This window comes from Escherichia sp. UTM R2, assembly GCF_048593455.1.
GTDB lineage: Bacteria > Pseudomonadota > Gammaproteobacteria > Enterobacterales > Enterobacteriaceae > Escherichia > Escherichia coli.
Genome location: NZ_JBFWDY010000002.1, coordinates 3,742,509 through 3,973,194, shown reverse-complemented (window position 1 = coordinate 3,973,194; position 230,686 = coordinate 3,742,509). Strand labels below are relative to the sequence as shown.

Sequence of the window (230,686 nt, the reverse complement as noted above, 5' to 3'; positions counted from 1 at the left end):
TACAGCCCCTGCTCAATCCGCTCGGCAAGTAGAGTCGCCAGATGTTGATAACGCGTCATGCTGTATTCCTTATTTGGACCATACAGAGAGAAAAACCGGTACAGATGAGGCTAAAAAACCGGATGCAGATGCTGTTTTAACCTGTCTGTATGTTAAATAAAACTAATATTTGCATCTGTATTGTGAACTGCCAGAAGGCGGATGATGAAGCCTCTGAAAGATGAGGAGGCAGCAGATGGAATTTCACGAAAACAAAGCCAAAACGCCGTTTATCAGACTTGTGCAACTCTGGCAGGCGGTGAGGCGTTGGCGGCGGCAAATGCAGACCCGACGAGTGTTACAGCAGATGAGTGATGAGCGGTTGAGGGATATTGGGTTACGCAGGGAGGATGTGGAGTGAGGGGGGGGATATAGATTTATATACAATAAAACGTTTTTATGTTTTTAAATTAAGTTATAAAAATTTTCCCGAGACAATTCATCAATAGGTATGGAGTGTACAGGAATATCTTCTTCACTAACCTCTTTAAACTCATGCCGATAGCGGTCAAAAAACGCACAGTGATTACTTGTGTTTTTTGACTGACTTTACAACTCTCATTATTCGCTATTGTGCAGTTTCTCTAATTGTTTTATATCCTGAAAAGTTAAATGTTAGCTACTGAATACTTTTTGATTGTTTGAGATTCATTTTCATTTGAAATTATAAAATCAGGTGATAAATGAGTTGTGATTAATAGATGGTTGATATCATTTTTATCTAAAATTGATTTCTAGTATCGACTTGAAAAAATAATTGTTGCCGCCTGGTTAATTATACGGTATTTTGAAAGGTTTTCTTTTAAATTAGAAATGTTGTGGGGTTTTGTTTTTGTATCTTTTATCTCTAAGGAGCTTGCTTTGGGTCAATCAGAATACATTTCATGGGTAAAATGTACTTCCTGGCTAAGTAACTTTGTGAATCTTAGAGGGTTGAGACAACCGGATGGCCGTCCTCTTTATGAATATCATGCAACCAATGATGAATATACCCAATTAACGCAGCTACTCCGTGCGGTCGGTCAATCACAATCTAATATATGTAATAGGGACTTTGCTGCCTGTTTTGTTCTTTTTTGCTCTGAGTGGTACCGCAGGGATTATGAACGGCAATGCGGATGGACGTGGGATCCTATATATAAAAAAATAGGGATTTCATTCACCGCCACAGAGCTTGGTACTATCGTACCGAAAGGGATGGAAGATTACTGGCTGCGCCCAATTCGATTTTATGAATCTGAACGACGCAATTTTCTCGGAACATTATTCAGTGAAGGTGGTTTACCTTTCCGGTTACTCAAAGAATCAGACAGTCGCTTTCTGGCTGTTTTCTCCAGGATCCTTGGACAATATGAGCAAGCAAAGCAGTCAGGTTTTTCTGCCCTTTCGCTGGCAAGAGCCGTCATAGAAAAATCAGCGCTGCCAACTGTTTTTAGCGAAGATACCTCTGTAGAACTTATCAGTCATATGGCTGATAACCTCAATTCCTTAGTACTTACTCACAACCTAATAAATCACAAAGAACCAGTACAACAGCTTGATAAGGTTCACCCTACCTGGCGAAGCGAGTTTCCAATACCGTTAGATGATGAAACCGGAACGCATTTTTTGAATGGACTGCTATGCGCAGCCTCTGTAGAGGCTAAGCCTCGACTACAAAAAAATAAGAGTACGCGTTGCCAATTCTATTGGTCAGAAAAGCATCCAGATGAGCTTAGGGTGATAGTATCTCTTCCGGACGAAGTTTCCTTTCCTGTAACAAGCGAGCCGTCAACTACGCGCTTTGAACTTGCCATTTGTGAAGATGGTGAGGAAGTCTCTGGCCTTGGGCCAGCCTATGCTTCCCTGGAAAACAGACAGGCAACAGTTCGATTACGTAAAAGCGAAGTGAGATTTGTCAGGCAAAATCCATCGGCAGGTTTGTCGTTAGTGGCTCGTGCTGGAGGGATGATTGTTGGGAGCATTAAACTTGATGACAGTGAAATTGCCATTGGTGAGGTGCCGTTAACCTTCATCGTTGATGCAGATCAATGGCTGTTACAGGGACAGGCTTCTTGCAGTGTGCGAAGCAGCGATGTTCTGATTGTGCTCCCTCGGGATAATAGCAATGTTGCTGGTTTTGATGGCCAATCGAGCGCAGTAAACGTATTAGGACTAAAAGCACTACCTGTGAAGGGATGTCAGGACGTTACAGTTACAGCAAATGAAACTTATCGGATTCGCACCGGAAGAGAACAAATCAGCATCGGAAGGTTTGCTCTAAATGGAAAGCGTGCAAGCTGGGTTTGTCATCCAGATGAAACATTTATTGGTGTACCAAAAGTCATTTCTACACTACCGGATATTCAAAGCATTGATGTAACGCGTTACCTGAGCGGAATTTCAATTGAGCAATGTCATATACAAGAGATGCTGGGGGCTCAATATCTTTCTATCCGTAATAGTAATAATGAAACGCTCTTGCGTCGCAAAATCGGTATCTTGCCTGCTGATTTCAGTATTGAGATAAAAGGTGGAATGCACGCAAATGAAGGCACTATCGTAATCACCACACAGCATCCTTGTGTAGCAAAACTTAAAGATAAAACATTGGAGGCTACACGTAAGCGTACTGAGGGGCGAACAGAGATACAACTTAAAGCGGAAGGGGTACCTCCGGCATTTATTACATTACAAGTTCTGCCTAATTTGGCGGCTGACCCCATCGACATTGAGTTACCTTTTCCCGCTAAAGGCTGTCTCGCTCTTGATGTAAACGGACGTCCTCTGGATAAAAACATTACGCTGCATGATCTGCTGGGTTCCAGAGCGTTTCTGTTCTCCAGAAATGGTGAGCCGACAAAATATACATTGCAGTTGTATTTGCGCTCCGTTAGTGGATTACAGGCATGGCATGAATGGTGTTATACGGCGTTGAGCGATCGTCCTGTTGAATTGAATCTCTATAGTCTGCGCGAACATATTGAGAACCTGATTTCACTTGAGGCAGGTATTGATCAGGTTGTTGAGATGCGTATTACGGGGGCAGGTGTGGTCATGGCCTGGCAAATTCGTCGCTATAAATACAGCCTGCGCTATGATTATGAAAAAGAACTATTACTCAGCCAGTCAGTGAACCATCGTGCTGGGCAGATTCCTTCCCCCGTTATCATGCTGTTAAGTGAACCCGAGAGGAAATCCATTCCCTTAGCATCTAGAATGAGCGAGGGAGTGCCTGTCGGTGAATATGAGTTGAGCTCAATCGTTAACAAAAACGGACCATGGTTGGTTGTTCCTAAACCGGGTGAAGAGATGGCTTTTCGCCCCTGCTTCATTCGTGGCGAATCTTCGTTACCGGTAGAAGAAAGCAACATCCGCTCATTGCAGAAAGCGACCCAGCTTTTTAATCCACAGGCAGAAGTTAATACCATCACACGGGTTCTCGGACAGATGGCTAACGATCCTGCCCATTCCGGCTGGCAATTTATGCGTAGCCTGTACGATCAATTTGGTTATTTACCGCTGGCAACCTTTGAAGTATGGCGTGCACTAGTGCAGCATCCGCAGGCATTGGCGATGTCGCTCTTCAAATTCGAAATGTCAGCAGAGTATCTGAGTCGTATTGAGAATGAGTTCCCTATTCTATGGGAGTTTTTCCCCATCTTTGAGATCAAAGCTGCATCTGAGCGTTTCAAATTGTTCCTGAGCCAAAAAGGTGCACCGGAGGAAACCCAGAAATTACTGGTTACTAATATGTTTCAACGGCTGGGGCTCGTGTTCCCGACATATGCCGATGAAATTGAGAAATGGTTAAGTAATGGATATCTCCCCCCGTCTATTCCTGAGTCTTTTGTCCACGTGTGGTATCAGGAGCTTTTACGTGAGCACAGTGAGGCTCGCTGGCCTGAATATGGCTGCAAGCGTCTGTATAAATGGATGATGTCGCAAAAAAATCCAGTGATTGGTATTAATCCTGACGCAAATCACCGCTATTCCGTGGCCTGGTTACCCGTCTTCGCTGCAGCTGTGGCAAGCGGAAATGCTTCTTTTGAATCTGTATTTGACCGTAAACCCGGTGCCGTATTTTTCCTGAGGCAAGTCAGGGATTTCGATTCCCGCTGGTTTAAGGCCATCTTCCAGTGCAGCCTGTTGCGTTATGTTGCTAAAAAATAAAAAGGAATAAGGATGACTACACGCTATTTTTCGTCACTTATTGAACAATCGTTGTCTCGTTCAACTGAAGCAACGCTCAGTATCATGGGCGTTACAAACCCGCAGTTGCGTGAACATCTCGCGCAGCAAATGGGGGCTGATTGTGGGAAACCGGGCTCATTCCTTGCTTCTCCGGTATTCCAGCAAATGTTTGGCTGGAAGGAGTCAAACCACACGATGCGCAGCCTGACGGAAGGCAACGCATTGTTGAGCAAAGCAGTGGTTGATTCACTGGATGATCAGAGTAATGGCCGGTACCGGTTTGGTGCTGACTGGAAGCCTTTTACGCACCAGTTAGCCAGTTGGAAAGCTTTGCTGGAAAAGAAACATTCGGTGGTGGTAACCAGTGGTACGGGTTCAGGTAAAACGGAATGTTTTATGGTTCCGGTGCTGGAAGATCTTTACCGGGAACTGCATGAAAATGGCAACAATCCGTTGGTCGGTGTCCGAGCCCTTTTTCTCTACCCCCTGAACGCCCTGATCAATTCACAACGTGAGCGTCTGGATGCCTGGACGCGTGGTTTTGGTACCGGGATCCGCTACTGCCTTTACAACGGCAACACCGAAAACCTACACGCTTCGGTAAAAAGTGAACAGGCAAAAAGGCCGAATGAAGTGCTCTCGCGCGAAAAAATGCGTGAAGAACCTGCCCCGATTCTGGTGACCAACGGCACGATGCTGGAATATATGATGGTTCGCCAGGTCGACGCCCCGATTATCCAGCAATCCAAAGCACAAAAATCACTACGCTGGATTGTACTGGATGAAGCGCATACCTATGTCGGGTCGCAGGCCGCTGAACTGGCACTCCAGCTGCGTCGTGTGATGACAGCGTTTGGCGTGACGCCAGATGATGTGCGCTTTGTAGCGACCTCTGCGACCATTGCCGGCAGCGACGCCGAAAAGCAGCTGAAAAAATTTCTCTCTGAATTATCCGGTATCCCGCAGGAGCGCATCGATGTTCTGGACGGAAGTCGGGTGATTCCTGAACTGGAACCATCCAAAAACGTTTCTGCTCCGTTAGACGAAATAGAGCAAATACCTGATCTGGATCTAAAAGATAAAAATGATAATAAAATTAAAGGGATAAGTCCTGAGCGCTTTTATGCACTCACGCATTCCCCGGAAGCGCGTTACATACGTGAGATGTTGGTCAAACATCCCAATCCAATTAAACTGGATGAGATAACAGAGCGGTTAAACGTGCTGACAAAACAACATTACAGCCAGCAGGAAGTATTGCGTTGGATCGACGTCTGTTCAGGTACCCAACCTAATGCAAAGGATCCCGCATTTCTTAAAGTCAGGGCGCATATCTTCCAACGCAATACCCAGGGAATATGGGCTTGTGTTGATAACGATTGCAGATTAAAGCACGGTACACCGCTCGAAAAAGGCTGGCCCTTTGGCTATGTATATGTGAACCAGCGACAAAATTGCGATTGTGGAAGCCCTGTTTACGAAGTGGCGTTCTGTAATGATTGTAATGAGCCTCATCTTCTGGCGCGGGACAAAAAGGGCAAACTTGTCCAGTGGGAAAATAAAGGTGGCGATGAATTCTCTTTGCAGGATGAAGTACCTGTAGAACATGACGCTACAGCGGAAAAAGTTGAAAAAGAGAACAGTTTCCAGCCTCCGTTGATTATTGCCGCAGGCGAGACCAGCGAGACAGGTTATACCCTACAACGACTCGACCGTCAGACGCGCCGTATTGGCGTTATTAATAATGACAGCATTCCGCTGATTATTAATGATATTGAACAGGTTTGTAGCGCCAGCGGCTGTGGCTACAGAGGCATGAGCGGGAAACAACCCTTTCGGCGTGCATTATTAGGTGGGCCATTTTACGTTACTAACATCGTGCCTACCGTTCTTGAGTATTGTCAGGACTTTACCAGTGATGAAGGCAAAGAGGGCGTCGGACCAGATTCGTTGCCAGGGCGAGGACGTCGACTCATTACCTTTACGGACAGTCGACAAGGTACAGCTCGAATGGCGGTGCGTATGCAGCAAGAAGCAGAACGCAGTCTCTTACGCGGAAGCGTAGTCGAAATTCTGAGCTGGCATCAACGGACGCAAACGTTCACGGCGCCGAATGCCAATGTCGATCTGGAAAAATTAGCGGCCAGGGTGAAGCAAGCCCGTGAGCAGGCAGAAGAATATCGAAGCTGGGGAATGCCAGACCAGGCGAAATTGTCACAAGCGCAGGCTGAACAGCTTGAACAGGCTTATCAGTCTGCAATCGGCGGAAAAGCAGCAACCACCCTGGTATCCCGCACCTGGACTGAAATGGTTAACGAGCTTAAAGATAAAGCCGATATCCGTGGCCCGGTTCTGAAATATAACTACTATTTGAAGCCTGAAGTGTTTAATGAAAACGGCGGGCCTCTAAAGCTTTCGGAAATGTTGTTGTTCCGGGAATTCATGCGTCGCCCTAAACGGACGAACAGCCTGGAAACACAAGGGCTGGTTCAGGTTAGTTACCAGGGGCTGGAGAAAATACATAAGAGCCCCTTGCACTGGCAGGAAAAAGGATTAACGCTGGATGACTGGCGCGATTTTCTCAAGGTTACGCTGGATCATTACGTTCGCGAGAGCAACTTCACACAGTTGGATGATGAGCTGAAAAACTGGATCGGTAGCCGTTTTTCATCAAAATTCGTCCGTAACCCGGAATCAAAAGATCCTGAAGATAATCAGAACAGACGCTGGCCTCAAATTCGTAATGGCAACGTATCCCATCGTTTAGCGAAGTTACTGATGCTGGGAGCCGGATTCAAAACCGTCAATACGGCGGCTATTGATATTATCAATACATGGCTGAAAGAAGCATGGGCCCAACTTACCGGACCGCTTGCAGTACTGAAACCCGATGGCAACCGTTTTTATTTACCGAAAGAGCATATGACTTTTTCTTTAATCACGGATGCCTGGATTTGCCCGGTAACCAATAAAATCCTGGATACGGCTTTTAAAGGCTTAACCCCTTATCTGCCTACCCACATTTCGTTCGAGCATCTTACCCAGGCGCAATATGACGCTTTTGTCGCGCAGAAAGTCACCATGCCGGAAATCTGGAAGCTGGATCGTTCACAGGAAGACTACGCAGAGGGTCTGGCAAAAGCACGCGACTGGGTCAGCAATGATCCGCTGATCGCACAATTGCGGTCGGAAAACGTCTGGACAGACATCAACGATCGTGTCGTGGAAGGTGGTTTCTACTATCGCACTGCCGAGCACTCTGCCCAGCAGTCGTCAGAACGCCTGCAAAGCTATGAAAAGATGTTCAAGAACGGGCAACTAAATGTTCTCAACTGTTCCACCACCATGGAAATGGGGGTTGATATCGGGGGCATTACTGCGGTGGTAATGAACAACGTACCGCCACATCCGGCCAACTATTTACAGCGCGCCGGGCGAGCCGGGCGTAGTAAAGAATCGCGCGCGATCTCTTACACCCTATGCAAAGGTAACCCACACGACCAACAGGTTTTTGCCAACCCGCGCTGGCCGTTTGAAACCATGATCCCGGCACCCATGGTCGCGATGAACTCCGCCCGACTGGTGCAACGTCACGTCAATGCATTATTACTGTCTGACTTTTTATGTAACGTTATTGGCGAAACCGATAAAGAGAAAACCAGCCTCGATAGTCTCTGGTTTTTCGGTGAAGATGACGGGCAGTCAAAATGCGAACGCTTTAAAATCTGGCTGGAACGCCCGGTTCTTGATATCGACACGGCGCTGGAACGGCTGGTGAAAGGTACGGCGTTGCATGGCGCAAAAGCCGAACATCTGCGGGATAAAACAATCAACGCGATCACCTTCCTGCAACAGCGGTGGCTCTCCGTTTATCGCGATCTCGTGGCCCAGGAGCGTGATTCGCAGCCGCAAACGCCTTATCGTAAGCGCATAGAGCTGGAGAAGAAACGGCACTGTGGCGAGTATCTGCTGCGCGATCTGGCCGCCAGAACCTTCCTGCCGGGATACGGCTTCCCGACAGATGTAGTGACGTTTGATAACTTCACGATGGAAGATTATATCCGCGAAAAATCGCAAAAAAGTCGTGATAAAAAGGACCGTGAAGATAACGTCTCCCGCTATAAAGGATTACCTTCCCGTAACCTCGGTGTTGCCATTCGTGAATATGCGCCGGGAGCAGAGATCATTCTTGATGGCCGTGTCTTCCGCTCTGCCGGTGTCTCACTGCACTGGCACAACATTAATGCTGATACCAATGAAGCCCAGCGTCTGGATTGTGCCTGGCGCTGTCACAAATGCGGGACCATTGGCTATGAAGAGGGGATGAGCAGTTCCGGGATGCTCTTTTGCTCCAACAGCGCCTGCGGCGAAAAAATAATCATGGATAATCGCCGTCAGGTGCTGCAGCCTGCCGGATTTGTCACCGATGCACATGCACCGGTAACGAACAATATTGAAACCATGAAATTCGTCCCGGTTGTCCCCGCCTGGGTCTTTGTTAAAGCTGAGCCTATGCCACTGCCTAACCCGCTAATGGGTTATATGGCGTCTGGGGCTGATGGGCATGTTTTCCAGCAAAGTCTGGGGGAAGGTGGACACGGTTATGCATTGTGTCTGAGCTGTGGCCGTGCGGAGTCGATGCTGAATGAAAATGATGCACCGAAAAGTATGGAAGCTCACTATCCACCACGTCCGGGTAAAGCGGATCGCGACAGCCAGAATCATCGTCTGATTTGCCCAGGTTCGACGGCACTCATGAAGAACGTCACCCTGGGCGCACTGGCGCGCACCGATGTCTTTGAAATGGTTCTGCGCAAACCACAAAATGGCGAGTATCTGCCAGATAACACAGAGGAGGGGCGGATTGTCGCTATGACTCTGGCGGTGGCTCTGCGTCAGGCGCTGGCGGGCGTTCTGGGTATCTCCGCCGCAGAACTCGGCTATTCTGTACGTCCGGTCAGACTGGAGGATGGGCAATCGGTTTTAGCCGTTCAGCTTTATGATGTGATCAGCGGTGGTGCTGGTTTTGCCTCCAGCGCACCGGTACACATTGAAGCTATATTGCAGGGAATGGTGAAACAGTTAGGCTGCCGCCATTGTGATACTGCATGTAGTGAATGCCTGCTTGATTCCCAGACTCGCCACGATCATGATTTGCTGGATCGCAAAGCGGCGCTGGCCTGGCTTGGAGATGACTTCACGTATTACATCGGTTTACCGGATGAAGAGACATTCTCGCTGCCGGATGCCCGCTATTGCCCTGGCGCTATTGGCGATACGATTCGCCGGGCGATTAACGAAGGCGCTGAAAAGCTCACTCTGTGGATGACTGGTGCGCCCAATGAGTGGGATTTATACGCCCGTCAGTTCCGCGCGGCGGTTCAGAGCTATCGGCTAAAAGACAATGTTGAGGTCGATCTTGTTATACCTGCGGGAGTGGATGACCCGGATCTGTTGCATGAACTATCGCAATTTACTGCGCTGGGTGTGCGGCTGTGCCATGTTGAACAGGATTTGCAATTGCCGATCGTTGCCCTGGTCACCTTTGCCGATCGCGTGATGACGCTGGCTTCTCGCAGCCAGCAGGCAACGATTCCGGGGCCGGAGTGGCACCTGAATGACAAACTGGTGGTGCGTAGTCTCGGTTATAAAACGGTAGCACTGAACGAGTTTATTCTGCCGGCTAAAGCCGCCAACGCTGTCGAGCGGGTCAAAGACATTCAGATCCACAAACAGTTGAATGGACCACTGTCGCAGTTTGGGCAACGCTTCTGGGACGTGCTGTTTAACGACCATGAAGAAGCGCAGTCACTGATGAAAAACACGCGAATTACCGGCGTTCACTATACCGATCGCTATTTGCAAAACCCGGTTGCGCTGGCGTTGTTGGGATCAATTCTGAGACCGCTAAAAACGAAGCTGACCGATGGCGCTGAAGTGGCGCTGGATACGCTGTTTAAAGATAAAGATCGCCCCGGTAATCGGCCTTGCCATGACTGGATGAGCATAGCGGATTTTCAGGATTTCGCTGATCAGTGGTTTGCTGCTGCGCTGGGCAGGCCGGTAGAACTGACGGTGTTTGACTCGCCGCGCGATATCCCTCACCATCGTAAACTGACGGTGACTTTTGAGGATGGTCAGGTATTGAAGATCCGCTTCGATCAGGGGATGGGCTACTGGCGTATCAACTTTGCATCGAAATGGCATTACTTTGACTTCAGTGATGACGTTTCTTTCCAGTTAGTCAAAATGGCTCAGGCCTGTCAGGAAGGGAATGTGGCCAACAGCGAAGAGAGCTGGGCAACGGATGTACTGGTGGAGGTGATCGCCTCCTGATGATGTGCCGCTCCCGACGTCGTGTCAGGAGCGGTATTTTCTATAAAACTTACTGCTTATTTGAGATATTCATCGAAAATGTCGAGTAATTCTTGATGTATACACGGCCATTCCTGACCTAAATTGACGGTACACAAGCCAATATCGAAGCCATTAATTTTATAACGATGTTTCACTGCGGTGTCTACGTGGGGATATATTAATAACCCACCTATGTTTTCGCCATTTTCAGGCTTTAACGACCATAAGTAATTCATCAGTTGATAAAGATTTTGAGAATGAAATTTTTCTGAGCCCATTCGTCGTGAAAAAATGCTCTTATAGTATTTTGCGTCTACGATAAGTATTTTATCTGATGTGCGAATGGTGATATCAGTTTCCATTCTGGGTAACAAATTAAGTGACTGATCCGATATGCTTGATGCATCCCATTTTAAATAAGAGCGGGTTGTGGTTGCAGACGTTAATTCACGGCGGCAAAATTCAAAAAGAAACTTTTGATAAAGTAATGACATCTCTTTTTCATTTCTTTCAAAATCATAGAAACGATAATGCCCTTTGTTTTGACCTGGAATAGAATTATTGACGATGAACTTGCAGACACTGATAACGAATTTATAATAACGCGTGTTTTTTCCGCCGTTCAGATAGCTGAAATGCTGGGGTGTTAAATGGAGAGTGCTAATGCCCGGTAATTTTCTATAAAGTGAACGAGCTTCATCTCTGATGGTTGAATTTAACTTTTCATGCTTAATTAACATGGCTAATGTGCTTTTTATAATTCGGTTAGCCAGCGTGTCTTCATTAAGCAGATCGAAAGTACTGACGGTTTTCCCATGATTAAGATGGAAGCCGCGTATTGTTTTAGCAAATTCTATTCGCCCTTTGATGCCAGGAATGATCTCGGTATTAGGATTGTAATCAAGCTCAAGCCCTCGGCGTGAAAGCTGTAAAATCCCTTTATTTAATACATACCCCAGGATATCAAGAAGATTGTTACCGGGTATGGCTTCAAGGTTGGCCTGCTTAATTTCCTGTAAATAACCCCATGCATAGGTAAGCATGTAATAGATATTACGGACAGGTATTACTGGCTGTTCCACTATGAGTCACCTAATAATCTGTCGGTCCATATCTGTTGTTTATAGGGGTCATCAAAGAAATATTCTTCGAGTAAAGGGGCGATATCCGTCATCACAATTTCCTTAAGCCATTGCGTATCAGGAGATGTGCCATCTTCCAACCCGGAGCAGAAGTAACTATGCCCAATGCGGAATCCTTTCCCAAGGATAGTGGCCTCTTTGCTGATTTCCTGGTTTAACTCGTTCATTGTTTGGCATAAAGACTCAACAAATGAAGGTTCTGCTTTTTTATTCAGTAAAAAATTACGGAACTGTGGTGTATCAAAACCTGGCTCAATATCTATGAAAGAAAAGCGTCTGCGTAGGGCATAATCAACAACGGCCAGAGAGCGATCGGCAGTATTCATTAAACCGATGATATAAACATTCTCCGGGACATAGAATCGTTCTTCATCGTTTTCGGAGTAGGTTAAGGGAACAGACCAGTTTTCACCTCGTTTATCATGTTCCATTAACATCATCACTTCGCCAAATACTTTACTGAGATTGGCACGATTGATTTCATCTATAATAAAAACATACTTTTTCTCTGGCTGCTTTATAGCTTGCTGACAAAAATTGTAAAATATACCGTCTTTACGTCGGAAGCCGACGCCATTTGGACGATAACCTTGTATAAAATCCTCATAGCTATAAGATTGATGGAACTGAACCATATTGACTCGCTGTGGAGCCTTCTCTCCTGTCAGCAGGTAAGCCAGACGGCGTGCAACAAAGGTTTTTCCAACGCCGGGCGGCCCCTGGAGGATAATATTTTTTTTGATGGTTAATCGTTTGAGTATTGTCTCTATCGTGGTTTCAGGGATAAACAAATCATTTAACGCATCTTCCAGACAGTATAATTCAGTTTTTGACATAGGTGGAATAACACTCTTGCCAGAATTAAATATTAATTTATAGTCGTTGATTATGTTGTCCAGCATGGAGGCAAACCGGGTATAATCAAGACCCTGTGAGACTTTTTGGGCACAGGCGTAATAGGACTGTCCATATTTTTTAGGATATACACCTGAAGTTGTCTGGAAATACTCTGCGATTGTTTTAGGTATGTCTGAAGAGAACTGCCATTGGGCATGTGGTTTATTCGTGTCACTTATACCATAAGCCAAAACCAACTCATCAAAATCTTTATAATAGAGAATAACGGGATATATACCGTTAGAGACTTCCTGACCTTCCCCCAGAAATGCAAACCAGGGAATAGATGTAAAATTGCCATAACCGAAACTCACTTTTACTCGCAGGTTACGGTAAGACGATGGATAATCTTTGGTGGATTGTGAACTTTTTTGCTGTGCTTGCTCAATAAATTTTTCAATCCAGGGTTGAATGGATTCCATAAGATATGCCTTCCTCATTGCCAGGCATCTATTATCGCTTTCGCAACGTACTGAAACAATAGATTTTTACTGCAAAAGGCGGTGGGTAAATATTTACTGAGGGGGAAAGTTTCTATTGAGTCAGTGGAAGGCTCCCGGTGGTTAACCGGGAGTAAACGCTGTTACGCGACTTTCTGTTTACCTGCAATCACCCCAATAAACTCCTGCACCTGCTTTTGTTTACGCGCCGACAGCTTGCACACCTTGCGCAGCGACTGCATCAGTTCGCTCTCTTCGGCGGCGGGTGGTTGAGCGGTGAGGACGATGCAGCCGTCCATCACTTTGACGTCAACAGGCGTGCCGGTGGCAAAACCAGCGGCTTCCAGCCACTGACCTTTCAGGGTGAGCGCCGGAATATGCGCGTGATCCGGGTAGCGGCTCGCATAACCGACGGTGACATGACGGTTATTTGCCGGATAGACTTCTGGTTCGAAGGATTCTGAAATAGAATGCGTGTCAGTCATAACTGCTATTCTCCTGGAATAGTGATTGTGATGAGCGGTGCGGGTGTGCGCCAACACACTCGTACCGCGCTAAATACCTGGGTATATCATCAGTAAAAACAGGGAAAGTCCAGCTAAAAATAGAATAAAATGGACAGCTTCTGGAATGAATTAAATATATTTGTGTGATTTATGATTGGCGTAAAATAATAAAAGCGCACCGGAAAGGTGCGCCAGAAAATAATGATCAGGATTTTTTGCGCGAGGCTTTTTTACCCCCGCTGGCTGCGCGTTCAGCTTTGATTTTCTCCAGCAACGCGGCGGCGCTGTTTTCTCCGCTGATTAAATCCGGGTTTTCGGCCCGCCACTGGGCGGTGAGTTCACCACGGAACGCTTTTGCCAGGATGGATTGCGTCAGCTTGTTGACGCGGGCCAGGGCGTTGTTGACCTGTTTCTCTATGGTGTCGGCGTAGGTGAAGAGTTGCTCGACGCGGCGAACGATTTCGTGTTGTTCGGGAAGAGGGGGTAATATTAAAGGCAAGGTTTTTATTCTCGCTAAAGCAAGCTTTCCTTGTGCTCCAGATTTTATTTCTGAATGGATGATATCTTGAAGATGACTGGACCTCAACCAAATGGACAGATATTTATTTAAGGTATTGCTATGAATATTGCAAATTTTTGCAGCATTTTCTGTAAGATTTGCATTATGATAATGTTCAGGAATAATACCAGCATCACCGATGCATGCACCGACAATAGTGATGTAGATATCTCCAGCCGAAACAATATATCGTGATATTAATTTTTGTGTGCTAGGTTGAAGATAAAGTTGATCTTCGGATTGTACCGTTCCGTTTTTTAATTGACCAGCTCTTATATATGGATGGCCAGTATTTTCAGAAGTTAAAGTTTCCCCTTTTGGAAGGCGTTTTCCACCCTTCACATCTGATATATCGCTAATTTGACAAATTCGCCATTCATTTGGAATATTTAATCCTAAATATTTTACCCGTCTGCTAGGCGTACTTTGCATATCTTGGGTTATTGTCCCTGTAACAGCTGCATTCAAAACCGCCTGACGAAAACGTTTCAGGATTTGTGGGATTTGCTCAAGACGTGCTTTGGTGCTGTCTACCTGTGCCAGCAGCGTATCGAGTTTTTCAGCGATGATTTTTTGTTCGGCAAACGGTACAAGAACAAATGGTAATGTTTTCGCAGAACTACCAGAAATTTCTTTAAAAGTTGTTCCTGTGCCCATTTCCTCTGCAATATGTCTGATGTTGCGGAGAAAGTAATATGCATAATCAGGAAAAATGTCTGAAGGAAAAGCAAAACTTTTGAAACCCTGGTTAGTCGCAATCTCATTTGCAGCAATAGCAACATATCCAATCGGTGCCCGGCTACTAAAAAGTATAGTGCCTTTGGGCATTAGTTTTGCTGAACAAGAGGAATAGCCTAGTGTAGTTAAATCTCTGGCACCATGTGAGATATATTTCTCTTTATAACCGCTCAAATCGGCAGGCGTAAGCCAGGCGACTCCCTCACCCGAAGGTGCAAAATTTTCAGCGACTCCCGATTTTGGTGTCCCACCAGAGATGACATCAGCAATGTCGCCTATTTCAATCTGTTCCCACCCCTCCGGCAATTTCCCCGCACTCATTCCTTCACCCCACCAAACGCTTCTTCCAGTAACTGACGTTGCGCATCCGCCTCATCGCTTGCCCCCAGTTCACGCATCAGCGCATCCAGTTCGCCCAGCGCCTGCACCAGTTCGCCCATCGCTTCTGCCGCTAATACATCCGGCTCCGGCAGGCTGTCGGCGTCGATACTGTCTTTATCTTTCAGCCATGAGATATCCAGCGAATCGGATTTTGCGGTGCGGATCCACTCACGGCTGAACTTGCGCCAGCGGCTGGTAGCCAGATGCTGATCGGTGTTTTTGTTCTCTTCGCTGTCGGCAACTTCCGTCTCTTCGGCGTTAAAACTCCATTCACCTTCAGTGCGCGGGCTTAAACCGTGCGGATCTTCACCATACACCCGCTCAAACGGCTGCAAATGCTCGTCGGTAAACGGTGTGCGTTTACCAAAGCTCGGCATATTGGTACGCAGGTCGTACACCCACACGTCGTCGGTACAATTCTTATCCTGATTTGGGTTCGCCACCGTCCCTTTAGTAAAGAACAGCACGTTGGTTTTCACGCCCTGCGCGTAAAAAATACCGGTCGGCAGACGCAGAATGGTGTGCAGATGACACTTATCCATCAGGTCACGACGAATATCGGTGCCTTTGCCGCCTTCAAACAGTACGTTATCCGGCACCACCACCGCCGCACGACCGCCGGGGTGCAGCGTCTCGATAATATGCTGCATAAAGCACAACTGTTTGTTGCTGGTCGGGTGAACAAAGGTGCGGGTAATGTTGGTGCCTGCAGCGCTGCCAAACGGCGGGTTAGTGGCGACAATATGCGCCTTCGGCAGGTTTTCGCCGTCGCTACCCAGGGTGTTGCCCAGACGGATTGCGCCGCCGTGGTCGAGGTTGCCTTCAATATCGTGCAGCAGGCAGTTCATCAGCGCCAGACGACGGGTGCCGGGCACCAGTTCGAGGCCGATAAACGCGCGGTGGATCTGGAAATCCTGCGTATCGCCATCAAGGTCGTCCAGATCATTGGTTTGCGACTTAACGTAGCGGTCGGCTTCAATCAAAAAGCCCGCTGTACCCGCTGCCGGGTCCTGCACCACTTCGCGTGGCTGCGGTTTCAGCAGATGAATAATGGTTTTAATCAGCGGACGCGGGGTGAAGTACTGGCCCGCGCCAGACTTGGTTTCATTCGCGTTCTTCTGCAACAACCCTTCGTACATATCGCCGAAGTCATCGCGCGACTTACCGTGTGTACCGTTGTACCAGTCCAGTGAATCCATATTGCTGACCAGTTCGGTCAACTGTTTTGGCTGGGTAATGGTGGTGTTGACGTTCTGGAACACCGCCTGCACCAGCTTTTGGTTGTCGGCGCCCAGATGTACCAGCAGGTTACGGTAGAACTGCAACTGCTCCTGGCCGATGCGGGATTTCAGGTCATCCCAGCGGTAGCCTTCCGGCAGGTACTCCGCTTCCTGTCCGGTTTCTTTACACATTTTCAAAAACAGCAGCGAGGCGAGTTCATTGACGTAGTTTTGATAGGAAACGCCGCCATCGCGCAGGTTGTCGCACAGCTTCCACAGCTTCGCGACCAGATCGTTATTGTTCATTGTGAGTTCCGTAAATTAAGCAGCGGCCCGCATTGTTTGGGGCCGCAGAAAAAGAAATTGCCGGGGGTAATATACACAAAATCATTCAGGTTGCATCAAGGTGGCAAGCGAGTGAATCCCCGGGAGCGTACAGAAGTACGTGACCGGGGTGAACGAGCGCAGCCAACGCAGAGGCAGCCTGAAGGATGAAGTGTATACGTGTCAGGCCAGCTCGTCCCAGATATAATCGCTGAATTTATCGAGCAGGTTGTCGAGATTATCGTCAAAGGTTCTTTGCAGCATCGCCTTCCCGCCGCGACGGTGGAAGTTGCCGGTTTTGAAGACATCGTCGTCGAGCACCACTTTCTCTTTCAGCGCCTGCGCTAAACGATCGAGCCAGCTTAATTGCTCGCTGCTCCAGTCGTGTTCGCCCTTAATGCGCGTCAGCGCGTGATCGACACGTTCCTCAAATGGTTTCAGCGCATCGCCCACCGCAGCGCGGCGAATATGACCAATCAGCCGGGCGGCGATATCTTCATTGCGCGTCTCTTTCCATGCTTTGCGCAGGGAAGATTCCTCAAAGTGCTGGCGGTCAAACCACTCCTGGAGTTCAACCAGCCCTTTACGGGTGAGATCGCGCGGGCGATTGATCACCGCCTGCAATGCCGGTTGTGCGTTCGGGGAACGTTGCACCAGCGAGTCAAAGGCTTCGAGGAAATCCTGCGGCGTGTCGTAATCACCGTACAACGATTTTACGCTTACCACTTCATCGTCGATATCGAGGAAGATCGGCGCATCATTCAGGTTGTTGATGTCAGTTTTCAGCTTTTCCAGACGGGCGATAAAGCCAGGCAGTTTGTTAAAAACTTCGGCGCTCCAGTGCGGCCCTTTTTCCCGCAGACGCGAGGCGAAGCCGTTAAAGTTCACGCCCGCCGCGTCCTGGCATAGCTCATCCAGACGACGCACCTGTTTGTCTATCGTTTCGCTGCGGTCACGGTTAAACGTGGCCAGGCCGATGATGCGCTGGAGCTTCGCCACCAGTTGTTCATGGCTGTGCTCGGCAAAGCTGCGGCCATCCGCTTCGGTGATTTTATAGGTTTCTGAATCGGTGATTTCGTTGACCAGCGTTTGCAGCTCCACCTTAGGGCGCACCACCACCGGACGCATGGTGTCGACGCTCTCCAGCGTGCTGTAGATATCGACACAGTCGAAAATCTTAAAGCTGGTTTTATTCACGTCCGGGCATAAGCGCGTGGCACGGCCTTTCATCTGCTCGTACAGAATACGGCTGCGTACCTTGCGCAGGAACACGATATTACAGATCGACGGAATATCGACGCCGGTCGTCAGCAGGTCGACGGTGACCACGATATTGGGCAGCCGCTCTTTATTGAAGCGGGTGATCATGGTCTGCACTTTTCGCGCGTCTTTATCGGCATCACCAGTGATCTTGATGATCGCGTCGTGCTCCAGTTGCGGATACTTTTTCCTGAATGCGGTACGCAGCTCTTCCACCACCATATCGGCATGAGCATTGGTGACGCAGAAGACCAGCGTTTTTTGCGATCCGGTCGGGTCAAGATAGTTGGTGAGTTCGTTACAGACGGCGCGGTTAAACGCCGGGATCACCAGGCCACGGTTAAAGTCGGCGACCTCAAAATCCTGATCGTCTTCCAGGGTGTCGTTGATCACTTCCCCCTGTGGGCTGATGCGCTCTACCTGTTCGCCTTTGGAGAGATAAACCCCTTCCTGGGCGTTGCGGGTGGTGATCTGAATCGGCGGATCCTGGTCGATCAGAAAACCGTCGATAACCGCGGTACGGTAGGTATAACGGTAAACCGGCTCGCCGAAAATCTGCACCGTATGCAGCGCCGGGGTGGCGGTGAGGGCGATTTTTACCGCATCGAAGTGATCGAGAATGCGACGGTAGGCAGAAACGTAATCCAGCTGACTGCGGAACTGCAGTTCGCCTTCGGTCTGCTCTTTATCGAGAATATAGCCGCGATGCGCTTCATCGACGACGATACAGTCGTAACGGGCCACCGGCATCGGTTCATCTGATTGCAGGGTGCGTTTCACCAGCGACTGTACGGTGGCAACGTGAATTTTGGTGCTGTCTTCGGGGAATTTATCCGTCAGCCCTTTAATGTCGAAAATGCTGTTGAAGGTGTCGCCGTTAATACGCGTATCTTCAAACGCCCCCAGCGCCTGCTCGCCAAGAGAACGGCGATCCACAAGGAAGAGAATGCGTTTAAAACGCTGGGACTGGATCAGGCGGAACATCATGGCGATTGCCGTACGGGTTTTACCGGTACCGGTCGCCATCGCCAGCAGGATCTCTTGTTGACCGTTGACGATTGCCTTTTCAACCGCGCGGACGGCATCTTCCTGATAATAACGCAGACCCAGCTCGCTCATGCCAGGGTTATCGGCAAACCACTGATTCTGTTTTTGCGGTTCGCTGCCGAGCATTTCCAGCAACTCTTCCGGGCGATGCCACTCGGGTAAGGCTTTCGACATATTGCGGGTATCACGCACGTCGCGATACCAGATGCCGCTTTTAGTTTTCATCGCTGCGCGGTATTCGCGCCCGTTGGTCGAGTAGCAGAAGGGGATTTTAAACCGTTGTTTGCCGCTGGTGTCCTGCCAGCTGATTTCATACTCCGGCACTGCTTCATGCACTTCATCCGGCGAGTAATGCTCAAGCAAGGTTTCCCGCAGGAAGCCATTATCGAAACATTTACTGTAGCGATACGACTCATTGAGCTTGCCGGAAACGTCGATATTTTTACGTTTCGCCTCTACCACCGCGATGGGTTTGAGACCGACAAACAGCACATAATCTGCAAAGCCCTGATTACCCGTTTCATCTTTCCCGGTCGGCCATTCGGCAATGGCTTTATTGACGCCGGGTTCCGGGCGCGCGCCTTTGGAGAAGCGCAGGGTTTTGCTATCGGCCTGCCAGCCTGCTTTACGCAGTTGCGCGTCAATCAGGAAGCGACTCTCTTCTTCGCTAAGGTTGAGTGTGCGCTTGATGGCCTGATCGGTAATTTCTTTGTGGTAAGCCTTACGTTCCTGTTCGGTCTGCTTGGCCAGTTCCGCGTTCTTCTCGGCGAGCTGTGCTTCCAGTGCCGCAAGGCGAGCCTGGGTTTGCGCTTCGGTTTCCTGTTGTTTGCCTTCCAGAATGGCGATATAGCCGTTCAGGGCAACCAGTTTCTGCTGTTGCGCTTCGACTTCTGCCTGACTCTGCGCTTTTTCTCGCACCTGCTGTTCAAGCTGCTGTTTTAGCGTCAGCACTTCCTGGTGATAGAGGTTCTCGCCACGTTCCGGCAACACAAACACCGGCACCGGGAAGTCATAATCTTTGGTGACCAGACGGTAGTACCAGACAGCCAGGCGGAACCCGAGTCGCAGGCACATCTGAGCATCGTCGAGATCGTTGTGATATTCGTGCACCGCCTGGTTACCAATGCGGCGTAATTTGTGAAATACAGAGAGGATGTTGTCATCAACGAAGGCGATTTTGCCGAGTTCGCGCAGGAGATCGTGTTGATTCTCACAAGGGGGGATGTTGAGTAACAGACCAAGATGTTTCGCTGTGGCTTCGCCAAACATACGCATTTTAATCAGCGTCGTGTTGGGATCATCCGGGTAGTTATTTTCCGCCGCACAGGCGATGGCATAAGTGAAGTCGTTGACGCCCTTCAGGAATTCGAAGTTGGATTTATTCATCATTGTTATTAATCCATTGCTGTGTGGGCCTGTCCAAATATTTAAGGCCCATAACCTCTTATCTTAGCTTTCTGTACCTTTCCGGACAATGACCGGAGTCACAGCAACTGACTCATTTCTAACGTGTTCGTCTATTTTGGTAGTGTTATAGTAGCCGAAAAACATCTACCTGATTCTGCAAGGATGTACTATGACGGTTCCAACCTATGACAAATTTATTGAACCTGTTCTGCGTTATCTGGCGACAAAACCGGAAGGTGCAGCCGCGCGTGATGTTCATGAGGCTGCCGCGGATGCATTAGGACTGGATGACAGCCAGCGAGCGAAAGTCATTACCAGCGGACAACTTGTTTATAAAAATCGTGCAGGCTGGGCGCATGACCGTTTAAAACGTGCCGGGTTGTCGCAAAGTTTGTCGCGTGGCAAATGGTGCCTGACTCCTGCGGGTTTTGACTGGGTTGCGTCTCATCCCCAGCCAATGAAGGAGCAGGAGACGAACCATCTGGCCTTCGATTTTGTGAATGTCAAACTTAAGTCACGGCCGGATGCCGTCGATTTAGATCCGAAAGTCGACTCTCCCGATCATGAAGAACTTGCAAAGAGCAGCCCGGACGATCGGTTAGATCAGGCGCTAAAAGAGCTTCGTGATGCGGTGGCTGATGAGGTTCTGGAAAACTTATTGCAGGTTTCTCCTTCACGCTTTGAAGTCATTGTTCTGGATGTTTTGCATCGCCTGGGGTATGGCGGCCACCGCGATGATTTGCAGCGTGTTGGCGGTACTGGAGATGGTGGCATCGATGGTGTGATATCGCTTGATAAACTTGGCCTGGAGAAAGTTTATGTTCAGGCAAAACGTTGGCAGAACACTGTAGGCAGGCCAGAATTACAGGCATTTTACGGCGCACTGGCTGGGCAAAAAGCGAAACGTGGGGTGTTTATTACCACTTCTGGATTTACGTCTCAGGCGCGTGACTTTGCCCAATCCGTCGAGGGAATGGTGCTGGTTGATGGGGAACGCCTGGTGCACTTAATGATCGAAAACGAAGTAGGGGTTTCTTCACGTTTGTTGAAGGTGCCGAAACTGGATATGGACTATTTTGAGTGAAATATCAGGCCGGATGTGGCTGCGCCTTATCCGGCCCATAATCCCTACTTCCTCAACCCAGCAAACGCCGCCCGAATCTCATCCTCCGGCAGCTGAATCCCGATAAACACCATCGTGCTATGCGGTTTTTCATCGCCCCACGGGCGGTCCCAGTCGGCGCTGTAGAGGCGCTGGACGCCCTGGAACAGCAGGCGGTTAGGTTCGCCGTCAATCCACAGCATCCCTTTGTAACGCAGCAGTTTATCCGCCGATTCCAGCAGCAGGTTTTCCATCACCCGGGAAACTTCGCTGATATCTACCGGGTAATCCAGTTCCACCACAATCGACGCAATATCGTTTTGTTTATCCGCGATAAAGTGGAAACGCGGTTTGGTGCTGACGACGTTTTCTTCCAGCATAAAACCGTTGGTGTTGAACAGCAGGCCCAGGTCGATGTCGCCGTGGGTGACGGTGTAGACCGGTGCACGGGCGTTGATGCGTGCCAGACGTTCACGCAGTTTCTCTGCTTCGCCTGCGACGTCGGTTTTAGTCAGCAGAATACGGTCGGCGTAGCCCACTTGTGACTGGGCGATGGTGAACTGGTTCATCTGCTCATCGGCATGTACCGCATCCACCAGCGCAATCACGCCGTCCAGCAGGTAGCGCTGGCATAAAATCTCATGGGAGAAAAAGGTCTGAATAATCGGGCCGGGATCGGCCATGCCGGTGCATTCAATGACCAGACGATCGAACTGAATATTGCCCTTGTCGAGATTATCCAGCAGGTCGAGTAGCGCGTCCTCCAGCTCGTTGGAGCGCGAACAGCAGATGCAGCCGTTGGTCAGCGTTTTGATCTGCGTGGCGCGGTCGCCAATCAGTTGATCATCAACGGAGACTTCGCCGAATTCGTTTTCAATCACGGCAATCTTGTAGCCGTGTTGTTCGTTAAGAATATGGCGCAGCAGGGTAGTTTTGCCCGCGCCTAAAAAACCGGTGAGTAGGGTAACTGCAATCGGGTTCATGCTCTCTCCATTAACAACAGCGCATACCGCCTTTACCATCGCCGCCGTAGCGCGCGTTCTGGCGTTCGCGGAAGAATTCTTCATAGCTCATGTACGGCTTGTCGGGATGGTTGGTCTTCATATGCTCGACGTAGTTGTCGTAGTCTGGAATGCCAATCAACATCTTCGCCGCCTGGCCGAGATATTTTTTTGCCTGTCCTAAGTTACCAAACATTTTGCCTTCCAGATATGCGTAAAGCCCGGAAGGTCCGGGCTGGGGATTTGCCGGATGCGGCGTAAACGCCTTATCCGGCCTACGTTAGACACTTTGTAGGCCGGATACGCGCAGCGCATCCGGCAACCGGTTAGTGGTGCGAAGAGATCTTCACGCCGCCTTCCGGGATTGGAACGTACGGTGTTTCTTTGTCAGTACGTTTGTCGCTGTTACGCACCTTCAGCCAGGTTTTGAAACCGTAGAAGATGATGCTGTACACCACAATCAGGAACAGAATACTCAGGCCTGCGTTGGTGTAGTTGTTCACAACGATGTGGTTCATGTTGGCAATCTGCTGCGCCGTCAGGTCAGTACCGTTAGCAATCTTCTCTTTGTACTGGCTTGCCATGTAGAAGAAGCCTTCCATCTGCGGGTTGGTGCTGAACAGTTTCAGGCCCAGCGCCCAGGTGGTGCAGATAAGCAGCCATACAGCCGGAACAACAGTTACCCAGATGTATTGGGTGCGCTTCATCTTAATCAGCACAACGGTGCCCAGTACCAGCGCTACGGCTGCCAGCATCTGGTTGGAGATACCGAACAGCGGCCACAGGCTCTTAACGCCGCCCAGCGGATCGACCACGCCCTGATACAGCAGGTAGCCCCACAGACCCACACAGCCCGCAGTACCGATGATACCGGCAACCAGAGAGTCGGTTTTTTTCAGGAACGGGATGAAGTTACCCAGCAGGTCTTGCAGCATAAAGCGGCCAGAACGGGTACCCGCATCCAGCGCGGTCAGGATGAACAGGGCTTCGAACAGAATACCGAAGTGATACCAGAAGCCCATGTCAGCCATCGGCAGCACTTTGTGGAACACATGAGCGATACCTACCGCCAGCGTCGGCGCACCACCTGCACGGTTCAGGACAGAAGGCTCACCAATGTCTTTCGCGGTTTGCAGGATCTGCTCTGGCGAAATCACGAAGCCCCAGGAGCTGACGGTCGCCGCCGCGTGTGCGGTAACGTCTTTCAGCTGCGCCATGATGATCGGCGCGTTCTCGCCACCCATTTCATGCAGGTTAGGCATGGTGATGCCAAGGCCAGCAGGCGGGGTATTCATCGCGAAGTAAAGACCCGGTTCGATGATGGACGCAGCAACCAGCGCCATAATCGCCACGAAGGACTCCATCAGCATTGCGCCGTAGCCAATGAAACGCGCGTCGGTTTCGTTAGCCAGCAGTTTCGGCGTCGTACCGGAAGAGATCAGCGCGTGGAAGCCGGATACCGCACCACAGGCGATGGTGATGAACAGGAACGGGAACAGAGCGCCTTTCCACAGTGGGCCAGTACCGTCAATGTACTGAGTCATCGCAGGCATTTTCAGTTCCGGGTTCAGCACCACGATACCCAGCGCCAGGCCGACGATAACGCCGATTTTCAGGAAGGTTGCCAGATAGTCGCGCGGTGCGAGGATCAGCCACACCGGCAGCAGTGCGGAAACAAACGCATAGCCAATCAGCGCGAAGGTAATGGTGGTGTCTTTAAAGGTCAGTGCCGGACCCCAGTACGGATCGTGAGCAATCACGCCACCGAAGTAGATAGAGGCAACCAGCAGCACGATACCAATAACAGAGACTTCACCTACACGCCCCGGACGAATAAAGCGCATATAGATACCCATAAACAGCGCAATCGGTACGGTTGAGCAAACGGTGAAGACACCCCACGGGCTTTCGGCCAGGGCTTTAACCACAATCAGCGCCAGGACGGCAAGGATGATGATCATGATTAAGAAACAGCCAAACAGCGCGATAGTCCCCGGTACTGGTCCCATCTCTTCTTTGATCATCTCACCGAGAGATGCGCCGTTACGGCGAGAGGAGATAAACAGCACCATAAAGTCCTGTACCGCACCGGCCAGTACTACCCCCGCCAGCAGCCACAGCGTGCCAGGTAGGTAGCCCATCTGCGCGGCGAGAACCGGACCAACCAGCGGACCAGCACCGGCGATAGCGGCGAAGTGGTGACCAAACAACACGTAACGGTTGGTCGGAACGTAGTTCAGACCGTCGTTGTTAATAACCGCAGGCGTCGCGCGCGTGGGGTCGAGTTTCATCACCTTCTGGGCGATGTACAGACTGTAGTAGCGATACGCCACCAGATACACCGACACAGAGGCGACCACGATCCACAGGGCGCTGACGTGCTCCCCCCGACGTAATGCAACTACCGCGAGGCAGAATGCACCGATGATTCCGAGAATCACCCAGGGTATGTGCTTGAATAGTTTTTTCGTATCCATAGTAAAACCTGGCATTTTACTCGTCGTCTTTTGGCTTACAGGTGCGGCAGCTGCGTTCGTTCACCCCTGTCACTTACTGTTGTAAGCTCCCGGGGATTCACTCACTTGCTGCCTTCCTGCAAACCAAAGTCCATAGAGTAATTTGTTAATCATAGGCCGAAGCCGTTCTAGGTTTGCGTTGCGTTTGAGGAGGTAAATTGACCGCTATCCTGCAGTGATGTTGCCAGAGATACGCGCGCGTAAAGTAAGGTAAATAACTGAGTGGTTATTTTAGGGATGTAAGCGGTCAGGAATGGCGGTGAGCGGTTGGGCAAGAATTATTCATCGGGTGGATATGTGATTGAGATCACAATAAAAATGCCCCTTCGACGAATGCGTGAAGGGGCTGGAGCTTAAATCGCAGCTTCCATTTCCAGCATCACCGGATGGAAACGGCGTTTAAAGTAGATAAGTCCGTGACCTTCTGCACTGAGGATGATGTTTTTAATCTCCACCAGATACACCAGATGTGTGCCAATTGCCTGCACATCGCGGATCTCACCTTCAAGACTGGCCAGCGAACCTTTTAGCACCGGCTGCGCCAGCGGACCTTTTTGCCAGCATGAGAGGCTAAAACGCTCTTCCATCGCCATGCCTGTCATGCCCGCGAAGTGGCGTGCCATCAGTTCCTGCTCATGGTTGAGGACGTTGACGCACAACTTGCCGTTGCCCTGAAAAACCGGGTTCATCGCACTGTTGGCGTTAATGCACACCATCAGCGACGGTGGTGTATCCGTGACCGAGCAGACAGCCGTTGCCGTAATCCCGCATTGTCCGGCGTCGCCCTCGGTGGTGATAATATTTACCGCTGCCGACAGGCTGGCCATCGCGTCACGAAAGCGCAGGCGTTGTTCATCTAATTGCATCTTAACCTCCTGCTGCGTTATTTCAGCAGCTTATCCAGCATGTTGATATCGTCGTTGTTGTGCAGGTGCGGCACAGTCCAGCCGTTCTGGTCGTATTCCGACAGGCAGCGATCAACCATCGCCATCATCTTGTCCATATTGCCGGAGCTTTGTGCCTGGCGCAGACACTGCAGGCGAATCTCATCCTGGCTACCGGAGTAGTTGATTTCATACAGTTCGTGACGACCACCAAACTCGCTGCCAATGGCGTCCCACATCAGTTTGAGGATCTTGATGCGCTGGACATGATCCATACCATTCGAACCCCGCACATACTTCGCCAGATACTGGTCGATCTGCGGATTGTTCAGGTCACGGGCACTGGAAGGGAGATAGATTAGGCCACTAGTAACGTTGCGTTCGATAATGTTTTTGATCTTCGCGTAGGCCATTGGTGCCAGTACGCGATAGGTTTGCAGTGCGGCATGATCCGGTAAATAAGCCCCGTTGACCCATGGTGTCGCTTCTGAACACATCGAGTCACTCAATGCCCAGAAGGTGTTGCGCCACGCCACCACTTCACCGAGATCGGCCTGCACACCACGGAACTCCAGGGTGCCGGTACATTCGAGTGATTTTTTCAGCAGTGCCGTGATGAAGTCGAGTTTCACTGCCAGGCGCACACAGGCTTGCAGCGGATACATACGGGCGAAACCGCCTTCCATCGTCCAGCGGCGGCAGCGATCGAAATCGCGGTAGATCAGCACGTTTTCCCATGGGATCAGCACGTTATCCATCACCAGAATCGCATCGTTCTCATCGAAGCGGCTGGAGAGCGGGTAGTCGTACGGCGAGCCGGTAGCACCCGCGACCATCTCATAAGAGGCGCGGGAGATTAATTTCACGCCATCAGCATCCATTGGCGCAACGAACATCAGCGCGAAGTCCGGGTTTTCGCCCATTACTTGTGCCGAGCCGAAGCCAATCATGTTGTAGTGAGTCAGCGCCGAGTTGGTGGCAACCACTTTCGCACCGCTAACGATAATCCCGGCGTCAGTCTCTTTTTCCAGCTTGATGTAAACGTCTTTCACTTTATCGGTCGGCAAATGACGATCGATCGGTGGGTTAACAATCGCGTGGTTAAAGTAGAGGCCAGTTTCCTGAATACGGGTATACCAGTTACGGGCGTTCTGCTCGAACTGACCGTAAAAGCCCGGATTCGCGCCCAGTGCGCAACCGAAAGCAGCTTTGTAGTCTGGGGTACGGCCCATCCAGCCATAGCTCAGGCGTGACCACTCAGCGATGGCGTCGCGTTGCTGGCGCAGGTCGTCGGCACTTTTCGCCACGCGGAAGAATTTATGGGTATAGCCGCCGCTGCCGGTGTCGGTGTTCCAACACAGAGAGTCCTGCATCTCCGGTTTGTGCAGCGCGTCGTACAGTTGGGCAACAGACGCTGCCGCATTACGAAATGCCGGATGAGTAGTGACGTCTTTCACTCGCTCGCCATAGATATAGATCTCGCGACCATCCTGCAGGCTTTTCAGATACTCTTCCCCGGTGAACGGACGTTGGGTACTGGCGCGGAAATCTTCTGGTTTCATGTCGACCTCTACAGTATTAATCGGAATACGATTGTTAATTTTGTGTGTTGTTTTTGTTATTCAATTGAAGCTTGCAGGGGCGATTACGGGAAGACACTTTTGGGACAATGGCTGGTACTTTTCAGGTCGGGTACGGTTTTGTGATCGAGGTCGCTTTTAGCTATTTTTAACGTTACTAAATCCCCTTGCTCCAGGCGGAGAAAGGGGAATAGCAGGTGGTGCCTGGTTTCCCGTTAAGGCTAAGGGATTTTCACGTCACAGGTACTTTTTTGGCACGATAAGCACTGGGCGAGCAACCGACTAAGCGATTAAAAAAGCGGGCAAAATAAGCCGGATCCTTAAAACCGAGTTGCCAGGCAATATTGTTCACGGCGTTATCAGAAAACAGCAGCAGCCGTTTGGCTTCTCGCAGCTGCCTGTCGAAAATCAACCGTTTTGGCGGACGGTTGGCAAAGCGACGGCAGATGTCCGTGAGTCGTGATTCGGTGATATGCAGTTCGTTAGCGTAATCCGGTACTGTCCAGTGCTGGTGAAAATGGCTTTCAATCAGCATATGAAAACGCTGGAACAGTTTTAATTCTCCGCGCATTCCGCAGGCGGCATGGTCGTCGAGTTTTGCGTTACGTAGCAGTAGGGTGAACACTGCCTGTGCCAGTAACGTCAGGGTGTGTTCCCGTCCAGGCAGTTGTTCTACCGATTCCCGCTCTATCAGTTGCCAATAGTGTTCCAGCGCCGCCAGTTCGTCGGGTTTATCTGCCAGTGACAGGCAAATCCCCGGCAGGCCGAAGGTTTCCCGAGTGCCCGGATAAAGAACTTCCAGCAGGGGCCAGATCAGATCTTCCCGTACCGTCAACACATGACCGTCAGCATCAGACTCCGTAATAAACGCATGAGGTACTGACGGCGGCGTCAGGACAAACAGGGGCGCTTCCACCGAGTAGCGATGATCGTCAAGCTGTAGCTCAATCTGTCCGCTATTGAGGAAATGCATCTGAAAGTACTGTTCGTGGCGATGTGGCAGCATATGGCGGCCAAAAAAGGCCGCCATGCGGGCGAACGACTGATAATGCACATCGTCCGTGCCCAGGCTTTCATCGTACTCTTTGCTGATATCAATATTGGCAATCTGACGGTCACACATCGTCGTTCCTTACGGGGTCGCTCGCGGACGGGAGGACTGCATTGGAATCGCCCAGATAATCCCCGCACCAATCACCAGCAGCGTGGCAACAAACCACAATCCACTGTTAAAGCTGCCGGTCAGATCTTTCAACCAGCCGATCATAAACGGACTTAACGCTGAACCAATGTTGCCAGTGGCGTTGATCACCGCAATACCGATCGCTCGTGCCCGCAGGCTGATGGACTGATCCGGTGTTGTCCAGAAAATCGCCATTGCGCTGAATGATCCGGTCGAAGCCATAATGATCCCCAGCATCTGGATCATGTTGTGATCAGTTGCCGAAGCCAGTAACCAACCAGCGGCAGCGAACAAATAAGGAAGGGCGGTGTGATGCCTTCGTTCCTGGCGGCGATCTGAGTGACGGCTCCAGTAGATCATCCCGAGAATGGTACAAATCTGCGGTACGGCGGCCAGCAGGCCGATGGTGATATTACTGCTGCCCTGATTAAAGCTTTGCAGGATCTGCGGTGTCCAGATGCTGATCGCACTAAGTGTGTTGGTCAGGCAGAAATACGCCAGGGTATACATCATCACCACCGGAGTGAAGATCTCCCGCCACATACTGCGTTGTTGCATGGCGTGGTGGCTGATGGCTCCCTCTGGCTGAACCAGCGTCAGACGATCGTTATCCATCATCTCTTGCAGGCATTTTTTGTCTTCTTTCGTCAGCCACTTAGCTTTGTCCGGTGAGTCATCAAGCCAGAACCATACCATGATGCCGAGTAATACCGACGGGAAGCCTTCCAGCAAAAACAGCCACTGCCAGCCTTTTAATGCCATTACGCCATCCAGCGACAAAATGTAGCCGGAAACGATCGATCCCAACGCTGTCGTTACCGGCATTGCTACCATAAACAAGGCGTTGGCACGGGCGCGGAAATAGGCCGGAAACCAGAAGGTTAAATAGAGCAGAATGCCAGGCAGAAAGCCGGCTTCGGTAATGCCAACCAGTATACGCAGTACGTACAAGCTGGTGGGGCCAGTGGCAAACATGGTAGCAGTAGAGGCGATGCCCCAGAGCACCATGATGGTGGCGATCCAGCGCCGCGCACCGACAATACTCAGCATAATGTTGCTGGGAATGCCGAAGATGACATAAGCGGCGTAGAACAGGGTGGTGGCGAGGCCAAACATGGTGGCGCTCAGACCGAGGTCGCGTCCCATCGTGAGTCCGGCAAAGCCGATGTTGATGCGATCAAGGAACGAGAAGATAAACAGCACGAATAGAAAGACGATCAGGCGGCGAAACAACTTCTTAATAACCGCCTGTTGTCCGGCAGTCAGCGCTTTATGCTGATTCGCCGGATCGATACTCTCCGGTATGGCAGGTGAGGTGTCGCTCATTTTTCTTCCTCTAATGGGATTTTTGTAGGGTACGACAAGGTTTATGGCGGATGCGGCGTAAACGTCTTATCCGGTCCGCGATTTGGTACGGCTTTTTGCCGGATGCGGCGTAAACGCCTTATCCGGCCTACGGTTTGGTGCGAGTGTAGGCCGGATAAGCGCAGCGCATCCGGCATTAATACACGCCGGGCTTAACGGTCGTGGCCTGCGCGCCAAACCGTGCTGCCAGCGCTTCAGCGGCGCGGGCGAGCAGGGTGGTGTCAACGCCGACGGCGACAAACAGTGCGCCCAGTTCCAGATAGCGTTTTGCCAGTTGCTCATTGGCGATCAGGATCCCAGGCGCTTTGCCCGCTTCGCGGATCTGTACGATCGCCTGCTCAATGGCGGCCTGTACTTCCGGGTGCTGCGGATTACCGGCATAACCCATATCGGCGCTCAGATCCGCCGGGCCGATAAACACGCCGTCGACCCCTTCCACGTCCAGAATCTGCGGTAAGTTCTTCATTGCCTCACGCGTTTCGATCTGCACCAGCACGCACATTTGATCGTTGGCTTTTTGCAGGTAATCAGGAATGCGATTCCAGCGCGAGGCGCGAGCCAGCGCACTGCCCACACCGCGAATACCGGCGGGGGGATAACGGGTGGCGCGTACCGCTTCACGGGCTTCGTCGGCGTTTTGTACCATCGGCACGAGCAAGGTTTGTGTGCCGACATCCAGCAGTTGTTTGATTTGCACCGGATCGTTCCACGATGGGCGTACTACCGGCTGGCTGGGGTAGGGCGCAATCGCCTGTAGCTGGGTGAGCACGGTTTGCACGTTATTCGGCGCGTGCTCACCGTCGATCAATAACCAGTCGAATCCTGCTCCGGCCAGTAACTCTGCGCTGTAGCTGCTACTTAGCCCCAGCCATAATCCGATCTGCGGGCGGCCTGCTTTCAGCGCCGCTTTAAAACTGTTTTCCATCGTTCTCTCCTTAAACAAAGCGGCAGCTAATGGAGCCCATGTTGCCGTAATCGACGTGGAAGGTGTCGCCCTTACGCGCCGGAACCGGGCGGGTGAACGAACCACCGAGAATGATTTGCCCGGCTTCCAGCTGCACGTCATACGGTGCGAGCTTGTTTGCCAGCCAGGCCACGCCGTTTGCCGGATGATTGAGCACGCCAGCGGCGACGCCGGTTTCTTCAATCACGCCATTGCGATACATCAGGGCGGAGATCCAACGTAGATCCAACTCATCGGGCTTAATGGGACGACCACCGAGGATCACCCCGGCATTGGCGGCGTTATCAGAAATGGTGTCGAACACTTTACGCGGGCGCTGGGTTTCCGGATCGATGTTGTGGCAGCGAGCGTCGATCAGCTCCAGCGCCGGGATCACATAGTCCGTGGCGTTGTAAACGTCGAACAGCGTGCAGTTTGGCCCACGCAGCGGTTTTGCCAGCACGAAAGCCAGCTCCACTTCAATGCGCGGCACGATAAAGCGATCGGTCGGGATATCGCTGCCATCGTGGAAGAACATGTCATCCAGCAGGGCACCGTAATCCGGCTCGCTGATCTGCGAGCTTGCCTGCATCGCTTTCGAGGTCAGACCGATTTTGTGGCCTTTCAGCGTGCGACCTTCGGCGATTTTCAGACGGACCCATTCACGCTGTACCGCGTAGGCGTCTTCAATGGTGATCTCCGGGTAATCCAGCGAGATCGCGCGGATCTGTTCGCGCTGTTTTTCTGCCTGATCCAGACGCTGGGCGATCAGGGTGTGGGTGTGTTTATCGAACATAGCGATATCCTGTGGCATTGCCGGATGCGGCTGCGCCTTATCCGGCCTACGGTTCGGTGCTGTCTTTTGCCGGATGGCGGCTTCGCCTTATCCGGCCTACGGTGTACGGTTTGGGGTTTTGTAGGCCCGGTAAGCGCAGCGCCACCGGGCAACCTGCACCTTACTTAAACAACGCGTGCACGTTGTTTTGTTTAAAATTCAGCGTCGGGTGCAGCTCTTCAATCTCAAACGACAGCGCCAGCAGGCGGCTCTCCATCAGGGCGGCGAAGTGTGTTTTAATCAGTTCAAACAGCATTTCACCCGCCTGCTGACGACTTTCCAGGCTGCGCCCGGCACCGATTTTCAACGTCATATGCACAAAGGCGTAATCACGCTGCCCGTCGGCCATCTGCCAGGTATCGACCCAGTGCGCGCGGCTGCGAATACCCGCCAGCGGAAAAATCCCCGTGGCCGCCAGCGCCGGATTCACTTTGGCAAACAGCCTCGGCAGGTCGGCTTCTTCGCGGATGTTGTCACTGCATTCAACGATAAAGTGCGGCATAAAACGTCCTTACGCGGGAAGCGGGAAAACAGCGTTAACCTGACCGGTGCCAGAGCTTGGGAACAGCTCGGTGATAAACTCCACCTTGCCGTCGTATTTATCCCAGCCGAGCATCCCCAGCAGCATCACCGTGTCGTGCATATTGCCTTCGCCGTAGCAGTAGTCGGCGTACTCCGGCAGCATATTGCAGAACTCTTTGAACTGGCCTTCGCGCCACAGCTTCACCACGCGCTCGTCCATCTGGCGGTCGAACTCGCGGGTGTAGCTGTTCATCCCTTCTTCTGCACGCTGATCGTCAATAAAGCGGTGCGATAACGAACCGCTGGCAAGGACCGCCACGGTGCCGTCGTACTGTTCGATCGCTTTCAGAATCGCTTCGCCCAGCTTGCGGCTGTCGGCAAAATCGTGAACCGTGCAGAAAGCCGAAATGGAGACCACTTTGAAGCGCTTGTCTTCATTCATGTAGCGCATCGGCACCAGCGTGCCGTATTCCAGTTTCAGGCTGGGAATATTGTGCGCTTTTGCCCGCACGCCGAGCTTTAAGGCTTCATCGGCAATTAGCTGCCCCAACTCCGGGTTGCCCTCGTAGTTGTAGGTCATGTCACGAATAAAATGCGGCAGCTCGTTGCTGGTGTAGACGCCTTCAAAATGGTTTGCACAGTTGATGTGATAAGCACTGTTGACCAGCCAGTGGGTATCGAAAACGATAATGGTATCGACGCCCATTTCCCGGCAACGCTTGCTGATCTCTTTATGCCCGTCGATCGCACCCTGGCGGCAACCGTGGTTTTTCCCTGGCAGTTCAGAGAGATACATCGACGGTACGTGCGTGATCTTGGCGGCTAACGCTAACTTACCCATATCAGACTCCCCATTTCGGAATTGGATGGTCGCCCATGGAAATGCAGACGTTCTTCATTTCCGCGAACACTTCGAAGCTGTACTCACCGCCTTCACGCCCGGTGCCGGAGGCTTTTACGCCGCCAAATGGCTGGCGCAGGTCACGCACGTTCTGGGTGTTGACGAACACCATGCCAGCTTCAATGCCACGCGCCAGGCGTAACACTTTGCTGACATCCTGTGTCCAGATGTACGACGCGAGGCCGTACTCCACGTCGTTTGCCAGACGTAAGCCTTCGGCTTCGTCTTTAAACGGCAGCAGGCAGGCGACCGGCCCGAAAATCTCTTCCTGGGCGACTCGCATACGGTTATCAACGTCTGCCAGCACGGTTGGGCGCAGGAAGTTGCCGCCTTTCAGGTGCGCAGGCAGGTCGGACGGTTTATCCGGGCCGCCCGCCAGCAGGGTTGCGCCTTCTTCAATGCCGAGACGGATATAGCCGGAGACTTTTTCCCAGTGCTGCTGGCTAATAAGCGCGCCAACCTGGGTATTCGGATCGTTCGGATCGCCCACGCGCAGACGGTTGGCGCGTTCGGCAAAGCGTTTAACGAATTCCGGGTAGATGCTTTGCTGAATAAAGATGCGCGAACCGGCGGTGCAGCGCTCGCCGTTGATCGAGAAGATGGTGAACAGGGCGGCGTCCAGCGCGCGTTCAATATCGGCATCTTCAAAAATCAGCACCGGCGATTTACCGCCCAGTTCCATGGAGTATTTTTTCAGCCCGGCGTTTTTCATGATGTTGCGCCCGGTGGCCGTACCGCCGGTGAACGACACGGCACGTACGTCATGATGACGAACCAGCGCATCCCCTGCGGTTGCGCCGTAGCCCTGTACCACGTTCAGCACGCCTGCCGGAATACCGGCTTCCAGCGCCAGCTCACCCAGGCGGTCAGCGGTCAGCGGGGAGAGTTCCGACATCTTCAGCACCGCGGTATTGCCCAGCGCCAGACACGGCGCGACCTTCCAGGTGGCGGTCATAAACGGCACGTTCCACGGTGACACCAGTGCACAAACGCCCACCGGCTGCACCAGCGTGTAGTTGAGCATCTTGTCGTCAACCGGATAGGTCTTGCCGTTCATCTGCTGGCAGACTTCCGCGAAAAATTCAAAGTTGTGGGAAGCGCGTGGGATCAACACATTTTTGGTCTGATGGATCGGCAGGCCGGTGTCCGCGGTTTCCATCGCGGCGATCTCTGGCACGTTCTGGTCGATCAGATCGCCCAGACGGCGCATCAGGCGCGCACGCTCTTTCATCGGCAGATTGGCCCATTTCGGGAACGCCTCTTTCGCTGCCGCTACCGCCTGATTGATCTCCGCTTCACCGCCAGAGGCCACATCCGCCAGCACTTCACCCGTTGCCGGATTGGTGGTCTGGAAGTAGTCGTTACCTGCAACATTTTTGCCGTTGATCCAATGATTTACTTTTTTCATTTCGCTGTTTCCTCACTCACAATTCGGTTCACCAGGCAGCCCACGCCTTCTACTTCCACCACTACTTCATCGCCAGGCACCACGTCAGATAAGCCTTTTGGTGTGCCGGTGGCGATCATGTCGCCCGGATTCAGGGTCATAAATTCGCTTAAGTAGGCGATCAGGAAGGGCACGCTGAAGATCAGATCGGCGGTGGTGCCTTGCTGGCGTAACTCGCCGTTGACGAAGGTGCGAAGGGTCAGATTATGCGGGTCCGGGATCGCCTCTTTCGGCACGATGGTTGAAAGCATCGGCGTCAGTCCGTCGCGGCTTTTTACCCGCAGGTTAGGGCGGTAGTAGTTTTCCAGATAGTCGCGAATGGCGTAGTCGTTACACACGGTGTAGCCCGCGACATAATCCATGGCATCGGCTTCGCTGACGTTACGCGCCTGTTTGCCAATAACTACCACCAGCTCCGCTTCATAGTGCATGTATTCAATATTGTTTGGACGCACGGAGGTCTGGTTATCGCCAGTGAGGGTATTTGGCGCTTTCAGGAACACCAGCGGTTCTTCCGGTGGCTTAAATTCCAGTTCGCTGGCGTGGTCGGCGTAGTTCAGGCCGAGGGCAAACAGCGTGCCGTGCGGGTGTGGCTGCGTTGGGAAGCTCTTGCGCGTGGTCACTTCACGTTCGTCCACTACCGGATTTTCCAGCGGCGGGAAACCTTCTGCGAGAACACGAACGCGATCGCCTGGCTGTATTTCCACGCGCGCCTGTGGCGTGCCGAGCAGAATGGCATCGCCTGGATTCAGTGTGGCAAATTCGCTCAGGGCGCTCAGCAACTGCGCGGCGTTACGTTGTAAATCGGCGGTATTCCAGTGATCGGCAGGACGCCCGTTGATCTCGGTATAGATGGTCAGATTATCGACATTGCTGAGAGCCACGGTTTCGCCAATGGGGCAGAATCCATCACGACATTTTGCTTTGATTGCCGGGCGGTAAAAGCTCTCTTCCGGCAGGCTGACGTCGTTAGCCAGCGCATATCCGGCGATGTACTCTGCCGCATCTTCTTCACGTACTTTCGTCGCCGTTTTTCCCACAATCAGCGCAACAGTCGCACCGCTCAGTACCTTTTCACCCTGTGGAAAGGGAATCGGTTCACCGCAACCAATCACCGTATTGCGCGGTTTAATAAACCAGACCGCAGTTTTAGGCGGGGCTTTGTAGGGGGATTGCTGGAACGCTTCCTGCCATGCATCAAGTTGGCTGCGATGGTTCAACGCTACGGCGAAGATAGTGCCTTTCATTACCACTCCTCGGATTCGATCATCTTAATCATTAATATGTTAATGATTACTTTTATTCCCGATTGCGTAGTTTGGCAAAAGTAAGTGATGTAAATGTGATCTAATTAACAAACTATTTACATTTAAAGATAATAAAATATTAAATATCAGTAAGTTAATAAAATATCATCAATTTTGATAAAATCAGGAATTGCAGGGACAGCGCAGTCCCGGTAACGTGACGATTAACTGTTTCTATATTAATGATTTTGAATTTTTCAGGGGAAAGATAATGCACGACTCTCTAACCATTGCGTTGCTCCAGGCGCGAGAAGCGGCGATGAGTTATTTTCGCCCAATCGTTAAACGGCATAATTTGACTGAGCAACAGTGGCGCATCGTGCGTATTCTGGCGGAAAGCCCATCAATGGATTTTCACGATCTGGCGTATCGTGCCTGCATTTTGCGCCCAAGCCTGACCGGGATCCTTACGCGGATGGAACGCGACGGTTTAGTGTTGCGATTAAAGCCGATCAATGATCAGCGGAAGCTCTATATCTCGCTGACCAAAGAGGGGCAGGCGCTGTATAACCGCGCTCAGACACAGATTGAAGAAGCCTATCGGCAGATTGAAGCTCAGTTTACTGCCGAGAAAATGCAACTGTTAACCCATCTGTTAGAGGAATTTATTGCTCTGGGCAATTCCCGACAAGAAGACATCCCGGGCGATAATGAATAACTTTTTAGTATCTGATAACCAGCCCCTGGTTTTTCCATGGATGGCGGGTTACACCTTTTCATAAAGTTTTTGCTTTCCAGGCCGAAAATCTTGCATCGGTCCACAGGAAAGAGAAACCATGTTAAAACGTATCAAGATCGTGACCAGCTTACTGCTGGTTTTGGCCGTTTTTGGCCTTTTACAACTGACATCAGGCGGTCTGTTCTTTAATGCCTTAAAGAATGACAAAGAAAATTTCACTGTTTTACAAACCATTCGCCAGCAGCAATCCACGCTGAATGGCAGCTGGGTCGCGTTGTTGCAGACGCGTAACACCCTCAACCGCGCGGGTATCCGCTACATGATGGATCAGAATAATATTGGTAGCGGTTCAACCGTTGCTGAGCTGATGCAGAGTGCCAGTATTTCGCTGAAACAGGCGGAAAAAAACTGGGCGGATTACGAAGCGTTGCCGCGTGACCCGCGTCAGAGCACCGCCGCAGCGGCAGAGATCAAACGTAATTACGATATTTATCACAATGCGCTGGCGGAGCTGATCCAACTGTTAGGTGCAGGCAAAATCAACGAGTTCTTTGATCAGCCGACTCAGGGATATCAGGACGGTTTCGAGAAGCAGTATGTGGCTTACATGGAACAAAACGATCGGCTCCATGATATCGCCGTCAGCGATAACAATGCCTCCTACAGCCAGGCGATGTGGATTCTGGTGGGCGTGATGATCGTCGTACTGGCGGTCATCTTCGCCGTCTGGTTCGGTATTAAAGCCTCGCTGGTAGCGCCAATGAATCGCCTGATTGACAGCATTCGTCATATTGCAGGCGGCGATCTGGTGAAACCGATTGAGGTGGATGGCTCTAATGAGATGGGGCAACTGGCAGAGAGTTTGCGCCATATGCAGGGAGAGCTGATGCGTACCGTCGGTGATGTGCGCAACGGGGCCAATGCCATCTATAGCGGTGCCAGCGAAATCGCTACCGGCAATAACGATCTCTCTTCGCGCACCGAGCAACAGGCTGCTTCGCTGGAAGAGACGGCAGCCAGCATGGAGCAACTGACCGCAACGGTGAAACAGAACGCCGAGAATGCGCGCCAGGCCAGCCACCTGGCGTTAAGTGCTTCTGAAACGGCGCAACGCGGCGGCAAAGTGGTAGATAACGTGGTGCAGACTATGCGTGATATCTCCACCAGTTCGCAGAAAATCGCCGATATTATCAGCGTAATTGACGGCATTGCCTTCCAGACCAATATTCTGGCTTTGAACGCGGCGGTTGAAGCAGCGCGTGCGGGTGAGCAAGGACGTGGTTTTGCGGTGGTTGCGGGAGAAGTGCGTAATCTGGCCCAGCGTAGCGCCCAGGCGGCTCGTGAAATTAAAAGCCTGATTGAAGACTCGGTGGGGAAAGTGGATGTTGGCTCTACGCTGGTCGAAAGCGCCGGGGAAACAATGGCGGAGATTGTCAGTGCTGTGACCCGCGTGACGGACATTATGGGCGAAATTGCTTCTGCTTCTGATGAGCAGAGCCGTGGTATCGATCAGGTTGGCTTAGCGGTTGCTGAGATGGACCGGGTAACTCAACAGAACGCCGCGCTGGTGGAAGAATCTGCCGCCGCCGCCGCCGCGCTGGAAGAGCAGGCCAGTCGCCTGACCGAAGCAGTGGCAGTGTTCCGGATTCAGCAACAGCAGCAACAGCAGCGTGAAACATCGGCTGTGGTAAAAACCGTGATGCCAGCTGCGCCGCGTAAAATGGCCGTGGCAGATAGCGGTGAGAACTGGGAAACGTTTTAATCGCCATAAAAATGCCCGATAAGCAAAATGTTATCGGGCATAGGGAGATTAATCTTTCCGTGGGTCGTTGATCGGCTGACGAACCAGGAAGATGTACGCCAGTGCCCCCGCTGCGGTGACGCAACCGCAGATGATTAGTGCCAGACGGAATGAGTGGGTGGTATCAACAATAAAACCAGTAATGATCGGCGCAAAAGAGGCGCAGATGAAGCTGGCAAAGTTCTGGATACTGCCCACCGACGCAGTCATGCGAGAAGCAACTGCGACGTGGATCAAGCCCCAGCAGGATGTTCCGGCAAAGTGAATACAGAACAGTGCCATACCAATCAGCAGAACCGCTGTCATGGATGTTGTCGCTTGCGGTACGACCAGCGTAAAGGCGGCAGAACAGAACATCCCGGCAATAATGCAGATCTTACGGCTTTTAATCGGAGCCATTCCCCCTTTGACCAGCCAGTCAGTAACGTAACCGTTGACCAGCATCCCGGCAGCCCCAAACAGGAAAGGGATAGCCGCCATCAACCCTGTGCTTTTTAAATCCAGGTTATAGGCTGTTTGCAGGTAACCAGGAAGCCAGGCCAGATACAGCCACGCAGTGTAGTTGATGCCACTGAATCCGAGCATCATTCCCCACATTGTGCGGTTACGGAACAAGCTGCGCCATTCGGCAAAACTGAGCGGATCTCGGCGGGCATTGACGCTACCTGCATTGAGATAAGCTTGTTCAACGGCAGTCAGTTCTACGTGCTCGCGGTTGCGATAGAGCATATACCAGCCGATGGCGAGAAAAATCCCCAGTACACCAATGGTAATAAACATCCCGCGCCAGCCCATCACCAGCATCATCGCCGCCAGAATCGGTGGGCTTACGGCAACGCCAATGGTAGAAGCTGCGTTGAAGAAGCCCATCGGGCGTCCGCGCTCTTTGATGTTGAACCAGTCGTTAATGACTTTTACACCGCATGGGTTCATCGGCGCTTCACTAATTCCCATACCGATACGCACCAACACGAACTGCGTAAAGCTGTGCACCATGCCAGACATTGCCTGGAACAGTGACCAGAAGAACATCCCCAGTCCCAACATCAGGCGCGGGCCTTTACGATCCAATAGTGGGCCGCAAGGAAGTTGCGCAATGCCGTAAGCGAGTGAAAACACGGAGAGCAAAGCGCCGATTTCGGTGGCACTTAATCCCAATTCTTCACGAATCGTTAAATTTGCTACCGACAGCGAACTGCGGTCGAGATAATTGATTACCGCCGCAAAAAATAATAACAACATGGCGGTGGTTTGAATGCGTTTAATTCGGGTACTGCGTTGAACTAATCCATCTGGTGGCACGGGAATATCTGCCGACGAAGATGGAGTAAATGAAGAACGCGGATCGAGGGTGATATTTTCTTTTTCCACGCCGGACTCCTGTATTTATAATTTTAATTGTTTACGTAATTGTGCATTACGCAAGGTTGACATTAACGGCAGGTTAAAGTTTTAGGACTTTACTACCGCTCACAAAAAAACATTTTTAGTCGACTGATTGTGAGCATAGGTAAGCGGGAATTTTCCGGTATTTATCTTTTGATAAAACCGTGCACCCGCTAATAGTTTGCTGTTTTTAATCCGTACTTAATGAGCATAACGCATGTTCTCATTAATGGATCGAATCATTGATTGTTTAGCTGAATTCAAATGGTTACGGAGCGCAAGGGTGGCATCAAGGTCACTGCGGCAAATCAGAGCGCTGAGAATGGTCATATGCTCATCGACGGCAATGATATTGCGCTGTTTAAGATCGCTTTCGTCCCATTGATAGTGAAAATGAAAGATGACTGATATGATCTCAAGCGATTGTTCAAAAAAGATATTGTCGGCAGCTGAAAGCAGTAAGGAGTGAAAATCTCTGTCAAGTTGCGAGAACATGCGAAAGCTATTGCCGATGTTGTCACGCAGTAGCCTGTGACGTTCGAGCATGGTTTTCGCCTGCAGCCAGCGGGGATCATGATCAGGCAGGTTGAGAAAGTGCTGAAGTGAATGTGTTTCGAGCATTTCGCGTAGCTCAAACAGCTGCTCGGCGTAGGATTGATCGAATTGCTTCATGCTCCACTGGCCGCGCTTTTCGCTTTGAATAAGATTATAACGGCCGAATTTTAAAAGATATTCTCTTACAACCACCGGGCTGACACCCGCGGCCCGAGCCAGTTGCAGTTCAGAAAAAGTTTCCCCTGGGCGTAACTGGCGCTGGTTTATCATCGTGAAAAAAGCCTGCTCAAACACTTTGTTTTGTTCACTCATTGAAGCGGTAGTACAGGCGAAACCGTCATCATGGTCAGGTTTACGCGCAATAACATAGTCGTTTCCAACCTGCGTTAAGACGCCGCATTCGCGTAAGTGGCTGAGAATATGACGCACTGTAGTGCGGCTGATGTTGTACATTTCCGCCAGCGCACTTTGCGATGGAAGTGGGGAAGGGATATGACCCCGCGCCATATCATCAATGACCTGGTTAATCACATTGTGGCGTAAATTTTGTGAACGACTCATATTTTCCTCCTTGTGAGTCCATTAAAACCCGATTTAAAACATTTTTATGCGCGTGTTTTCACAAAACAGATTTTCCGTTCCGCTGCCATTTTTCATTTTCATTGATATCTAAGGCAACAAAAAATGGAGAGCCGAATCATGTCTACGATGAATGTTTTAATTTGCCAGCAGCCGAAAGAATTAGTCTGGAAACAACGCGAGATTCCTATTCCGGGTGACAATGAAGCATTAATAAAAATTAAGTCTGTCGGGATTTGCGGTACCGATATTCATGCCTGGGGTGGAAATCAACCATTTTTTAATTATCCACGGGTTTTAGGCCATGAAATATGTGGGGAGGTTGTTGGGCTGGGTAAAAATATTGCTGATCTTAAAAATGGTCAGCAAGTTGCTGTGATCCCTTATGTTGCCTGTCAGCAATGCCCGGCGTGTAAAAGCGGGCGTACCAATTGCTGTGAAAAAATTTCAGTCATTGGCGTGCATCAGGATGGCGGTTTTAGTGAGTATTTGAGCGTGCCGGTGGCGAACATTTTGCCCGCAGACGGTATTGACCCGCAGGCGGCCGCATTGATTGAACCTTTCGCTATTAGCGCTCATGCGGTGCGTCGCGCAGCCATTGCTCCCGGCGAGCAGGTGCTGGTGGTCGGAGCGGGGCCAATCGGTCTGGGCGCGGCGGCAATCGCTAAAGCCGATGGCGCACAGGTGGTGGTGGCGGATACCAGTCCGGCGCGCCGTGAACATGTGGCAACGCGTCTGGAGTTGCCCGTGCTGGACCCGTCAGCCGAAGATTTTGACGCGCAGCTGCGGGCGCAGTTTGGTGGTTCGCTGGCGCAGAAAGTGATCGACGCGACAGGTAATCAACATGCGATGAATAACACCGTGAATCTGATTCGTCACGGCGGCACGGTGGTATTTGTCGGCCTGTTTAAAGGTGAGTTGCAGTTCTCCGATCCGGAATTCCATAAAAAAGAAACGACGATGATGGGCAGCCGCAACGCCACGCCGGAAGATTTCGCTAAAGTCGGTCGACTTATGGCGGAAGGGAAAATCACTGCCGACATGATGTTAACCCATCGCTATCCGTTCGCCACGCTGGCAGAAACCTACGAGCGCGATGTGATTAACAATCGTGAGTTAATTAAAGGCGTAATTACTTTCTGATAAGGCGAGATTATTAAAGTTGCCATGCAGCGTCCGGGGAAGTGTTGGGCGCTGTTTTTTTTCTGTTTCTCAATGATGTTTTGTAGGCCGGAGAAGGTGTGTAGGTCGCACCTTATGCGACCTACACATCAGTCAGAAATTACCCTTCACGTTCCACAACTTTAATTTCCACCATGCCGATCCCGAGCTTACGCGGCGAGTGTCCGAGGATATTCCCTTCGTTGGTTGAGACAGGTTCCGGCGGCACAATTACCAGTGTGTCGGCATCGGTTGGGTTATCGAAATGCAGTGTGGTGGTGGTCACTTCATTGCCCAGCACAAGAGTTTGTTCTTCATTGCCTACGCGTACCGGAATAGGACGGCTGGCGTTATTGCCGTATGCTTTGGCGGTAATCACCAGGTCAAATTTCTTCGGCAGCGGATGCTTGTACTCGATTTTTACTTCATCGCCCAGCTGAGCGTTGGACCAGCGGCCCCACGACTCTGGACGGGAAATCCCGCTAAACTGTTTCACCTCTTCTGGCGCACCTGCGACGTTAAAGATGAAACTGTCGGCTTTGTAGCGAATATCGTTATCAACAATCTTCAGCGTATCGACATTGCCTTTGTAACGCGCCATGTCGATGACCGTATCTTTAAATGCCGTTTTGCCCTGCCATGTTGTTTTGTCAACATGCTGAACAATTTGCTGACCGCCAAGCTGCCCTTGCGAGACACACCAGTCGGTGGAGAGTGCCAGTTCCGGAGCCCAGAGTTGTGCCATCTTATAGCAACGGTCAACCCAGACGAAATTGTCGCGTGGAGCGAAATCGGCCAGCTGGAAACGCAGCGGTGCTGAGTATTCGCTTTCCGGCAGCGGTTCCACGCGTTTGTCTGAAACCCGCAACAGCAGCGGCAAACGGAAATGGCTACCCGAGAAGGCAATCATGTTTTTCTGCTGGTCGATGGTGAACTCTTTCATCTCTTTAGGGAATTTCCACAGGCGGATGATATCCGGCTTCCACGCCAATGTTTTCTCTTTGATATTGAGAAAGATTTCCGACATCGACTGCCCGGATAAACTGCTACGACCAAGTCCGAGATAGTTATCGCCACCGAGAATGTCCAGCACCGTCGCGCCGTTATCCATCGTGTTACGCTTCACTGCCAGCGTCTCTTGCTGCGGCTTGTCGCCACGAATGACAAAAAACAGGTTATTGCGATCCTGCTTATTGAGGTATTTCCACGCCGTGTTGTTCATCGCTAAATGGTCAGAAGAGACGACGATGACAGTATCTTTAAACCACGGTGACGCTTTGATTTTGTTGATAAACGTCGCGATATTCTCCTGGCTGCAACTTACCGCGCTGAATGACTGATTCGGCTTACCGTCAAAATCATATTTTTTGCGGTTACAGGTGCGAGAGATAAAACCATCCGGGTGATGGGTATCGACTGTCAGGGTAAACAGTGAGAATCGCTGACCTGAGCGGGAAAGCTCTTCAAACTTTTTCCACGCTTCATCGAGAACGGTATCGTCGTAGAATCCCCAGTCGTTGCGATAGTGCGGGTCGGCTACCACGCTTTTCAGCTCTTCTGAGCCGTATAAGTGGTCGAAGCCATGCGACTTCAGGAACACATCTTTACCGGCAAAACGCAGATTCGCGCCCTGCACGAAATAGTTCTGATAACCCGAGTTTTTCAGGATATCGCCCAGACAGATGTTCTGCGGGAAGAAGCTGGAGACAGAGGCGGAGGCGTTGCCTTCAAAGGGGGCAAACAGCGGTATGCCGCACTGAGAAGCCACCATGCCCGCAATCGTGTAATCCGTTCCTGGCAGCTGCTGCGTGTGGCTGAAATCCAGGCCTTCATTTTTCAACGCGCCCAGTTCAGGCGTGAGATCCGGGAAAGCTTCGTTATCAAAATAGGTCCGCTCGAGACTTTCGCCGTAGATATAAACCAGGTTGAGTTTCGGGTCAGGGATAGTTATCGACGGCTCTTTATAATAAGCCGCAAAGTCCGGGTCGCCATCGCGTGACTGGGATTTCACCAGTTCCGTTATCTGACGAAATGCCGGGCTGGCGTCCACCGAACCCAGCGCCAGTAAGAGCGCCAGCAGGCTGTAACCAAAATGGTGCGGATGATGGCGACGACGGCGCAGGATCCAGCCCAGCGCACCGAACACCGCTGTCAGCCCCAGCACAATGCCGATACCCGGCAGGATGTATTTGCTGACGCCAGCACCGGTCAGGCTGTTGGTTAAGGTATAGAGAACCGCGTCGTTAATACCAGCGCCAGTAAAATAGTCGCTGGCAAACAGGGTGATATTTAAAACGACAAATAGCCCCAGCACCGTTAATGTGGCTGCAAACCACCAGGTGTTACGTCCCGCTTTCCATGCGTAAATCAGCACAGAGGCGAGAAAAAGGGCGAAAGAGAGTAGTTCTGACAACGGGCGATCCTCACTAAACCGGGCCGTTTAGCCAACGTTTAAGCTTTTTGAGAAGCACAATGTAATGGCGTCGCCATATTGCTGCAATTCTAGTGTCAAAAAAATGCGATGTTGTTAGGAATTAGTTTATAAACAGACTTTTTTGATCGCGGTCGCTTCCCGTGTAACAGGGGGAAAACCGTCCAGGAGCAGGGAAAAGGACAGGAGAGAGCCGCGTCAGCCGGGTAACAGCTAAAACGCGGCGTTTCGCGGTTCAGGAAATGAAGTTCAGCCCCTGCTTTAACACCAGATCGCAGGCTTTGGTTTTCACCTTTTCTGCCAGCGGAGTCGTTCCGATGTTATCCAGATTGAGTTGCTGACCATCTTTGGTTTTCAGCAAACCCTGAATGCCATCCAGATAGTTGGTGTCTTCTTTTTGTTCTTCACTGTTCAGGCCCAGCTTTTCCAGCACCTGGTTCTTGATGTTTTCGGCATCGGTTACCGACGCCAGCTTTTGCTTCGCGCAGTATTGCAGAATGCCTACGGCGTTGTTCATGTTATCTGCGCTTAAGGCCTGGTTCCCGCTGCTAAGCAAGTTAGTTAATGACGCGAGCGACCAACCGCCTTCCTGTGTCGTGCTGTTTTGGTTGCCAAGTTCGCTGGCGGCGCTGGAGAGCGCATCTTTCCAGGACGCAGCATGCACCCCGGTGGAAATTAATGCGCTGGCGGCAATGGCACAGCACAGAAGATGTTTAACAGTTTTCATCATCATTACTCAAGGTGGAATTGTGTCGCAGTATACCGTCAGAAACGGGGATTAATACTCTTTACCTGTTACCCGGCTACGGTAGCTATCCCAGTTGAAGATCACCCACAAACTGTTACCCAGGCGCATACGGTCCATCACGCGTTCGCCCAGCAACTTGGTCATCTCTTCCATATTACTGTTGGTCAGCATCCCGGTTGGGCGTTTGGAAGAAGAGCGGCGATCGACGATCTGGTTGATGATCACTTTTTCGTATTTCGATTCGGTCTGCACGCCGATCTCATCGATCACCAGCAGATCAACGTTGCTCAGATCGTTAAGCAGTTGTTCTTCGCTGGTACCGCTATTCCTGAAGGTATCTTTCATCGCCGACATAATATCGGCCACGGTGATGATCAATACGGATTTACCGCGTAGCAGCAGCTCGTTGCAGATTGCCGCCGCCAGATGGTTTTTGCCGGTTCCTGGCTTACCAGAAAAGATGAAGCTGGCGATGTTGCCGTCAAACTCTTCGACATACTGGCGCGCTTTGCTTAACGCATTCATCTGCCCTTCACACTCAACGCGATAGTTCTCAAAGGAGCAGTTCTGATGCAGTGGACGAATACCGGAGCGGTTAAAGGTGCGCTGCATTTTCATCGCCCGATTTTCACGTTCGAGAGCGGCGGAGCGGATCGCCCCTTGTTCTTTCTGCCAGGCCAGTAGCTCTTCACCCGTTTTGAATGCAGGTTTGATATGGGCAGGCATCATTTTTTGCAGGCGTTGCATCAGGTCGCCAACGTTTTTCATCGTTACCCTCTGAATCCTGGTGGAATTTGACTGTCAGGTTCGCTGACCGTATTCACATCTCGTTTCGGCAGTCCGCCGTTGCTGGCACGACCGATTTGCAGGCTGCGCGCCAGTTTTTGTTGCCACTGCACATGGTGAAAGACTTTACCTTCCGCCTGCCAGTAGGCAATGAATGAGGCCAGTTCTTCGGTGGTCACCGGCTCTCTTAGCGCCACGCCCCATAGCGCCGCCAGGCGGATAAAGTCGGCATCGGGTTGCCAGTCCGGATACATGGCGAATTTCCCCATGGGTACAGCAACGGGAGCGGCTTGCGGTTCCTGATAGAGTTGATCGTCCAGAGCGACATCGCTTCCCGGACGCGCCAGCTTTTCTTCCAGCGCCAGCAGTTCAGCCAGGCGTGCAGGCGTGACGGCATAAAACGCCGGGGCATTGTTAGCAAATACGGCAACCACACCGCCTTCAGCTTTTGCCAGAACGGTTTGGTGATCGTGTACCAGGGCGTCAATACCAACGACGTCCGGGGTCAAAACTCTGGAAGACATACTGTTTCTCAAATATGGAACGATGAACGAGAAGGGAGATAACTTTTATAGTAACACACGGAGGAGAGGAGGCTGTCTCTCATCCGTGTGCTTAAGCGAGGCAATTTTATACGCGAGGGCGCTTGCGGTACAACCATAATCCAGGAATGGAAAGACCGATGGATAACGCACCAACAATCGATGAAGCTGTAAGAAAGTTGGTTAACAGGGTAATCATCAACGGTTCGCTGTAACCTAACTGGCTGATTTTTACCGCCGAAATCATTGCGGTATAAGCCGATATGCCCGGGAACATAGGGATAACGGCCGCCACGGTAAACACTTTCGGATGCGCCAGATACCAGCGCGACCATTGAATACCAATGGTGCCGACCAGCATAGAAGCCATAAAAGTTGACCACTCAATATTCAGCCCGCTGGTCATTAAGATCATTCGGGAACCATGACCAATCGCGCCAAGCAGCGCACACCAGCGTAACGCCCGAACGGGAACGTTGAACACCATCGCAAAGCCGACCGCTGGAATGGCGGCGAGGATCATATCCTGCGCCAATGCAAACAGAAACTCGATCACACCCATCCGCGTAGCCCCCAAATCGTCAGTGCCATCACCACGCCGACGCAGGTAGCCAGTGTCAGCAGACTGGCGATCGCCCAGCGTGCCAGTCCGGTATTGATGTGGCCTTTAAACATATCGGCGACGGCATTAATCAACGGAAAGCCCGGCACCAGCAGCAGAACGCTGGCGGCCATCGCAATGGTGGGGGTATTGCTGAAAGTGGGGAGTTGCAAAAGCAATCCGGAAATGGTGGTGGCGGCGAAAGCGGTAAGGCAAAAGTTGATCTGTGGATGAAGATGACGTTGTGCCAGCAGCTGGCGGATATACATCGCGGTCGTACTGGCAAAGAAGGTGATGACGGCACCATCCCAGCCACCGTTATTGAGTTTACAGAAACAGGCGCAAGAAAGGCCAACCATTAAGGCTACCAGCCATCTTGGGTAACGTAATGGCTGAATTTGGCTAAATCGTTTCTCTACGCCTTTGTAATCCAGCAGATGGTGCTCCGCCAGAATCACAATGTGCTGGACTTCAGTCACCACATGCATATTAATGCCGCGATCGTGATTTTTACGTGTCGATGTCAGGCATTGCCCATCTTTAATGGTTGTCAGCACTATGGCGTTCGAAGAGATAGAACTTTCGACGCTGTCCATTCCCAGCGCCCGACCCAGTCGTGAGGAAAGCTCATCAACCAACGCGCTTTCCGCACCATGTTGCAAAAGAAATAATCCACACTGGATACAAAGCCGTGTTACGGCTCGCTGTTGCTCAGTTTGCATAACTCGCCCTTTGTCATAGACGTGCTGCGTATTGTTCAGATAATGAGAATCCATTTGTATCATGAAGCACGCTTGTTTTGCGGTAGGTTAAGATCAAAATTGCGCTGATTAATCCTGGTTATCGGGAGAAGCTCGGTGATAAAAAGCGAATTATCTCTCGCCGCAAACAAACTATCACATGAATATTATCATCATAATGAATTTATTGTTTGGCCTGGTGATGCTGCCAACTTACTGATTTAGTGTATGATGGTGTTTTTGAGGTGCTCCAGTGGCTTCTGTTTCTATCAGCTGTCCCTCCTGTTCAGCTACTGACGGAGTGGTGCGTAACGGCAAAAGCACCGCCGGACATCAGCGCTATCTCTGCTCTCACTGCCGTAAAACATGGCAACTGCAGTTCACTTACACCGCTTCTCAACCCGGTACGCACCAGAAAATCATTGATATGGCCATGAATGGCGTTGGATGCCGGGCAACCGCCCGCATTATGGGCGTTGGCCTCAACACGATTTTACGTCACTTAAAAAACTCAGGCCGCAGTCGGTAACCTCGCGCATACAGCCGGGCAGTGACGTCATCGTCTGCGCGGAAATGGACGAACAGTGGGGATACGTCGGGGCTAAATCGCGCCAGCGCTGGCTGTTTTACGCGTATGACAGGCTCCGGAAGACGGTTGTTGCGCACGTATTCGGTGAACGCACTATGGCGACGCTGGGGCGTCTTATGAGCCTGCTGTCACCCTTTGACGTGGTGATATGGATGACGGATGGCTGGCCGCTGTATGAATCCCGCCTGAAGGGAAAGCTGCACGTAATCAGCAAGCGATATACGCAGCGAATTGAGCGGCATAACCTGAATCTGAGGCAGCACCTGGCACGGCTGGGACGGAAGTCGCTGTCGTTTTCAAAATCGGTGGAGCTGCATGACAAAGTCATCGGGCATTATCTGAACATAAAACACTATCAATAAGTTGGAGTCATTACCGTTTGGCCTTTACGAATCAGGATAATAGATAACCGGGCACGTTTTTTAATGTTAACAAGTTAAAACCATCAGATTTCATTGAATAAATATTGGTTGTGTGATTTTTCATTCTGCGGGAAGGGATATCATTTAATTATAAATTAAATGAATGTGATTTCTGTTTTTCATTAAGTATTCCTAACAACTTAATGTAGATATTTTAAATGTCTCCAGGCTATTTCACCAGGTTATCATTTGATGCTAACCTTCTGACACATGCAGTGGAGTTGTTGTGCAGCAGGAGTATGCTGATATGAAAGTGAATGCTAAGGATAATTTATTCGCTTAATCTATTAATTTGCTGGAAACATTTAAGGAATGAATATCCTGAATAAACCATCATAATTTTTAGACAGTGGATGTGGAGGAAATATGTTGCCAGGATGCTGCAAAAATGGAATTGTTATCAGTAAAATACCTGTTATGCAAGCAGGGTTAAAAGAGGTCATGAGGACTCACTTCCCTGAATATGAAATAATATCCAGCGCCTCTGCGGAGGACCTTACCTTATTACAATTACGTCGTTCCGGATTAGTCATTGCTGATTTAGCCGGTGAAAGTGAAGATCCACGTTCTGTTTGTGAACATTATTATTCTTTAATCTCACAATATCGGGAAATTCACTGGGTTTTCATGGTGTCACGTTCCTGGTATTCCCAGGCAGTAGAATTGCTCATGTGCCCTACGGCGACGTTATTGTCTGATGTTGAACCCATTGAGAATCTGGTCAAGACCGTACGTTCCGGCAATACGCACGCAGAGCGTATCAGCGCCATGCTGACCTCTCCGGCAATGACTGAAACTCATGATTTTAGCTATCGCTCCGTCATTCTCACTCTTTCAGAGCGCAAGGTACTGCGGCTATTAGGTAAAGGATGGGGCATCAACCAGATAGCTTCATTGCTTAAGAAAAGTAATAAAACTATCAGCGCCCAAAAAAACAGTGCGATGCGTCGACTGGCAATTCACAGCAACGCTGAAATGTATGCATGGATAAATAGCGCGCAGGGTGCAAGAGAACTTAACTTGCCTTCTGTTTATGGAGATGCCGCAGAATGGAACACAGCCGAATTAAGAAGAGAAATGTCGCACTCATAGAAAAATGCGTCATGAGTAGTATCGGTATTGAGAGTTTATTCAGAAAGTTTGCGGGTAACCCTTATAAGCTCCATACCTATACCAGTCAGGAGTCATTTCAGGATGCCATGACGCGGATCTCGTTTGCGGCGGTCATTTTTTCTTTTTCTGCCATGAGAAGTGAGCGCAGAGAGGGATTATCTTGCCTGACTGAACTGGCGATTAAGTTTCCGCGTACCCGGCGTTTAGTTATTGCGGATGATGATATTGAAGCTCGGCTGATTGGTTCATTGTCGCCATCACCGCTGGACGGTGTATTAAGTAAAGCGTCAACGCTGGAGATTTTTCATCAGGAACTCTTTTTGTCATTAAATGGTGTACGTCAGGCGACCGACCGACTGAACAATCAGTGGTACATTAACCAAAGCCGGACGCTAAGCCCGACGGAGAGAGAAATATTGCGCTTTATGTCGCGTGGCTACTCAATGACACAAATTGCCGAGCAGCTTAAACGCAATATCAAAACGATCCGTGCACATAAATTTAATGTGATGTCGAAACTGGGCGTAAGTTCTGACGCAGGGTTGTTGGAGGCCGCAGATATTCTGTTATGTATGCGGCATTGCGAAGCAAGTAATGTGTTGCATCCCTATTAATCCGCATGATGCCGGGTTTACTTCCCCGGCAGTGCTTTCATTTCAGCGTACAATCGCCACATTGCTGCACATCCGGTAACCGATAACGCTGGCAGCAAGTGCGGCGCACCAGCAGGCCGTCGCGCAGCACCACGGTACGCCAGAGTGGATTATCTTCACCGGTCGTGAGCGTTTTCTCAAAAAAGAGGGCATGGCGCAGCGATTCAACCGTCGCCTCGCCGAGCAGCTGCTTCATCTCAGTGAGATACCAGTTGATCAAATAACCGGTATTACTCCAGATAAGTTTGCCGTTGATCTCTCCCGTCGCTTCTAGTGCCTGCACAACCGGAACCAGCGCCTGGCTGATTAACGTTTCCATTCGCTGCTGCGGCGAATGTGGTGTTGCGTTTTTATCTTCACACACATCGACCCAGAAACAGGCGGCACGGCCGGTTTCGTGAAACTCAGCATGGAAATGTTCCGGCGACACATCTAATGCTTTTTCCTGCGTCAGCAGCGCCAGCATTAATGGTGGCACCATCAGGCCGATATACCATTGCGCCCATAGTGAGATCAGCGGCTTGTTCTCGCGGATCATCGTTGGTTGGTTGCGATAGATATGATCGGAATAGACCGCGAGTAGAGAACTTAGCGCATTCGGTGATGACCATTGCGCCAGCGTCATGGCGTTAAGCGGAGCGGGGTCATCCAGGCGGATAAACTCCAGCAAATGTTCACGATGTTCGGCGATCGTCGCACGTACGGCTTGTGCAAGCCCAGCATCCTGTGGCTGGAGATGCGTTCGCCAGATGATATCTTCATAGAGCGGTGCGGAACGATAGGCCATAATCGGGATAGTAATCTAAATGATAATGATTGCTAATCCTAGCGATAGGTTTACCCGATAGCAAGGGGTTTCTCTGGCTTGCAAATGATAAAAATTATCATATGATATTTGTTATCATTATCAATGAAAGAGATGAAACCATGTTGCAACGTACGCTGGGCAGTGGCTGGGGAGTGTTGCTGCCGGGATTGCTGATTGCAGGGCTGATGTATGCGGATTTATCGCCAGATCAATGGCGGATTGTCATTCTGATGGGATTAGTATTGACGCCGGTGATGCTGTATCACAAACAGTTACGGCATTACGTTTTGCTACCATCGTGCCTGGCGCTTATTGCTGGCATCATGCTGATGATAATGAATTTGAATCAGGGATGAAAAATCAAGGAAGAAACAAGAAAGGAAGTAAAGATAATTGGTGCGAGGGGGGGGACTTGAACCCCCACGTCCGTAAGGACACTAACACCTGAAGCTAGCGCGTCTACCAATTCCGCCACCTTCGCACAGTCATCTTACTTTTTTTGATATCGCCTCGTTTGGTGCGAGGGGGGGGACTTGAACCCCCACGTCCGTAAGAACACTAACACCTGAAGCTAGCGCGTCTACCAATTCCGCCACCTTCGCCCAGTGCGAGCAATATCAACGTGGTTTTTGGTGCGAGGGGGGGGACTTGAACCCCCACGTCCGTAAGGACACTAACACCTGAAGCTAGCGCGTCTACCAATTCCGCCACCTTCGCATACCATCAATTCTTAAAAAGAATTGCTACCACGGAGGCGCATTCTAGTGGTTTTCAGCTTTTCGTCAATAGTTAATTATCGCCGGAGGTGTAATTGCTGGAAAAATGTCCATCAGGAAACTAACGTGCAGGTTTTGTAGGTCGGATAAGGCGTTCACGCCGCATCCGACACGGTATTTGGGTGCAGATGCCAGATGCGTCGCGGGCGCGTCTTATCTGGCCTACGAAGGGCTAACGTGCAGGTTTTGTAGGTTGTATAAGGCGAGCACGCCGCATCCGACAAGGCTTGCGGCGGGATACTTAACCTTTCTTCGCCTGGCGGGTCATAATGGCGCGATACACCTTGAAACGCCCGGTTTGCGCAATCACTTCATGGAAGCCAAATGTCTCATCCAGCACGTCCGGATAAGGCAGGAAGGCGTTCGCTACAATTCGCAGCTCGCCGCCGCTATTAAGATGACGCACCGCGCCGCGAATCAGCGTTTGCGCCGCATCCAGGCTGGTTTGCATCCCATCGTGGAACGGCGGGTTGGAGATGATCATATCAAAACGACCTTTCACCTCGGAAAAGACGTTGCTGGCAAAGACTTCACCTTCAACACCGTTGGCCGCAAGCGTCGCACGGCTGGCTTCTACCGCCGGGGCAGAGACATCGCACAAGGTGAGACGAATTTTCGGTGAATGGCGCGCAAAGGCAACTGAAAGCACCCCCGCGCCACAGCCGACATCCAGCACTTTACCTTTCGTGTGCGGAGTTAACGTCGAGAGCAGCAACTGGCTACCGACATCCAGACCGTCGCGGCTAAACACGCCCGGCAGCGTTTTGATCGTCAGGCCATCGACGCTGTATTCGCCCCAGAATTTATCCGCATCAAATACTGGCTGTTTTTCCAGACGACCAAAATAGAGGCCACAGCGACGAGCGCTGTCGACTTTATTCAACGGCGCATAATCTGCCAGCATCTGCTCGGCGCTGCGCACGCCGCTGCGGTTCTCGCCAACGACAAAAATATCCGTCCCCACCGGCAGCAGAGAAAGTAAATTCATCAACTGGAACTGGGCTTCCGGTTTGTTCTTCGGCCAGTAGTAAATCAGCGTATCGCAATCTGCGACATCATTCGCCGTGGCGACCAGACTAAAACGGGCGTTATCCCCCATCTGGCGGCTTAACACCTGCCAGTGGTGGAATTGCTGGGTATGAGCACGGCTGGCCGCGGTATCTAAACGCGCGGGCAGGTCATCCTGTAAGTCTCCGGCAAACAGAATACGGCTTTGTTCGAAATCATCACTGTGACGCAGCAAGACTTCACTTGCCGGGGTAAATGCAGACATGGAATGCTCCTCAATTGATACTGGCGGCGATTATAGCCATATGTTGGCGCGGTATCGACGAATTTGCTATATTTGCGCCCCTGACAACAGGAGCGATTCGCTATGACATCCCGACGAGACTGGCAGTTACAACAACTGGGCATTACCCAGTGGTCGCTGCGTCGCCCTGGCGCGTTGCAGGGGGAGATTGCCATTGCGATCCCGGCACACGTCCGTCTGGTGATGGTGGCAAACGATCTTCCCGCCCTGACTGATCCTTTAGTGAGCGATGTTCTGCGCGCATTAACCGTCAGTCCCGATCAAGTGCTGCAACTGACGCCAGAAAAAATCGCGATGCTGCCGCAAGGCAGTCGCTGCAACAGCTGGCGGTTGGGTACTGACGAACCGCTATCATTGGAAGGCGCTCAGGTGGCATCACCGGCGCTCACCGAATTACGGGCAAACCCAACGGCACGCACCGCGTTATGGCAACAAATTTGCACATATGAACACGATTTCTTCCCTCGAAACGACTGATTTACCAGCGGCTTACCACATTGAACAACGCGCCCACGCCTTTCCGTGGAGTGAAAAAACCTTTGCCAGCAACCAGGGCGAGCGTTATCTCAACTTTCAGTTAACGCAAAACGGCAAAATGGCGGCGTTTGCGATTACGCAAGTGGTGCTGGATGAAGCTACATTGTTCAATATTGCGGTCGATCCTGACTATCAGCGTCAGGGATTGGGAAGGGCGCTGCTGGAACATCTGATCGACGAACTGGAAAAACGCGGCGTGGCGACGCTCTGGCTGGAAGTCCGTGCCTCAAACGCTGCCGCCATTGCCCTGTACGAAAGTTTAGGCTTTAACGAGGCGACGATTCGCCGCAATTACTACCCCACCACGGACGGTCGCGAAGACGCCATCATCATGGCGTTGCCAATCAGTATGTAAGACAAGGTGGAATAATGAAGTGGGACTGGATTTTCTTTGATGCCGATGAAACGCTGTTTACCTTTGACTCATTCACCGGCCTGCAGCGGATGTTTCTTGATTACAGCGTCACCTTTACCGCTGAAGATTTTCAGGACTATCAGGCCGTTAACAAGCCACTGTGGGTGGATTATCAAAACGGCGCGATCACTTCATTACAGCTTCAGCACGGGCGTTTCGAGAGCTGGGCCGAACGGCTGAAAGTTGAAGCAGGCTTGCTTAACGATGCCTTTATTAATGCGATGGCGGAAATCTGCACGCCGCTGCCGGGCGCGGTTTCTCTGCTTAACGCCATTCGTGGCAACGCCAAAATCGGCATCATCACCAACGGCTTTAGCGCCTTGCAGCAAGTGCGTCTGGAACGCACGGGTTTGCGTGATTATTTCGATTTGCTGGTGATTTCCGAAGAAGTTGGCGTTGCCAAACCGAATAAGAAAATTTTCGATTATGCGCTGGAACAGGCGGGCAATCCTGACCGTTCACGCGTGCTGATGGTTGGCGACACTGCCGAGTCCGATATTCTCGGTGGCATCAACGCCGGGCTTGCGACCTGCTGGCTGAATGCGCACCATCGCGAGCAACCAGAAGGCATCGCGCCCACCTGGACCGTTTCTTCGTTGCACGAACTGGAGCAGCTCCTGTGTAAACACTGATTGCCTCCCCCCCGTTGATGGGTAAAATAGCCGCAATTTTTCGTTTTCAACAAGCGCGGCGCGATGCCGCTTACTCAAGAAGAAAGAATTATGACGTTGTCTCCTTATTTGCAAGAGGTGGCGAAGCGCCGCACTTTTGCCATTATTTCTCACCCGGACGCCGGTAAGACTACCATCACCGAGAAGGTGCTGCTGTTCGGACAGGCCATTCAGACCGCCGGTACAGTAAAAGGCCGTGGTTCCAACCAGCACGCTAAGTCGGACTGGATGGAGATGGAAAAGCAGCGTGGGATCTCCATTACTACGTCTGTGATGCAGTTTCCGTATCACGATTGCCTGGTTAACCTGCTCGACACCCCGGGGCACGAAGACTTCTCGGAAGATACCTATCGTACCCTGACGGCGGTGGACTGCTGCCTGATGGTTATCGACGCCGCAAAAGGTGTTGAAGATCGTACCCGTAAGCTGATGGAAGTTACCCGTCTGCGCGACACGCCGATCCTCACCTTTATGAACAAACTTGACCGTGATATCCGCGACCCGATGGAACTGCTCGATGAAGTTGAGAACGAGCTGAAAATCGGCTGCGCACCGATCACCTGGCCGATTGGCTGCGGCAAGCTGTTTAAAGGCGTTTACCACCTTTATAAAGATGAAACCTATCTCTATCAGAGCGGTAAAGGCCACACCATTCAGGAAGTCCGCATTGTTAAAGGGCTGAATAACCCGGATCTCGATGCTGCGGTTGGTGAAGATCTGGCACAGCAGCTGCGTGACGAACTGGAACTGGTTAAAGGCGCGTCTAACGAGTTCGACAAAGAGCTGTTCCTTGCGGGCGAAATCACCCCGGTATTCTTCGGTACTGCGCTGGGTAACTTCGGTGTCGATCATATGCTGGATGGCCTGGTGGAGTGGGCACCTGCGCCGATGCCGCGTCAGACTGATACCCGTACCGTAGAAGCGAGCGAAGACAAATTTACCGGCTTCGTATTTAAAATTCAGGCCAACATGGACCCGAAACACCGCGACCGCGTGGCGTTTATGCGCGTGGTATCCGGTAAATATGAAAAAGGCATGAAGCTGCGCCAGGTGCGCACCGCGAAAGACGTGGTGATCTCTGACGCGCTGACCTTTATGGCGGGTGACCGTTCGCACGTTGAAGAAGCGTATCCTGGCGATATCCTCGGCCTGCACAACCACGGCACCATTCAGATCGGCGACACCTTTACCCAGGGTGAGATGATGAAGTTCACCGGTATTCCGAACTTCGCACCAGAACTGTTCCGTCGTATCCGCCTGAAAGATCCGCTGAAGCAAAAACAGCTACTCAAAGGGCTGGTACAGCTTTCCGAAGAGGGCGCGGTGCAGGTGTTCCGTCCAATCTCCAACAACGATCTGATCGTTGGTGCGGTTGGTGTGCTGCAGTTTGATGTGGTGGTATCGCGCCTGAAGAGCGAATACAACGTTGAAGCAGTATATGAATCAGTCAACGTTGCCACCGCCCGCTGGGTAGAATGTGCAGACGCGAAGAAATTCGAAGAGTTCAAGCGTAAGAACGAAAGCCAACTGGCGCTTGATGGCGGCGATAACCTCGCTTACATCGCTACCAGCATGGTCAACCTGCGCCTGGCGCAGGAACGTTATCCGGACGTTCAGTTCCACCAGACCCGCGAGCATTAATTCTTGCCTCCAGGGCGCGGTAGCCGCTGCGCCCTGTCAATTTCCCTTCCTTATTAGCCGCTTACGGAATGTTCTTAAAACATTCACTTTTGCTTATGTTTTCGCTGATATCCCGAGCGGTTTCAAAATTGTGATCTATATTTAACAAAGTAATGACATTTCTGACGGCGTTAAATACCGTTCAATGCGTAGATATCAGTATCTAAAGCCGTCGATTGTCATTCTACCGATATTAATAACTGATTCAGAGGCTGTAATGGTCGTTATTCATCACCCATCGCTTTTGTGATGGCGACCATTGACTTCTGTAGAGGGTGAAGTCTCTCCCTATTCAGCAATGCAACCTCGTGTTGCCAGGCTCAAATTACGAGCAAACATACAGGAATAAATCGATGACTATGACAAGACTGAAGATTTCGAAAACTCTGCTGGCTGTAATGTTGACCTCTGCCGTCGCGACCGGCTCTGCCTACGCGGAAAACAACGCACAGACTACCAATGAAAGCGCAGGGCAAAAAGTCGATAGCTCTATGAATAAAGTCGGTAATTTCATGGATGACAGCGCCATCACCGCGAAAGTGAAGGCGGCGCTGGTGGATCATGACAACATCAAGAGCACCGATATCTCTGTCAAAACCGATCAAAAAGTCGTGACCCTGAGCGGTTTCGTTGAAAGCCAGGCTCAGGCCGAAGAGGCAGTGAAAGTGGCGAAAGGCGTTGAAGGGGTGACCTCTGTCAGCGACAAACTGCACGTTCGCGACGCTAAAGAAGGCTCTGTGAAGGGCTACGCGGGTGACACCGCCACCACCAGTGAAATCAAAGCCAAACTGCTGGCGGACGATATCGTCCCTTCCCGTCATGTGAAAGTTGAAACCACCGACGGCGTGGTTCAGCTCTCCGGTACCGTCGATTCCCAGGCACAGAGCGACCGTGCTGAAAGTATCGCCAAAGCGGTAGATGGTGTGAAAAGCGTTAAAAATGATCTGAAAACTAAGTAATTCGTCGTAATTCGTCCTCCCGAACTTTGTCGGGAGGCGCGATGTGCACCACACTAAAAATATCGCATTGAGTGATTTTCACGCTCATATCAAGCGGTGACATTAACTATGGTAAAGGAGACGCTTATGTTTCGTTGGGGCATCATATTTCTGGTTATCGCGTTAATCGCCGCCGCACTTGGGTTTGGTGGTCTGGCCGGTACCGCTGCAGGCGCAGCTAAAATTGTCTTTGTCGTCGGGATTATTCTGTTCCTGGTGAGTTTGTTCATGGGCCGAAAACGACCCTAGATTTCAGACCATTAAGAAAATTTTATCCAAAGCCAGTCCAGCGGACTGGCTTTTGCGGTTTTAGCGAATAATAAATTGCGTTACTTTGTCATTCTTTCACAACAAAAACAGGAAGGCAGAGGTGGGGCAGCGAATACCTGTAACGCTTGGTAATATTGCGCCGTTGTCGCTAAGGCCGTTCCAGCCTGGACGAATAGCTCTGGTGTGCGAAGGCGGCGGACAGCGTGGAATTTTCACGGCTGGCGTGCTGGATGAGTTTATGCGCGCGCAGTTTAATCCTTTCGATCTTTATCTCGGCACATCTGCCGGGGCGCAGAACCTCTCGGCGTTTATCTGCAATCAGCCCGGTTACGCGCGCAAAGTCATCATGCGCTATACCACAAAACGCGAATTTTTCGATCCATTGCGCTTTGTCCGTGGAGGAAATCTTATCGATCTCGACTGGCTGGTGGAGGCCACCGCAAGCCAGATGCCGTTGCAAATGGATACCGCCGCGCGGTTGTTTGACAGCGGCAAATCGTTTTATATGTGCGCCTGTCGTCAGGATGACTACGCGCCTAATTACTTTTTACCAACCAAACAAAACTGGCTGGATGTGATTCGCGCCTCCAGTGCGATACCTGGCTTTTATCGTAGCGGAGTGTCGCTGGAAGGCATTAACTACCTGGATGGCGGGATCAGTGATGCGATTCCGGTTAAAGAGGCGGCAAGGCAGGGCGCTAAAACGTTGGTCGTCATCCGCACTGTGCCGTCACAAATGTACTACACGCCGCAGTGGTTCAAACGCATGGAACGCTGGCTGGGTGACAGTAGCCTGCAGCCGCTGGTCAATCTGGTGCAGCATCATGAAACCAGCTATCGTGACATTCAGCAATTTATTGAGAAACCACCGGGCAAGCTGCGGATATTCGAAATTTATCCACCGAAACCATTACATAGTATCGCGCTTGGCAGTCGGATTCCGGCGCTGCGTGAAGACTATAAACTTGGGCGTTTATGCGGTCGTTATTTCCTCGCCACGGTTGGCAAGCTATTAACTGAAAAAGCGCCGCTTACCCGCCATCTGGTGCCAGTGGTGACGCCGGAATCGATCGTTATTCCGCCTGCGCCAGTCGCCAACGATACGCTGGTTGCCGAAGTGAGCGATGCTCCGCAGGCGAACGACCCGACATTTAACAATGAGGATCTGGCTTGATTTGCCGTTTTATCGATACCCACTGCCATTTTGATTTCCCGCCGTTTAGTGGCGATGAAGAGGCCAGCCTGCAACGCGCGGCACAAGCGGGCGTAGGCAAGATCATTGTTCCGGCGACAGAGGCGGAAAATTTTGCCCGCGTGCAGGCGTTAGCGGAAAAATATCAACCGCTGTATGCCGCATTGGGGTTGCATCCGGGGATGTTGGAAAAACATAGCGATGTGTCTCTTGATCAGCTACAGCAGGCGCTGGAAAGGCGTCCGGCGAAGGTGGTGGCGGTGGGGGAGATCGGTCTGGATCTCTTCGGCGACGATCCGCAATTTGAGAGGCAGCAGTGGTTACTCGACGAACAGCTGAAACTGGCGAAACGCTACGATCTGCCGGTGATCCTTCATTCCCGGCGTACACACGACAAACTGGCGATGCATCTTAAACGTCACGATTTACCGTGCACTGGCGTGGTTCACGGTTTTTCCGGCAGCCTGCAACAGGCCGAGCGGTTTGTACAGCTGGGCTACAAAATCGGCGTAGGCGGTACTATCACCTATCCACGCGCCAGTAAAACCCGCGATGTCATCGCAAAATTACCGCTGGCATCGTTGTTGCTGGAAACCGACGCGCCGGATATGCCGCTCAACGGCTTTCAGGGGCAGCCTAACCGACCGGAACAGGCTGTGCGGGTGTTTGACGTGCTTTGCGAGTTGCGCCCGGAACCAGAAGATGAGATTGCCGAAGTGTTGCTTAATAATACGTATGCGTTGTTTAGCGTTAGTGGGTAGTTTACCCTTCGTAGGCAGCATCCGGCAGTCGGCGCATAATGCCTGATGCGACGCTTGTCGCGTCTTATCATGCCTACAGGTTTGTGCCGAACCGTAGGCCGGATAAGGCGTTCACGCCGCATCCGGCAGTTGGCGCACAATGCCTGATGCGACGCTTGACGCGTCTTATCATGCCTACAAGTCTGTGCCGAACCGTAGGCCGGATAAGGCGTTTACGCCGCATCCGGCAGTTGGCGCACAATGCCTGATGCGACGCTTGTCGCGTCTTATCATGCCTACAAGTCTGTGCCGAACCGTAGGCCGGATAAGGCGTTCACGCCGCATCCGGCAGTCGGCGCATAATGCCTGATGCGACGCTTGTCGCGTCTTATCAGGCCTACAGGTTTGTGCCGAACCGTAGGCCGGATAAGGCGTTCACGCCGCATCCGGCAGTTGGCGCACAATGCCTGATGCGACGCTGGACGCGTCTTATCATGCCTACAAGTCTGTGCCGAACCGTAGGCCGTATCCGGCATGTCACAAATAGAGCGCCGGAAATATCAACCGGCTCACCCCGCGCACCTTTAACGCATCAGCCAACGGCTCAACGTCTTCCGGCGTGGCGCTCGCCCAGCTTTGCGCCTCGCCATACACGCCGTGGGCATGAAACGCGTTCAGGCGTACCGGAACATCGCCAAGTCCCTTGATAAACACCGCCAGTTCTTCGATGTGTTGCAAATAATCCACCTGGCCAGGGATTACCAGCAAACGCAGTTCCGCCAGCTTACCGCGCTCTGCCAGCAAACAGATGCTGCGCTTAATCTGCTGATTATCGCGTCCGGTTAATTGTTGATGACATTCGCTCCCCCACGCTTTGAGATCGAGCATTGCGCCGTCACACACCGGGAGTAATTTTTCCCAGCCGGTTTCGCTCAACATACCGTTACTGTCCACGAGGCAGGTGAGGTGGCGCAGTTGCGGATCGTTTTTGATGGCTGTAAACAGCGCCACCACAAACGGCAGCTGGGTCGTGGCTTCGCCGCCGCTTACCGTTATCCCTTCGATAAACAGCACCGCTTTGCGGATATGGCTAAGCACCTCATCCACGCTCATGGATTGCGCCATTGGCGTGGCATGTTGCGGACACATCTTCAGGCAGGTATCACACTGCTCGCAGACCACAGCGTTCCACAGCACTTTGCCGTCAACAATCTGCAACGCCTGATGCGGACACTGTGGCACGCACTCTCCGCAATCATTGCAGCGTCCCATCGTCCACGGATTGTGACAGTTTTTGCAGCGCAGATTGCAGCCCTGCAAAAACAGAGCCAGACGACTGCCTGGCCCGTCAACGCAGGAGAAGGGGATAATCTTACTGACTAAAGCGCATCTGCTGTTCATGGCTTATCACGCGCGGCTGGCGTTCCAGAATACGAGTGTTGCGTGCGGCTTCTTCGCCCAGCCAGGTGGTGTTGGTGCGTGAACCTTCGGCGCGATATTTTTCTAAATCCGACAAACGCACCATATAACCGGTAACGCGAACCAGATCGTTACCGCTGACATTGGCGGTAAATTCACGCATTCCGGCTTTAAAGGCACCGAGGCAAAGCTGTACCAGTGCCTGCGGGTTACGTTTGATGGTTTCGTCGAGGGTCAGAATGTCGCTGATGCCGGAATAATAATAAGCATGATGCGGGGCGACAGTTTGCAGATGGGTGATCGGATCTGGCTCATCGCCATACGGCAAACGCGCGCCCGGCGTGGTGCCGATATCGGAACTGATCCCCGACTGTGCGTGTAACATGGCGCGTTTTTGCCAGCCATATTTCACGGGGGTATTGGCGACAAACTCCGCCAGTTGCGCGCTGATGCGATAACCCACTTCATTTGCGGCGGCTTCTTTACCGTAGCGCGCGGCAATCCCTTCTTTCTCACACAGCAAGTTAACCGCTTCCGCCAGCCCATACATGCCAAACATTGGCACAAAACGTTCAGGGTTAATCAGCCCTTCTTTCACCAGGAAGCTATTCTCAAAGAAGTGTGATTGTTGATAGAGGAATTCACACCGCGCATCGATGATGGCGATCTGCTGCTGGCAGTAGTGCGGTAGAGTGCGCGTAAAGAAGTCATCCAGCGATTCGCTGCGCTCGGCAATGGCTTTCAGGTTAAGGCGTACCAGCGTGCTGCCACCACCCGCCAGCGGCAGTGAGTTGTAACAGCTCACAATCCCGTAGCCCCCTTTTGTGAAAATTTTATCATGCACCGGACCGTTGGCGATGTGCGGTTTGCTACATTCACAGATGTTCTTCGCCACTTCCAGCAGCAGGTCATCAGGGGTGATTTCTGGATCGTAGATAAAGGTCAGGTTCGGTGAAACCTGCTTCAACTCTGCATCTGCACGTAATATCGCACGGGTGATGGGCGAATCAGACGGGCCGATATTGGCGTGCATAAAGGCGTCTGGCAGGGTTCTGTCGAGGTAACGCCAGAAACGTTTTATTCGAATATCGATCTCGTCTTGTGTTAGAATTCTAACATACGGTTGCAACAACGCATCCAGTTGCCCCAGGTAGACCGGCATCGATGTGACCGACGGTACGTGGTGGTAAAGAATGGTCAGCAGAGAGAGTGCGTCATCAAGATCTTTCGCGCCTTCCAGCTCCAGCCATTCGGAACCGTTCGCCAGAAAACGGGCGTAATCGGGTAAGACATAGCGCGGTTTGTACGGCGCATGACCTTCAAACATATCGCAGATTACACCCTCATCCAGCGCGCGGCGGGCCTCGGCAGGCAGCTGCGGATAAGGCAGATTGTTTTCTGCTTCCAGTGCCAGAAAATGGCGCTTCTGCTCCGGGCTAAGCACTGGGCTGGTGACAATTTGCTGGCAACGTTGTTGCAGTGCATTTTCATGAGAAGTGGGCATCTTCTTTTCCTTTTATGCCGAAGGTGATGCGCCATTGTAAGAAGTTTCGTGATGTTCACTTTGATCCTGATGCGTTTGCCACCACTGACGCATTCATTTGAAAGTGAATTATTTGAACCAGATCGCATTACAGTGATGCAAACTTGTAAGTAGATTTCCTTAATTGTGATGTATATCGAAGTGTGTTGCGGAGTAGATGTTAGAATACTAACAAACTCGCAAGGTGAATTTTATTGGCGACAAGCCAGGAGAATGAAATGACTGATCTGAAAGCAAGCAGCCTGCGTGCACTGAAATTAATGGACCTGACCACCCTGAATGACGACGACACCGACGAGAAAGTAATTGCTCTGTGTCATCAGGCCAAAACCCCGGTCGGCAATACCGCCGCTATCTGTATCTATCCTCGCTTTATCCCGATTGCTCGCAAAACGCTGAAAGAGCAGGGCACCCCGGAAATCCGAATCGCTACGGTAACCAACTTCCCACACGGTAACGATGACATCGAAATCGCGCTGGCAGAAACCCGTGCGGCAATCGCCTACGGTGCAGATGAAGTTGACGTTGTGTTCCCGTACCGCGCGCTGATGGCGGGTAACGAGCAGGTTGGTTTTGACCTGGTGAAAGCCTGTAAAGAGGCTTGCGCGGCAGCGAATGTACTGCTGAAAGTGATCATCGAAACCGGCGAACTGAAAGACGAAGCGCTGATCCGTAAAGCGTCTGAAATCTCCATCAAAGCGGGTGCGGACTTCATCAAAACCTCTACCGGTAAAGTGGCTGTGAACGCGACGCCGGAAAGCGCGCGCATCATGATGGAAGTGATCCGTGATATGGGCGTAGAAAAAACCGTTGGTTTCAAACCGGCGGGCGGCGTGCGTACTGCGGAAGATGCGCAGAAATATCTCGCCATCGCAGATGAACTGTTCGGTGCTGACTGGGCTGATGCGCGTCACTACCGCTTTGGTGCTTCCAGCCTGCTGGCAAGCCTGCTGAAAGCGCTGGGCCACGGCGACGGTAAGAGCGCCAGCAGCTACTAAGTAAGATGCTTTACGCCTGATGCGCTGCGCTTATCAGGCCTACGAGACGTATCTACCCGTAGGCCGGATAAGGCGTAGACGCATCCGGCAAAAGCCGCCTCATACTCTTTTCCTCGGGAGGTTACCTTGTTTCTCGCACAAGAAATTATTCGTAAAAAACGTGATGGTCATGCGCTAAGCGATGAAGAAATTCGTTTCTTTATCAACGGTATTCGCGACAACACTATCTCCGAAGGGCAGATTGCCGCCCTCGCGATGACCATTTTCTTCCACGATATGACAATGCCTGAGCGTGTCTCGCTGACCATGGCGATGCGAGATTCAGGAACCGTTCTCGACTGGAAAAGCCTGCATCTGAATGGCCCGATTGTTGATAAACACTCCACCGGCGGCGTCGGCGATGTGACTTCGCTGATGTTGGGGCCGATGGTCGCAGCCTGCGGCGGCTATATTCCGATGATCTCTGGTCGCGGCCTCGGTCATACTGGCGGTACGCTCGACAAACTGGAATCCATCCCTGGCTTCGACATTTTCCCGGATGACAACCGTTTCCGCGAAATTATTAAAGACGTCGGCGTGGCGATTATCGGCCAGACCAGCTCACTGGCTCCGGCAGATAAACGTTTCTACGCGACCCGCGATATTACCGCAACCGTGGACTCCATCCCGCTGATCACTGCCTCGATCCTGGCGAAGAAACTGGCGGAAGGTCTGGATGCGCTGGTGATGGACGTGAAAGTGGGTAGCGGCGCGTTTATGCCGACCTACGAACTCTCTGAAGCCCTTGCCGAAGCGATTGTTGGCGTGGCTAACGGCGCTGGCGTGCGCACCACCGCGCTGCTCACCGACATGAATCAGGTACTGGCCTCCAGTGCAGGTAACGCGGTTGAAGTTCGTGAAGCGGTGCAGTTCCTGACGGGTGAATATCGTAACCCGCGTCTGTTTGATGTCACGATGGCGCTGTGCGTGGAGATGCTGATCTCCGGCAAACTGGCGAAAGATGACGCCGAAGCGCGCGCGAAATTGCAGGCGGTGCTGGACAACGGTAAAGCGGCAGAAGTCTTTGGTCGTATGGTAGCGGCACAAAAAGGCCCGACCGACTTCGTTGAGAACTACGCGAAGTATCTGCCGACAGCGATGCTGACGAAAGCAGTCTATGCTGATACCGAAGGTTTTGTCAGTGAAATGGATACCCGCGCGCTGGGGATGGCAGTGGTTGCAATGGGCGGCGGTCGTCGTCAGGCATCTGACACCATTGATTACAGCGTCGGCTTTACTGATATGGCGCGTTTGGGCGACCAGGTAGACGGTCAGCGTCCGCTGGCGGTTATCCACGCGAAAGACGAAAACAGCTGGCAGGAAGCGGCGAAAGCGGTGAAAGCGGCAATTAAACTTGCCGATAAAGCACCGGAAAGCACACCAACTGTCTATCGCCGTATCAGCGAATAACGGTATACTGATCTGATCATTTAAATTTGAAGCACTGAGTACGGAGAACATATGAAACGTGCATTTATTATGGTGCTGGACTCATTCGGCATCGGCGCTACAGAAGATGCAGAACGCTTTGGTGACGTCGGGGCTGACACCCTGGGTCATATCGCAGAAGCCTGTGCCAAAGGCGAAGCTGATAACGGTCGTAAAGGCCCGCTCAATCTGCCAAATCTGACCCGTCTGGGGCTGGCGAAAGCACACGAAGGTTCTACCGGTTTCATTCCGGCGGGAATGGACGGCAACGCTGAAGTTATCGGCGCGTACGCATGGGCGCACGAAATGTCATCCGGTAAAGATACCCCGTCTGGTCACTGGGAAATCGCCGGTGTCCCGGTTCTGTTTGAGTGGGGATATTTCTCCGATCACGAAAACAGCTTCCCGCAAGAGCTGCTGGATAAACTGGTTGAACGCGCTAATCTGCCGGGTTACCTCGGTAACTGCCACTCTTCCGGTACGGTCATTCTGGATCAGCTGGGCGAAGAGCACATGAAAACCGGCAAGCCGATTTTCTATACCTCCGCTGACTCTGTGTTCCAGATTGCCTGCCACGAAGAAACCTTTGGCCTGGATAAACTCTACGAACTGTGCGAAATCGCCCGTGAAGAGCTGACCAACGGCGGCTACAACATCGGTCGTGTTATCGCTCGTCCGTTTATCGGTGACAAAGCCGGTAACTTCCAGCGTACCGGTAACCGTCACGACCTGGCTGTTGAGCCGCCAGCACCGACCGTGCTGCAGAAACTGGTTGATGAAAAACACGGTCAGGTGGTTTCTGTCGGTAAAATTGCAGACATCTACGCCAACTGCGGTATCACCAAGAAAGTGAAAGCAACTGGCCTGGACGCGCTGTTTGACGCCACCATCAAAGAGATGAAAGAAGCGGGTGATAACACCATCGTCTTCACCAACTTCGTTGACTTCGACTCTTCCTGGGGCCACCGTCGCGACGTCGCCGGTTATGCTGCGGGTCTGGAGCTGTTCGACCGCCGTCTGCCGGAGCTGATGTCTTTGCTGCGCGATGACGACATCCTGATCTTCACTGCTGACCACGGTTGTGATCCGACCTGGACCGGTACTGACCACACGCGTGAACACATTCCGGTACTGGTTTACGGCCCGAAAGTAAAACCGGGTTCACTGGGTCACCGTGAAACCTTCGCGGATATCGGCCAGACTCTGGCAAAATATTTTGGTACTTCTGATATGGAATATGGCAAAGCCATGTTCTGATGGATTTGGGCGGAGCGTTGACTCCGCCTTTGTTATGTCACAAAAAGGATAAAACAATGGCTACCCCACACATTAATGCAGAAATGGGCGATTTCGCTGACGTAGTTTTGATGCCAGGCGACCCGCTGCGTGCGAAGTATATTGCTGAAACTTTCCTTGAAGATGCCCGTGAAGTGAACAACGTTCGCGGTATGCTGGGCTTCACCGGTACTTACAAAGGCCGCAAAATTTCCGTAATGGGTCACGGTATGGGTATCCCGTCCTGCTCCATCTACACCAAAGAACTGATCACCGATTTCGGCGTGAAGAAAATTATCCGCGTGGGTTCCTGTGGCGCAGTTCTGCCGCACGTAAAACTACGCGACGTCGTTATCGGTATGGGTGCCTGCACCGATTCCAAAGTTAACCGCATCCGTTTTAAAGACCATGACTTTGCCGCTATCGCTGACTTTGACATGGTGCGTAACGCGGTAGACGCGGCTAAAGCACTGGGCGTTGATGCTCGCGTGGGTAACCTGTTCTCCGCTGACCTGTTCTACTCTCCGGACGGCGAAATGTTCGACGTGATGGAAAAATACGGCATCCTCGGCGTGGAAATGGAAGCGGCTGGTATCTACGGCGTCGCTGCAGAATTTGGCGCGAAAGCCCTGACCATCTGCACCGTGTCTGACCACATCCGCACTCACGAGCAGACCACTGCCGCTGAGCGTCAGACCACCTTCAACGACATGATCAAAATCGCACTGGAATCCGTTCTGCTGGGCGATAAAGAGTAATTGTGTTTCGCTGAAAGGCGAACGTCGTGTTAAGCCGGAGCAGGAGACTGCTCCGGCTTTTTAGTATCTATTCATCAATAGCAACTGATTTATAGATTTACTATTATTTTTCATATGGATAGAAAATAAAATCCATTCAAGTATCTATTCACGAATCTATTCATTTATGCTCAGCCGTCATCCAGGAAGGGCATATCAGCAACTCTGGTGGACAACCATAAATTTCTGCCATTTTGCTTTTGATGTTTGAGCTAAGCCGTTCCGTCTTTTCGATCTGTTTTAGAGAATTAATCGAGATACCTAACATTTTACTTACTTCAGCAAGCGATAATTTATGCCTGATACGCACGGCGGCTAGCCAGGAAATACGCTGGCTTAACATTAAATTGATAATCTCCCGCTCCTGGTTTTCCAGATCGATCATATTCCCTTCCTTTGGTATTTTAATCAGCGAGTTACCTTACCGCCCCCGCTATCCACGTCGACAACTCCCGTAGCTCTTTTTCCTGGTCCGGGAAGTCAACCAACAGCGCTTCGCACTCTTGTTGCAGCATATCCGCGCGGTACAGGCAGCCTTGCAGTCGCCCGGCGAGGGCTTCCAGCGGCGCGGGGTTGAGGCTGTCGGTAAACACCTGGGCGCGGGTGATATGGCCTTTTTCAACGTCGAAATGCAGTTCCACGCCGCCCCAGCTAAAGCGTTCATCCAGCAGATGCGAGAATGCCGGAGCCTGACCGAAGTTCCATTCCCAGCTACTCTGACGGGCAAAGGTTTCGGCGAAGTTTGGCAAGTCTGGCGTTTTGTCCGGGGAGATGATTTCCGCTTCTACACGCTCGCCATAATGGGCGAAAAAGGCCTTGGTTATGACCTCGCAAACCTGCTCATGGGTGATCCCCGGCAGCAGCTCGGTGAGGTTGGTCACGCGGGAACGCACTGAGGTAATGCCTTTCGCCGCCAGTTTCTTTTTATCCGGATTGAGATAGTTTGCCAGGCGGCTAAGGTCGGCATTGAGCAGCAAAGTGCCGTGGTGGAAGCCACGATCTTTGGTTTCGCGATAGGCCGAGCCTGAGACTTTGCGGTCGCCTTCGACTGTTTTCACCACCAGATCGTTACGCCCGGACGCTTCGGCGCTGACGCCGAGCGCGTTCAGCGCATTGAGCACAATCGACGTAGAGATGGTTTTATCGTACTCCGGCTTGCCAGCCATAAAGGTAAAGCAGGTATTGCCGAGATCGTGGAACACCGCGCCGCCACCGCTACTGCGCCGCGCCAGGCGGACGTTATCTTCTTCCATCCGCCGGGTATTACACTCTTTCCACGGGTTCTGCGCGCGACCAATCACTACCGTGTCGGCATTGCGCCAGAGAAACAGAACGCGCTGCGTGGCGGGCATTTGGCGAAAAATACACTCTTCCACCGCCAGGTTAAACCACGGGTCGTAAGAGTCAGAGATGAGCAGGCGTAATGTGGACATAACGATTTCCTTTCTTGTAGTAATGGGTCACTCTTTTTTCTCGCTTTCTTCCTCTTCCGGCACCGGTTTGCTGGCGGTTAACAGGAAGGGCGATTGCTGCCAGCGGGTGCGTTTACCCTGTAGCAGCGTGCGGGTCAGCACTACGCCGATTGCCAGTGAGAGCAGCAACATCAGGCGTAAAATGTTAGTGGTGTTATCCACCTGTTGGGCTTCGGTGGCGAGCGTATGGGTGTCGAGTGTCAGGCGCAGATAGCCGAGCGGTCCGTTTTTACCCGCAATTGGCTCGACAATCTGCTGGTTAAAATAGCCGCCTGCTTTTTTACCGTCGAGCGCCAGCCGGTCGCGCACTTCGACGCTTTCGCCTGAACGGGCGATAAGATCGCCTTGTTCGTCATACACACCCGCGTCGAGGATGCGGCTTTCATCCGTTAACTGATCGAGGATCGCCTGAATGCGTTTTTCATCTGGTGAGTCGGTACGCATCAGCGGTGCAACGTTCAGCGTTACCTGACGCGCCAGGGTGCGGGCCAGTTCTTCCAGCTGTGGATTACGTTGTCGCTGGTGGTTTTGACTAAACCATGACGCTCCCTGCATCAGCGCCACTAACAAGGCAAGACAGAACAGGACAATCACTGCCCGATGCAGCCGGAATTTCAGTTTTGTGCGAGCCATCTTCCACCCTTTGAAAATTTGAGACTTAATGTTGCCAGAAGCAATGGATACAAGGTAGCCTCATGCGTTATTTTCCCTGCTTCGAACGATTTTACAGGAGCCTTAATGCCTAACATTACCTGGTGCGACCTGCCTGAAGATGTCTCTTTATGGCCGGGTCTGCCTCTTTCATTAAGTGGTGATGAAGTGATGCCACTGGATTACCACGCAGGTCGTAGCGGCTGGCTGCTGTATGGTCGTGGGCTGGATAAACAACGCCTGACCCAATACCAGAGCAAACTGGGCGCGGCGATGGTGATTGTTGCCGCCTGGTGCGTGGAAGATTATCAGGTGATTCGTCTGGCAGGTTCACTCACCGCGCGCGCTACGCGCCTGGCCCATGAAGCGCAACTGGATGTCGCGCCGCTGGGGAAAATCCCGCACCTGCGCACGCCGGGTTTGCTGGTGATGGACATGGATTCCACCGCCATCCAGATTGAATGTATTGATGAAATTGCCAAACTGGCCGGAACGGGCGAGATGGTGGCGGAGGTAACCGAACGGGCGATGCGCGGCGAACTCGATTTTACCGCCAGCCTGCGCAGCCGCGTGGCGACGCTGAAAGGCGCTGATGCCAATATTCTGCAACAGGTGCGTGAAAATCTGCCGCTGATGCCAGGCTTAACGCAGCTGGTGCTCAAGCTGGAAACGCTGGGCTGGAAAGTGGCGATTGCCTCCGGCGGCTTTACTTTCTTTGCTGAATACCTGCGCGACAAGCTGCGCCTGACCGCCGTGGTAGCCAATGAACTGGAGATCATGGACGGTAAATTTACCGGCAATGTGATCGGCGACATCGTTGACGCGCAGTACAAAGCGAAAACTCTGACCCGCCTCGCGCAGGAGTATGAAATCCCGCTGGCGCAGACCGTGGCGATTGGCGATGGAGCCAATGACCTGCCGATGATCAAAGCGGCAGGGCTGGGGATTGCCTACCATGCCAAGCCAAAAGTGAATGAAAAGACGGAAGTCACCATCCGTCACGCTGACCTGATGGGGGTATTCTGCATCCTCTCTGGCAGCCTGAATCAGAAGTAATTGCCTGCCCGTCATCCTGCGGGCGGCACAGCATTAACGAGGTACACCGTGGCAAAAGCTCCAAAACGCGCCTTTGTTTGTAATGAATGCGGGGCCGATTATCCGCGCTGGCAGGGGCAGTGCAGTGCCTGTCATGCCTGGAACACCATCACCGAGGTGCGTCTTGCTGCGTCGCCAACGGTGGCGCGTAACGAGCGTCTCAGTGGCTATGCCGGTAGCGCCGGGGTGGCAAAAGTCCAGAAACTCTCCGACATCAGCCTTGAAGAGCTGCCGCGTTTTTCCACCGGATTTAAAGAGTTCGACCGCGTATTAGGCGGCGGCGTGGTACCGGGAAGTGCCATTCTGATTGGCGGTAACCCAGGCGCGGGGAAATCCACGCTGTTGCTGCAAACGCTGTGCAAACTGGCCCAGCAGATGAAAACGCTGTATGTCACCGGCGAAGAGTCGCTGCAACAGGTGGCAATGCGCGCTCATCGCCTTGGCCTGCCGACTGACAATCTCAATATGTTGTCGGAAACCAGCATCGAGCAGATCTGCCTGATTGCTGAAGAAGAGCAACCGAAGCTGATGGTAATTGACTCCATCCAGGTGATGCATATGGCGGATGTACAGTCATCGCCTGGTAGCGTGGCGCAGGTGCGTGAAACGGCGGCTTATTTGACACGCTTCGCCAAAACGCGCGGTGTGGCGATTGTCATGGTTGGACACGTAACCAAAGATGGCTCGCTGGCGGGCCCTAAAGTGCTGGAACACTGTATCGACTGTTCGGTGCTTTTGGATGGCGATGCCGACTCCCGTTTTCGCACCTTGCGCAGCCATAAAAACCGCTTCGGCGCGGTGAATGAGCTGGGCGTCTTCGCGATGACCGAACAGGGGCTGCGTGAAGTCAGCAACCCTTCGGCAATTTTCTTAAGTCGCGGAGATGAAGTGACCTCCGGCAGCTCCGTGATGGTGGTGTGGGAAGGAACGCGTCCGTTGCTGGTGGAGATTCAGGCGCTGGTCGATCACTCGATGATGGCGAATCCGCGCCGCGTGGCGGTAGGTCTGGAGCAAAACCGTCTGGCAATCCTGCTGGCTGTCTTGCACCGTCACGGTGGTCTGCAAATGGCCGATCAGGATGTATTTGTGAACGTGGTCGGTGGTGTGAAGGTAACCGAAACCAGTGCCGACTTAGCGTTACTGCTGGCGATGGTTTCCAGCCTGCGTGACAGACCGCTACCGCAGGATCTGGTGGTGTTTGGTGAAGTCGGGCTGGCAGGGGAGATCCGCCCGGTGCCCAGCGGTCAGGAGCGAATCTCTGAAGCGGCGAAACACGGTTTTCGCCGGGCGATTGTTCCGGCGGCTAACGTGCCGAAAAAAGCGCCGGAAGGGATGCAGATTTTTGGCGTTAAAAAACTCTCCGACGCGCTTAGCGTGTTCGACGACTTATAATGAGAGATACGGAGGGAGATATGTCGTCATTTGATTACCTGAAAACTGCCATCAAGCAACAGGGCTGCACGCTACAGCAGGTAGCTGATGCCAGCGGTATGACCAAAGGGTATTTAAGCCAGTTACTGAATGCCAAAATTAAAAGCCCCAGCGCGCAAAAGCTGGAGGCGTTGCACCGTTTTTTGGGGCTTGAATTTCCCCGACAGAAGAAAACCATTGGTGTCGTATTCGGTAAGTTCTACCCGCTGCATACCGGACATATCTACCTTATCCAGCGCGCCTGTAGCCAGGTTGACGAGCTGCATATCATTATGGGTTTTGACGATACCCGCGACCGCGCGTTGTTTGAAGACAGCGCCATGTCGCAGCAGCCCACGGTGCCGGATCGTCTGCGCTGGTTATTACAAACTTTTAAATATCAGAAAAATATTCGCATTCATGCTTTCAACGAAGAGGGCATGGAGCCGTATCCGCACGGCTGGGATGTGTGGAGCAACGGCATCAAAAAGTTTATGGCTGAAAAGGGGATTCAGCCGGACCTGATCTACACCTCGGAAGAAGCCGATGCGCCACAGTATATGGAACATCTGGGGATCGATACGGTGCTGGTCGATCCGAAACGTACCTTTATGAGTATCAGCGGTGCGCAGATCCGCGAAAACCCGTTCCGCTACTGGGAATATATTCCTACGGAAGTGAAGCCGTTCTTTGTACGTACCGTGGCGATCCTTGGTGGCGAGTCGAGCGGTAAATCCACCCTGGTAAACAAACTTGCCAATATCTTCAATACCACCAGTGCGTGGGAATATGGTCGCGATTATGTCTTTTCACACCTCGGCGGTGATGAGATCGCATTGCAGTATTCCGATTACGATAAAATCGCGCTGGGCCACGCACAATACATTGATTTTGCAGTGAAATATGCCAATAAAGTGGCGTTTATTGACACTGATTTTGTCACTACCCAGGCGTTCTGCAAAAAGTACGAAGGGCGTGAGCATCCGTTCGTACAGGCGTTGATTGATGAATACCGTTTCGATCTGGTGATCCTGCTGGAGAACAACACGCCGTGGGTGGCGGATGGTTTACGCAGCCTCGGCAGTTCGGTGGATCGCAAAGAGTTCCAGAACTTGCTGGTGGAGATGCTGGAAGAGAACAATATCGAATTCGTGCGGGTTGAAGAGGACGATTATGACAGCCGTTTCCTGCGCTGCGTGGAGCTGGTGCGGGAGATGATGGGGGAGCAGAGATAACCGCGATGAAACGGCTCAAAGGCGAGGTATAAAATAAGTTTTTTGATGAGTTGAAAACCTCTCTGGAAGAGGCTGTCGAGATTAAACAAGGTTTGAAAAAACCTGCACGGGTGACCCGCTACGAAATTGCGGATACTAAGGCTGTTGTAGGCCGGAAAAGGCGTTCACGCCGTATCCGGCATTCGGTGCTCAATGCCTGATGCGACGCTTACCGCGTCTTATCAGGCCTGGAGATTCACAACGTATTGAAATTTCTTGGTTTGTAGGCCGGATAAGGCGTTCACGCCGCATCCGGCATTTTACGCATTACTTCGCAATACGCTTGTACTTGATACGCTTCGGCTCCAGTGCGTCTGCGCCCAGCGTGCGTTTCTTGTACTCTTCGTACTCAGTAAAGTTACCTTCGAAGAACTCAACTTTACCTTCATCCTGGTAGTCCAGGATGTGCGTGGCGATACGGTCGAGGAACCAACGGTCGTGCGAGATAACCATCGCACAGCCCGGGAACTCCAGCAGGGCGTTTTCCAGCGCGCGCAGGGTTTCGATATCCAGGTCGTTGGTTGGTTCGTCGAGCAGCAGCATGTTGCCGCCAACCTGCAGCAGCTTCGCCAGATGCAGACGACCGCGCTCACCACCGGAAAGTTCACCAACGCGTTTACCCTGATCAACCCCTTTAAAGTTAAAGCGGCCAACGTAGGCGCGGCTTGGCATCTCGGTGTTGCCGATCTTCATAATATCCAGCCCGCCGGAAACTTCTTCCCAAACGGTTTTGCTGTTATCCATTGAGTCACGGAACTGATCAACCGATGCCAGTTTCACCGTTTCACCTAAAGTGATGGTGCCGCTGTCCGGCTGTTCCTGACCAGAGATCATACGGAACAGGGTCGATTTACCCGCGCCGTTCGGACCGATGATCCCGACGATTGCCCCTTTCGGGATCGAGAAGCTCAGGTCATCAATCAGCAGGCGATCACCGTAGGATTTACGCAGGTTGCTGACTTCCAGCACTTTATCGCCCAGACGCGGTCCAGGTGGAATAAACAGTTCGTTGGTTTCGTTACGTTTCTGATATTCGGTGCTGTTCAGCTCTTCAAAGCGTGCCAGACGTGCTTTACCTTTCGACTGGCGGCCTTTAGTTCCCTGACGTACCCACTCCAGCTCTTTCTCGATCGACTTACGACGCGCCGCTTCTTGTGAAGCTTCCTGCGCCAGGCGCTGATCTTTCTGCTCCAGCCAGGAGGAGTAGTTGCCTTCCCACGGAATACCTTCACCGCGGTCAAGTTCGAGGATCCAGCCTGCAACGTTATCGAGGAAGTAACGGTCGTGGGTAATCGCCACCACGGTGCCCTCGAAGTCGTGCAGGAAGCGTTCCAGCCAGGCCACGGATTCGGCATCCAGGTGGTTGGTCGGTTCGTCGAGCAGCAGCATGTCTGGTTTTTCCAGCAGCAGGCGGCACAACGCTACGCGACGACGCTCACCACCGGAGAGGTTAGCGATTTTCGCGTCCCAGTCCGGCAGACGTAGCGCATCCGCCGCACGCTCCAGCTGTACGTTCAGGTTATGACCGTCGTGAGCCTGAATGATCTCTTCCAGACGGCCTTGTTCAGCGGCCAGCTTGTCAAAATCGGCATCCGGATCGGCGTACAGCGCATACACTTCATCCAGGCGTTTCAGGGCGTTAACCACTTCAGAAACCGCTTCTTCAATGGACTCACGCACGGTGTGTTCCGGGTTCAGCTGCGGTTCCTGCGGCAGATAACCAATCTTGATGTCTGGCTGCGGACGTGCTTCACCTTCGATGTCTTTATCAATGCCCGCCATAATGCGCAGCAGGGTAGACTTACCCGCGCCGTTCAGACCCAGGACACCAATTTTTGCCCCAGGGAAGAAACTCAGAGAGATGTTTTTCAAAATATGACGTTTCGGCGGAACAACTTTGCCGACACGATGCATGGTATAAACGAATTGAGCCACGTTGGACTTCGCCTCTATGTTTATCGTGATGATGAGTTTTCAAAGGCGAAGTGTAGCCTTTTTCCCCGCCTAATCCCAGTTGGTCGATCACCTTCGCAGTAAAAGTAAAAAAGTGTCCGTAACGTGGCGTAAACGGCAATGACTGGTTAGCATAAATCTATTACGCGGCATGACGCTGCATTGATGTATTTACACTTAGAGGATGCGCTTGTGGAAAAAGCCAAACAAGTTACCTGGCGGCTGTTGGCTGCCGGTGTCTGTCTGCTGACGGTCAGCAGCGTGGCGCGAGCCGACTCACTGGATGAGCAGCGTAGTCGTTACGCGCAAATCAAGCAGGCCTGGGATAATCGACAAATGGATGTGGTCGAACAAATGATGCCTGGACTGAAGGATTATCCGCTTTATCCCTACCTGGAATACCGCCAGATCACCGATGATCTGATGAATCAACCGGCGGTGACGGTCACTAACTTTGTTCGCGCTAACCCCACGCTTCCTCCCGCTCGCACGCTGCAATCTCGTTTCGTCAATGAACTGGCGCGGCGTGAAGACTGGCGTGGCTTGTTAGCCTTTAGCCCGGAAAAGCCCGGAACTACCGAAGCGCAATGTAATTACTACTATGCGAAATGGAACACCGGGCAGAGTGAAGAAGCCTGGCAAGGGGCGAAAGAGCTGTGGCTAACCGGCAAGAGCCAGCCTAACGCCTGTGACAAGTTATTTAGCGTCTGGCGTGCGTCAGGTAAACAAGATCCGCTGGCGTATTTAGAGCGTATCCGTCTGGCGATGAAAGCGGGTAACACTGGCCTGGTAACAGTGCTGGCAGGGCAGATGCCTGCCGATTACCAGACTATCGCCTCGGCAATCATTTCACTGGCGAACAACCCTAATACGGTACTGACCTTCGCGCGTACAACCGGCGCGACCGATTTTACCCGTCAAATGGCGGCGGTGGCATTTGCCAGTGTGGCGCGGCAGGATGCTGAAAATGCACGGCTGATGATCCCGTCGCTTGCCCAGGCGCAGCAGCTTAATGAAGATCAGATTCAGGAGCTGCGCGATATCGTCGCCTGGCGTTTGATGGGCAACGATGTCACCGACGAGCAGGCGAAATGGCGCGATGACGCCATTATGCGCTCGCAATCCACGTCGTTGATTGAACGCCGTGTGCGAATGGCGCTTGGCACCGGCGATCGTCGCGGCCTGAATACCTGGCTGGCGCGTCTGCCGATGGAAGCAAAAGAGAAAGATGAATGGCGTTACTGGCAGGCGGATTTACTGCTGGAACGCGGACGTGAAGCTGAAGCAAAAGAGATTTTGCATCAACTCATGCAACAGCGTGGTTTCTACCCGATGGTTGCTGCACAACGCATCGGCGAAGAGTATGAGCTGAAGATTGATAAAGCGCCGCAGAATGTTGACAGCGCCCTGACTCAGGGGCCGGAGATGGCGCGCGTGCGCGAGTTGATGTACTGGAATCTCGATAACACCGCGCGTAGCGAGTGGGCCAATCTGGTGAAGAGCAAGTCAAAAACAGAGCAGGCTCAACTGGCGCGGTATGCTTTCAACAACCAATGGTGGGATCTTAGCGTTCAGGCAACGATCGCCGGGAAGCTGTGGGATCATCTGGAAGAGCGATTCCCACTGGCTTACAACGATCTTTTCAAACGTTACACCAGTGGGAAGGAGATCCCGCAAAGCTATGCGATGGCGATTGCCCGTCAGGAGAGCGCCTGGAATCCGAAAGTGAAATCACCGGTAGGGGCCAGCGGCCTGATGCAGATTATGCCGGGTACAGCGACCCATACGGTGAAGATGTTCTCTATTCCTGGTTATAGCAGCCCTGGGCAATTGCTGGATCCGGAAACGAACATCAACATTGGCACCAGTTACCTGCAATATGTTTATCAGCAGTTTGGCAATAACCGTATTTTCTCCTCAGCAGCTTACAACGCCGGACCAGGGCGGGTGCGAACCTGGCTTGGCAACAGCGCCGGGCGTATCGACGCTGTGGCATTTGTCGAGAGTATTCCGTTCTCCGAGACGCGCGGTTATGTGAAGAACGTGCTGGCTTATGACGCTTACTACCGCTATTTCATGGGGGATAAACCGACGTTGATGAGCGCCACGGAATGGGGACGTCGTTACTGATCCGCACGTTTATGATATGCTATCGTACTCTTTAGCGAGTACAACCGGGGGAGGCATTTTGCTTCCCCCGCTAACAATGGCGACATATTATGGCCCAACAATCACCCTATTCAGCAGCGATGGCAGAACAGCGTCACCAGGAGTGGTTACGTTTTGTCGACCTGCTTAAGAATGCCTACCAAAACGATCTCCATTTACCGTTGTTAAACCTGATGCTGACGCCAGATGAGCGCGAAGCGTTGGGGACTCGCGTGCGTATTGTCGAAGAGCTGTTGCGCGGCGAAATGAGCCAGCGTGAGTTAAAAAATGAACTCGGCGCGGGCATCGCGACGATTACGCGTGGATCTAACAGCCTGAAAGCCGCGCCCGTTGAGCTGCGCCAGTGGCTGGAAGAGGTGTTGCTGAAAAGCGATTGATTTTGTAGGCCTGATAAGACGCGGCAGCGTCGCATCAGGCATCGTGCACCGAATGCCGGATGCGGCGTGAACGCCTTATCCGTCCTACAAATACCCGTAATTTCAATATGTTTGGTAGGCATGATAAGACGCGGCAGCGTCGCATCAGGCGCTTAATACACGGCATTATGAAACGGACTCAGCGCCAGGATCACCGCCTGGTGATAGACGCTGGCGCGAGTGAGTTTCCCGGCGGTAAACACGCCGATCGCCCCTTCCTTACGACCAATCTCATCAATACCGGTATAACGCGACATCACGGGACCAAGCGCCTCACCTTCACGCACTTTTTCCAGAATCACCGCAGGCAACGGCAAAGTAGCCGAACGCGCCTCGCCGCGCTGGCTGGCGTTTTCAATCACCACCCAACTGAAAGTGCTGTCACCATCAATGCCAGCTTCAATCGCCACCCAAAAATCAGCCTCTGGAAGTAAACGGCGGGCATTTGCTACCCGATTTCGTGCGCCAGCGCGCGTTTCCTCACTGCCAAAGGGCTGTTCCGGTACACCGCTCTCGACGGCAACGGATGCAATATGGCAGGATCCTTCGCCGAAGATCTCGTGAAATGCCTGCAGAATGGCCTGAATTTTAGCGGGATTGGTGGTCGCACAGACAACTTGGTGCATAATCAGCATTACTCAGAAAATTAACGTTACAGCAGTATACGGAAAAAAAGCATGTTACAGGTATACCTAGTCCGCCACGGTGAAACGCAGTGGAACGCCGAGCGACGTATTCAGGGCCAGTCTGACAGCCCGCTGACCGCCAAAGGTGAGCAACAGGCGATGCAGGTGGCAACCCGTGCCAAAGAGCTTGGCATTACGCATATTATCAGTAGCGATTTAGGACGCACCCGGCGTACGGCGGAAATCATCGCCCAGGCCTGCGGCTGTGACATCATCTTTGATTCTCGCCTGCGTGAATTAAACATGGGTGTGCTGGAAAAAAGACATATCGATTCTCTGACCGAAGAAGAAGAGAACTGGCGTCGGCAGCTGGTCAATGGCACCGTTGACGGGCGTATTCCTGAAGGTGAGTCAATGCAGGAGCTCAGCGATCGCGTCAATGCGGCACTGGAATCTTGCCGGGACTTACCGCAGGGAAGCCGACCGCTGCTGGTGAGTCATGGTATTGCACTGGGATGCCTGGTGAGTACGATTCTCGGATTACCAGCATGGGCAGAGCGCCGCTTACGTCTGCGTAACTGTTCTATTTCGCGCGTGGATTATCAGGAAAGCCTGTGGCTGGCGTCTGGCTGGGTCGTTGAAACCGCAGGGGACATCTCGCATCTGGACGCCCCTGCATTAGATGAGCTGCAGCGTTAACGGCGGATAGGAATCAGCAGTTCACAGCGCAGATTAATTGGGCGATCTCCCGCTTTGGCGTCTTCTGCCGGGTAGTATCGCTCAATATCCTGACCTTTACGGCGCGTCAGGTTGAGCATTGGCATGCACGTTCCGTATACCGTCAGGATAAACTCCTGCACGCCGGTTCCCAGACCTTCATAGGTAAACATCACATATTCGCCGCCCTGCAGCATCACCGGATGCCCCGTCAGTACATAGCCATCTGCCTGATCCTGGGCTAACGCGGTGGTATAGAATACCTCTTGTTCGTCGTCTTTATCCTGACTCGGACGCGTTTCATTCAGGCCGTAGAGCACTGGCGGAATGGTCGGCGCGTTGCCGAGAAAATCGTGCCAGAACTGATAACGCATTTCATGGCGGAAATCAGAGATTTGCTCCAGCGAACAGGAGTAGCTCTGGGTAACACCAATCAGCGGCGTATCTTCCAGGGTGACAAATTTATGCTCTGGCATAGTGAATTCACCCAGACGCAGCGGCGGGCGAATACCAAAGGCGCTCCATTCAGGAGAACGGCGGTAAAGTGCAGGAGTCTGGGCAAACTGCTTCTTGAATGCGCGGGTAAATGTCTGTTGAGAGTCGAAGCGGTATTGCAGCGCGATGTCCAGAATCGGACGCGCAGTCAGGCGTAGTGCGACCGCCGATTTCGACAAACGACGAGCACGAATATACGCGCCAATAGCATGGCCAGTGACATCTTTAAACATTCTCTGTAAGTGCCACTTGGAATAACCTGCTTTCGCCGCTACATTGTCGAGCGACAGGGGCTGATCCAGATGACCTTCCAGCCAGATTAAAAGGTCGCGAATAATGCCGGCCTGATCCATAAAATATCCTCATCCTTTCAACAACGAGCACCTGACATCAGGTAATTGGATAATAGCATTTTTTGCTGTTTTAGCATTCAGTGTTTTTTTCTTAGTAGAGTATGTTTTAGGTCTTGACGGAAATAAAAGTATTGAGATTTTGTTCTTAATCAATATGTTATTTACCGTGACGAACTAATTGCTCGTGTAATAGATAAAAATGGTAACAATATGAAATACAAGCATTTGATCCTGTCTTTAAGCCTGATAATGCTGGGGCCATTGGCTCATGCAGAAGAGATTGGTTCGGTCGACACCGTATTTAAAATGATCGGCCCGGATCACAAAATTGTTGTGGAAGCCTTTGACGATCCCGATGTGAAAAATGTCACCTGTTATGTGAGCCGGGCGAAAACAGGTGGTATTAAAGGGGGATTGGGTCTGGCGGAAGATACCTCCGATGCGGCTATTTCTTGTCAGCAAGTCGGGCCGATTGAACTGTCGGATCGTATTAAAAACGGCAAAGCTCAGGGCGAGGTAGTATTCAAAAAACGCACGTCCCTGGTCTTTAAGTCGTTACAGGTCGTGCGCTTTTATGACGCCAAACGCAACGCGCTCGCTTATCTGGCTTACTCCGACAAAGTTGTAGAAGGTTCGCCGAAAAACGCGATTAGCGCGGTTCCTGTCATGCCGTGGCGGCAATAACAGAGGCGATTTATGCAACGGGAAACGGTCTGGTTAGTGGAAGATGAGCAAGGGATAGCCGACACGCTGGTCTACATGTTGCAGCAGGAAGGTTTTGCCGTCGAGGTCTTTGAGCGAGGCTTGCCGGTGCTGGATAAAGCTCGCCAGCAGGCTCCCGACGTCATGATTCTCGATGTTGGTTTGCCTGATATCAGCGGCTTTGAATTATGCCGCCAGTTACTGGCGCTCCATCCGGCGTTACCTGTACTGTTCCTGACGGCCCGAAGTGAAGAGGTCGATCGCCTGCTTGGGCTGGAAATTGGCGCTGACGACTATGTGGCTAAACCGTTTTCACCCCGCGAAGTGTGCGCCAGGGTGCGCACCTTACTGCGTCGGGTGAAGAAGTTCTCGTCGCCGTCTCCCGTCATCCGTATTGGTCATTTTGAATTGAATGAACCCGCGGCGCAGATCAGCTGGTTTGACACGCCATTAACGCTGACGCGGTATGAGTTTTTATTGCTGAAGACGTTACTCAAGTCGCCAGGCCGCGTCTGGTCCCGCCAGCAACTAATGGATAGCGTGTGGGAAGATGCGCAGGACACCTACGATCGCACCGTTGATACCCACATTAAAACGTTGCGTGCCAAGCTGCGCGCCATCAACCCCGATCTTTCACCGATTAATACTCATCGCGGCATGGGATATAGCCTGAGGGGCCTGTAATGCGTATCGGCATGCGGTTGCTGCTGGGCTATTTTTTACTGGTGGCGGTGGCGGCCTGGTTCGTACTGGCTATTTTTGTCAAAGAAGTTAAACCGGGCGTGCGAAGAGCAACGGAGGGGACGTTAATCGATACCGCAACGTTGCTGGCGGAGCTGGCGCGTCCCGATTTGCTCTCTGGGGACCCAACGCATGGGCAACTGGCGCAGGCGTTTAATCAGCTACAACATCGCCCGTTTCGCGCCAATATCGGTGGCATTAACAAAGTGCGCAATGAATATCATGTCTATATGACCGATTCGCAGGGTAAAGTATTGTTCGATTCGGCAAATAAAGCCGTTGGGCAGGATTATTCGCGCTGGAATGACGTCTGGCTAACGTTGCGTGGTCAGTATGGTGCGCGCAGCACGTTGCAAAATCCTGCCGATCCCGAAAGTTCGGTGATGTATGTTGCCGCGCCGATTATGGACGGCTCGCGGCTTATTGGCGTTTTGAGCGTAGGCAAACCGAACGCGGCGATGGCTCCGGTCATTAAGCGTAGCGAGCGGCGAATTTTATGGGCCAGCGCCATTTTGCTGGGGATTGCACTGGTGATTGGCGCAGGCATGGTTTGGTGGATCAACCGCTCCATTGCCCGGCTCACTCGCTATGCCGATTCCGTCACTGACAATAAGCCCGTTCCTCTTCCTGAACTCGGCAGTAGCGAGTTGCGTAAGCTTGCGCAGGCGCTGGAAAGTATGCGCGTGAAGCTGGAAGGGAAAAACTATATTGAGCAGTATGTTTATGCGTTAACCCATGAGCTAAAAAGCCCACTGGCGGCGATTCGTGGCGCGGCGGAAATTTTACGCGAAGGTCCGCCACCGGAAGTGGTGGCTCGTTTTACCGACAACATTCTGACGCAAAATGCGCGTATGCAGGCATTGGTAGAAACGTTACTACGCCAGGCAAGACTGGAGAATCGTCAGGAAGTCGTTCTGACTGTTGTTGATGTGGCGGCATTATTTCGCCGCGTCAGCGAAGCGCGCACCGTGCAGTTGGCAGAAAAAAACATCACTCTACATGTTATGCCCACTGAGGTTAATGTTGCTGCTGAACCGGCGTTACTGGAGCAGGCGCTGGGGAATTTACTGGATAACGCCATCGATTTTACCCCCGAGAGCGGTCGCATAACGCTAAGCGCCGAAGTGGATCAGGAACACGTCGCCCTTAAGGTGCTGGATACCGGTAGTGGTATTCCTGACTACGCGCTGTCACGTATTTTTGAACGCTTTTACTCTTTGCCGCGTGCAAATGGGCAAAAAAGCAGCGGTCTGGGGTTGGCGTTCGTCAGTGAGGTCGCCCGTTTGTTTAACGGCGAAGTCACGCTGCGCAACGTGCAGGAAGGTGGCGTGCTGGCCTCGCTTCGACTTCACCGTCACTTCACATAGCTTCAAATTCTTCCCACATAGCCTTCGTATCCTGCTGCCATTGCAAAGGAGAAGACTATGTTGAAATCCCCCCTGTTCTGGAAAATGACCACCTTGTTTGGTGCAGTATTGCTGTTGTTGATTCCGATAATGCTGATTCGGCAAGTGATTGTCGAACGTGCCGATTACCGTAGCGATGTGGAAGATGCGATTCGCCAAAGTACCAGCGGGCCGCAAAAACTCGTTGGGCCGCTTATCGCTATTCCTGTGACCGAGCTTTATACGGTGCAGGAAGAGGATAAAACCGTGGAGCGGAAACGAAGTTTTATCCATTTTTGGTTACCTGAGTCATTGATGGTTGATGGCAATCAGAACGTGGAAGAACGCAAGATAGGGATTTATACCGGTCAGGTCTGGCACAGTGATTTAACGCTAAAAGCCGATTTCGATGTTTCGCGTCTTAGCGAGCTCAACGCGCCAAATATCATCTTAGGCAAGCCCTTTATTGTGATTAGCGTCGGGGATGCGCGTGGTATTGGTGTGGTGAAAGCGCCTGAAGTTAACGGAACGGCGCTGACCATTGAACCCGGCACCGGGTTAGAGCAAGGCGGGCAGGGCGTGCATATCCCTTTACCCGAAGGGGACTGGCGGAAGCAGAACCTGAAGCTGAATATGGCCCTGAATTTAAGCGGTACCGGCGATCTTTCTGTGGTGCCTGCCGGGCGTAATAGCGAAATGACCTTAACCAGCAACTGGCCGCATCCCAGTTTTTTAGGTGATTTTTTGCCAGCCAAACGGGAAGTTAGCGAGTCAGGTTTTCAGGCGCAATGGCAAAGCAGCTGGTTTGCTAATAATCTCGGTGAGCGTTTTGCTTCAGGCAATGATACCGGCTGGGAAAACTTCCCCGCGTTTAGCGTCGCAGTGACGACGCCAGCCGATCAATACCAATTAACGGACCGGGCGACTAAGTACGCCATTCTGCTGATTGCACTGACTTTTATGGCGTTCTTTGTTTTTGAAACGCTCACCGCGCAACGTTTACACCCAATGCAATATTTGCTGGTGGGGCTTTCATTGGTGATGTTTTATTTGCTCTTGCTGGCGCTTTCTGAACATATCGGTTTTACCGTGGCATGGATAATCGCCAGTCTGATTGGGGCGTTAATGAACGGTATTTATTTGCAGGCGGTATTGAAAGGCTGGCGCAACAGCATGTTGTTTACCCTCGCGCTGTTGTTGCTGGATGGTGTGATGTGGGGACTGCTCAACTCTGCCGATAGCGCGCTGTTGTTGGGAACCAGTGTGCTGGTGGTGGCGCTGGCCGGCATGATGTTTGTGACTCGTAATATCGACTGGTATGCGTTTTCACTGCCGAAAATGAAAGCCAGTAAAGAAGTTACAATGGACGATCAATTACGTATCTGGAAATAAGGTTGAAAAATAAAAACGGCGCTAAAAAGCGCCGTTTTTTTTGACGGTGGTAAAGCCGATTAATCTTCCAGATCACCACAGAAGCGATAACCTTCACCGTGGATGGTGGCGATGATTTCCGGCGTATCCGGCGTAGATTCGAAATGTTTACGAATACGGCGGATCGTCACGTCTACAGTACGGTCGTGTGGTTTCAGCTCACGGCCGGTCATTTTCTTCAGCAGTTCAGCACGAGACTGAATTTTGCCTGGGTTTTCACAGAAGTGAAGCATGGCGCGGAACTCGCTGCGCGGCAGCTTGTACTGCTCGCCATCAGGGCCGATCAACGAACGGCTGTTGATGTCCAGTTCCCAACCATTGAACTTGTAGCTTTCAACGCTACGACGTTCTTCGCTGACAGTACCCAGATTCATGGTACGGGACAGCAGGTTGCGTGCACGAATCGTCAGTTCACGCGGGTTGAACGGTTTGGTGATGTAGTCATCTGCACCGATTTCGAGGCCGAGAATTTTATCGACTTCGTTGTCACGGCCAGTCAGGAACATCAACGCAACATTCGCCTGCTCGCGCAGTTCACGCGCTAACAGAAGACCGTTCTTACCCGGCAGATTGATATCCATGATCACCAGGTTGATGTCATATTCAGAGAGGATCTGATGCATTTCCGCGCCATCTGTCGCTTCGAAAACATCATAGCCTTCCGCTTCGAAAATACTTTTCAACGTGTTGCGTGTTACCAACTCGTCTTCAACGATAAGAATGTGCGGGGTCTGCATGTTTGCTACCTAAATTGCCAACTAAATCGAAACAGGAAGTACAAAAGTCCCTGACCTGCCTGATGCATGCTGCAAATTAACATGATCGGCGTAACATGACTAAAGTACGTAATTGCGTTCTTGATGCACTTTCCATCAACGTCAACAACATCATTAGCTTGGTCGTGGGTACTTTCCCTCAGGACCCGACAGTGTCAAAAACGGCTGTCATCCTAACCATTTTAACAGCAACATAACAGGCTAAGAGGGGCCGGACACCCAATAAAACTACGCTTCGTTGACATATATCAAGTTCAATTGTAGCACGTTAACAGTTTGATGAAATCATCGTATCTAAATGCTAGCTTTCGTCACATTATTTTAATAATCCAACTAGTTGCATCATACAACTAATAAACGTGGTGAATCCAATTGTCGAGATTTATTTTTTATAAAATTATCCTAAGTAAACAGAAGGATATGTAGCATTTTTTAACAATTCAACCGTTAGTACAGTCAGGAAATAGTTTAGCCTTTTTTAAGCTAAGTAAAGGGCTTTTTCTGCGACTTACGTTAAGAATTTGTAAATTCGCACCGCGTAATAAGTTGACAGTGATCACCCTGTTCGCGGTTATTTGGTCAAGAAGAGTGGCAATATGCGTATAACGATTATTCTGGTCGCACCCGCCAGAGCAGAAAATATTGGGGCAGCGGCGCGGGCTATGAAAACGATGGGTTTTAGCGAACTGCGGATTGTCGATAGTCAGGCACATCTGGAGCCAGCTACTCGCTGGGTCGCACATGGATCTGGTGATATTATTGATAATATTAAAGTTTTCCCGACGCTGGCTGAATCGTTACACGATGTCGATTTCACTGTCGCCACCACTGCGCGCAGTCGGGCGAAATATCATTACTACGCCACGCCAGTAGAACTGGTGCCGCTGTTAGAGGAAAAATCTTCATGGATGAGACATGCCGCGCTGGTGTTTGGTCGCGAAGATTCCGGGCTGACTAACGAAGAGTTAGCGTTGGCTGACGTTCTTACTGGTGTGCCGATGGTGGCGGATTATCCTTCGCTCAATCTTGGGCAGGCGGTGATGGTCTATTGCTATCAATTAGCAACATTAATACAACAACCGGCGAAAAGTGACACAACGGCAGACCAACATCAACTGCAAGCTTTACGCGAACGAGTCATGGCATTGCTGACGACTCTGGCAGTGGCAGATGACATAAAACTGGTCGACTGGTTACAACAACGCCTGGGGCTTTTAGAGCAACGAGACACGGCAATGTTGCACCGTTTGCTGCATGATATTGAAAAAAATATCACCAAATAAAAAACGCCTTAGTAAGTATTTTTCAGCTTTTCATTCTGACTGCAACGGGCAATATGTCTCTGTGTGGATTAAAAAAAGAGTGTCTGATAGCAGCTTCTGAACTGGTTACCTGCCGTGAGTAAATTAAAATTTTATTGACTTAGGTCACTAAATACTTTAACCAATATAGGCATAGCGCACAGACAGATAAAAATTACAGAGTACACAACATCCATGAAACGCATTAGCACCACCATTACCACCACCATCACCATTACCACAGGTAACGGTGCGGGCTGACGCGTACAGGAAACACAGAAAAAAGCCCGCACCTGACAGTGCGGGCTTTTTTTTCGACCAAAGGTAACGAGGTAACAACCATGCGAGTGTTGAAGTTCGGCGGTACATCAGTGGCAAATGCAGAACGTTTTCTGCGTGTTGCCGATATTCTGGAAAGCAATGCCAGGCAGGGGCAGGTGGCCACCGTCCTCTCTGCCCCCGCCAAAATCACCAACCACCTGGTGGCGATGATTGAAAAAACCATTAGCGGCCAGGATGCTTTACCCAATATCAGCGATGCCGAACGTATTTTTGCCGAACTTTTGACGGGACTCGCCGCCGCCCAGCCGGGGTTCCCGCTGGCGCAATTGAAAACTTTCGTCGATCAGGAATTTGCCCAAATAAAACATGTCCTGCATGGCATTAGTTTGTTGGGGCAGTGCCCGGATAGCATCAACGCTGCGCTGATTTGCCGTGGCGAGAAAATGTCGATCGCCATTATGGCCGGCGTATTAGAAGCGCGCGGTCACAACGTTACCGTTATCGATCCGGTCGAAAAACTGCTGGCAGTGGGGCATTACCTCGAATCTACCGTCGATATTGCTGAGTCCACCCGCCGTATTGCGGCAAGTCGTATTCCGGCTGATCACATGGTGCTGATGGCAGGTTTCACCGCCGGTAATGAAAAAGGCGAACTGGTGGTGCTTGGACGTAACGGTTCCGACTACTCCGCGGCGGTGCTGGCTGCCTGTTTACGCGCCGATTGTTGCGAGATTTGGACGGACGTTGACGGGGTCTATACCTGCGACCCGCGTCAGGTGCCCGATGCGAGGTTGTTGAAGTCGATGTCCTACCAGGAAGCGATGGAGCTTTCCTACTTCGGCGCTAAAGTTCTTCACCCCCGCACAATTACCCCCATCGCCCAGTTCCAGATCCCTTGCCTGATTAAAAATACCGGAAATCCTCAAGCACCAGGTACGCTCATTGGTGCCAGCCGTGATGAAGACGAATTACCGGTCAAGGGCATTTCCAATCTGAATAACATGGCAATGTTCAGCGTTTCCGGCCCGGGGATGAAAGGGATGGTTGGCATGGCGGCGCGCGTCTTTGCAGCGATGTCACGCGCCCGTATTTCCGTGGTGCTGATTACGCAATCATCTTCCGAATACAGTATCAGTTTCTGCGTTCCACAAAGCGACTGTGTGCGAGCTGAACGGGCAATGCAGGAAGAGTTCTACCTGGAACTGAAAGAAGGCTTACTGGAGCCGCTGGCGGTGACGGAACGGCTGGCCATTATCTCGGTGGTAGGTGATGGTATGCGTACCTTGCGTGGGATCTCGGCGAAATTCTTTGCCGCGCTGGCCCGCGCCAATATCAACATTGTCGCCATTGCTCAGGGATCTTCTGAACGCTCAATCTCTGTCGTGGTAAATAACGATGATGCGACCACTGGCGTGCGCGTTACTCATCAGATGCTGTTCAATACCGATCAGGTTATCGAAGTGTTTGTGATTGGCGTCGGTGGCGTTGGCGGTGCGCTGCTGGAGCAACTGAAGCGTCAACAAAGCTGGCTGAAGAATAAACATATCGACTTACGTGTCTGCGGTGTTGCCAACTCGAAGGCACTGCTCACCAATGTGCATGGCCTAAATCTGGAAAACTGGCAGGAAGAACTGGCGCAAGCCAAAGAGCCGTTTAATCTCGGGCGCTTAATTCGCCTCGTGAAAGAATATCATCTGCTGAACCCGGTCATTGTTGACTGCACCTCCAGCCAGGCAGTGGCGGATCAATATGCCGACTTCTTGCGCGAAGGTTTCCACGTTGTCACGCCGAACAAAAAGGCCAACACCTCGTCGATGGATTACTACCATCTGTTGCGTCATGCGGCGGAAAAATCGCGGCGTAAATTCCTCTATGACACCAACGTTGGGGCTGGATTACCGGTTATTGAAAACCTGCAAAATCTGCTCAATGCTGGTGATGAATTGATGAAGTTCTCCGGCATTCTTTCAGGATCGCTTTCTTATATCTTCGGCAAGTTAGACGAAGGCATGAGTTTCTCCGAGGCGACCACGCTGGCACGGGAAATGGGTTATACCGAACCGGACCCGCGAGATGATCTTTCTGGTATGGATGTGGCGCGTAAGCTATTGATTCTCGCCCGTGAAACGGGACGTGAACTGGAGCTGGCGGATATTGAAATTGAACCTGTGCTGCCCGCAGAGTTTAACGCCGAGGGTGATGTTGCCGCTTTTATGGCGAATCTGTCACAGCTCGACGATCGCTTTGCCGAGCGCGTGGCGAAGGCCCGTGATGAAGGAAAAGTTTTGCGCTATGTTGGCAATATTGATGAAGATGGCGTCTGCCGCGTGAAGATTGCCGAAGTGGATGGTAATGATCCGCTGTTCAAAGTGAAAAATGGCGAAAACGCCCTGGCCTTCTATAGCCATTATTATCAGCCGCTGCCGTTGGTGCTGCGCGGATATGGTGCGGGCAATGACGTTACCGCTGCCGGTGTCTTTGCCGATCTGCTACGTACCCTCTCATGGAAGTTAGGAGTCTGACATGGTTAAAGTTTATGCCCCGGCTTCCAGTGCCAATATGAGCGTCGGGTTTGATGTGCTCGGGGCGGCGGTGACACCCGTTGATGGTGCATTGCTCGGAGATGTAGTCACGGTTGAGGCGGCAGAGACATTCAGTCTCAACAACCTCGGACGCTTTGCCGATAAGCTGCCGTCAGAACCACGGGAAAATATCGTTTATCAGTGCTGGGAGCGTTTTTGCCAGGAGCTTGGCAAGCAAATTCCAGTGGCGATGACTCTGGAAAAGAATATGCCGATCGGTTCGGGCTTAGGCTCCAGCGCCTGTTCGGTGGTCGCGGCGCTGATGGCGATGAATGAACACTGCGGCAAGCCGCTTAATGACACTCGTTTGCTGGCTTTGATGGGCGAGCTGGAAGGACGTATCTCCGGCAGCATTCATTACGACAACGTGGCACCGTGTTTTCTTGGTGGTATGCAGTTGATGATCGAAGAAAACGACATCATCAGCCAGCAAGTGCCTGGGTTTGATGAGTGGCTGTGGGTGCTGGCGTATCCGGGGATTAAAGTCTCGACGGCAGAAGCCCGGGCTATTTTACCGGCGCAGTATCGCCGCCAGGATTGCATTGCGCACGGGCGACATCTGGCAGGCTTCATTCACGCCTGCTATTCCCGTCAGCCTGAGCTTGCCGCGAAGCTGATGAAAGATGTTATCGCTGAACCCTACCGTGAACGGTTACTGCCTGGCTTCCGGCAGGCGCGGCAGGCGGTCGCGGAAATCGGCGCGGTAGCGAGCGGTATCTCCGGCTCCGGCCCGACCTTGTTCGCTCTATGTGACAAGCCGGATACCGCCCAGCGCGTTGCCGACTGGTTGGGTAAGAACTACCTGCAAAATCAGGAAGGTTTTGTTCATATTTGCCGGCTGGATACGGCGGGCGCACGAGTACTGGAAAACTAAATGAAACTCTACAATCTGAAAGATCACAACGAGCAGGTCAGCTTTGCGCAAGCCGTAACCCAGGGGTTGGGCAAAAATCAGGGGCTGTTTTTTCCGCATGACCTGCCGGAATTCAGCCTGACTGAAATTGATGAGATGCTGAAGCTGGATTTTGTCACCCGCAGTGCGAAGATCCTCTCGGCGTTTATTGGTGATGAAATCCCGCAGGAAATCCTGGAAGAGCGCGTGCGCGCGGCGTTTGCCTTCCCGGCTCCGGTCGCCAATGTTGAAAGCGATGTCGGTTGTCTGGAATTGTTCCACGGGCCAACGCTGGCATTTAAAGATTTCGGCGGTCGCTTTATGGCACAAATGCTGACCCATATTGCGGGCGATAAGCCAGTGACCATTCTGACCGCGACCTCCGGTGATACCGGAGCGGCAGTGGCTCATGCTTTCTACGGTTTGCCGAATGTGAAAGTGGTTATCCTCTATCCACGAGGCAAAATCAGTCCACTGCAAGAAAAACTGTTCTGTACGTTGGGCGGCAATATCGAAACTGTTGCCATCGACGGCGATTTCGATGCCTGTCAGGCGCTGGTGAAGCAGGCGTTTGATGATGAAGAACTGAAAGTGGCGCTGGGGTTAAACTCAGCTAACTCGATTAACATCAGCCGTTTGCTGGCGCAGATTTGCTACTACTTTGAAGCTGTTGCGCAGCTGCCGCAGGAGGCGCGCAACCAGCTGGTTGTCTCGGTACCAAGCGGAAACTTCGGCGATTTGACGGCGGGTCTGCTGGCGAAGTCACTCGGTCTGCCGGTGAAACGTTTTATTGCTGCGACCAACGTGAACGATACCGTGCCACGTTTCCTGCACGACGGTCAGTGGTCACCCAAAGCGACTCAGGCGACGTTATCCAACGCGATGGACGTGAGTCAGCCAAACAACTGGCCGCGTGTGGAAGAGTTGTTCCGCCGCAAAATCTGGCAACTGAAAGAGCTGGGTTATGCAGCCGTGGATGATGAAACCACGCAACAGACAATGCGTGAGTTAAAAGAACTGGGCTACACCTCGGAGCCGCACGCTGCCGTAGCTTATCGTGCGCTGCGTGACCAGTTGAATCCAGGCGAATATGGCTTGTTCCTCGGCACCGCGCATCCGGCGAAATTTAAAGAGAGCGTGGAAGCGATTCTCGGTGAAACGTTGGATCTGCCAAAAGAGCTGGCAGAACGTGCTGATTTACCCTTGCTTTCACATAATCTGCCCGCCGATTTTGCTGCGTTGCGTAAATTGATGATGAATCATCAGTAAAATCTATTCATTATCTCAATCAGGCCGGGTTTGCTTTTATGCAGCCGGCTTTTTTATGAAGAAATTATGGAGAAAAACGACAGGGAAAAAGGAGAAATTCTCAATAAATGCGGTAACTTAGAGATTAGGATTGCGGAGAATAACAACCGTCGTTCTCATCGCGTAATCTCCGGATATCGACCCATAACGGGCAATGATAAAAGGAGTAACCTGTGAAAAAGATGCAATCTATCGTACTCGCACTTTCCCTGGTTCTGGTCGCTCCCATGGCAGCACAGGCTGCGGAAATTACGTTAGTCCCGTCAGTAAAATTACAGATAGGAGATCGTGATAATCGTGGCTATTACTGGGATGGAGGTCACTGGCGCGACCACGGCTGGTGGAAACAACATTATGAATGGCGAGGCAATCGCTGGCACCCACACGGACCGCCGCCACCGCCGCGCCACCATAAGAAAGCTCCTCATGATCATCACGGCGGTCATGGTCCAGGCAAACATCACCGCTAAATGACAAATGCCGGGTAACAATCCGGCATTCAGCGCCTGATGCGACGCTGGCGCGTCTTATCAGGCCTACGTGAATTCTGCAATATATTGAATCTGCATGCTTTTGTAGGCCGGATAAGGCGTTCACGCCGCATCCGGCATTGACTGCAAACTTAACGCTGCTCGTAGCGTTTAAACACCAGTTCGCCATTGCTGGAGGAAGCTTCATCAAAGAAGTAACCTTCGCTATTAAAACCAGTCAGTTGCTCTGGTTTGGTCAGCCGATTTTCAATAATAAAACGACTCATCAGACCGCGTGCTTTCTTAGCGTAGAAGCTGATTATCTTAAATTTGCCGTTCTTCTCATCGAGGAACACCGGCTTGATAATCTCGGCATTCAATTTCTTCGGCTTCACCGATTTAAAATACTCATCTGACGCCAGATTAATCACCACATTATCGCCTTGTGCTGCGAGCGCCTCGTTCAGCTTGTTGGTGATGATATCTCCCCAGAATTGATACAGATCTTTCCCTCGGGCATTCTCAAGACGGATCCCCATTTCCAGACGATAAGGCTGCATTAAATCGAGCGGGCGCAGTACGCCATACAAGCCGGAAAGCATTCGCAAATGCTGTTGGGCAAAATCGAAATCGTCTTCGCTGAAGGTTTCGGCCTGCAAGCCGGTGTAGACATCACCTTTAAACGCCAGAATCGCCTGGCGGGCATTCTCCGGCGTGAAATCTGGCTGCCAGTCATGAAAGCGAGCGGCGTTGATACCCGCCAGTTTGTCGCTGATGCACATCAGCGTGCTAATCTGCGGAGGCGTCAGTTTCCGCGCTTCATGGATCAACTGCTGGGAATTGTCTAACAGCTCCGGCAGCGTATAGCGCGTGGTGGTCAACGGGCTTTGGTAATCAAGCGTTTTCGCAGGTGAAATAAGAATCAGCATATCCAGTCCTTGCAGGAAATTTATGCCGACTTTAGCAAAAAAAGAGAATGAGTTGATCGATAGTTGTGATTACTCCTGCGAAACATCATCCCACGCGTCCCGAGAAAGCTGGCGACCGATATCCGGATAACGCAACGGATCAAACACCGGGCGCACGCCGAGTTTACGCTGGCGTAGATAATCACTGGCAATGGTATGAACCACAGGCGAGAGCAGTAAAATGGCGGTCAAATTGGTAATAGCCATGCAGGCCATTATGATATCTGCCAGTTGCCACATCAGCGGAAGACTTAGCAAGGTGCCGCCGATGACCGTTGCGAAGGTGCAGATCCGCAAACACCAGATCGCTTTAGGGTTGTTCAGGCGTAAAAAGAAGAGATTGTTTTCGGCGTAAATGTAGTTGGCAACGATGGAGCTGAAGGCAAACAGAATAACCACGAGGGTAACAAACTCAGCACCCCAGGAACCCATTAGCACCCGCATCGCCTTCTGGATAAGCTGAATACCTTCCAGCGGCATGTAGGTTGTGCCGTTACCCGCCAGTAATATCAGCATGGCGCTTGCCGTACAGATGACCAGGGTGTCGATAAAAATGCCAATCATCTGGACAATCCCTTGCGCTGCCGGATGCGGAGGCCAGGACGCCGCTGCCGCTGCCGCGTTTGGCGTTGACCCCATTCCCGCCTCATTGGAAAACATACTGCGCTGAAAACCGTTAGTAATCGCCTGGCTTAAGGTATATCCCGCCGCGCCGCCTGCCGCTTCCTGCCAGCCAAAAGCACTCTCAAAAATAGACCAAATGACGTGGGGAAGTTGCCCGATATTCATTACGCAAATCACCAGGCTGGTCAGTACCCAGATTATCGCCATCAACGGGACAAACCCCTGCATGAGCCGGGCGACGCCATGAAGACCGCGAGTGATCGCCAGCAGAGCAAAGACAGCGAGAATAATACCTGTCACCAGCGGGGGAAAATCAAAAGAAAAACTCAGGGCTCGCGCAACGGCGTTCGCCTGAATTCCGCTGAAAATTATGCCGTAGGCGATGAGCAAAAAGACGGCGAACAGAACGCCCATCCAGCGCATCCCCAGCCCGCGCGCCATATACCATGCCGGTCCGCCACGAAACTGCCCATTGGCATCACGTTCTTTATAAAGCTGTGCGAGGGAACATTCGGCAAACGAGGTCGCCATGCCGATAAACGCGGCAACCCACATCCAGAAGACGGCTCCAGGTCCACCGGCGGTAATTGCCAGCGCAACGCCGGCCAGGTTGCCGCTACCCACGCGCGCCGCAAGACTGGTACACAATGACTGAAATGAGGTTAAACCGCCTGGCTGTGGATGAATGCTATTTTTAAGACTTTTGCCAAACTGGCGGATGTAGCGAAACTGCACAAATCCGGTGCGAAAAGTGAACCAACAACCTGCGCCGAAGAGCAGGTAAATCATTACCGATCCCCAAAGGACGCTGTTAATAAAGGAGAAAAAATCTGGCATGCATATCCCTCTTATTGCCGGTCGCGATGACTTTCCTGTGTAAACGTTACCAATTGTTTAAGAAGTATATACGCTACGAGGTACTTGATAACTTCTGCGTAGCATACATGAGGTTTTGTATAAAAATGGCGGGCGATATCAACGCAGTGTCAGAAATCCGAAACAGTCTCGCCTGGCGATAACCGTCTTGTCGGCGGTTGCGCTGACGTTGCGTCGTGATATCATCAGGGCAGACCGGTTACATCCCCCTAACAAGCTGTTTAAAGAGAAATACTATCATGACGGACAAATTGACCTCCCTTCGTCAGTACACCACCGTAGTGGCCGACACTGGGGACATCGCGGCAATGAAGCTGTATCAACCGCAGGATGCCACAACCAACCCTTCTCTCATTCTTAACGCAGCGCAGATTCCGGAATACCGTAAGTTGATTGATGATGCTGTCGCCTGGGCGAAACAGCAGAGCAACGATCGCGCGCAGCAGATCGTGGACGCGACCGACAAACTGGCAGTAAATATTGGTCTGGAAATCCTGAAACTGGTTCCGGGCCGTATCTCAACTGAAGTTGATGCGCGTCTTTCCTATGACACCGAAGCGTCAATTGCGAAAGCAAAACGCCTGATCAAACTCTACAACGATGCTGGTATTAGCAACGATCGTATTCTGATCAAACTGGCTTCTACCTGGCAGGGTATCCGTGCTGCAGAACAGCTGGAAAAAGAAGGCATCAACTGTAACCTGACCCTGCTGTTCTCCTTCGCTCAGGCTCGTGCTTGTGCGGAAGCGGGCGTGTTCCTGATCTCGCCGTTTGTTGGCCGTATTCTTGACTGGTACAAAGCGAATACCGATAAGAAAGAGTACGCTCCGGCAGAAGATCCGGGCGTGGTTTCTGTATCTGAAATCTACCAGTACTACAAAGAGCACGGTTATGAAACCGTGGTTATGGGCGCAAGCTTCCGTAACATCGGCGAAATTCTGGAACTGGCAGGCTGCGACCGTCTGACCATCGCACCGGCACTGCTGAAAGAGCTGGCGGAGAGCGAAGGGGCTATCGAACGTAAACTGTCTTACACCGGCGAAGTGAAAGCGCGTCCGGCGCGTATCACTGAGTCCGAGTTCCTGTGGCAGCACAACCAGGATCCAATGGCAGTAGATAAACTGGCGGAAGGTATCCGTAAGTTTGCTATTGACCAGGAAAAACTGGAAAAAATGATCGGCGATCTGCTGTAATCATTCTTAGCGTGACCGGGAAGTCGGTCACGCTACCTCTTCTGAAGCCTGTCTGTCACTCCCTTCGCAGTGTATCATTCTGTTTAACGAGACTGTTTAAACGGAAAAATCTTGATGAATACTTTACGTATTGGCTTAGTTTCCATCTCTGATCGCGCATCCAGCGGCGTTTATCAGGATAAAGGTATCCCTGCACTGGAAGAATGGCTGACATCGGCGCTCACCACGCCGTTTGAACTGGAAACCCGCTTAATCCCCGATGAGCAGGCGATCATCGAGCAAACGTTGTGTGAGCTGGTGGATGAAATGAGTTGCCATCTGGTGCTCACCACGGGCGGAACTGGCCCGGCGCGTCGTGACGTAACGCCCGATGCGACGCTGGCAGTAGCGGACCGCGAGATGCCTGGCTTTGGTGAACAGATGCGCCAGATCAGCCTGCATTTTGTACCAACTGCGATCCTTTCGCGTCAGGTGGGCGTGATTCGCAAACAGGCGCTGATCCTTAACTTACCCGGTCAGCCGAAGTCTATTAAAGAGACGCTGGAAGGTGTGAAGGACGCTGAGGGTAACGTTGTGGTACACGGTATTTTTGCCAGCGTACCGTACTGCATTCAGTTGCTGGAAGGGCCATACGTTGAAACGGCACCAGAAGTGGTTGCTGCATTCAGACCGAAGAGTGCAAGACGCGACGTTAGCGAATAAAAAAATCCCCCCGAGCGGGGGGATCTCAAAACAATTAGTGGGATTCACCAATCGGCAGAACGGTGCGACCAAACTGCTCGTTCAGTACTTCACCCATCGCCAGATAGATTGCGCTGGTACCGCAGATCAGACCAATCCAGCCGGCAAAGTGGATGATTGCGGCGTTACCGGCAATGTTACCGATCGCCAGCAGGGCAAATAGCACGGTCAGGCTAAAGAAAACGAATTGCAGAACGCGTGCGCCTTTCAGCGTGCCGAAGAACATAAACAGCGTAAATACGCCCCACAGACCCAGGTAGACACCAAGGAACTGTGCATTTGGCGCATCGGTCAGACCCAGTTTCGGCATCAGCAGAATCGCAACCAGCGTCAGCCAGAAAGAACCGTAAGAGGTGAATGCGGTTAAACCGAAAGTGTTGCCTTTTTTGTACTCCAGCAGACCAGCAAAAATTTGCGCGATGCCGCCGTAGAAAATGCCCATGGCAAGAATAATACCGTCCAGAGCGAAATAACCCACGTTGTGCAGGTTAAGCAGAATGGTGGTCATGCCGAAGCCCATCAGGCCCAGCGGTGCCGGATTAGCCAACTTAGTGTTGCCCATAATTCCTCAAAAATCATCATCGAATGAATGGTGAAATAATTTCCCTGAATAACTGTAGTGTTTTCAGGGCGCGGCATAATAATCAGCCAGTGGGGCAGTGTCTACGATCTTTTGAGGGGAAAATGAAAATTTTCCCCGGTTTACGGTGTCAGACCTGAGTGGCGCTAACCATCCGGCGCAGGCAGGCGATTTGCAGTACGGCTGGAATTGTCACGCGATAGGCACTGCCGCTGACCGCTTTAACCCCATTTAATGCTGCGCCCACAGGGCCTCCCAGACCCGCGCCGCGCAGCAAACCATGCCCAAGCACGCTCATTGCTGCGTGGGTGCGTAAAATGCGGGTCAATTGGCTGGAAAGCAAATGCGACACGCCTTTTGCCAATAATTTGTCTTTCATCAGCAGCGGCAGCAGCTCTTCCAGCTCATTCACCCTGGCATCGACCGCGTGCAGAAACTCCTGCTTATGTTCCTCGTCCATATTCTTCCAGGTGTTACGCAGAAATTGTTCCAGTAACTGTTGCTCAATCTCAAACGTAGACATCTCTTTGTCGGCTTTCAGCTTCAATCGTTTTGAAACATCGAGCAAAATGGCCCGATACAATTTACCGTGTCCGCGCAGTTTGTTGGCGATACTATCGCCACCAAAATGCTGTAATTCTCCAGCAATCAGCTGCCAGTTGCGGCGATGTTGCTCGGGATGCCCTTCCATCGATTTAAACAGTTCGTTGCGCATCAGTACGCTGGAGAGGCGAGTTTTGCCTTTTTCATTATGGGTGAGCAATCGGGCGAAATTTGCCAACTGTTCCTCACTACAATGCTGAAGAAAATCCAGATCTGAATCATTCAGGTAATTAACATTCATTTTTTGTGGTTTCTATATTCTGGCGTTAGTCGTCGCCGATAATTTTCAGCGTGGCCATATCCGATGAGTTCACCGTATGACCGGAAAAGGTGATTTTTGAGACGCAGCGTTTATTGTCGTTATCACTGTTAATGTTGATCCAGTCAGTGGTTTGCCCTTCTTTTATTTCTGAAGGAATATTCAGACTCTGACTGGCGCTACGGGCGGCTTTGAAATAAACCGATGCACCGCTTAACTGTAAATCGCCATGGTCGGCAGAGAGTTGTATGCGTTTCACAATGCGACAAACAGGAAGTTTCAGCGCCAGATCGTTGGTTTCGTTACGCGGCATTGCAATGACGCCGAGGAGTTTATGGTCGTTTGCCTGCGCCGTGCAGCACAGCATCAGGCTAATCGCCAGGCTGGCGGAAATCGTAAAAACGGATTTCATAAGGATTCTCTTAGTGGGAAGAGGTAGAGGGATGAATACCCACTAGTTTACTGCTGATAAAGAGAAGGTTCAGGTACGTAATCTTTTCTTTTTATTACAATTTTTTGATGAATGCCTTGGCTGCGATTCATTCTTTATCTGAATAAAATTGCTGTCAATTTTACGTCTTGTCCTGCCATATCGCGAAATTTCTGCGCAAAAGCACAAAAAATTTTTGCATCTCCCCCTTGATGACGTGGGTTACGACCCCATTTAGTAGTCAACCGCAGTGAGTGAGTCTGCAAAAAAATGAAATTGGGCAGTTGAAACCAGACGTTTCGCCCCTATTACAGACTCACAACCACATGATGACCGAATATATAGTGGAGACGTTTAGATGGGTAAAATAATTGGTATCGACCTGGGTACTACCAACTCTTGTGTAGCGATTATGGATGGCACCACTCCTCGCGTGCTGGAGAACGCCGAAGGCGATCGCACCACGCCTTCTATTATTGCCTATACCCAGGATGGTGAAACTCTGGTTGGTCAGCCGGCTAAACGTCAGGCAGTGACGAACCCGCAAAACACCCTGTTTGCGATTAAACGCCTGATTGGCCGCCGCTTCCAGGACGAAGAAGTACAGCGTGATGTTTCCATCATGCCGTTCAAAATTATTGCTGCTGATAACGGCGACGCATGGGTCGAAGTTAAAGGCCAGAAAATGGCACCGCCGCAGATTTCTGCTGAAGTGCTGAAAAAAATGAAGAAAACCGCTGAAGATTACTTGGGTGAACCGGTAACTGAAGCTGTTATCACCGTACCGGCATACTTTAACGATGCTCAGCGTCAGGCAACCAAAGACGCAGGCCGTATCGCTGGTCTGGAAGTAAAACGTATCATCAACGAACCGACCGCAGCTGCGCTGGCTTACGGTCTGGACAAAGGTACTGGCAACCGTACTATCGCGGTTTATGACCTGGGTGGTGGTACTTTCGATATTTCTATTATCGAAATCGACGAAGTTGACGGCGAAAAAACCTTCGAAGTTCTGGCAACCAACGGTGATACCCACCTGGGTGGTGAAGACTTCGACAGCCGTCTGATCAACTACCTGGTTGAAGAATTCAAGAAAGATCAGGGCATTGACCTGCGCAACGATCCGCTGGCAATGCAGCGCCTGAAAGAAGCGGCAGAAAAAGCGAAAATCGAACTGTCTTCCGCTCAGCAGACCGACGTTAACCTGCCGTACATCACTGCAGATGCGACCGGTCCGAAACACATGAACATCAAAGTGACTCGTGCGAAACTGGAAAGCCTGGTTGAAGATCTGGTAAACCGTTCCATTGAGCCGCTGAAAGTTGCACTGCAGGACGCTGGCCTGTCCGTATCTGATATCGACGACGTTATCCTCGTTGGTGGTCAGACTCGTATGCCAATGGTTCAGAAGAAAGTTGCTGAGTTCTTTGGTAAAGAGCCGCGTAAAGACGTTAACCCGGACGAAGCTGTAGCAATCGGTGCTGCTGTTCAGGGTGGTGTTCTGACTGGTGACGTGAAAGACGTACTGCTGCTGGACGTTACCCCGCTGTCTCTGGGTATCGAAACCATGGGCGGTGTGATGACGACGCTGATCGCGAAAAACACCACTATCCCGACCAAGCACAGCCAGGTGTTCTCTACCGCTGAAGACAACCAGTCTGCGGTAACCATCCATGTGCTGCAGGGTGAACGTAAACGTGCGGCTGATAACAAATCTCTGGGTCAGTTCAACCTGGATGGTATCAACCCGGCACCGCGCGGCATGCCGCAGATCGAAGTTACCTTCGATATCGATGCTGACGGTATCCTGCACGTTTCCGCGAAAGATAAAAACAGCGGTAAAGAGCAGAAGATCACCATCAAGGCTTCTTCTGGTCTGAACGAAGATGAAATCCAGAAAATGGTACGCGACGCAGAAGCTAACGCCGAAGCTGACCGTAAGTTTGAAGAGCTGGTACAGACTCGCAACCAGGGCGACCATCTGCTGCACAGCACCCGTAAGCAGGTTGAAGAAGCAGGCGACAAACTGCCGGCTGACGACAAAACTGCTATCGAGTCTGCACTGACTGCACTGGAAACTGCTCTGAAAGGTGAAGACAAAGCCGCTATCGAAGCGAAAATGCAGGAGCTGGCACAGGTTTCCCAGAAACTGATGGAAATCGCCCAGCAGCAACATGCCCAGCAGCAGACTGCCGGTGCTGATGCTTCTGCAAACAACGCGAAAGATGACGATGTTGTCGACGCTGAATTTGAAGAAGTCAAAGACAAAAAATAATCGCCCTATAAACGGGTAATTATACTGACACGGGCGAAGGGGAATTTCCTCTCCGCCCGTGCATTCATCTAGGGGCAATTTAAAAAAGATGGCTAAGCAAGATTATTACGAGATTTTAGGCGTTTCCAAAACAGCGGAAGAGCATGAAATCAAAAAGGCCTACAAACGCCTGGCCATGAAATACCACCCGGACCGTAACCAGGGTGACAAAGAGGCCGAGGCGAAATTTAAAGAGATCAAGGAAGCTTATGAAGTTCTGACCGACTCGCAAAAACGTGCGGCATACGATCAGTATGGTCATGCTGCGTTTGAGCAAGGTGGTATGGGCGGCGGCGGTTTTGGCGGCGGCGCAGACTTCAGCGATATTTTTGGTGACGTTTTCGGCGATATTTTTGGCGGCGGACGTGGTCGTCAACGTGCGGCGCGCGGTGCTGATTTACGCTATAACATGGAGCTCACCCTCGAAGAAGCTGTACGTGGCGTGACCAAAGAGATCCGCATTCCGACTCTGGAAGAGTGTGACGTTTGCCACGGTAGCGGTGCAAAACCAGGTACACAGCCGCAGACCTGTCCGACCTGTCATGGTTCTGGTCAGGTGCAGATGCGTCAGGGATTCTTTGCCGTGCAGCAGACCTGTCCACACTGTCAGGGCCGCGGTACGCTGATCAAAGATCCGTGCAACAAATGTCATGGTCATGGTCGTGTTGAGCGCAGCAAAACGCTGTCCGTTAAAATCCCGGCAGGGGTGGACACTGGAGACCGCATCCGTCTTGCGGGCGAAGGTGAAGCGGGCGAGCATGGCGCACCGGCAGGCGATCTGTACGTTCAGGTTCAGGTTAAACAGCACCCGATTTTCGAGCGTGAAGGCAACAACCTCTATTGCGAAGTCCCGATCAACTTCGCTATGGCGGCGCTGGGTGGCGAAATCGAAGTACCGACCCTTGATGGTCGCGTCAAACTGAAAGTGCCTGGCGAAACCCAGACCGGTAAGCTTTTCCGTATGCGCGGTAAAGGCGTCAAGTCTGTCCGCGGTGGCGCACAGGGTGATTTGCTGTGCCGCGTTGTCGTCGAAACACCGGTAGGCCTGAACGAGAAGCAGAAACAGCTGCTGCAAGAGCTGCAAGAAAGCTTCGGTGGCCCAACCGGCGAGCACAACAGCCCGCGCTCAAAGAGCTTCTTTGATGGTGTGAAGAAGTTTTTTGACGACCTGACCCGCTAACCTCCCCAAAAGCCTGCCCGTGGGCAGGCCTGGGTAAAACCAGGGTGCGTTGAAGATATGCGAGCACCTGAAAAGTGGCGGGGATCACTCCCATAAGCGCTAACTTAAGGGTTGAACCATCTGAAGAATGCGACGCCTCGGTGCCTCGTTAAGACGATGCCTCGCGTTCTTCAATTGCGTTTTGTAGGCTGTCAGGGATACTGTCCCACGAATGGCCACCTATAAGCTCCAGATGACCATTTTTGTTATTCTCCACAACGAGTTAGTTCTTCTTTTCGGATCCGGCACTTCTGGGGGGGAAATCCAGCGATGGCTGGATTATGTCGTCAATTAAAAATGCGGCGAGTAGATTAGCAAATATCCACGCTTTCGCGAGTTCAGGTTCCTTTGCACGCAAAGCATCCAGGTGCAGCAAACTTTTGAGCCGCTTAAAAGCCAGTTCAATTTGCCATCGCAGACGGTAACAATCAGCCACTTGCTCTGCTGAATATTCATCTTCCGGTAATGATGTTAGCAATAGCACATGGCCCGCTGCTTCCAGCGTTTCCGCCTGAACTACTCGTCCTTTTCGACGATTCTCGCTGAGCAGTCGGGTTTTACTGATTAATGCTTTTTCGGGAGGAAGTGATACGGCAATGAGACGTGCCGGAAAGGGAGCTCCGGCTTTTTTATTACCTGAATTGCCTATCATTACAGTGGTTTCACCGTTCTTACCGCAATCCAGCCCGCGCAGAAAACCCATCATGTCAAAGCGCATTCCTTCTGCAGTTAACCAGCGCAATCCTCGCCAGTGAACCCGGACGATATAATCAGCTTCTCCAAAAGCAAGTGAGCGGATACATTCGGGACGCGAACCGAATCCCCGGTCAGCAATGCGTATCTCGTCTGCCGTTTGCGCAAATCGGTCCAGCCGTTCAGCGTCTCTGCTGTCGGTTAGCTCAAAATCAGTGAACTGACAGGTATGAGGATCATATCCCATATGTAGTCGCCATTCAGCGCTGCCGCCCCCGGGCGCACTGATTGCTGTTCCATCGACAAGACGCAATCTCTTTCCGCTTGTACAACCCGTAACTGCGGCGCGTACAGCAAGTGTTTGTGCGGCAAGTATGCCAAACCAGTCGGCGGCATTCCGCAGCCGCTTCAGGAGAGCCACGTCAGATAATGTTGCAACGTCATGGAGCTGAGCCCATGCAGTGACTTCACGTAATGACATCCCCCCGGGGCCGTAAGCCAGCCCCAGACGTAGCAGAGTTGCAGCATCACGAATTTCGCGGCGGCGGGTTAGAGCCCCGGCATTACGTGCCGAAGTATCCAGTTCTTCGGGCTTACCAATATGGGCCAGAATTGCTGACCAGTTATCGTGAGAGTAATTCATCGGCACGTTAAATCATATCAGGCGTAATACCACAACCCTTAAGTTAGCGCTTATGGGATCACTCCCCGCCGTTGCTCTTACTCGGATTCGTAAGCCGTGAAAACAGCAACCTCCGTCTGGCCAGTTCGGATGTGAACCTCACAGAGGTCTTTTCTCGTTACCAGCGCCGCCACTACGGCGGTGATACAGATGACGATCAGGGCGACAATCATCGCCTTATGCTGCTTCATTGCTCTCTTCTCCTTGACCTTACGGTCAGTAAGAGGCACTCTACATGTGTTCTGCATATAGGGGGCCTCGGGTTGATAGTAAAATATCACTCGGGGCTTTTCTCTATCTGCCGTTCAGCTAATGCCTGAGACAGATAGCCTCAAGCACCCGCCGCTATTATATCGCTCTCTTTAACTCATTCTGTTTTATCGATTCTAATCCTGAAGACGCCTCGCATTTTGATGGCGTAATTTTTTAATGATTTAATTATTTAACTTTAATTTATCTCTTCATCGCAATTATTGACGACAAGCTGGATTATTTTTGAAATATTGGCCTAACAAACATCGCCGACTGACAACAAATTAATTATTACTTTTCCTAATTAATCCCTCAGAAATCCTCACCTTAAGCTATGATTATCAGGGCTTAGGGTTACTCGTCAGCGCTTACAGCCGTCAAAAACGCATCTCACCGCTGATGGCGCAAATTCTTCAATGGCTCGTAAAAAACGAATTATTCCTACACTATAATCTGATTTTAACGATGATTCGTGCGGGGTAAAATAGTAAAAACGATCTATTCACCTGAAAGAGAAATAAAAAGTGAAACATCTGCATCGATTCTTTAGCAGTGATGCCTCGGGAGGCATTATTCTTATCATTGCCGCTATCCTGGCGATGATGATGGCCAACAGCGGCGCAACCAGTGGATGGTATCACGACTTTCTGGAGACGCCGGTTCAGCTCCGGGTTGGTTCACTCGAAATCAACAAAAACATGCTGTTATGGATAAATGACGCGCTGATGGCGGTATTTTTCCTGTTAGTCGGTCTGGAAGTTAAACGTGAACTGATGCAAGGATCGCTAGCCAGCTTACGCCAGGCCGCATTTCCAGTTATCGCCGCTATTGGTGGGATGATTGTGCCGGCATTACTCTATCTGGCTTTTAACTATGCCGATCCGATTACCCGCGAAGGGTGGGCGATCCCGGCGGCTACTGACATTGCCTTTGCACTTGGTGTGCTGGCGCTATTGGGAAGTCGTGTTCCGTTAGCGCTGAAGATCTTTTTGATGGCTCTGGCTATTATCGACGATCTTGGGGCCATCATTATCATCGCATTGTTCTACACTAATGACTTATCGATGGCCTCTCTTGGCGTCGCGGCTGTAGCAATTGCGGTACTCGCGGTATTGAATCTGTGTGGTGTACGCCGCACGGGCGTCTATATTCTGGTTGGCGTAGTGTTGTGGACTGCGGTGTTGAAATCGGGGGTTCACGCAACTCTGGCGGGGGTAATTGTCGGCTTCTTTATTCCTTTGAAAGAGAAGCATGGGCGTTCTCCAGCGAAGCGACTGGAGCATGTGTTGCACCCGTGGGTGGCGTATCTGATTTTGCCGCTGTTTGCATTCGCTAATGCTGGCGTTTCTCTGCAAGGCGTCACGCTGGATGGCTTGACCTCCATTCTGCCATTGGGGATCATCGCTGGCTTGCTGATTGGCAAACCGCTGGGGATTAGTCTGTTCTGCTGGTTGGCGCTGCGTTTGAAACTGGCGCATCTGCCTGAGGGAACGACTTATCAGCAAATTATGGCGGTGGGGATCCTGTGCGGTATCGGTTTTACTATGTCTATCTTTATTGCCAGCCTGGCCTTTGGTAGCGTAGATCCAGAACTGATTAACTGGGCGAAACTCGGTATCCTGGTCGGTTCTATCTCTTCGGCGGTAATTGGATACAGTTGGTTACGCGTTCGTTTGCGTCCATCAGTTTGACAGGACGGTTTACCGGGGAGCCATAAACGGCTCCCTTTTCATTGTTATCAGGGAGAGAAATGAGCATGTCTCATATCAATTACAACCACTTGTATTACTTCTGGCATGTCTATAAAGAAGGTTCCGTGGTTGGCGCAGCGGAGGCGCTTTATTTGACACCACAAACCATTACCGGACAGATCCGGGCTCTGGAAGAGCGCCTGCAAGGCAAATTATTTAAGCGCAAGGGACGTGGTCTCGAACCCAGCGAGCTGGGAGAACTGGTCTATCGCTATGCCGATAAAATGTTCACCTTAAGCCAGGAAATGCTGGATATTGTGAACTATCGCAAAGAATCCAATTTATTGTTTGACGTTGGCGTGGCTGATGCACTTTCCAAACGCCTGGTCAGTAGCGTGCTGAATGCTGCAGTGGTAGAAGGCGAGCCGATTCATCTTCGCTGCTTCGAATCCACCCACGAAATGCTACTGGAGCAATTAAGCCAGCATAAACTGGATATGATCATTTCCGACTGTCCGATAGACTCTACGCAGCAGGAAGGCCTGTTCTCCGTGAGAATTGGCGAATGTGGCGTGAGTTTCTGGTGTACAAATCCACCACCAGAAAAACCGTTCCCGGCTTGTCTGGAAGAACGGCGACTTTTGATTCCTGGGCGACGTTCAATGTTAGGGCGCAAATTGCTTAACTGGTTTAACTCCCAGGGATTAAACGTAGAAATCCTCGGCGAGTTTGATGATGCCGCGTTGATGAAAGCTTTTGGTGCAATGCACAATGCAATCTTCGTTGCCCCAACGCTTTATGCATATGACTTTTATGCCGATAAAACTGTCGTAGAAATTGGTCGCGTCGAGAATGTGATGGAAGAGTACCATGCTATTTTTGCTGAGCGGATGATTCAGCACCCGGCGGTACAGCGAATCTGCAATACGGATTATTCTGCGCTTTTTAGTCCAGCGGCGCGTTAATCGGCAGCTCCCCCAAAGTTAAAGTGGAGGAGATAGATTAGTTGTACATAACCACGATTTTGACTCGGCTCATTATTTGCCCGCTTGAGACATTATTTCCATATGTACGCGGGCGAATAAATAGAGGAATCTGATTACTTCCTTCATGGGGATGCTGAAAAGAGTAGTAATTGCTTTTACCATACTGGATTTCATTCGTACCATCATTCGAGAGTTGAAAGCCTACTTGACCCGCACCGTCCTCACTGTTTTCTAACTCATTTTTTAATATGCTGGTTCCTGACTCCTGTATCGTCACTGGTTCAAAGTAATATTCAACATCACTGGGTTCAAAAACTAATTCACCTTGCTCGCCCTGGATGCAGTCAAATCTTATATGATGAAACTGATAATTTTCATTATTGATACGAGACAGTACAAATCGTCCAGTGTCGATGGATTGATCTTCAAAACCACAGGTCATTAAATTTACCTGTAAAATAGTATTTAAATTATAATTAAAGCGGGCGCTATTACAATTAGTATTATTCCCTGTACATGAACTCACTTCAATTTCGAACAACAAAGGAAAAGGAGTTCCTGGAAAAATGTCTGCGGTGTTAGAACTATCTGATACAGATGCGATAGAATATGGAATGGTGAAATTTATCGCAGATAGCATTTCTTCTAAATTATAAGATGACTTCCCTGGAAGCTCTATTTTTTTACCGTCATATTCAAAGGGGAAATTAATAATATAATGACGACTTCCGACTTTAAACCTTAAAGCGTTCTGTGTTAAAAAATGAACTTTAATGGCGTTGGTTGTCTCTTGCAAGTCTGTACACTCAATGATATTTCCGGTGTTTTCAATTTTTTCGGCGGTGAGATTACCTTTCATACTCAGTGGCTTGAGTATATATGTTCCACGTTGTTCACCGACATTGGTCAATGCACAGGGAGCACTTTGCACAATAAAAGAATATAGACTCAAGGTGATTAATAAAAGCCACTTCATAGTAAACTCCTTTTACTGGCATATATATGTTTTGTTTTCATCAATAACGTGTTGAAAAGTAATAGTACAGAATAAATTCTGTTCATCATTGAGAGCAACTTTTATGCCAGTTGGAATTTCATCTACGCGAATAAAAAGGCGACTACCCTGGCCAACGACTCCAATATTGTTTTCCTGGAGATCCAGTACGTCATAGCCAAAGGTTAATGGCGAACCATCGGGACGCAGTGCCTGTATATACCAAGGCTTACGTTGGTCAGTTGTAAACTGCACATAAGAAACTGCTCCACGGTAAGGCGCAATAATTTGACGATTGCCCTGCAATTCTGTTTCACTTTCACTGTTTGCTATATCAAGTACCAGATGGTTTTCACGATGAGGTATAATCGGGTCGTAAACAACCTGGCCTTTGCTGTTTGTTCGGTTGTATTTTTGTCCATTAATATGCGCGCCTTCTAATCCAGGCGCATCCAGAATTGCAAATGTATCGGATAACTGGTTAGTGATATTAATACCACCGGACCAGACAACTAATCCACTACTAATACTTCCACCACTTTGCCAGGCGTTTTTAGAATGACTATAGCTGCCATCTATTATGGCGATGGGAGTTCTCCAGCTTAAATTCGTACCAAGCGAGGTATCATTATTTTGTTGTTGCTGATTAACATATATACCATAATTTAACTGATCATGTTCACCGGCTATGCCAGTAATTCCAGTATTGTTGGAGGAATAGCCATCTTTGGAAAATGAGGTCGAATTCGATAAGTTAATTTGGTGACGTGTTTTGGCAATATCATCCCCCCAGTAGAAAGGAATGGAGATAAACAGATTAAAACGCTCCTCTTCTTTATTATTTTCATCATAAGATTGGCTGGCAGAGAAAGTATAACTAATGTGTTGCCAGTTATTGGAGTAACTGAATTGGTAATCTTTAGCATTTCCACTTCGCCCCCAGTAATTCCGCCAAAGCGCACTTAATGATACATTTCCCAGATTATTGGATAAAGGTTGCATAATATTGGCAGAAAGGCTATTTTTTCTGCCAATATCATAAAAATCATTATAATCACTCTGATGATAGTGTTTATCATTTTCGTAAAGATGGTCGCTGAATGTCCTGTAATCCTGCGAAGCATAACGCCAGGCGGCCACGCTAAATCGAGTGGCTGTTTGTACTAGATATTTATTATAGGCGACCTGATAGCTCGTACCTTCGTGTCTGGTATCATTATTTAACTTACTACTCGATCGGGCAGCGTAAAAAGAGATGGCACCCAGCGGTGTATTCCAACCATTTCCCAGAGTTATAGCATTATAGTTATCGGATAAAATCGTACCCGATTATGTGATCAGGTTGTTATTATTTAGATTAATGTTTAAATTTTTTAATTTCTTGATGTGAAGTTGATGAAAGTTTAATATTCTTAATTATTCCCTTCTTTATAAGAAGAGCAAGGTGCCATTATTAGAGTGAGAGAGTAGGATGTTTCAGAGTATGCTTCAGATTATTTTTTATTCCTCTGTAGTGAATTAATAATCATCACAGTTAATTTCATTCTGAAATTACTTCTTTTTTGAGATTTTTTAATTTTGATGAGCTATGTTTTTCATAAGGAACATAGACTCGTTGATGCTCTGAAGGTATTTTCTCATTTCCGGGGATGTTTTGTCGTAATCGTGCATAAACTTTTTCAGTTCTTTATACACATCATTATTTAGCTTTACATTGTCGCGAACTAAAGTTTGTACCAATGGTATCAAAATTTCGAAACGGGACGGTTTGTCATCAATACTTGCCAGGGTTTTGAATACTCCTGTGTATCTGTAACCTAAGTGCTTATTGACAAGTTGAGTGGTCCATCGACCAGGCATAATATCTTCACAGAGCAAATTTTTTATTCTGGTATTAGTGAATGATGCTCCAAATATGTTGCTTTTTATAATGAAGAGATTATTAATTTCTCCATTTGAAAAGATGGTGTTTGATAAGTCGCTTTCAAAACATGATATATTGGATAATACACAACTAAAATAATACCCATATGAAAGGTTGCTCTTTTCTATTGTTATATTTGATAGCGACATTTTATGTATATTGATATTAGGGGCAGTCAAATACTGGATCTTTTGATCGTTAAGTTCATACATCTCCAGTGATTTATTATAGGGTAATAAAAGTATAAATTCCTTTATATTATCTCCGCAGTAAGAAAAGACGACATCAAATTTATTAGTGGCCATATTTTCAGTTGAGCAGTAAGCTGATTTTTCTATTAACCGACTGGGCACGCTTTTAAATAAAGATAATTTTCCACATAGTTTTGAATATGCCGAATTGCTAGTTTTAAAATTCTGCCATGTTATTTTCTGGTTATCATCTTTCGATGAGGAGGGGATTTTATTGCATTGTTCATTATATAGCTCAGGGAAAATATTTTTTTTAATTAGCTTTTTGATTTCCTGGTTAAGATGACTTTTTTTCTTGTCTATTGCACTATATTTAGCGTTTTGTGACGTCTCCTGATGAGCATAAAATGACTGGAGATTTCTGCAGGCCTCATAAAATATTTCAGGAGTATATAGCTGTGGGTATATTTCCGGGTTGAAGTTTGCCTTTAAGAACTTAACGAATTTTTCATAGCATTCTTGATATATCTTAATCTCTTCAGAAAGACATTCGCTTGTTCTGTCATCAAAAACATCCAATCTAAGTAATGTGATGCCTTTGTGTTTAAAAAATAAAATTGAACTGTATGTTCTATGAGTTTACATCTATAAAAATGTGCATCTCTCAGATGAGTATATTGAAAAAAATGATGGAGGACTGGAGATGGTTTAGGAAAATCCTGGCTTCTGAAAAAGTCATCAAACAAAATTAAGAACTCTGTTTTATACTCGCAAAACACTTTTACTAACTCATTTTGTCTTGTTTTATTTATTATTACATCATCTACTATATTTGATTTATAAAGACAATGTGGCGAAGTTGAGATACCATCTGTCATTATCAGTCCTTGAAGTTGATGAATTTTTATTAATTTAATTTATGAGTGAATGTGACTACTATCAAAAATCGCTCATTAATTTTAAGAAGTACAATATAAATAGGTATTTAACCTGTGTTGATTGCTGTTAATAATTTACAAGGTCTAATGAGGAGATATTTATGAATGGTTAAAGTATATAGGAATTTAATTCAAAAATAGAGTGGTCTTAAGTTTAATACCTCAATGTGTATCACAATATCCACATTCTTTGTAGGGGGTCTGGAGATTGAGTAGATATTCTTGTTCAGAATGTATCAGCCGATGGTTCTACGATTCTTAAGCCACGAAGAGTTCAGATAGTACAACGGCATGTCTGCAAGAACCTGCAACTTTTGACTATCTGGCAACCGGCAGTGTGTTCTCTCACGCATCACAAAAGCAGCAGGCATAAAAAAACCCGCTTGCGCGGGCTTTTTCACAAAGCTTCAGCAAATTGGCGATTAAGCCAGTTTGTTGATCTGTGCAGTCAGGTTAGCCTTATGACGTGCAGCTTTGTTTTTGTGGATCAGACCTTTAGCAGCCTGACGGTCCACGATCGGTTGCATTTCGTTAAATGCTTTCTGTGCAGCAGCTTTGTCGCCAGCTTCGATAGCTGCGTATACTTTCTTGATGAAAGTACGCATCATAGAGCGACGGCTTGCGTTGTGCTTACGAGCCTTTTCAGACTGAATGGCGCGCTTCTTAGCTGATTTGATATTAGCCAAGGTCCAACTCCCAAATGTGTTCTATATGGACAATTCAAAGGCCGAGGAATATGCCCTTTTAGCCTTCTTTTGTCAATGGATTTGTGCAAATAAGCGCCGTTAATGTGCCGGCACTCGTTACGTAGTGATGGCGCAGGATTCTACCAGCTTGCGGGGTGTGAATACAGCTTTTCCGCGATAAAAATTGCAGCAGGCGGTCAGTTTCTTCCCGTGATTTGCGCCATGGCAATGAAAAGCCACTTCTTTCTGATTTCGGTACTCAATCGCCGGTTAACCTTGACCGCTGTACAAGGTATACTCGGACGATTTTCACTGTTTTGAGCCAGACATGAAGCTGATACGCGGCATACATAATCTCAGCCAGGCCCCGCAAGAAGGGTGTGTGCTGACTATTGGTAATTTCGACGGCGTGCATCGCGGTCATCGCGCGCTGTTACAGGGCTTGCAGGAAGAAGGGCGCAAGCGCAACTTACCGGTGATGGTGATGCTTTTTGAACCTCAACCACTGGAACTGTTTGCTACCGATAAAGCCCCGGCACGGCTGACCCGGCTGCGGGAAAAACTGCGTTACCTTGCAGAGTGTGGCGTTGATTACGTGCTGTGCGTGCGTTTCGACAGGCGTTTCGCGGCGTTAACCGCGCAAAATTTCATCAGCGATCTTCTGGTGAAGCATTTGCGCGTAAAATTTCTTGCCGTAGGGGATGATTTCCGCTTTGGCGCTGGTCGTGAAGGCGATTTCTTGTTATTACAGAAAGCTGGCATGGAATACGGCTTCGATATCACTAGTACGCAAACTTTTTGCGAAGGTGGCGTGCGTATTAGCAGCACCGCTGTGCGTCAGGCGCTGGCGGATGACAATCTGGCTCTGGCAGAAAGTTTACTGGGGCACCCGTTTGCCATCTCCGGGCGTGTAGTCCACGGTGATGAATTAGGGCGCACTATAGGTTTCCCGACGGCGAATGTACCGCTACGCCGTCAGGTTTCCCCGGTGAAAGGGGTTTATGCGGTAGAAGTGCTGGGCCTCGGTGAAAAGCCGTTACCCGGCGTGGCAAACATCGGAACACGCCCAACGGTTGCCGGTATTCGCCAGCAGCTGGAAGTGCATTTGTTAGATGTTGCAATGGACCTTTACGGTCGCCATATACAAGTAGTGCTGCGTAAAAAAATACGCAATGAGCAGCGATTTGCGTCGCTGGACGAACTGAAAGCGCAGATTGCGCGTGATGAATTAACCGCCCGCGAATTTTTTGGGCTAACAAAACCGGCTTAAGCCTGTTATGTAATCAAACCGAAACACGGAACCGAGAATCTGATGAGTGACTATAAATCAACCCTGAATTTGCCGGAAACAGGGTTCCCGATGCGTGGCGATCTCGCCAAGCGCGAACCGGGAATGCTGGCGCGTTGGACTGATGATGATCTGTACGGCATCATCCGTGCGGCTAAAAAAGGCAAAAAAACCTTCATTCTGCATGATGGCCCTCCTTATGCGAATGGCAGCATTCATATTGGTCACTCGGTTAACAAGATTTTGAAAGACATTATCGTGAAGTCCAAAGGGCTTTCCGGTTATGACTCGCCGTATGTGCCTGGCTGGGACTGCCACGGTCTGCCGATCGAGCTGAAAGTAGAGCAAGAATACGGTAAGCCGGGTGAGAAATTCACCGCCGCCGAGTTCCGCGCCAAGTGCCGCGAATACGCGGCGACCCAGGTTGACGGTCAACGCAAAGACTTTATCCGTCTGGGCGTGCTGGGCGACTGGTCGCACCCGTACCTGACCATGGACTTCAAAACTGAAGCCAACATCATCCGCGCGCTGGGCAAAATCATCGGCAACGGTCACCTGCACAAAGGCGCGAAGCCGGTACACTGGTGCGTTGACTGCCGTTCTGCGCTGGCGGAAGCGGAAGTTGAGTATTACGACAAAACTTCTCCGTCCATCGACGTTGCTTTTCAGGCGGTCGATCAGGATGCACTGAAAGCAAAATTTGCCGTAAGCAACGTTAACGGCCCAATCTCGCTGGTGATCTGGACCACTACGCCGTGGACTCTGCCTGCGAACCGCGCAATCTCTATTGCACCTGATTTCGACTATGCGCTGGTGCAGATCGACGGTCAGGCCGTGATTCTGGCGAAAGATCTGGTTGAAAGCGTAATGCAGCGTATCGGCGTGACCGATTACACCATTCTCGGCACGGTAAAAGGTGCGGAGCTTGAGTTGCTGCGCTTTACCCATCCGTTTATGGGCTTCGACGTTCCGGCAATCCTCGGCGATCACGTTACCCTGGATGCCGGTACCGGTGCCGTTCACACCGCGCCTGGCCACGGCCCGGACGACTATGTGATCGGTCAGAAATACGGCCTGGAAACCGCTAACCCGGTTGGCCCGGACGGCACTTATCTGCCGGGCACTTATCCGACGCTGGATGGCGTGAACGTCTTCAAAGCGAACGACATCGTCGTTGCGCTGCTGCAGGAAAAAGGCGCGCTGCTGCACGTTGAGAAAATGCAGCACAGCTATCCGTGCTGCTGGCGTCACAAAACGCCGATCATCTTCCGCGCGACGCCGCAGTGGTTCGTCAGCATGGATCAGAAAGGTCTGCGTGCGCAGTCACTGAAAGAGATCAAAGGCGTGCAGTGGATCCCGGACTGGGGCCAGGCGCGTATCGAGTCGATGGTTGCTAACCGTCCTGACTGGTGTATCTCCCGTCAGCGCACCTGGGGCGTACCGATGTCACTGTTCGTGCACAAAGACACGGAAGAGCTGCATCCGCGTACTCTCGAACTAATGGAAGAAGTGGCAAAACGCGTTGAAGTTGACGGCATCCAGGCGTGGTGGGATCTTGATGCGAAAGAGATCCTCGGCGATGAAGCTGATCAGTACGTGAAAGTGCCGGACACATTGGATGTATGGTTTGACTCCGGATCTACCCACTCTTCTGTTGTTGACGTGCGTCCGGAATTTGCCGGTCACGCAGCGGACATGTATCTGGAAGGTTCTGACCAGCACCGTGGTTGGTTCATGTCTTCCCTAATGATCTCCACCGCGATGAAAGGCAAAGCGCCGTATCGTCAGGTACTGACCCACGGCTTTACCGTGGATGGTCAGGGTCGCAAGATGTCTAAATCCATCGGCAATACCGTTTCGCCGCAGGATGTGATGAACAAACTGGGCGCGGATATTCTGCGTCTGTGGGTGGCATCAACCGACTACACCGGTGAAATGGCCGTTTCTGACGAGATCCTGAAACGTGCTGCCGATAGCTATCGTCGTATCCGTAACACCGCGCGCTTCCTGCTGGCAAACCTGAACGGTTTTGATCCAGCAAAAGATATGGTGAAACCGGAAGAGATGGTGGTACTGGATCGCTGGGCCGTAGGTTGTGCGAAAGCGGCACAGGAAGACATCCTCAACGCGTACGAAGCATACGATTTCCACGAAGTGGTACAGCGTCTGATGCGCTTCTGCTCCGTTGAGATGGGTTCCTTCTACCTCGACATCATCAAAGACCGTCAGTACACCGCCAAAGCGGACAGTGTGGCGCGTCGTAGCTGCCAGACTGCGCTGTATCACATCGCAGAAGCGCTGGTGCGCTGGATGGCACCAATCCTCTCCTTCACCGCTGATGAAGTGTGGGGCTACCTGCCGGGCGAACGTGAAAAATACGTCTTCACCGGTGAGTGGTACGAAGGCCTGTTTGGCCTGGCAGACAGTGAAGCGATGAACGATGCGTTCTGGGACGAGCTGTTGAAAGTGCGTGGCGAAGTGAACAAAGTCATTGAGCAAGCGCGTGCCGACAAGAAAGTGGGTGGCTCGCTGGAAGCGGCAGTAACCTTGTATGCAGAACCGGAACTGGCGGCGAAACTGACCGCGCTGGGCGATGAATTACGATTTGTCCTGTTGACCTCCGGCGCTACCGTTGCAGACTATAACGACGCACCTGCTGATGCTCAGCAGAGCGAAGTACTCAAAGGGCTGAAAGTCGCGTTGAGTAAAGCCGAAGGTGAGAAGTGCCCACGCTGCTGGCACTACACCCGGGATGTCGGCAAGGTGGCGGAACACGCAGAAATCTGCGGCCGCTGTGTCAGCAACGTCGCCGGTGACGGTGAAAAACGTAAGTTTGCCTGATGAGTCAATCGATCTGTTCAACAGGGCTACGCTGGCTGTGGCTGGTGGTAGTCGTGCTGATTATCGATCTGGGCAGCAAATACCTGATCCTCCAGAACTTTGCTCTGGGGGATACGGTCCCGCTGTTCCCGTCGCTTAATCTGCATTATGCGCGTAACTATGGCGCGGCGTTTAGTTTCCTTGCCGATAGCGGCGGCTGGCAGCGTTGGTTCTTTGCCGGTATTGCGATTGGTATTAGCGTGATCCTGGCAGTGATGATGTATCGCTCGAAGGCCACGCAGAAGCTAAACAATATCGCTTATGCGCTGATTATTGGCGGCGCGCTGGGCAACCTGTTCGACCGCCTGTGGCACGGCTTCGTTGTCGATATGATCGACTTCTACGTCGGCGACTGGCACTTCGCCACCTTCAACCTTGCCGATACTGCCATTTGTGTCGGTGCGGCGTTGATCGTGCTGGAAGGGTTTTTACCTTCTAAAGCGAAAAAACAATAATAAACCCTGCCGGATGCGATGCTGACGCATCTTATCCGGCCTACAGATTGCTGCGAAATCGTAGGCCGGATAAGGCGTTTACGCCGCATCCGGCAAAAATCCTCAAATATAAGAGCAAACCTGCATGTCTGAATCTGTACAGAGCAATAGCGCCGTCCTGGTGCACTTCACGCTAAAACTCGACGATGGCACCACCGCCGAGTCTACCCGCAACAACGGTAAACCGGCGCTGTTCCGCCTGGGTGATGCTTCTCTTTCTGAAGGGCTGGAGCAACACCTGTTGGGGCTGAAAGTGGGCGATAAAACCACCTTCTCGTTGGAGCCAGATGCGGCGTTTGGCGTGCCGTCACCGGACCTGATTCAGTACTTCTCCCGCCGTGAATTTATGGATGCAGGCGAGCCAGAAATTGGCGCAATCATGCTTTTTACCGCAATGGATGGCAGTGAGATGCCTGGCGTGATCCGCGAAATTAACGGCGACTCCATTACCGTTGATTTCAACCATCCGCTGGCCGGGCAGACCGTTCATTTTGATATTGAAGTGCTGGAAATCGATCCGGCACTGGAGGCGTAACATGCAGATCCTGTTGGCCAACCCGCGTGGTTTTTGTGCCGGGGTAGACCGCGCTATCAGCATTGTTGAAAACGCGCTGGCCATTTACGGCGCACCGATATATGTCCGTCACGAAGTGGTACATAACCGCTATGTGGTCGATAGCTTGCGTGAGCGTGGGGCTATCTTTATTGAGCAGATTAGCGAAGTACCGGACGGCGCGATCCTGATTTTCTCCGCACACGGTGTTTCTCAGGCGGTACGTAACGAAGCAAAAAGCCGCGATTTGACGGTGTTTGATGCCACCTGTCCGCTGGTGACCAAAGTGCATATGGAAGTCGCCCGCGCCAGCCGTCGTGGCGAAGAGTCGATTCTCATCGGCCACGCCGGGCATCCGGAAGTGGAAGGTACGATGGGCCAGTACAGTAACCCGGAAGGGGGAATGTATCTGGTCGAATCGCCGGACGATGTGTGGAAACTGACGGTCAAAAACGAAGAGAAGCTCTCCTTTATGACCCAGACCACGCTGTCGGTGGATGACACGTCTGATGTGATCGACGCGCTGCGTAAACGCTTCCCGAAAATTGTCGGTCCGCGCAAAGATGACATCTGCTACGCCACGACTAACCGTCAGGAAGCGGTACGCGCCCTGGCAGAACAGGCGGAAGTTGTGTTGGTGGTCGGTTCGAAAAACTCCTCCAACTCCAACCGTCTGGCGGAGCTGGCCCAGCGTATGGGCAAACGCGCGTTTTTGATTGACGATGCGAAAGATATCCAGGAAGAGTGGGTGAAAGAGGTTAAATGCGTCGGCGTGACTGCGGGCGCATCGGCTCCGGATATTCTGGTGCAAAATGTGGTGGCACGTTTGCAGCAGCTGGGCGGTGGTGAAGCCATTCCGCTGGAAGGCCGTGAAGAAAACATTGTTTTCGAAGTGCCGAAAGAGCTGCGTGTCGATATTCGTGAAGTCGATTAAGTCATTAGCAGCCTAAGTTATGCGAAAATGCCGGTCTTGTTACCGGCATTTTTTATGGAGAAAACATGCGTTTACCTATCTTCCTCGATACTGACCCCGGCATTGACGATGCCGTCGCCATTGCCGCCGCGATTTTTGCCCCCGAACTCGACCTGCAACTGATGACCACCGTCGCGGGTAATGTCTCGGTTGAGAAAACTACCCGTAATGCCTTGCAACTGCTGCATTTCTGGAATGCGGAGATTCCGCTCGCCCAGGGAGCCGCTGTGCCGCTGGTACGCGCACCGCGTGATGCGGCATCTGTGCACGGCAAATCGGGAATGGCTGGCTACGACTTTGTTGAGCACAACCGAAAGCCGCTCGAGGTACCGGCGTTTCTGGCGATTCGGGATGCCCTGATGCGTGCACCAGAGCCTGTTACCCTGGTAGCCATCGGCCCGTTAACCAATATTGCGCTGTTACTTTCACAATGCCCGGAATGCAAACCGCATATTCGCCGTCTGGTGATCATGGGCGGTTCTGCTGGTCGCGGCAACTGTACACCAAATGCCGAGTTTAATATCGCTGCCGATCCAGAAGCGGCTGCCTGTGTCTTCCGTAGCGGCATCGAAATTGTCATGTGCGGTCTGGATGTCACCAATCAGGCAATATTAACCCCTGACTATCTCGCTACTTTACCGGAGTTGAATCGCACCGGAAAAATGCTCCACGCCCTGTTTAGCCACTACCGTAGCGGCAGTATGCAAAGCGGTCTGCGAATGCACGATCTCTGCGCCATCGCCTGGCTGGTGCGCCCGGACTTATTCACCCTCAAGCCGTGTTTTGTCGCGGTAGAAACTCAAGGCGAATTTACCTCAGGCACGACGGTGGTTGATATCGACGGTTGCCTGGGCAAACCAGCCAATGTACAGGTGGCATTGGATCTGAATGTAAAAGGCTTCCAACAGTGGGTGGCTGATTTGCTGGCTCTGGTGCCGTAACCTGTCACATGTTATCGGCATGCAGTCATTCATCGACTCATGCCTTTCACTGATATCCCTCCCTGTTTATCATTAATTTCTAATTATCAGCGTTTTTGGCTGGCGGCGTAGCGATGCGCTGGTTACTCTGAAAACGGTCTATGCAAATTAACAAAAGAGAATAGCTATGCATGATGCAAACATCCGCGTTGCCATCGCGGGAGCCGGGGGGCGTATGGGCCGCCAGTTGATTCAGGCGGCGCTGGCATTAGAAGGCGTGCAGCTGGGCGCGGCGCTGGAGCGCGAAGGATCTTCTTTACTGGGCAGCGACGCCGGTGAGCTGGCTGGTGCAGGGAAAACAGGCGTTACCGTGCAAAGCAGCCTTGATGCGATAAAAGATGATTTTGATGTGTTTATCGATTTTACCCGTCCGGAAGGTACGCTGAACCATCTCGCTTTTTGTCGCCAGCATGGCAAAGGGATGGTGATCGGCACTACGGGGTTTGACGAAGCCGGTAAACAGGCGATTCGTGACGCCGCCGCCGATATTGCGATTGTCTTTGCCGCCAATTTTAGCGTTGGCGTTAACGTCATGCTTAAGCTGCTGGAGAAAGCAGCCAAAGTGATGGGTGACTACACCGATATCGAAATTATTGAAGCACATCATAGACATAAAGTTGATGCGCCGTCAGGCACCGCACTGGCAATGGGAGAGGCGATCGCCCACGCCCTTGATAAAGATCTGAAAGATTGCGCGGTCTACAGTCGTGAAGGCCACACCGGTGAACGTGTGCCTGGCACCATTGGTTTTGCCACCGTGCGTGCAGGTGACATCGTTGGCGAACATACCGCGATGTTTGCCGATATTGGCGAGCGTCTGGAGATCACCCATAAGGCGTCCAGCCGCATGACATTTGCTAACGGCGCGGTAAGATCGGCTTTGTGGTTGAGTGGTAAGGAAAGTGGTCTTTTTGATATGCGAGATGTGCTTGATCTCAATAGTTTGTAACCACAAAATATTTGTTATGGTGCAAAAATAACACATTTAATTTATTGATTGTAAGGGGCTTTAATTTTTGGCCCTTTTATTTTTAGTGTTATGTTTTTAAATTTTCTATAAGTGCCAAAAATTACATGTTTTGTCTTCGGTTTTTGTTGTTTTAATGTAAATTTTGACCATTTGGTCCACTTTTCCCTACTCGCTTTTATTTCATGCAATCTTCTTGCTGCGCAAGCGTTTTCCAGAACAGGTTATATGATCTTTTTGCCGCTTAATGCCTGTAAAACATGCATGAGCCACAAAATAATATAAAAAATCCTGCCATTAAGTTGACTTTTAGCGCCCATATCTCCAGAATGCCGCCGTTTGCCAGAAATTCGTCGGTAAGCAGATTTGCATTGATTTACGTCATCATTGTGAATTAATATGCAAATAAAGTGAGTGAATATTCTCTGGAGGGTGTTTTGATTAAGTCAGCGCTATTGGTTCTGGAAGACGGAACCCAGTTTCACGGTCGGGCCATAGGGGCAACAGGTTCGGCGGTTGGGGAAGTCGTTTTCAATACTTCAATGACCGGTTATCAAGAAATCCTCACTGATCCTTCCTATTCTCGTCAAATCGTTACTCTTACTTATCCCCATATTGGCAATGTCGGCACCAATGACGCCGATGAAGAATCTTCTCAGGTACATGCACAAGGTCTGGTGATTCGCGACCTGCCGCTGATTGCCAGCAACTTCCGTAATACCGAAGACCTCTCTTCTTACCTGAAACGCCATAACATCGTGGCGATTGCCGATATCGATACCCGTAAGCTGACGCGTTTACTGCGCGAGAAAGGCGCACAGAATGGCTGCATTATCGCGGGCGATAACCCGGATGCGGCGCTGGCGTTAGAAAAAGCCCGCGCGTTCCCAGGTCTGAATGGCATGGATCTGGCAAAAGAAGTGACCACCGCAGAAGCCTATAGCTGGACACAAGGGAGCTGGACGTTGACCGGTGGCCTGCCAGAAGCGAAAAAAGAAGACGAGCTGCCGTTCCACGTCGTGGCTTATGATTTTGGTGCCAAGCGCAACATCCTGCGGATGCTGGTGGATAGAGGCTGTCGCCTGACCATCGTTCCGGCGCAAACTTCTGCGGAAGATGTGCTGAAAATGAATCCAGACGGCATCTTCCTCTCCAACGGTCCTGGCGACCCGGCCCCGTGCGATTACGCCATTACCGCCATCCAGAAATTCCTCGAAACCGATATTCCGGTATTCGGCATCTGTCTCGGTCATCAGCTGCTGGCGCTGGCGAGCGGTGCGAAGACTGTCAAAATGAAATTTGGTCACCACGGCGGCAACCATCCGGTTAAAGATGTGGAGAAAAACGTGGTAATGATCACCGCCCAGAACCACGGTTTTGCGGTGGACGAAGCAATATTACCTGCAAACCTGCGTGTCACGCATAAATCCCTGTTCGACGGTACGTTACAGGGCATTCATCGCACCGATAAACCGGCATTCAGCTTCCAGGGGCACCCTGAAGCCAGCCCTGGTCCACACGACGCCGCGCCGTTGTTCGACCACTTTATCGAGTTAATTGAGCAGTACCGTAAAACCGCTAAGTAATCAGGAGTAAAAGAGCCATGCCAAAACGTACAGATATAAAAAGTATCCTGATTCTGGGTGCGGGCCCGATTGTTATCGGTCAGGCGTGTGAGTTTGACTACTCTGGCGCGCAAGCGTGTAAAGCCCTGCGTGAAGAGGGTTACCGCGTCATTCTGGTGAACTCCAACCCGGCGACCATCATGACCGACCCGGAAATGGCTGATGCAACCTACATCGAGCCGATTCACTGGGAAGTTGTACGCAAGATTATTGAAAAAGAGCGCCCGGACGCGGTGCTGCCAACGATGGGCGGTCAGACGGCGCTGAACTGCGCGCTGGAGCTGGAACGTCAGGGCGTGTTGGAAGAGTTCGGTGTCACCATGATTGGTGCCACTGCCGATGCGATTGATAAAGCAGAAGACCGCCGTCGTTTCGACGTAGCGATGAAGAAAATTGGTCTGGAAACCGCGCGTTCCGGTATCGCACACACGATGGAAGAAGCGCTGGCGGTTGCCGCTGACGTGGGCTTCCCGTGCATTATTCGCCCATCCTTTACCATGGGCGGTAGCGGCGGCGGTATCGCTTATAACCGTGAAGAGTTTGAAGAAATTTGCGCCCGCGGTCTGGATCTCTCTCCGACCAAAGAGTTGCTGATTGATGAGTCGCTGATCGGCTGGAAAGAGTACGAGATGGAAGTGGTGCGTGATAAAAACGACAACTGCATCATCGTCTGCTCTATCGAAAACTTCGATGCGATGGGCATCCACACCGGTGACTCCATCACTGTCGCGCCAGCCCAAACGCTGACCGACAAAGAATATCAAATCATGCGTAACGCCTCGATGGCGGTGCTGCGTGAAATCGGCGTTGAAACCGGTGGTTCCAACGTTCAGTTTGCGGTGAACCCGAAAAACGGTCGTCTGATTGTTATCGAAATGAACCCACGCGTGTCCCGTTCTTCGGCGCTGGCGTCGAAAGCGACCGGTTTCCCGATTGCTAAAGTGGCGGCGAAACTGGCGGTGGGTTACACCCTCGACGAACTGATGAACGACATCACTGGCGGACGTACTCCGGCCTCCTTCGAGCCGTCCATCGACTATGTGGTTACTAAAATTCCTCGCTTCAACTTCGAAAAATTCGCCGGTGCTAACGACCGTCTGACCACTCAGATGAAATCGGTTGGCGAAGTGATGGCGATTGGTCGCACGCAGCAGGAATCCCTGCAAAAAGCGCTGCGCGGCCTGGAAGTCGGTGCGACTGGATTCGACCCGAAAGTGAGCCTGGATGACCCGGAAGCGTTAACCAAAATCCGTCGCGAACTGAAAGACGCAGGCGCAGATCGTATCTGGTACATCGCCGATGCGTTCCGTGCGGGCCTGTCTGTGGACGGCGTCTTCAACCTGACCAATATTGACCGCTGGTTCCTGGTACAGATTGAAGAACTGGTGCGTCTGGAAGAGAAAGTAGCGGAAGTGGGCATCACTGGCCTGAACGCTGAATTCCTGCGCCAGCTGAAACGCAAAGGCTTTGCCGATGCGCGTCTGGCAAAACTGGCGGGCGTGCGCGAAGCGGAAATCCGCAAGCTGCGCGACCAGTATGACCTGCACCCGGTTTATAAGCGCGTGGATACCTGTGCGGCAGAGTTCGCCACCGACACCGCTTACATGTACTCCACTTATGAAGAAGAGTGCGAAGCGAATCCGTCTACCGACCGTGAAAAAATCATGGTTCTCGGCGGCGGCCCGAACCGTATCGGTCAGGGTATCGAATTCGACTACTGCTGTGTACACGCCTCGCTGGCGCTGCGCGAAGACGGTTACGAAACCATTATGGTTAACTGTAACCCGGAAACCGTCTCCACCGACTACGACACTTCCGACCGCCTCTACTTCGAGCCGGTAACCCTGGAAGATGTGCTGGAAATCGTGCGTATTGAGAAGCCGAAAGGCGTTATCGTTCAGTACGGCGGTCAGACCCCGCTGAAACTGGCGCGTGCACTGGAAGCCGCTGGCGTACCGGTTATCGGCACCAGCCCGGATGCTATCGACCGTGCGGAAGACCGTGAACGCTTCCAGCACGCGGTTGACCGCCTGAAACTGAAGCAACCGGCGAACGCCACCGTTACCGCTATCGAAATGGCGGTAGAGAAGGCGAAAGAGATTGGCTACCCGCTGGTGGTACGTCCGTCTTACGTTCTCGGCGGTCGGGCGATGGAAATCGTCTATGACGAAGCAGACCTGCGTCGCTACTTCCAGACGGCGGTCAGCGTGTCTAACGATGCGCCAGTGTTGCTGGACCACTTCCTCGATGACGCGGTAGAAGTGGATGTGGACGCCATCTGCGACGGCGAAATGGTGCTGATTGGCGGCATCATGGAGCATATTGAGCAGGCGGGCGTGCACTCCGGTGACTCCGCATGTTCGCTGCCAGCCTACACTTTAAGTCAGGAAATTCAGGATGTGATGCGCCAGCAGGTGCAGAAACTGGCCTTCGAATTGCAGGTGCGCGGCCTGATGAACGTGCAGTTTGCGGTGAAAAACAACGAAGTCTACCTGATTGAAGTTAACCCGCGTGCGGCGCGTACCGTTCCGTTCGTCTCCAAAGCCACCGGCGTACCGCTGGCAAAAGTGGCGGCGCGCGTGATGGCTGGCAAATCGCTGGCTGAGCAGGGCGTAACCAAAGAAGTTATCCCGCCGTACTACTCGGTGAAAGAAGTGGTGCTGCCGTTCAATAAATTCCCGGGCGTTGACCCGCTGTTAGGGCCAGAAATGCGCTCTACCGGGGAAGTCATGGGCGTGGGCCGCACCTTCGCTGAAGCGTTTGCCAAAGCGCAGCTGGGCAGCAACTCCACCATGAAGAAACACGGTCGTGCGCTGCTTTCCGTGCGCGAAGGCGATAAAGAACGCGTGGTGGACCTGGCGGCAAAACTGCTGAAACAGGGCTTCGAGCTGGATGCGACCCACGGCACGGCGATTGTGCTGGGCGAAGCAGGTATCAACCCGCGTCTGGTAAACAAGGTGCATGAAGGCCGTCCGCACATTCAGGACCGTATCAAGAATGGCGAATATACCTACATCATCAACACCACCTCAGGCCGTCGTGCGATTGAAGACTCCCGCGTGATTCGTCGCAGTGCGCTGCAATATAAAGTGCATTACGACACCACCCTGAACGGCGGCTTTGCCACCGCGATGGCGCTGAATGCCGATGCGACTGAAAAAGTAATTTCGGTGCAGGAAATGCACGCACAGATCAAATAATAGCGTGTCATGGCAGATATTTTTCATCCGCTAATTTGATCGAATAACTAATACGGTTCTCTGATGAGGACCGTTTTTTTTTGCCCATTAAGTAAATCTTTTGGGGAATCGATATTTTTGATGACATAAGCAGGATTTAGCTCACACTTATCGACGGTGAAGTTGCATACTATCGATATATCCACAATTTTAATATGGCCTTGTTTAATTGCTTCAAAACGAGTCATAGCCAGACTTTTAATTTGTGAAACTGGAGTTCGTATGTGTGAAGGATATGTTGAAAAACCACTCTACTTGTTAATCGCCGAATGGATGATGGCTGAAAATCGGTGGGTGATAGCAAGAGAGATCTCTATTCATTTCGATATTGAACACAGCAAGGCGGTTAATACCCTGACTTATATTCTGTCGGAAGTCACAGAAATAAACTGCGAAGTTAAGATGATCCCTAATAAGCTGGAAGGGCGGGGATGCCAGTGTCAGCGACTGGTTAAAGTGGTCGATATCGATGAACAAATTTACGCGCGCCTGCGCAATAACAGTCGGGAAAAATTAGTCGGCGTAAGAAAGACACCGCGTATTCCTGCCGTTCCGCTCACGGAACTTAACCGCGAGCAGAAGTGGCAGATGATGTTGTCAAAGAGTATGCGTCGTTAATGTCATTTCGATGATACCGTGCGACCTGGTCGCCGGATGCGATGCTGGCGCATCTTATCCGGCTTACGGTTGCTCTCCAGCCGGGTTGGATAAGGCGTTTATGCCGCATCCGACAGCTATCGCCGGATGCGATGCTGGCGCATCTTATCCGGCCTACGGTTGCTCTCCAGCAGAGTTGGATAAGGCGTTTACGCCGCATCCGGCAAGATCACCGTTTAGGCGTCACATCCGTTGTCCCCTGCAAACGGGGGCGATTTTCCTCCATTTGCCTCAACGGCTGCGTTTCATGTAACGATGCATGATAGCGCCCGACAAGATCCTGATACTCTTTGGTATTCAACCGTTTCCAGTGTAACTCGTCGTCACTAACACTGCGTACAGCGCGGGCTGGCGTACCCATCAACAACTGGCGTTTCTCGCCGCTAAAGCCCGCTTTGACAAAGCTCATGGCGGCAACAATGCTCTCTTCGCCAATGACCGCGCCATCCATAATCACGCTGTTCATCCCGACCAATGCATCGCGACCAATCACACAACCATGCAGGATCGCTCCGTGCCCGATATGGCCGTTTTCCCCAACAATGGTGTCAGTGTCGCAGTAGCCATGCATAATGCAGCCATCCTGAATATTGGCTCCCGCTTGCACGATCAACCGCCCGTAGTCACCACGCAGTGAGGCGAGTGGGCCGATGTAGACACCGGCTCCCACAATCACATCGCCAATCAAGACGGCACTGGGATGGACAAACGCCGTCGGGTGAACCACCGGAATTAACCCCTCAAAGGCGTAATAGCTCACGGTTGTTAACGTCCTTTCCACACCGGATCGCGCTTCTCGGCAAACGCCAGCGGCCCTTCAATGGCATCCTCCGAATGCAGAACCGACGGATAGTGTTTCAACACGCCGCTGCGAATATAGCGATACGCTTCTTCTACCGGCATTTCGCTGGTGGTGCGGTAGATCTCTTTCAGCGCCGCAATCGCCAGCGGAGCGCTGTTAACCAGCTGCTGCGCCAGTTCGCGGGCGTTATCCATCAGTTCCGCCTGGCTAACCACGCGGTTGACTATCCCCCAACGCAGCGCCTCTTCTGCGCCCATTCGTCTGCCGGTCATCACCATTTCATTGACGATGGCAGGCGGCAGGATCTTCGGCAGACGCAGCACACCGCCGCTGTCAGGAACGATGCCCAGTTTGGCTTCCGGCAGGGCGAAGCTGGCGTTATCGGCACAAACAATAAAATCTGCCGCCAGCGCCAGTTCGAAACCGCCGCCAAAGGCGTAGCCGTTCACAGCTGCGATAACTGGTTTGTCGAGATTGAAAATTTCGGTTAATCCCGCAAAACCACCCGGGCCAAAGTCAGCATCCGGTGCTTCGCCTTCTGCTGCCGCTTTTAAATCCCAGCCCGCGGAAAAGAATTTCTCTCCGGCACCGGTAATAATGGCGACACGTAATTGCGGATCGTCACGGAAATTTAGAAATACTTCGCCCATTTCAAAGCTGGTTTTTGCATCAATAGCATTCGCTTTTGGGCGATCAAGGGTAATTTCCAGAATTGATCCATTGCGGGTCAGATGTAATGATTCACTCATTCCTTTTCTCCATTTTTGCTTTTTCAGGGACGACAACATTCCTGCAAAAAATGCATATTGTTTTAGAGCGTGATTATTAGCTGGCAGGGTAGTTCCCTGCCGTTTCATTTATTTCAGATTCTTTCTAATTATTTTCCCCGAGCAATTACGTGGCAGATCTTTTCTGATCTCCAGATAAGAGGGCACTTTAAATTTCGCCATATTTTGTTCGCAGAAGCGAAAAAATTCCTCTTCGCTCAATGTTTCACCTTCATTCAGCACCACAAATGCTTTGATGGCTTCATCGCGAATCGAATCTTTAATACCCACAACCACGATGTCCTGAATTTTCGGATGGGTGGCGATGATATTTTCCAGCTCCACGCAGGAGACATTCTCGCCACCGCGTTTGATCATATTGCAGCGGCGATCGACGAAATAAAAAAAGCCTTCTTCGTCGCGGTATCCGGTATCACCGGTATGCAGCCAGCCATCAGCTTCCAGCACTTTCGCAGTGGCTTTCGGGTTGAGAAAATACTCTTTGAAGATGGTTTTCCCTGGTACGCCTTTAATACAGATTTCACCGATCTCACCTGCCGGGAGCGGGCAATTGTGATCGTCGCGGATCTCCGCTTCGTAGCAAAACCCCGCTCGACCAATCGACGGCCAGCGTCGTTTATCGCCAGGGCGATCGCCGATAATGCCCACAATGGTTTCCGTCATCCCATAAGACGTCAGCAAGCGAACGCCGAAGCGTTCACAAAACGCATCTTTTTCCTGCTCCGACAAGTTGAGATAAAACATCACTTCCCGCAGGCGGTGTTGCCGATCGTTCGCTGAAGGCGGCTGCACCATCAAGGTACGGATCATCATCGGAATACATTCGGTAACGGTGGCGCGGTACTTCTGTACCTGTCCCCAGAAGGCGCGGGCGCTGTATTTCTCGACCAGCACAAAGGTGGCCCCGGCAGAAAACGCCGCCATCGCCGCAGTACACTGGCAATCGATATGAAACGCAGGCATTACCGTCAGGTAGACGTCATCGTCACGCAGTGCACACTGCCAGGCGGAGTAATATCCAGCGAAGCGCAGGTTGTAATGGGTAATCACCACACCTTTCGGTCGGGAGGTGGTGCCGGAGGTGAAGAGAATTTCCGCCGTATCGTCAGTCGATAGCGGCGGTGCATAGCACAAGGTGGCAGGTTGTTGATTTTTCAGTTGAGTAAACGAACTCACGCCATCATCAGCGGGAAGTGCCACATCTGTCAGGCAAATGTGCCGCAATTGAGTGGCATCTTCCTGCTGAATCTGTTGATACATAGGATAGAATTGCGCACTGGTTACCAGCAGGCACGCCTGGCTATTTTGCAGGATCCACGCGCTTTCCTCGCGTAACAGGCGGGCGTTAATCGGCACCATAATCGCGCCAATTTTTGCCAGCCCGAACCAGCAAAAGATAAATTCCGGGCAGTTGTCGAGATGTAGTGCAACCTTGTCGCCTTTGCGAATCCCCAGCGTATAAAACAGGTTTGCCGTGCGGTTAATCTCCTGATTTAACTCAAGATAACTATACCGGTTAACGACTCCGCCGCTGGATTCACAAATCAGCGCCGTTTTATGACCGTAAACGTCCGCAAGATCGTCCCACATTTGACGTAGATGTTGTCCGCCAATGATATCCATTGCACCTCTATCCATTTTTGTTCGTTTGTTATTGGGCGGGCGCTAGTCAGGCAAGCCGACTGACGCCACGCGTTTAGTCCTCAACTTTGGCCAGACCTTTGCTGACCAACTCCTGAATGTCGTTTTCGCTGTAGCCGATATTTTTCAAAATGGCAGCCGTGTCCATGCCATGTGAGGGCATTCCGCGCCAGATTTGTCCGGGGTTATTTTTGAATTTCGGCATGATGTTCGGCCCTTTGCAGGTGCGACCATCCATCGTTTGCCACTGAGTGATTGATTCGCGAGCCACATACTGTGGATTGCTTTCCAGTTCCGGTACGGTCAGCACTTTGGCGCAGGCGATATTCAGTTCAGCAAAGCGTTCTTTTACTTCCGCGATGGTATGTGTCGCCAGCCAGGCATCGAGTTTCTCTTCAACCAGTGGGCCGTAAGGGCATTCGATACGGTGGATAAGCTGAGTGCCTTCCGGGATTTCTGGCGTGCCAAGCAGATGTGCGAGGCCAATATCTTTAAAGCACTCTTCAATTTGGGTAATGCCCACCAGTTCCATCACGATGTAGCCGTCGGCACATTTATACAGACCGCAACCGGCGTAGTAGGGATCTTTACCTTTGCTCATGCGCGGGCACATTTCGCCGCCGTTGAAGTAATCCATCATGAAGTACTGGCCCATACGCAGCATCACTTCATACATGGCGATGTCGATACTTTCGCCTTTACCGGTTTCACGCGCTTTATGCAGTGCTGCCAGCGCCGCCGTGGTGGCGGTCAGGCCAGAAAAGTAATCGGCGGTATACGGGAAGGCAGGCATTGGCTGGTCAACATCACCGTTCTGAATCAGGTAACCACTGAAGGCCTGGGCGATGGTGTTATAGGCCGGAAGATTGGTGTACTCCTCGGTGCCGTACTGACCAAAACCGGACAGGTGAGCGATAACCAGTTTCGGGTTGTGCTGCCACAGTACTTCATCGGTAATGCCACGACGGGCAAAGGCCGGACCTTTACTGGCTTCGATGAAGATATCGGTGGTTTCCATTAATTTCAGAAACGCTTCGCGGCCTTCATCTTTGAAAATATTTAACGACAGCGCGTGCAAATTGCGGCGGGAGAGTTGCGGGTAGTTCGGTTGAACGCGAATGGTGTCGGCCCAGGCGACGTTCTCGATCCAGATAACTTCCGCGCCCCATTCTGCGAACATTTGCCCGGCAAACGGTCCGGCGATTTCGATACCGGAGAAGACAACGCGCAATCCGGCCAACGGCCCGAATTTCGGCATGGGTAGATGATCCATTATTTGCTCCTGAAAAATTTATGTAGCGCATGACTGCCGGATGCGGCGTAAACGCCTTATCCGGCCTACATTCGTGCTCCCGTAGGCCTGATAAGACGCGTCAGCGTCGCATCAGGCAGCGCACGGACTTAGCGGTATTGCTTCAGCACCGCACGACCCAGCGTCAGGATCTGCATTTCGTCAGATCCTCCGGAAACGCGGTCTACACGCAGGTCACGCCAGAAGCGGCTGATGCGGTGGTTGCCCGCAATCCCGACACCGCCCAGCACCTGCATTGCGCTATCCACCACTTCAAATGCCGCATTGGCGCAGAAGTATTTGCACATCGCTGCATCGCCAGAGGTGATGGTGCCGTTGTCTGCTTTCCACGCTGCTTCATACAGCATGTTTTTCATGGAGTTTAATTTGATCGCCATGTGGGCGAATTTTTCCTGAATCAACTGGAAACGACCAATAGCCTCGCCAAACTGCACGCGCTGGTTGGCGTAGCGCGCCGCATCTTCAAAGGCGCACATCGCCGTACCGTAGTTGGTCAGGGCTACCAGGAAACGTTCATGGTCGAACTCTTCTTTGACGCGGTTAAAGCCGTTACCTTCCCGACCGAACATGTCTTTCTCGTCCAGTTCCACATCGTCAAAGGTGATTTCACAGCAGCTATCCATACGCAGACCGAGCTTCTCAAGTTTGGTCACTTTGATGCCCGGTTTGCTCATATCAACAAACCATTCGGTGTAGACAGGTTTGTCCGGAGAAGCCCCGTCGCGCGCCATCACCACGATGTACGGGGTGTAGGCGCTACTGGTAATAAAACACTTACTACCATTAAGATAAATCTTACCATTTCTACGGGTATAAGTCGTTTTCAGGCTACCCACGTCGGAGCCCGCGCCCGGTTCGGTAATCGCTGAGTTCCACATCTGCTTACCGGTGCCGCGGAAAGCCATAATCTTGTCGATCTGCTCTTGTGTGCCTTCGCGCAGGAAGGTATTGAACCCGCCCGGCAACTGGTACAGTACATAGGTTGGTGCCCCCAGACGTCCCAGCTCCATCCACACGGCGGCGAGAGTAACAAACCCCGCGTCCAGACCACCGTGCTCTTCAGGGATCAGCAGACTGTCGATACCCATATCCGCCAGTGCTTTGACAAAACGTTCCGGGTAGACGCTGTCACGGTCGCACTCGGCAAAATAGGCCTCCCAGTTTTCGCTGGCCATCAGTTCGCGGATACCGGCGACAAACAGTTCCTGCTCATCATTTAAATTAAAATCCATCTTTCAACCTCTTGATATTTTGGGGGTTAATTAATCTTTCCAGTTCTGTTTCGCGTCTTTAATAAAGGAGAGCGTCACCATAATGTTGACGAAGAACAGCGGGCATCCTCCGGCGATAATGGCGGTTTGAATCGGTTTCAGGCCGCCGAGCGCCAGCAGAACAATACCGATAATGCCAACCAGAATTGACCAGCCGATACGCACCAGCAGCGGTGGTTCTTCACCATCGCGTACTTCGCGGCAAGTGGACATCGCCAGGGTATAAGAGCAGGCGTTAACCAGCGTAACGGTGGCAATAAAGCAGAGGATGAAGAAGCCCCACATGGTGGCGGTGCTGAGTGGCAGAGCGGCCCAGGTTTCAATGATGGCGCGCGCCACACCGTACTGTTCGATCAGATTTGGAATGTTGATGATGTTTTTATCTATCAACAGCAGAGTGTTACTACCGAGTACAGTCCACAGGATCCAGGTTGACGCTGTCAGCCCCAGCACCATGCCGAAGCACAGTTCACGCACAGTACGACCACGGGAGATGCGGGCGAGGAAGATACTCATCTGGATAGCATAAATCACCCACCATGCCCAGTAGAACACGGTCCAGCCCTGCGGGAAGCCGCCTTTAGCGATGGGATCGGTATAGAACAACATGCGCGGCAGATACATCAGCAACATCCCCACCGAATCGGTGAAGTAGTTCATGATGAAGCTGGCACCGCTGACAATGAACACCCAACCCAGCATCAGGAAGCTCAGGTAACTACGCACGTCACTGGCGATACGTACCCCTTTTTGCAGACCGCAAGCGACGCAAATGGCGTTGAGGATAATCCAGCAGGTAATGATGATAGCGTCCAGTTGCAGGGTATGCGGAATGCCAAACAACCATTGCATACACTCGGTCACCAGCGGCGTGGCAAGGCCCAGACTGGTACCCATCGCGAAGATCAAGGCGACGAGATAGAAGTTGTCGACGATAGTGCCGAACAACCCTTTGGCGTGTTTTTCACCTACCAGCGGCACCAGTGTCGAGCTGGGGCGAATCACTTCCATTTTGCGGACAAAGAAGAAGTAAGCGAAGGCGACTGAAAGGAAGCTGTAAGTGGCCCACGGCAGAGGTCCCCAGTGGAACAAGCTGTAAGCCAGCCCCAACTCTTTCGCCCCTGTCGAGTTCGGTTCTAAGCCAAACGGCGGGGTGGAGATGTAGTAGTAGATCTCAATCGATCCCCAGAACAGTACGGCAGCAGACGTACAGGAGGCGAACATCATAAAGATCCAACTGGCGGTGCTAAATTCTGGCGGTTCGTTACCTAAACGCTTTTTGGCATACGGGCCAAACACCAGCCAGAACCAACCGAAAAGCATCACCACCATATACCATTCAAATGCCCATCCCCATACATTGGTGACGTAACTGAATACAGCATTAATAACGACATTCGCTGCATCCAGATCTCTGACTGTAAGCCAACAAAGTATGCCGACGATTATTAACGGCGGAAAGAAAACCTTCGGTTCTATTCCCGTTTTTCTCTTTTCATTCTTCATGAGTTAATTCCACTGTGAAAACGAATATTTATTTTGCGTTCCCGTTTGTTTTATTTTTGTTAACATTTAATATAATTATTATTAACCTCGTGGACGCGTTAATGGCTAACTCATAATGGGTATTCAATAAGCTGTATTCTGTGATTGGTATCACATTTTTGTTTCGGGTGAATAGAGGGCGTTTTTTCGTTAATTTTGATTAATAATCAGTTTGTTATGCTCTATTGTGAGTAAAAAAATAACATCTGACTTTCAATATTGGTGATCCATAAAACAATATTGAAAATTTCTTTTTGCTACGCCGTGTTTTCAATATTGGTGAGGAACTTAACAATATTGAAAGTTGGATTTATCTGCGTGTGACATTTTCAATATTGGTGATTAAAGTTTTATTTCCAAATTAAAGGGCGTGATATCTGTAATTAACACCACCGATATGAACGACGTTTCCTTCATGATTTCTGGAGATGCAATGAAGATTATTACTTGCTATAAGTGCGTGCCTGATGAACAGGATATTGCGGTCAATAATGCTGATGGTTCATTAGACTTCAGCAAAGCCGATGCCAAAATAAGCCAATACGATCTCAACGCTATTGAAGCGGCTTGCCAGCTAAAGCAACAGGCAGCAGAGGCGCAGGTGACAGCCTTAAGTGTGGGCGGTAAAGCCCTGACCAACGCCAAAGGGCGTAAAGATGTGTTATCGCGCGGCCCGGATGAACTGATTGTGGTAATTGATGACCAGTTCGAGCAGGCACTGCCGCAACAAACGGCGAGCGCACTGGCTGCAGCCGCCCAGAAAGCAGGCTTTGATTTGATCCTCTGTGGCGATGGTTCTTCCGACCTTTATGCCCAGCAGGTTGGTTTGCTGGTAGGCGAAATCCTCAATATTCCGGCAGTTAACGGCGTCAGCAAAATTATCTCCCTGACTGCAGATACCCTCACCGTTGAGCGCGAACTGGAAGATGAAACCGAAACCTTAAGCATTCCGCTGCCTGCGGTTGTTGCTGTTTCCACTGATATCAATTCCCCACAAATTCCTTCGATGAAAGCCATTCTCGGCGCGGCGAAAAAGCCCGTCCAGGTATGGTCGGCGGCGGATATTGGTTTTAACGCAGAGGCAGCCTGGTCAGAACAACAGGTTGCCGCGCCGAAACAGCGCGAACGTCAGCGCATCGTGATTGAAGGCGACGGCGAAGAACAGATCGCCGCATTTGCTGAAAATCTTCGCAAAGTCATTTAATTACAGGGGATGCTATGAACACGTTTTCTCAAGTCTGGGTATTCAGCGATACCCCTTCTCGTCTGCCGGAACTGATGAACGGTGCGCAGGCTTTAGCTAATCAAATCAACACCTTTGTCCTCAATGATGCCGACGGCGCACAGGCAATCCAGCTCGGCGCTAATCATGTCTGGAAATTAAACGGCAAACCGGACGATCGGATGATCGAAGATTACGCCGGTGTCATGGCTGACACTATTCGCCAGCACGGCGCAGACGGCCTGGTGCTGCTGCCAAACACCCGTCGCGGCAAATTACTGGCGGCAAAACTGGGTTATCGCCTTAAAGCGGCGGTGTCTAACGATGCCAGCACCGTCAGCGTACAGGACGGTAAAGCGACAGTGAAACACATGGTTTACGGTGGTCTGGCGATTGGCGAAGAACGCATTGCCACGCCGTATGCGGTACTGACCATCAGCAGCGGCACGTTCGATGCGGCTCAGCCAGACGCGTCACGCACTGGCGAAACGCACACCGTGGAGTGGCAGGCTCCGGCTGTGGCGATTACCCGCACGGCAACCCAGGCGCGCCAGAGCAACAGCGTCGATCTCGACAAAGCCCGTCTGGTGGTCAGCGTCGGTCGCGGTATTGGCAGCAAAGAGAACATTGCGCTGGCAGAACAGCTTTGCAAGGCGATAGGTGCGGAGTTGGCCTGTTCTCGTCCGGTGGCGGAAAACGAAAAATGGATGGAGCACGAACGCTATGTCGGTATCTCCAACCTGATGCTGAAACCTGAACTGTACTTGGCGGTGGGGATCTCCGGGCAGATCCAGCACATGGTTGGCGCTAACGCGTCGCAAACCATTTTCGCCATCAATAAAGATAAAAATGCGCCGATCTTCCAGTACGCGGATTACGGCATTGTTGGCGACGCCGTGAAGATCCTTCCGGCGCTGACCGCAGCTTTAGCGCGTTGATCCACTCTGGCAGGGCTGCATTTTGGCCCTGCCGCTGACAGGGAGCTCTTATGTCCGAAGATATCTTTGACGCCATCATCGTCGGTGCAGGGCTTGCCGGTTCGGTTGCCGCACTGGTGCTCGCCCGCGAAGGTGCGCAAGTGTTAGTTATCGAGCGTGGCAATTCCGCAGGTGCCAAGAACGTCACCGGCGGGCGTCTCTATGCCCACAGTCTGGAACACATTATTCCTGGTTTCGCCGACTCCGCCCCCGTAGAACGCCTGATCACCCATGAAAAACTCGCGTTTATGACGGAAAAGTCAGCGATGACTATGGACTACTGCAATGGTGACGAAACCTCGCCATCCCAGCGTTCTTACTCCGTTTTGCGCAGTAAATTTGATGCCTGGCTGATGGAGCAGGCCGAAGAAGCGGGCGCGCAGTTAATTACCGGGATCCGCGTCGATAACCTCGTACAGCGCGATGGCAAAGTCGTCGGTGTAGAAGCCGATGGCGATGTGATTGAAGCGAAAACGGTGATCCTTGCTGATGGGGTGAACTCCATCCTTGCCGAAAAATTGGGGATGGCAAAACGCGTCAAACCGACGGATGTGGCGGTTGGCGTGAAGGAACTGATCGAGTTACCGAAGTCGGTTATTGAAGACCGTTTTCAGTTGCAGGGTAATCAGGGCGCGGCTTGCCTGTTTGCGGGATCACCCACCGATGGCCTGATGGGCGGCGGTTTTCTTTATACCAATGAAAACACCCTGTCGCTGGGGCTGGTTTGTGGTCTCCATCATCTGCATGACGCGAAAAAATCGGTGCCGCAAATGCTGGAAGATTTCAAACAACATCCGGCCGTTGCACCGCTGATCGCGGGTGGCAAGCTGGTGGAATATTCCGCTCACGTAGTGCCGGAAGCAGGCATCAACATGCTGCCGGAGTTGGTTGGTGACGGCGTATTGATTGCCGGTGATGCCGCCGGAATGTGTATGAACCTCGGTTTTACCATTCGCGGTATGGATCTGGCGATTGCCGCCGGGGAAGCCGCAGCAAAAACTGTGCTTTCAGCGATGAAAAGCGACGATTTCAGTAAGCAAAAACTGGCGGAATATCGTCAGCATCTTGAGAGTGGCCCGCTGCGCGATATGCGTATGTACCAGAAACTACCGGCGTTCCTTGATAACCCACGCATGTTTAGCGGCTACCCGGAACTGGCGGTGGGCGTGGCGTGTGACCTGTTCACCATTGACGGCAGTGCGCCAGAACTGATGCGCAAGAAAATCCTCCGCCATGGCAAGAAAGTGGGCTTCATCAATCTAATCAAGGATGGCATGAAAGGAGTGACCGTTTTATGACTTCTCCCGTCAATGTGGACGTCAAACTGGGCGTCAATAAATTCAATGTCGATGAAGAGCATCCGCACATTGTTGTGAAGGCCGATGCTGATAAACAGGCGCTGGAGCTGCTGGTGAAAGCGTGCCCCGCAGGTCTGTACAAGAAGCAGGATGACGGCAGTGTGCGCTTCGATTACGCCGGATGTCTGGAGTGCGGCACCTGTCGCATTCTGGGGCTGGGGTCGGCGCTGGAACAGTGGGAATACCCGCGCGGCACCTTTGGTGTGGAGTTCCGTTACGGCTGATGTTGGTTTGATACGTAACGCCGTACTGACTCTCATTGCAAAAAAACAGGAATAACCCATGCAACCGTCCAGAAACTTTGACGATCTCAAATTCTCCTCTATTCACCGCCGCATTTTGCTGTGGGGAAGCGGTGGTCCGTTTCTGGATGGTTATGTACTGGTAATGATTGGCGTGGCGCTGGAGCAACTGACTCCGGCGCTGAAACTGGACGCTGACTGGATTGGCTTGCTGGGCGCGGGAACGCTCGCCGGGCTGTTCGTTGGCACATCGCTGTTTGGCTATATCTCCGATAAATTCGGACGGCGCAAAATGTTCCTCATTGATATCATCGCCATCGGCGTGATATCGGTGGCGACGATGTTTGTCTCATCCCCCGTCGAACTGTTGGTGATGCGGGTACTCATCGGCATTGTCATCGGTGCAGATTATCCCATCGCCACTTCGATGATCACCGAGTTCTCCAGTACCCGTCAGCGGGCGTTTTCCATCAGCTTTATCGCCGCGATGTGGTATGTCGGCGCGACCTGTGCCGATCTGGTCGGCTACTGGCTTTATGATGTGGAAGGTGGTTGGCGCTGGATGCTGGGTAGCGCGGCGATCCCTTGTTTGTTGATTTTGATTGGTCGATTCGAACTGCCTGAATCTCCCCGCTGGTTATTACGCAAAGGGCGAGTAAAAGAGTGCGAAGAGATGATGATAAAACTGTTTGGCGAACCGGTGGCTTTCGATGAAGAGCAGCCGCAGCAAACCCGTTTTCGCGATCTGTTTAATCGCCGCCATTTTCCTTTTGTTCTGTTTGTTGCCGCCATCTGGACCTGCCAGGTGATCCCAATGTTCGCCATTTACACCTTTGGCCCGCAAATCGTTGGTTTGTTGGGATTGGGTGTTGGCAAAAACGCGGCGCTGGGGAACGTGGTGATTAGCCTGTTCTTTATGCTCGGCTGTATTCCGCCGATGCTGTGGTTAAACACTGCCGGACGGCGTCCATTGTTGATTGGCAGCTTTGCCATGATGACGCTGGCGCTGGCGGTTTTGGGGCTGATCCCGGATATGGGGATCTGGCTGGTAGTGATGGCCTTTGCGGTGTATGCCTTTTTCTCTGGCGGGCCGGGTAATTTGCAGTGGCTCTATCCTAATGAACTCTTCCCGACAGATATCCGCGCCTCTGCCGTGGGCGTGATTATGTCCTTAAGCCGTATTGGCACCATTGTTTCGACCTGGGCACTACCGATCTTTATCAATAATTACGGTATCAGTAACACGATGCTAATGGGGGCGGGTATCTCGCTGTTTGGCTTGTTGATTTCCGTAGCGTTTGCCCCGGAGACTCGAGGAATGTCACTGGCGCAGACCAGCAATATGACGATCCGCGGGCAGAGAATGGGATAATTTGTTCAGATTTCTCTCTTTTCTGAATCAATATTATTGACTATAAGCCGCGTGAATATATGACTACACTTTGTGGGAAAACAAAGGCGTAAACACGCGGGCTAATAACTATGATCCTCATAATTTATGCGCATCCGTATCCGCATCATTCCCATGCGAATAAACGGATGCTTGAACAGGCAAGGACGCTGGATGGCGTCGAAATTCGCTCTCTTTATCAACTCTATCCTGACTTCAATATCGATATTGCCGCCGAGCAGGAGGCGCTGTCTCGCGCCGATCTGATCGTCTGGCAGCACCCGATGCAGTGGTACAGCATTCCACCGCTCCTTAAACTTTGGATCGATAAAGTTTTCTCGCACGGCTGGGCTTACGGTCACGGCGGCACGGCGCTACATGGCAAACATTTGCTGTGGGCGGTGACGACCGGCGGCGGGGAAAGCCATTTTGAAATTGGTGCGCATCCGGGCTTTGATGTGCTGTCGCAGCCGCTACAGGCGACGGCAATCTACTGCGGGCTGAACTGGCTGCCACCGTTTGCCATGCACTGCACCTTTATTTGTGACGACGAAACCCTCGAAGGGCAGGCGCGTCACTATAAGCAACGTCTGCTGGAATGGCAGGAGGCCCATCATGGATAGCCATACGCTGATTCAGGCGCTGATTTATCTCGGTTCGGCAGCGCTGATTGTACCCATTGCGGTACGTCTTGGTCTGGGATCGGTACTTGGCTACCTGATCGCCGGCTGCATTATTGGCCCGTGGGGGCTGCGACTGGTGACCGATGCCGAATCTATTCTGCACTTTGCCGAGATTGGGGTGGTGCTGATGCTGTTTATTATCGGCCTCGAACTCGATCCACAAAGGCTGTGGAAGCTGCGTGCGGCAGTGTTCGGCGGTGGCGCATTGCAGATGGTGATTTGCGGCGGCCTGCTGGGGCTGTTCTGCATGTTACTTGGGCTGCGCTGGCAGGTCGCGGAATTGATCGGCATGACGCTGGCGCTCTCCTCTACGGCGATTGCCATGCAGGCGATGAATGAACGCAATCTGATGGTGACGCAAATGGGTCGCAGTGCCTTTGCGGTGCTGCTGTTCCAGGATATCGCGGCGATCCCGCTGGTGGCGATGATTCCGCTACTGGCAACGAGCAGTGCCTCGACGACGATGGGCGCATTTGCTCTCTCGGCGTTAAAAGTGGCGGGTGCGCTGGTGCTGGTGGTATTGCTGGGGCGCTATGTCACGCGTCCGGCGCTGCGTTTTGTAGCCCGCTCTGGCTTGCGGGAAGTGTTTAGTGCCGTGGCGTTATTCCTCGTGTTTGGCTTTGGTTTGCTGCTGGAAGAGGTCGGCTTGTCGATGGCGATGGGCGCGTTTCTGGCGGGCGTACTGCTGGCAAGCTCGGAATACCGTCATGCGCTGGAGAGCGATATCGAACCATTTAAAGGTTTGCTGTTGGGGCTGTTTTTCATCGGTGTTGGCATGTCGATAGACTTTGGCACGCTGCTTGAAAACCCATTGCGCATTGTCATTTTGCTGCTCGGTTTCCTCATCATCAAAATCGCCATGCTGTGGCTGATTGCCCGACCGTTGCAAGTGCCAAATAAACAGCGTCGTTGGTTTGCGGTGTTGTTAGGGCAGGGCAGTGAGTTTGCCTTTGTGGTATTTGGCGCGGCGCAGATGGCGAATGTGCTGGAGCCGGAGTGGGCGAAATCGCTGACCCTGGCGGTGGCGCTGTCGATGGCAGCAACGCCGATTCTGCTGGTGATCCTCAATCGCCTTGAGCAATCTTCTACTGAGGAAGCGCGTGAAGCCGATGAGATCGACGAAGAACAGCCGCGCGTGATTATCGCCGGATTCGGTCGTTTTGGGCAGATTACCGGACGTTTACTGCTCTCCTGCGGGGTGAAAATGGTGGTACTCGATCACGATCCGGACCATATCGAAACCTTGCGTAAATTTGGTATGAAAGTGTTTTATGGCGATGCCACGCGGATGGATTTACTGGAATCTGCCGGAGCGGCGAAAGCGGAAGTGCTGATTAACGCCATCGACGATCCGCAAACCAACCTGCAACTGACAGAGATGGTGAAAGAACATTTCCCGCATTTGCAGATTATTGCCCGCGCCCGCGATGTCGACCACTACATTCGTTTGCGTCAGGCAGGCGTTGAAAAGCCGGAGCGTGAAACCTTCGAAGGTGCGCTGAAAACCGGGCGTCTGGCACTGGAAAGTTTAGGTCTGGGGCCGTATGAAGCGCGAGAACGTGCCGATGTGTTCCGCCGCTTTAATATTCAGATGGTGGAAGAGATGGCAATGGTTGAGAACGACACCAAAGCCCGCGCGGCGGTCTATAAACGCACCAGCGCGATGTTAAGTGAGATCATTACCGAGGACCGCGAACATCTGTCATTAATTCAACGACATGGCTGGCAGGGAACCGAAGAAGGTAAACATACCGGCAACATGGCGGATGAACCGGAAACGAAACCCTCATCCTAATAAAGAGTGACGTAAATCACACTTTACAGCTAACTGTTTGTTTTTGTTTCATTGTAATGCGGCGAGTCCAGGGAGAGAGCGTGGACTCGCCAGCAGAATATAAAATTTTCCTCAACATCATCCTCGCACCAGTCGACGACGGTTTACGCTTTACGTATAGTGGCGACAATTTTTTTTATCGGGAAATCTCAATGATCAGTCTGATTGCGGCGTTAGCGGTAGATCGCGTTATCGGCATGGAAAACGCCATGCCGTGGAACCTGCCTGCCGATCTCGCCTGGTTTAAACGCAACACCTTAAATAAACCCGTGATTATGGGCCGCCATACCTGGGAATCAATCGGTCGTCCGTTGCCAGGACGCAAAAATATTATCCTCAGCAGTCAACCGGGTACGGACGATCGCGTAACGTGGGTGAAGTCGGTGGATGAAGCCATCGCGGCGTGTGGTGACGTACCAGAAATCATGGTGATTGGCGGCGGTCGCGTTTATGAACAGTTCTTGCCAAAAGCGCAAAAACTGTATCTGACGCATATCGACGCAGAAGTGGAAGGCGACACCCATTTCCCGGATTACGAGCCGGATGACTGGGAATCGGTATTCAGCGAATTCCACGATGCTGATGCGCAGAACTCTCACAGCTATTGCTTTGAGATTCTGGAGCGGCGGTAATTTTGTATAGAATTTACGGCTAGCGCCGGATGCGACGCCGGTCGCGTCTTATCCGGCCTTCCTATATCAGGCTGTGTTTAAGACGCCGCCGCTTCGCCCAAATCCTTATGCCGGTTCGACGGCTGGACAAAATACTGTTTATCTTCCCAGCGCAGGCAGGTTAATGTACCACCCCAGCAGCAGCCGGTATCCAGCGCGTATATACCTTCCGGCGTACCTTTGCCCTCCAGCGATGCCCAGTGACCAAAGGCGATGCTGTATTCTTCAGCGACAGGGCCAGGAATCGCAAACCACGGTTTCAGTGGGGCAGGGGCCTCTTCCGGCGATTCTTTGCTGTACATATCCAGTTGACCGTTCGGGAAGCAAAAACGCATACGGGTAAAAGCGTTGGTGATAAAACGCAGTCTTCCCAGCCCCCGCAATTCCGGTGACCAGTTATTTGGCATATCGCCGTACATGGCATCAAGAAAGAAGGGATAGGAGTCACTCGATAGCACCGCTTCTACATCGCGTGCGCACTCTTTGGCGGTCTGCAGATCCCACTGCGGCGTGATCCCTGCGTGGGCCATCACCAGCTTTTTCTCTTCGTCGATTTGCAGCAGAGGCTGGCGCCGCAGCCAGTTAAGCAGCTCGTCGGCATCCGGCGCTTCCAGCAGCGGTGTCAGGCGATCTTTCGGTTTATTGCGGCTGATCCCGGCAAATACCGCCAGCAGATGCAGATCGTGATTGCCCAGCACCAGACGTACGCTGTCGCCTAAGGATTTCACATAGCGCAGAACATCCAGCGAACCCGGCCCGCGCGCGACCAGATCGCCCGTCAGCCAGAGGGTATCTTTCCCAGGGGTAAATTCTACTTTATGCAGCAATGCGATCAGTTCATCGTAACAACCATGAACGTCGCCAATAAGGTATGTCGCCATATTCTTTTAATGAATGAGTGTGGGAACGGCGAGTCGGAATACGGGAATGTCGATGCTGAAAGGGACGCCATTTTCATCGATCATTTCGTAGTGACCCTGCATGGTGCCCAGCGGGGTTTCAATGATTGCACCGCTGGTGTACTGGTACTCTTCGCCAGGCGCGATAAGTGGCTGGACGCCAACCACTCCTTCGCCCTGGACTTCGGTTTCACGGCCATTGCCATTGGTGATCAGCCAGTAACGCCCCAACAACTGCACTGGCGCTCGCCCCAGATTGCGTATGGTTACGGTATAAGCAAAAACGTAACGTTCATTATCAGGTGAAGATTGTGCCTCAATGTAGACGCTTTGAACCTGAATACACACTCGGGGCGAATTGATCATCGTTAACTCTCCTGCAAAGGCGCGTTCTCCGCCAGATAGTTCGCCATCTGGCAATATTGCGCGACAGAGATATTTTCCGCTCGCATCGCCGGGTCGATCCCCATTCCCGTTAACACCTCGACGCTAAACAGGTTGCCGAGGCTGTTACGGATGGTTTTACGACGCTGGTTAAAGGCTTCGGTGGTGATGCGGCTCAACACACGAACATCTTTAACCGGGTGAGGCATCGTTGCATGAGGAACCAGGCGCACGACGGCGGAATCCACTTTGGGTGGTGGTGTAAAGGCTGACGGCGGTACTTCCAGTACCGGGATCACATTGCAATAGTATTGCGCCATGACGCTTAATCGACCATACGCTTTGCTGTTCGGTCCTGCAACCAGACGATTCACCACCTCTTTTTGCAACATAAAGTGCATGTCGGCAATGGCATCAGTATAGCTAAACAGATGGAACATCAACGGCGTGGAGATGTTATAAGGCAGGTTGCCGAAAACACGCAGCGGCTGACCCATTTTCTCGGCCAGTTCACCAAAGTTAAAGGTCATCGCATCCTGCTGATAAATCGTCAGTTTCGGGCCTAAGAATGGATGCGTTTGCAGACGTGCCGCCAGATCGCGGTCAAGTTCGATGACCGTCAGCTGGTCCAGACGTTCGCCGACCGGTTCGGTCAATGCCGCCAGACCGGGGCCGATTTCGACCATCGCCTGGCCCTTTTGCGGGTTAATGGCAGACACAATACTGTCGATCACGAACTGATCGTTGAGAAAGTTTTGCCCGAAGCGTTTACGGGCTAAGTGGCCCTGGTGGACTCGATTATTCATTGGGTGTTAACAATCATTTTGATGGCGAGATTAAGCGCCGTAATAAAACTGCCGACATCGGCTTTGCCACGTCCCGCCAGTTCAAGCGCGGTGCCGTGGTCCACTGATGTGCGAATAAAGGGCAGGCCCAGCGTAATGTTCACACCGCGCCCGAAGCCCTGGTATTTTAGCACGGGAAGACCCTGATCGTGGTACATCGCCAGCACGGCGTCGGCGTTATCAAGATATTTCGGCTGAAACAGGGTATCGGCAGGCAGCGGCCCGTTGAGTTTCATCCCCTGCGCCCGCAGCTCATTGAGCACCGGAATAATGGTGTCTATCTCTTCCGTACCCATATGACCGCCTTCGCCCGCGTGCGGATTCAGCCCGCAGACCAGAATGCGCGGTTCGGCAATACCAAATTTGGTCCGCAAATCGTGATGCAAAATAGCAATCACTTCGTGCAAAAGTGCAGGGGTGATAGCGTCTGCGATATCGCGCAGCGGTAAATGCGTCGTTGCCAGCGCCACGCGAAGTTCTTCGGTCGCCAGCATCATCACCACCTTTTTCGCCTGCGAACGCTCTTCGAAAAACTCGGTATGACCGGTAAAAGGAATGCCAGCGTCGTTAATAACGCCTTTATGCACCGGACCTGTGATCAGCGCGGCAAATTCGCCGTTCAGACAACCATCGCACGCTCGCGCCAGCGTTTCCACCACATAATGCCCATTTTCAACCGCTAACTGCCCCGCAGTGACAGGTGCACGTAGCGCGACAGGAAGTAGCGTTAATGTGCCCGCAGTTTGCGGTTGTGCAGGGGAGTTGGGGGAATAAGGGCGGAGGGTGAGCGGCAAACCGAGCATCGCTGCCCGGTTGGTAAGGAGAGTGGCATCGGCACAAACAACCAGTTCGACCGGCCACTCACGCTGTGCAAGCTGGACAACTAAGTCCGGGCCAATCCCGGCGGGCTCGCCGGGAGTGATCACAACACGTTGGGTTTTAACCATTAGTTGCTCAGGATTTTAACGTAGGCGCTGGCACGTTGTTCCTGCATCCAGCTTGCTGCTTCTTCCGAGAACTTACGGTTCATCAGCATGCGGTATGCACGATCTTTCTGCGCAGCGTCGGTTTTATCGACATTTCGGGTATCCAGCAGTTCGATTAAATGCCAGCCGAATGAAGAGTGAACCGGTGCACTCATTTGACCTTTGTTCAGGCGGGTCAGGGCGTCACGGAAAGCCGGATCGAAAATATCTGGTGTAGCCCAGCCGAGATCGCCGCCCTGGTTAGCAGAGCCTGGATCCTGCGAGAACTCTTTCGCTGCGGCAGCAAAAGTCGTTTTACCACTCTTGATATCAGCAGCAATCTGTTCCAGTTTCACGCGGGCCTGTTCGTCAGTCATGATCGGCGACGGTTTCAGCAGAATATGGCGAGCATGAACTTCGGTCACCGAGATATTTTTGCTTTCGCCGCGCAGGTCGTTAACTTTCAGAATATGGAAGCCAACGCCGGAACGAATCGGGCCAACAATGTCGCCTTTCTTCGCGGTGCTTAATGCCTGGGCGAAGATCCCCGGCAACTCCTGAATACGGCCCCAGCCCATCTGGCCGCCGTTCAGCGCCTGCTGGTCGGCAGAATGAGCAATCGCCAGCTTACCGAAATCAGCGCCGTTACGCGCCTGATCGACAATGGCGCGCGCCTGGCTTTCCGCTTCGTTCACCTGATCAGAGGTCGGGTTTTCCGGCAGCGGGATCAGGATGTGGCTCAGGTTCAGCTCAGTGCTGGCGTCGTTTTGGTTACCCACCTGCTGCGCCAGGGATTCGACTTCCTGCGGCAGGATGGTGATGCGACGACGCACCTCGTTGTTACGCACTTCAGAGATAATCATCTCTTTGCGGATCTGGTTACGATAGGTGTTGTAGTTCAGTCCATCGTAAGCCAGACGGCTGCGCATCTGATCCAGCGTCATGTTGTTCTGTTTCGCGATGTTAGCAATCGCCTGATCCAGCTGCTCATCGGAGATTTTCACTCCCATTTTCTGCCCCATCTGCAGGATGATTTGATCCATGATCAAACGTTCCATGATTTGGTGGCGCAGCGTCGCGTCATCAGGAAGCTGCTGCCTTGCCTGAGCAGCGTTCAGTTTTACCGATTGCATTAATCCATCAACGTCGCTTTCCAGCACGACGCCGTTATTGACGACGGCTGCGACTTTATCGACTACCTGGGGGGCAGCGAAACTGGTATTCGCGATCATGGCGATACCGAGAAGCAGCGTTTTCCAGTTCTTCATACTTTTTCCATTTCAATTAACCGCACTGCGGATTACGTGGTAAATCAACAAATCACAAAGTGTTTTGATACGGCAGAATGTTCGAACGCAGCATCTCTTGCGTACCCAGACCGTAGTTGGAGCTCAGGCCGCGAAGTTCGATGTTAAAGCCGATTGCGTTGTCATATACCGCATGTTGTTTATCGTTATCCCAACCGTTCAGCTTCCGCTCGTAACCGACGCGAATTGCATAGCAGCAGGAGCTGTATTGCACACCTAACATAGAGTCGGCTTGCTTGTTCGCATTGGTGTCGTAGTAGTAGGCCCCAACAATGGACCAACGATCGGCAATTGGCCAGCTGGCGACAGCACCTACCTGCGAAATACCATTCTTATATTGCTCAGCAGTGGAATAGTACTTAGGCAGCGTAGCCTGAATATATTCCGGGCTGGCGTAACGGTAATTCAGCTGTACCAGACGGTCTTCATCCCGACGGTATTCAATGCTGGAGTTACTGGTCGCTACGTTATCCAGACGTGTATCGTACTGAATCCCGCCACGCAATCCCCAACGCTCGGAGATACGCCAGTAAGTATCGCCTGCCCACACCAGTGAGCCCGTTTTGTCGTCATTCTCCCATGTTATGTTGTCATCGCCAGTGCGAGACTCCGTGAAATAGTAGATTTGACCAACGGAAATATTAAAACGTTCAACGGCAGCATCATCATATATGCGAGATGTGACACCGGTCGTCACCTGGTTAGCGGAGGCAATACGGTCAAGACCGCCGTAAGTCCGGTCCCGGAACAGGCCAGAGTAGTCAGATTGCAGCAGAGACGAGTCGTAGTTATAGATGTCGCTCTGATCGCGATACGGCACGTACAAATACTGCGCGCGCGGTTCCAGCGTTTGGGTATAACCCGGAGCCAGCATTTCCATATCGCGTTCAAAGACCATTTTGCCGTCAACTTTGAATTGCGGCATTACGCGGTTAACGGATTCGTCCAGCTTGGTCGTGTTTCTGGAGTTATACCAGTCAAGATTAGTTTGCTGATAATGGGTTGCCAGCAACTTCGCTTCGGTATTGATGCTGCCCCAGTTATTAGAGAGCGGCAAATTGATGGTCGGTTCCAGGTGAACACGGGTTGCCTCAGGCATGTCGTCTCTGGTGTTAACAAAGTGCACTGCCTGGCCGTAAATACGCGTATCAAACGGACCAACATCATTCTGGTAGTAGTTAACGTCTAACTGCGGCTCTGCCGAGTAGCTACTGGTATTCTGTTCGCTGAAGACCTGGAACTGCTTGGTTGAAACGGTGGCATTGAAGTTTTGCACCGCATAGCCAACGCTGAATTTTTGCGTTGCGTAGCCGTCAGTACTGGAACCGTACTTGTTATCGAAATCATTGAAGTAGCTAGGATCGCTGACCTTGGTGTAGTCGACGTTGAAACGCCACACCTGATCCATGACCCCGGAGTGGTTCCAGTAGAATAACCAACGACGTGAACTGTCATCGTTCGGGTGTTCATCTTCATAGACTTTATCTGAAGGCAGATAGTCCAGTTCCATCAAGCCAGCGCCCGCCTGGGAGAGGTAGCGGAATTCGTTCTCCCACATGATGTTGCCACGACGATGCATATAATGCGGCGTGATGGTGGCATCCATATTTGGCGCGATGTTCCAGTAATATGGCAGGTAGAACTCAAAGTAGTTGGTGGTGGTGTACTTGGCGTTCGGGATCAAGAAACCAGAGCGACGTTTGTCACCCACCGGCAACTGCAAATAGGGGCTATAAAAGATCGGTACCGGACCCACCTTAAAGCGGGCGTTCCAGATCTCCGCAACTTGTTCTTCGCGGTCATGAATAATTTCGCTACCTACCACGCTCCAGGTGTCAGAACCCGGCAGACAGGAGGTAAAGCTACCGTTGTCCAGAATGGTATAGCGGTTTTCGCCACGTTGTTTCATCAGGTCCGCTTTACCGCGACCCTGGCGACCCACCATCTGGTAATCACCTTCCCAGACGTTGGTATCTTTGGTGTTCAGATTCGCCCAGCCTTTCGGCCCTTTGAGGATCACCTGGTTATCGTCGTAATGGACATTACCGAGCGCATCAACGGTACGTACCGGCTCCGGTTGTCCTGGTGCCTCTTTTTGATGGAGCTGCACTTCGTCGGCCTGCAGACGGCTGTTACCCTGCATGATATCCACGCTGCCAGTAAACACGGCGTCATCCGGGTAGTCCCCTTTCGCGTGGTCAGCATTGATAGTCACGGGTAAGTCATTGGTATCGCCCTGTACCAGAGGACGGTCATAGCTTGGCACGCCCAACATGCACTGTGAGGCGAGGTCGGCTGCCAGTCCCTGTTGACTATAAAGGGCGGTGGCAATCATGGTGGCCAGGAGAGTGGGGATACGTTTTTTCATACGTTGATTTTATTGTTCCATCATCGGTAACGTTGCGCGTGACAAACGGTCAGAGACTAACGTACTCGTCATCTCTACGCTAGTGTTAATCCTGTCCGAATAGCGTCAGTGGTGTTAGGCACGGCATTGAATGACAGGTATGATAATGCAAATTATAGGCGATGTCCCACAATTGACCGCAGCCGGAAAACGGTAAAAGCACCTTTATATTGTGGGAGATAGCCCTGATATCCGTGTGTCGATTTGGGGAATATATGCAGTATTGGGGAAAAATCATTGGCGTGGCCGTGGCCTTACTGATGGGCGGCGGCTTTTGGGGCGTAGTGTTAGGCCTGTTAATTGGCCATATGTTTGATAAAGCCCGTAGCCGTAAAATGGCGTGGTTCGCCAACCAGCGTGAGCGTCAGGCGCTGTTTTTTGCCACCACTTTTGAAGTGATGGGGCATTTAACCAAATCCAAAGGTCGCGTCACGGAGGCTGATATTCATATCGCCAGCCAGTTGATGGACCGAATGAATCTTCATGGCGCTTCCCGTACTGCGGCGCAAAATGCGTTCCGGGTGGGAAAATCAGACAATTACCCGCTGCGCGAAAAGATGCGCCAGTTTCGCAGTGTCTGCTTTGGTCGTTTTGACTTAATTCGTATGTTTCTGGAGATCCAGATTCAGGCGGCGTTTGCTGATGGTTCACTGCACCCGAATGAACGGGCGGTGCTGTATGTCATTGCAGAAGAATTAGGGATCTCCCGCGCTCAGTTTGACCAGTTTTTGCGCATGATGCAGGGCGGTGCACAGTTTGGCGGCGGTTATCAGCAGCAAACTGGCGGTGGTAACTGGCAGCAAGCGCAGCGTGGCCCAACGCTGGAAGATGCCTGTAATGTGCTGGGCGTGAAGCCGACGGATGATGCGACCACCATCAAACGTGCCTACCGTAAGCTGATGAGTGAACACCATCCCGATAAGCTGGTGGCGAAAGGTTTGCCGCCTGAGATGATGGAGATGGCGAAGCAGAAAGCGCAGGAAATTCAGCAGGCATATGAGCTGATAAAGCAGCAGAAAGGGTTTAAATAAGTTTTAAACTGTAGGCCTGATAAGACGCGGCCCGCGTCGCATCAGGCAATCGGCGCACAATTGCCGGATGCGGCGTGAACGCCTTATCCGCCTACCGAACTGCGCCAGCGTGACGATTAAAAATCCGCTGGCGCTTTAAACGTCATACTATTGCCATACGCCGGATGGGTAATCGTCAACATCTCTGCATGTAGCAACAAACGCGGTGCCATCGCTCTCGCTTCTGGTGATGCATAAAAACGATCGCCGAGAATCGGATGACCCAGCGCCAGCATATGCACACGCAATTGATGCGAACGCCCGGTAATCGGTTTTAACACCACTCTTGCCGTGTTATCCGCCGCATACTCCACCACTTCATATTCCGTCTGCGCAGGTTTACCCGTTTCGTAACAGACTTTCTGTTTCGGGCGGTTTGGCCAGTCGCAAATCAGCGGCAGATCCACCAGACCTTCTGCGGGGGATGGATGCCCCCAGACGCGGGCCACATACTGCTTTTTCGGCTCGCGCTCGCGGAACTGGCGTTTTAACTCCCGCTCCGCGGCTTTGGTCAGCGCCACTACAATCACGCCGCTGGTAGCCATATCCAGACGATGCACCGATTCTGCCTGCGGATAATCACGCTGAATGCGCGTCATCACGCTGTCTTTGTGCTCTTCCAGACGACCCGGCACTGACAACAAACCGCTCGGCTTGTTGACCACCATAATATGGTCATCCTGATACAGGATAACCAACCAGGGTTCCTGCGGTGGATTGTAGTTTTCCATCCCCATTTTCGGCTCCGTTACTGATGCGTTACAACGATCAAACGCAGGGCATCCAGACGCCAACCTGCCTGATCCAGGCTTTCCATTACCTGCTGACGGTTGCTCTCAATGGCGGTCAGTTCGTCGTCACGAATGTTCGGGTTCACTGCACGCAGAGCTTCCAGACGAGACAGCTCGGCAGACAGTTTTTCGTCGGCTTCGTTACGCGCTGCATCAATCAATGCACGGGCAGATTTCTCGATCTGCGCTTCACCCAGTTGAAGGATAGCGTGAACATCCTGCTGCACGGCGTTAACCAGTTTGCTGCCGGTGTGACGGTTAACCGCGTTAAGCTGGCGGTTAAAGGTTTCAAACTCTACCTGCGCCGCCAGGTTGTTGCCGTTTTTATCCAGCAGCATACGTACCGGCGTCGGTGGCAGGAAGCGGTTGAGCTGCAACTGCTTCGGAGCCTGGGCTTCAACCACATAAATCAGTTCCACCAACAGCGTACCTACCGGCAACGCTTTGTTTTTTAACAGTGAAATCGTGCTGCTACCGGTATCGCCAGAAAGGATCAGATCCAGACCGTTGCGGATCAGCGGATGCTCCCAGGTAATAAACTGTGCATCTTCACGCGCCAGCGCCACTTCACGATCAAAGGTGATGGTGATGCCATCTTCCGACAGGCCAGGGAAGTCCGGCACCAGCATATGATCGGACGGCGTCAGCACGATCATGTTGTCGCCGCGATCGTCCTGATTGATACCGATAATATCGAACAGGTTCATGGCGAAGGCGATCAGGTTGGTATCGTCATCCTGCTCTTCAATGCTTTCTGCCAGTGCCTGGGCTTTTTCGCCACCGTTGGAGTGGATTTCCAGCAGGCGGTCACGACCCTGTTCCAGCTGTGCTTTCAGCGCTTCATGTTGCTCGCGGCAGTTTTTGATCAGATCGTCAAAGCCTTCGGTTTGATCCGGTGAAGCCAGATAGTTAATCAGATCGTTGTATACGCTATCGTAAATAGTGCGTCCGGTCGGGCAGGTGTGCTCAAATGCATCCAGACCTTCGTGATACCAGCGCACCAGCACCGACTGAGCGGTTTTCTCCAGATAAGGCACATGGATCTGAATATCGTGCGCCTGGCCGATACGATCCAGACGACCAATACGCTGCTCCAGTAGATCCGGGTTGAATGGCAGGTCAAACATCACCATGTGGCTGGCGAACTGGAAGTTACGTCCTTCAGAACCGATTTCTGAGCACAGCAGTACCTGTGCGCCGGTGTCTTCTTCGGCAAACCAGGCGGCAGCGCGGTCACGTTCGATAATCGACATACCTTCGTGGAACACCGCAGCGCGAATACCTTCACGTTCGCGCAGTACCTGCTCCAGTTGCAGCGCAGTGGCAGCTTTGGCGCAGATCACCAGCACTTTCTGAGAGCGATGGCTGGTCAGGTAGCCCATCAGCCACTCAACGCGCGGATCGAAGTTCCACCAGGTGGCGTTATCACCTTCAAATTCCTGATAAATACGCTCCGGGTAGAGCATATCGCGAGCACGATCTTCCGCACTTTTACGTGCGCCCATAATGCCGGAGACTTTAATAGCCGTCTGATACTGCGTCGGTAGCGGCAGCTTAATGGTGTGCAGCTCGCGTTTCGGGAATCCTTTCACACCGTTACGCGTGTTACGGAACAGCACGCGGCTGGTGCCGTGGCGATCCATCAGCATCGAAACCAGCTCCTGACGGGCGCTCTGGGCATCTTCGCTGTCGCTGTTTGCTGCCTGCAACAGCGGCTCGATATCCTGCTCGCCGATCATCTCGCCGAGCATGTTCAGTTCGTCATTGCTCAGTTTGTTACCTGCCAGCAGCATGGCAACGGCGTCCGCAACCGGACGATAATTTTTCTGCTCTTCAACGAACTGCGCAAAATCGTGGAAACGGTTCGGGTCCAGCAGACGCAGACGGGCGAAGTGGCTTTCCATCCCCAGCTGTTCCGGGGTCGCGGTCAGCAGCAGAACGCCCGGCACGTGCTCTGCCAGTTGTTCAATGGCCTGATATTCACGGCTTGGCGCATCTTCGCTCCACACCAGGTGATGCGCTTCATCGACCACCAGCAGGTCCCATTCGGCTTCACAGAGATGTTCCAGGCGCTGTTTGCTACGACGGGCAAAATCCAGCGAGCAAATCACCAGCTGTTCGGTGTCAAACGGGTTGTAAGCATCGTGCTGAGCTTCGGCATAACGCTCATCATCAAATAGCGCAAAGCGCAGGTTGAAACGGCGCAGCATTTCTACCAGCCACTGATGCTGTAAGGTTTCCGGGACGATAATTAGCACACGTTCAGCAGCGCCAGAGAGCAGTTGCTGATGCAGGATCATCCCGGCTTCAATGGTTTTCCCTAAACCCACTTCGTCAGCCAGCAGGACGCGCGGCGCGTGGCGGCGACCAACATCATGAGCGATGTTGAGCTGATGCGGGATCAGGCTGGTACGCTGACCGCGCAGGCCGCTGTACGGCATACGGAACTGTTCGCTGGAATATTTACGCGCGCGATAACGCAGCGCAAAGCGGTCCATACGGTCAATCTGCCCGGCAAACAGACGGTCCTGCGGTTTGCTGAACACCAGTTTGCTATCAAGGAAAACTTCACGCAGGGCTACGCCGGACTCTTCAGTATCCAGGCGAGTACCGATATAGGTCAGCAAGCCATTTTCTTCTTTTACTTCTTCGACTTGCATCTGCCAGCCGTCATGGCTGGTAATGGTATCACCAGGGTTGAACATCACGCGGGTCACGGGGGAATCACTGCGTGCGTACAGACGGTTTTCACCAGTAGATGGGAAAAGTAAAGTGACAGTTCGCGCATCCACCGCGACAACGGTTCCAAGTCCCAATTCGCTTTCTGTATCGCTGATCCAGCGTTGACCAAGTGTAAAAGGCATATGTGTTCGGCTCTATATCTTTAATTGCAGGCAATAACCACCCGCTACCGTGCTTATGAGGTAGTGGTGTTATTCAGGTCCAGGAATGGAAAGGGCGCTATGGTACTGGATGGCAAAGCATTCGTCACGCATCAAAATGGTATCTGGCGAACTCTTTTTTTTGCTCAAAATAGCCCAAGTTGCCCGGTCATAAGTGTAGCAAAATTATCCTCAATAAAAGGGAGTATTCCCTCCGCCACGGGTTGTAGCTGGCGGGTCAGATAGTGTTCGTAATCCAGTGGTGAACGTTGGTAGTCCAGCGGCTCCGGGCCGTTGGTGGTCCATACGTACTTAATGGTGCCGCGATTCTGATATTGCAAGGGGCGACCACGCTTTTGGTTTTCTTCATCGGCAAGGCGAGCGGCGCGTACATGAGGCGGCACATTACGCTGATACTCGCTCAGCGGACGGCGAAGGCGTTTACGGTAAACCAGTCGCGCATCCAGTTCACCCGCCATCAGTTTGTCGATGGTTTCGCGTACATATTCCTGATATGGCTCGTTGCGGAAGATGCGCAGGTATAGCTCCTGCTGAAACTGCTGGGCCAGCGGCGTCCAGTCGGTGCGCACGGTTTCCAGCCCTTTAAACACCATCCGCTGCTTGTCGCCCTCCTGAATCAGTCCGGCATAACGCTTTTTACTGCCGGTATCGGCTCCGCGAATGGTTGGCATCAGAAAACGGCAGAAATGGGTTTCATACTCCAGTTCTAATGCGCTGGTCAGCCGTTGTTTTTGCAGCGTTTCCGCCCACCAGGCGTTAACGTGCTGCACCAGTGCACGACCGATTTTCGCCGCTTCTTCTTCCGAATGTGCGCCTTTCAGCCAGACAAACGTTGAGTCGGTATCGCCGTAGATAACGTCGTAGCCCTGTGCTTCAATCAACGCTTTGGTTTGCCGCATGATCTGATGACCACGCATGGTGATCGACGATGCCAGCCGCGGATCGAAGAAGCGGCAGGCGGTGGTGCCGAGCACGCCATAAAAGGCATTCATGATGATTTTCAGCGCCTGCGACAGCGGTTTGTTACCCTGGCGTTTGGCTTCATCGCGCCCGTGCCAGATGTTAGTCACAATCTCCGGCAGGCAATGTTTTTCTCGCGAGAACCAGGCATCGAGAAAACCTTCGGTACTGTGCTCTGGATCAGGCTGCGCCATGCCTTCCACCAGCCCGACGGGATCAATCAGAAAGGTGCGGATGATCGACGGGTACAGGCTTTTATAGTCCAGCACCAGCACTGAATCATAAAGCCCTGGCCGTGAATCCATCACGTAGCCGCCAGGGCTGGCGTGCGGCGGCACTTCGCCGAGATTAGGCGCGACATAACCAGCGCGATGCATTCGCGGAAAATAGAGATGACCAAATGCCGCCACCGAACCGCCGTGTCGGTCCACCGGCAGGCCGTTCACCGTTGCCCGTTCGAGTAAAAATGGCATGATTTCAGTTTTGTGGAAGATCTGCGTCACCAGCTCGCAATCTTTCAGGTTATAAGTTGCCAGCGCAGGTTTATCTTCGGCGAAACGGCGGTCAATTTCGTCCATTCGATCCCACGGGTTATCGATAGATTTTCCTTCGCCTAATAGCTCCTGAGCGACAGTTTCCAGCGAGAATGAAGAGAAATTCCAGAACGCGGATTTCAGCGCCTCGATACCGTCGATAATTAGCCGACCTTTAGCCTGGGCAAAAAAGACGCCGTTTTTAAAGCCGTGCTCGCGCCACTCCAGCTCGCTATTATCGCGCCCAAGACGCAGCGGAAGACGGTAACGCTCGGCATGTTTTTGCAGCATTCGCAGATCGAACTGCACCACGTTCCAACCGATGATCACATCAGGATCGTAGTTGGCAAACCAGGCGTTGAGTTTTTCCAGCAACTGCGGGCGGCTGGCGACGTATTCCAGTTCGAAATCAAGCGAGGAGGCGTCGCCATTCTCCGGCCCCAGCATATAAACGATGCGCTGCCCGCAGCCTTCCAGGCCGATGCAGTACAGCTCACCGTGGCGGGTGGTTTCAATATCTATAGAAACCCACTTGAGCGGCGGACGATAGTCGGGATGCGGTTTCAGACGGGCATTAACGATAGTGCCATTGTGCATATCACCCTCGACCCACACCGGTGAGGTGATAAACCGCTCCATCAGATAGCGTTCTGGCGGACGCACATCGGCCTCGTAGACGGTAACGCCACCTTCACGCAGGCGCTTTTCGTAATTCATCAATTGGCGATGGGCGCGACAGTAAAGGCCATACACCGGCTGGCGGTGAAAATCCTTTAACGCCAGCGGTGTCAGGCGAAAGCCTTGTTCACCCTGCAAAATATGCTGAGCGCGGGGAACCTGATCGGCGGGAATAAACGCCACGGACTCTTGCGGTGCAAGCGTAACCTGCAACGGCCCGTTGTCCGTCGCCAGCCAGAAGGAGACTTCTGTCCCTTGCGGGGTGTCCCGCCAGTGTCGGGTTAAGATAAAACCTGCCTGCGCCACGCTGAAAATCCATCAAAAAACCAGGCTTGAGTATAGCCTGGTTTCGTTTGATTGGCTGTGGTTTTATACAGTCATTACTGCCCGTAATATGCCTTCGCGCCATGCTTACGCAGATAGTGTTTATTCAGCAGCGTTTGCTGCATATCCGGTAACTGCGGCGCTAACTGACGGCAGAATATCCCCATATAAGCGACCTCTTCCAGCACGATGGCGTTATGCACCGCATCTTCGGCATTTTTGCCCCATGCAAATGGGCCGTGAGAATGGACCAGGACGCCGGGCATTTGCGCTGCATCGATACCCTGTTTTTCGAAGGTTTCTACGATGACGTTACCGGTTTCCCACTCATATTCACCGTTGATTTCTGCGTCGGTCATTTTGCGGGTGCAGGGAATGGTGCCGTAGAAATAGTCGGCGTGGGTGGTGCCGGTTGCTGGAATCGACTGGCCCGCCTGCGCCCAGATAGTGGCGTGGCGCGAGTGTGTGTGCACAATGCCGCCAATGGACGGGAATGCCTGATAGAGCAGTCGGTGAGTTGGCGTATCGGAGGAGGGCTTTTTCGCACCTTCAACCACTTCACCGGTTTCGATGCTAACCACGACCATATCGTCAGCGGTCATGATGCTGTAATCGACGCCGGAAGGTTTGATCACAAAGACGCCGCGCTCGCGATCAACGGCGCTGACGTTGCCCCATGTGAGCGTGACCAGGTTATGTTTTGGCAGCGCCAGGTTGGCCTCTAATACCTGGCGTTTGAGATCTTCTAACATGTTGACTCCTTCGTGCCGGATGCGCTTTGCTTATCCGGCCTACAAAATCGCAGCGTGTAGGCCTGATAAGACGCGCCAGCGTCGCATCAGGCGTTGAATGCCGGATGCGCTTTGCTTATCCGGCCTACAAAATCGGAACGCGTAGGCCTGATAAGACGCGCCAGCGTCGCATCAGGCGTTGAATGCCGGATGCGCTTTGCTTATCCGGCCTACAAAATCGCAGCGTGTAGGCCTGATAAGACGCGTCAGCGTCGCATCAGGCGTTACACACCTGATGCGGCTACTTAGCGACGAAATCCGTAATACACTTCGTTCCAGCGCAGCGCGTCTTTAAACGCTGGCAGGCGGGTATCGTTATCAATCACCGTGATTTCAATGTCGTGCATCTCGGCGAACTGGCGCATATCGTTGAGGTTCAGCGCATGGCTGAAGACGGTATGGTGCGCGCCACCAGCGAGGATCCACGCTTCGGAAGCAGTTGGCAGATCCGGTTGCGCTTTCCACAGCGCATTCGCCACCGGCAGTTTCGGCAGGGAGTGCGGTGTTTTCACCGTGTCGATGCAGTTAACCAGTAGACGGTAACGATCGCCGAGATCAATCAAGCTGGCGACAATCGCTGGGCCGGTTTGGGTATTGAAGATCAGGCGGGCAGGATCGTCCTTACCACCAATACCGAGATGCTGAACGTCGAGGATCGGTTTCTCTTCTGCGGCGATCGACGGGCAGACTTCCAGCATATGGGAGCCGAGCACCAGGTCATTACCTTTCTCGAAGTGATAGGTGTAGTCCTCCATAAAGGAGGTGCCGCCCTGCAGACCGGTTGACATCACCTTCATGATGCGAAGCAGGGCGGCGGTTTTCCAGTCGCCTTCGCCCGCAAAGCCGTAACCCTGCTGCATCAGACGCTGTACGGCCAGACCAGGAAGCTGTTTCAGACCGTGCAAATCTTCAAAGGTGGTGGTGAACGCGTGGAAGCCACCTTGTTCCAGGAAACGCTTCATCCCCAGCTCAATACGCGCCGCTTCCAGCACGTTCTGTCGTTTTTCGCCGTGGATTTGTGTGGCAGGCGTCATGGTGTAGCAGCTTTCGTACTCATCGACCAGCGCGTTAACATCGCCGTCGCTGATGGAGTTCACCACCTGCACCAGATCGCCAACCGCCCAGGTATTGACGGAGAAACCGAACTTGATCTGTGCGGCAACTTTATCACCATCGGTGACCGCCACTTCACGCATGTTATCGCCAAAACGGCAGACTTTCAGATGACGGGTATCCTGTTTAGAAACCGCCTGACGCATCCAGGAGCCGATACGCTCATGGGCTTGTTTATCCTGCCAGTGACCGGTAACGACGGCATGTTGCTGACGCATACGCGCGCCAATGAAGCCGAACTCGCGACCGCCATGTGCAGTCTGGTTCAGGTTCATAAAGTCCATATCGATACTGTCCCACGGCAGCGCCGCGTTGAACTGGGTGTGGAATTGCAGCAACGGTTTGTTGAGCATGGTCAGGCCGTTGATCCACATTTTGGCCGGGGAGAAGGTGTGCAGCCACACCACCAGACCAGCGCAACGATCGTCGTAATTCGCGTCGCGGCAAATAGCGGTGATTTCATCCGGCGTGGTGCCCAGCGGTTTCAACACCAGTTTGCAGGGCAGTTTCGCTTCCGTATTCAGCGCATTAACAACGTGCTCGGCATGTTGGGTGACCTGACGCAGGGTTTCCGGGCCATACAGATGCTGGCTGCCAATGACAAACCACACTTCATAATTATCAAAAATCGTCATTATCGTGTCCTTATAGAGTCGCAACGGCCTGGGCAGCCTGTGCCGGGGCGGAAGTTGGAAGATAGTGTTGTTCGGCGCTCATCGCCCATTGCTGATAGCGGCGATAAAGCTGTTCAAAGCGTTGTGCCTGTTCGCTGCGCGGTTGCAGGGTTTTCTCTACCGCACTGGCCATTTTTTGCTGGGCTGATGGGATGTCTGCGTGCACTTTCGCGGCGACGGCAGCAAAAATCGCCGCACCGAGCGCACAGCACTGGTCAGAGGCAACAATTTGCAGCGGGCGATTCAGCACGTCGCAGCAGGCCTGCATAATGACCTGGTTTTTCCGCGCGATGCCGCCCAGCGCCATCACGTTATTGACGGCGATCCCCTGATCGGTAAAGCACTCCATGATTGCGCGTGCGCCAAAGGCGGTGGCAGCAATCAAACCGCCGAACAGCAGCGGAGCGTCGGTAGCGAGGTTAAGATCGGTAATCACCCCTTTCAGGCGTTGGTTAGCGTTTGGCGAGCGACGACCGTTAAACCAGTCGAGCACCACCGGCAGGTGATCCAGAGACGGATTTTTGGCCCATGCTTCGGTCAGCGCCGGAAGCAGTTGTTTCTGGCTGGCGTTGATTTGCGCTTTCAGTTCCGGATGCTGGGCGGCAAGCTGTTCCAGCGGCCAGCTGAGTACGCGACCGAACCAGGCGTAGATATCACCAAACGCCGATTGGCCTGCTTCCAGACCGATAAATCCAGGCACCACGCTGCCATCAACCTGACCGCAAATACCTTTAACTGCCCGCTCGCCAACGCTCTGTTTGTCGGCAATCAGAATGTCGCAGGTGGAAGTACCGATAACTTTTACCAGTGCGTTAGGCTGTGCGCCTGCGCCAACTGCGCCCATATGGCAGTCAAACGCGCCGCCGGAAATCACCACGCTTTCAGGCAGGCCGAGACGCTGCGCCCATTCCGGGCATAAGGTGCCCACCGGAATATCGGCAGTCCAGGTGTCAGTGAACAGCGGGGAAGGCAAATGGCGATTGAGGATCGGGTCCAGCTCATCAAAGAAACTGGCTGGCGGCAAGCCGCCCCAGCTTTCGTGCCACAGAGATTTATGCCCGGCGCTGCAACGTCCGCGACGAATATCCTGCGGGCGGGTGGTACCGGAAAGCAGAGCTGGCACCCAGTCGCACAGCTCAATCCACGATGCGGCAGATTGCGCCACGGCGCTGTCCTGGCGAGTCACATGCAGGATTTTTGCCCAGAACCATTCGCTGGAATAAATACCGCCAATATAGCGGGAGTAGTCAACATTGCCCGGCGCGTGGCACAAACGGGTAATCTCTTCCGCTTCTTCAACCGCAGTGTGGTCTTTCCACAATACGAACATCGCGTTCGGGTTTTCGGCAAACTCCGGGCGCAGCGCCAGCACGTTACCGTCGGCATCAATCGGTGCGGGCGTCGAGCCGGTACTGTCAACGCCAATCCCGACCACAGCTGCGCGCTGTTCGACGCTAAGCTCTGCAAGCACGGTTTTCAGTGCCGCTTCCATTGACTCAATGTAGTCACGCGGATGATGACGGAACTGGTTATTCGGGGCATCACAAAATTGCCCTTTTTGCCAACGGGGATACCACTCTACGCTGGTGGCGATCTCTTCACCGCTGGCGCAGTCCACCGCCAAAGCTCGCACAGAATCACTGCCAAAATCGAGGCCAATTGCAATCGCCATCGTTTCACTCCATCCAAAAAAACGGGTATGGAGAAACAGTAGAGAGTTGCGATAAAAAGCGTCAGGTAGGATCCGCTAATCTTATGGATAAAAATGCTATGGCATAGCAAAGTGTGACGCCGTGCAAATAATCAATGTGGACTTTTCTGCCGTGATTATAGACACTTTTGTTACGCGTTTTTGTCATGGCTTTGGTCCCGCTTTGTTACAGAATGCTTTTAATAAGCGGGGTTACCGGTTTGGTTAGCGAGAAGAGCCAGTAAAAGACGCAGTGACGGCAATGTCTGATGCAATATGGACAATTGGTTTCTTCTCTGAATGGCGGGAGTATGAAAAGTATGGCTGAAGCGCAAAATGATCCCCTGCTGCCGGGATACTCGTTTAATGCCCATCTGGTGGCGGGTTTAACGCCGATTGAGGCCAACGGTTATCTCGATTTTTTTATCGACCGACCGCTGGGAATGAAAGGTTATATTCTCAATCTCACCATTCGCGGTCAGGGGGTGGTGAAAAATCAGGGACGAGAATTTGTTTGCCGACCGGGTGATATTTTGCTGTTCCCGCCAGGAGAGATTCATCACTACGGTCGTCATCCGGAGGCTCGCGAATGGTATCACCAGTGGGTTTACTTTCGTCCGCGCGCCTACTGGCATGAATGGCTTAACTGGCCGTCAATATTTGCCAATACGGGGTTCTTTCGCCCGGATGAAGCGCACCAGCCGCATTTCAGCGACCTGTTTGGGCAAATCATTAACGCCGGGCAAGGGGAAGGGCGCTATTCGGAGCTGCTGGCGATAAATCTGCTTGAGCAATTGTTACTGCGGCGCATGGAAGCGATTAACGAGTCGCTCCATCCACCGATGGATAATCGGGTACGCGAGGCTTGTCAGTACATCAGCGATCACCTGGCAGACAGCAATTTTGATATCGCCAGCGTCGCACAGCATGTTTGCTTGTCGCCGTCGCGTCTGTCACATCTTTTCCGCCAGCAGTTAGGGATTAGCGTCTTAAGCTGGCGCGAGGACCAACGTATCAGCCAGGCGAAGCTGCTTTTGAGCACCACCCGGATGCCTATCGCCACCGTCGGTCGCAATGTTGGTTTTGACGATCAACTCTATTTCTCGCGGGTATTTAAAAAATGCACCGGGGCCAGCCCGAGCGAGTTCCGTGCCGGTTGTGAAGAAAAAGTGAATGATGTAGCCGTCAAGTTGTCATAATTGGTAACGAATCAGACAATTGACGGCTTGACGGAGTAGCATAGGGTTTGCAGAATCCCTGCTTCGTCCATTTGACAGGCACATTATGCAAGCATTGCTGGAACACTTTATTACCCAATCTACCGTGTATTCATTGATGGCGGTGGTGTTGGTGGCCTTTCTGGAGTCGCTGGCGCTGGTCGGTTTGATTCTACCCGGTACGGTGCTGATGGCGGGGCTGGGAGCGCTGATTGGCAGCGGCGAGTTAAGTTTCTGGCACGCCTGGCTGGCAGGGATTGTCGGTTGTCTGCTGGGCGACTGGATCTCCTTCTGGCTGGGCTGGCGTTTTAAAAAGCCGTTGCATCGCTGGTCATTTCTGAAGAAAAACAAAGCATTACTCGATAAAACTGAACATGCGTTGCATCAACACAGCATGTTCACCATTCTGGTCGGTCGCTTTGTTGGCCCGACGCGTCCGCTGGTGCCAATGGTGGCGGGAATGCTGGATCTGCCGGTGGCAAAATTCATTACGCCGAATATTATCGGCTGCCTGCTGTGGCCACCGTTTTACTTCCTGCCTGGGATTCTGGCGGGCGCGGCGATCGATATTCCAGCCGGAATGCAGAGCGGCGAGTTTAAATGGTTGCTGCTGGCGACGGCGGTATTTTTGTGGGTTGGTGGCTGGCTGTGCTGGCGGTTATGGCGCAGCGGTAAAGCAACCGATCGTTTAAGTCATTATTTGTCGCGCGGCCGTTTGTTGTGGCTGACGCCGTTGATTTCTGCCATCGGCGTGGTGGCGCTGGTGGTGTTAATTCGCCACCCGTTGATGCCGGTGTATATCGATATTTTGCGTAAAGTGGTTGGGGTTTAGGGGATTGTCTTGTGCGGGTTGCCTGATGCGACGCTGACCGCGTCTTATCAGGCCTACAAAACGCACTGTCCGTAGGTCGGATAAGGTGTTCACGCCGCATCTGACAGTGCATACTAACCCGTAATCCCCAATAGTGCTGAAGCACTCGCCTTACCGCTCAACAACTCATTGGTCTTACCCTGCCAGGCGATGCGCCCGTCGGCGACCACCACCGAGCGCGTGGCGATCCGCGCGGCATCTTCCACACTGTGTGACACCATCAATAACGTCATTTTTTGCTGCTGGCAGCTCGTGCTCACCAGCGTCAGCATCTCCTGACGTAACGCCGGATCGAGCGCAGAGAACGGTTCATCGAGCAATAAAATCGGCTGTTCGCGCACCAGACAACGCGCTAACGCCACGCGCTGTCGCTGACCGCCGGAAAGCTCGCCAGGTAACCGCGCCATTAAATTATCAATCCCCATCTGGCGGGCGATAGCGTGCATTTTCTCCTGCTGTGCCGCGTTCAGTTTCAATCCCGGATTTAGCCCCAGCCCGATGTTCTGCGCGACCGTCAGGTGACTGAACAGGTTGTTTTCCTGAAACAGCATCGACACCGGACGGCGTGACGGCGGCGTCGTGGTGTGATCAACGCCGTCGATAGTCAGCGAACCGCTGGCTGGCGTCAGAAAACCGGCGATCAAGTTCAGCAGGGTACTTTTACCTGCGCCGCTTGGCCCGAGGATCGCCACCTGCTCGCCGCGTTCTACCGTTAAGCTAAAACGCATCGGCAAATGTTGGTAAAGCCAGGTGATATCAGTCAGTTTTAACATCTCGCCCCGGTAGTTTTTCAATCACGGTAAACAGCAGAAAACAGAGTAGCAGCAGAATTAACGCGGTGACCGCGCCGTCCTGGCTGCGATAGGAGCCAATTTGCTGGTAGAGATAAAACGGCAGGGTGCGGAAATCATCGTTACCGAACAACGCCACCACGCCAAAATCACCAATCGACAGCACGCAGGCAAAAGCCAGCGCCTGCGCCAGTGGACGTTTCAGGGCGCGCAGCTCGACCACTTTTAAGCGCGACCAGCCTTCAATGCCCAGCGACTGACACAACATACTGTAGCGGGCGGTGATATCGCGCATCGGGTTTTCCAGTACTTTCAGCGCATAAGGGATCGCCATTAACGCATTGGTGAAAATCACAATGCCGTCAGCAGATTGCGGCAGGCCAATGGTGTTGTTGAGCAGTAAAAAGAAGCCGGTAGCCAGCACAATCCCCGGCATGGCGAGGATCAACATGCCGCTCATCTCCAGCGCCTGACCCGCCAGCATTTTCTGCCGCGCCCGAAGTTCGCGACTGCTCCATAGCAGCATCATGGTCAGCACTACGCACAATACACCTGCCGCCAGCGCAATACGCAACGAGGTCCACAGCGCCTGCCACAGCACCGGTTGTGCCAGCACTTCCGGCAACTGGCGATTTAGCCCATCGACGATCACCGCCAGCAACGGTGGCAGCAACAGCAGCAGCGCCAGCACAATTAACACCGTGTCGCAAATGCGGCTATGCAGACGATCGTCCGGGTCGCGCCAGCCTTGCAGCAGCGTGGTGCCTGGCGCAATGGCCTTACTCAATCGCTGACTCAGCAGCACCAACCCGAGGCAACACACCATCTGGATCAGCGCCAGCATCGCCGCGCGGGCAGGATCGTAGTCGTAACTCAGCGCCTGATAGATTGCCAGCTCGATAGTGGTTGCCTGCGGACCGCCGCCCAGCGATAGCACGGTGGCGAAGCTGGCGAAACAGAGCATAAAGATAAGTGCAGCAACCGGCGGGATTTGTCGCCGTAACCACGGCCATTCGACGAAGCGGAAAAAATGCCAGCCGCGCATCCCAAGCTGGGCGGCAAGCTGACGTTGTTCGCCGGGAATGTTTTCCAGTGCCTGGAGTAATAAGCGGCTCGCCATCGGTAGATTAAAAAATACGTGCGCCAGCAAAATACCTTGCAGGCCGTAGGGCGAAAAGGTCCACTCCAGACCGAGCGATTGGCAGAGTGTTGCCAGCCAGCCCTGGCGACCATAGACGCTAAGAATGCCGAAAACAGCAACCAGCACCGGGAGGATTAAGGTCATTGCGCACAGACGCAACAGCGCCAGCCGACCCGGAAAGCGCCTGCGATAGAGCGCGCGGGCGAGGAATATCGCGGGTACGACAGAGAGCAGCGCCGAGAGAAACGCCTGCCAGAAGGAGAAGCGCACCACATGCCACAGGTAGCTGTCCTGCCAGATTGCCGCCCAGCTACCCTGCGGTGCGTTCCACCACAGGGCGAGAAACGCCGCCAGCGCAACCGCTACCACCAGCGTGGCGGCGCTTACACCTGGAATTAACCAGCCGGGAATTAACGGCTGACGGCGCGTTGCCATTCGCTAATCCATGCCTGACGTTGTGCCGCCACTTCAGCTGGTGTGAACTCCAGCGTGGTGGCCGGTTTGGTCAATTGTTCAAACCCGGCAGGCAGTGTGACATTTGCCACCGGATACATCCAGTTACCGGTTGGGATCGCATTCTGAAAAGCCGGAGAAACCATAAACTGGAGGAATTTTTGCGCCAGCTCCGGCTGCTTGCTGGCAGCGGTGCGGGCGGCGACTTCCACCTGCAGATAGTGACCTTCGCTGAAGTTCGCAGCGGCGTAGTTATCTTTCTTCTCTTCGAGAATGTGATAAGCCGGAGAGGTGGTGTAACTCAGTACCAGATCGCTTTCGCCTTTTAAAAACAGGCCGTAGGCTTCGCTCCAGCCTTTGGTGACGGTGACGGTTTTCTTCGCCAGTTTCTGCCAGGCTTGCGGGGCGTTATCGCCATAGACTTTTTGCATCCATAGCAACAGACCCAGCCCCGGCGTACTGGTGCGCGGATCCTGATAAATCACCCGCCAGTTTTGATCGCTCTCAACCAGCTCCTTCAGGCTTTGTGGCGGGTTTTTTAGTTTGTTCTTGTCATAGACGAAGGCGAAGTAGCCGTAATCAAACGGTACGAAAGTGTCATTATTCCAGCCGCCGGGAACGTTAACGGCATCCGCTGCCACACCGCTTTTGGCAAATAGTCCGGTTTTACTGGCGGCGTCTAACAGATTGTTATCCAGCCCCAGCACCACATCGGCTTTACTATTTTTGCCTTCCATCCGTAGACGGTTGAGAAGCGAAACGCCATCTTCCAGCGCCACCAGTTTCAGTTCGCAGTTACAGTCGGCTTCAAAAGCTTTTTTGATCTTTGGACCAGGCCCCCAGTCGGCGGCGAAGGAATCGTAGGTATAAACAGTCAGAACGGGTTTAGCGAAAACGGGCGCTGTGCACAGCAACAGCAGGGGAAGACATTTTTTTAACACTTTGCACCTCAAAAAAGAGTGGCAAAGGACTTGAGAAGGAGCCTCAAATCCCTTCGCCGGCGTTATCCGGATCAGGTTCGACGGGTATTTTCTCAGCGCACGCGTTTGCGTGGCACCCCGTTGAGAACGGCGTTAGTGTAGTGATTTTGTTATCTACCAGCAATCATGGATCCGGCGGCGCAAACCACGCTGATTTAAAATCGAACCAGCCGAGGGTATTCATACGCAGGCCGCGCATACTGCGTTGTCCCTGAATGATCAGCCAGTGGTGGATAAGCGGCACCATTGCTTTACTGGCGACCAGTTGCTGGCACCAGTTCGCCAGGTTCATTTCGCCATTGCGCCAGCGGGCGGCGTCGGCTTGCCAGTCGATCGGAATACAGTGTTGGAGCAGCGGCACCTCGCACAAGTGCGCGAACAGCGAAAAATCCAGCGGCAGCGTAAAGTTGGCGCTATTAAGCCAGATATCGCTCTCGATCTCTCCTTCATGCCACTGATCGTAGTCGATCTCTTTGATTTCCAGCGTGACCTGGTGGCTTGCCAGAATCTGCTGCATGATCCCGGCAATCACCCGATGCTCACTGTGATCCTGATAAAAGGTCAGGGTGAGGCTTTCCAGACCAGCCGGTTTTTCGCTCTTTATGGTGCGGGCATGGTGCCAACGGGGGAGCAGTCCATAAGCCGGGAACCACAGTTGCTGGTACTGTTCCTCAGCGAAATAGACCAGATTAGTTGGAGAAAGCACATAGCTTACCCAGTCCCTGACTTGCTGATTCGCCCCGCGATGGGTGCGGCTGTCGAATAGTAAATAGTAGCAACCTTCCTCCAGGCGGCTTTCAATCTCTTTTTCCTCGCCCTGTGGACCTTTTAGTATCAGACCTCCAGCTGGCTCGTCGGCAATTTCCGGCAGAACCCAGACGTTAACTTCATCGATTAATGCCCGGTAACCGAAGAAGTCATCGAATGCCTGAATTTTCAGTTGATTGGTGGTGTTGCGGATCACCGCATACGGACCGGTGCCGATGGGATGGCTGGCAAAGTTACTGAGGGTTTCCCATTCGCGCGGCAGGATCATCGCCGGAACTTGCCCCAGCAGTAACGGTAACCAGCGGTCCGGTTGCGTGAGATGGATATCCAGCGTCCAGGGCGTCGGCGACACAATGTCCGCAATATGCGAATAGAGCGGCAGCGTATTGATTCGTTTTAAAGAGGCGATCACGTCGTCCATTTCCAGTTCACGACCATGATGAAAATGGACTCCTGGACGCAAAAAGAAACGCCAGTGAAGCGGTGATATTTGCTGCCAGTGGTGGGCGATGTCTGCTTCCAGTTCCCCATTTTCCTCATTTATGCGCGTTAGCGAACTGAAGATTTGCCGGGCAATATGGGTTTCGGAACGGCGCAATGCGCTGCCAGGTAGCAGATTACGCAACGGACGATAGTAGAGCACGCGCAGGATGTGCCGCCCCTGGCGGAAGCTGCGGCCCAGATGAGAAACCAGCATTTGCCGCACAGTCGCTTTGTCGCCAACCAACTGCACTAGTTGGTCGATACGATCCTGCTCCAGCAGGTCTTCCGCCCGCTGTTGCTGAAGCGCCAGCCCGGTATAGAGGAATGTCAGACGCGAGCGTTTACCACGCCCGACTTCCGCTTCCCACGTCAGCCAGCCGCGATCCTGCATGGTGTTGAGCAGGGTGCGCATATGACGACGCGAGCAGCTCAATAACGCTGCCAGTTCGTTGAGCGTTGTGTCCTGCGATTTACCCTCGCAGCATTGCCACAGGCGGATGAACTGTTGTTGCAGACGAGCAGATGGCATAAAAGGGGAACTCCTGTGCAAAAGACAGCAATTTTATTTTCCCTATATTAAGTCAATAATTCCTAACGATGAAGCAAGGGGGTGCCCCATGCGTCAGTTTTATCAGCACTATTTTACCGCGACAGCGAAGTTGTGCTGGTTGCGTTGGTTAAGCGTCCCACAACGATTAACCATGCTTGAAGGACTGATGCAGTGGGATGACCGCAATTCTGAAAGTTGACTTGCCTGCATCATGTGTGACTGAGTATTGGTGTAAAATCACCCGCCAGCAGATTATACCTGCTGGTTTTTTTTATTCTCGCCGCGCTAAAAAGGGAACGTATGATCTGGATAATGACGATGGCTCGCCGTATGAACGGTGTTTACGCGGCATTTATGCTGGTCGCTTTTATGATGGGGGTGGCCGGGGCGCTACAGGCTCCTACATTGAGCTTATTTCTGAGTCGTGAGGTTGGCGCGCAACCTTTCTGGATCGGACTCTTTTATACGGTGAATGCTATTGCTGGGATCGGCGTAAGCCTCTGGTTGGCAAAACGTTCTGACAGTCAGGGCGATCGGCGAAAACTGATTATATTTTGCTGTTTGATGGCTATCGGCAATGCGCTATTGTTTGCATTTAATCGTCATTATCTGACGCTTATCACCTGTGGTGTGCTTCTGGCATCTCTGGCCAATACGGCAATGCCACAGTTATTTGCTCTGGCGCGGGAATATGCGGATAACTCGGCACGAGAAGTGGTGATGTTTAGCTCGGTGATGCGTGCGCAGCTTTCTCTGGCATGGGTTATCGGTCCACCGTTGGCCTTTATGCTGGCGTTGAATTACGGCTTTACGGTGATGTTTTCGATTGCCGCCGGGATATTCACACTCAGTCTGGTATTGATTGCATTTATGCTTCCGTCTGTGGCGCGGGTAGAACTGCCGTCGGAAAATGCTTTATCAATGCAAGGTGGCTGGCAGGATAGTAACGTACGGATGTTATTTGTCGCCTCGACGTTAATGTGGACCTGCAACACCATGTACATTATTGATATGCCGTTGTGGATCAGTAGCGAGTTAGGATTGCCAGACAAACTGGCGGGTTTCCTGATGGGGACGGCAGCTGGTCTGGAAATACCAGCAATGATTCTGGCTGGCTACTATGTCAAACGTTATGGTAAGCGGCGAATGATGGTCATAGCAGTGGCGGCAGGAGTACTGTTTTACACCGGATTGATTTTATTTCATAGCCGTCTGGCGTTGATGACGCTGCAACTTTTTAACGCTGTATTTATCGGCATTGTTGCGGGTATTGGGATGCTATGGTTTCAGGATTTAATGCCTGGAAGAGCGGGGGCAGCTACCACCTTATTTACTAACAGTATTTCTACCGGGGTAATTCTGGCTGGCGTTATTCAGGGAGCAATTGCACAAAGTTGGGGGCACTTTGCTGTCTACTGGGTAATTGCGGTTATTTCTGTTATCGCATTATTTTTAACCGCAAAGGTTAAAGACGTTTGATGACGTGGACGATAGCGGAAAGCCCGGTCATTTGACCGGGCAAGGGGATTAATTCATAAACGCAGGTTGTTTTGCTTCATAAGCGGCAATGGCGTCGTCGTGCTGCAAGGTAAGCCCAATACTGTCCAGACCGTTCATCATGCAGTGGCGGCGGAAGGCATCGATGGTAAAGCGATAGGTTTTCTCTCCCGCTTTCACCTCTTGCGCTTCCAGATCCACGTCGAAATGGATCCCCGGATTGGCTTTCACCAGCGCAAACAGTTCGTCCACTTCTGCATCGCTTAATTTCACCGGCAGCAGCTGGTTGTTAAAGCTATTGCCGTAGAAGATGTCAGCAAAACTCGGCGCAATCACCACTTTAAAACCGTAGTCGGTCAATGCCCAGGGCGCGTGCTCACGCGAAGAGCCACAGCCGAAGTTTTCTCGTGCCAGCAAAATGGAAGCGCCCTGATACTGCGGGAAGTTCAGCACGAAGTCCGGGTTTGGCTGTTGGCCTTTTTCATCCAGAAAACGCCAGTCGTTAAACAGATGCGCGCCAAAACCCGTACGGGTCACTTTCTGCAAAAACTGTTTCGGGATGATTGCATCGGTATCGACATTGGCGGCATCCAGCGGAACCACCAGGCCTGTGTGTTTGATAAATTTCTCTGCCATGGTGTGCTCCTTATTTAATGTTGCGAATGTCGGCGAAATGTCCGGTCACAGCAGCAGCGGCAGCCATTGCCGGGCTGACCAGATGCGTGCGCCCGCCGCGCCCCTGGCGGCCTTCAAAGTTACGGTTGCTGGTGGAGGCACAACGTTCGCCCGGATTCAGACGGTCGTTGTTCATCGCCAGACACATTGAGCAGCCAGGCAAGCGCCATTCAAAACCGGCTTCAATAAAGATTTTATCCAGACCTTCCGCTTCCGCCTGGGCTTTTACCGGGCCAGAGCCGGGAACCACCAGTGCCTGCACGCCTGGCGCGACTTTTCGCCCTTTGGCGATCTCCGCTGCCGCGCGTAAATCTTCAATGCGCGAGTTGGTACAGGAACCGATAAACACTTTGTCGATAGCCACTTCGGTCAGCGGAATACCCGGTTTCAGCCCCATATAGGCCAGCGCTTTTTCTGCCGACGCGCGTTCAACCGGATCGGCAAACGAAGCCGGATCGGGAATATTGTCGTTCACGGAAATCACCTGGCCGGGATTGGTGCCCCAGGTGACCTGCGGTGAAATTTCTTCTGCTTGCAGAGTGACAACGGTATCGAAAGTTGCGCCTTCGTCGGTTTGCAGGGTTTTCCAGTAGGCAACGGCGTCGTCGAAATCTTTGCCTTTCGGCGCATGCAAACGGCCTTTGACATAGTTAAAGGTGGTTTCGTCCGGTGCAACCAGACCGGCTTTTGCGCCCATTTCGATTGCCATATTGCACAGGGTCATACGACCTTCCATGCTTAAATCACGGATTGCTTCGCCGCAAAACTCCACCACATGCCCGGTGCCGCCTGCGCTACCGGTTTTACCGATAATTGCCAGCACGATATCTTTTGCGGTAATGCCCGGCGCGGCTTTGCCCTGGACTTCAATTTTCATGGTTTTTGCGCGGCCCTGTTTCAGGGTTTGCGTTGCCAGTACGTGTTCAACTTCGGAAGTGCCGATACCAAAGGCCAGTGCGCCAAACGCGCCGTGGGTGGCGGTATGCGAGTCGCCGCAGACAATGGTCATCCCCGGCAAGGTGACGCCCTGTTCCGGCCCCATTACGTGGACGATCCCCTGATACGGGTGATTCAGGTCATACAGTTCGACGCCAAATTCTTTGCAGTTTTTGATCAGTTCCTGCATCTGGATACGCGCCATTTCACCGCAGGCATTAATGTCTTTGGTCTGGGTAGAGACGTTGTGATCCATGGTAGCGAAGGTTTTGCCCGGCTGACGTACCGGGCGACCGTGGGCGCGCAGACCATCGAACGCCTGCGGTGAGGTCACTTCATGCACCAGGTGGCGGTCGATATATAACAGTGGGGTTTCGTTTTCGGCTTCGTACACAACGTGAGCGTCGAACAATTTTTCGTATAACGTCTTAGCCATGATTACACCCCTTCTGCTACATAGCGGGCAATGATATCGCCCATTTCATCGGTACTAACGGCGGCAGCGCCACGGGCTAAATCCCCGGTGCGAATGCCTTCTTCTAATGCGCGGTTAATGGCGCGTTCAATGGCGCAAGCCGCATCATCGGCATCCAGGCTGTAACGCAGCAGCAGTGCCAGCGAAAGGATTTGTGCAATCGGGTTGGCGATGTTTTTGCCTGCGATATCTGGTGCCGAGCCGCCCGCCGGTTCATACAGTCCAAAACCTTGCTCGTTCAGGCTGGCGGAAGGCAACATCCCCATCGAGCCAGTGATCATTGCGCACTCGTCAGACAGAATGTCGCCAAACAGGTTGGAGCACAGCAGAACGTCAAACTGTGATGGATCTTTAATCAGCTGCATGGTGGCGTTGTCGATGTACATATGCGCCAGTTCGACATCCGGGTATTCCGTGGCGATCTCGTTAACGATCTCCCGCCATAAAATAGAGGATTGCAGCACGTTGGCTTTATCGATCGACGTCACTTTGTGGCGACGCTTGCGAGCAGATTCAAACGCGATGCGGGCGATACGTTCGATCTCAAAACGGTGATACACCTCGGTATCAAAGGCTTTTTCATATTGTCCGCTACCTTCGCGGCCTTTTGGCTGACCGAAATAGATGCCGCCGGTCAGTTCGCGCACACACAGGATGTCGAAGCCGTTTGCGGCAATGTCTGCACGCAGCGGACAGAATGCTTCCAGCCCCTGATACAGTTTTGCCGGGCGCAGGTTGCTGAATAATTTGAAGTGCTTACGCAGAGGCAGCAGCGCGCCGCGTTCTGGTTGCTGGTCTGGTGGTAAATGTTCCCACTTCGGGCCGCCTACCGAGCCAAACAGCACGGCATCGGCTTGCTCACAACCTTCAACCGTCGCAGGCGGCAGTGGTTGCCCGTGGTTATCAATGGCTGCGCCGCCTACATCGTAATGGCTGGTGGTGATGCGCATCGCAAAGCGGTTGCGCACGGCATCCAGCACTTTCAGCGCCTGGGTCATCACTTCCGGACCAATACCGTCCCCCGGCAATACGGCAATATGGTAATTCTTCGACATCACACGGTTTCCTTGTTGTTTTCGTTGTGTTGAGCTTTGCGTTGCAACTCTTTTTCGACTTCTGCGGCACGCCAGATATTGTTCAGAACGTGCACCATGGCTTTGGCAGATGACTCGACAATATCGGTAGCCAGGCCGACGCCGTGGAAGCGGCGACCGTTGTAGTTAGCGACGATATCCACCTGACCCAGCGCATCTTTACCGTGGCCTTTGGCGGTCAGGCTGTATTTCACCAGTTCGACGTTATATTCAGTGATGCGGTTAATTGCCTGATAGACGGCATCGACCGGACCGTTACCGTTGGCGGCTTCTGCTTTGACTTCTTCGCCACAGGCCAGTTTGACGGCGGCGGTGGCGATATCGTTAGAGCCAGACTGCACGCTGAAGTAATCCAGACGGAAATGCTCCGGCTCTTCTTGCTGCTTACCGATGAAGGCCAGCGCCTCCAGATCGTAATCAAACACCTGACCTTTTTTGTCCGCCAGCTTCAGGAAAGCATCGTACAAATTGTCTAAATTATATTCACTTTCTTTATACCCCATCTCATCCATGCGATGTTTCACCGCCGCACGCCCCGAACGAGAGGTCAGATTCAGCTGGATTTGGTTCAGACCAATAGATTCTGGTGTCATGATTTCGTAGTTTTCGCGGTTTTTCAGCACGCCATCCTGGTGGATACCGGAGGAGTGTGCGAATGCGCCGCTGCCAACAATGGCTTTGTTTGCCGGGATCGGCATATTACAAATCTGGCTAACTAACTGGCTGGTGCGCCATATCTCCTGGTGATTAATGGCGGTGTGGACGTTGAGAATATCCTTACGAACTTTGATCGCCATGATGACTTCTTCTAGGGAACAGTTTCCGGCACGCTCGCCGATCCCGTTCATTGCGCCTTCCACCTGGCGTGCACCGGCATGTACCGCCGCCAGTGAGTTGCCGACCGCCAGGCCTAAATCGTCGTGGGTATGTACGGAAATAATGGCTTTGTCGATGTTAGGTACGCGTTCATACAGGCCGCTGATGATTCCGGCGAACTCAAACGGCATGGTGTAGCCCACGGTGTCCGGAATGTTGATGGTGGTGGCACCGGCATTAATCGCCGCTTCGACCACTCGCGCCAGATCGGCAATGGGTGTACGCCCGGCATCTTCGCAAGAAAATTCAACATCATCGGTGTAATTACGGGCGCGTTTCACCATATAGATAGCGCGTTCGATCACTTCATCCAGCGTGCTGCGCAGCTTGGTGGCGATGTGCATTGGCGAAGTGGCAATAAAGGTATGAATACGGAAGGCTTCGGCGACTTTCAGGGATTCGGCCGCCACGTCGATATCTTTCTCCACGCAGCGAGCTAACGCGCATACGCGGCTGTTTTTAACCTGGCGAGCGATGGTTTGCACTGATTCAAAATCACCCGGCGAAGAAACGGGGAAACCGACTTCCATCACGTCAACACCCATACGCTCAAGGGCCAGCGCAATTTGCAGTTTTTCTTTCACACTCAAGCTTGCCTGTAACGCCTGTTCACCGTCGCGCAATGTGGTATCGAAAATAATGACTTGCTGGCTCATGGTTTGGGTCCTTGTCTCTTTTAGAGCGCCTCGCTTCGGGCATAAAAAAACCCGCGCAATGGCGCGGGTTTTTTGTTTGACTGCGTGCTGGCTTAATGCTGGATGCCGCTCACTCGTCTACCGCGCAAAGAAGATGCGTTTAGTAGTAGTAGACCGATAAAGCGAACGATATGAGTCATTAAATCAGCTCCAGATGAATGCGATATGCTTTTAGAGTTACTGGATACAAAAACGGATGTCAACCCTGACGCAATAAAAACGTCCCGCCAGCGTGAGTTCTGCATCCGTAAAATTAGCTAATTGTGCTGCGGTGGTTAAAGTAAGCGATATTAATTTCTGCTTAACTACCGACGCTTTTCATCGGTTGACATATTTCAGCATAAATTTTTGCATCTAATCAACGAGGAAAAAGGGGACAAAATGCACGCGTTGCAAAACCTATCCTGATGATTTGTATTGAATTATATGTTTTGCGATTTTTTTTGATATTGATTTGGTGAATATTATTGATCAATTAATGTTAAGAATTAATGCATTAAATATATAAATTAATTATTAAATAAGCACATTTAATCCATTTTGTAGATGATTGAGTATTCGCGGTAGTTATGATTAGATTGTTTTCGCAACAAAAACATTATGGATTATTATACTGTGGTAAATGACTCATTCCACGGCAATGGATTCTGTTTTTATCAGAACCCGTATCTTTATGTTTTCCGAATTTTACTCATTTTGCTTTTTCTTATTTTATATGCATGATAAATCATATTCTTCAGGATTATTTCTCTGCATTCCAATAAGGGAAAGGGAGTTAAGTGTGACAGTGGAGTTAAGTATGCCAGAGGTACAAACAGATCATTCAGAGACGGCGGAGTTAAGCAAGCCACAGCTACGCATGGTCGATCTCAACTTATTAACCGTTTTCGATGCCGTGATGCAGGAGCAAAACATTACCCGTGCCGCTCATGTTCTGGGTATGTCGCAACCTGCGGTCAGTAACGCTGTTGCACGCCTGAAGGTGATGTTTAATGACGAGCTTTTTGTTCGTTATGGCCGTGGTATTCAACCGACTGCTCGCGCATTTCAACTTTTTGGTTCAGTTCGTCAGGCATTGCAACTAGTACAAAATGAATTGCCTGGTTCAGGTTTTGAACCCGCGAGCAGTGAACGTGTATTTCATCTTTGTGTTTGCAGCCCGTTAGACAGCATTCTGACCTCGCAGATTTATAATCACATTGAGCAGATTGCGCCAAATATACATGTTATGTTCAAGTCTTCATTAAATCAGAACACTGAACATCAGCTGCGTTATCAGGAAACGGAGTTTGTGATTAGTTATGAAGACTTCCATCGTCCTGAATTTACCAGCGTACCATTATTTAAAGATGAAATGGTGCTGGTAGCCAGCAAAAATCATCCAACAATTAAGGGCCCGTTACTGAAACATGATGTTTATAACGAACAACATGCGGCGGTTTCGCTCGATCGTTTCGCGTCATTTAGTCAACCTTGGTATGACACGGTAGATAAGCAAGCCAGTATCGCGTATCAGGGCATGGCAATGATGAGCGTACTTAGCGTGGTGTCGCAAACGCATTTGGTCGCTATTGCGCCGCGTTGGCTGGCTGAAGAGTTCGCTGAATCCTTAGAATTACAGGTATTACCGCTGCCGTTAAAACAAAACAGCAGAACCTGTTATCTCTCCTGGCATGAAGCTGCCGGGCGCGATAAAGGCCATCAGTGGATGGAAGAGCAATTAGTCTCAATTTGCAAACGCTAACTGATTGCAGAATAGGTCAGACATGAATGTCTGGTTTATTCTGCATTTTTTATTGAATGTAGAATTTTATTCTGAATGTGTGGGCTCTCTATTTTAGGATTAATTAAAAAAATAGAGAAATTGCTGTAAGTTGTGGGATTCAGCCGATTTATTATCAATTTAATCCTCTGTAATGGAGGATTTTATCGTTTCTTTTCACCTTTCCTCCTGTTTATTCTTATTACCCCGTGTTTATGTCTCTGGCTGCCAATTGCTTAAGCAAGATCGGACGGTTAATGTGTTTTACACATTTTTTCCGTCAAACAGTGAGGCAGGCCATGGAGATGTTGTCTGGAGCCGAGATGGTCGTCCGATCGCTTATCGATCAGGGCGTTAAACAAGTATTCGGTTATCCCGGAGGCGCAGTCCTTGATATTTATGATGCATTGCATACCGTGGGTGGTATTGATCATGTATTAGTTCGTCATGAGCAGGCGGCGGTGCATATGGCCGATGGCCTGGCGCGCGCGACCGGGGAAGTCGGCGTCGTGCTGGTAACGTCGGGTCCAGGGGCGACCAATGCGATTACTGGCATCGCCACCGCTTATATGGATTCCATTCCATTAGTTGTCCTTTCCGGGCAGGTAGCGACCTCGTTGATAGGTTACGATGCCTTTCAGGAGTGCGACATGGTGGGGATTTCGCGACCGGTGGTTAAACACAGTTTTCTGGTTAAGCAAACGGAAGACATTCCGCAGGTGCTGAAAAAGGCTTTCTGGCTGGCGGCAAGTGGTCGCCCAGGACCAGTAGTCGTTGATTTACCGAAAGATATTCTTAATCCGGCGAACAAATTACCCTATGTCTGGCCGGAGTCGGTCAGTATGCGTTCTTACAATCCCACTACTACCGGACATAAAGGGCAAATTAAGCGTGCTCTGCAAACGCTGGTGGCGGCAAAAAAACCGGTTGTCTACGTAGGTGGTGGGGCAATCACGGCGGGCTGCCATCAGCAGTTGAAAGAAATGGTGGAGGCGTTGAATCTGCCCGTTGTTTCCTCATTGATGGGGCTGGGGGCGTTTCCGGCAACGCATCGTCAGGCACTGGGCATGCTGGGAATGCACGGTACCTACGAAGCCAATATGACGATGCATAACGCGGATGTGATTTTCGCCGTCGGGGTACGATTTGATGACCGAACGACGAACAATCTGGCAAAGTACTGCCCAAATGCCACTGTTCTGCATATCGATATTGATCCTACTTCCATTTCTAAAACCGTGACTGCTGATATCCCGATTGTAGGGGATGCTCGCCAGGTCCTCGAACAAATGCTTGAACTCTTGTCGCAAGAATCCGCCCATCAACCACTGGATGAGATCCGCGACTGGTGGCAGCAAATTGAACAGTGGCGCGCTCGTCAGTGCCTGAAATATGACACTCACAGTGAAAAGATTAAACCGCAGGCGGTGATCGAGACTCTTTGGCGGTTGACGAAGGGAGACGCTTACGTGACGTCCGATGTCGGGCAGCACCAGATGTTTGCTGCACTTTATTATCCATTCGACAAACCGCGTCGCTGGATCAATTCCGGTGGCCTCGGCACGATGGGTTTTGGTTTACCTGCGGCACTGGGCGTCAAAATGGCGTTGCCAGAAGAAACCGTGGTTTGCGTCACTGGCGACGGCAGTATTCAGATGAACATCCAGGAACTGTCTACCGCGTTGCAATACGAGTTGCCCGTACTGGTGGTGAATCTCAATAACCGCTATCTGGGGATGGTGAAGCAGTGGCAAGACATGATCTATTCCGGCCGTCATTCACAATCTTATATGCAATCGCTACCCGATTTCGTCCGTCTGGCGGAAGCCTATGGGCATGTCGGGATCCAGATTTCTCATCCGCATGAGCTGGAAAGCAAACTTAGCGAGGCGCTGGAACAGGTGCGCAATAATCGCCTGGTGTTTGTTGATGTTACCGTCGATGGCAGCGAGCACGTCTACCCGATGCAGATTCGCGGGGGCGGAATGGATGAAATGTGGTTAAGCAAAACGGAGAGAACCTGATTATGCGCCGGATATTATCAGTCTTACTCGAAAATGAATCAGGCGCGTTATCCCGCGTGATTGGCCTTTTTTCCCAGCGTGGCTACAACATTGAAAGCCTGACCGTTGCGCCAACCGACGATCCGACATTATCGCGTATGACCATCCAGACCGTGGGCGATGAAAAAGTACTTGAGCAGATCGAAAAGCAATTACACAAGCTGGTCGATGTCTTGCGCGTGAGTGAGTTGGGGCAGGGCGCGCATGTTGAGCGGGAAATCATGCTGGTGAAAATTCAGGCCAGCGGTTACGGGCGTGACGAAGTGAAACGTAATACGGAAATATTCCGTGGGCAAATTATCGATGTCACACCCTCGCTTTATACCGTTCAATTAGCAGGCACCAGCGGTAAGCTTGATGCATTTTTAGCATCGATTCGCGATGTGGCGAAAATTGTGGAGGTTGCTCGCTCTGGTGTGGTCGGACTTTCGCGCGGCGATAAAATAATGCGTTGAGAATGATCTCAATGCGCAATTTACAGCCCAACATGTCACGTTGGGCTTTTTTTGCGAAATCAGTGGGAACCTGGAATAAAAGCAGTTGCCGCAGTTAATTTTCTGCGCTTAGATGTTAATGAATTTAACCCATACCAGTACAATGGCTATGGTTTTTACATTTTACGCAAGGGGCAATTGTGAAACTGGATGAAATCGCTCGGCTGGCGGGAGTGTCGCGGACCACTGCAAGCTATGTTATTAACGGCAAAGCGAAGCAATACCGTGTGAGCGACAAAACCGTTGAAAAAGTCATGGCTGTGGTGCGTGAGCACAATTACCACCCGAACGCCGTGGCAGCTGGGCTTCGTGCTGGACGCACACGTTCTATTGGTCTTGTGATCCCCGATCTGGAGAACACCAGCTATACCCGCATCGCTAACTATCTTGAACGCCAGGCGCGGCAACGGGGTTATCAACTGCTGATTGCCTGCTCAGAAGATCAGCCAGACAACGAAATGCGGTGCATTGAGCACCTTTTACAGCGTCAGGTTGATGCCATTATTGTTTCGACGTCGTTGCCTCCTGAGCATCCTTTTTATCAACGCTGGGCTAACGACCCGTTCCCGATTGTCGCGCTGGACCGCGCCCTCGATCGTGAACACTTCACCAGCGTGGTTGGTGCCGATCAGGATGATGCCGAAATGCTGGCGGAAGAGTTACGTAAGTTTCCCGCCGAGACGGTGCTTTATCTTGGTGCGCTACCGGAGCTTTCTGTCAGCTTCCTGCGTGAACAAGGTTTCCGTACTGCCTGGAAAGATGATCCGCGCGAAGTGCATTTCCTGTATGCCAACAGCTATGAGCGGGAGGCGGCTGCCCAGTTATTCGAAAAATGGCTGGAAACGCATCCGATGCCGCAGGCGCTGTTCACAACGTCGTTTGCGTTGTTGCAAGGAGTGATGGATGTCACGCTGCGTCGCGACGGCAAACTGCCTTCTGACCTGGCAATTGCCACCTTTGGCGATAACGAACTGCTCGACTTCTTACAGTGTCCGGTGCTGGCAGTGGCTCAACGTCACCGCGATGTCGCAGAGCGTGTGCTGGAGATTGTCCTGGCAAGCCTGGACGAACCGCGTAAGCCAAAACCTGGTTTAACGCGCATTAAACGTAATCTCTATCGCCGCGGCGTGCTCAGCCGTAGCTAAGCCGCGAACAAAAATACGCGCCAGGTGAATTTCCCTCTGGCGCGTAGAGTACGGGACTGGACATCAATATGCTTAAAGTAAATAAGACTATTCCTGACTATTATTGATAAATGCTTTTAAACCCGCCCGTTAATTAACTCACCAGCTGAAATTCACAATAATTAAGTGATATCGACAGCGCGTTTTTGCATTATTTTGTTACATGCGGCGATGAATTGCCGATTTAACAAACACTTTTCTTTGCTTTTGCGCAAACCCGCTGGCATCAAGCGCCACACAGACGTAACAAGGACTGTTAACCGGGGAAGATATGTCCTAAAATGCCGCTCGCGTCGCAAACTGACACTTTATATTTGCTGTGGAAAATAGTGAGTCATTTTAAAACAGTGATGACGATGAGGGATTTTTTCTTACAGCTATTCATAACGTTAATTTGCTTCGCACGTTGGACGTAAAATAAACAACGCTGATATTAGCCGTAAACATCGGGTTTTTTACCTCGGTATGCCTTGTGACTGGCTTGACAAGCTTTTCCTCAGCTCCGTAAACTCCTTTCAGTGGGAAATTGTGGGGCAAAGTGGGAATAAGGGGTGAGGCTGGCATGTTCCGGGGAGCAACGTTAGTCAATCTCGACAGCAAAGGGCGCTTATCAGTGCCTACCCGTTATCGGGAACAGCTGCTTGAGAACGCTGCCGGTCAAATGGTTTGCACCATTGACATTTATCACCCGTGCCTGCTGCTTTACCCCCTGCCTGAATGGGAAATTATCGAGCAAAAATTATCGCGTCTGTCGAGCATGAACCCGGTTGAGCGCCGTGTGCAGCGCCTACTGTTAGGTCATGCCAGCGAATGTCAGATGGATGGCGCAGGTCGATTGTTAATCGCGCCAGTACTGCGGCAACATGCCGGGCTGACAAAAGAAGTGATGCTGGTTGGACAGTTCAACAAGTTTGAGCTGTGGGATGAAACAACCTGGCATCAACAGGTCAAGGAAGATATCGACGCAGAGCAGTTGGCTACCGGAGACTTATCGGAGCGACTGCAGGACTTGTCTCTATAAAATGATGGAAAACTATAAACATACTACGGTGCTGCTGGATGAAGCCGTTAATGGCCTCAATATCCGTCCTGATGGCATCTACATTGATGGGACTTTTGGTCGCGGTGGTCACTCACGTCTGATCCTCTCGCAGCTTGGCGAAGAGGGGCGTTTGCTGGCGATCGATCGCGACCCGCAGGCTATCGCCGTTGCGAAGACTATTGATGATCCGCGCTTCTCCATCATCCACGGACCTTTCTCCGCGCTGGGCGAATACGTTGCCGAGCGCGATCTTATCGGCAAGATCGACGGCATTCTCCTCGATCTTGGCGTCTCTTCACCGCAACTTGATGATGCTGAACGTGGCTTTTCCTTTATGCGCGATGGTCCGCTGGACATGCGTATGGACCCAACCCGTGGGCAGTCAGCCGCTGAATGGCTACAAACCGCAGAAGAAGCCGATATCGCCTGGGTATTGAAAACCTATGGTGAAGAGCGTTTTGCCAAACGCATTGCCCGCGCCATTGTCGAGCGTAACCGCGAACAGCCGATGACCCGCACCAAAGAACTGGCGGAAGTCGTGGCTGCTGCAACGCCGGTGAAAGATAAGTTTAAACATCCCGCGACCCGTACCTTCCAGGCGGTGCGCATTTGGGTAAACAGTGAACTGGAGGAGATAGAGCAGGCGCTAAAAAGCTCGCTCAACGTGCTGGCCCCGGGTGGGCGGCTTTCGATCATCAGCTTCCACTCGCTGGAAGACCGTATTGTGAAACGTTTTATGCGTGAAAACAGCCGCGGTCCGCAAGTTCCGGCAGGGTTACCGATGACTGAAGAGCAGCTCAAAAAACTGGGTGGCCGTCAGCTGCGAGCACTAGGCAAGTTAATGCCGGGCGAAGAAGAGGTGGCTGAGAACCCTCGTGCCCGTAGTTCAGTTCTGCGTATTGCAGAGAGGACGAACGCATGATCAGCAGAGTGACAGAAGCTCTAAGCAAAGTTAAAGGATCGATGGGAAGCCACGAGCGCCATGCATTGCCTGGTGTTATCGGTGACGATCTTTTGCGATTTGGGAAGCTGCCACTCTGCCTGTTCATTTGCATTATTTTGACGGCGGTGACCGTGGTAACCACGGCGCACCATACCCGTTTACTGACCGCTCAGCGCGAACAACTGGTGCTGGAGCGAGATGCTTTAGACATTGAATGGCGCAACCTGATCCTTGAAGAGAATGCGCTCGGCGACCATAGCCGGGTGGAAAGGATCGCCACGGAAAAGCTGCAAATGCAGCATGTTGATCCGTCACAAGAAAATATCGTAGTGCAAAAATAAGGATAAACGCGACGCATGAAAGCAGCGGCGAAAACGCAGAAACCAAAACGTCAGGAAGAACATGCCAACTTTATCAGTTGGCGTTTTGCGTTGTTATGCGGCTGTATTCTCCTGGCGCTGGCTTTTCTGCTCGGACGCGTAGCGTGGTTACAAGTTATCTCCCCGGATATGCTGGTGAAAGAGGGCGACATGCGTTCTCTTCGCGTTCAGCAAGTTTCCACCTCCCGCGGCATGATTACTGACCGTTCTGGTCGCCCGTTAGCGGTGAGCGTGCCGGTAAAAGCGATTTGGGCTGACCCGAAAGAAGTGCATGACGCTGGCGGTATCAGCGTCGGTGACCGCTGGAAGGCGCTGGCTAACGCGCTCAATATTCCGCTGGATCAGCTTTCTGCCCGCATTAACGCCAACCCGAAAGGGCGCTTTATTTATCTGGCGCGTCAGGTAAACCCTGACATGGCGGACTACATCAAAAAACTGAAACTGCCGGGGATTCATCTGCGTGAAGAATCTCGCCGTTATTATCCATCCGGCGAAGTGACTGCTCACCTCATTGGCTTTACTAACGTCGATAGTCAAGGGATTGAGGGCGTTGAGAAGAGTTTCGATAAATGGCTTACCGGGCAGCCGGGTGAGCGCATTGTGCGTAAAGACCGCTATGGTCGCGTAATTGAAGATATTTCTTCTACTGACAGCCAGGCTGCGCACAACCTGGCGCTGAGTATTGATGAACGCCTGCAGGCGCTGGTTTATCGCGAACTGAACAATGCGGTGGCCTTTAACAAGGCTGAATCTGGTAGCGCCGTGCTGGTGGATGTCAACACCGGTGAAGTGCTGGCGATGGCTAACAGCCCGTCATACAACCCTAACAATCTGAGCGGCACGCCGAAAGAGGCGATGCGTAACCGTACCATCACCGACGTGTTTGAACCTGGCTCAACGGTTAAACCGATGGTGGTGATGACCGCGTTGCAACGTGGCGTGGTGCGGGAAAACTCGGTACTCAATACCATTCCTTATCGAATTAACGGCCACGAAATCAAAGACGTGGCACGCTACAGCGAATTAACCCTGACCGGGGTATTACAGAAGTCGAGTAACGTCGGTGTTTCCAAGCTGGCGTTAGCGATGCCGTCCTCAGCGTTAGTAGATACTTACTCACGTTTTGGACTGGGAAAAGCGACCAATTTGGGGTTGGTCGGAGAACGCAGTGGCTTATATCCTCAAAAACAACGGTGGTCTGACATAGAGAGGGCCACCTTCTCTTTCGGCTACGGGCTAATGGTAACACCGTTACAGTTAGCGCGAGTCTACGCAACTATCGGCAGCTACGGCATTTATCGCCCACTGTCGATTACCAAAGTTGACCCCCCGGTTCCCGGTGAACGTGTCTTCCCGGAATCCATTGTCCGCACCGTGGTGCATATGATGGAAAGCGTGGCGCTACCGGGCGGCGGCGGCGTGAAGGCGGCGATTAAAGGCTATCGTATCGCCATTAAAACCGGTACCGCGAAAAAGGTCGGGCCGGACGGTCGCTACATCAATAAATATATTGCTTATACCGCAGGCGTTGCGCCTGCGAGTCAGCCGCGCTTCGCGCTGGTTGTTGTTATCAACGATCCGCAGGCGGGTAAATACTACGGCGGCGCCGTTTCCGCGCCGGTCTTTGGTGCCATCATGGGCGGCGTATTGCGTACCATGAACATCGAGCCGGATGCGCTGACAACGGGCGATAAAAATGAATTTGTGATTAATCAAGGCGAGGGGACAGGTGGCAGATCGTAATTTGCGCGACCTTCTTGCTCCGTGGGTGCCAGACGCACCTTCGCGAGCACTGCGAGAGATGACACTCGACAGCCGTGTGGCTGCGGCGGGCGATCTCTTTGTAGCTGTAGTAGGTCATCAGGCGGACGGGCGTCGATATATCCCGCAGGCGATAGCGCAAGGTGTGGCTGCCATTATTGCAGAGGCGAAAGATGAGGCGACCGACGGTGAAATCCGTGAAATGCACGGCGTACCGGTCATCTATCTCAGCCAGCTCAATGAGCGTTTATCTGCACTGGCGGGCCGCTTTTACCATGAACCCTCTGACAATTTACGTCTCGTAGGCGTAACGGGCACCAACGGCAAAACCACGACTACCCAGCTGCTGGCGCAGTGGAGCCAACTGCTTGGCGAAACCAGCGCGGTAATGGGCACCGTTGGTAACGGCCTGCTGGGGAAAGTGATCCCGACAGAAAATACCACCGGTTCGGCAGTCGATGTTCAGCATGAGCTTGCGGGGCTGGTGGATCAGGGCGCGACGTTTTGCGCAATGGAAGTTTCCTCCCACGGGCTGGTACAGCACCGTGTGGCGGCATTGAAATTTGCGGCGTCGGTCTTTACGAACTTAAGCCGCGATCACCTTGATTATCATGGTGATATGGAACACTACGAAGCCGCGAAATGGCTGCTTTATTCTGAGCATCATTGCGGTCAGGCGATTATTAACGCCGACGATGAAGTGGGCCGCCGCTGGCTGGCAAAACTGCCGGACGCGGTTGCGGTATCAATGGAAGATCATATCAATCCGAACTGTCACGGACGCTGGTTAAAAGCGAACGACGTGAACTATCACGACAGCGGTGCGACGATTCGCTTTAGCTCAAGTTGGGGCGATGGCGAAATTGAGAGCCATCTGATGGGCGCTTTTAACGTCAGCAACCTGCTGCTCGCGCTGGCGACACTGTTGGCACTCGGCTATCCATTGGCTGATCTGTTGAAAACCGCCGCGCGTCTGCAACCGGTTTGCGGACGTATGGAAGTGTTCACTGCGCCAGGCAAACCGACGGTGGTGGTGGATTACGCGCATACGCCGGATGCACTGGAAAAAGCCTTACAGGCGGCGCGTCTGCACTGTGCGGGCAAGCTGTGGTGTGTCTTTGGCTGTGGTGGCGATCGCGATAAAGGTAAGCGTCCACTGATGGGCGCAATTGCCGAAGAGTTTGCTGACGTGGCGGTGGTGACGGACGATAACCCGCGTACCGAAGAACCGCGTGCCATCATCAACGATATTCTGGCGGGAATGTTAGATGCCGGACATGCCAAAGTGATGGAAGGCCGTGCTGAAGCGGTGACTTGCGCCGTTATGCAGGCTAAAGAGAATGATGTGGTACTGGTCGCGGGCAAAGGCCATGAAGATTACCAGATTGTTGGCAATCAGCGTCTGGACTACTCCGATCGCGTCACGGTGGCGCGTCTGCTGGGGGTGATTGCATGATTAGCGTAACCCTTAGCCAACTTACCGACATTCTCAACGGTGAACTGCAAGGTGCAGATATCACCCTTGATGCTGTAACCACTGATACCCGAAAACTGACGCCGGGCTGCCTGTTTGTTGCCCTGAAAGGCGAACGTTTTGATGCCCACGATTTTGCCGACCAGGCGAAAGCTGGCGGCGCAGGCGCACTACTGGTTAGCCGTCCGCTGGACATCGACCTGCCGCAGTTAATCGTCAAGGATACGCGTCTGGCGTTTGGTGAACTGGCTGCATGGGTTCGCCAGCAAGTTCCGGCGCGCGTGGTTGCTCTGACGGGGTCCTCCGGCAAAACCTCCGTTAAAGAGATGACGGCGGCGATTTTAAGCCAGTGCGGCAACACGCTTTATACGGCAGGCAATCTCAACAACGACATCGGTGTACCGATGACGCTGTTGCGCTTAACGCCGGAATACGATTACGCAGTTATTGAACTTGGCGCGAACCATCAGGGCGAAATAGCCTGGACTGTGAGTCTGACTCGCCCGGAAGCTGCGCTGGTCAACAACCTGGCAGCGGCGCATCTGGAAGGTTTTGGCTCGCTTGCGGGTGTCGCGAAAGCGAAAGGTGAAATCTTTAGCGGCCTGCCGGAAAACGGTATCGCCATTATGAACGCCGACAACAACGACTGGCTGAACTGGCAGAGCGTAATTGGCTCACGCAAAGTGTGGCGTTTCTCACCCAATGCCGCCAACAGCGATTTCACCGCCACCAATATCCATGTGACCTCGCACGGTACGGAATTTACCCTACAAACCCCAACCGGTAGCGTCGATGTTCTGCTGCCGTTGCCGGGGCGTCACAATATTGCGAATGCGCTGGCAGCCGCTGCGCTCTCCATGTCCGTGGGCGCAACGCTTGATGCTATCAAAGCGGGGCTGGCAAATCTGAAAGCTGTTCCAGGCCGTCTGTTCCCCATCCAACTGGCAGAAAACCAGTTGCTGCTCGACGACTCCTACAACGCCAATGTCGGTTCAATGACTGCAGCAGTCCAGGTACTGGCTGAAATGCCGGGCTACCGCGTGCTGGTGGTGGGCGATATAGCGGAACTGGGCGCTGAAAGCGAAGCCTGCCATGTACAGGTGGGCGAGGCGGCAAAAGCTGCTGGTATTGACCGCGTGTTAAGCGTGGGTAAACAAAGCCATGCTATCAGCACCGCCAGCGGCGTTGGCGAACATTTTGCTGATAAAACTGCGTTAATTACGCGTCTTAAATCACTGATTGCTGAGCAACAGGTAATTACGATTTTAGTTAAGGGTTCACGTAGTGCCGCCATGGAAGAGGTAGTACGCGCTTTACAGGAGAATGGGACATGTTAGTTTGGCTGGCCGAACATTTGGTCAAATATTATTCCGGCTTTAACGTCTTTTCCTATCTGACGTTTCGCGCCATCGTCAGCCTGCTGACCGCGCTGTTCATCTCATTGTGGATGGGCCCGCGTATGATTGCTCATTTGCAAAAACTTTCCTTTGGTCAGGTGGTGCGTAACGACGGTCCTGAATCACACTTCAGCAAGCGCGGTACGCCGACCATGGGCGGGATTATGATCCTGACGGCGATTGTGATCTCCGTACTGCTGTGGGCTTACCCGTCCAATCCGTACGTCTGGTGCGTGTTGGTGGTGCTGGTAGGTTACGGTGTTATTGGCTTTGTTGATGATTATCGCAAAGTGGTGCGTAAAGACACCAAAGGGTTGATCGCTCGTTGGAAGTATTTCTGGATGTCGGTCATTGCGCTGGGTGTCGCCTTCGCCCTGTACCTTGCCGGCAAAGACACGCCCGCAACGCAGCTGGTGGTCCCATTCTTTAAAGATGTGATGCCGCAGCTGGGGCTGTTCTACATTCTGCTGGCTTACTTCGTCATTGTGGGTACTGGCAACGCGGTAAACCTGACCGATGGTCTCGACGGCCTGGCAATTATGCCGACCGTATTTGTCGCCGGTGGTTTTGCGCTGGTGGCGTGGGCGACCGGCAATATGAACTTTGCCAGCTACTTGCATATACCGTATCTGCGACACGCCGGGGAACTGGTTATTGTCTGTACCGCGATAGTCGGGGCAGGACTGGGCTTCCTGTGGTTTAACACCTATCCGGCGCAGGTCTTTATGGGCGATGTAGGTTCGCTGGCGTTAGGTGGTGCGTTAGGCATTATCGCCGTACTGCTACGTCAGGAATTCCTGCTGGTGATTATGGGGGGCGTGTTCGTGGTAGAAACGCTTTCTGTCATCCTGCAGGTCGGCTCCTTTAAACTGCGCGGACAACGTATTTTCCGCATGGCACCGATTCATCACCACTATGAACTGAAAGGCTGGCCGGAACCGCGCGTCATTGTGCGTTTCTGGATTATTTCGCTGATGCTGGTTCTGATTGGTCTGGCAACGCTGAAGGTACGTTAATCATGGCTGATTATCAGGGTAAAAATGTCGTCATTATCGGCCTGGGCCTCACCGGGCTTTCCTGCGTGGACTTTTTCCTCGCTCGCGGTGTGACGCCGCGCGTTATGGATACGCGTATGACACCGCCTGGCCTGGATAAATTACCCGAAGCCGTAGAACGCCACACGGGCAGTCTGAATGATGAATGGCTGATGGCGGCAGATCTGATTGTCGCCAGTCCCGGTATTGCACTGGCGCATCCATCCTTAAGCGCTGCCGCTGATGCCGGAATCGAAATCGTTGGCGATATCGAGCTGTTCTGTCGCGAAGCACAAGCACCGATTGTGGCGATTACCGGTTCTAACGGCAAAAGCACGGTCACCACGCTAGTGGGTGAAATGGCGAAAGCGGCGGGGGTTAACGTTGGTGTGGGTGGCAATATTGGCCTGCCTGCGTTGATGCTACTGGATGATGAGTGTGAACTGTACGTGCTGGAACTGTCGAGCTTCCAGCTGGAAACCACCTCCAGCTTACAGGCGGTAGCAGCGACCATTCTGAACGTGACTGAAGATCATATGGATCGCTATCCGTTTGGTTTACAACAGTATCGTGCAGCAAAACTGCGCATTTACGAAAACGCGAAAGTTTGCGTGGTTAATGCTGATGATGCCTTAACAATGCCGATTCGCGGTGCGGATGAACGCTGCGTCAGCTTTGGCGTCAACATGGGTGACTATCACCTGAATCATCAGCAGGGCGAAACCTGGCTGCGGGTTAAAGGCGAGAAAGTGCTGAATGTGAAAGAGATGAAACTTTCCGGGCAGCATAACTACACCAATGCGCTGGCGGCGCTGGCGCTGGCAGATGCTGCAGGGTTACCGCGTGCCAGCAGCCTGAAAGCGTTAACCACATTCACTGGTCTGCCGCATCGCTTTGAAGTTGTGCTGGAGCATAACGGCGTACGTTGGATTAACGATTCGAAAGCGACCAACGTCGGCAGTACGGAAGCGGCGCTGAATGGCCTGCACGTAGACGGCACACTGCATTTGTTGCTGGGTGGCGATGGTAAATCGGCGGACTTTAGCCCACTGGCGCGTTACCTGAATGGCGATAACGTACGTCTGTATTGTTTCGGTCGTGACGGCGCGCAGCTGGCGGCGCTACGCCCGGAAGTGGCAGAACAAACCGAAACTATGGAACAGGCGATGCGCTTGCTGGCTCCGCGTGTTCAGCCGGGCGATATGGTTCTGCTCTCCCCAGCCTGTGCCAGCCTTGATCAGTTCAAGAACTTTGAACAACGAGGCAATGAGTTTGCCCGTCTGGCGAAGGAGTTAGGTTGATGCGTTTATCTCTCCCTCGCCTGAAAATGCCGCGCCTGCCTGGATTCAGTATCCTGGTCTGGATCTCCACGGCGCTAAAGGGCTGGGTGATGGGCTCGCGGGAAAAAGATACCGACAGCCTGATCATGTACGATCGCACCTTACTGTGGCTGACCTTCGGCCTCGCGGCGATTGGCTTTATCATGGTGACCTCGGCGTCAATGCCCATAGGGCAACGCTTAACCAACGATCCGTTCTTCTTCGCGAAGCGTGATGGTGTCTATCTGATTTTGGCGTTTATTCTGGCGATCATTACGCTGCGTCTGCCGATGGAGTTCTGGCAACGCTACAGTGCCACGATGCTGCTCGGATCTATCATCCTGCTGATGATCGTCCTGGTAGTGGGTAGCTCGGTTAAAGGGGCATCGCGTTGGATCGATCTCGGTTTGCTGCGTATCCAGCCTGCGGAGCTGACAAAACTGTCGCTGTTTTGCTATATCGCCAACTATCTGGTGCGTAAAGGCGACGAAGTACGTAATAACCTGCGCGGCTTCCTGAAACCGATGGGCGTGATTCTGGTGTTGGCAGTGTTACTGCTGGCACAGCCAGACCTTGGTACGGTGGTGGTGTTGTTTGTGACTACGCTGGCGATGTTGTTCCTGGCGGGAGCGAAATTGTGGCAGTTCATTGCCATTATCGGTATGGGCATTTCAGCGGTTGTGTTGCTGATACTCGCCGAACCGTACCGTATCCGCCGTGTTACCGCATTCTGGAACCCGTGGGAAGATCCCTTTGGCAGCGGCTATCAGTTAACGCAATCGCTGATGGCGTTTGGTCGCGGCGAACTTTGGGGACAAGGTTTAGGTAACTCGGTACAAAAACTGGAGTATCTGCCGGAAGCGCACACTGACTTTATTTTCGCCATTATCGGCGAAGAACTGGGGTATGTCGGTGTGGTGCTGGCACTTTTAATGGTATTCTTCGTCGCTTTTCGCGCGATGTCGATTGGCCGCAAAGCGTTAGAAATTGACCACCGTTTTTCCGGTTTTCTCGCCTGTTCTATTGGCATCTGGTTTAGCTTCCAGGCGCTGGTTAACGTAGGCGCGGCGGCGGGGATGTTACCGACCAAAGGTCTGACATTGCCGCTGATCAGTTACGGTGGTTCGAGCTTACTGATTATGTCGACAGCCATCATGATGCTGTTGCGTATTGATTATGAAACGCGTCTGGAGAAAGCGCAGGCGTTTGTACGAGGTTCACGATGAGTGGTCAAGGAAAGCGATTAATGGTGATGGCAGGCGGAACCGGTGGACATGTATTCCCGGGACTGGCGGTTGCGCACTATCTAATGGCTCAGGGTTGGCAAGTTCGCTGGCTGGGGACTGCCGACCGTATGGAAGCGGACTTAGTGCCAAAACATGGCATCGAAATTGATTTCATTCGTATCTCTGGTCTGCGTGGAAAAGGTATAAAAGCACTGATAGCTGCGCCGCTGCGTATCTTCAACGCCTGGCGTCAGGCGCGGGCGATTATGAAAGCGTACAAACCAGACGTGGTGCTCGGTATGGGCGGCTACGTATCAGGTCCTGGTGGTCTGGCCGCGTGGTCGTTAGGCATTCCGGTTGTACTTCATGAACAAAACGGTATTGCGGGCTTAACCAATAAATGGCTGGCGAAGATTGCCACCAAAGTGATGCAGGCGTTTCCAGGTGCTTTCCCCAATGCGGAAGTGGTGGGTAACCCGGTGCGTACCGATGTGTTGGCGCTACCGTTGCCGCAGCAACGTTTGGCTGGACGTGAAGGTCCGGTTCGTGTGCTGGTAGTGGGTGGTTCCCAGGGCGCACGCATTCTTAACCAGACAATGCCGCAGGTTGCTGCGAAACTGGGTGATTCAGTCACTATCTGGCATCAGAGCGGCAAAGGTTCGCAACAATCCGTTGAACAGGCGTATGCCGAAGCGGGGCAACCGCAGCATAAAGTGACTGAATTTATTGATGATATGGCGGCGGCGTATGCGTGGGCGGATGTCGTCGTTTGCCGCTCCGGTGCTTTAACGGTGAGTGAAATCGCCGCGGCAGGACTACCGGCGTTGTTTGTGCCGTTTCAACATAAAGACCGCCAGCAATACTGGAATGCGCTACCGCTGGAAAAAGCGGGCGCAGCCAAAATTATCGAGCAGCCACTGCTTAGCGTGGATGCTGTCGCCAACACCCTGGCCGGGTGGTCGCGAGAAACCTTATTAACCATGGCAGAACGCGCCCGCGCTGCATCCATTCCGGATGCCACCGAGCGAGTGGCAAATGAAGTGAGCCGGGCTGCCCGGGCGTAATTGTAGCGATGTCTTTTGCATCGTATGAATTTAAGAAGTTAATGGCGTAAAGAATGAATACACAACAATTGGCAAAACTGCGTTCCATCGTGCCCGAAATGCGTCGCGTTCGGCACATACATTTTGTCGGCATCGGTGGTGCCGGTATGGGCGGTATTGCCGAAGTTCTGGCCAATGAAGGTTATCAGATCAGTGGTTCCGATTTAGCGCCAAATCCGGTCACGCAGCAGTTAATGAATCTGGGAGCGACGATTTATTTCAACCATCGCCCGGAAAACGTACGTGATGCCAGCGTGGTCGTTGTTTCCAGCGCGATTTCTGCCGATAACCCGGAAATTGTCGCAGCTCATGAAGCGCGTATTCCGGTGATCCGTCGTGCCGAAATGCTGGCTGAGTTAATGCGTTTTCGTCATGGCATCGCCATTGCAGGAACGCACGGCAAAACGACAACCACCGCGATGGTTTCCAGCATCTACGCAGAAGCGGGGCTCGACCCAACCTTCGTTAACGGCGGGCTGGTAAAAGCGGCGGGGGTTCATGCGCGTTTGGGGCATGGTCGGTACCTGATTGCCGAAGCAGATGAGAGTGATGCATCGTTCCTGCATCTGCAACCGATGGTGGCGATTGTCACCAATATCGAAGCCGACCACATGGATACCTACCAGGGCGACTTTGAGAATTTAAAACAGACTTTTATTAATTTTCTGCACAACCTGCCTTTTTACGGTCGTGCGGTGATGTGTGTTGATGATCCGGTGATCCGCGAATTGTTACCGCGAGTGGGACGTCAGACCACGACTTACGGCTTCAGCGAAGATGCCGACGTGCGTGTAGAAGATTATCAGCAGATTGGCCCGCAGGGGCACTTTACGCTGCTGCGCCAGGACAAAGAGCCGATGCGCGTCACCCTGAATGCGCCAGGTCGTCATAACGCGCTGAACGCCGCAGCTGCGGTTGCGGTTGCTACGGAAGAGGGAATTGATGACGAGGCTATTTTACGTGCGCTGGAGAGCTTCCAGGGGACTGGGCGCCGTTTTGATTTCCTCGGTGAATTCCCGCTGGAGCCAGTGAATGGTAAAAGCGGTACGGCGATGTTGGTCGATGACTACGGCCACCACCCGACGGAAGTGGACGCCACTATTAAAGCGGCGCGTGCAGGCTGGCCGGATAAAAACCTGGTAATGCTGTTTCAGCCGCACCGTTTTACCCGTACGCGCGACCTGTATGATGATTTCGCCAATGTGCTGACGCAGGTTGATACCCTGTTGATGCTGGAAGTGTATCCGGCTGGCGAAGCGCCAATTCCGGGAGCGGACAGCCGTTCGCTGTGTCGCACAATTCGTGGACGTGGGAAAATTGATCCCATTCTGGTGCCGGACCCTGCGCAGGTAGCCGAGATGCTGGCACCGGTATTAACCGGTAACGACCTGATTCTCGTTCAGGGGGCTGGTAATATCGGAAAAATTGCCCGTTCTTTAGCTGAAATCAAACTGAAGCCGCAAACTCCGGAGGAAGAACAACATGACTGATAAAATCGCGGTCCTGTTGGGCGGGACTTCCGCTGAGCGGGAAGTTTCTCTGAATTCTGGCGCAGCGGTGTTAGCCGGGCTGCGTGAAGGCGGTATTGATGCGTATCCTGTCGACCCGAAAGAAGTCGACGTGACGCAACTGAAGTCGATGGGTTTTCAGAAAGTGTTTATCGCGCTACACGGTCGCGGCGGTGAAGATGGTACGCTGCAGGGCATGCTCGAGCTGATGGGCTTGCCTTATACCGGCAGCGGAGTGATGGCATCTGCGCTTTCAATGGATAAACTACGCAGCAAACTGCTGTGGCAAGGTGCCGGTTTACCGGTCGCGCCGTGGGTAGCGTTAACCCGCGCAGAGTTTGAAAAAGGCCTGAGCGATAAGCAGTTAGCAGAAATTTCTGCTCTGGGTTTGCCGGTTATCGTTAAGCCGAGCCGCGAAGGTTCCAGTGTGGGAATGTCAAAAGTAGTAGCAGAAAATGCTCTACAAGATGCATTAAGATTGGCATTTCAGCACGATGAAGAAGTATTGATTGAAAAATGGCTAAGTGGGCCGGAGTTCACGGTTGCGATACTCGGTGAAGAAATTTTACCGTCAATACGTATTCAACCGTCCGGAACCTTCTATGATTATGAGGCGAAGTATCTCTCTGATGAGACACAGTATTTCTGCCCCGCAGGTCTGGAAGCGTCACAAGAGGCCAATTTGCAGGCATTAGTGCTGAAAGCATGGACGACGTTAGGTTGCAAAGGATGGGGACGTATTGACGTTATGCTGGACAGCGATGGACAGTTTTATCTGCTGGAAGCCAATACCTCACCGGGTATGACCAGCCACAGCCTGGTGCCGATGGCGGCACGTCAGGCAGGTATGAGCTTCTCGCAGTTGGTAGTACGAATTCTGGAACTGGCGGACTAATATGTCGCAGGCTGCTCTGAACACGCGAAATAGCGAAGAAGAGGTTTCTTCTCGCCGCAATAATGGAACGCGTCTGGCGGGGATCCTTTTCCTGCTGACCGTTTTAACGACAGTGTTGGTGAGCGGCTGGGTCGTGTTGGGCTGGATGGAAGATGCGCAACGCCTGCCGCTCTCAAAGCTGGTGTTGACCGGTGAACGCCATTACACGCGTAATGACGATATCCGGCAGTCGATCCTGGCATTGGGTGAGCCGGGTACCTTTATGACCCAGGATGTCAACATCATCCAGACGCAAATAGAACAACGCCTGCCGTGGATTAAGCAGGTGAGCGTCAGAAAGCAGTGGCCTGATGAATTGAAGATTCATCTGGTTGAATATGTGCCGATTGCGCGGTGGAATGATCAACACATGGTAGACGCGGAAGGAAACACCTTCAGCGTGCCGCCAGATCGCACCAGCAAGCAGGTGCTTCCAATGCTGTATGGCCCGGAAGGCAGCGCTAATGAAGTGTTGCAGGGCTATCGCGAAATGGGGCAGATGCTGGCAAAGGACAGATTTACTCTGAAGGAAGCGGCGATGACCGCGCGGCGTTCCTGGCAGTTGACGCTGAATAACGATATTAAGCTCAATCTTGGCCGGGGCGATACGATGAAACGTTTGGCTCGCTTTGTAGAACTTTATCCGGTTTTACAGCAGCAGGCGCAAACCGATGGCAAACGGATTAGCTACGTTGATTTGCGTTATGACTCTGGAGCGGCAGTAGGCTGGGCGCCCTTGCCGCCAGAGGAATCTACTCAGCAACAAAATCAGGCACAGGCAGAACAACAATGATCAAGGCGACGGACAGAAAACTGGTAGTAGGACTGGAGATTGGTACCGCGAAGGTTGCCGCTTTAGTAGGGGAAGTTCTGCCCGACGGTATGGTCAATATCATTGGCGTGGGCAGCTGCCCGTCGCGTGGTATGGATAAAGGCGGGGTGAACGACCTCGAATCCGTGGTCAAGTGCGTACAGCGCGCCATTGACCAGGCAGAATTGATGGCAGATTGTCAGATCTCTTCGGTATATCTGGCGCTTTCTGGTAAGCATATCAGCTGCCAGAATGAAATTGGTATGGTGCCTATTTCTGAAGAAGAAGTAACGCAAGAAGATGTGGAAAACGTCGTCCATACCGCGAAATCGGTGCGTGTGCGCGATGAGCATCGTGTGCTGCATGTGATCCCGCAAGAGTATGCGATTGACTATCAGGAAGGGATCAAGAATCCGGTAGGACTTTCGGGCGTGCGGATGCAGGCAAAAGTGCACCTGATCACATGTCACAACGATATGGCGAAAAACATCGTCAAAGCGGTTGAACGTTGTGGGCTGAAAGTTGACCAACTGATATTTGCCGGACTGGCATCAAGTTATTCGGTATTGACGGAAGATGAACGTGAACTGGGTGTCTGCGTCGTCGATATCGGTGGTGGTACAATGGATATCGCCGTTTATACCGGTGGGGCATTGCGCCACACTAAGGTAATTCCTTATGCTGGCAATGTCGTGACCAGTGATATCGCTTACGCCTTTGGCACGCCGCCAAGCGACGCCGAAGCGATTAAAGTTCGCCACGGTTGTGCGCTGGGTTCCATCGTTGGAAAAGATGAGAGCGTGGAAGTGCCGAGCGTAGGTGGTCGTCCGCCACGGAGTCTGCAACGTCAGACACTGGCAGAGGTGATCGAGCCGCGCTATACCGAGCTGCTCAACCTGGTCAACGAAGAGATATTGCAGTTGCAGGAAAAGCTTCGCCAACAAGGGGTTAAACATCACCTGGCGGCAGGCATTGTATTAACCGGTGGCGCAGCGCAGATCGAAGGTCTTGCAGCCTGTGCTCAGCGCGTGTTTCATACGCAAGTGCGTATCGGCGCGCCGCTGAACATTACCGGTTTAACGGATTATGCTCAGGAGCCGTATTATTCGACGGCGGTGGGATTGCTTCACTATGGGAAAGAGTCACATCTTAACGGTGAAGCTGAAGTAGAAAAACGTGTTACAGCATCAGTTGGCTCGTGGATCAAGCGACTCAATAGTTGGCTGCGAAAAGAGTTTTAATTTTTATGAGGCCGACGATGATTACGGCCTCAGGCGACAGGCACAAATCGGAGAGAAACTATGTTTGAACCAATGGAACTTACCAATGACGCGGTGATTAAAGTCATCGGCGTCGGCGGCGGCGGCGGTAATGCTGTTGAACACATGGTGCGCGAGCGCATTGAAGGTGTTGAATTCTTCGCGGTAAATACCGATGCACAAGCGCTGCGTAAAACAGCGGTTGGACAGACGATTCAAATCGGTAGCGGTATCACCAAAGGACTGGGCGCTGGCGCTAATCCAGAAGTTGGCCGCAATGCGGCTGATGAGGATCGCGATGCATTGCGTGCGGCGCTGGAAGGTGCAGACATGGTCTTTATTGCTGCGGGTATGGGTGGTGGTACCGGTACAGGTGCAGCACCAGTCGTCGCTGAAGTGGCAAAAGATTTGGGTATCCTGACCGTTGCTGTCGTCACTAAGCCTTTCAACTTTGAAGGCAAGAAGCGTATGGCATTCGCGGAGCAGGGGATCACTGAACTGTCCAAGCATGTGGACTCTCTGATCACTATCCCGAACGACAAACTGCTGAAAGTTCTGGGCCGCGGTATCTCCCTGCTGGATGCGTTTGGCGCAGCGAACGATGTACTGAAAGGCGCTGTGCAAGGTATCGCTGAACTGATTACTCGTCCGGGTTTGATGAACGTGGACTTTGCAGACGTACGCACCGTAATGTCTGAGATGGGCTACGCAATGATGGGTTCTGGCGTGGCGAGCGGTGAAGACCGTGCGGAAGAAGCTGCTGAAATGGCTATCTCTTCTCCGCTGCTGGAAGATATCGACCTGTCTGGCGCGCGCGGCGTGCTGGTTAACATCACGGCGGGCTTCGACCTGCGTCTGGATGAGTTCGAAACGGTAGGTAACACCATCCGTGCATTTGCTTCCGACAACGCGACTGTGGTTATCGGTACTTCTCTTGACCCGGATATGAATGACGAGCTGCGCGTAACCGTTGTTGCGACAGGTATCGGCATGGACAAACGTCCTGAAATCACTCTGGTGACCAATAAGCAGGTTCAGCAGCCAGTGATGGATCGCTACCAGCAGCATGGGATGGCTCCGCTGACCCAGGAGCAGAAGCCGGTTGCTAAAGTCGTGAATGACAATGCGCCGCAAACTGCGAAAGAGCCGGATTATCTGGATATCCCAGCATTCCTGCGTAAGCAAGCTGATTAAGAATTGACTGGAATTTGGGTTTCGAGGCTCTTTGTGCTAAACTGGCCCGCCGAATGTATAGTACACTTCGGTTGGATAGGTAATTTGGCGAGATAATACGATGATCAAACAAAGGACACTTAAACGTATCGTTCAGGCGACGGGTGTCGGTTTACATACCGGCAAGAAAGTCACCCTGACGTTACGCCCTGCGCCGGCCAACACCGGGGTCATCTATCGTCGCACCGACTTGAATCCACCGGTAGATTTCCCGGCCGATGCCAAATCTGTGCGTGATACCATGCTCTGTACGTGTCTGGTCAACGAGCATGATGTACGGATTTCAACCGTAGAGCACCTCAATGCTGCTCTCGCGGGCTTGGGCATCGATAACATTGTTATCGAAGTTAACGCGCCGGAAATCCCGATCATGGACGGCAGCGCCGCTCCGTTTGTATACCTGCTGCTTGACGCCGGTATCGACGAGTTGAACTGCGCCAAAAAATTTGTTCGCATCAAAGAGACTGTTCGTGTCGAAGATGGCGATAAGTGGGCTGAATTTAAGCCGTACAATGGTTTTTCGCTGGATTTCACCATCGATTTTAACCATCCGGCTATTGATTCCAGCAACCAGCGCTATGCGATGAACTTCTCCGCTGATGCGTTTATGCGCCAGATCAGCCGTGCGCGTACGTTCGGTTTCATGCGTGATATCGAATATCTGCAGTCCCGTGGTTTGTGCCTGGGCGGCAGCTTCGATTGTGCCATCGTTGTTGACGATTATCGCGTACTGAACGAAGACGGCCTGCGTTTTGAAGACGAATTTGTGCGTCACAAGATGCTCGATGCGATCGGTGACTTGTTCATGTGTGGTCACAATATTATTGGTGCATTTACCGCTTATAAATCCGGTCATGCACTGAATAACAAACTGCTGCAGGCTGTCCTGGCGAAACAGGAAGCCTGGGAATATGTGACCTTCCAGGACGACGCAGAACTGCCGTTGGCCTTCAAAGCGCCTTCAGCTGTACTGGCATAACGACATTTATACTGTCGTATAAAATTCGACTGGCAAATCTGGCACTCTCTCCGGCCAGGTGAACCAGTCGTTTTTTTTTGAATTTTATAAGAGCTATAAAAAACGGTGCGAACGCTGTTTTCTTAAGCACTTTTCCGCACAACTTATCTTCATTCGTGCTGTGGACTGCAGGCTTTAATGATAAGATTTGTGCGCTAAATACGTTTGAATATGATCGGGATGGCAATAACGTGAGTGGAATACTGACGCGCTGGCGACAGTTTGGTAAACGCTACTTCTGGCCGCATCTCTTATTAGGGATGGTTGCGGCGAGTTTAGGTTTGCCTGCGCTCAGCAACGCCGCCGAACCAAACGCGCCCGCAAAAGCGACAACTCGCAACCACGAGCCTTCAGCCAAAGTTAACTTTGGTCAATTGGCCTTGCTGGAAGCGAACACACGCCGCCCGAATTCGAACTATTCCGTTGATTACTGGCATCAACATGCCATTCGCACGGTAATCCGTCATCTTTCTTTCGCAATGGCACCGCAAACACTGCCCGTTGCTGAAGAATCTTTGCCTCTTCAGGCGCAACATCTTGCATTACTGGATACGCTCAGCGCGCTGCTGACCCAGGAAGGCACGCCGTCTGAAAAGGGTTATCGCATTGATTATGCGCATTTTACCCCACAAGCAAAATTCAGCACGCCCGTCTGGATAAGCCAGGCGCAAGGCATCCGTGCTGGCCCTCAACGCCTCACCTAACAACAATAAACCTTTACTTCATTTTATTAACTCCGCAACGCGGGGCGTTTGAGATTTTATTATGCTAATCAAATTGTTAACTAAAGTTTTCGGTAGTCGTAACGATCGCACCCTGCGCCGGATGCGCAAAGTGGTCAACATCATCAATGCCATGGAACCGGAGATGGAAAAACTCTCCGACGAAGAACTGAAAGGGAAAACCGCAGAGTTTCGTGCACGTCTGGAAAAAGGCGAAGTGCTGGAAAATCTGATCCCGGAAGCTTTCGCCGTGGTACGTGAGGCAAGTAAGCGCGTCTTTGGTATGCGTCACTTCGACGTTCAGTTACTCGGCGGTATGGTTCTTAACGAACGCTGCATCGCCGAAATGCGTACCGGTGAAGGAAAAACCCTGACCGCAACGCTGCCTGCTTACCTGAACGCACTAACCGGTAAAGGCGTGCACGTAGTTACCGTCAACGACTACCTGGCGCAACGTGACGCCGAAAACAACCGTCCGCTGTTTGAATTCCTTGGCCTGACTGTCGGTATCAACCTGCCGGGCATGCCAGCACCGGCAAAGCGCGAAGCTTACGCAGCTGACATCACTTACGGTACGAACAACGAATACGGCTTTGACTACCTGCGCGACAACATGGCGTTCAGCCCTGAAGAACGTGTACAGCGTAAACTGCACTATGCGCTGGTGGACGAAGTGGACTCCATCCTGATCGATGAAGCGCGTACACCGCTGATCATTTCCGGCCCGGCAGAAGACAGCTCGGAAATGTATAAACGCGTGAATAAAATTATTCCGCACCTGATCCGTCAGGAAAAAGAAGACTCCGAAACCTTCCAGGGCGAAGGCCACTTCTCGGTGGACGAAAAATCTCGCCAGGTGAACCTGACCGAACGTGGTCTGGTGCTGATTGAAGAACTGCTGGTGAAAGAGGGCATCATGGATGAAGGGGAGTCTCTGTACTCTCCGGCCAACATCATGCTGATGCACCACGTAACGGCGGCGCTGCGCGCTCATGCGCTGTTTACCCGTGACGTCGACTACATCGTTAAAGATGGTGAAGTTATCATCGTTGACGAACACACCGGTCGTACCATGCAGGGCCGTCGCTGGTCCGATGGTCTGCACCAGGCTGTGGAAGCGAAAGAAGGTGTGCAGATCCAGAACGAAAACCAAACGCTGGCTTCGATCACCTTCCAGAACTACTTCCGTCTGTATGAAAAACTGGCGGGGATGACCGGTACTGCTGATACCGAAGCTTTCGAATTTAGCTCAATCTACAAGCTGGATACCGTCGTTGTTCCGACCAACCGTCCAATGATTCGTAAAGATCTGCCGGACCTGGTCTACATGACTGAAGCGGAAAAAATTCAGGCGATCATTGAAGATATCAAAGAACGTACTGCGAAAGGCCAGCCGGTGCTGGTGGGTACTATCTCCATCGAAAAATCGGAGCTGGTGTCAAACGAACTGACCAAAGCCGGTATTAAGCACAACGTCCTGAACGCCAAATTCCACGCCAACGAAGCGGCGATTGTTGCTCAGGCAGGTTATCCGGCTGCGGTGACTATCGCGACCAATATGGCGGGTCGTGGTACAGATATTGTGCTCGGTGGTAGCTGGCAGGCAGAAGTTGCCGCGCTGGAAAATCCGACCGCAGAGCAAATTGAAAAAATTAAAGCCGACTGGCAGGTACGTCACGATGCGGTACTGGAAGCAGGTGGCCTGCATATCATCGGTACCGAGCGTCACGAATCCCGTCGTATCGATAACCAGTTGCGCGGTCGTTCTGGTCGTCAGGGGGATGCTGGTTCTTCCCGTTTCTACCTGTCGATGGAAGATGCGCTGATGCGTATTTTTGCTTCCGACCGAGTATCCGGCATGATGCGTAAACTGGGTATGAAGCCAGGCGAAGCCATTGAACACCCGTGGGTGACTAAAGCGATTGCCAACGCCCAGCGTAAAGTTGAAAGCCGTAACTTCGACATTCGTAAGCAACTGCTGGAATATGATGACGTGGCTAACGATCAGCGTCGCGCCATTTACTCCCAGCGTAACGAACTGTTGGATGTCAGCGATGTGAGCGAAACCATTAACAGCATTCGTGAAGATGTGTTCAAAGCGACCATTGATGCCTACATTCCACCACAGTCGCTGGAAGAAATGTGGGATATTCCGGGGCTGCAGGAACGTCTGAAGAACGATTTCGACCTCGATTTGCCAATTGCCGAGTGGCTGGATAAAGAACCAGAACTGCATGAAGAGACGCTGCGTGAGCGCATTCTGGCGCAGTCCATCGAAGTGTATCAGCGTAAAGAAGAAGTGGTTGGTGCTGAGATGATGCGTCACTTCGAGAAAGGCGTCATGCTGCAAACGCTTGACTCCCTGTGGAAAGAGCACCTGGCAGCGATGGACTATCTGCGTCAGGGTATCCACCTGCGTGGCTACGCACAGAAAGATCCGAAGCAGGAATACAAACGTGAATCGTTCTCCATGTTTGCAGCGATGCTGGAGTCGTTGAAATATGAAGTTATCAGTACGCTGAGCAAAGTTCAGGTACGTATGCCTGAAGAGGTTGAGGAGCTGGAACAACAGCGTCGTATGGAAGCCGAGCGTTTAGCGCAAATGCAGCAGCTTAGCCATCAGGATGACGACTCTGCAGCCGCAGCTGCACTGGCGGCGCAAACCGGAGAGCGCAAAGTAGGACGTAACGATCCTTGCCCGTGTGGTTCTGGTAAAAAATACAAGCAGTGCCATGGCCGCCTGCAATAAAAGCTAACTGTTGAAGTAAAAGGCGCAGGATTCTGCGCCTTTTTTATAGGTTTAAGACAATGAAAAAGCTGCAAATTGCGGTAGGTATTATTCGCAACGAGAACAATGAAATCTTTATAACGCGTCGCGCAGCAGATGCGCACATGGCGAATAAACTGGAGTTTCCCGGCGGTAAAATTGAAATGGGTGAAACGCCGGAACAGGCGGTGGTGCGTGAACTTCAGGAAGAAGTCGGGATTACCCCCCAACATTTTTCGCTATTTGAAAAACTGGAATATGAATTCCCGGACAGGCATATAACACTGTGGTTTTGGCTGGTCGAACGCTGGGAAGGGGAGCCGTGGGGTAAAGAAGGGCAACCCGGTGAGTGGATGTCGCTGGTCGGTCTTAATGCCGATGATTTTCCGCCAGCCAATGAACCGGTAATTGCGAAGCTTAAACGTCTGTAGGTCAGATAAGGCGTTTTCGCCGCATCCGACATTCGCACACGATGCCTGATGCGACGCTGGCGCGTCTTATCAGGCCTAAAGGGATTTCTAACTCATTAATAAATTTGTTTTTGTAGGTCGGATAAGGCGTTCACGCCGCATCCGACATTTGCACAAGATGCCTGATGCGACGCTGTCCGCGTCTTATCAGGCCTACGTGCGGCATCAGACAAATGTCACTGCTTTGGTTCTTCGCTCCAGTCATCGCTTTCGGAAAGATCGCCACTGCTGGGGATTCGTTTTTCTTCAGCAGCCCATTCTCCGAGGTCGATCAGCTGACAACGTTTGGAGCAAAATGGCCGAAACGGGCTGATTTCACCCCACACCACCGTTTTCCCGCAGGTTGGGCAATTCACCGTAATAGTTTCTGACATTTTTACTCCTTAGCAACAGGCCAGTTCGAAATCCAGACGTTCCGGTACCTGTCCGTTTTCAGTGTCCAGCGGCATAAAACGAATGGCAAAACGGCTCTTATGTCCGGAAATTTGCGGATAAAGCTGTGAATCGAGCGACAGATTCAGGCGCAGCAAGTCGGCATCGCCACCGTTATCCTGATAAAAACCATTCAGGCTGGTTTGTTTACGGAAGGGGGCCGACTGGCGAATTAAATCCAGCACCATGGTAAGTGCCTGGGTGAGCGGGTTCAGGCTGGCAATCCAGGTTTCTACCTGGCTGTCGCGCTGCGCCTGGGGTAGATGCAGCCAAATGTGCAATGTTGGTAAATCAAAGCTGCAACAGCCGCCTGGGATGCTCAGTCGCTGACGCACCAGAGCAATCAAACGATCTTCACGCAGAAATTGCCCGATACGCGGCGCGGAAATTAATACGCTCCCCGCCGCCTTTAACTGCTGAATTAATGCTTCAATACGGCTCTGGTCCACGCCAGGCACGCCAATCCAGGTCTGGAGTTTACGTTGCTGCCGGTCAAGTTCTTTCAACAGCTCAGTGCGGACTTCGCCGCGCTCGAAAACATCCAGTAATTCACTGACATTACGGAAGAAATGCAGCGCGCCAGCGTGGTCAGCGATGGGTAAATTAACGGTGAGTTGCTGAATCAAAAACTCAATGCGCAGCCATGTACGCATTTTTTCATTTAGTGGATGTTCAAAAAGGACCTGGGTCTGCATTACGGTTTTTCCTGTGAGACAAACTGCGACGCAAGCTGCAAATAGTGTGCGTGCAGGCGGGCAACATCCGATGCGATAGCATCCGGTGCGCCGTTATTATCAATGACGTCATCTGCCACGGCAAGGCGGGCTTCGCGCGTTGCCTGAGCAGCAAGGATTTGTTCGACATGCTCGCGAGTTACATCATCGCGCTGCATGGTGCGCTTAAGTTGCGTTTCTGGGCTGACATCCACCACAAGCACTCGATTCGCTTTTTTATACAGTGAGTTTTCTACCAGCAATGGCACAACCCACAGTACATAGGGGGAAGTAGCTTGCTGGATCTGGTGTTGCGTCTCTTGCTGAATCAGCGGATGCAGCAGGGCGTTAAGCCAGTTTTTCTCTTCCGGGTTGGCGAAGATCCGCTCGCGCAAGGCCCGGCGCTGCAATGTTCCATCAGCAGCAATCATGTTAGCGCCAAAGTGATCAGCAATGGCATGTAGCGCAGGTGCACCTGGTTCAACCACCTGACGCGCAATAATATCGGCATCAATGACGTTAATTCCGAGATCAGCAAACGCATTGGCAACGGTACTCTTGCCACTGCCAATGCCTCCCGTTAAGGCAACTATATACCTCATAATTTATATTCCCGGGAATTCATCATGATTATCAAAACGTTAAAAATGAGTGCACGAAAGCGAAATTGATGAAACGTTCGCTCACTATTTACCAGGTAAATTTATGGGATTGTAGCGTAAAAAAAGACAATTTCGCAGTCTTGCGCCGCATTGATTAGTGCGTATGATAGCGTCACTGGAGTTGCGCTCTTACCCTTATAGCCATTAACCCCAGGAATCCGCACATGCGTATTGAAGAAGATCTGAAGTTAGGTTTTAAAGACGTTCTCATCCGCCCTAAACGCTCCACTCTTAAAAGCCGTTCCGATGTTGAACTGGAACGTCAATTCACCTTCAAACATTCAGGTCAGAGCTGGTCCGGCGTGCCGATTATCGCCGCAAATATGGACACCGTAGGCACATTTTCTATGGCCTCTGCGCTGGCTTCTTTTGATATTTTGACTGCTGTGCATAAACACTATTCTGTCGAAGAGTGGCAAGCGTTTATCAACAATTCTTCCGCTGATGTGCTGAAACATGTGATGGTTTCTACCGGTACGTCTGATGCGGATTTCGAAAAAACTAAACAGATTCTCGACCTGAACCCGGCATTAAACTTCGTTTGTATTGACGTGGCGAATGGTTATTCCGAACACTTCGTGCAGTTCGTTGCGAAAGCGCGTGAAGCGTGGCCAACCAAAACCATTTGTGCTGGTAACGTAGTGACTGGTGAAATGTGTGAGGAGCTTATCCTCTCAGGTGCCGATATCGTTAAAGTTGGCATTGGCCCAGGTTCTGTTTGTACAACTCGCGTCAAAACAGGCGTCGGTTATCCGCAACTTTCTGCGGTAATCGAATGTGCCGATGCTGCGCACGGTCTGGGCGGAATGATCGTCAGCGATGGTGGCTGCACCACGCCGGGCGATGTGGCGAAAGCCTTTGGCGGCGGTGCCGATTTCGTCATGCTTGGCGGCATGCTGGCGGGCCACGAAGAGAGCGGCGGTCGCATCGTTGAGGAGAACGGCGAGAAATTTATGCTGTTCTACGGCATGAGCTCCGAGTCTGCGATGAAACGTCACGTTGGCGGCGTTGCGGAATATCGCGCAGCAGAAGGTAAAACCGTTAAGCTGCCGCTGCGAGGCCCGGTTGAAAATACCGCGCGAGATATTTTGGGCGGCCTGCGTTCAGCTTGTACATACGTTGGGGCTTCACGCCTGAAAGAGCTGACCAAGCGCACCACGTTTATTCGTGTGCAGGAACAAGAAAACCGCATCTTCAACAACCTGTAATCTCCCAACGCTGGCGTGGAGCAACACGCCAGCGTTATCCCATCCCACTCATCGCATCGCCTAAATGGAAAATTGGCAGATACATTGCCACCACCAGCGTACCAATAATTCCTCCCGTTATGATCAGCAACGCCGGTTCCAGTAAGGCTGCGAGGTTATCCGCCAGCGCCATTGTGTTTTCCCGATGATGATGGGCGAGGTTGTCTAACATGAGATCCAGAGAGCCGGATGCCTCTCCTGTTCTCACTAATTGCAAACAGAGCGGGCTAAACTCACCGGTATTTTTTAGCGCCAGCCAGATGGGTTGACCGTTACTGATATCGTGCTGGATTTGTGTCAGAAGTTGCACCCAGTACGGGCAGCGCATTGTTTCTCTGACGCTCTCTACGCCCTGTAAAAAAGTAATGCCTGCACTTTGTGTCAGCGCCAGAATCGTAAAGATCTGCGTGAGTTTTTGTCCCCGCATCAGTGAACCCATAATCGGGATGCGTAACAGCAATTTCTGCCGCACTATAAGCCAGGTCGGTCGGCGCATCAGCAACTTATTGGCTATCGCCAGCAGAAAGCCGAACAACACCAGCAGCCAGCTCCATTCGCCACTAAAGTCTGCCAGCGTCATGATCCCCTGCGTTAGTGCCGGTAGTGGGGTGTTGAAGGTCTTATAGATAGCGGCAAACTCCGGCAGAACAAAATGCAGCATTGCCACAACCACCATGATTGCCATCGCTAAAATGATGATGGGATAACGTAACGCTGATTTCACTTTGTCGGTCAACTGACGCTGGGCTTTTTGCTGACGCGCCAGTTCAAAGCAGCATTCATCCAGCTTACCGGTCAGTTCACCCGTGCGGATCATCGCCTGATAGAGCGGCGGAAATACCTCTGACCAGGGTAATAAGGCATTGGAAAAAGCAATGCCCTGTTCGAGATCGTGCGCCAGCGATTGCAGCAACGCTTGCCATTGCTTACTGGGATGCTGTTCCGCCAGCAGAGCCAGCCCTTCAGAAAGCGTTAACCCTGCTTTGAGTAGCGTCGCCAGTTGATGAATGACTTCCGCGCTTTTATCTCCTCGCCACTGCGCAGAATTGATGGCGATTCGCTTCAGGCTTAGTGGGGTAACCATCTGTTGCTGTAGTGCCATAAGCAGTAAAGTACGGCTCTCTGCCCATAGCATCCCATCTTGCGCATTGCCGTCGCCGGTTATGCCATGCCAGCGCCAGAGTTGCTTACTCGCCATGCGGCATCCCCAGTACGCGGATTAACTCTTCAAAGGTGGTTAAGCCTTGCTCTACGGCCAGGCAGCCGTTTTCAAAAAGCGTACGCATACCCGCCTGTCGTGCGTGCGTTTCCAGCGATTCAACGTCGGTATTAGCGGAAATAAGCTGACGAATGACCGGCGTTATGGGCAGAACTTCAAATAAGGCCGTACGACCATAAAAACCGTGGTAGCAATGTACACAACCGGGTGCCTGCCAGTGGGGCAGCGGCGATGGCCATACATTGTCTGGAATGTGGATGGGCTCCCCTTGCTGCCGGCGACAATGTGGGCAAAGTTTGCGTACCAGACGCTGGGCTATTACCAGCGTAAGCGCCGATGATAGCATCCAGCGGGCGACCCCCATTTGCTGTAAACGTACCAGCGTTTCGCAGGTGGAATTAGTGTGTAGGGTAGACAACACCAGGTGACCAGTTTGCGCCGCTTTAATAGCGATCTCTGCTGTTTCGCCATCGCGGATCTCTCCGATCATGATGACGTCAGGATCCTGGCGCAATAACGCACGCAAAACGCCCTGAAAGGTGAGTCCGGCACGCGGATGGATTTGCGTCTGGTTTAGTCCGGCTATGGGGATCTCAACTGGATCTTCGACGCTACAAATATTAATGTCAGCGGTATTCAGCTTTTGCAGGGCACTATAAAGCGTGACCGTTTTGCCGCTGCCGGTAGGGCCAGTTACCAGCACCAGTCCCTGTGGTTGTTGCAAGGCATGAGCAAAGTCCGCCAGTTGTAACGGCTGCATTCCAAGCGTGTTGACATCCAGTGCCTGACCCACCTGCTGTAACAACCTTAATACCACCTTTTCACCACCCCGACATGGTAAGGTCGCAATACGAAATGAGACGGCGTTTCCTGCCAGTTCGACAGTGAATTGCCCGTCCTGCGGCAGGCGATGTTCCGCAATATCCAGGTTTCCCAGCACTTTTAATCTGGCGGTTAATGCGACTCCGGCATCCGGTGAAACATCCGGTAAAGGATGCAATACGCCGTCGATACGCAAGCGGATGCGGTAGGCATTGTCCGCTGGTTCGATATGAATATCAGACGCGCGTTGTTCCAGCGCAGATTGTAACGTTCGAGTTAGCAACTCTGCTTTGGGCTGATGCTTCTCCTGAACAGCTACGGGCAATGTCTGTTGTGTGCGACTGGCGTGACCTTCCATTTGTTGGCGCGTCCAGCAGGTGATCTCAATACGTTTGGTGGTAGCGAAATGCAATGCGTCCAGTAGCTCATGCGAAGGTGCATCGACTACCGCAACATGAACCACCTCTTCGCTGGCATCCAGCAAGACTCCATGATAACGCAGACACAGGGCAGTGAGCTGTGGAATATTCATTGCCGCTCCTTAGTTGGCGTCATCAAAGCGGAAGACATCTTCGCAGGCTTGCTGCAATGCGCTGTCACTTTGAATATTGCAGTTGCGCGTCCAGCCGGTGACGCCGTTTGCGTTATCCCAACCCGGTGTCATGACGACGCTTAGCCCATTGAGACTTTCTTGCCCGGTCAGCGACACCACGCCCTTTGCCACACTCATGGCTGAAACATAGCGGGTGGTGGTAGGCGAGGGAATGCCATTGCTGCCACCGTCGCAGGTATCTAATCCACCATGTTCCAGCGCGCACAACTCTACGGCGGTACGGTAAGGCACAAAGGTTTGTAGCATGTCGGTGAGTGCGGCTTTGCGCAGGTAGTTTTGATAAGCGGGAATACCAATGGCGCTTAAAATGGCAATGATGCCAATAACCACCATCAGTTCGATAAGTGTAAAACCGCGTTGCTTGTCCATCTGTTTCGCTCCTTGATTTGGTTGGCGCTACTTTGGCAAACGCCATCAGCACAGGCGAGGGGCAAAAAACGAAACGGGAAAGCAGATTCCGAGGTTTTTTATTTCGTTGCAGCGAAAGACAAGAAATTTGCGAGGCGTTACGAAGAAAGTTGGGGAAGGGGAGATTATCCGCCCGCGATGGAGCGGATAAATCTGTCAACTATTAGCGAAAACGCATTGAAAGGTCGAGTGCTTGTACGTGTTTAGTTAGCGCACCGACGGAGATAAAGTCCACGCCCGTTTCGGCAAATTCACGCAGTGTTTTGTCAGTGACGTTGCCAGACACTTCCAGTAGCGCCTTGCCGTTGGTGCGTTTGACGGCTTCGCGCATCTGTTCTGTTTCGAAGTTATCCAGCATGATGATATCGGCTCCTGCTTTCAGGGCTTCATCAAGTTCTTCCAGATTCTCTACTTCGACTTCTACTGGCGCATCCGGGTGCAGCCAGGACGCTTTTTCGACCGCCTGGCGCACTGAGCCGGAGGCAATAATATGGTTTTCTTTGATCAGGAAGGCATCAGAAAGCCCCAGACGGTGATTCGCTCCGCCGCCGCAAAGTACCGCGTATTTCAGAGCTGAACGCAGGCCGGGTAAGGTTTTGCGCGTATCCAACAACTGCGTGTTGGTGCCTTCCAGCAATTCGACATAGTGGCGTACCTTACTGGCAACTCCTGAAAGGGTTTGCACAAAATTAAGCGCAGTGCGTTCGCCCGTTAACAGCACGCGGGATGGGCCTTCAAGTTCGAACAAGGATTGATTGGCATTGATGACATCGCCGTCATCCACATGCCAGATTATGGTGACATCGTCGCCTGCCAGTTGAATAAACACCTCTTCAACCCAGCGTTTGCCGCAAAAGACGCCATTCTCGCGGGTGATCACCGTGGCATGAGAGCGAGAATTTTCCGGTAAAAGTTTTGCCGTAATATCATTGTTGGCATCGACTGTTCCGCCTAAATCTTCCCGCAGCGCCTGGGCCACCGCGCCGGGGATATCGAGATTAATGCGTTCCAGCAGCTCGTCACGTCGGGTGTCAGGGTTATAGCGGCGAGGCGGCATGTTAAAACTCCAGATAGCTAACGAATCATAAGGTAGAAACATGCTACTCTGAACCGGGTATTAGCACCACATATAAGGAGATCCTGCATGTTGTTAGAACAGGGGTGGCTGGTTGGCGCGCGCCGCGTTCCCTCACCACATCACGATTGCCGCCCGGATGACGAAACACCCACCCTGCTGGTGGTGCACAATATTAGCCTGCCGCCAGGCGAGTTTGGCGGTCCGTGGATCGACGCATTATTCACTGGAACTATTGATCCGCAGGCACATCCTTTCTTTGCTGAGATCGCCCATTTGCGCGTCTCCGCTCACTGTTTGATTCGCCGTGATGGTGAAATAGTCCAGTATGTTCCTTTCGATAAACGTGCATGGCATGCGGGAGTCTCTCAGTATCAGGGGCGCGAACGCTGCAATGATTTTTCTATTGGGATTGAGCTTGAAGGCACCGATACGCTGGCGTATACCGATGCGCAGTATCAACAGCTTGCGGCGGTTACGCGGGCACTGATTGATTGCTATCCGGATATCGCTAAAAACATGACGGGCCATTGTGATATTGCGCCGGATCGGAAAACCGATCCCGGTCCTGCATTTGATTGGGCACGGTTTCGTGTGCTGGTCAGCAAGGAGACAACATGACGCTATTTACAACCTTACTGGTGTTAATTTTCGAGCGCCTGTTTAAGTTGGGCGAGCACTGGCAGCTTGATCATCGTCTTGAAGCGTTCTTTCGGCGGGTGAAACATTTTTCTCTCGGGCGCACGTTAGGCATGACCATTATTGCGATGGGCGTGACTTTTTTACTGTTACGCGCATTGCAGGGAGTATTGTTCAACGTTCCCACGCTACTGGTGTGGCTGCTGATTGGTTTGCTGTGTATTGGCGCAGGTAAAGTTCGTCTTCATTATCATGCTTATCTGACAGCTGCTTCACGTAATGATAGCCATGCCCGTGCCACGATGGCTGGCGAACTCACCATGATTCACGGCGTCCCGGCAGGCTGCGACGAACGTGAGTATTTGCGTGAGCTGCAAAATGCATTGCTGTGGATTAACTTTCGTTTTTATCTTGCACCGCTGTTCTGGCTGATTGTGGGGGGAACCTGGGGACCCGTTACGCTGATGGGGTATGCGTTTTTGCGTGCATGGCAATACTGGCTGGCGCGATATCAGACGCCGCATCATCGTTTACAGTCCGGCATTGATGCCGTGCTTCATGTACTGGATTGGGTGCCGGTTCGTCTTGCGGGTGTGGTATATGCCTTGATCGGTCATGGTGAGAAAGCGTTACCGGCCTGGTTTGCTTCGCTGGGTGATTTCCATACTTCGCAGTATCAGGTGTTAACGCGTCTGGCGCAGTTCTCTCTGGCGCGTGAACCGCATGTCGATAAGGTGGAGACGCCGAAGGCAGCGGTTTCAATGGCGAAGAAAACCTCGTTCGTGGTCGTGGTGGTGATTGCACTACTGACGATTTACGGGGCGTTGGTGTAAAGATTATTGCCCTCACCCTGTACGGGTGAGGGCGTAGAGAGATTAATGCGCTTTTACGGCTTTGGCGGTTTTCTCTTTAAACAGATAGCCGATACCTAACACGATCAGCCATACCGGGATCAGGTATACCGAAATCGCCATTCCTGGGGTCATCAGCATAATCACCAGTACCGCCGCCATAAACAGCAGGCAGATCCAGTTACCCAGCGGATAAAGCAGAGCAGGGAAGCGAGTTACCACGCCTTGTTCCTGCTTGGCGCGACGGAATTTCATATGCGCCAGGCTAATCATCGCCCAGTTGATTACCAGTGCAGATACCACCAGCGCCATTAACAGTCCGAAAGCGGACTCTGGGGCAAGGTAGTTAATCAGTACGCACAACGCCGTTACCAGTGCAGACACCAGAATGGTATTTACTGGTACACCACGTTTATCGACAGACGCCAGCGCTTTTGGCGCATTACCCTGTTGTGCCAGACCAAACAGCATACGGCTGTTGCAATATACGCAGCTGTTGTACACGGAGAGCGCCGCAGTCAGTACCACGATGTTCAGCGCATTCGCCACAAAGGTATCGCCTAACTCGTGGAAGATCAGCACAAACGGACTGGTATCGGCGGTAACGCGGGTCCACGGCATCAGTGAGAGCAGAACGGCTAACGAACCAATATAGAAAATCAGGATGCGGTAGATAACCTGGTTAGTTGCTTTCGGTATACTTTGCTCCGGGTTATCAGCTTCTGCTGCGGTGATCCCCACCAGTTCCAGACCACCGAACGAGAACATGATAATCGCCATCATCATCACCAGCCCGGTGAAGCCGTGCGGCAGGAAACCACCCTGATCCCACAGGTTGCTAACGGTCGCCTGCGGGCCGCCGTTGCCACTGAATAGCAGCCAGCCGCCGAAGATGATCATCGCTACCACCGCGATAACTTTGATAATGGCAAACCAGAACTCCATCTCGCCAAACACTTTAACGTTGGTCAGGTTGATGGCGTTAATCACCACAAAGAATACGGCGGCAGAAACCCAGGTGGGGATTTCCGGATACCAGAACTGAATGTATTTACCCACGGCAGTCAGCTCAGCCATGGCAACTAAAACGTACAGTACCCAGTAGTTCCAGCCAGAGGCGAAACCGGCAAAACTGCCCCAGTATTTATAAGCAAAGTGGCTAAAGGAGCCTGCGACAGGTTCTTCGACCACCATTTCACCCAGCTGACGCATGATCAGAAAGGCGATAAAACCAGCAATGGCGTAACCCAGGATAATCCCTGGCCCTGCGGACTGTATTACGGAGGCGCTACCCAGGAATAACCCGGTCCCTATCGCGCCACCCAGCGCGATAAGCTGAATATGGCGGTTTTTAAGGCCGCGCTTTAGCTGCTCGCCGTGCTGTTGACCTTCCATCATGAAACCTCGTGCGGTGGTTGTTTTTTTGATCTACGCAGTGATGCGTGTGTAAGTTTGCAATTCCGTTTGTTGTATTAATTTGTTTACATCAAAGAAGTTTGAATTGTTACAAAAAGACTTCCGTCAGATCAAGAATAATGGTATGCGGCAGCGAATGCACCCGCTTTATGCATGGTTGAAGATGAGTTGCTTAAAAAGAAACCGTTTGTAAAGCTCAGCCTCAACCCCTCTCAATATGTAGAATGAATTTAAATTCGTTTTAATTGAATTAAAAATCACAAAATTGGTAAGTGAATCGGTTCAATTCGGATTTTTATAGTTTAATAATCGTTAAAAAACTCCTTTCCTACGTAAAGTCTACATTTGTGCATAGTTACAACTTTGAAACGTTATATATGTCAAGTTGTTAAAATGTGCACAGTTTCATGATTTCAATCAAAACCTGTATGGACATAAGGTGAATACTTTGTTACTTTAGCGTCACAGACATGAAATTGGTAAGACCAATTGACTTCGGCAAGTGGCTTAAGACAGGAACTCATGGCCTACAGCAAAATCCGCCAACCAAAACTCTCCGATGTGATTGAGCAGCAACTGGAGTTTTTGATCCTCGAAGGCACTCTCCGCCCGGGCGAAAAACTCCCACCGGAACGCGAACTGGCAAAACAGTTTGACGTCTCCCGTCCCTCCTTGCGTGAGGCGATTCAACGTCTCGAAGCGAAGGGCTTGTTGCTTCGTCGCCAGGGTGGCGGCACTTTTGTCCAGAGCAGCCTATGGCAAAGCTTCAGCGATCCGCTGGTGGAGCTGCTCTCCGACCATCCTGAGTCACAGTATGACTTGCTCGAAACACGACACGCCCTGGAAGGTATCGCCGCTTATTACGCCGCGCTGCGTAGTACCGATGAAGACAAGGAACGCATCCGTGAACTCCACCACGCCATAGAGCTGGCGCAGCAGTCTGGCGATCTGGACGCGGAATCAAACGCCGTACTCCAGTATCAGATTGCCGTCACCGAAGCGGCCCACAATGTGGTTCTGCTTCATCTGCTAAGGTGTATGGAGCCGATGTTGGCCCAGAATGTCCGCCAGAACTTCGAATTGCTCTATTCGCGTCGCGAGATGCTGCCGCTGGTGAGTAGTCACCGCACCCGCATATTTGAAGCGATTATGGCCGGTAAGCCGGAAGAAGCGCGCGAAGCATCGCATCGCCATCTGGCCTTTATCGAAGAAATTTTGCTCGACAGAAGTCGTGAAGAGAGCCGCCGTGAGCGTTCTCTGCGTCGTCTGGAGCAACGAAAGAATTAGTGATTTTTCTGGTAAAAATTATCCAGAAGATGTTGTAAATCAAGCGCATATAAAAGCGCGGCAACTAAACGTAGAACCTGTCTTATTGAGCTTTCCGGCGAGAGTTCAATGGGACAGGTTCCAGAAAACTCAACGTTATTAGATAGATAAGGAATAACCCATGTCAGAACGTTTCCCAAATGACGTGGATCCGATCGAAACTCGCGACTGGCTCCAGGCGATCGAATCGGTCATCCGTGAAGAAGGTGTTGAGCGTGCTCAGTATCTGATCGACCAACTGCTTGCTGAAGCCCGCAAAGGCGGTGTAAACGTAGCCGCAGGCACAGGTATCAGCAACTACATCAACACCATCCCCGTTGAAGAACAACCGGAGTATCCGGGTAATCTGGAACTGGAACGCCGTATTCGTTCAGCTATCCGCTGGAACGCCATCATGACGGTGCTGCGTGCGTCGAAAAAAGACCTCGAACTGGGCGGCCATATGGCGTCCTTCCAGTCTTCCGCAACCATTTATGATGTGTGCTTTAACCACTTCTTCCGTGCACGCAACGAGCAGGATGGCGGCGACCTGGTTTACTTCCAGGGCCACATCTCCCCGGGCGTGTACGCTCGTGCTTTCCTGGAAGGTCGTCTGACTCAGGAGCAGCTGGATAACTTCCGTCAGGAAGTTCACGGCAATGGCCTCTCTTCCTATCCGCACCCGAAACTGATGCCGGAATTCTGGCAGTTCCCGACCGTATCTATGGGTCTGGGTCCGATTGGTGCTATTTACCAGGCTAAATTCCTGAAATATCTGGAACACCGTGGCCTGAAAGATACCTCTAAACAAACCGTTTACGCGTTCCTCGGTGACGGTGAAATGGACGAACCGGAATCCAAAGGTGCGATCACCATCGCTACCCGTGAAAAACTGGATAACCTGGTCTTCGTTATCAACTGTAACCTGCAGCGTCTTGACGGCCCGGTCACCGGTAACGGCAAGATCATCAACGAACTGGAAGGCATCTTCGAAGGTGCTGGCTGGAACGTGATCAAAGTGATGTGGGGTAGCCGTTGGGATGAACTGCTGCGTAAGGATACCAGCGGTAAACTGATCCAGCTGATGAACGAAACCGTTGACGGCGACTACCAGACCTTCAAATCGAAAGATGGTGCGTACGTTCGTGAACACTTCTTCGGTAAATATCCTGAAACCGCAGCACTGGTTGCAGACTGGACTGACGAGCAGATCTGGGCACTGAACCGTGGTGGTCACGATCCGAAGAAAATCTACGCTGCATTCAAGAAAGCGCAGGAAACCAAAGGCAAAGCGACAGTAATCCTTGCTCATACCATTAAAGGTTACGGCATGGGCGACGCGGCTGAAGGTAAAAACATCGCGCACCAGGTTAAGAAAATGAACATGGACGGTGTGCGTCATATCCGCGACCGTTTCAATGTGCCGGTGTCTGATGCAGATATCGAAAAACTGCCGTACATCACCTTCCCGGAAGGTTCTGAAGAGCATACCTATCTGCACGCTCAGCGTCAGAAACTGCACGGTTATCTGCCAAGCCGTCAGCCGAACTTCACCGAGAAGCTTGAGCTGCCGAGCCTGCAAGACTTCGGCGCGCTGTTGGAAGAGCAGAGCAAAGAGATCTCTACCACTATCGCTTTCGTTCGTGCTCTGAACGTGATGCTGAAGAACAAGTCGATCAAAGATCGTCTGGTACCGATCATCGCCGACGAAGCGCGTACTTTCGGTATGGAAGGTCTGTTCCGTCAGATTGGTATTTACAGCCCGAACGGTCAGCAGTACACCCCGCAGGACCGCGAGCAGGTTGCTTACTATAAAGAAGACGAGAAAGGTCAGATTCTGCAGGAAGGGATCAACGAGCTGGGCGCAGGTTGTTCCTGGCTGGCAGCGGCGACCTCTTACAGCACCAACAATCTGCCGATGATCCCGTTCTACATCTATTACTCGATGTTCGGCTTCCAGCGTATTGGCGATCTGTGCTGGGCGGCTGGCGACCAGCAAGCGCGTGGCTTCCTGATCGGCGGTACTTCCGGTCGTACCACCCTGAACGGCGAAGGTCTGCAGCACGAAGATGGTCACAGCCACATTCAGTCGCTGACTATCCCGAACTGTATCTCTTACGACCCGGCTTACGCTTACGAAGTTGCTGTCATCATGCATGACGGTCTGGAGCGTATGTACGGTGAAAAACAAGAGAACGTTTACTACTACATCACTACGCTGAACGAAAACTACCACATGCCGGCAATGCCGGAAGGTGCTGAGGAAGGTATCCGTAAAGGTATCTACAAACTCGAAACTATTGAAGGTAGCAAAGGTAAAGTTCAGCTGCTCGGCTCCGGTTCTATCCTGCGTCACGTCCGTGAAGCAGCTGAGATCCTGGCGAAAGATTACGGCGTAGGTTCTGACGTTTATAGCGTGACCTCCTTCACCGAGCTGGCGCGTGATGGTCAGGATTGTGAACGCTGGAACATGCTGCACCCGCTGGAAACTCCGCGCGTTCCGTATATCGCTCAGGTGATGAACGACGCTCCGGCAGTGGCATCTACCGACTATATGAAACTGTTCGCTGAGCAGGTCCGTACTTACGTACCGGCTGACGACTACCGCGTACTGGGTACTGATGGCTTCGGTCGTTCCGACAGCCGTGAGAACCTGCGTCACCACTTCGAAGTTGATGCTTCTTATGTCGTGGTTGCGGCGCTGGGCGAACTGGCTAAACGTGGCGAAATCGATAAGAAAGTGGTTGCTGACGCAATCGCCAAATTCAACATCGATGCAGATAAAGTTAACCCGCGTCTGGCGTAAGAGGTAAAAGAATAATGGCTATCGAAATCAAAGTACCGGACATCGGGGCTGATGAAGTTGAAATCACCGAGATCCTGGTCAAAGTGGGCGACAAAGTTGAAGCCGAACAGTCGCTGATCACCGTAGAAGGCGACAAAGCCTCTATGGAAGTTCCGTCTCCGCAGGCGGGTATCGTTAAAGAGATCAAAGTCTCTGTTGGCGATAAAACCCAGACCGGCGCACTGATTATGATTTTCGATTCCGCCGACGGTGCAGCAGACGCTGCACCTGCTCAGGCAGAAGAGAAGAAAGAAGCAGCTCCGGCAGCAGCACCAGCGGCTGCGGCGGCAAAAGACGTTAACGTTCCGGATATCGGCAGCGACGAAGTTGAAGTGACCGAAATCCTGGTGAAAGTTGGCGATAAAGTTGAAGCTGAACAGTCGCTGATCACCGTAGAAGGCGACAAGGCTTCTATGGAAGTTCCGGCTCCGTTTGCTGGCACCGTGAAAGAGATCAAAGTGAACGTGGGTGACAAAGTGTCTACCGGCTCGCTGATTATGGTCTTCGAAGTCGCGGGTGAAGCAGGCGCGGCAGCTCCGGCCGCTAAACAGGAAGCAGCTCCGGCAGCGGCCCCTGCACCAGCGGCTGGCGTGAAAGAAGTTAACGTTCCGGATATCGGCGGTGACGAAGTTGAAGTGACTGAAGTGATGGTGAAAGTGGGCGACAAAGTTGCCGCTGAACAGTCACTGATCACCGTAGAAGGCGACAAAGCTTCTATGGAAGTTCCGGCGCCGTTTGCAGGCGTCGTGAAGGAACTGAAAGTCAACGTTGGCGATAAAGTGAAAACTGGCTCGCTGATTATGATCTTCGAAGTTGAAGGCGCAGCGCCTGCGGCAGCTCCTGCGAAACAGGAAGCGGCAGCGCCGGCACCGGCAGCAAAAGCTGAAGCCCCGGCAGCAGCACCAGCTGCGAAAGCGGAAGGCAAATCTGAATTTGCTGAAAACGACGCTTATGTTCACGCGACTCCGCTGATCCGCCGTCTGGCACGCGAGTTTGGTGTTAACCTTGCGAAAGTGAAGGGCACTGGCCGTAAAGGTCGTATCCTGCGCGAAGACGTTCAGGCTTACGTGAAAGAAGCTATCAAACGTGCAGAAGCAGCTCCGGCAGCGACTGGCGGTGGTATCCCTGGCATGCTGCCGTGGCCGAAGGTGGACTTCAGCAAGTTTGGTGAAATCGAAGAAGTGGAACTGGGCCGCATCCAGAAAATCTCTGGTGCGAACCTGAGCCGTAACTGGGTAATGATCCCGCATGTTACTCACTTCGACAAAACCGATATCACCGAGTTGGAAGCGTTCCGTAAACAGCAGAACGAAGAAGCGGCGAAACGTAAGCTGGATGTGAAGATCACCCCGGTTGTCTTCATCATGAAAGCCGTTGCTGCAGCTCTTGAGCAGATGCCTCGCTTCAATAGTTCGCTGTCGGAAGACGGTCAGCGTCTGACCCTGAAGAAATACATCAACATCGGTGTGGCGGTGGATACCCCGAACGGTCTGGTTGTTCCGGTATTCAAAGACGTCAACAAGAAAGGCATCATCGAGCTGTCTCGCGAGCTGATGACTATTTCTAAGAAAGCGCGTGACGGTAAGCTGACTGCGGGCGAAATGCAGGGCGGTTGCTTCACCATCTCCAGCATCGGCGGCCTGGGTACTACCCACTTCGCGCCGATTGTGAACGCGCCGGAAGTGGCTATCCTCGGCGTTTCCAAGTCCGCGATGGAGCCGGTGTGGAATGGTAAAGAGTTCGTGCCGCGTCTGATGCTGCCGATTTCTCTCTCCTTCGACCACCGCGTGATCGACGGTGCTGATGGTGCCCGTTTCATTACCATCATTAACAACACGCTGTCTGACATTCGCCGTCTGGTGATGTAAGTAAAAGAGCCGGCCCAACGGCCGGCTTTTTTCTGGTAATCTCATGAATGTATTGAGGTTATTAGCGAATAGACAAATCGGTTGCCGTTTGTTGTTTAAAAATTGTTAACAATTTTGTAAAATACCGACGGATAGAACGACCCGGTGGTGGTTAGGGTATTACTTCACATACCCTATGGATTTCTGGGTGCAGCAAGGTAGCAAGCGCCAGAATCCCCAGGAGCTTACATAAGTAAGTGACTGGGGTGAGGGCGTGAAGCTAACGCCGCTGCGGCCTGAAAGACGACGGGTATGACCGCCGGAGATAAATATATAGAGGTCATGATGAGTACTGAAATCAAAACTCAGGTCGTGGTACTTGGGGCAGGCCCCGCAGGTTACTCCGCTGCCTTCCGTTGCGCTGATTTAGGTCTGGAAACCGTAATCGTAGAACGTTACAACACCCTTGGCGGTGTTTGCCTGAACGTCGGCTGTATCCCTTCTAAAGCACTGCTGCACGTAGCAAAAGTTATCGAAGAAGCCAAAGCGCTGGCTGAACACGGTATCGTCTTCGGCGAACCGAAAACCGATATCGACAAGATTCGTACCTGGAAAGAGAAAGTGATCAATCAGCTGACCGGTGGTCTGGCTGGTATGGCGAAAGGCCGCAAAGTCAAAGTGGTCAACGGTCTGGGTAAATTCACCGGGGCTAACACCCTGGAAGTTGAAGGTGAGAACGGCAAAACCGTGATCAACTTCGACAACGCGATCATTGCAGCGGGTTCTCGCCCGATCCAACTGCCGTTTATTCCGCATGAAGATCCGCGTATCTGGGACTCCACTGACGCGCTGGAACTGAAAGAAGTACCAGAACGCCTGCTGGTAATGGGTGGCGGTATCATCGGTCTGGAAATGGGCACCGTATACCACGCGCTGGGTTCACAGATTGACGTGGTTGAAATGTTCGACCAGGTTATCCCGGCAGCTGACAAAGACATCGTTAAAGTCTTCACCAAGCGTATCAGCAAGAAATTCAACCTGATGCTGGAAACCAAAGTTACCGCCGTTGAAGCGAAAGAAGACGGTATTTATGTGACGATGGAAGGCAAAAAAGCACCCGCTGAACCGCAGCGTTACGACGCCGTGCTGGTAGCGATTGGTCGTGTGCCGAACGGTAAAAACCTCGACGCAGGCAAAGCTGGCGTGGAAGTGGACGACCGTGGTTTCATCCGCGTTGACAAACAGCTGCGTACCAACGTACCGCACATCTTTGCTATCGGCGATATCGTCGGTCAGCCGATGCTGGCACACAAAGGTGTTCACGAAGGTCACGTTGCCGCTGAAGTTATCGCCGGTAAGAAACACTACTTCGATCCGAAAGTTATCCCGTCCATCGCCTATACCGAACCAGAAGTTGCATGGGTAGGTCTGACTGAGAAAGAAGCGAAAGAGAAAGGCATCAGCTATGAAACCGCCACCTTCCCGTGGGCTGCTTCTGGTCGTGCTATCGCTTCCGACTGCGCAGACGGTATGACCAAGCTGATTTTCGACAAAGAATCTCACCGTGTGATCGGTGGTGCGATTGTCGGTACCAACGGCGGCGAGCTGCTGGGTGAAATCGGCCTGGCAATCGAAATGGGTTGTGATGCTGAAGACATCGCACTGACCATCCACGCGCACCCGACTCTGCACGAGTCTGTGGGCCTGGCGGCAGAAGTGTTCGAAGGTAGCATTACCGACCTGCCGAACCCGAAAGCGAAGAAGAAGTAATTGTTCGTTTGCCGGAACATCCGGCAATTAAAAAAGCGGCTAACCACGCCGCTTTTTTTACGTCTGCAATTTACCTTTCCTGTCGCCTTGCTCCGCGCTCAGAGAGACGTTCGCGTACTGCTGACCGTTGCTCGTTATTCAGCCTGACAGTATGGTTACTGTCGTTTAGACGTTGTGGGCGGCTCTCCTGAACTTTTTCCCGAAAAACCTGACGTTGTTCAGGTGATGCTGATTGAACACGCTGGCGGGCGTTATCACGTTGCTGTTGGTTCAGTGGGCGCTGCTGTACTTTTTCCTTAAACACCTGGCGCTGCTCAGGCGAGGCGGACTGAATACGCTCACGCGCTGCGTCTCTTCGCTGCTGGATCTGTGGGTTAGTCTGCATTTTCTCGCGGACTGCCTGGCGCTGCTCAGGCGAGGCCGACTGATAACGCTGACGAGCGGCGTCCTTTTGTTGCTGGGTCAGTGGTTGGCGACGGCTGAAGTCGCGGAAGTCGTCATAGCTCCCATAGTTTTCAGCTTCATTAAACCGCTGTGCCGCTGCCTGACGTTGGGTATCTCGTGTAATGACGGGGGCGGCGTGTGTTCGTTGCTGAAACTGATTTGCTGCCGCCTGACGCTGGCTGTCGCGCGTTGGGGCAGGTAATTGCGTGGCGCTCATTCCGCCGTTGACATCGGTTTGATGAAACCGCTTTGCCATATCCTGATCATGATAGGGCACACCATTACGGTAGTTTGGATTGTGCCGCCATGCCATATTCTTATCAGTAAGATGCTCACCGGTGATACGGTTGAAATTGTTGACGTCGATATTGATGTTGTCGCCGTTGTGTTGCCAGCCATTACCGTCACGATGACCGCCATCGTGGTGATGATAATCATCATCGTCATGATGATGATGGTCATGATCGTCGTCGTCCCAGTCGATGCTGCTGAATAGTGCGTACGTGGTAGCAACGCCCATGCTATAGCCGAATCCGCGTACAAAGCTGTCAACAAACGGTTCTCCGGCTGGTGGTGGCAGATTAACCGGCGGATACGCAGTATTGGCCCAGTTCCCGTAAACCACGGTTGGGTTGTAGTTGGGAATATAGACCACATCAGGATTGGCGGGCTCAATGGAAATGACGGTTGTTGCCGGCTCTGTAATGACGGGGTTGGCAGTTAAAACTGTATTGGATGGTATGACGGGTGCCGTGACTGTCTGTTTTACCGGTACAGCTTTCTTCGTTGTGGTAATAACTTTCTGTTCGGTTGATGACTTCAGCGAGCCGGTTTGTTGCGCCAGTTGCCGCAATCGCTGTACCGAGTCCATCACGTCCTGCGGCTGGGCCAGAAAAGCATCGCCCAGGTTTTGCACCCATTGCGGGTTTTCGCCCATCAATGCCATCAATTGTGGAAAGGCCACCAGTGATTTAACGCTGGCGTCCCACGGCTGGTCAGATACCGCCTGAATAGCAGCATCGCCTTGTTTAAGTGGATTATCGTGCGACCATTGCACTGCTTGAGCAACGTTTGTCGGATAGGTTGATGCCATCAGCACCTGCGAAAGTAGGGCGTCGGGATACAGCGCGACGGGCGCGACCCATTGATCTATTTGTGCAGTGCTGAATGCGGATTTGACGACGGCGGGTGTTACGGGAGGTGCGGAAACCGTTGCAGGAAACGTAACCGCGGCAGCGTCAGACACAGCCAGTTGTGTCGATTGCGGTTCCACAGGCGCTTCCACTGTGCGGCTTTTTATATATAGTCCGGTAGAGGCGGCACAAAGCCCGGCACTGCAAATTAGCGCCAGCACATGGGGTTTAAACGGCAAAGTCATTTTCATAATTCGGATCTCAAGGAAATCGCAATGGTCGGCGAACTGCCACCCGCAGGTGCTGTGAATCCGAGTATAAAGAGGCGGTAGTTTAAATTTTGACTAATCTTGGGATTCGTTGAGAAAGGTGATTATCACCATGCGAATTAACGAAGTTTTTACGGAGGGAAACAATCTCTAGACCATCCTTAACGATTCAGCCACTTTTTTATGTTGCTTTTTTGTAAACAGATTAACACCTCGTCAAAATCCTGCTATTCTGCCCGTTGCGGTACTGGGCATTTACCCTACAAACTGCTGTCTCACAGGAGCGTGAAGAGAATCGCCTGCCGCACTATGACAATGAGAGCGAGGAGAACCGTCGTGCTAGAAGAATACCGTAAGCACGTAGCTGAGCGTGCCGCTGAGGGGATTGCGCCCAAACCCCTGGATGCAAACCAAATGGCCGCACTTGTAGAGCTGCTGAAAAACCCGCCCGCGGGCGAAGAAGAATTCCTGTTAGATCTGTTAACCAACCGTGTTCCCCCAGGCGTCGATGAAGCCGCCTATGTCAAAGCAGGCTTCCTGGCTGCTATCGCGAAAGGCGAAGCCAAATCCCCTCTGCTGACTCCGGAAAAAGCCATCGAACTGCTGGGCACCATGCAGGGTGGTTACAACATTCATCCGCTGATCGACGCGCTGGATGATGCCAAACTGGCACCTATTGCTGCCAAAGCACTTTCTCACACGCTGCTGATGTTCGATAACTTCTATGACGTAGAAGAGAAAGCGAAAGCAGGCAACGAATATGCGAAGCAGGTTATGCAGTCCTGGGCGGATGCCGAATGGTTCCTGAATCGCCCGGCGCTGGCTGAAAAACTGACCGTTACTGTCTTCAAAGTCACTGGCGAAACTAACACCGATGACCTTTCTCCGGCACCGGATGCGTGGTCACGCCCGGATATCCCACTGCACGCGCTGGCGATGCTGAAAAACGCCCGTGAAGGTATTGAGCCAGACCAGCCTGGTGTTGTTGGTCCGATCAAGCAAATCGAAGCTCTGCAACAGAAAGGTTTCCCGCTGGCGTACGTCGGTGACGTTGTGGGTACGGGTTCTTCGCGTAAATCCGCCACTAACTCCGTTCTGTGGTTTATGGGCGATGATATTCCACATGTGCCGAACAAACGCGGCGGTGGTTTGTGCCTCGGCGGTAAAATTGCACCCATCTTCTTTAACACGATGGAAGACGCGGGTGCACTGCCAATCGAAGTCGACGTCTCTAACCTGAACATGGGCGACGTGATTGACGTTTACCCGTACAAAGGTGAAGTGCGTAACCACGAAACCGGCGAACTGCTGGCGACCTTCGAACTGAAAACCGACGTGCTGATTGATGAAGTGCGTGCTGGTGGCCGTATTCCGCTGATTATCGGGCGTGGCCTGACCACCAAAGCGCGTGAAGCACTTGGTCTGCCGCACAGTGATGTGTTCCGTCAGGCGAAAGATGTCGCTGAGAGCGATCGCGGCTTCTCGCTGGCGCAAAAAATGGTAGGCCGTGCCTGTGGCGTGAAAGGCATTCGTCCGGGCGCGTACTGTGAACCGAAAATGACTTCTGTAGGTTCCCAGGACACCACCGGCCCGATGACCCGTGATGAACTGAAAGACCTGGCGTGCCTGGGCTTCTCGGCTGACCTGGTGATGCAGTCTTTCTGCCACACCGCGGCGTATCCGAAGCCAGTTGACGTGAACACGCACCACACGCTGCCGGACTTCATTATGAACCGTGGCGGTGTGTCGCTGCGTCCGGGTGACGGCGTCATTCACTCCTGGCTGAACCGTATGCTGCTGCCGGATACCGTCGGTACCGGTGGTGACTCCCATACCCGTTTCCCGATCGGTATCTCTTTCCCGGCGGGTTCTGGTCTGGTGGCGTTTGCTGCCGCAACTGGCGTAATGCCGCTGGATATGCCGGAATCCGTTCTGGTGCGCTTCAAAGGCAAAATGCAGCCGGGCATCACCCTGCGCGATCTGGTACACGCTATTCCGCTGTATGCGATCAAACAAGGTCTGCTGACCGTTGAGAAGAAAGGCAAGAAAAACATCTTCTCTGGCCGCATCCTGGAAATTGAAGGTCTGCCGGATCTGAAAGTTGAGCAGGCCTTTGAGCTAACCGATGCGTCCGCCGAGCGTTCTGCCGCTGGTTGTACCATCAAGCTGAACAAAGAACCGATCATCGAATACCTGAACTCTAACATCGTCCTGCTGAAGTGGATGATCGCGGAAGGTTACGGCGATCGTCGTACCCTGGAACGTCGTATTCAGGGCATGGAAAAATGGCTGGCGAATCCTGAGCTGCTGGAAGCCGATGCAGATGCGGAATACGCGGCAGTGATCGACATCGATCTGGCGGATATTAAAGAGCCAATCCTGTGTGCTCCGAACGACCCGGATGACGCGCGTCCGCTGTCTGCGGTACAGGGTGAGAAGATCGACGAAGTGTTTATCGGTTCCTGCATGACCAACATCGGTCACTTCCGTGCTGCGGGTAAACTGCTGGATGCGCATAAAGGTCAGTTGCCGACCCGCCTGTGGGTGGCACCGCCAACCCGTATGGACGCCGCACAGTTGACCGAAGAAGGCTACTACAGCGTCTTCGGTAAGAGTGGTGCGCGTATCGAGATCCCTGGCTGTTCCCTGTGTATGGGTAACCAGGCGCGTGTGGCGGACGGTGCAACGGTGGTTTCCACCTCTACCCGTAACTTCCCGAACCGTCTGGGTACTGGCGCGAATGTCTTCCTGGCTTCTGCGGAACTGGCGGCTGTTGCGGCGCTGATTGGCAAACTGCCGACGCCGGAAGAGTACCAGACCTACGTGGCGCAGGTAGATAAAACAGCCGTTGATACTTACCGTTATCTGAACTTCAACCAGCTTTCTCAGTACACCGAGAAAGCCGATGGGGTGATTTTCCAGACTGCGGTTTAAAAAGTCAGCGCACGCGCTGCGCATAAACGACACAATGCCCGGTGAATGAGATTCCCGGGCATTTTTTTATTTCTAAACCATCGCCGTTCCGCTGTTTTTCTCCGGTAAGGCTGCGATAATTACATCAATGGCGCAATGCGATTTCGGTGCATTGCCGGGAGCAGAGGAACACACTATGGATTACGAATTTCTGCGCGATATTACCGGAGTGGTAAAGGTGCGTATGTCCATGGGGCATGAAGTGGTCGGGCACTGGTTTAATGAAGAGGTGAAAGAAAACCTGGCCTTGCTTGATGAAGTGGAACAAGCAGCGCACGCACTGAAAGGTAGCGAACGGTCCTGGCAACGGGCAGGGCATGAATACACCCTGTGGATGGACGGTGAAGAGGTGATGGTTCGCGCCAATCAACTGGAATTCGCTGGCGATGAAATGGAAGAGGGGATGAACTACTACGACGAAGAAAGCCTGTCGCTATGCGGCGTTGAGGATTTTCTGCAGGTCGTGGCGGCTTACCGCAATTTCGTGCAGCAGAAGTAAATAAATCTGGCGGAGCCTGGGAGCTCCGCCAGAGCCGTTAAACAGCTGGCATATTGCGCCCGTAATAAATCTCGCGCATTTCTTTCCACAGCGCAGCGGTAATTTCCTGGCGCTCGCTGTCGGTTAAGTCTTCCGGTTTGGTGTGGAACATGTAGTGCTTAAGGTCGAACTCTTTAAGCAACATCTTGGTATGGAAGATATTTTCCTGATAGACGTTCACATCCACCATGTCATACAGCGCCTTCATATCGTCAGACATAAAGTTCTGAATCGAATTAATCTCATGGTCGATAAAGTGCTTCATACCGTTAATGTCGCGGGTAAAACCGCGCACGCGATAATCAATGGTTACGATATCGGACTCAAGCTGGTGGATCAGGTAATTCAGCGCCTTCAGCGGAGAAATCACGCCGCAGGTAGAGACTTCAATATCGGCGCGGAAGGTACATAAACCGCCTTCAGGATGACTTTCCGGGTAGGTATGTACGCAAATATGACTTTTATCAAGATGGGCAACGACCGTTTCTGGCAGTGGGCCGGGGTGTTCTGTTTTGTCGATGAGTTTCGGGTCAACCGGTTCTTCACTCACCAGAATAGTGACGCTGGCACCCTGTGGTTCGTAATCCTGGCGGGCGATGTTAAGAATATTAGCCCCGATAATGGAACAGGTTTCTGACAGGATTTCGGTCAGACGGTTGGCATTATAGAGTTCATCGATATAAGCAATATAACCGTCGCGCTCTTCGGCAGTTTTGGCGTAGCAGATATCGTAAATACAAAAACTCAGACTTTTGGTCAGATTATTAAAGCCATGCAGTTTCAGTTTTTTCAATTTCTTATCTTCTCCTTAGGACGGCTGTGAAGCCAGTGCGTCTTGCAGATACTGAGGTAAGGCAAAAGCTGCCGTATGGATTGCCGGATTGTAATAACGGCATTTCAGGCCAGAGGCGAGAAAACGCGCCTGAATAATTTCGGTTGAGAGATGGCGTAAGGCGTCGTTATCTGTCGCCCATGCAAAAGTCATGATACCGCCGTAATAGGTCGGGATCGCCGCCTGATAAAAGCCAACGTCGCTGAAGTAATGGCTGAGTTTGCGATGGCTGTCGATGGCTTCTTCCTGCTGTAAAAAGCAGACGCCGTTTTGTGCGACGAAGATACCGCCAGGATTCAGGCAACGTTTGCAGCCTTCATAAAATGCCGAAGTGAAAAGGCTTTCGCCGGGACCGATAGGATCGGTGCAGTCGGAGATAATGACATCAAAGGTCTGGCTGGTTTGATTAACGAAATTGACGCCATCGTCGATCACCAGCTTAAAGCGCGGATCGTCGTAGCTACCGGCGTTATGGTTGGGTAGATACTGACGGCAGAACGATACGACACCCGCATCGATTTCCACCATCGTGATTGACTCAACGTTTTTATGTCGGGTTACTTCACGCAGCATGGCACCGTCGCCGCCGCCGATAATCAGCACATGTTTCGCGTGACCATGGGCCAGTAGCGGAACATGGGTCATCATCTCATGATAGATAAACTCGTCGCGCTCGGTGGTTTGTACTACGCCATCCAGCGCCATTACGCGACCAAATGCAGCGTTCTCAAAAATGATCAGATCCTGGTGATCGGTCTTTTCATGATACAGAACGTTATCTACCGCAAAGTACTGCCCAAACTGGTCGTGTAGCGTTTCATGCCACTGTTTTTTTTCGGCCATGGGTTGATACCTCCTTTGTTAACACCCGTAAAAAAAGGGCGCAACATAATAGCTAACATTGACCGCGGATGCACGGTCAATATTTCTACAAAAAGGTATCAGGGATTATTTGACGTAGGCAAGCAGGCTTAAGGAATCGCGGGCCAGGGCTTTGCATTTTTTAGCGACGGGAATGCCAATGCCGCTGAGATCGCGGTAGCTGTCTTCACCGAGGGCTTTCATGTCGAAGGTGTCGTAATTACTGAGGTCCCACTGGTTTTGCTGAGCGAAAAAGACCAGTGCGCGACGAATTTGCCCGTTAGGTAAGTTCTGGTAACCACAATCGTTCTTCAGAAAGACAAAAACTGCCGTTAAATCGGCCATATCTTCGGCTTCAGACTCGCTGAGCGCGTAACTGTTTGCGCAGACGGCCATCAGGCTGCCGAATAACACTGTTCTGAAAAACGTCTTCATTGCTTCTACCAGGGGCTTAAAGAAGATAAACGTTAGCACACTGCGAGCGAGGCGACGACCATTATTGTCGATTAAATTGTGTCTGCGGCTTGACCTTCCCGTAAGGGGAAGGACTATGCTCAACGTTTGATTTTGTTTCGCCTGCTTAAGAATAAGGAAATAACTATGCAACGTCGTGATTTCTTAAAATATTCCGTCGCGCTGGGTGTGGCTTCGGCTTTGCCGCTGTGGAGCCGCGCAGTATTTGCGGCAGAACGCCCAACGTTACCGATCCCTGATTTGCTCACGACCGATGCCCGTAATCGCATTCAGTTAACTATTGGCGCAGGCCAGTCCACCTTTGGCGGGAAAACTGCAACTACCTGGGGCTATAACGGCAATCTGCTGGGGCCGGCGGTGAAATTACAGCGCGGCAAAGCGGTAACGGTTGATATCTACAACCAACTGACGGAAGAGACAACGTTGCACTGGCACGGGCTGGAAGTACCGGGTGAAGTCGACGGCGGCCCGCAGGGAATTATTCCGCCAGGTGGCAAGCGCTCGGTGACGTTGAACGTTGATCAACCTGCCGCTACCTGCTGGTTCCATCCGCATCAGCACGGCAAAACCGGGCGACAGGTGGCGATGGGGCTGGCTGGGCTGGTGGTGATTGAAGATGACGAGATCCTGAAATTAATGCTGCCAAAACAGTGGGGTATCGATGATGTTCCGGTGATCGTTCAGGATAAGAAATTTAGCGCCGACGGGCAGATTGATTATCAACTGGATGTGATGACCGCCGCCGTGGGCTGGTTTGGCGATACGTTGCTGACCAACGGTGCAATCTACCCGCAACACGCTGCCCCGCGTGGTTGGCTGCGCCTGCGTTTGCTCAATGGCTGTAATGCCCGTTCGCTCAATTTCGCCACCAGCGACAATCGCCCGCTGTATGTGATTGCCAGCGACGGTGGTCTGCTACCTGAACCAGTGAAGGTGAGCGAACTGCCGGTGCTGATGGGCGAGCGTTTTGAAGTGCTGGTGGAGGTTAACGATAACAAACCCTTTGACCTGGTGACGCTGCCGGTCAGCCAGATGGGGATGGCGATTGCGCCGTTTGATAAGCCTCATCCGGTAATGCGGATTCAGCCGATTGCTATTAGTGCCTCCGGTGCTTTGCCAGACACATTAAGTAGCCTGCCTGCGTTACCTTCGCTGGAAGGGCTGACGGTACGCAAGCTGCAACTCTCTATGGACCCGATGCTCGATATGATGGGGATGCAGATGCTAATGGAGAAATATGGCGATCAGGCGATGGCCGGGATGGATCACAGCCAGATGATGGGCCATATGGGGCACGGCAATATGAATCATATGAACCACGGCGGGAAGTTCGATTTCCACCATGCCAACAAAATCAACGGTCAGGCGTTTGATATGAACAAGCCGATGTTTGCGGCGGCGAAAGGGCAATACGAACGTTGGGTTATCTCTGGCGTGGGCGACATGATGCTGCATCCGTTCCATATCCACGGCACGCAGTTCCGTATCTTGTCAGAAAATGGCAAACCGCCAGCGGCTCATCGCGCGGGCTGGAAAGATACCGTTAAGGTAGAAGGTAATGTCAGCGAAGTGCTGGTGAAGTTTAATCACGATGCACCGAAAGAACATGCTTATATGGCGCACTGCCATCTGCTGGAGCATGAAGATACGGGGATGATGTTAGGGTTTACGGTATAAAAAGACCGTATTCGGAAATATGCCCGGATCTCTCCGGGCATTAAACTGATGACAAACGCAAATCTGCCTGATGCGCTACGCTTATCAGGCCTACGCTAGCTGTGCAATCCATTGATTTTGCACAATTTTGTAGGCTGGATAAGGCGTTCACGCCGCATCCGGCATGAACAACGCGCACGTTGTCAGCAATCTGAGCAAGTCTTACTTCACATCATCCGGCAGCGCATAAGCCACAATATAGTCGCCCATCTTCGTACCAAATGAACCGTGACCGCCTGCGGAGATCACCACATACTGCTTACCATTCACTTCATAGGTCATTGGCGTAGCCTGACCACCCGCTGGTAAACGACCCTGCCACAGTTTTTCACCGTTGCTCATGTTGTAAGCGCGCAGGTAGTTATCTGCCGTAGCGGCGATAAACAGCACGTTACCCGCCGTGGAGATTGGCCCGCCCAGCATCGGCATACCCATATTGAACGGCACCGGAACCGGCATCGGGAACGGCATACTGTCCTGCGGCGTACCAATACGTTTCTTCCACACCACTTCATTAGTTTTCAGATCCAGCGCCGAGATATAACCCCATGCTGGCTGTTTACATGGCAGACCAAATGGTGAGAGGAACGGGTTGAGCGTGACACCATACGGTACACCGTACTGTGGCTGAATGCCGGATTCCGTACCCGTGCCTTTGGCATCTTTCGGCTGCTCCATCGGGTTGCCAGGACCACGCGGGATCAGTTTCGAAACAAACGGCAGTGCCATTGGGTTGGCAATCGCCACTTCACGATTTGGATCAACGGAAATCCCGCCCCATTCGAACATCCCCAGGTTACCCGGGAAGACCAGCGTACCCTGTTCAGATGGCGGGGTGAAAATGCCTTCATAGCGCATCTGGTGGAACATCACGCGGCACACCAGTTGGTCAAACATGGTGGCTCCCCACATATCCGCACCGCTCAAATCTTTCGTCGGACGGAAGCTCAGTTCAGAAAACGGTTGAGTTGGGGTTACGTAATCGCCTTTCGCTGCACCTTGGGGAACCGGTTTTTCCGGTGCCGGAACCACCAGTTCGCCATTACGACGATCGAGCACAAAAATGTTGCCGGTTTTCGCCGGAGCGTAAATAACTGGCACTTTCTGACCATTAACGGTGATGTCCGCCAGCGTCGGCTGTGCCGGAAGATCCATGTCCCACAGGTCGTGGTGAACGGTCTGGTAGCTCCACGCCAGTTTCCCGGTAGTGGCATTCAGCGCCAGAATCGAGCTGGCATAACGTTCCTGTTCCGGTGTGCGGTTACCGCCCCAGATATCCGGCGTGGTCACGCCCATCGGCAGATAGACCAGATCCAGCTTCGCGTCATAGGCCGCTGGTGCCCAGGAGTTTGGCGAGTTAAAGGTAAAGGTGTGTTCGTCAGACGGGATTGCGTTCGGATCTTTCGCGCCGGGATCAAAAGCCCACAGCAGCTCCCCGGTGTTGACATCAAAACCACGGATCACGCCAGACGTTTCGCGGGTTGAGAAGTTATCGGTAACTGAACCGGCCATCACGATGGTTTTATCGGTGATAATCGGTGGCGAAGTCGGTTCATACAGACCCGGTTTGGTGTCTGGCATATTGCTTTGCAGATTGAGCACGCCTTTATTGGCGAAGGTTTCGCACAGTTTGCCGTTTTCAGCGTTAATCGCAATCAGTCGACCATCATTGACCGGAAGAATGATACGACGCGGGCAATCCGCCATCACTTCCGGCGAAGCGGTTTCTGCTTTGGCTTCATGATAAGAGACACCACGGCAGGTTACGTGCTGGAAAGACTCGTTGGTTTTCAGCTCAGGATCGTAATGCCATTTCTCTTTGCCGCTGGCGGCATCAAGCGCAAACAGGCGCTGGTGAGCGGTACACAAGTAAAGGGTGTCGCCCACTTTAATCGGCGTCACTTCATTGGTGATTTCACCCGGATCGTTCGGCTGCTTCACATCGCCAGTACGGAACACCCAGGCTTCTTTCAGATTATGGACGTTATCGGCGTTAATTTGTTTCAGCGGCGAAAAGCGTTGACCTTCCTGATTACGACCATAGGCAGGCCAGTCCTGATCGGCTACGGGGGAGATAGCTTCAGCAGGTGTGGCATCGGCGCTTAAGGTGCCGTTGATCTCCTGCGGATCGTTAAATCCGGCCCAGGTCAGGATACCACCGCTAATCAGCAGTGCGACCACCAGTGCGGCAACTGCGCCGCTGGCAGGAATGACCAGGCGACGCCAGACAAACGGCAGGATCAGCCAGATGCCGAAGAAGACCAGAATGTCGCTGCGCGGAGTCAGCGCCCAGAAGTCGAAACCAACTTCCCAGACGCCCCAAATCATGGTGCCGAGCAGCAGGGCTGCGTATAGCCAAAGCGCGGCGCGTTTACTGCGCCACAGCATCCAGGCGACGCCGAGCATCACAAGGCCAGCGATAGGGTAGTACCAGGAGCCGCCAATCGCGACCAGCCAGCCTCCGCCAATGAGTAGATACAGCCCGCAAAGCGCTGCAAAAAGGGCTGTTAGCGTGACGAGTAATCGTCGCGAGCCTGTATTGTTAATTGCCATAAAGAGACACCATTTCAATTCATTAATATTTTAGTAGCAATTAATTATAGGTTTTAACATGTGTGATCGTCATCACAATTCGAGCTTTATTAACAGATTCCGCGAATGAATAGTTTTACTGGTATACTGCGTGTCTTGCGCTTTGTTGCGGTGCCAAAACCTGCCCGTGCGAAGTGATTTGTTTTTAAATCATATGGTTAGAGATATGAAACATACTGTAGAAGTAATGATCCCCGAAGCGGAGATTAAAGCGCGTATCGCCGAACTGGGTCGTCAGATTACTGAGCGTTACAAAGACAGCGGCAGCGATATGGTGCTGGTGGGTCTGCTGCGTGGCTCATTTATGTTTATGGCGGACCTGTGCCGTGAAGTTCAGGTATCTCATGAAGTCGACTTTATGACCGCCTCCAGCTACGGTAGCGGCATGTCCACCACCCGTGATGTGAAAATCCTCAAAGATCTGGATGAAGATATCCGTGGCAAGGACGTGCTGATTGTTGAAGATATCATCGACTCGGGGAATACACTGTCGAAAGTGCGTGAGATCTTAAGCCTGCGCGAACCGAAGTCGCTGGCGATTTGTACGCTGCTGGATAAACCGTCCCGTCGTGAAGTGAACGTCCCGGTAGAATTTATCGGTTTCTCGATCCCGGATGAGTTTGTGGTGGGTTACGGCATTGATTACGCACAGCGTTACCGTCATCTGCCGTATATCGGCAAAGTGATTCTGCTGGACGAGTAAGTGTGAAGTTGCCGGATGTGTTGCATCCGGCATGGCATTTTTATTTGTGG

Annotated in this window: 196 protein-coding genes, 3 tRNA genes, 3 pseudogenes, 1 riboswitch and 1 other annotated feature (2 of these 204 only partly in view); of the genes and pseudogenes, 107 read left to right on the top strand and 95 right to left on the bottom strand. The window is 51.9% G+C overall.

Going from position 1 to position 230,686, the window contains the following annotated elements; translation table 11 throughout:
• Nucleotides 1-59: the beginning of a PLP-dependent aminotransferase family protein gene (locus AB4H76_RS20045; RefSeq protein ID WP_077491819.1), read on the bottom strand. It extends 1,354 nt beyond the left edge of the window; 59 of the gene's 1,413 nt are visible here — the first part of the coding sequence; the start codon lies at nucleotides 57-59; its stop codon lies off the left edge, out of view.
• 176 nt (nucleotides 60-235) lie between these two features.
• On the opposite strand from AB4H76_RS20045, the gene AB4H76_RS20040 reads away from it, so the two are divergent.
• The 3 genes from AB4H76_RS20040 (at nucleotide 236) to AB4H76_RS20030 (ending at nucleotide 10,548) form a co-directional block, all read left to right on the top strand.
• Nucleotides 236-400, top strand: coding sequence for a DUF1127 domain-containing protein (locus tag AB4H76_RS20040; protein ID WP_000394276.1), 165 nt, complete (start codon nucleotides 236-238; stop codon nucleotides 398-400).
• A 500-nt stretch (nucleotides 401-900) separates the two neighbouring features.
• Nucleotides 901-4,191, top strand: coding sequence for a protein YjiT (gene yjiT, locus AB4H76_RS20035; RefSeq protein WP_124061968.1), 3,291 nt, complete (start codon nucleotides 901-903; stop codon nucleotides 4,189-4,191).
• A gap of 12 nt (nucleotides 4,192-4,203) precedes the next feature.
• Nucleotides 4,204-10,548, top strand: a complete 6,345-nt coding sequence (locus AB4H76_RS20030) for a DEAD/DEAH box helicase (RefSeq protein WP_085452768.1) — start codon at nucleotides 4,204-4,206, stop codon at nucleotides 10,546-10,548.
• A 56-nt stretch (nucleotides 10,549-10,604) separates the two neighbouring features.
• Here AB4H76_RS20030 and mcrC read toward each other — a convergent pair whose 3' ends face one another.
• The 6 genes from mcrC to hsdR all read right to left on the bottom strand — a co-directional run bounded on the left by mcrC (nucleotide 10,605) and on the right by hsdR (nucleotide 20,472).
• Complete coding sequence (gene mcrC / locus AB4H76_RS20025) at nucleotides 10,605-11,651, bottom strand: 5-methylcytosine-specific restriction endonuclease system specificity protein McrC (protein ID WP_077492869.1); 1,047 nt, start codon at nucleotides 11,649-11,651, stop codon at nucleotides 10,605-10,607.
• The gene (gene mcrB / locus AB4H76_RS20020; RefSeq protein ID WP_077492870.1) at nucleotides 11,651-13,030 is read right to left on the bottom strand and encodes a 5-methylcytosine-specific restriction endonuclease subunit McrB; all 1,380 of its coding nucleotides are present in this window, start codon (nucleotides 13,028-13,030) and stop codon (nucleotides 11,651-11,653) included. The genes mcrC and mcrB overlap by 1 nt, the downstream gene beginning before the upstream one ends.
• A 161-nt stretch (nucleotides 13,031-13,191) precedes the next feature.
• Nucleotides 13,192-13,533, bottom strand: coding sequence for an endoribonuclease SymE (symE, locus tag AB4H76_RS20015; RefSeq protein ID WP_077492871.1), 342 nt, complete (start codon nucleotides 13,531-13,533; stop codon nucleotides 13,192-13,194).
• 226 nt (nucleotides 13,534-13,759) lie between these two features.
• On the bottom strand, nucleotides 13,760-15,172 hold the full coding sequence (locus AB4H76_RS20010; RefSeq protein WP_077492872.1) for a restriction endonuclease subunit S: 1,413 nt from the start codon (nucleotides 15,170-15,172) through the stop codon (nucleotides 13,760-13,762).
• The gene (gene hsdM / locus AB4H76_RS20005; protein WP_077492873.1) at nucleotides 15,169-16,758 is read right to left on the bottom strand and encodes a type I restriction-modification system methyltransferase; all 1,590 of its coding nucleotides are present in this window, start codon (nucleotides 16,756-16,758) and stop codon (nucleotides 15,169-15,171) included. The genes AB4H76_RS20010 and hsdM overlap by 4 nt, the downstream gene beginning before the upstream one ends.
• 201 nt (nucleotides 16,759-16,959) lie before the next feature.
• Complete coding sequence (hsdR, locus tag AB4H76_RS20000) at nucleotides 16,960-20,472, bottom strand: type I restriction-modification system endonuclease (protein ID WP_077492874.1); 3,513 nt, start codon at nucleotides 20,470-20,472, stop codon at nucleotides 16,960-16,962.
• 187 nt (nucleotides 20,473-20,659) lie between these two features.
• Here hsdR and mrr point away from each other — a divergent pair, with 187 nt between their 5' ends.
• On the top strand, nucleotides 20,660-21,574 hold the full coding sequence (gene mrr / locus AB4H76_RS19995; protein WP_077492875.1) for an adenine/cytosine-specific restriction endonuclease Mrr: 915 nt from the start codon (nucleotides 20,660-20,662) through the stop codon (nucleotides 21,572-21,574).
• Nucleotides 21,575-21,618: 44 nt separating this feature from the next.
• Here the strand turns inward: mrr and yjiA are convergent, their stop codons facing one another.
• The 13 genes from yjiA to hpaG all read right to left on the bottom strand — a co-directional run bounded on the left by yjiA (nucleotide 21,619) and on the right by hpaG (nucleotide 36,016).
• A complete protein-coding gene (yjiA, locus tag AB4H76_RS19990) occupies nucleotides 21,619-22,575 on the bottom strand; it encodes a GTPase (RefSeq protein WP_077492876.1) in 957 nt (318 codons plus the stop codon).
• A 10-nt stretch (nucleotides 22,576-22,585) separates the two neighbouring features.
• Nucleotides 22,586-22,789 carry a YbdD/YjiX family protein gene (locus tag AB4H76_RS19985; protein ID WP_000467859.1) on the bottom strand — a complete coding sequence of 68 codons (204 nt, stop codon included), beginning with the start codon at nucleotides 22,787-22,789 and terminating at the stop codon, nucleotides 22,586-22,588.
• Between the two features lie 130 nt (nucleotides 22,790-22,919).
• Complete coding sequence (gene btsT / locus AB4H76_RS19980; RefSeq protein WP_001309197.1) at nucleotides 22,920-25,070, bottom strand: pyruvate/proton symporter BtsT; 2,151 nt, start codon at nucleotides 25,068-25,070, stop codon at nucleotides 22,920-22,922.
• Nucleotides 25,071-25,462: 392 nt separating this feature from the next.
• A complete protein-coding gene (locus tag AB4H76_RS19975; protein WP_001175455.1) occupies nucleotides 25,463-25,975 on the bottom strand; it encodes a 4-hydroxyphenylacetate 3-monooxygenase reductase subunit in 513 nt (170 codons plus the stop codon).
• A gap of 17 nt (nucleotides 25,976-25,992) precedes the next feature.
• Nucleotides 25,993-27,555 (bottom strand): 4-hydroxyphenylacetate 3-monooxygenase, oxygenase component, encoded by a 1,563-nt coding sequence (gene hpaB, locus AB4H76_RS19970; RefSeq protein ID WP_000801473.1) that lies wholly within the window; start codon nucleotides 27,553-27,555, stop codon nucleotides 25,993-25,995.
• Between the two features lie 250 nt (nucleotides 27,556-27,805).
• Nucleotides 27,806-28,696, bottom strand: a complete 891-nt coding sequence (gene hpaA, locus AB4H76_RS19965) for a 4-hydroxyphenylacetate catabolism regulatory protein HpaA (protein WP_077492878.1) — start codon at nucleotides 28,694-28,696, stop codon at nucleotides 27,806-27,808.
• A gap of 9 nt (nucleotides 28,697-28,705) precedes the next feature.
• On the bottom strand, nucleotides 28,706-30,082 hold the full coding sequence (hpaX, locus tag AB4H76_RS19960; protein WP_077492879.1) for a 4-hydroxyphenylacetate permease: 1,377 nt from the start codon (nucleotides 30,080-30,082) through the stop codon (nucleotides 28,706-28,708).
• A gap of 175 nt (nucleotides 30,083-30,257) precedes the next feature.
• Nucleotides 30,258-31,046: a 4-hydroxy-2-oxoheptanedioate aldolase gene (hpaI, locus tag AB4H76_RS19955; RefSeq protein WP_000431705.1), complete on the bottom strand. Its 789-nt coding sequence runs from the start codon at nucleotides 31,044-31,046 to the stop codon at nucleotides 30,258-30,260.
• 10 nt (nucleotides 31,047-31,056) lie between these two features.
• Entirely contained in the window at nucleotides 31,057-31,860 is an 804-nt protein-coding gene (gene hpaH / locus AB4H76_RS19950) for a 2-oxo-hept-4-ene-1,7-dioate hydratase (protein ID WP_000459750.1), read from the bottom strand.
• Nucleotides 31,861-32,020: 160 nt separating this feature from the next.
• Entirely contained in the window at nucleotides 32,021-32,401 is a 381-nt protein-coding gene (locus AB4H76_RS19945) for a 5-carboxymethyl-2-hydroxymuconate Delta-isomerase (protein ID WP_077492880.1), read from the bottom strand.
• A gap of 9 nt (nucleotides 32,402-32,410) precedes the next feature.
• Nucleotides 32,411-33,262, bottom strand: coding sequence for a 3,4-dihydroxyphenylacetate 2,3-dioxygenase (gene hpaD / locus AB4H76_RS19940; RefSeq protein ID WP_077492881.1), 852 nt, complete (start codon nucleotides 33,260-33,262; stop codon nucleotides 32,411-32,413).
• A gap of 1 nt (nucleotide 33,263) precedes the next feature.
• A complete protein-coding gene (hpaE, locus tag AB4H76_RS19935; protein WP_000757512.1) occupies nucleotides 33,264-34,730 on the bottom strand; it encodes a 5-carboxymethyl-2-hydroxymuconate semialdehyde dehydrogenase in 1,467 nt (488 codons plus the stop codon).
• Nucleotides 34,727-36,016: a 4-hydroxyphenylacetate degradation bifunctional isomerase/decarboxylase gene (hpaG, locus tag AB4H76_RS19930; protein ID WP_000679090.1), complete on the bottom strand. Its 1,290-nt coding sequence runs from the start codon at nucleotides 36,014-36,016 to the stop codon at nucleotides 34,727-34,729. The genes hpaE and hpaG overlap by 4 nt, the downstream gene beginning before the upstream one ends.
• A 271-nt stretch (nucleotides 36,017-36,287) precedes the next feature.
• Here hpaG and hpaR point away from each other — a divergent pair, with 271 nt between their 5' ends.
• Together hpaR and tsr are read left to right on the top strand one after the other, a co-directional pair.
• Nucleotides 36,288-36,734, top strand: a complete 447-nt coding sequence (hpaR, locus tag AB4H76_RS19925; protein ID WP_000543914.1) for a homoprotocatechuate degradation operon regulator HpaR — start codon at nucleotides 36,288-36,290, stop codon at nucleotides 36,732-36,734.
• A gap of 118 nt (nucleotides 36,735-36,852) precedes the next feature.
• A complete protein-coding gene (tsr, locus tag AB4H76_RS19920; protein ID WP_000919544.1) occupies nucleotides 36,853-38,517 on the top strand; it encodes a methyl-accepting chemotaxis protein in 1,665 nt (554 codons plus the stop codon).
• 48 nt (nucleotides 38,518-38,565) lie between these two features.
• Here tsr and AB4H76_RS19915 read toward each other — a convergent pair whose 3' ends face one another.
• On the bottom strand, nucleotides 38,566-39,927 hold the full coding sequence (locus AB4H76_RS19915) for an MFS transporter (RefSeq protein WP_085452769.1): 1,362 nt from the start codon (nucleotides 39,925-39,927) through the stop codon (nucleotides 38,566-38,568).
• Between the two features lie 216 nt (nucleotides 39,928-40,143).
• Entirely contained in the window at nucleotides 40,144-41,058 is a 915-nt protein-coding gene (locus tag AB4H76_RS19910; protein WP_000091573.1) for a GntR family transcriptional regulator, read from the bottom strand.
• A gap of 138 nt (nucleotides 41,059-41,196) precedes the next feature.
• Here AB4H76_RS19910 and lgoD point away from each other — a divergent pair, with 138 nt between their 5' ends.
• Nucleotides 41,197-42,219 (top strand): L-galactonate oxidoreductase, encoded by a 1,023-nt coding sequence (gene lgoD, locus AB4H76_RS19905; RefSeq protein ID WP_000106021.1) that lies wholly within the window; start codon nucleotides 41,197-41,199, stop codon nucleotides 42,217-42,219.
• A 139-nt stretch (nucleotides 42,220-42,358) separates the two neighbouring features.
• Here the strand turns inward: lgoD and opgB are convergent, their stop codons facing one another.
• The 6 genes from opgB to AB4H76_RS19875 form a co-directional block, all read right to left on the bottom strand.
• Nucleotides 42,359-44,650 carry a phosphatidylglycerol--membrane-oligosaccharide glycerophosphotransferase gene (gene opgB, locus AB4H76_RS19900; protein ID WP_420062615.1) on the bottom strand — a complete coding sequence of 764 codons (2,292 nt, stop codon included), beginning with the start codon at nucleotides 44,648-44,650 and terminating at the stop codon, nucleotides 42,359-42,361.
• Nucleotides 44,651-44,903: 253 nt separating this feature from the next.
• Nucleotides 44,904-45,398, bottom strand: coding sequence for a DUF2501 domain-containing protein YjjA (yjjA, locus tag AB4H76_RS19895; RefSeq protein ID WP_077250657.1), 495 nt, complete (start codon nucleotides 45,396-45,398; stop codon nucleotides 44,904-44,906).
• A gap of 48 nt (nucleotides 45,399-45,446) precedes the next feature.
• A complete protein-coding gene (dnaC, locus tag AB4H76_RS19890) occupies nucleotides 45,447-46,184 on the bottom strand; it encodes a DNA replication protein DnaC (RefSeq protein WP_000799911.1) in 738 nt (245 codons plus the stop codon).
• Between the two features lie 2 nt (nucleotides 46,185-46,186).
• A complete protein-coding gene (gene dnaT, locus AB4H76_RS19885; protein ID WP_000098818.1) occupies nucleotides 46,187-46,726 on the bottom strand; it encodes a primosomal protein DnaT in 540 nt (179 codons plus the stop codon).
• A gap of 106 nt (nucleotides 46,727-46,832) precedes the next feature.
• Nucleotides 46,833-47,306 (bottom strand): threonine/serine exporter, encoded by a 474-nt coding sequence (locus AB4H76_RS19880; RefSeq protein ID WP_000538176.1) that lies wholly within the window; start codon nucleotides 47,304-47,306, stop codon nucleotides 46,833-46,835.
• On the bottom strand, nucleotides 47,297-48,067 hold the full coding sequence (locus AB4H76_RS19875; RefSeq protein ID WP_001338213.1) for a threonine/serine ThrE exporter family protein: 771 nt from the start codon (nucleotides 48,065-48,067) through the stop codon (nucleotides 47,297-47,299). Before AB4H76_RS19875 ends, AB4H76_RS19880 begins: the two co-directional genes overlap by 10 nt.
• 271 nt (nucleotides 48,068-48,338) lie before the next feature.
• Between AB4H76_RS19875 and AB4H76_RS19870 the strand changes: the two genes are divergently transcribed.
• From AB4H76_RS19870 to bglJ, 3 genes are all read left to right on the top strand, one after another.
• Nucleotides 48,339-49,036, top strand: a protein-coding gene (locus AB4H76_RS19870) for an IS1-like element IS1A family transposase (RefSeq protein WP_103215986.1) whose coding sequence is annotated in 2 segments (ribosomal slippage) — nucleotides 48,339-48,588 and nucleotides 48,588-49,036 — 699 coding nt in all. Because the reading frame shifts where the segments join, the coding sequence is not laid out codon by codon here.
• A gap of 426 nt (nucleotides 49,037-49,462) precedes the next feature.
• Nucleotides 49,463-50,188, top strand: a complete 726-nt coding sequence (locus tag AB4H76_RS19865) for a helix-turn-helix domain-containing protein (protein WP_000936635.1) — start codon at nucleotides 49,463-49,465, stop codon at nucleotides 50,186-50,188.
• Nucleotides 50,146-50,823, top strand: coding sequence for a DNA-binding transcriptional activator BglJ (gene bglJ, locus AB4H76_RS19860; RefSeq protein WP_001469766.1), 678 nt, complete (start codon nucleotides 50,146-50,148; stop codon nucleotides 50,821-50,823). Before AB4H76_RS19865 ends, bglJ begins: the two co-directional genes overlap by 43 nt.
• Before the next feature lie 37 nt (nucleotides 50,824-50,860).
• On the opposite strand, the gene fhuF is transcribed toward bglJ, so the two are convergent.
• Nucleotides 50,861-51,649 carry a siderophore-iron reductase FhuF gene (gene fhuF / locus AB4H76_RS19855; RefSeq protein WP_077492884.1) on the bottom strand — a complete coding sequence of 263 codons (789 nt, stop codon included), beginning with the start codon at nucleotides 51,647-51,649 and terminating at the stop codon, nucleotides 50,861-50,863.
• A gap of 140 nt (nucleotides 51,650-51,789) precedes the next feature.
• Here fhuF and AB4H76_RS19850 point away from each other — a divergent pair, with 140 nt between their 5' ends.
• The gene (locus AB4H76_RS19850; RefSeq protein WP_001350368.1) at nucleotides 51,790-52,026 is read left to right on the top strand and encodes a DUF1435 domain-containing protein; all 237 of its coding nucleotides are present in this window, start codon (nucleotides 51,790-51,792) and stop codon (nucleotides 52,024-52,026) included.
• 38 nt (nucleotides 52,027-52,064) lie between these two features.
• On the opposite strand, the gene AB4H76_RS19845 is transcribed toward AB4H76_RS19850, so the two are convergent.
• From AB4H76_RS19845 to rsmC, 4 genes are all read right to left on the bottom strand, one after another.
• Nucleotides 52,065-52,151 (bottom strand) — tRNA-Leu (locus tag AB4H76_RS19845).
• Between the two features lie 34 nt (nucleotides 52,152-52,185).
• Nucleotides 52,186-52,272, bottom strand: a tRNA-Leu gene (locus AB4H76_RS19840).
• Nucleotides 52,273-52,300: 28 nt separating this feature from the next.
• Nucleotides 52,301-52,387 (bottom strand) — tRNA-Leu (locus tag AB4H76_RS19835).
• Nucleotides 52,388-52,687: 300 nt separating this feature from the next.
• A complete protein-coding gene (gene rsmC, locus AB4H76_RS19830) occupies nucleotides 52,688-53,719 on the bottom strand; it encodes a 16S rRNA (guanine(1207)-N(2))-methyltransferase RsmC (RefSeq protein WP_001272337.1) in 1,032 nt (343 codons plus the stop codon).
• A gap of 102 nt (nucleotides 53,720-53,821) precedes the next feature.
• Between rsmC and holD the strand changes: the two genes are divergently transcribed.
• The 8 genes from holD to AB4H76_RS19790 all read left to right on the top strand — a co-directional run bounded on the left by holD (nucleotide 53,822) and on the right by AB4H76_RS19790 (nucleotide 60,282).
• Nucleotides 53,822-54,235 (top strand): DNA polymerase III subunit psi, encoded by a 414-nt coding sequence (gene holD, locus AB4H76_RS19825; RefSeq protein WP_000204021.1) that lies wholly within the window; start codon nucleotides 53,822-53,824, stop codon nucleotides 54,233-54,235.
• Nucleotides 54,204-54,650, top strand: a complete 447-nt coding sequence (gene rimI / locus AB4H76_RS19820; RefSeq protein WP_001092461.1) for a ribosomal protein S18-alanine N-acetyltransferase — start codon at nucleotides 54,204-54,206, stop codon at nucleotides 54,648-54,650. Before holD ends, rimI begins: the two co-directional genes overlap by 32 nt.
• 14 nt (nucleotides 54,651-54,664) lie before the next feature.
• Nucleotides 54,665-55,342, top strand: coding sequence for a pyrimidine 5'-nucleotidase (gene yjjG / locus AB4H76_RS19815; RefSeq protein WP_000870700.1), 678 nt, complete (start codon nucleotides 54,665-54,667; stop codon nucleotides 55,340-55,342).
• A 90-nt stretch (nucleotides 55,343-55,432) separates the two neighbouring features.
• A complete protein-coding gene (prfC, locus tag AB4H76_RS19810; protein WP_000175943.1) occupies nucleotides 55,433-57,022 on the top strand; it encodes a peptide chain release factor 3 in 1,590 nt (529 codons plus the stop codon).
• A gap of 392 nt (nucleotides 57,023-57,414) precedes the next feature.
• Nucleotides 57,415-58,020, top strand: a complete 606-nt coding sequence (osmY, locus tag AB4H76_RS19805; protein WP_001295748.1) for a molecular chaperone OsmY — start codon at nucleotides 57,415-57,417, stop codon at nucleotides 58,018-58,020.
• Nucleotides 58,021-58,146: 126 nt separating this feature from the next.
• Nucleotides 58,147-58,308: a DUF1328 domain-containing protein gene (locus AB4H76_RS19800; protein ID WP_000490275.1), complete on the top strand. Its 162-nt coding sequence runs from the start codon at nucleotides 58,147-58,149 to the stop codon at nucleotides 58,306-58,308.
• Nucleotides 58,309-58,429: 121 nt separating this feature from the next.
• On the top strand, nucleotides 58,430-59,503 hold the full coding sequence (locus AB4H76_RS19795) for a patatin-like phospholipase family protein (protein ID WP_001299799.1): 1,074 nt from the start codon (nucleotides 58,430-58,432) through the stop codon (nucleotides 59,501-59,503).
• On the top strand, nucleotides 59,500-60,282 hold the full coding sequence (locus tag AB4H76_RS19790; RefSeq protein ID WP_000563058.1) for a metal-dependent hydrolase: 783 nt from the start codon (nucleotides 59,500-59,502) through the stop codon (nucleotides 60,280-60,282). Before AB4H76_RS19795 ends, AB4H76_RS19790 begins: the two co-directional genes overlap by 4 nt.
• A 516-nt stretch (nucleotides 60,283-60,798) precedes the next feature.
• On the opposite strand, the gene AB4H76_RS19785 is transcribed toward AB4H76_RS19790, so the two are convergent.
• Nucleotides 60,799-61,662: a YjjW family glycine radical enzyme activase gene (locus AB4H76_RS19785; RefSeq protein WP_001088378.1), complete on the bottom strand. Its 864-nt coding sequence runs from the start codon at nucleotides 61,660-61,662 to the stop codon at nucleotides 60,799-60,801.
• Complete coding sequence (locus AB4H76_RS19780; RefSeq protein WP_001143237.1) at nucleotides 61,634-63,184, bottom strand: YjjI family glycine radical enzyme; 1,551 nt, start codon at nucleotides 63,182-63,184, stop codon at nucleotides 61,634-61,636. Before AB4H76_RS19780 ends, AB4H76_RS19785 begins: the two co-directional genes overlap by 29 nt.
• A 257-nt stretch (nucleotides 63,185-63,441) precedes the next feature.
• On the opposite strand from AB4H76_RS19780, the gene deoC reads away from it, so the two are divergent.
• The 4 genes from deoC to deoD all read left to right on the top strand — a co-directional run bounded on the left by deoC (nucleotide 63,442) and on the right by deoD (nucleotide 67,721).
• A complete protein-coding gene (gene deoC, locus AB4H76_RS19775; RefSeq protein WP_001295412.1) occupies nucleotides 63,442-64,221 on the top strand; it encodes a deoxyribose-phosphate aldolase in 780 nt (259 codons plus the stop codon).
• A gap of 126 nt (nucleotides 64,222-64,347) precedes the next feature.
• Nucleotides 64,348-65,670: a thymidine phosphorylase gene (gene deoA / locus AB4H76_RS19770; protein WP_000477811.1), complete on the top strand. Its 1,323-nt coding sequence runs from the start codon at nucleotides 64,348-64,350 to the stop codon at nucleotides 65,668-65,670.
• A gap of 51 nt (nucleotides 65,671-65,721) precedes the next feature.
• Nucleotides 65,722-66,945 carry a phosphopentomutase gene (gene deoB, locus AB4H76_RS19765; RefSeq protein ID WP_102353813.1) on the top strand — a complete coding sequence of 408 codons (1,224 nt, stop codon included), beginning with the start codon at nucleotides 65,722-65,724 and terminating at the stop codon, nucleotides 66,943-66,945.
• Nucleotides 66,946-67,001: 56 nt separating this feature from the next.
• Nucleotides 67,002-67,721, top strand: a complete 720-nt coding sequence (gene deoD / locus AB4H76_RS19760; protein WP_000224879.1) for a purine-nucleoside phosphorylase — start codon at nucleotides 67,002-67,004, stop codon at nucleotides 67,719-67,721.
• Nucleotides 67,722-67,881: 160 nt separating this feature from the next.
• Here deoD and AB4H76_RS19755 read toward each other — a convergent pair whose 3' ends face one another.
• From AB4H76_RS19755 to AB4H76_RS19745, 3 genes are read right to left on the bottom strand one after another with little or no spacing between them, the layout of a single operon-like run.
• Nucleotides 67,882-68,145 carry a helix-turn-helix domain-containing protein gene (locus tag AB4H76_RS19755; RefSeq protein WP_000566155.1) on the bottom strand — a complete coding sequence of 88 codons (264 nt, stop codon included), beginning with the start codon at nucleotides 68,143-68,145 and terminating at the stop codon, nucleotides 67,882-67,884.
• 31 nt (nucleotides 68,146-68,176) lie between these two features.
• Nucleotides 68,177-69,193, bottom strand: a complete 1,017-nt coding sequence (lplA, locus tag AB4H76_RS19750; RefSeq protein WP_000105890.1) for a lipoate--protein ligase LplA — start codon at nucleotides 69,191-69,193, stop codon at nucleotides 68,177-68,179.
• Between the two features lie 27 nt (nucleotides 69,194-69,220).
• Nucleotides 69,221-69,865, bottom strand: coding sequence for a YtjB family periplasmic protein (locus AB4H76_RS19745; RefSeq protein WP_000124615.1), 645 nt, complete (start codon nucleotides 69,863-69,865; stop codon nucleotides 69,221-69,223).
• 105 nt (nucleotides 69,866-69,970) lie between these two features.
• On the opposite strand from AB4H76_RS19745, the gene serB reads away from it, so the two are divergent.
• From serB to nadS, 4 genes and pseudogenes are all read left to right on the top strand, one after another.
• Nucleotides 69,971-70,939, top strand: coding sequence for a phosphoserine phosphatase (gene serB, locus AB4H76_RS19740; RefSeq protein ID WP_001132956.1), 969 nt, complete (start codon nucleotides 69,971-69,973; stop codon nucleotides 70,937-70,939).
• A 48-nt stretch (nucleotides 70,940-70,987) separates the two neighbouring features.
• Entirely contained in the window at nucleotides 70,988-72,370 is a 1,383-nt protein-coding gene (gene radA, locus AB4H76_RS19735) for a DNA repair protein RadA (protein WP_001029698.1), read from the top strand.
• 20 nt (nucleotides 72,371-72,390) lie between these two features.
• The gene (gene nadR / locus AB4H76_RS19730; protein WP_000093810.1) at nucleotides 72,391-73,623 is read left to right on the top strand and encodes a multifunctional transcriptional regulator/nicotinamide-nucleotide adenylyltransferase/ribosylnicotinamide kinase NadR; all 1,233 of its coding nucleotides are present in this window, start codon (nucleotides 72,391-72,393) and stop codon (nucleotides 73,621-73,623) included.
• 38 nt (nucleotides 73,624-73,661) lie between these two features.
• Nucleotides 73,662-73,769, top strand: a pseudogene (gene nadS / locus AB4H76_RS19725) (NadS family protein); the annotation flags it as partial.
• A 160-nt stretch (nucleotides 73,770-73,929) separates the two neighbouring features.
• On the opposite strand, the gene ettA reads toward nadS, so the two are convergent.
• A complete protein-coding gene (gene ettA / locus AB4H76_RS19720; protein ID WP_000046749.1) occupies nucleotides 73,930-75,597 on the bottom strand; it encodes an energy-dependent translational throttle protein EttA in 1,668 nt (555 codons plus the stop codon).
• Nucleotides 75,598-75,807: 210 nt separating this feature from the next.
• Here ettA and sltY point away from each other — a divergent pair, with 210 nt between their 5' ends.
• Nucleotides 75,808-77,745: a murein transglycosylase gene (gene sltY / locus AB4H76_RS19715; RefSeq protein ID WP_000409451.1), complete on the top strand. Its 1,938-nt coding sequence runs from the start codon at nucleotides 75,808-75,810 to the stop codon at nucleotides 77,743-77,745.
• An 89-nt stretch (nucleotides 77,746-77,834) separates the two neighbouring features.
• Nucleotides 77,835-78,161 (top strand): trp operon repressor, encoded by a 327-nt coding sequence (gene trpR, locus AB4H76_RS19710; protein WP_000068679.1) that lies wholly within the window; start codon nucleotides 77,835-77,837, stop codon nucleotides 78,159-78,161.
• 152 nt (nucleotides 78,162-78,313) lie between these two features.
• On the opposite strand, the gene yjjX is transcribed toward trpR, so the two are convergent.
• Complete coding sequence (gene yjjX, locus AB4H76_RS19705; RefSeq protein ID WP_001338221.1) at nucleotides 78,314-78,826, bottom strand: inosine/xanthosine triphosphatase; 513 nt, start codon at nucleotides 78,824-78,826, stop codon at nucleotides 78,314-78,316.
• A gap of 51 nt (nucleotides 78,827-78,877) precedes the next feature.
• Between yjjX and gpmB the strand changes: the two genes are divergently transcribed.
• Complete coding sequence (gene gpmB / locus AB4H76_RS19700; RefSeq protein ID WP_000942344.1) at nucleotides 78,878-79,525, top strand: 2,3-diphosphoglycerate-dependent phosphoglycerate mutase GpmB; 648 nt, start codon at nucleotides 78,878-78,880, stop codon at nucleotides 79,523-79,525.
• On the opposite strand, the gene robA is transcribed toward gpmB, so the two are convergent.
• Nucleotides 79,522-80,391 carry an MDR efflux pump AcrAB transcriptional activator RobA gene (robA, locus tag AB4H76_RS19695; RefSeq protein WP_000371666.1) on the bottom strand — a complete coding sequence of 290 codons (870 nt, stop codon included), beginning with the start codon at nucleotides 80,389-80,391 and terminating at the stop codon, nucleotides 79,522-79,524. The genes gpmB and robA overlap by 4 nt on opposite strands.
• Nucleotides 80,392-80,601: 210 nt before the next feature.
• On the opposite strand from robA, the gene creA reads away from it, so the two are divergent.
• From creA to creD, 4 genes are read left to right on the top strand one after another with little or no spacing between them, the layout of a single operon-like run.
• Complete coding sequence (creA, locus tag AB4H76_RS19690; RefSeq protein ID WP_000875487.1) at nucleotides 80,602-81,075, top strand: protein CreA; 474 nt, start codon at nucleotides 80,602-80,604, stop codon at nucleotides 81,073-81,075.
• 12 nt (nucleotides 81,076-81,087) lie between these two features.
• Entirely contained in the window at nucleotides 81,088-81,777 is a 690-nt protein-coding gene (gene creB / locus AB4H76_RS19685; RefSeq protein WP_001188664.1) for a two-component system response regulator CreB, read from the top strand.
• Nucleotides 81,777-83,201 (top strand): two-component system sensor histidine kinase CreC, encoded by a 1,425-nt coding sequence (gene creC, locus AB4H76_RS19680; protein ID WP_001219614.1) that lies wholly within the window; start codon nucleotides 81,777-81,779, stop codon nucleotides 83,199-83,201. The genes creB and creC overlap by 1 nt, the downstream gene beginning before the upstream one ends.
• A 57-nt stretch (nucleotides 83,202-83,258) precedes the next feature.
• Nucleotides 83,259-84,611 carry a cell envelope integrity protein CreD gene (gene creD / locus AB4H76_RS19675; RefSeq protein ID WP_000920337.1) on the top strand — a complete coding sequence of 451 codons (1,353 nt, stop codon included), beginning with the start codon at nucleotides 83,259-83,261 and terminating at the stop codon, nucleotides 84,609-84,611.
• 59 nt (nucleotides 84,612-84,670) lie between these two features.
• Here creD and arcA read toward each other — a convergent pair whose 3' ends face one another.
• A complete protein-coding gene (gene arcA / locus AB4H76_RS19670; RefSeq protein WP_001194358.1) occupies nucleotides 84,671-85,387 on the bottom strand; it encodes a two-component system response regulator ArcA in 717 nt (238 codons plus the stop codon).
• A 95-nt stretch (nucleotides 85,388-85,482) separates the two neighbouring features.
• Here arcA and yjjY point away from each other — a divergent pair, with 95 nt between their 5' ends.
• The 7 genes from yjjY to AB4H76_RS19635 all read left to right on the top strand — a co-directional run bounded on the left by yjjY (nucleotide 85,483) and on the right by AB4H76_RS19635 (nucleotide 92,261).
• Nucleotides 85,483-85,623 carry a protein YjjY gene (gene yjjY, locus AB4H76_RS19665; protein WP_001303782.1) on the top strand — a complete coding sequence of 47 codons (141 nt, stop codon included), beginning with the start codon at nucleotides 85,483-85,485 and terminating at the stop codon, nucleotides 85,621-85,623.
• A 399-nt stretch (nucleotides 85,624-86,022) separates the two neighbouring features.
• On the top strand, nucleotides 86,023-86,709 hold the full coding sequence (locus AB4H76_RS19660; RefSeq protein WP_001223142.1) for a tRNA/rRNA methyltransferase: 687 nt from the start codon (nucleotides 86,023-86,025) through the stop codon (nucleotides 86,707-86,709).
• A gap of 213 nt (nucleotides 86,710-86,922) precedes the next feature.
• Nucleotides 86,923-86,988: a thr operon leader peptide gene (gene thrL / locus AB4H76_RS19655; RefSeq protein WP_001386572.1), complete on the top strand. Its 66-nt coding sequence runs from the start codon at nucleotides 86,923-86,925 to the stop codon at nucleotides 86,986-86,988.
• Nucleotides 86,924-87,043: a sequence feature (Thr leader region), on the top strand. Its footprint overlaps the gene before it by 65 nt.
• Nucleotides 87,044-87,068: 25 nt before the next feature.
• Nucleotides 87,069-89,531, top strand: a complete 2,463-nt coding sequence (gene thrA / locus AB4H76_RS19650) for a bifunctional aspartate kinase/homoserine dehydrogenase I (protein WP_001264700.1) — start codon at nucleotides 87,069-87,071, stop codon at nucleotides 89,529-89,531.
• A gap of 1 nt (nucleotide 89,532) precedes the next feature.
• Complete coding sequence (gene thrB / locus AB4H76_RS19645) at nucleotides 89,533-90,465, top strand: homoserine kinase (protein WP_000241660.1); 933 nt, start codon at nucleotides 89,533-89,535, stop codon at nucleotides 90,463-90,465.
• Nucleotides 90,466-91,752, top strand: coding sequence for a threonine synthase (gene thrC / locus AB4H76_RS19640; protein ID WP_000781063.1), 1,287 nt, complete (start codon nucleotides 90,466-90,468; stop codon nucleotides 91,750-91,752).
• A 212-nt stretch (nucleotides 91,753-91,964) separates the two neighbouring features.
• The gene (locus tag AB4H76_RS19635) at nucleotides 91,965-92,261 is read left to right on the top strand and encodes a DUF2502 domain-containing protein (RefSeq protein WP_000738723.1); all 297 of its coding nucleotides are present in this window, start codon (nucleotides 91,965-91,967) and stop codon (nucleotides 92,259-92,261) included.
• A 152-nt stretch (nucleotides 92,262-92,413) separates the two neighbouring features.
• Here the strand turns inward: AB4H76_RS19635 and yaaA are convergent, their stop codons facing one another.
• Together yaaA and AB4H76_RS19625 are read right to left on the bottom strand one after the other, a co-directional pair.
• Nucleotides 92,414-93,190 carry a peroxide stress protein YaaA gene (gene yaaA / locus AB4H76_RS19630; protein WP_077492776.1) on the bottom strand — a complete coding sequence of 259 codons (777 nt, stop codon included), beginning with the start codon at nucleotides 93,188-93,190 and terminating at the stop codon, nucleotides 92,414-92,416.
• A gap of 69 nt (nucleotides 93,191-93,259) precedes the next feature.
• A complete protein-coding gene (locus AB4H76_RS19625; protein ID WP_032239383.1) occupies nucleotides 93,260-94,690 on the bottom strand; it encodes an alanine/glycine:cation symporter family protein in 1,431 nt (476 codons plus the stop codon).
• Nucleotides 94,691-94,968: 278 nt separating this feature from the next.
• Between AB4H76_RS19625 and tal the strand changes: the two genes are divergently transcribed.
• Nucleotides 94,969-95,922, top strand: coding sequence for a transaldolase (tal, locus tag AB4H76_RS19620; protein ID WP_000130185.1), 954 nt, complete (start codon nucleotides 94,969-94,971; stop codon nucleotides 95,920-95,922).
• Nucleotides 95,923-96,036: 114 nt separating this feature from the next.
• On the top strand, nucleotides 96,037-96,624 hold the full coding sequence (mog, locus tag AB4H76_RS19615; RefSeq protein WP_001295414.1) for a molybdopterin adenylyltransferase: 588 nt from the start codon (nucleotides 96,037-96,039) through the stop codon (nucleotides 96,622-96,624).
• 34 nt (nucleotides 96,625-96,658) lie between these two features.
• On the opposite strand, the gene satP is transcribed toward mog, so the two are convergent.
• The 3 genes from satP to AB4H76_RS19600 form a co-directional block, all read right to left on the bottom strand.
• On the bottom strand, nucleotides 96,659-97,225 hold the full coding sequence (satP, locus tag AB4H76_RS19610; RefSeq protein ID WP_000528539.1) for an acetate uptake transporter: 567 nt from the start codon (nucleotides 97,223-97,225) through the stop codon (nucleotides 96,659-96,661).
• Between the two features lie 148 nt (nucleotides 97,226-97,373).
• Nucleotides 97,374-98,087, bottom strand: coding sequence for an acidic protein MsyB (msyB, locus tag AB4H76_RS19605; protein WP_001102383.1), 714 nt, complete (start codon nucleotides 98,085-98,087; stop codon nucleotides 97,374-97,376).
• 25 nt (nucleotides 98,088-98,112) lie between these two features.
• A complete protein-coding gene (locus AB4H76_RS19600) occupies nucleotides 98,113-98,517 on the bottom strand; it encodes a DUF2541 family protein (protein WP_000843568.1) in 405 nt (134 codons plus the stop codon).
• Nucleotides 98,518-98,893: 376 nt separating this feature from the next.
• On the opposite strand from AB4H76_RS19600, the gene dnaK reads away from it, so the two are divergent.
• Complete coding sequence (gene dnaK, locus AB4H76_RS19595) at nucleotides 98,894-100,810, top strand: molecular chaperone DnaK (protein WP_000516135.1); 1,917 nt, start codon at nucleotides 98,894-98,896, stop codon at nucleotides 100,808-100,810.
• An 88-nt stretch (nucleotides 100,811-100,898) separates the two neighbouring features.
• The gene (gene dnaJ, locus AB4H76_RS19590; RefSeq protein ID WP_001118446.1) at nucleotides 100,899-102,029 is read left to right on the top strand and encodes a molecular chaperone DnaJ; all 1,131 of its coding nucleotides are present in this window, start codon (nucleotides 100,899-100,901) and stop codon (nucleotides 102,027-102,029) included.
• A gap of 262 nt (nucleotides 102,030-102,291) precedes the next feature.
• On the opposite strand, the gene AB4H76_RS19585 is transcribed toward dnaJ, so the two are convergent.
• Nucleotides 102,292-103,404, bottom strand: coding sequence for an IS4-like element IS421 family transposase (locus tag AB4H76_RS19585; protein WP_001300563.1), 1,113 nt, complete (start codon nucleotides 103,402-103,404; stop codon nucleotides 102,292-102,294).
• 77 nt (nucleotides 103,405-103,481) lie between these two features.
• Entirely contained in the window at nucleotides 103,482-103,634 is a 153-nt protein-coding gene (gene mokC / locus AB4H76_RS19580) for a type I toxin-antitoxin system toxin MokC (protein WP_000809168.1), read from the bottom strand.
• Between the two features lie 585 nt (nucleotides 103,635-104,219).
• On the opposite strand from mokC, the gene nhaA reads away from it, so the two are divergent.
• Together nhaA and nhaR are read left to right on the top strand one after the other, a co-directional pair.
• Nucleotides 104,220-105,386, top strand: a complete 1,167-nt coding sequence (nhaA, locus tag AB4H76_RS19575) for a Na+/H+ antiporter NhaA (RefSeq protein WP_000681368.1) — start codon at nucleotides 104,220-104,222, stop codon at nucleotides 105,384-105,386.
• 65 nt (nucleotides 105,387-105,451) lie between these two features.
• Nucleotides 105,452-106,351, top strand: coding sequence for a transcriptional activator NhaR (nhaR, locus tag AB4H76_RS19570; RefSeq protein ID WP_001300855.1), 900 nt, complete (start codon nucleotides 105,452-105,454; stop codon nucleotides 106,349-106,351).
• 37 nt (nucleotides 106,352-106,388) lie between these two features.
• Here the strand turns inward: nhaR and AB4H76_RS19565 are convergent, their stop codons facing one another.
• The 4 genes and pseudogenes from AB4H76_RS19565 to rpsT form a co-directional block, all read right to left on the bottom strand.
• A complete protein-coding gene (locus AB4H76_RS19565; protein ID WP_001471885.1) occupies nucleotides 106,389-107,348 on the bottom strand; it encodes a hypothetical protein in 960 nt (319 codons plus the stop codon).
• A gap of 12 nt (nucleotides 107,349-107,360) precedes the next feature.
• Nucleotides 107,361-108,692, bottom strand: a pseudogene (locus tag AB4H76_RS19560) (fimbria/pilus outer membrane usher protein); the annotation flags it as partial.
• A 246-nt stretch (nucleotides 108,693-108,938) separates the two neighbouring features.
• A pseudogene (gene espX1, locus AB4H76_RS19555) lies at nucleotides 108,939-110,359 on the bottom strand (type III secretion system effector EspX1).
• Between the two features lie 482 nt (nucleotides 110,360-110,841).
• Nucleotides 110,842-111,105: a 30S ribosomal protein S20 gene (rpsT, locus tag AB4H76_RS19550; RefSeq protein WP_001274021.1), complete on the bottom strand. Its 264-nt coding sequence runs from the start codon at nucleotides 111,103-111,105 to the stop codon at nucleotides 110,842-110,844.
• A gap of 102 nt (nucleotides 111,106-111,207) precedes the next feature.
• On the opposite strand from rpsT, the gene AB4H76_RS19545 reads away from it, so the two are divergent.
• The 11 genes from AB4H76_RS19545 (at nucleotide 111,208) to caiF (ending at nucleotide 124,722) form a co-directional block, all read left to right on the top strand.
• Nucleotides 111,208-111,426, top strand: coding sequence for a DUF2575 family protein (locus tag AB4H76_RS19545; protein ID WP_001300728.1), 219 nt, complete (start codon nucleotides 111,208-111,210; stop codon nucleotides 111,424-111,426).
• A 7-nt stretch (nucleotides 111,427-111,433) separates the two neighbouring features.
• Nucleotides 111,434-112,375 (top strand): bifunctional riboflavin kinase/FAD synthetase, encoded by a 942-nt coding sequence (gene ribF / locus AB4H76_RS19540; protein WP_000767329.1) that lies wholly within the window; start codon nucleotides 111,434-111,436, stop codon nucleotides 112,373-112,375.
• A 42-nt stretch (nucleotides 112,376-112,417) separates the two neighbouring features.
• The gene (ileS, locus tag AB4H76_RS19535; RefSeq protein ID WP_001286865.1) at nucleotides 112,418-115,234 is read left to right on the top strand and encodes an isoleucine--tRNA ligase; all 2,817 of its coding nucleotides are present in this window, start codon (nucleotides 112,418-112,420) and stop codon (nucleotides 115,232-115,234) included.
• The gene (gene lspA, locus AB4H76_RS19530) at nucleotides 115,234-115,728 is read left to right on the top strand and encodes a signal peptidase II (protein WP_000083369.1); all 495 of its coding nucleotides are present in this window, start codon (nucleotides 115,234-115,236) and stop codon (nucleotides 115,726-115,728) included. Before ileS ends, lspA begins: the two co-directional genes overlap by 1 nt.
• Nucleotides 115,729-115,852: 124 nt before the next feature.
• Nucleotides 115,853-116,302, top strand: coding sequence for an FKBP-type peptidyl-prolyl cis-trans isomerase (gene fkpB, locus AB4H76_RS19525; RefSeq protein ID WP_000004655.1), 450 nt, complete (start codon nucleotides 115,853-115,855; stop codon nucleotides 116,300-116,302).
• 1 nt (nucleotide 116,303) lies between these two features.
• The gene (ispH, locus tag AB4H76_RS19520) at nucleotides 116,304-117,254 is read left to right on the top strand and encodes a 4-hydroxy-3-methylbut-2-enyl diphosphate reductase (protein ID WP_001166395.1); all 951 of its coding nucleotides are present in this window, start codon (nucleotides 116,304-116,306) and stop codon (nucleotides 117,252-117,254) included.
• A gap of 65 nt (nucleotides 117,255-117,319) precedes the next feature.
• Nucleotides 117,320-118,234 carry a ribonucleoside hydrolase RihC gene (rihC, locus tag AB4H76_RS19515; RefSeq protein ID WP_001239155.1) on the top strand — a complete coding sequence of 305 codons (915 nt, stop codon included), beginning with the start codon at nucleotides 117,320-117,322 and terminating at the stop codon, nucleotides 118,232-118,234.
• Between the two features lie 166 nt (nucleotides 118,235-118,400).
• A complete protein-coding gene (gene dapB / locus AB4H76_RS19510; RefSeq protein WP_000543586.1) occupies nucleotides 118,401-119,222 on the top strand; it encodes a 4-hydroxy-tetrahydrodipicolinate reductase in 822 nt (273 codons plus the stop codon).
• A gap of 455 nt (nucleotides 119,223-119,677) precedes the next feature.
• A complete protein-coding gene (gene carA / locus AB4H76_RS19505; RefSeq protein WP_001351917.1) occupies nucleotides 119,678-120,826 on the top strand; it encodes a glutamine-hydrolyzing carbamoyl-phosphate synthase small subunit in 1,149 nt (382 codons plus the stop codon).
• Nucleotides 120,827-120,843: 17 nt separating this feature from the next.
• Nucleotides 120,844-124,065 (top strand): carbamoyl-phosphate synthase large subunit, encoded by a 3,222-nt coding sequence (carB, locus tag AB4H76_RS19500; protein WP_001126349.1) that lies wholly within the window; start codon nucleotides 120,844-120,846, stop codon nucleotides 124,063-124,065.
• Between the two features lie 261 nt (nucleotides 124,066-124,326).
• The gene (gene caiF / locus AB4H76_RS19495; RefSeq protein WP_077491427.1) at nucleotides 124,327-124,722 is read left to right on the top strand and encodes a carnitine metabolism transcriptional regulator CaiF; all 396 of its coding nucleotides are present in this window, start codon (nucleotides 124,327-124,329) and stop codon (nucleotides 124,720-124,722) included.
• A 208-nt stretch (nucleotides 124,723-124,930) separates the two neighbouring features.
• On the opposite strand, the gene caiE is transcribed toward caiF, so the two are convergent.
• The 6 genes from caiE to caiT form a co-directional block, all read right to left on the bottom strand.
• A complete protein-coding gene (caiE, locus tag AB4H76_RS19490; protein ID WP_000122886.1) occupies nucleotides 124,931-125,521 on the bottom strand; it encodes a carnitine operon protein CaiE in 591 nt (196 codons plus the stop codon).
• A gap of 5 nt (nucleotides 125,522-125,526) precedes the next feature.
• On the bottom strand, nucleotides 125,527-126,312 hold the full coding sequence (gene caiD, locus AB4H76_RS19485; RefSeq protein ID WP_001295419.1) for a crotonobetainyl-CoA hydratase: 786 nt from the start codon (nucleotides 126,310-126,312) through the stop codon (nucleotides 125,527-125,529).
• Between the two features lie 108 nt (nucleotides 126,313-126,420).
• A complete protein-coding gene (gene caiC / locus AB4H76_RS19480) occupies nucleotides 126,421-127,974 on the bottom strand; it encodes a crotonobetaine/carnitine-CoA ligase (protein ID WP_000351353.1) in 1,554 nt (517 codons plus the stop codon).
• A gap of 73 nt (nucleotides 127,975-128,047) precedes the next feature.
• Nucleotides 128,048-129,265, bottom strand: a complete 1,218-nt coding sequence (gene caiB / locus AB4H76_RS19475; protein ID WP_000349924.1) for an L-carnitine CoA-transferase — start codon at nucleotides 129,263-129,265, stop codon at nucleotides 128,048-128,050.
• Nucleotides 129,266-129,393: 128 nt separating this feature from the next.
• Complete coding sequence (caiA, locus tag AB4H76_RS19470) at nucleotides 129,394-130,536, bottom strand: crotonobetainyl-CoA dehydrogenase (protein WP_000347117.1); 1,143 nt, start codon at nucleotides 130,534-130,536, stop codon at nucleotides 129,394-129,396.
• A gap of 30 nt (nucleotides 130,537-130,566) precedes the next feature.
• Nucleotides 130,567-132,081: an L-carnitine/gamma-butyrobetaine antiporter gene (gene caiT, locus AB4H76_RS19465; RefSeq protein ID WP_000787103.1), complete on the bottom strand. Its 1,515-nt coding sequence runs from the start codon at nucleotides 132,079-132,081 to the stop codon at nucleotides 130,567-130,569.
• A 472-nt stretch (nucleotides 132,082-132,553) separates the two neighbouring features.
• Here caiT and AB4H76_RS19460 point away from each other — a divergent pair, with 472 nt between their 5' ends.
• The 8 genes from AB4H76_RS19460 (at nucleotide 132,554) to folA (ending at nucleotide 140,458) form a co-directional block, all read left to right on the top strand.
• The gene (locus tag AB4H76_RS19460; protein WP_000692204.1) at nucleotides 132,554-133,324 is read left to right on the top strand and encodes an electron transfer flavoprotein FixA; all 771 of its coding nucleotides are present in this window, start codon (nucleotides 132,554-132,556) and stop codon (nucleotides 133,322-133,324) included.
• Nucleotides 133,325-133,338: 14 nt separating this feature from the next.
• Nucleotides 133,339-134,280, top strand: a complete 942-nt coding sequence (locus AB4H76_RS19455) for an electron transfer flavoprotein subunit alpha/FixB family protein (RefSeq protein ID WP_001091499.1) — start codon at nucleotides 133,339-133,341, stop codon at nucleotides 134,278-134,280.
• Nucleotides 134,281-134,330: 50 nt separating this feature from the next.
• Nucleotides 134,331-135,617, top strand: a complete 1,287-nt coding sequence (locus AB4H76_RS19450) for an FAD-dependent oxidoreductase (protein ID WP_085452773.1) — start codon at nucleotides 134,331-134,333, stop codon at nucleotides 135,615-135,617.
• The gene (gene fixX / locus AB4H76_RS19445; RefSeq protein WP_000203741.1) at nucleotides 135,614-135,901 is read left to right on the top strand and encodes a ferredoxin-like protein FixX; all 288 of its coding nucleotides are present in this window, start codon (nucleotides 135,614-135,616) and stop codon (nucleotides 135,899-135,901) included. Before AB4H76_RS19450 ends, fixX begins: the two co-directional genes overlap by 4 nt.
• Nucleotides 135,902-135,959: 58 nt before the next feature.
• Nucleotides 135,960-137,291, top strand: coding sequence for an MFS transporter (locus tag AB4H76_RS19440; protein WP_077492493.1), 1,332 nt, complete (start codon nucleotides 135,960-135,962; stop codon nucleotides 137,289-137,291).
• A gap of 110 nt (nucleotides 137,292-137,401) precedes the next feature.
• Complete coding sequence (gene kefF / locus AB4H76_RS19435) at nucleotides 137,402-137,932, top strand: glutathione-regulated potassium-efflux system oxidoreductase KefF (RefSeq protein ID WP_000600718.1); 531 nt, start codon at nucleotides 137,402-137,404, stop codon at nucleotides 137,930-137,932.
• On the top strand, nucleotides 137,925-139,787 hold the full coding sequence (kefC, locus tag AB4H76_RS19430; RefSeq protein WP_077492491.1) for a glutathione-regulated potassium-efflux system protein KefC: 1,863 nt from the start codon (nucleotides 137,925-137,927) through the stop codon (nucleotides 139,785-139,787). Before kefF ends, kefC begins: the two co-directional genes overlap by 8 nt.
• Nucleotides 139,788-139,978: 191 nt before the next feature.
• Nucleotides 139,979-140,458 (top strand): type 3 dihydrofolate reductase, encoded by a 480-nt coding sequence (gene folA, locus AB4H76_RS19425; protein ID WP_000624375.1) that lies wholly within the window; start codon nucleotides 139,979-139,981, stop codon nucleotides 140,456-140,458.
• Nucleotides 140,459-140,535: 77 nt separating this feature from the next.
• Here the strand turns inward: folA and apaH are convergent, their stop codons facing one another.
• From apaH to lptD, 6 genes are read right to left on the bottom strand one after another with little or no spacing between them, the layout of a single operon-like run.
• Nucleotides 140,536-141,378: a bis(5'-nucleosyl)-tetraphosphatase (symmetrical) ApaH gene (gene apaH, locus AB4H76_RS19420; protein ID WP_000257192.1), complete on the bottom strand. Its 843-nt coding sequence runs from the start codon at nucleotides 141,376-141,378 to the stop codon at nucleotides 140,536-140,538.
• Nucleotides 141,379-141,384: 6 nt separating this feature from the next.
• On the bottom strand, nucleotides 141,385-141,762 hold the full coding sequence (apaG, locus tag AB4H76_RS19415) for a Co2+/Mg2+ efflux protein ApaG (protein ID WP_000610901.1): 378 nt from the start codon (nucleotides 141,760-141,762) through the stop codon (nucleotides 141,385-141,387).
• 2 nt (nucleotides 141,763-141,764) lie between these two features.
• Nucleotides 141,765-142,586, bottom strand: coding sequence for a 16S rRNA (adenine(1518)-N(6)/adenine(1519)-N(6))-dimethyltransferase RsmA (rsmA, locus tag AB4H76_RS19410; protein WP_001065381.1), 822 nt, complete (start codon nucleotides 142,584-142,586; stop codon nucleotides 141,765-141,767).
• Nucleotides 142,583-143,572: a 4-hydroxythreonine-4-phosphate dehydrogenase PdxA gene (pdxA, locus tag AB4H76_RS19405; RefSeq protein WP_000241277.1), complete on the bottom strand. Its 990-nt coding sequence runs from the start codon at nucleotides 143,570-143,572 to the stop codon at nucleotides 142,583-142,585. The genes rsmA and pdxA overlap by 4 nt, the downstream gene beginning before the upstream one ends.
• Nucleotides 143,572-144,858 carry a peptidylprolyl isomerase SurA gene (gene surA / locus AB4H76_RS19400; RefSeq protein WP_000800457.1) on the bottom strand — a complete coding sequence of 429 codons (1,287 nt, stop codon included), beginning with the start codon at nucleotides 144,856-144,858 and terminating at the stop codon, nucleotides 143,572-143,574. The genes pdxA and surA overlap by 1 nt, the downstream gene beginning before the upstream one ends.
• Before the next feature lie 52 nt (nucleotides 144,859-144,910).
• A complete protein-coding gene (lptD, locus tag AB4H76_RS19395) occupies nucleotides 144,911-147,265 on the bottom strand; it encodes an LPS assembly protein LptD (RefSeq protein ID WP_000746151.1) in 2,355 nt (784 codons plus the stop codon).
• A 254-nt stretch (nucleotides 147,266-147,519) separates the two neighbouring features.
• Between lptD and djlA the strand changes: the two genes are divergently transcribed.
• Nucleotides 147,520-148,335, top strand: a complete 816-nt coding sequence (gene djlA / locus AB4H76_RS19390) for a co-chaperone DjlA (RefSeq protein ID WP_001200579.1) — start codon at nucleotides 147,520-147,522, stop codon at nucleotides 148,333-148,335.
• A 116-nt stretch (nucleotides 148,336-148,451) separates the two neighbouring features.
• Here djlA and rluA read toward each other — a convergent pair whose 3' ends face one another.
• The 6 genes from rluA to araB form a co-directional block, all read right to left on the bottom strand.
• Nucleotides 148,452-149,111 (bottom strand): bifunctional tRNA pseudouridine(32) synthase/23S rRNA pseudouridine(746) synthase RluA, encoded by a 660-nt coding sequence (gene rluA / locus AB4H76_RS19385; RefSeq protein WP_000525176.1) that lies wholly within the window; start codon nucleotides 149,109-149,111, stop codon nucleotides 148,452-148,454.
• A gap of 11 nt (nucleotides 149,112-149,122) precedes the next feature.
• Entirely contained in the window at nucleotides 149,123-152,029 is a 2,907-nt protein-coding gene (gene rapA, locus AB4H76_RS19380) for an RNA polymerase-associated protein RapA (RefSeq protein ID WP_001117011.1), read from the bottom strand.
• A 164-nt stretch (nucleotides 152,030-152,193) separates the two neighbouring features.
• Nucleotides 152,194-154,545, bottom strand: a complete 2,352-nt coding sequence (polB, locus tag AB4H76_RS19375) for a DNA polymerase II (RefSeq protein ID WP_000035670.1) — start codon at nucleotides 154,543-154,545, stop codon at nucleotides 152,194-152,196.
• 74 nt (nucleotides 154,546-154,619) lie between these two features.
• Nucleotides 154,620-155,315 carry an L-ribulose-5-phosphate 4-epimerase gene (araD, locus tag AB4H76_RS19370; RefSeq protein WP_000888655.1) on the bottom strand — a complete coding sequence of 232 codons (696 nt, stop codon included), beginning with the start codon at nucleotides 155,313-155,315 and terminating at the stop codon, nucleotides 154,620-154,622.
• A gap of 284 nt (nucleotides 155,316-155,599) precedes the next feature.
• Nucleotides 155,600-157,102: an L-arabinose isomerase gene (gene araA / locus AB4H76_RS19365; RefSeq protein WP_000151726.1), complete on the bottom strand. Its 1,503-nt coding sequence runs from the start codon at nucleotides 157,100-157,102 to the stop codon at nucleotides 155,600-155,602.
• A gap of 10 nt (nucleotides 157,103-157,112) precedes the next feature.
• Complete coding sequence (gene araB / locus AB4H76_RS19360) at nucleotides 157,113-158,813, bottom strand: ribulokinase (protein ID WP_000951777.1); 1,701 nt, start codon at nucleotides 158,811-158,813, stop codon at nucleotides 157,113-157,115.
• Between the two features lie 338 nt (nucleotides 158,814-159,151).
• Here araB and araC point away from each other — a divergent pair, with 338 nt between their 5' ends.
• Both araC and AB4H76_RS19350 read left to right on the top strand, forming a co-directional pair.
• A complete protein-coding gene (gene araC / locus AB4H76_RS19355; protein ID WP_001300811.1) occupies nucleotides 159,152-160,030 on the top strand; it encodes an arabinose operon transcriptional regulator AraC in 879 nt (292 codons plus the stop codon).
• Between the two features lie 85 nt (nucleotides 160,031-160,115).
• Nucleotides 160,116-160,880, top strand: coding sequence for a DedA family protein (locus tag AB4H76_RS19350; protein ID WP_001148403.1), 765 nt, complete (start codon nucleotides 160,116-160,118; stop codon nucleotides 160,878-160,880).
• Nucleotides 160,881-160,993: 113 nt separating this feature from the next.
• Here the strand turns inward: AB4H76_RS19350 and thiQ are convergent, their stop codons facing one another.
• From thiQ to sgrR, 4 genes are all read right to left on the bottom strand, one after another.
• Nucleotides 160,994-161,692: a thiamine ABC transporter ATP-binding protein ThiQ gene (thiQ, locus tag AB4H76_RS19345; protein WP_000916325.1), complete on the bottom strand. Its 699-nt coding sequence runs from the start codon at nucleotides 161,690-161,692 to the stop codon at nucleotides 160,994-160,996.
• Nucleotides 161,676-163,286 (bottom strand): thiamine/thiamine pyrophosphate ABC transporter permease ThiP, encoded by a 1,611-nt coding sequence (gene thiP / locus AB4H76_RS19340; protein WP_000235717.1) that lies wholly within the window; start codon nucleotides 163,284-163,286, stop codon nucleotides 161,676-161,678. The genes thiQ and thiP overlap by 17 nt, the downstream gene beginning before the upstream one ends.
• On the bottom strand, nucleotides 163,262-164,245 hold the full coding sequence (thiB, locus tag AB4H76_RS19335) for a thiamine ABC transporter substrate binding subunit (protein ID WP_001556401.1): 984 nt from the start codon (nucleotides 164,243-164,245) through the stop codon (nucleotides 163,262-163,264). The genes thiP and thiB overlap by 25 nt, the downstream gene beginning before the upstream one ends.
• A 30-nt stretch (nucleotides 164,246-164,275) precedes the next feature.
• A riboswitch (TPP riboswitch) is annotated at nucleotides 164,276-164,375 on the bottom strand.
• A gap of 33 nt (nucleotides 164,376-164,408) precedes the next feature.
• Nucleotides 164,409-166,064, bottom strand: a complete 1,656-nt coding sequence (sgrR, locus tag AB4H76_RS19330) for a DNA-binding transcriptional regulator SgrR (RefSeq protein ID WP_085452775.1) — start codon at nucleotides 166,062-166,064, stop codon at nucleotides 164,409-164,411.
• Nucleotides 166,065-166,152: 88 nt separating this feature from the next.
• Between sgrR and sgrT the strand changes: the two genes are divergently transcribed.
• Both sgrT and setA read left to right on the top strand, forming a co-directional pair.
• Nucleotides 166,153-166,284: a glucose uptake inhibitor SgrT gene (sgrT, locus tag AB4H76_RS19325; RefSeq protein WP_001248770.1), complete on the top strand. Its 132-nt coding sequence runs from the start codon at nucleotides 166,153-166,155 to the stop codon at nucleotides 166,282-166,284.
• Between the two features lie 101 nt (nucleotides 166,285-166,385).
• The gene (gene setA, locus AB4H76_RS19320) at nucleotides 166,386-167,564 is read left to right on the top strand and encodes a sugar efflux transporter SetA (protein WP_000637849.1); all 1,179 of its coding nucleotides are present in this window, start codon (nucleotides 166,386-166,388) and stop codon (nucleotides 167,562-167,564) included.
• Nucleotides 167,565-167,612: 48 nt separating this feature from the next.
• On the opposite strand, the gene leuD is transcribed toward setA, so the two are convergent.
• The 5 genes from leuD to leuL form a co-directional block, all read right to left on the bottom strand.
• Entirely contained in the window at nucleotides 167,613-168,218 is a 606-nt protein-coding gene (leuD, locus tag AB4H76_RS19315; RefSeq protein WP_000818228.1) for a 3-isopropylmalate dehydratase small subunit, read from the bottom strand.
• Between the two features lie 10 nt (nucleotides 168,219-168,228).
• Complete coding sequence (leuC, locus tag AB4H76_RS19310; protein ID WP_001140652.1) at nucleotides 168,229-169,629, bottom strand: 3-isopropylmalate dehydratase large subunit; 1,401 nt, start codon at nucleotides 169,627-169,629, stop codon at nucleotides 168,229-168,231.
• Between the two features lie 2 nt (nucleotides 169,630-169,631).
• A complete protein-coding gene (gene leuB / locus AB4H76_RS19305; protein ID WP_000042353.1) occupies nucleotides 169,632-170,723 on the bottom strand; it encodes a 3-isopropylmalate dehydrogenase in 1,092 nt (363 codons plus the stop codon).
• Nucleotides 170,723-172,294 carry a 2-isopropylmalate synthase gene (gene leuA, locus AB4H76_RS19300; protein WP_000082850.1) on the bottom strand — a complete coding sequence of 524 codons (1,572 nt, stop codon included), beginning with the start codon at nucleotides 172,292-172,294 and terminating at the stop codon, nucleotides 170,723-170,725. The genes leuB and leuA overlap by 1 nt, the downstream gene beginning before the upstream one ends.
• Nucleotides 172,295-172,386: 92 nt before the next feature.
• Nucleotides 172,387-172,473, bottom strand: coding sequence for a leu operon leader peptide (leuL, locus tag AB4H76_RS19295; RefSeq protein ID WP_001300467.1), 87 nt, complete (start codon nucleotides 172,471-172,473; stop codon nucleotides 172,387-172,389).
• A 659-nt stretch (nucleotides 172,474-173,132) separates the two neighbouring features.
• Here leuL and leuO point away from each other — a divergent pair.
• Nucleotides 173,133-174,077, top strand: a complete 945-nt coding sequence (gene leuO, locus AB4H76_RS19290; RefSeq protein ID WP_001297362.1) for a transcriptional regulator LeuO — start codon at nucleotides 173,133-173,135, stop codon at nucleotides 174,075-174,077.
• A 154-nt stretch (nucleotides 174,078-174,231) separates the two neighbouring features.
• Here leuO and AB4H76_RS19285 read toward each other — a convergent pair whose 3' ends face one another.
• Nucleotides 174,232-174,276 carry a protein YabR gene (locus AB4H76_RS19285; protein WP_120795371.1) on the bottom strand — a complete coding sequence of 15 codons (45 nt, stop codon included), beginning with the start codon at nucleotides 174,274-174,276 and terminating at the stop codon, nucleotides 174,232-174,234.
• A gap of 118 nt (nucleotides 174,277-174,394) precedes the next feature.
• Between AB4H76_RS19285 and ilvI the strand changes: the two genes are divergently transcribed.
• The 23 genes from ilvI to mutT all read left to right on the top strand — a co-directional run bounded on the left by ilvI (nucleotide 174,395) and on the right by mutT (nucleotide 200,198).
• Nucleotides 174,395-176,119, top strand: coding sequence for an acetolactate synthase 3 large subunit (gene ilvI / locus AB4H76_RS19280; RefSeq protein ID WP_000425661.1), 1,725 nt, complete (start codon nucleotides 174,395-174,397; stop codon nucleotides 176,117-176,119).
• A gap of 2 nt (nucleotides 176,120-176,121) precedes the next feature.
• Entirely contained in the window at nucleotides 176,122-176,613 is a 492-nt protein-coding gene (gene ilvN / locus AB4H76_RS19275) for an acetolactate synthase small subunit (protein WP_001300383.1), read from the top strand.
• Between the two features lie 11 nt (nucleotides 176,614-176,624).
• Nucleotides 176,625-176,711: a fruR/shl operon leader peptide gene (locus tag AB4H76_RS19270; protein WP_001303787.1), complete on the top strand. Its 87-nt coding sequence runs from the start codon at nucleotides 176,625-176,627 to the stop codon at nucleotides 176,709-176,711.
• Between the two features lie 81 nt (nucleotides 176,712-176,792).
• A complete protein-coding gene (cra, locus tag AB4H76_RS19265; RefSeq protein ID WP_000762401.1) occupies nucleotides 176,793-177,797 on the top strand; it encodes a catabolite repressor/activator in 1,005 nt (334 codons plus the stop codon).
• 601 nt (nucleotides 177,798-178,398) lie between these two features.
• A complete protein-coding gene (gene mraZ, locus AB4H76_RS19260; protein ID WP_001295533.1) occupies nucleotides 178,399-178,857 on the top strand; it encodes a division/cell wall cluster transcriptional repressor MraZ in 459 nt (152 codons plus the stop codon).
• A gap of 1 nt (nucleotide 178,858) precedes the next feature.
• Nucleotides 178,859-179,800 carry a 16S rRNA (cytosine(1402)-N(4))-methyltransferase RsmH gene (gene rsmH / locus AB4H76_RS19255; protein ID WP_000970479.1) on the top strand — a complete coding sequence of 314 codons (942 nt, stop codon included), beginning with the start codon at nucleotides 178,859-178,861 and terminating at the stop codon, nucleotides 179,798-179,800.
• Nucleotides 179,797-180,162: a cell division protein FtsL gene (ftsL, locus tag AB4H76_RS19250; protein ID WP_000625658.1), complete on the top strand. Its 366-nt coding sequence runs from the start codon at nucleotides 179,797-179,799 to the stop codon at nucleotides 180,160-180,162. Before rsmH ends, ftsL begins: the two co-directional genes overlap by 4 nt.
• Before the next feature lie 15 nt (nucleotides 180,163-180,177).
• Nucleotides 180,178-181,944, top strand: a complete 1,767-nt coding sequence (gene ftsI, locus AB4H76_RS19245; RefSeq protein WP_000642196.1) for a peptidoglycan glycosyltransferase FtsI — start codon at nucleotides 180,178-180,180, stop codon at nucleotides 181,942-181,944.
• Nucleotides 181,931-183,418, top strand: a complete 1,488-nt coding sequence (gene murE, locus AB4H76_RS19240; RefSeq protein ID WP_000785116.1) for a UDP-N-acetylmuramoyl-L-alanyl-D-glutamate--2,6-diaminopimelate ligase — start codon at nucleotides 181,931-181,933, stop codon at nucleotides 183,416-183,418. The genes ftsI and murE overlap by 14 nt, the downstream gene beginning before the upstream one ends.
• On the top strand, nucleotides 183,415-184,773 hold the full coding sequence (gene murF / locus AB4H76_RS19235) for a UDP-N-acetylmuramoyl-tripeptide--D-alanyl-D-alanine ligase (protein ID WP_077492824.1): 1,359 nt from the start codon (nucleotides 183,415-183,417) through the stop codon (nucleotides 184,771-184,773). Before murE ends, murF begins: the two co-directional genes overlap by 4 nt.
• Nucleotides 184,767-185,849 (top strand): phospho-N-acetylmuramoyl-pentapeptide-transferase, encoded by a 1,083-nt coding sequence (mraY, locus tag AB4H76_RS19230; RefSeq protein ID WP_000964131.1) that lies wholly within the window; start codon nucleotides 184,767-184,769, stop codon nucleotides 185,847-185,849. The genes murF and mraY overlap by 7 nt, the downstream gene beginning before the upstream one ends.
• 2 nt (nucleotides 185,850-185,851) lie before the next feature.
• A complete protein-coding gene (murD, locus tag AB4H76_RS19225) occupies nucleotides 185,852-187,168 on the top strand; it encodes a UDP-N-acetylmuramoyl-L-alanine--D-glutamate ligase (RefSeq protein ID WP_000796481.1) in 1,317 nt (438 codons plus the stop codon).
• Nucleotides 187,168-188,412 (top strand): cell division protein FtsW, encoded by a 1,245-nt coding sequence (gene ftsW, locus AB4H76_RS19220; RefSeq protein ID WP_001295532.1) that lies wholly within the window; start codon nucleotides 187,168-187,170, stop codon nucleotides 188,410-188,412. Before murD ends, ftsW begins: the two co-directional genes overlap by 1 nt.
• Nucleotides 188,409-189,476: an undecaprenyldiphospho-muramoylpentapeptide beta-N-acetylglucosaminyltransferase gene (murG, locus tag AB4H76_RS19215; RefSeq protein WP_000016581.1), complete on the top strand. Its 1,068-nt coding sequence runs from the start codon at nucleotides 188,409-188,411 to the stop codon at nucleotides 189,474-189,476. Before ftsW ends, murG begins: the two co-directional genes overlap by 4 nt.
• A 53-nt stretch (nucleotides 189,477-189,529) precedes the next feature.
• The gene (gene murC / locus AB4H76_RS19210) at nucleotides 189,530-191,005 is read left to right on the top strand and encodes a UDP-N-acetylmuramate--L-alanine ligase (protein ID WP_001096048.1); all 1,476 of its coding nucleotides are present in this window, start codon (nucleotides 189,530-189,532) and stop codon (nucleotides 191,003-191,005) included.
• On the top strand, nucleotides 190,998-191,918 hold the full coding sequence (gene ddlB, locus AB4H76_RS19205; RefSeq protein WP_000130056.1) for a D-alanine--D-alanine ligase: 921 nt from the start codon (nucleotides 190,998-191,000) through the stop codon (nucleotides 191,916-191,918). The genes murC and ddlB overlap by 8 nt, the downstream gene beginning before the upstream one ends.
• Before the next feature lies 1 nt (nucleotide 191,919).
• Nucleotides 191,920-192,750 (top strand): cell division protein FtsQ, encoded by an 831-nt coding sequence (gene ftsQ, locus AB4H76_RS19200; protein ID WP_000075744.1) that lies wholly within the window; start codon nucleotides 191,920-191,922, stop codon nucleotides 192,748-192,750.
• Nucleotides 192,747-194,009 (top strand): cell division protein FtsA, encoded by a 1,263-nt coding sequence (ftsA, locus tag AB4H76_RS19195; RefSeq protein ID WP_000588474.1) that lies wholly within the window; start codon nucleotides 192,747-192,749, stop codon nucleotides 194,007-194,009. The genes ftsQ and ftsA overlap by 4 nt, the downstream gene beginning before the upstream one ends.
• A 60-nt stretch (nucleotides 194,010-194,069) precedes the next feature.
• Nucleotides 194,070-195,221 (top strand): cell division protein FtsZ, encoded by a 1,152-nt coding sequence (gene ftsZ, locus AB4H76_RS19190; protein ID WP_000462776.1) that lies wholly within the window; start codon nucleotides 194,070-194,072, stop codon nucleotides 195,219-195,221.
• A 100-nt stretch (nucleotides 195,222-195,321) separates the two neighbouring features.
• Complete coding sequence (gene lpxC / locus AB4H76_RS19185) at nucleotides 195,322-196,239, top strand: UDP-3-O-acyl-N-acetylglucosamine deacetylase (protein WP_000595482.1); 918 nt, start codon at nucleotides 195,322-195,324, stop codon at nucleotides 196,237-196,239.
• A 230-nt stretch (nucleotides 196,240-196,469) separates the two neighbouring features.
• Nucleotides 196,470-196,982, top strand: a complete 513-nt coding sequence (gene secM, locus AB4H76_RS19180) for a secA translation cis-regulator SecM (protein WP_000014321.1) — start codon at nucleotides 196,470-196,472, stop codon at nucleotides 196,980-196,982.
• A gap of 61 nt (nucleotides 196,983-197,043) precedes the next feature.
• Nucleotides 197,044-199,749 (top strand): preprotein translocase subunit SecA, encoded by a 2,706-nt coding sequence (secA, locus tag AB4H76_RS19175; protein ID WP_000905789.1) that lies wholly within the window; start codon nucleotides 197,044-197,046, stop codon nucleotides 199,747-199,749.
• Nucleotides 199,750-199,808: 59 nt separating this feature from the next.
• Entirely contained in the window at nucleotides 199,809-200,198 is a 390-nt protein-coding gene (gene mutT / locus AB4H76_RS19170) for an 8-oxo-dGTP diphosphatase MutT (protein WP_000736007.1), read from the top strand.
• A 215-nt stretch (nucleotides 200,199-200,413) separates the two neighbouring features.
• On the opposite strand, the gene yacG is transcribed toward mutT, so the two are convergent.
• The 3 genes from yacG to coaE are packed head-to-tail and all read right to left on the bottom strand — an operon-like array spanning nucleotide 200,414 to nucleotide 201,984.
• Nucleotides 200,414-200,611, bottom strand: coding sequence for a DNA gyrase inhibitor YacG (gene yacG, locus AB4H76_RS19165; protein WP_000005042.1), 198 nt, complete (start codon nucleotides 200,609-200,611; stop codon nucleotides 200,414-200,416).
• Nucleotides 200,612-200,620: 9 nt separating this feature from the next.
• The gene (gene zapD / locus AB4H76_RS19160; protein WP_001194722.1) at nucleotides 200,621-201,364 is read right to left on the bottom strand and encodes a cell division protein ZapD; all 744 of its coding nucleotides are present in this window, start codon (nucleotides 201,362-201,364) and stop codon (nucleotides 200,621-200,623) included.
• On the bottom strand, nucleotides 201,364-201,984 hold the full coding sequence (coaE, locus tag AB4H76_RS19155; protein ID WP_001269520.1) for a dephospho-CoA kinase: 621 nt from the start codon (nucleotides 201,982-201,984) through the stop codon (nucleotides 201,364-201,366). The genes zapD and coaE overlap by 1 nt, the downstream gene beginning before the upstream one ends.
• 24 nt (nucleotides 201,985-202,008) lie before the next feature.
• Between coaE and AB4H76_RS19150 the strand changes: the two genes are divergently transcribed.
• Together AB4H76_RS19150 and guaC are read left to right on the top strand one after the other, a co-directional pair.
• Entirely contained in the window at nucleotides 202,009-202,053 is a 45-nt protein-coding gene (locus AB4H76_RS19150) for a protein YacM (protein ID WP_120795372.1), read from the top strand.
• Nucleotides 202,054-202,208: 155 nt separating this feature from the next.
• A complete protein-coding gene (gene guaC / locus AB4H76_RS19145) occupies nucleotides 202,209-203,252 on the top strand; it encodes a GMP reductase (RefSeq protein WP_001217338.1) in 1,044 nt (347 codons plus the stop codon).
• Between the two features lie 34 nt (nucleotides 203,253-203,286).
• Here the strand turns inward: guaC and hofC are convergent, their stop codons facing one another.
• The 4 genes from hofC to nadC all read right to left on the bottom strand — a co-directional run bounded on the left by hofC (nucleotide 203,287) and on the right by nadC (nucleotide 207,410).
• The gene (hofC, locus tag AB4H76_RS19140; RefSeq protein ID WP_000157266.1) at nucleotides 203,287-204,489 is read right to left on the bottom strand and encodes a protein transport protein HofC; all 1,203 of its coding nucleotides are present in this window, start codon (nucleotides 204,487-204,489) and stop codon (nucleotides 203,287-203,289) included.
• Nucleotides 204,479-205,864 carry a type II secretion system protein GspE gene (gene gspE, locus AB4H76_RS19135; RefSeq protein ID WP_001025145.1) on the bottom strand — a complete coding sequence of 462 codons (1,386 nt, stop codon included), beginning with the start codon at nucleotides 205,862-205,864 and terminating at the stop codon, nucleotides 204,479-204,481. The genes hofC and gspE overlap by 11 nt, the downstream gene beginning before the upstream one ends.
• A 9-nt stretch (nucleotides 205,865-205,873) precedes the next feature.
• The gene (gene ppdD / locus AB4H76_RS19130) at nucleotides 205,874-206,314 is read right to left on the bottom strand and encodes a prepilin peptidase-dependent pilin (protein WP_000360904.1); all 441 of its coding nucleotides are present in this window, start codon (nucleotides 206,312-206,314) and stop codon (nucleotides 205,874-205,876) included.
• A gap of 202 nt (nucleotides 206,315-206,516) precedes the next feature.
• On the bottom strand, nucleotides 206,517-207,410 hold the full coding sequence (gene nadC, locus AB4H76_RS19125; RefSeq protein WP_001135174.1) for a carboxylating nicotinate-nucleotide diphosphorylase: 894 nt from the start codon (nucleotides 207,408-207,410) through the stop codon (nucleotides 206,517-206,519).
• 87 nt (nucleotides 207,411-207,497) lie between these two features.
• Between nadC and ampD the strand changes: the two genes are divergently transcribed.
• A complete protein-coding gene (gene ampD, locus AB4H76_RS19120; protein ID WP_077491379.1) occupies nucleotides 207,498-208,049 on the top strand; it encodes a 1,6-anhydro-N-acetylmuramyl-L-alanine amidase AmpD in 552 nt (183 codons plus the stop codon).
• Nucleotides 208,046-208,900 (top strand): beta-lactamase regulator AmpE, encoded by an 855-nt coding sequence (gene ampE, locus AB4H76_RS19115; RefSeq protein WP_000172005.1) that lies wholly within the window; start codon nucleotides 208,046-208,048, stop codon nucleotides 208,898-208,900. Before ampD ends, ampE begins: the two co-directional genes overlap by 4 nt.
• 42 nt (nucleotides 208,901-208,942) lie before the next feature.
• Here ampE and aroP read toward each other — a convergent pair whose 3' ends face one another.
• Nucleotides 208,943-210,316 (bottom strand): aromatic amino acid transporter AroP, encoded by a 1,374-nt coding sequence (gene aroP, locus AB4H76_RS19110; RefSeq protein WP_000969915.1) that lies wholly within the window; start codon nucleotides 210,314-210,316, stop codon nucleotides 208,943-208,945.
• Nucleotides 210,317-210,856: 540 nt separating this feature from the next.
• On the opposite strand from aroP, the gene pdhR reads away from it, so the two are divergent.
• The 4 genes from pdhR (at nucleotide 210,857) to lpdA (ending at nucleotide 218,101) form a co-directional block, all read left to right on the top strand.
• Complete coding sequence (gene pdhR / locus AB4H76_RS19105) at nucleotides 210,857-211,621, top strand: pyruvate dehydrogenase complex transcriptional repressor PdhR (RefSeq protein WP_000331776.1); 765 nt, start codon at nucleotides 210,857-210,859, stop codon at nucleotides 211,619-211,621.
• Nucleotides 211,622-211,781: 160 nt separating this feature from the next.
• Nucleotides 211,782-214,445, top strand: coding sequence for a pyruvate dehydrogenase (acetyl-transferring), homodimeric type (gene aceE, locus AB4H76_RS19100; protein WP_000003820.1), 2,664 nt, complete (start codon nucleotides 211,782-211,784; stop codon nucleotides 214,443-214,445).
• Between the two features lie 14 nt (nucleotides 214,446-214,459).
• Nucleotides 214,460-216,352, top strand: a complete 1,893-nt coding sequence (gene aceF / locus AB4H76_RS19095; RefSeq protein WP_000963518.1) for a pyruvate dehydrogenase complex dihydrolipoyllysine-residue acetyltransferase — start codon at nucleotides 214,460-214,462, stop codon at nucleotides 216,350-216,352.
• A gap of 324 nt (nucleotides 216,353-216,676) precedes the next feature.
• Nucleotides 216,677-218,101 (top strand): dihydrolipoyl dehydrogenase, encoded by a 1,425-nt coding sequence (gene lpdA, locus AB4H76_RS19090; protein ID WP_000102485.1) that lies wholly within the window; start codon nucleotides 216,677-216,679, stop codon nucleotides 218,099-218,101.
• A 70-nt stretch (nucleotides 218,102-218,171) separates the two neighbouring features.
• Here the strand turns inward: lpdA and AB4H76_RS19085 are convergent, their stop codons facing one another.
• Nucleotides 218,172-219,929 (bottom strand): DUF3300 domain-containing protein, encoded by a 1,758-nt coding sequence (locus AB4H76_RS19085; protein ID WP_077491381.1) that lies wholly within the window; start codon nucleotides 219,927-219,929, stop codon nucleotides 218,172-218,174.
• Between the two features lie 354 nt (nucleotides 219,930-220,283).
• On the opposite strand from AB4H76_RS19085, the gene acnB reads away from it, so the two are divergent.
• Together acnB and yacL are read left to right on the top strand one after the other, a co-directional pair.
• Nucleotides 220,284-222,881: a bifunctional aconitate hydratase 2/2-methylisocitrate dehydratase gene (gene acnB, locus AB4H76_RS19080; protein ID WP_001307570.1), complete on the top strand. Its 2,598-nt coding sequence runs from the start codon at nucleotides 220,284-220,286 to the stop codon at nucleotides 222,879-222,881.
• A 175-nt stretch (nucleotides 222,882-223,056) separates the two neighbouring features.
• Nucleotides 223,057-223,419 (top strand): protein YacL, encoded by a 363-nt coding sequence (gene yacL, locus AB4H76_RS19075; protein ID WP_000384306.1) that lies wholly within the window; start codon nucleotides 223,057-223,059, stop codon nucleotides 223,417-223,419.
• Nucleotides 223,420-223,456: 37 nt separating this feature from the next.
• Here yacL and speD read toward each other — a convergent pair whose 3' ends face one another.
• From speD to AB4H76_RS19060, 3 genes are all read right to left on the bottom strand, one after another.
• Nucleotides 223,457-224,251, bottom strand: coding sequence for an adenosylmethionine decarboxylase (gene speD / locus AB4H76_RS19070; RefSeq protein ID WP_000734287.1), 795 nt, complete (start codon nucleotides 224,249-224,251; stop codon nucleotides 223,457-223,459).
• Between the two features lie 15 nt (nucleotides 224,252-224,266).
• The gene (gene speE, locus AB4H76_RS19065; RefSeq protein ID WP_000818411.1) at nucleotides 224,267-225,133 is read right to left on the bottom strand and encodes a polyamine aminopropyltransferase; all 867 of its coding nucleotides are present in this window, start codon (nucleotides 225,131-225,133) and stop codon (nucleotides 224,267-224,269) included.
• Between the two features lie 105 nt (nucleotides 225,134-225,238).
• Nucleotides 225,239-225,586, bottom strand: coding sequence for a YacC family pilotin-like protein (locus AB4H76_RS19060; protein ID WP_001295568.1), 348 nt, complete (start codon nucleotides 225,584-225,586; stop codon nucleotides 225,239-225,241).
• A 165-nt stretch (nucleotides 225,587-225,751) separates the two neighbouring features.
• Between AB4H76_RS19060 and cueO the strand changes: the two genes are divergently transcribed.
• Nucleotides 225,752-227,302: a multicopper oxidase CueO gene (cueO, locus tag AB4H76_RS19055; protein ID WP_001189647.1), complete on the top strand. Its 1,551-nt coding sequence runs from the start codon at nucleotides 225,752-225,754 to the stop codon at nucleotides 227,300-227,302.
• A 201-nt stretch (nucleotides 227,303-227,503) separates the two neighbouring features.
• Here the strand turns inward: cueO and gcd are convergent, their stop codons facing one another.
• Nucleotides 227,504-229,894 (bottom strand): quinoprotein glucose dehydrogenase, encoded by a 2,391-nt coding sequence (gene gcd, locus AB4H76_RS19050; protein ID WP_001306211.1) that lies wholly within the window; start codon nucleotides 229,892-229,894, stop codon nucleotides 227,504-227,506.
• 205 nt (nucleotides 229,895-230,099) lie between these two features.
• Between gcd and hpt the strand changes: the two genes are divergently transcribed.
• Nucleotides 230,100-230,636 (top strand): hypoxanthine phosphoribosyltransferase, encoded by a 537-nt coding sequence (gene hpt / locus AB4H76_RS19045; protein WP_000683335.1) that lies wholly within the window; start codon nucleotides 230,100-230,102, stop codon nucleotides 230,634-230,636.
• A gap of 40 nt (nucleotides 230,637-230,676) precedes the next feature.
• On the opposite strand, the gene can is transcribed toward hpt, so the two are convergent.
• On the bottom strand, nucleotides 230,677-230,686 hold the 3' portion of the coding sequence (can, locus tag AB4H76_RS19040; RefSeq protein ID WP_000651599.1) for a carbonate dehydratase. The gene runs 653 nt beyond the window's last position; 10 of the gene's 663 nt are visible here — the last part of the coding sequence; its start codon lies beyond the right edge, outside the window; it ends in the stop codon at nucleotides 230,677-230,679.

What these genes read in the sequence shown, in the direction of transcription:
- pdhR (WP_000331776.1), top strand. Translation starts at nt 210,857, where the DNA reads ATGGCCTACAGCAAAATCCGCCAACCAAAACTCTCCGATGTGATTGAG.
- caiD (WP_001295419.1), bottom strand. Translation starts at nt 126,312, where the DNA reads ATGAGTGAATCATTACATCTGACCCGCAATGGATCAATTCTGGAAATT.
- rluA (WP_000525176.1), bottom strand. Translation starts at nt 149,111, where the DNA reads ATGGGGATGGAAAACTACAATCCACCGCAGGAACCCTGGTTGGTTATC.
- lpxC (WP_000595482.1), top strand. Translation starts at nt 195,322, where the DNA reads ATGATCAAACAAAGGACACTTAAACGTATCGTTCAGGCGACGGGTGTC.
- AB4H76_RS19085 (WP_077491381.1), bottom strand. Translation starts at nt 219,929, where the DNA reads ATGAAAATGACTTTGCCGTTTAAACCCCATGTGCTGGCGCTAATTTGC.
- thrB (WP_000241660.1), top strand. Translation starts at nt 89,533, where the DNA reads ATGGTTAAAGTTTATGCCCCGGCTTCCAGTGCCAATATGAGCGTCGGG.
- ilvI (WP_000425661.1), top strand. Translation starts at nt 174,395, where the DNA reads ATGGAGATGTTGTCTGGAGCCGAGATGGTCGTCCGATCGCTTATCGAT.
- AB4H76_RS19270 (WP_001303787.1), top strand. Translation starts at nt 176,625, where the DNA reads ATGCGCAATTTACAGCCCAACATGTCACGTTGGGCTTTTTTTGCGAAA.
- leuO (WP_001297362.1), top strand. Translation starts at nt 173,133, where the DNA reads ATGCCAGAGGTACAAACAGATCATTCAGAGACGGCGGAGTTAAGCAAG.
- rsmA (WP_001065381.1), bottom strand. Translation starts at nt 142,586, where the DNA reads ATGAATAATCGAGTCCACCAGGGCCACTTAGCCCGTAAACGCTTCGGG.
- thiQ (WP_000916325.1), bottom strand. Translation starts at nt 161,692, where the DNA reads ATGTTAAAACTGACTGATATCACCTGGCTTTACCAACATTTGCCGATG.
- hpaH (WP_000459750.1), bottom strand. Translation starts at nt 31,860, where the DNA reads ATGTTCGATAAACACACCCACACCCTGATCGCCCAGCGTCTGGATCAG.
- cueO (WP_001189647.1), top strand. Translation starts at nt 225,752, where the DNA reads ATGCAACGTCGTGATTTCTTAAAATATTCCGTCGCGCTGGGTGTGGCT.
- gspE (WP_001025145.1), bottom strand. Translation starts at nt 205,864, where the DNA reads ATGAATATTCCACAGCTCACTGCCCTGTGTCTGCGTTATCATGGAGTC.
- yacG (WP_000005042.1), bottom strand. Translation starts at nt 200,611, where the DNA reads ATGTCAGAAACTATTACGGTGAATTGCCCAACCTGCGGGAAAACGGTG.
- creA (WP_000875487.1), top strand. Translation starts at nt 80,602, where the DNA reads ATGAAATACAAGCATTTGATCCTGTCTTTAAGCCTGATAATGCTGGGG.
- rsmC (WP_001272337.1), bottom strand. Translation starts at nt 53,719, where the DNA reads ATGTCTGCATTTACCCCGGCAAGTGAAGTCTTGCTGCGTCACAGTGAT.
- thrC (WP_000781063.1), top strand. Translation starts at nt 90,466, where the DNA reads ATGAAACTCTACAATCTGAAAGATCACAACGAGCAGGTCAGCTTTGCG.
- mrr (WP_077492875.1), top strand. Translation starts at nt 20,660, where the DNA reads ATGACGGTTCCAACCTATGACAAATTTATTGAACCTGTTCTGCGTTAT.
- AB4H76_RS19745 (WP_000124615.1), bottom strand. Translation starts at nt 69,865, where the DNA reads ATGGCTCGCACAAAACTGAAATTCCGGCTGCATCGGGCAGTGATTGTC.
- zapD (WP_001194722.1), bottom strand. Translation starts at nt 201,364, where the DNA reads ATGCAGACCCAGGTCCTTTTTGAACATCCACTAAATGAAAAAATGCGT.
- aceE (WP_000003820.1), top strand. Translation starts at nt 211,782, where the DNA reads ATGTCAGAACGTTTCCCAAATGACGTGGATCCGATCGAAACTCGCGAC.
- satP (WP_000528539.1), bottom strand. Translation starts at nt 97,225, where the DNA reads ATGGGCAACACTAAGTTGGCTAATCCGGCACCGCTGGGCCTGATGGGC.
- hpaI (WP_000431705.1), bottom strand. Translation starts at nt 31,046, where the DNA reads ATGGAAAACAGTTTTAAAGCGGCGCTGAAAGCAGGCCGCCCGCAGATC.
- hpaG (WP_000679090.1), bottom strand. Translation starts at nt 36,016, where the DNA reads ATGAAAGGCACTATCTTCGCCGTAGCGTTGAACCATCGCAGCCAACTT.
- rimI (WP_001092461.1), top strand. Translation starts at nt 54,204, where the DNA reads ATGAACACGATTTCTTCCCTCGAAACGACTGATTTACCAGCGGCTTAC.
- AB4H76_RS19800 (WP_000490275.1), top strand. Translation starts at nt 58,147, where the DNA reads ATGTTTCGTTGGGGCATCATATTTCTGGTTATCGCGTTAATCGCCGCC.
- dnaC (WP_000799911.1), bottom strand. Translation starts at nt 46,184, where the DNA reads ATGAAAAACGTTGGCGACCTGATGCAACGCCTGCAAAAAATGATGCCT.
- caiC (WP_000351353.1), bottom strand. Translation starts at nt 127,974, where the DNA reads ATGGATATCATTGGCGGACAACATCTACGTCAAATGTGGGACGATCTT.
- surA (WP_000800457.1), bottom strand. Translation starts at nt 144,858, where the DNA reads ATGAAGAACTGGAAAACGCTGCTTCTCGGTATCGCCATGATCGCGAAT.
- tsr (WP_000919544.1), top strand. Translation starts at nt 36,853, where the DNA reads ATGTTAAAACGTATCAAGATCGTGACCAGCTTACTGCTGGTTTTGGCC.
- setA (WP_000637849.1), top strand. Translation starts at nt 166,386, where the DNA reads ATGATCTGGATAATGACGATGGCTCGCCGTATGAACGGTGTTTACGCG.
- coaE (WP_001269520.1), bottom strand. Translation starts at nt 201,984, where the DNA reads ATGAGGTATATAGTTGCCTTAACGGGAGGCATTGGCAGTGGCAAGAGT.
- AB4H76_RS19545 (WP_001300728.1), top strand. Translation starts at nt 111,208, where the DNA reads ATGTGCCGGCACTCGTTACGTAGTGATGGCGCAGGATTCTACCAGCTT.
- caiF (WP_077491427.1), top strand. Translation starts at nt 124,327, where the DNA reads ATGTGTGAAGGATATGTTGAAAAACCACTCTACTTGTTAATCGCCGAA.
- yjjG (WP_000870700.1), top strand. Translation starts at nt 54,665, where the DNA reads ATGAAGTGGGACTGGATTTTCTTTGATGCCGATGAAACGCTGTTTACC.
- kefF (WP_000600718.1), top strand. Translation starts at nt 137,402, where the DNA reads ATGATCCTCATAATTTATGCGCATCCGTATCCGCATCATTCCCATGCG.
- nadR (WP_000093810.1), top strand. Translation starts at nt 72,391, where the DNA reads ATGTCGTCATTTGATTACCTGAAAACTGCCATCAAGCAACAGGGCTGC.
- yaaA (WP_077492776.1), bottom strand. Translation starts at nt 93,190, where the DNA reads ATGCTGATTCTTATTTCACCTGCGAAAACGCTTGATTACCAAAGCCCG.
- nadC (WP_001135174.1), bottom strand. Translation starts at nt 207,410, where the DNA reads ATGCCGCCTCGCCGCTATAACCCTGACACCCGACGTGACGAGCTGCTG.
- thrA (WP_001264700.1), top strand. Translation starts at nt 87,069, where the DNA reads ATGCGAGTGTTGAAGTTCGGCGGTACATCAGTGGCAAATGCAGAACGT.
- murC (WP_001096048.1), top strand. Translation starts at nt 189,530, where the DNA reads ATGAATACACAACAATTGGCAAAACTGCGTTCCATCGTGCCCGAAATG.
- sgrR (WP_085452775.1), bottom strand. Translation starts at nt 166,064, where the DNA reads ATGCCATCTGCTCGTCTGCAACAACAGTTCATCCGCCTGTGGCAATGC.
- rsmH (WP_000970479.1), top strand. Translation starts at nt 178,859, where the DNA reads ATGATGGAAAACTATAAACATACTACGGTGCTGCTGGATGAAGCCGTT.
- yacL (WP_000384306.1), top strand. Translation starts at nt 223,057, where the DNA reads ATGGATTACGAATTTCTGCGCGATATTACCGGAGTGGTAAAGGTGCGT.
- apaH (WP_000257192.1), bottom strand. Translation starts at nt 141,378, where the DNA reads ATGGCGACATACCTTATTGGCGACGTTCATGGTTGTTACGATGAACTG.
- ppdD (WP_000360904.1), bottom strand. Translation starts at nt 206,314, where the DNA reads ATGGACAAGCAACGCGGTTTTACACTTATCGAACTGATGGTGGTTATT.
- dnaK (WP_000516135.1), top strand. Translation starts at nt 98,894, where the DNA reads ATGGGTAAAATAATTGGTATCGACCTGGGTACTACCAACTCTTGTGTA.
- gcd (WP_001306211.1), bottom strand. Translation starts at nt 229,894, where the DNA reads ATGGCAATTAACAATACAGGCTCGCGACGATTACTCGTCACGCTAACA.
- gpmB (WP_000942344.1), top strand. Translation starts at nt 78,878, where the DNA reads ATGTTACAGGTATACCTAGTCCGCCACGGTGAAACGCAGTGGAACGCC.
- ftsA (WP_000588474.1), top strand. Translation starts at nt 192,747, where the DNA reads ATGATCAAGGCGACGGACAGAAAACTGGTAGTAGGACTGGAGATTGGT.
- holD (WP_000204021.1), top strand. Translation starts at nt 53,822, where the DNA reads ATGACATCCCGACGAGACTGGCAGTTACAACAACTGGGCATTACCCAG.
- hpaB (WP_000801473.1), bottom strand. Translation starts at nt 27,555, where the DNA reads ATGAAACCAGAAGATTTCCGCGCCAGTACCCAACGTCCGTTCACCGGG.
- murG (WP_000016581.1), top strand. Translation starts at nt 188,409, where the DNA reads ATGAGTGGTCAAGGAAAGCGATTAATGGTGATGGCAGGCGGAACCGGT.
- fixX (WP_000203741.1), top strand. Translation starts at nt 135,614, where the DNA reads ATGACTTCTCCCGTCAATGTGGACGTCAAACTGGGCGTCAATAAATTC.
- ftsQ (WP_000075744.1), top strand. Translation starts at nt 191,920, where the DNA reads ATGTCGCAGGCTGCTCTGAACACGCGAAATAGCGAAGAAGAGGTTTCT.
- guaC (WP_001217338.1), top strand. Translation starts at nt 202,209, where the DNA reads ATGCGTATTGAAGAAGATCTGAAGTTAGGTTTTAAAGACGTTCTCATC.
- caiB (WP_000349924.1), bottom strand. Translation starts at nt 129,265, where the DNA reads ATGGATCATCTACCCATGCCGAAATTCGGGCCGTTGGCCGGATTGCGC.
- mraY (WP_000964131.1), top strand. Translation starts at nt 184,767, where the DNA reads ATGTTAGTTTGGCTGGCCGAACATTTGGTCAAATATTATTCCGGCTTT.
- lpdA (WP_000102485.1), top strand. Translation starts at nt 216,677, where the DNA reads ATGAGTACTGAAATCAAAACTCAGGTCGTGGTACTTGGGGCAGGCCCC.
- AB4H76_RS19625 (WP_032239383.1), bottom strand. Translation starts at nt 94,690, where the DNA reads ATGCCAGATTTTTTCTCCTTTATTAACAGCGTCCTTTGGGGATCGGTA.
- AB4H76_RS19850 (WP_001350368.1), top strand. Translation starts at nt 51,790, where the DNA reads ATGTTGCAACGTACGCTGGGCAGTGGCTGGGGAGTGTTGCTGCCGGGA.
- hpaE (WP_000757512.1), bottom strand. Translation starts at nt 34,730, where the DNA reads ATGAAAAAAGTAAATCATTGGATCAACGGCAAAAATGTTGCAGGTAAC.
- lspA (WP_000083369.1), top strand. Translation starts at nt 115,234, where the DNA reads ATGAGTCAATCGATCTGTTCAACAGGGCTACGCTGGCTGTGGCTGGTG.
- leuA (WP_000082850.1), bottom strand. Translation starts at nt 172,294, where the DNA reads ATGAGCCAGCAAGTCATTATTTTCGATACCACATTGCGCGACGGTGAA.
- hsdM (WP_077492873.1), bottom strand. Translation starts at nt 16,758, where the DNA reads ATGAACAATAACGATCTGGTCGCGAAGCTGTGGAAGCTGTGCGACAAC.
- kefC (WP_077492491.1), top strand. Translation starts at nt 137,925, where the DNA reads ATGGATAGCCATACGCTGATTCAGGCGCTGATTTATCTCGGTTCGGCA.
- ftsI (WP_000642196.1), top strand. Translation starts at nt 180,178, where the DNA reads ATGAAAGCAGCGGCGAAAACGCAGAAACCAAAACGTCAGGAAGAACAT.
- AB4H76_RS19455 (WP_001091499.1), top strand. Translation starts at nt 133,339, where the DNA reads ATGAACACGTTTTCTCAAGTCTGGGTATTCAGCGATACCCCTTCTCGT.
- hpaA (WP_077492878.1), bottom strand. Translation starts at nt 28,696, where the DNA reads ATGTGTGACCGTCAGATTGCCAATATTGATATCAGCAAAGAGTACGAT.
- yjjX (WP_001338221.1), bottom strand. Translation starts at nt 78,826, where the DNA reads ATGCACCAAGTTGTCTGTGCGACCACCAATCCCGCTAAAATTCAGGCC.
- fkpB (WP_000004655.1), top strand. Translation starts at nt 115,853, where the DNA reads ATGTCTGAATCTGTACAGAGCAATAGCGCCGTCCTGGTGCACTTCACG.
- dapB (WP_000543586.1), top strand. Translation starts at nt 118,401, where the DNA reads ATGCATGATGCAAACATCCGCGTTGCCATCGCGGGAGCCGGGGGGCGT.
- speE (WP_000818411.1), bottom strand. Translation starts at nt 225,133, where the DNA reads ATGGCCGAAAAAAAACAGTGGCATGAAACGCTACACGACCAGTTTGGG.
- hpaX (WP_077492879.1), bottom strand. Translation starts at nt 30,082, where the DNA reads ATGAGCGACACCTCACCTGCCATACCGGAGAGTATCGATCCGGCGAAT.
- araC (WP_001300811.1), top strand. Translation starts at nt 159,152, where the DNA reads ATGGCTGAAGCGCAAAATGATCCCCTGCTGCCGGGATACTCGTTTAAT.
- AB4H76_RS20030 (WP_085452768.1), top strand. Translation starts at nt 4,204, where the DNA reads ATGACTACACGCTATTTTTCGTCACTTATTGAACAATCGTTGTCTCGT.
- ileS (WP_001286865.1), top strand. Translation starts at nt 112,418, where the DNA reads ATGAGTGACTATAAATCAACCCTGAATTTGCCGGAAACAGGGTTCCCG.
- AB4H76_RS19565 (WP_001471885.1), bottom strand. Translation starts at nt 107,348, where the DNA reads ATGAAGTGGCTTTTATTAATCACCTTGAGTCTATATTCTTTTATTGTG.
- ribF (WP_000767329.1), top strand. Translation starts at nt 111,434, where the DNA reads ATGAAGCTGATACGCGGCATACATAATCTCAGCCAGGCCCCGCAAGAA.
- AB4H76_RS19975 (WP_001175455.1), bottom strand. Translation starts at nt 25,975, where the DNA reads ATGCAATTAGATGAACAACGCCTGCGCTTTCGTGACGCGATGGCCAGC.
- hpaR (WP_000543914.1), top strand. Translation starts at nt 36,288, where the DNA reads ATGCACGACTCTCTAACCATTGCGTTGCTCCAGGCGCGAGAAGCGGCG.
- tal (WP_000130185.1), top strand. Translation starts at nt 94,969, where the DNA reads ATGACGGACAAATTGACCTCCCTTCGTCAGTACACCACCGTAGTGGCC.
- leuD (WP_000818228.1), bottom strand. Translation starts at nt 168,218, where the DNA reads ATGGCAGAGAAATTTATCAAACACACAGGCCTGGTGGTTCCGCTGGAT.
- symE (WP_077492871.1), bottom strand. Translation starts at nt 13,533, where the DNA reads ATGACTGACACGCATTCTATTTCAGAATCCTTCGAACCAGAAGTCTAT.
- lptD (WP_000746151.1), bottom strand. Translation starts at nt 147,265, where the DNA reads ATGAAAAAACGTATCCCCACTCTCCTGGCCACCATGATTGCCACCGCC.
- aroP (WP_000969915.1), bottom strand. Translation starts at nt 210,316, where the DNA reads ATGATGGAAGGTCAACAGCACGGCGAGCAGCTAAAGCGCGGCCTTAAA.
- AB4H76_RS19660 (WP_001223142.1), top strand. Translation starts at nt 86,023, where the DNA reads ATGCGTATAACGATTATTCTGGTCGCACCCGCCAGAGCAGAAAATATT.
- hpt (WP_000683335.1), top strand. Translation starts at nt 230,100, where the DNA reads ATGAAACATACTGTAGAAGTAATGATCCCCGAAGCGGAGATTAAAGCG.
- ftsW (WP_001295532.1), top strand. Translation starts at nt 187,168, where the DNA reads ATGCGTTTATCTCTCCCTCGCCTGAAAATGCCGCGCCTGCCTGGATTC.
- caiA (WP_000347117.1), bottom strand. Translation starts at nt 130,536, where the DNA reads ATGGATTTTAATTTAAATGATGAGCAGGAACTGTTTGTCGCCGGTATC.
- rapA (WP_001117011.1), bottom strand. Translation starts at nt 152,029, where the DNA reads ATGCCTTTTACACTTGGTCAACGCTGGATCAGCGATACAGAAAGCGAA.
- AB4H76_RS19585 (WP_001300563.1), bottom strand. Translation starts at nt 103,404, where the DNA reads ATGAATTACTCTCACGATAACTGGTCAGCAATTCTGGCCCATATTGGT.
- trpR (WP_000068679.1), top strand. Translation starts at nt 77,835, where the DNA reads ATGGCCCAACAATCACCCTATTCAGCAGCGATGGCAGAACAGCGTCAC.
- nhaR (WP_001300855.1), top strand. Translation starts at nt 105,452, where the DNA reads ATGTCTCATATCAATTACAACCACTTGTATTACTTCTGGCATGTCTAT.
- pdxA (WP_000241277.1), bottom strand. Translation starts at nt 143,572, where the DNA reads ATGGTTAAAACCCAACGTGTTGTGATCACTCCCGGCGAGCCCGCCGGG.
- AB4H76_RS19755 (WP_000566155.1), bottom strand. Translation starts at nt 68,145, where the DNA reads ATGATCGATCTGGAAAACCAGGAGCGGGAGATTATCAATTTAATGTTA.
- mokC (WP_000809168.1), bottom strand. Translation starts at nt 103,634, where the DNA reads ATGAAGCAGCATAAGGCGATGATTGTCGCCCTGATCGTCATCTGTATC.
- AB4H76_RS19600 (WP_000843568.1), bottom strand. Translation starts at nt 98,517, where the DNA reads ATGAAATCCGTTTTTACGATTTCCGCCAGCCTGGCGATTAGCCTGATG.
- AB4H76_RS19785 (WP_001088378.1), bottom strand. Translation starts at nt 61,662, where the DNA reads ATGAACAGCAGATGCGCTTTAGTCAGTAAGATTATCCCCTTCTCCTGC.
- ilvN (WP_001300383.1), top strand. Translation starts at nt 176,122, where the DNA reads ATGCGCCGGATATTATCAGTCTTACTCGAAAATGAATCAGGCGCGTTA.
- serB (WP_001132956.1), top strand. Translation starts at nt 69,971, where the DNA reads ATGCCTAACATTACCTGGTGCGACCTGCCTGAAGATGTCTCTTTATGG.
- creB (WP_001188664.1), top strand. Translation starts at nt 81,088, where the DNA reads ATGCAACGGGAAACGGTCTGGTTAGTGGAAGATGAGCAAGGGATAGCC.
- leuC (WP_001140652.1), bottom strand. Translation starts at nt 169,629, where the DNA reads ATGGCTAAGACGTTATACGAAAAATTGTTCGACGCTCACGTTGTGTAC.
- ftsL (WP_000625658.1), top strand. Translation starts at nt 179,797, where the DNA reads ATGATCAGCAGAGTGACAGAAGCTCTAAGCAAAGTTAAAGGATCGATG.
- lgoD (WP_000106021.1), top strand. Translation starts at nt 41,197, where the DNA reads ATGTCTACGATGAATGTTTTAATTTGCCAGCAGCCGAAAGAATTAGTC.
- dnaJ (WP_001118446.1), top strand. Translation starts at nt 100,899, where the DNA reads ATGGCTAAGCAAGATTATTACGAGATTTTAGGCGTTTCCAAAACAGCG.
- araA (WP_000151726.1), bottom strand. Translation starts at nt 157,102, where the DNA reads ATGACGATTTTTGATAATTATGAAGTGTGGTTTGTCATTGGCAGCCAG.
- creC (WP_001219614.1), top strand. Translation starts at nt 81,777, where the DNA reads ATGCGTATCGGCATGCGGTTGCTGCTGGGCTATTTTTTACTGGTGGCG.
- AB4H76_RS19460 (WP_000692204.1), top strand. Translation starts at nt 132,554, where the DNA reads ATGAAGATTATTACTTGCTATAAGTGCGTGCCTGATGAACAGGATATT.
- mcrB (WP_077492870.1), bottom strand. Translation starts at nt 13,030, where the DNA reads ATGGAATCCATTCAACCCTGGATTGAAAAATTTATTGAGCAAGCACAG.
- AB4H76_RS19440 (WP_077492493.1), top strand. Translation starts at nt 135,960, where the DNA reads ATGCAACCGTCCAGAAACTTTGACGATCTCAAATTCTCCTCTATTCAC.
- apaG (WP_000610901.1), bottom strand. Translation starts at nt 141,762, where the DNA reads ATGATCAATTCGCCCCGAGTGTGTATTCAGGTTCAAAGCGTCTACATT.
- AB4H76_RS19450 (WP_085452773.1), top strand. Translation starts at nt 134,331, where the DNA reads ATGTCCGAAGATATCTTTGACGCCATCATCGTCGGTGCAGGGCTTGCC.
- osmY (WP_001295748.1), top strand. Translation starts at nt 57,415, where the DNA reads ATGACTATGACAAGACTGAAGATTTCGAAAACTCTGCTGGCTGTAATG.
- deoD (WP_000224879.1), top strand. Translation starts at nt 67,002, where the DNA reads ATGGCTACCCCACACATTAATGCAGAAATGGGCGATTTCGCTGACGTA.
- ftsZ (WP_000462776.1), top strand. Translation starts at nt 194,070, where the DNA reads ATGTTTGAACCAATGGAACTTACCAATGACGCGGTGATTAAAGTCATC.
- yjjY (WP_001303782.1), top strand. Translation starts at nt 85,483, where the DNA reads ATGACTAAAGTACGTAATTGCGTTCTTGATGCACTTTCCATCAACGTC.
- robA (WP_000371666.1), bottom strand. Translation starts at nt 80,391, where the DNA reads ATGGATCAGGCCGGCATTATTCGCGACCTTTTAATCTGGCTGGAAGGT.
- AB4H76_RS19865 (WP_000936635.1), top strand. Translation starts at nt 49,463, where the DNA reads ATGTTGCCAGGATGCTGCAAAAATGGAATTGTTATCAGTAAAATACCT.
- djlA (WP_001200579.1), top strand. Translation starts at nt 147,520, where the DNA reads ATGCAGTATTGGGGAAAAATCATTGGCGTGGCCGTGGCCTTACTGATG.
- bglJ (WP_001469766.1), top strand. Translation starts at nt 50,146, where the DNA reads ATGGAACACAGCCGAATTAAGAAGAGAAATGTCGCACTCATAGAAAAA.
- AB4H76_RS19875 (WP_001338213.1), bottom strand. Translation starts at nt 48,067, where the DNA reads ATGCAAACTGAGCAACAGCGAGCCGTAACACGGCTTTGTATCCAGTGT.
- fhuF (WP_077492884.1), bottom strand. Translation starts at nt 51,649, where the DNA reads ATGGCCTATCGTTCCGCACCGCTCTATGAAGATATCATCTGGCGAACG.
- hofC (WP_000157266.1), bottom strand. Translation starts at nt 204,489, where the DNA reads ATGGCGAGTAAGCAACTCTGGCGCTGGCATGGCATAACCGGCGACGGC.
- ampD (WP_077491379.1), top strand. Translation starts at nt 207,498, where the DNA reads ATGTTGTTAGAACAGGGGTGGCTGGTTGGCGCGCGCCGCGTTCCCTCA.
- AB4H76_RS19350 (WP_001148403.1), top strand. Translation starts at nt 160,116, where the DNA reads ATGCAAGCATTGCTGGAACACTTTATTACCCAATCTACCGTGTATTCA.
- sgrT (WP_001248770.1), top strand. Translation starts at nt 166,153, where the DNA reads ATGCGTCAGTTTTATCAGCACTATTTTACCGCGACAGCGAAGTTGTGC.
- AB4H76_RS19780 (WP_001143237.1), bottom strand. Translation starts at nt 63,184, where the DNA reads ATGCCCACTTCTCATGAAAATGCACTGCAACAACGTTGCCAGCAAATT.
- hsdR (WP_077492874.1), bottom strand. Translation starts at nt 20,472, where the DNA reads ATGATGAATAAATCCAACTTCGAATTCCTGAAGGGCGTCAACGACTTC.
- yjjA (WP_077250657.1), bottom strand. Translation starts at nt 45,398, where the DNA reads ATGATGAAAACTGTTAAACATCTTCTGTGCTGTGCCATTGCCGCCAGC.
- msyB (WP_001102383.1), bottom strand. Translation starts at nt 98,087, where the DNA reads ATGAATGTTAATTACCTGAATGATTCAGATCTGGATTTTCTTCAGCAT.
- aceF (WP_000963518.1), top strand. Translation starts at nt 214,460, where the DNA reads ATGGCTATCGAAATCAAAGTACCGGACATCGGGGCTGATGAAGTTGAA.
- creD (WP_000920337.1), top strand. Translation starts at nt 83,259, where the DNA reads ATGTTGAAATCCCCCCTGTTCTGGAAAATGACCACCTTGTTTGGTGCA.
- mog (WP_001295414.1), top strand. Translation starts at nt 96,037, where the DNA reads ATGAATACTTTACGTATTGGCTTAGTTTCCATCTCTGATCGCGCATCC.
- araD (WP_000888655.1), bottom strand. Translation starts at nt 155,315, where the DNA reads ATGTTAGAAGATCTCAAACGCCAGGTATTAGAGGCCAACCTGGCGCTG.
- murD (WP_000796481.1), top strand. Translation starts at nt 185,852, where the DNA reads ATGGCTGATTATCAGGGTAAAAATGTCGTCATTATCGGCCTGGGCCTC.
- yjiA (WP_077492876.1), bottom strand. Translation starts at nt 22,575, where the DNA reads ATGAACCCGATTGCAGTTACCCTACTCACCGGTTTTTTAGGCGCGGGC.
- AB4H76_RS19985 (WP_000467859.1), bottom strand. Translation starts at nt 22,789, where the DNA reads ATGTTTGGTAACTTAGGACAGGCAAAAAAATATCTCGGCCAGGCGGCG.
- ampE (WP_000172005.1), top strand. Translation starts at nt 208,046, where the DNA reads ATGACGCTATTTACAACCTTACTGGTGTTAATTTTCGAGCGCCTGTTT.
- murF (WP_077492824.1), top strand. Translation starts at nt 183,415, where the DNA reads ATGATTAGCGTAACCCTTAGCCAACTTACCGACATTCTCAACGGTGAA.
- caiT (WP_000787103.1), bottom strand. Translation starts at nt 132,081, where the DNA reads ATGAAGAATGAAAAGAGAAAAACGGGAATAGAACCGAAGGTTTTCTTT.
- AB4H76_RS19060 (WP_001295568.1), bottom strand. Translation starts at nt 225,586, where the DNA reads ATGAAGACGTTTTTCAGAACAGTGTTATTCGGCAGCCTGATGGCCGTC.
- AB4H76_RS19880 (WP_000538176.1), bottom strand. Translation starts at nt 47,306, where the DNA reads ATGGGTGTGATCGAGTTTCTGTTTGCATTGGCGCAGGATATGATCCTC.
- secA (WP_000905789.1), top strand. Translation starts at nt 197,044, where the DNA reads ATGCTAATCAAATTGTTAACTAAAGTTTTCGGTAGTCGTAACGATCGC.
- thiP (WP_000235717.1), bottom strand. Translation starts at nt 163,286, where the DNA reads ATGGCAACGCGCCGTCAGCCGTTAATTCCCGGCTGGTTAATTCCAGGT.
- folA (WP_000624375.1), top strand. Translation starts at nt 139,979, where the DNA reads ATGATCAGTCTGATTGCGGCGTTAGCGGTAGATCGCGTTATCGGCATG.
- arcA (WP_001194358.1), bottom strand. Translation starts at nt 85,387, where the DNA reads ATGCAGACCCCGCACATTCTTATCGTTGAAGACGAGTTGGTAACACGC.
- dnaT (WP_000098818.1), bottom strand. Translation starts at nt 46,726, where the DNA reads ATGTCTTCCAGAGTTTTGACCCCGGACGTCGTTGGTATTGACGCCCTG.
- ddlB (WP_000130056.1), top strand. Translation starts at nt 190,998, where the DNA reads ATGACTGATAAAATCGCGGTCCTGTTGGGCGGGACTTCCGCTGAGCGG.
- AB4H76_RS19945 (WP_077492880.1), bottom strand. Translation starts at nt 32,401, where the DNA reads ATGCCGCACTTTATCGTTGAATGCAGTGACAACATCCGCGAAGAAGCC.
- araB (WP_000951777.1), bottom strand. Translation starts at nt 158,813, where the DNA reads ATGGCGATTGCAATTGGCCTCGATTTTGGCAGTGATTCTGTGCGAGCT.
- prfC (WP_000175943.1), top strand. Translation starts at nt 55,433, where the DNA reads ATGACGTTGTCTCCTTATTTGCAAGAGGTGGCGAAGCGCCGCACTTTT.
- leuL (WP_001300467.1), bottom strand. Translation starts at nt 172,473, where the DNA reads ATGACTCATATCGTTCGCTTTATCGGTCTACTACTACTAAACGCATCT.
- deoC (WP_001295412.1), top strand. Translation starts at nt 63,442, where the DNA reads ATGACTGATCTGAAAGCAAGCAGCCTGCGTGCACTGAAATTAATGGAC.
- ispH (WP_001166395.1), top strand. Translation starts at nt 116,304, where the DNA reads ATGCAGATCCTGTTGGCCAACCCGCGTGGTTTTTGTGCCGGGGTAGAC.
- mutT (WP_000736007.1), top strand. Translation starts at nt 199,809, where the DNA reads ATGAAAAAGCTGCAAATTGCGGTAGGTATTATTCGCAACGAGAACAAT.
- hpaD (WP_077492881.1), bottom strand. Translation starts at nt 33,262, where the DNA reads ATGGGTAAGTTAGCGTTAGCCGCCAAGATCACGCACGTACCGTCGATG.
- AB4H76_RS19910 (WP_000091573.1), bottom strand. Translation starts at nt 41,058, where the DNA reads ATGAGTCGTTCACAAAATTTACGCCACAATGTGATTAACCAGGTCATT.
- AB4H76_RS20040 (WP_000394276.1), top strand. Translation starts at nt 236, where the DNA reads ATGGAATTTCACGAAAACAAAGCCAAAACGCCGTTTATCAGACTTGTG.
- btsT (WP_001309197.1), bottom strand. Translation starts at nt 25,070, where the DNA reads ATGGATACGAAAAAACTATTCAAGCACATACCCTGGGTGATTCTCGGA.
- mraZ (WP_001295533.1), top strand. Translation starts at nt 178,399, where the DNA reads ATGTTCCGGGGAGCAACGTTAGTCAATCTCGACAGCAAAGGGCGCTTA.
- AB4H76_RS20010 (WP_077492872.1), bottom strand. Translation starts at nt 15,172, where the DNA reads ATGAGTGCGGGGAAATTGCCGGAGGGGTGGGAACAGATTGAAATAGGC.
- carB (WP_001126349.1), top strand. Translation starts at nt 120,844, where the DNA reads ATGCCAAAACGTACAGATATAAAAAGTATCCTGATTCTGGGTGCGGGC.
- leuB (WP_000042353.1), bottom strand. Translation starts at nt 170,723, where the DNA reads ATGTCGAAGAATTACCATATTGCCGTATTGCCGGGGGACGGTATTGGT.
- rihC (WP_001239155.1), top strand. Translation starts at nt 117,320, where the DNA reads ATGCGTTTACCTATCTTCCTCGATACTGACCCCGGCATTGACGATGCC.
- lplA (WP_000105890.1), bottom strand. Translation starts at nt 69,193, where the DNA reads ATGTCCACATTACGCCTGCTCATCTCTGACTCTTACGACCCGTGGTTT.
- deoB (WP_102353813.1), top strand. Translation starts at nt 65,722, where the DNA reads ATGAAACGTGCATTTATTATGGTGCTGGACTCATTCGGCATCGGCGCT.